Annotated in this window: 202 protein-coding genes, 2 tRNA genes, 2 pseudogenes and 1 riboswitch (1 of these 207 only partly in view); of the genes and pseudogenes, 120 read left to right on the top strand and 86 right to left on the bottom strand. The window is 34.7% G+C overall.

All coding sequences use genetic code 11. The features are described from left to right. The first annotated feature begins 51 nt into the window (after positions 1-51). The 10 genes from SYN6308_RS25410 to SYN6308_RS21625 all read left to right on the top strand — a co-directional run bounded on the left by SYN6308_RS25410 (position 52) and on the right by SYN6308_RS21625 (position 9612). Entirely contained in the window at positions 52-228 is a 177-nt protein-coding gene (locus tag SYN6308_RS25410; RefSeq protein WP_017292927.1) for a hypothetical protein, read from the top strand. A 14-nt stretch (positions 229-242) separates the two neighbouring features. After that, a complete protein-coding gene (locus SYN6308_RS21630) occupies positions 243-710 on the top strand; it encodes a hypothetical protein (protein WP_017292926.1) in 468 nt (155 codons plus the stop codon). A 49-nt stretch (positions 711-759) separates the two neighbouring features. Beyond that, on the top strand, positions 760-1026 hold the full coding sequence (locus SYN6308_RS02875) for a hypothetical protein (protein ID WP_017292925.1): 267 nt from the start codon (positions 760-762) through the stop codon (positions 1024-1026). 71 nt (positions 1027-1097) lie between these two features. Beyond that, positions 1098-3722, top strand: coding sequence for a trans-splicing intein-formed DNA polymerase III subunit alpha N-terminal partner DnaE-N (locus SYN6308_RS02870; RefSeq protein ID WP_017292924.1), 2625 nt, complete (start codon positions 1098-1100; stop codon positions 3720-3722). Between the two features lie 53 nt (positions 3723-3775). Beyond that, a complete protein-coding gene (locus SYN6308_RS02865; RefSeq protein ID WP_017292923.1) occupies positions 3776-5293 on the top strand; it encodes a cryptochrome/photolyase family protein in 1518 nt (505 codons plus the stop codon). A gap of 55 nt (positions 5294-5348) precedes the next feature. After that, on the top strand, positions 5349-5723 hold the full coding sequence (locus SYN6308_RS02860; protein ID WP_040467004.1) for a DUF1823 family protein: 375 nt from the start codon (positions 5349-5351) through the stop codon (positions 5721-5723). A 34-nt stretch (positions 5724-5757) separates the two neighbouring features. Further along, the gene (locus SYN6308_RS02855; protein ID WP_017292921.1) at positions 5758-6099 is read left to right on the top strand and encodes a histidine triad nucleotide-binding protein; all 342 of its coding nucleotides are present in this window, start codon (positions 5758-5760) and stop codon (positions 6097-6099) included. A gap of 100 nt (positions 6100-6199) precedes the next feature. Next, positions 6200-7012 (top strand): tetratricopeptide repeat protein, encoded by an 813-nt coding sequence (locus SYN6308_RS02850; RefSeq protein WP_017292920.1) that lies wholly within the window; start codon positions 6200-6202, stop codon positions 7010-7012. 55 nt (positions 7013-7067) lie between these two features. After that, a tRNA-Met gene (locus tag SYN6308_RS02845) sits at positions 7068-7141 on the top strand. A gap of 338 nt (positions 7142-7479) precedes the next feature. Continuing rightward, complete coding sequence (locus SYN6308_RS21625) at positions 7480-9612, top strand: glycosyltransferase family 2 protein (RefSeq protein ID WP_017292919.1); 2133 nt, start codon at positions 7480-7482, stop codon at positions 9610-9612. A 146-nt stretch (positions 9613-9758) separates the two neighbouring features. On the opposite strand, the gene SYN6308_RS21620 is transcribed toward SYN6308_RS21625, so the two are convergent. Both SYN6308_RS21620 and SYN6308_RS02830 read right to left on the bottom strand, forming a co-directional pair. Next, positions 9759-11321 carry a glycosyltransferase family 39 protein gene (locus SYN6308_RS21620; protein ID WP_017292918.1) on the bottom strand — a complete coding sequence of 521 codons (1563 nt, stop codon included), beginning with the start codon at positions 11319-11321 and terminating at the stop codon, positions 9759-9761. A gap of 27 nt (positions 11322-11348) precedes the next feature. Next, complete coding sequence (locus SYN6308_RS02830; protein WP_144051381.1) at positions 11349-12911, bottom strand: glycosyltransferase family 39 protein; 1563 nt, start codon at positions 12909-12911, stop codon at positions 11349-11351. A gap of 158 nt (positions 12912-13069) precedes the next feature. Here SYN6308_RS02830 and SYN6308_RS02825 point away from each other — a divergent pair, with 158 nt between their 5' ends. Both SYN6308_RS02825 and dnaN read left to right on the top strand, forming a co-directional pair. Further along, positions 13070-14308 (top strand): bifunctional sterol desaturase/short chain dehydrogenase, encoded by a 1239-nt coding sequence (locus SYN6308_RS02825; protein WP_026101884.1) that lies wholly within the window; start codon positions 13070-13072, stop codon positions 14306-14308. A 373-nt stretch (positions 14309-14681) separates the two neighbouring features. Further along, entirely contained in the window at positions 14682-15848 is a 1167-nt protein-coding gene (gene dnaN, locus SYN6308_RS02820; RefSeq protein ID WP_017292915.1) for a DNA polymerase III subunit beta, read from the top strand. A 394-nt stretch (positions 15849-16242) separates the two neighbouring features. On the opposite strand, the gene SYN6308_RS21615 is transcribed toward dnaN, so the two are convergent. Both SYN6308_RS21615 and SYN6308_RS02810 read right to left on the bottom strand, forming a co-directional pair. Further along, entirely contained in the window at positions 16243-18285 is a 2043-nt protein-coding gene (locus tag SYN6308_RS21615) for a hypothetical protein (RefSeq protein WP_017292914.1), read from the bottom strand. A 187-nt stretch (positions 18286-18472) separates the two neighbouring features. Beyond that, positions 18473-19300, bottom strand: a complete 828-nt coding sequence (locus tag SYN6308_RS02810) for a hypothetical protein (protein ID WP_017292913.1) — start codon at positions 19298-19300, stop codon at positions 18473-18475. Between the two features lie 249 nt (positions 19301-19549). On the opposite strand from SYN6308_RS02810, the gene SYN6308_RS02805 reads away from it, so the two are divergent. The 3 genes from SYN6308_RS02805 (at position 19550) to SYN6308_RS02795 (ending at position 22392) form a co-directional block, all read left to right on the top strand. Beyond that, complete coding sequence (locus SYN6308_RS02805) at positions 19550-20518, top strand: DUF4351 domain-containing protein (protein WP_017292912.1); 969 nt, start codon at positions 19550-19552, stop codon at positions 20516-20518. Positions 20519-20824: 306 nt separating this feature from the next. After that, a complete protein-coding gene (locus SYN6308_RS02800) occupies positions 20825-21517 on the top strand; it encodes a hypothetical protein (protein ID WP_017292911.1) in 693 nt (230 codons plus the stop codon). 5 nt (positions 21518-21522) lie between these two features. Next, a complete protein-coding gene (locus SYN6308_RS02795) occupies positions 21523-22392 on the top strand; it encodes a hypothetical protein (RefSeq protein WP_390091414.1) in 870 nt (289 codons plus the stop codon). Here the strand turns inward: SYN6308_RS02795 and SYN6308_RS21610 are convergent. The 3 genes from SYN6308_RS21610 to SYN6308_RS02780 all read right to left on the bottom strand — a co-directional run bounded on the left by SYN6308_RS21610 (position 22375) and on the right by SYN6308_RS02780 (position 24532). After that, on the bottom strand, positions 22375-23490 hold the full coding sequence (locus SYN6308_RS21610) for an IS200/IS605 family accessory protein TnpB-related protein (RefSeq protein ID WP_052312584.1): 1116 nt from the start codon (positions 23488-23490) through the stop codon (positions 22375-22377). The two genes, SYN6308_RS02795 and SYN6308_RS21610, sit on opposite strands and share 18 nt — an antisense overlap. After that, positions 23474-23836 carry a hypothetical protein gene (locus SYN6308_RS25405; protein WP_026102018.1) on the bottom strand — a complete coding sequence of 121 codons (363 nt, stop codon included), beginning with the start codon at positions 23834-23836 and terminating at the stop codon, positions 23474-23476. The genes SYN6308_RS21610 and SYN6308_RS25405 overlap by 17 nt, the downstream gene beginning before the upstream one ends. A gap of 87 nt (positions 23837-23923) precedes the next feature. Continuing rightward, positions 23924-24532: an IS607 family transposase gene (locus tag SYN6308_RS02780; protein WP_017292865.1), complete on the bottom strand. Its 609-nt coding sequence runs from the start codon at positions 24530-24532 to the stop codon at positions 23924-23926. 67 nt (positions 24533-24599) lie between these two features. On the opposite strand from SYN6308_RS02780, the gene SYN6308_RS23230 reads away from it, so the two are divergent. The 7 genes and pseudogenes from SYN6308_RS23230 (at position 24600) to SYN6308_RS02750 (ending at position 34615) form a co-directional block, all read left to right on the top strand. Then, positions 24600-27890 (top strand): beta strand repeat-containing protein, encoded by a 3291-nt coding sequence (locus SYN6308_RS23230; RefSeq protein ID WP_272943053.1) that lies wholly within the window; start codon positions 24600-24602, stop codon positions 27888-27890. Positions 27891-27985: 95 nt separating this feature from the next. Then, a pseudogene (locus tag SYN6308_RS23710) lies at positions 27986-28096 on the top strand (DUF4351 domain-containing protein); the annotation flags it as partial. A 53-nt stretch (positions 28097-28149) separates the two neighbouring features. Further along, on the top strand, positions 28150-29034 hold the full coding sequence (locus tag SYN6308_RS02770) for a DUF2887 domain-containing protein (RefSeq protein ID WP_017292908.1): 885 nt from the start codon (positions 28150-28152) through the stop codon (positions 29032-29034). A 53-nt stretch (positions 29035-29087) separates the two neighbouring features. Further along, a complete protein-coding gene (locus SYN6308_RS02765; RefSeq protein WP_017292907.1) occupies positions 29088-29972 on the top strand; it encodes a DUF2887 domain-containing protein in 885 nt (294 codons plus the stop codon). A gap of 117 nt (positions 29973-30089) precedes the next feature. Then, the gene (gene cimA / locus SYN6308_RS02760; protein ID WP_017292906.1) at positions 30090-31703 is read left to right on the top strand and encodes a citramalate synthase; all 1614 of its coding nucleotides are present in this window, start codon (positions 30090-30092) and stop codon (positions 31701-31703) included. Continuing rightward, positions 31684-33393, top strand: coding sequence for a DUF6930 domain-containing protein (locus SYN6308_RS02755; protein ID WP_017292905.1), 1710 nt, complete (start codon positions 31684-31686; stop codon positions 33391-33393). Before cimA ends, SYN6308_RS02755 begins: the two co-directional genes overlap by 20 nt. 388 nt (positions 33394-33781) lie before the next feature. Continuing rightward, positions 33782-34615: a M48 family metallopeptidase gene (locus SYN6308_RS02750; RefSeq protein ID WP_017292904.1), complete on the top strand. Its 834-nt coding sequence runs from the start codon at positions 33782-33784 to the stop codon at positions 34613-34615. A gap of 28 nt (positions 34616-34643) precedes the next feature. On the opposite strand, the gene SYN6308_RS02745 is transcribed toward SYN6308_RS02750, so the two are convergent. The 4 genes from SYN6308_RS02745 to SYN6308_RS02730 form a co-directional block, all read right to left on the bottom strand. Beyond that, a complete protein-coding gene (locus SYN6308_RS02745; protein WP_017292903.1) occupies positions 34644-34991 on the bottom strand; it encodes a hypothetical protein in 348 nt (115 codons plus the stop codon). 376 nt (positions 34992-35367) lie between these two features. Further along, on the bottom strand, positions 35368-35712 hold the full coding sequence (locus SYN6308_RS02740; RefSeq protein ID WP_017292902.1) for a hypothetical protein: 345 nt from the start codon (positions 35710-35712) through the stop codon (positions 35368-35370). A 202-nt stretch (positions 35713-35914) separates the two neighbouring features. Continuing rightward, on the bottom strand, positions 35915-36055 hold the full coding sequence (locus SYN6308_RS25100; RefSeq protein ID WP_017292901.1) for a hypothetical protein: 141 nt from the start codon (positions 36053-36055) through the stop codon (positions 35915-35917). Between the two features lie 266 nt (positions 36056-36321). Further along, entirely contained in the window at positions 36322-37956 is a 1635-nt protein-coding gene (locus tag SYN6308_RS02730) for an ABC1 kinase family protein (RefSeq protein WP_017292900.1), read from the bottom strand. A gap of 308 nt (positions 37957-38264) precedes the next feature. On the opposite strand from SYN6308_RS02730, the gene SYN6308_RS02725 reads away from it, so the two are divergent. Further along, on the top strand, positions 38265-38750 hold the full coding sequence (locus SYN6308_RS02725; RefSeq protein ID WP_017292899.1) for a hypothetical protein: 486 nt from the start codon (positions 38265-38267) through the stop codon (positions 38748-38750). A gap of 90 nt (positions 38751-38840) precedes the next feature. Here the strand turns inward: SYN6308_RS02725 and SYN6308_RS02720 are convergent, their stop codons facing one another. From SYN6308_RS02720 to SYN6308_RS21600, 5 genes are all read right to left on the bottom strand, one after another. Next, on the bottom strand, positions 38841-40448 hold the full coding sequence (locus SYN6308_RS02720; RefSeq protein WP_017292898.1) for an iron uptake porin: 1608 nt from the start codon (positions 40446-40448) through the stop codon (positions 38841-38843). Positions 40449-40574: 126 nt separating this feature from the next. After that, the gene (locus SYN6308_RS02715; protein WP_017292897.1) at positions 40575-40811 is read right to left on the bottom strand and encodes a DUF7219 family protein; all 237 of its coding nucleotides are present in this window, start codon (positions 40809-40811) and stop codon (positions 40575-40577) included. 369 nt (positions 40812-41180) lie between these two features. Then, positions 41181-41972 (bottom strand): NAD-dependent epimerase/dehydratase family protein, encoded by a 792-nt coding sequence (locus tag SYN6308_RS02710; RefSeq protein ID WP_237741249.1) that lies wholly within the window; start codon positions 41970-41972, stop codon positions 41181-41183. After that, positions 41941-42885, bottom strand: a complete 945-nt coding sequence (locus SYN6308_RS02705) for an NAD-dependent epimerase/dehydratase family protein (RefSeq protein WP_017292895.1) — start codon at positions 42883-42885, stop codon at positions 41941-41943. Before SYN6308_RS02705 ends, SYN6308_RS02710 begins: the two co-directional genes overlap by 32 nt. 118 nt (positions 42886-43003) lie before the next feature. Further along, positions 43004-44215, bottom strand: a complete 1212-nt coding sequence (locus tag SYN6308_RS21600) for a family 10 glycosylhydrolase (RefSeq protein WP_017292894.1) — start codon at positions 44213-44215, stop codon at positions 43004-43006. A gap of 116 nt (positions 44216-44331) precedes the next feature. On the opposite strand from SYN6308_RS21600, the gene SYN6308_RS02695 reads away from it, so the two are divergent. The 4 genes from SYN6308_RS02695 (at position 44332) to SYN6308_RS02680 (ending at position 46938) form a co-directional block, all read left to right on the top strand. Then, on the top strand, positions 44332-44655 hold the full coding sequence (locus SYN6308_RS02695) for an antibiotic biosynthesis monooxygenase family protein (RefSeq protein ID WP_017292893.1): 324 nt from the start codon (positions 44332-44334) through the stop codon (positions 44653-44655). 132 nt (positions 44656-44787) lie between these two features. Beyond that, positions 44788-44933: riboswitch (cobalamin riboswitch) on the top strand. 22 nt (positions 44934-44955) lie between these two features. After that, the gene (locus SYN6308_RS02690) at positions 44956-45717 is read left to right on the top strand and encodes an energy-coupling factor ABC transporter permease (RefSeq protein WP_017292892.1); all 762 of its coding nucleotides are present in this window, start codon (positions 44956-44958) and stop codon (positions 45715-45717) included. A gap of 8 nt (positions 45718-45725) precedes the next feature. Continuing rightward, positions 45726-46031, top strand: a complete 306-nt coding sequence (locus SYN6308_RS02685; protein ID WP_017292891.1) for an energy-coupling factor ABC transporter substrate-binding protein — start codon at positions 45726-45728, stop codon at positions 46029-46031. Between the two features lie 157 nt (positions 46032-46188). After that, entirely contained in the window at positions 46189-46938 is a 750-nt protein-coding gene (locus tag SYN6308_RS02680; RefSeq protein ID WP_017292890.1) for a HEAT repeat domain-containing protein, read from the top strand. Between the two features lie 53 nt (positions 46939-46991). Here SYN6308_RS02680 and SYN6308_RS02675 read toward each other — a convergent pair whose 3' ends face one another. Together SYN6308_RS02675 and SYN6308_RS02670 are read right to left on the bottom strand one after the other, a co-directional pair. Further along, positions 46992-49199, bottom strand: coding sequence for an ATP-binding protein (locus SYN6308_RS02675; RefSeq protein ID WP_237741248.1), 2208 nt, complete (start codon positions 49197-49199; stop codon positions 46992-46994). Positions 49200-49437: 238 nt separating this feature from the next. Further along, positions 49438-50013: a Uma2 family endonuclease gene (locus SYN6308_RS02670; protein WP_017292888.1), complete on the bottom strand. Its 576-nt coding sequence runs from the start codon at positions 50011-50013 to the stop codon at positions 49438-49440. 136 nt (positions 50014-50149) lie between these two features. On the opposite strand from SYN6308_RS02670, the gene SYN6308_RS02665 reads away from it, so the two are divergent. The 3 genes from SYN6308_RS02665 (at position 50150) to SYN6308_RS25095 (ending at position 52944) form a co-directional block, all read left to right on the top strand. Then, positions 50150-50389, top strand: coding sequence for a ribbon-helix-helix domain-containing protein (locus SYN6308_RS02665; RefSeq protein ID WP_017292887.1), 240 nt, complete (start codon positions 50150-50152; stop codon positions 50387-50389). Then, complete coding sequence (locus SYN6308_RS21595; protein ID WP_017292886.1) at positions 50370-50786, top strand: putative toxin-antitoxin system toxin component, PIN family; 417 nt, start codon at positions 50370-50372, stop codon at positions 50784-50786. Before SYN6308_RS02665 ends, SYN6308_RS21595 begins: the two co-directional genes overlap by 20 nt. 88 nt (positions 50787-50874) lie before the next feature. Continuing rightward, a complete protein-coding gene (locus tag SYN6308_RS25095) occupies positions 50875-52944 on the top strand; it encodes a choice-of-anchor Q domain-containing protein (protein ID WP_017292885.1) in 2070 nt (689 codons plus the stop codon). 535 nt (positions 52945-53479) lie between these two features. On the opposite strand, the gene fmt is transcribed toward SYN6308_RS25095, so the two are convergent. Then, on the bottom strand, positions 53480-54475 hold the full coding sequence (gene fmt, locus SYN6308_RS02650; RefSeq protein WP_017292884.1) for a methionyl-tRNA formyltransferase: 996 nt from the start codon (positions 54473-54475) through the stop codon (positions 53480-53482). Between the two features lie 128 nt (positions 54476-54603). On the opposite strand from fmt, the gene SYN6308_RS02645 reads away from it, so the two are divergent. From SYN6308_RS02645 to tkt, 9 genes are all read left to right on the top strand, one after another. Next, positions 54604-55182 (top strand): L-threonylcarbamoyladenylate synthase, encoded by a 579-nt coding sequence (locus tag SYN6308_RS02645; RefSeq protein WP_017292883.1) that lies wholly within the window; start codon positions 54604-54606, stop codon positions 55180-55182. 73 nt (positions 55183-55255) lie between these two features. Beyond that, positions 55256-56233, top strand: coding sequence for a glycosyltransferase family 2 protein (locus SYN6308_RS02640; protein ID WP_017292882.1), 978 nt, complete (start codon positions 55256-55258; stop codon positions 56231-56233). A gap of 47 nt (positions 56234-56280) precedes the next feature. After that, a complete protein-coding gene (locus tag SYN6308_RS02635) occupies positions 56281-56799 on the top strand; it encodes a hypothetical protein (RefSeq protein ID WP_017292881.1) in 519 nt (172 codons plus the stop codon). 82 nt (positions 56800-56881) lie between these two features. Further along, positions 56882-57679, top strand: coding sequence for a hypothetical protein (locus tag SYN6308_RS21585; RefSeq protein ID WP_017292880.1), 798 nt, complete (start codon positions 56882-56884; stop codon positions 57677-57679). A gap of 125 nt (positions 57680-57804) precedes the next feature. Then, complete coding sequence (gene cbiB, locus SYN6308_RS02625; RefSeq protein ID WP_017292879.1) at positions 57805-58773, top strand: adenosylcobinamide-phosphate synthase CbiB; 969 nt, start codon at positions 57805-57807, stop codon at positions 58771-58773. An 82-nt stretch (positions 58774-58855) separates the two neighbouring features. Beyond that, complete coding sequence (locus tag SYN6308_RS02620; protein WP_017292878.1) at positions 58856-59515, top strand: cell division protein SepF; 660 nt, start codon at positions 58856-58858, stop codon at positions 59513-59515. 82 nt (positions 59516-59597) lie between these two features. Next, positions 59598-60404, top strand: coding sequence for a pyrroline-5-carboxylate reductase (gene proC, locus SYN6308_RS02615; RefSeq protein WP_071591003.1), 807 nt, complete (start codon positions 59598-59600; stop codon positions 60402-60404). Positions 60405-60767: 363 nt separating this feature from the next. Continuing rightward, the gene (locus SYN6308_RS02610) at positions 60768-61232 is read left to right on the top strand and encodes a hypothetical protein (protein ID WP_017292876.1); all 465 of its coding nucleotides are present in this window, start codon (positions 60768-60770) and stop codon (positions 61230-61232) included. A 236-nt stretch (positions 61233-61468) separates the two neighbouring features. Then, positions 61469-63481 carry a transketolase gene (tkt, locus tag SYN6308_RS02605; protein WP_017292875.1) on the top strand — a complete coding sequence of 671 codons (2013 nt, stop codon included), beginning with the start codon at positions 61469-61471 and terminating at the stop codon, positions 63479-63481. Between the two features lie 94 nt (positions 63482-63575). Here tkt and brnA read toward each other — a convergent pair whose 3' ends face one another. Then, positions 63576-63803 (bottom strand): type II toxin-antitoxin system BrnA family antitoxin, encoded by a 228-nt coding sequence (brnA, locus tag SYN6308_RS02600; protein WP_017292874.1) that lies wholly within the window; start codon positions 63801-63803, stop codon positions 63576-63578. Positions 63804-64024: 221 nt separating this feature from the next. Between brnA and SYN6308_RS02595 the strand changes: the two genes are divergently transcribed. From SYN6308_RS02595 to SYN6308_RS02575, 5 genes are all read left to right on the top strand, one after another. Further along, complete coding sequence (locus tag SYN6308_RS02595) at positions 64025-64270, top strand: type II toxin-antitoxin system RelN family antitoxin (protein ID WP_017292873.1); 246 nt, start codon at positions 64025-64027, stop codon at positions 64268-64270. Continuing rightward, a complete protein-coding gene (locus SYN6308_RS02590) occupies positions 64260-64610 on the top strand; it encodes a type II toxin-antitoxin system RelE/ParE family toxin (protein ID WP_017292872.1) in 351 nt (116 codons plus the stop codon). Before SYN6308_RS02595 ends, SYN6308_RS02590 begins: the two co-directional genes overlap by 11 nt. 87 nt (positions 64611-64697) lie before the next feature. Next, positions 64698-64955 (top strand): SemiSWEET transporter, encoded by a 258-nt coding sequence (locus tag SYN6308_RS02585; RefSeq protein ID WP_017292871.1) that lies wholly within the window; start codon positions 64698-64700, stop codon positions 64953-64955. Between the two features lie 17 nt (positions 64956-64972). Continuing rightward, positions 64973-65272: a hypothetical protein gene (locus SYN6308_RS02580; protein ID WP_017292870.1), complete on the top strand. Its 300-nt coding sequence runs from the start codon at positions 64973-64975 to the stop codon at positions 65270-65272. Between the two features lie 16 nt (positions 65273-65288). Beyond that, positions 65289-65651 (top strand): hypothetical protein, encoded by a 363-nt coding sequence (locus SYN6308_RS02575; RefSeq protein WP_017292869.1) that lies wholly within the window; start codon positions 65289-65291, stop codon positions 65649-65651. A gap of 85 nt (positions 65652-65736) precedes the next feature. Here the strand turns inward: SYN6308_RS02575 and SYN6308_RS02570 are convergent, their stop codons facing one another. The 5 genes from SYN6308_RS02570 to SYN6308_RS02550 form a co-directional block, all read right to left on the bottom strand. After that, complete coding sequence (locus SYN6308_RS02570) at positions 65737-66168, bottom strand: VOC family protein (RefSeq protein ID WP_017292868.1); 432 nt, start codon at positions 66166-66168, stop codon at positions 65737-65739. A 73-nt stretch (positions 66169-66241) separates the two neighbouring features. After that, a complete protein-coding gene (locus SYN6308_RS02565; protein WP_026101878.1) occupies positions 66242-67630 on the bottom strand; it encodes a CAP domain-containing protein in 1389 nt (462 codons plus the stop codon). Positions 67631-67824: 194 nt separating this feature from the next. Beyond that, positions 67825-68940: an IS200/IS605 family accessory protein TnpB-related protein gene (locus SYN6308_RS21580; protein ID WP_052312584.1), complete on the bottom strand. Its 1116-nt coding sequence runs from the start codon at positions 68938-68940 to the stop codon at positions 67825-67827. Next, entirely contained in the window at positions 68937-69287 is a 351-nt protein-coding gene (locus SYN6308_RS25400) for a hypothetical protein (protein WP_026102121.1), read from the bottom strand. The genes SYN6308_RS21580 and SYN6308_RS25400 overlap by 4 nt, the downstream gene beginning before the upstream one ends. 87 nt (positions 69288-69374) lie before the next feature. After that, positions 69375-69983, bottom strand: a complete 609-nt coding sequence (locus tag SYN6308_RS02550) for an IS607 family transposase (RefSeq protein ID WP_017292865.1) — start codon at positions 69981-69983, stop codon at positions 69375-69377. A gap of 138 nt (positions 69984-70121) precedes the next feature. Here SYN6308_RS02550 and SYN6308_RS02545 point away from each other — a divergent pair. Beyond that, positions 70122-70194, top strand: a tRNA-Ala gene (locus SYN6308_RS02545). 24 nt (positions 70195-70218) lie between these two features. Here SYN6308_RS02545 and thiO read toward each other — a convergent pair. The 16 genes from thiO to SYN6308_RS02465 form a co-directional block, all read right to left on the bottom strand. After that, the gene (thiO, locus tag SYN6308_RS25715; protein ID WP_017292864.1) at positions 70219-72231 is read right to left on the bottom strand and encodes a glycine oxidase ThiO; all 2013 of its coding nucleotides are present in this window, start codon (positions 72229-72231) and stop codon (positions 70219-70221) included. A gap of 316 nt (positions 72232-72547) precedes the next feature. Then, on the bottom strand, positions 72548-72895 hold the full coding sequence (locus SYN6308_RS02535) for a type II toxin-antitoxin system PemK/MazF family toxin (protein WP_017292863.1): 348 nt from the start codon (positions 72893-72895) through the stop codon (positions 72548-72550). After that, positions 72882-73241: a type II toxin-antitoxin system Phd/YefM family antitoxin gene (locus SYN6308_RS21570; RefSeq protein WP_017292862.1), complete on the bottom strand. Its 360-nt coding sequence runs from the start codon at positions 73239-73241 to the stop codon at positions 72882-72884. The genes SYN6308_RS02535 and SYN6308_RS21570 overlap by 14 nt, the downstream gene beginning before the upstream one ends. 207 nt (positions 73242-73448) lie before the next feature. Further along, positions 73449-76085: a type I DNA topoisomerase gene (topA, locus tag SYN6308_RS02525; protein WP_017292861.1), complete on the bottom strand. Its 2637-nt coding sequence runs from the start codon at positions 76083-76085 to the stop codon at positions 73449-73451. Between the two features lie 165 nt (positions 76086-76250). Next, a complete protein-coding gene (locus SYN6308_RS02520; protein ID WP_017292860.1) occupies positions 76251-76883 on the bottom strand; it encodes a Uma2 family endonuclease in 633 nt (210 codons plus the stop codon). 22 nt (positions 76884-76905) lie between these two features. Next, complete coding sequence (gene pth, locus SYN6308_RS02515) at positions 76906-77511, bottom strand: aminoacyl-tRNA hydrolase (protein WP_017292859.1); 606 nt, start codon at positions 77509-77511, stop codon at positions 76906-76908. A gap of 71 nt (positions 77512-77582) precedes the next feature. Beyond that, positions 77583-78452 carry a hypothetical protein gene (locus tag SYN6308_RS02510; RefSeq protein ID WP_017292858.1) on the bottom strand — a complete coding sequence of 290 codons (870 nt, stop codon included), beginning with the start codon at positions 78450-78452 and terminating at the stop codon, positions 77583-77585. An 88-nt stretch (positions 78453-78540) separates the two neighbouring features. After that, positions 78541-79200: a translation elongation factor Ts gene (gene tsf / locus SYN6308_RS02505; protein WP_017292857.1), complete on the bottom strand. Its 660-nt coding sequence runs from the start codon at positions 79198-79200 to the stop codon at positions 78541-78543. A gap of 186 nt (positions 79201-79386) precedes the next feature. Beyond that, positions 79387-80193: a 30S ribosomal protein S2 gene (gene rpsB / locus SYN6308_RS02500; protein ID WP_017292856.1), complete on the bottom strand. Its 807-nt coding sequence runs from the start codon at positions 80191-80193 to the stop codon at positions 79387-79389. 247 nt (positions 80194-80440) lie between these two features. Beyond that, positions 80441-83218, bottom strand: a complete 2778-nt coding sequence (locus tag SYN6308_RS02495; RefSeq protein WP_017292855.1) for a cyclic nucleotide-binding domain-containing protein — start codon at positions 83216-83218, stop codon at positions 80441-80443. Between the two features lie 170 nt (positions 83219-83388). After that, complete coding sequence (locus tag SYN6308_RS02490) at positions 83389-84195, bottom strand: nitrate ABC transporter ATP-binding protein (protein ID WP_052312624.1); 807 nt, start codon at positions 84193-84195, stop codon at positions 83389-83391. Between the two features lie 116 nt (positions 84196-84311). Beyond that, positions 84312-84740, bottom strand: a complete 429-nt coding sequence (locus SYN6308_RS02485) for a type II toxin-antitoxin system VapC family toxin (protein WP_017292853.1) — start codon at positions 84738-84740, stop codon at positions 84312-84314. Continuing rightward, a complete protein-coding gene (locus SYN6308_RS02480) occupies positions 84740-84955 on the bottom strand; it encodes a hypothetical protein (protein ID WP_017292852.1) in 216 nt (71 codons plus the stop codon). Before SYN6308_RS02480 ends, SYN6308_RS02485 begins: the two co-directional genes overlap by 1 nt. A gap of 99 nt (positions 84956-85054) precedes the next feature. Then, on the bottom strand, positions 85055-87055 hold the full coding sequence (locus tag SYN6308_RS02475; RefSeq protein ID WP_017292851.1) for an ABC transporter ATP-binding/substrate-binding protein: 2001 nt from the start codon (positions 87053-87055) through the stop codon (positions 85055-85057). Positions 87056-87153: 98 nt separating this feature from the next. Beyond that, the gene (gene ntrB / locus SYN6308_RS02470) at positions 87154-87990 is read right to left on the bottom strand and encodes a nitrate ABC transporter permease (protein WP_017292850.1); all 837 of its coding nucleotides are present in this window, start codon (positions 87988-87990) and stop codon (positions 87154-87156) included. Between the two features lie 82 nt (positions 87991-88072). Next, positions 88073-89434 (bottom strand): CmpA/NrtA family ABC transporter substrate-binding protein, encoded by a 1362-nt coding sequence (locus SYN6308_RS02465; protein WP_017292849.1) that lies wholly within the window; start codon positions 89432-89434, stop codon positions 88073-88075. A gap of 184 nt (positions 89435-89618) precedes the next feature. On the opposite strand from SYN6308_RS02465, the gene SYN6308_RS02460 reads away from it, so the two are divergent. The 3 genes from SYN6308_RS02460 (at position 89619) to SYN6308_RS21560 (ending at position 104304) form a co-directional block, all read left to right on the top strand. After that, positions 89619-89858 (top strand): hypothetical protein, encoded by a 240-nt coding sequence (locus SYN6308_RS02460; protein WP_144051377.1) that lies wholly within the window; start codon positions 89619-89621, stop codon positions 89856-89858. A gap of 107 nt (positions 89859-89965) precedes the next feature. Beyond that, the gene (locus SYN6308_RS21565; protein WP_017292847.1) at positions 89966-101377 is read left to right on the top strand and encodes a Calx-beta domain-containing protein; all 11412 of its coding nucleotides are present in this window, start codon (positions 89966-89968) and stop codon (positions 101375-101377) included. A gap of 155 nt (positions 101378-101532) precedes the next feature. After that, entirely contained in the window at positions 101533-104304 is a 2772-nt protein-coding gene (locus tag SYN6308_RS21560) for an ATP-binding protein (protein WP_017292846.1), read from the top strand. A gap of 54 nt (positions 104305-104358) precedes the next feature. On the opposite strand, the gene SYN6308_RS23220 is transcribed toward SYN6308_RS21560, so the two are convergent. Continuing rightward, positions 104359-105474: a response regulator gene (locus SYN6308_RS23220; RefSeq protein WP_158412745.1), complete on the bottom strand. Its 1116-nt coding sequence runs from the start codon at positions 105472-105474 to the stop codon at positions 104359-104361. A 365-nt stretch (positions 105475-105839) separates the two neighbouring features. Between SYN6308_RS23220 and SYN6308_RS02440 the strand changes: the two genes are divergently transcribed. From SYN6308_RS02440 to SYN6308_RS02425, 4 genes are all read left to right on the top strand, one after another. Next, on the top strand, positions 105840-107117 hold the full coding sequence (locus SYN6308_RS02440; RefSeq protein ID WP_017292844.1) for a hypothetical protein: 1278 nt from the start codon (positions 105840-105842) through the stop codon (positions 107115-107117). A gap of 5 nt (positions 107118-107122) precedes the next feature. Further along, a complete protein-coding gene (locus tag SYN6308_RS02435; protein WP_158412744.1) occupies positions 107123-108280 on the top strand; it encodes a SwmB domain-containing protein in 1158 nt (385 codons plus the stop codon). A gap of 146 nt (positions 108281-108426) precedes the next feature. Next, on the top strand, positions 108427-113535 hold the full coding sequence (locus SYN6308_RS02430) for a beta strand repeat-containing protein (protein WP_017292842.1): 5109 nt from the start codon (positions 108427-108429) through the stop codon (positions 113533-113535). A 223-nt stretch (positions 113536-113758) separates the two neighbouring features. Continuing rightward, entirely contained in the window at positions 113759-118228 is a 4470-nt protein-coding gene (locus SYN6308_RS02425) for a Calx-beta domain-containing protein (RefSeq protein WP_017292841.1), read from the top strand. Positions 118229-118302: 74 nt separating this feature from the next. On the opposite strand, the gene SYN6308_RS02420 is transcribed toward SYN6308_RS02425, so the two are convergent. The 4 genes from SYN6308_RS02420 to SYN6308_RS23700 form a co-directional block, all read right to left on the bottom strand. Then, positions 118303-119649, bottom strand: coding sequence for an O-antigen ligase family protein (locus SYN6308_RS02420; RefSeq protein ID WP_017292840.1), 1347 nt, complete (start codon positions 119647-119649; stop codon positions 118303-118305). After that, entirely contained in the window at positions 119625-120602 is a 978-nt protein-coding gene (locus SYN6308_RS02415) for a glycosyltransferase family 4 protein (protein ID WP_017292839.1), read from the bottom strand. The genes SYN6308_RS02420 and SYN6308_RS02415 overlap by 25 nt, the downstream gene beginning before the upstream one ends. Positions 120603-120630: 28 nt before the next feature. Continuing rightward, positions 120631-121518: a sulfotransferase family protein gene (locus tag SYN6308_RS02410; RefSeq protein WP_017292838.1), complete on the bottom strand. Its 888-nt coding sequence runs from the start codon at positions 121516-121518 to the stop codon at positions 120631-120633. A gap of 93 nt (positions 121519-121611) precedes the next feature. Then, positions 121612-121776: a type II toxin-antitoxin system YoeB family toxin gene (locus tag SYN6308_RS23700; protein ID WP_071591002.1), complete on the bottom strand. Its 165-nt coding sequence runs from the start codon at positions 121774-121776 to the stop codon at positions 121612-121614. A gap of 55 nt (positions 121777-121831) precedes the next feature. Between SYN6308_RS23700 and SYN6308_RS21550 the strand changes: the two genes are divergently transcribed. The 5 genes from SYN6308_RS21550 to SYN6308_RS02385 all read left to right on the top strand — a co-directional run bounded on the left by SYN6308_RS21550 (position 121832) and on the right by SYN6308_RS02385 (position 125655). Further along, on the top strand, positions 121832-122029 hold the full coding sequence (locus SYN6308_RS21550) for a nucleotidyltransferase family protein (RefSeq protein WP_017292837.1): 198 nt from the start codon (positions 121832-121834) through the stop codon (positions 122027-122029). Between the two features lie 72 nt (positions 122030-122101). Continuing rightward, positions 122102-123154 carry a glycosyltransferase family 2 protein gene (locus tag SYN6308_RS02400; protein WP_017292836.1) on the top strand — a complete coding sequence of 351 codons (1053 nt, stop codon included), beginning with the start codon at positions 122102-122104 and terminating at the stop codon, positions 123152-123154. Further along, the gene (pssD, locus tag SYN6308_RS02395; protein WP_017292835.1) at positions 123151-123606 is read left to right on the top strand and encodes a PssD/Cps14F family polysaccharide biosynthesis glycosyltransferase; all 456 of its coding nucleotides are present in this window, start codon (positions 123151-123153) and stop codon (positions 123604-123606) included. The genes SYN6308_RS02400 and pssD overlap by 4 nt, the downstream gene beginning before the upstream one ends. Positions 123607-124108: 502 nt before the next feature. After that, a complete protein-coding gene (locus tag SYN6308_RS02390; RefSeq protein WP_017292834.1) occupies positions 124109-124591 on the top strand; it encodes a glycosyltransferase in 483 nt (160 codons plus the stop codon). 68 nt (positions 124592-124659) lie between these two features. Beyond that, on the top strand, positions 124660-125655 hold the full coding sequence (locus SYN6308_RS02385; protein WP_202803883.1) for a sugar transferase: 996 nt from the start codon (positions 124660-124662) through the stop codon (positions 125653-125655). A 71-nt stretch (positions 125656-125726) separates the two neighbouring features. On the opposite strand, the gene SYN6308_RS02380 is transcribed toward SYN6308_RS02385, so the two are convergent. Next, on the bottom strand, positions 125727-126704 hold the full coding sequence (locus SYN6308_RS02380) for a Sll0314/Alr1548 family TPR repeat-containing protein (protein WP_017292832.1): 978 nt from the start codon (positions 126702-126704) through the stop codon (positions 125727-125729). 62 nt (positions 126705-126766) lie between these two features. Between SYN6308_RS02380 and SYN6308_RS02375 the strand changes: the two genes are divergently transcribed. Then, positions 126767-127450: an ABC transporter ATP-binding protein gene (locus tag SYN6308_RS02375; RefSeq protein ID WP_017292831.1), complete on the top strand. Its 684-nt coding sequence runs from the start codon at positions 126767-126769 to the stop codon at positions 127448-127450. 90 nt (positions 127451-127540) lie between these two features. Here SYN6308_RS02375 and SYN6308_RS02370 read toward each other — a convergent pair whose 3' ends face one another. Continuing rightward, a complete protein-coding gene (locus SYN6308_RS02370) occupies positions 127541-128056 on the bottom strand; it encodes a hypothetical protein (protein ID WP_017292830.1) in 516 nt (171 codons plus the stop codon). A 201-nt stretch (positions 128057-128257) separates the two neighbouring features. Next, positions 128258-128506 (bottom strand): hypothetical protein, encoded by a 249-nt coding sequence (locus tag SYN6308_RS02365; RefSeq protein ID WP_017292829.1) that lies wholly within the window; start codon positions 128504-128506, stop codon positions 128258-128260. Between the two features lie 172 nt (positions 128507-128678). On the opposite strand from SYN6308_RS02365, the gene SYN6308_RS02360 reads away from it, so the two are divergent. Continuing rightward, complete coding sequence (locus SYN6308_RS02360) at positions 128679-129812, top strand: glycosyltransferase (RefSeq protein ID WP_017292828.1); 1134 nt, start codon at positions 128679-128681, stop codon at positions 129810-129812. A gap of 69 nt (positions 129813-129881) precedes the next feature. Next, complete coding sequence (locus SYN6308_RS02355) at positions 129882-130799, top strand: pentapeptide repeat-containing protein (protein ID WP_017292827.1); 918 nt, start codon at positions 129882-129884, stop codon at positions 130797-130799. 143 nt (positions 130800-130942) lie between these two features. Here SYN6308_RS02355 and SYN6308_RS02350 read toward each other — a convergent pair whose 3' ends face one another. Both SYN6308_RS02350 and SYN6308_RS02345 read right to left on the bottom strand, forming a co-directional pair. Beyond that, positions 130943-131575, bottom strand: coding sequence for a CPP1-like family protein (locus SYN6308_RS02350; protein WP_017292826.1), 633 nt, complete (start codon positions 131573-131575; stop codon positions 130943-130945). A 316-nt stretch (positions 131576-131891) separates the two neighbouring features. Further along, the gene (locus SYN6308_RS02345) at positions 131892-132935 is read right to left on the bottom strand and encodes a hypothetical protein (protein ID WP_017292825.1); all 1044 of its coding nucleotides are present in this window, start codon (positions 132933-132935) and stop codon (positions 131892-131894) included. Between the two features lie 224 nt (positions 132936-133159). Between SYN6308_RS02345 and SYN6308_RS21545 the strand changes: the two genes are divergently transcribed. Beyond that, positions 133160-133759 carry a hypothetical protein gene (locus tag SYN6308_RS21545; protein WP_017292824.1) on the top strand — a complete coding sequence of 200 codons (600 nt, stop codon included), beginning with the start codon at positions 133160-133162 and terminating at the stop codon, positions 133757-133759. Between the two features lie 63 nt (positions 133760-133822). Here SYN6308_RS21545 and SYN6308_RS02335 read toward each other — a convergent pair whose 3' ends face one another. Next, a complete protein-coding gene (locus SYN6308_RS02335) occupies positions 133823-134734 on the bottom strand; it encodes a CoB--CoM heterodisulfide reductase iron-sulfur subunit B family protein (RefSeq protein WP_017292823.1) in 912 nt (303 codons plus the stop codon). A gap of 372 nt (positions 134735-135106) precedes the next feature. On the opposite strand from SYN6308_RS02335, the gene SYN6308_RS02330 reads away from it, so the two are divergent. From SYN6308_RS02330 to SYN6308_RS21525, 10 genes and pseudogenes are all read left to right on the top strand, one after another. Further along, the gene (locus tag SYN6308_RS02330; protein WP_017292822.1) at positions 135107-135976 is read left to right on the top strand and encodes a phycobilisome linker polypeptide; all 870 of its coding nucleotides are present in this window, start codon (positions 135107-135109) and stop codon (positions 135974-135976) included. Between the two features lie 73 nt (positions 135977-136049). Further along, positions 136050-136472 (top strand): hypothetical protein, encoded by a 423-nt coding sequence (locus SYN6308_RS21540; protein ID WP_017292821.1) that lies wholly within the window; start codon positions 136050-136052, stop codon positions 136470-136472. Positions 136473-136621: 149 nt separating this feature from the next. After that, positions 136622-137164 (top strand): cyclic nucleotide-binding domain-containing protein, encoded by a 543-nt coding sequence (locus SYN6308_RS02320; protein WP_026101875.1) that lies wholly within the window; start codon positions 136622-136624, stop codon positions 137162-137164. After that, positions 137164-137577, top strand: a pseudogene (locus SYN6308_RS02315) (ATP-binding cassette domain-containing protein); the annotation flags it as partial. The gene SYN6308_RS02320 and the pseudogene SYN6308_RS02315, both read left to right, overlap by 1 nt. 331 nt (positions 137578-137908) lie before the next feature. Further along, positions 137909-139456 carry a glutamine-hydrolyzing GMP synthase gene (guaA, locus tag SYN6308_RS02310; protein WP_144051489.1) on the top strand — a complete coding sequence of 516 codons (1548 nt, stop codon included), beginning with the start codon at positions 137909-137911 and terminating at the stop codon, positions 139454-139456. A 70-nt stretch (positions 139457-139526) separates the two neighbouring features. Further along, on the top strand, positions 139527-140174 hold the full coding sequence (gene msrA, locus SYN6308_RS02305) for a peptide-methionine (S)-S-oxide reductase MsrA (RefSeq protein WP_017292819.1): 648 nt from the start codon (positions 139527-139529) through the stop codon (positions 140172-140174). A gap of 36 nt (positions 140175-140210) precedes the next feature. Beyond that, entirely contained in the window at positions 140211-140405 is a 195-nt protein-coding gene (locus SYN6308_RS21535) for a hypothetical protein (RefSeq protein ID WP_017292818.1), read from the top strand. A 269-nt stretch (positions 140406-140674) separates the two neighbouring features. Continuing rightward, positions 140675-143065 carry an ATP-binding cassette domain-containing protein gene (locus SYN6308_RS02290; protein ID WP_017292816.1) on the top strand — a complete coding sequence of 797 codons (2391 nt, stop codon included), beginning with the start codon at positions 140675-140677 and terminating at the stop codon, positions 143063-143065. A gap of 82 nt (positions 143066-143147) precedes the next feature. Beyond that, positions 143148-145367, top strand: coding sequence for an ABC transporter ATP-binding protein (locus SYN6308_RS21530; protein WP_017292815.1), 2220 nt, complete (start codon positions 143148-143150; stop codon positions 145365-145367). Positions 145368-145575: 208 nt separating this feature from the next. Continuing rightward, entirely contained in the window at positions 145576-146487 is a 912-nt protein-coding gene (locus tag SYN6308_RS21525) for a glycosyltransferase family 2 protein (protein ID WP_017292814.1), read from the top strand. 255 nt (positions 146488-146742) lie between these two features. On the opposite strand, the gene SYN6308_RS02275 is transcribed toward SYN6308_RS21525, so the two are convergent. Continuing rightward, a complete protein-coding gene (locus SYN6308_RS02275) occupies positions 146743-148980 on the bottom strand; it encodes a GumC family protein (protein ID WP_017292813.1) in 2238 nt (745 codons plus the stop codon). Between the two features lie 177 nt (positions 148981-149157). After that, positions 149158-151038 carry a polysaccharide biosynthesis protein gene (locus SYN6308_RS02270; RefSeq protein WP_052312583.1) on the bottom strand — a complete coding sequence of 627 codons (1881 nt, stop codon included), beginning with the start codon at positions 151036-151038 and terminating at the stop codon, positions 149158-149160. A 327-nt stretch (positions 151039-151365) separates the two neighbouring features. On the opposite strand from SYN6308_RS02270, the gene SYN6308_RS02265 reads away from it, so the two are divergent. The 8 genes from SYN6308_RS02265 to SYN6308_RS02230 all read left to right on the top strand — a co-directional run bounded on the left by SYN6308_RS02265 (position 151366) and on the right by SYN6308_RS02230 (position 161547). Beyond that, positions 151366-152853: an oligosaccharide flippase family protein gene (locus SYN6308_RS02265; RefSeq protein ID WP_017292811.1), complete on the top strand. Its 1488-nt coding sequence runs from the start codon at positions 151366-151368 to the stop codon at positions 152851-152853. Between the two features lie 165 nt (positions 152854-153018). After that, complete coding sequence (locus SYN6308_RS21520) at positions 153019-154353, top strand: polysaccharide pyruvyl transferase family protein (protein WP_083879512.1); 1335 nt, start codon at positions 153019-153021, stop codon at positions 154351-154353. A gap of 61 nt (positions 154354-154414) precedes the next feature. Further along, positions 154415-155593 (top strand): glycosyltransferase family 4 protein, encoded by a 1179-nt coding sequence (locus tag SYN6308_RS02255; protein ID WP_017292809.1) that lies wholly within the window; start codon positions 154415-154417, stop codon positions 155591-155593. A 5-nt stretch (positions 155594-155598) separates the two neighbouring features. Beyond that, a complete protein-coding gene (locus tag SYN6308_RS21515; protein ID WP_017292808.1) occupies positions 155599-156558 on the top strand; it encodes a glycosyltransferase family 2 protein in 960 nt (319 codons plus the stop codon). Positions 156559-156869: 311 nt separating this feature from the next. Continuing rightward, positions 156870-158276, top strand: a complete 1407-nt coding sequence (locus tag SYN6308_RS02245; protein WP_017292807.1) for an EpsG family protein — start codon at positions 156870-156872, stop codon at positions 158274-158276. 75 nt (positions 158277-158351) lie between these two features. Then, entirely contained in the window at positions 158352-159167 is an 816-nt protein-coding gene (locus SYN6308_RS23215; RefSeq protein ID WP_017292806.1) for a glycosyltransferase family 2 protein, read from the top strand. A 317-nt stretch (positions 159168-159484) separates the two neighbouring features. Then, positions 159485-160993, top strand: coding sequence for a TolB family protein (locus SYN6308_RS21505; protein WP_017292805.1), 1509 nt, complete (start codon positions 159485-159487; stop codon positions 160991-160993). A gap of 218 nt (positions 160994-161211) precedes the next feature. Further along, the gene (locus SYN6308_RS02230) at positions 161212-161547 is read left to right on the top strand and encodes a DUF1830 domain-containing protein (protein ID WP_017292804.1); all 336 of its coding nucleotides are present in this window, start codon (positions 161212-161214) and stop codon (positions 161545-161547) included. Positions 161548-161714: 167 nt separating this feature from the next. On the opposite strand, the gene pap is transcribed toward SYN6308_RS02230, so the two are convergent. After that, positions 161715-163199 carry a polyphosphate:AMP phosphotransferase gene (gene pap, locus SYN6308_RS02225; protein WP_017292803.1) on the bottom strand — a complete coding sequence of 495 codons (1485 nt, stop codon included), beginning with the start codon at positions 163197-163199 and terminating at the stop codon, positions 161715-161717. A gap of 320 nt (positions 163200-163519) precedes the next feature. Here pap and lnt point away from each other — a divergent pair, with 320 nt between their 5' ends. The 6 genes from lnt to SYN6308_RS02195 all read left to right on the top strand — a co-directional run bounded on the left by lnt (position 163520) and on the right by SYN6308_RS02195 (position 171860). Beyond that, positions 163520-165064, top strand: a complete 1545-nt coding sequence (gene lnt / locus SYN6308_RS02220; RefSeq protein ID WP_017292802.1) for an apolipoprotein N-acyltransferase — start codon at positions 163520-163522, stop codon at positions 165062-165064. 67 nt (positions 165065-165131) lie between these two features. Then, entirely contained in the window at positions 165132-165530 is a 399-nt protein-coding gene (locus SYN6308_RS02215; protein ID WP_017292801.1) for an ArsR/SmtB family transcription factor, read from the top strand. Between the two features lie 266 nt (positions 165531-165796). Continuing rightward, positions 165797-166084, top strand: a complete 288-nt coding sequence (locus SYN6308_RS02210; protein WP_017292800.1) for a hypothetical protein — start codon at positions 165797-165799, stop codon at positions 166082-166084. Positions 166085-166208: 124 nt separating this feature from the next. Next, a complete protein-coding gene (ccsB, locus tag SYN6308_RS02205; RefSeq protein WP_017292799.1) occupies positions 166209-167201 on the top strand; it encodes a c-type cytochrome biogenesis protein CcsB in 993 nt (330 codons plus the stop codon). 3463 nt (positions 167202-170664) lie between these two features. After that, positions 170665-171615: an RNA polymerase sigma factor, RpoD/SigA family gene (locus tag SYN6308_RS02200; protein WP_026101869.1), complete on the top strand. Its 951-nt coding sequence runs from the start codon at positions 170665-170667 to the stop codon at positions 171613-171615. 5 nt (positions 171616-171620) lie between these two features. Further along, positions 171621-171860: a hypothetical protein gene (locus SYN6308_RS02195; RefSeq protein ID WP_017292797.1), complete on the top strand. Its 240-nt coding sequence runs from the start codon at positions 171621-171623 to the stop codon at positions 171858-171860. 41 nt (positions 171861-171901) lie between these two features. Here the strand turns inward: SYN6308_RS02195 and SYN6308_RS02190 are convergent, their stop codons facing one another. Both SYN6308_RS02190 and SYN6308_RS02185 read right to left on the bottom strand, forming a co-directional pair. Further along, positions 171902-172264: a DUF5615 family PIN-like protein gene (locus SYN6308_RS02190; RefSeq protein WP_017292796.1), complete on the bottom strand. Its 363-nt coding sequence runs from the start codon at positions 172262-172264 to the stop codon at positions 171902-171904. Continuing rightward, positions 172265-172513: a DUF433 domain-containing protein gene (locus SYN6308_RS02185; protein ID WP_017292795.1), complete on the bottom strand. Its 249-nt coding sequence runs from the start codon at positions 172511-172513 to the stop codon at positions 172265-172267. Positions 172514-172719: 206 nt separating this feature from the next. Between SYN6308_RS02185 and SYN6308_RS25950 the strand changes: the two genes are divergently transcribed. The 3 genes from SYN6308_RS25950 to SYN6308_RS02170 all read left to right on the top strand — a co-directional run bounded on the left by SYN6308_RS25950 (position 172720) and on the right by SYN6308_RS02170 (position 173808). Next, entirely contained in the window at positions 172720-172914 is a 195-nt protein-coding gene (locus tag SYN6308_RS25950) for a DUF6888 family protein (protein WP_390091410.1), read from the top strand. Continuing rightward, positions 172911-173111, top strand: a complete 201-nt coding sequence (locus SYN6308_RS02175) for a DUF6887 family protein (protein WP_017292793.1) — start codon at positions 172911-172913, stop codon at positions 173109-173111. The genes SYN6308_RS25950 and SYN6308_RS02175 overlap by 4 nt, the downstream gene beginning before the upstream one ends. 187 nt (positions 173112-173298) lie before the next feature. Further along, positions 173299-173808 (top strand): gamma carbonic anhydrase family protein, encoded by a 510-nt coding sequence (locus SYN6308_RS02170; protein ID WP_017292792.1) that lies wholly within the window; start codon positions 173299-173301, stop codon positions 173806-173808. A 70-nt stretch (positions 173809-173878) separates the two neighbouring features. On the opposite strand, the gene SYN6308_RS02165 is transcribed toward SYN6308_RS02170, so the two are convergent. Beyond that, positions 173879-174724, bottom strand: a complete 846-nt coding sequence (locus SYN6308_RS02165; protein WP_017292791.1) for a prohibitin family protein — start codon at positions 174722-174724, stop codon at positions 173879-173881. A gap of 116 nt (positions 174725-174840) precedes the next feature. Between SYN6308_RS02165 and SYN6308_RS02160 the strand changes: the two genes are divergently transcribed. From SYN6308_RS02160 to SYN6308_RS02150, 3 genes are all read left to right on the top strand, one after another. Next, a complete protein-coding gene (locus SYN6308_RS02160; protein WP_017292790.1) occupies positions 174841-175278 on the top strand; it encodes a DUF4079 domain-containing protein in 438 nt (145 codons plus the stop codon). Positions 175279-175478: 200 nt separating this feature from the next. Next, on the top strand, positions 175479-177434 hold the full coding sequence (locus SYN6308_RS23210; RefSeq protein ID WP_017292789.1) for a choice-of-anchor Q domain-containing protein: 1956 nt from the start codon (positions 175479-175481) through the stop codon (positions 177432-177434). A gap of 288 nt (positions 177435-177722) precedes the next feature. Then, positions 177723-179639, top strand: coding sequence for an AMP-dependent synthetase/ligase (locus SYN6308_RS02150; protein ID WP_017292788.1), 1917 nt, complete (start codon positions 177723-177725; stop codon positions 179637-179639). Positions 179640-179698: 59 nt separating this feature from the next. Here the strand turns inward: SYN6308_RS02150 and SYN6308_RS02145 are convergent, their stop codons facing one another. Next, a complete protein-coding gene (locus SYN6308_RS02145) occupies positions 179699-180022 on the bottom strand; it encodes a hypothetical protein (RefSeq protein ID WP_017292787.1) in 324 nt (107 codons plus the stop codon). Between the two features lie 355 nt (positions 180023-180377). On the opposite strand from SYN6308_RS02145, the gene SYN6308_RS25090 reads away from it, so the two are divergent. Beyond that, on the top strand, positions 180378-180740 hold the full coding sequence (locus tag SYN6308_RS25090; RefSeq protein ID WP_017292786.1) for a four helix bundle protein: 363 nt from the start codon (positions 180378-180380) through the stop codon (positions 180738-180740). 91 nt (positions 180741-180831) lie between these two features. On the opposite strand, the gene SYN6308_RS02135 is transcribed toward SYN6308_RS25090, so the two are convergent. The 11 genes from SYN6308_RS02135 to SYN6308_RS02090 all read right to left on the bottom strand — a co-directional run bounded on the left by SYN6308_RS02135 (position 180832) and on the right by SYN6308_RS02090 (position 191098). Further along, positions 180832-184602 (bottom strand): Eco57I restriction-modification methylase domain-containing protein, encoded by a 3771-nt coding sequence (locus SYN6308_RS02135; RefSeq protein ID WP_017292785.1) that lies wholly within the window; start codon positions 184600-184602, stop codon positions 180832-180834. Between the two features lie 8 nt (positions 184603-184610). Then, positions 184611-184856 (bottom strand): putative toxin-antitoxin system toxin component, PIN family, encoded by a 246-nt coding sequence (locus SYN6308_RS25385; RefSeq protein WP_237741288.1) that lies wholly within the window; start codon positions 184854-184856, stop codon positions 184611-184613. A gap of 23 nt (positions 184857-184879) precedes the next feature. Next, positions 184880-185032, bottom strand: coding sequence for a hypothetical protein (locus SYN6308_RS25380; RefSeq protein ID WP_017292784.1), 153 nt, complete (start codon positions 185030-185032; stop codon positions 184880-184882). Continuing rightward, positions 185025-185243 (bottom strand): hypothetical protein, encoded by a 219-nt coding sequence (locus SYN6308_RS02125; protein WP_017292783.1) that lies wholly within the window; start codon positions 185241-185243, stop codon positions 185025-185027. The genes SYN6308_RS25380 and SYN6308_RS02125 overlap by 8 nt, the downstream gene beginning before the upstream one ends. 60 nt (positions 185244-185303) lie before the next feature. Then, positions 185304-185621: a nucleotidyltransferase family protein gene (locus SYN6308_RS02120; protein WP_237741247.1), complete on the bottom strand. Its 318-nt coding sequence runs from the start codon at positions 185619-185621 to the stop codon at positions 185304-185306. A gap of 187 nt (positions 185622-185808) precedes the next feature. Next, positions 185809-186030 carry a type II toxin-antitoxin system HicA family toxin gene (locus tag SYN6308_RS02115; RefSeq protein ID WP_017292781.1) on the bottom strand — a complete coding sequence of 74 codons (222 nt, stop codon included), beginning with the start codon at positions 186028-186030 and terminating at the stop codon, positions 185809-185811. Then, complete coding sequence (locus SYN6308_RS02110; RefSeq protein ID WP_017292780.1) at positions 186030-186269, bottom strand: type II toxin-antitoxin system HicB family antitoxin; 240 nt, start codon at positions 186267-186269, stop codon at positions 186030-186032. Before SYN6308_RS02110 ends, SYN6308_RS02115 begins: the two co-directional genes overlap by 1 nt. 299 nt (positions 186270-186568) lie before the next feature. Further along, positions 186569-186943 carry a type II toxin-antitoxin system VapC family toxin gene (locus tag SYN6308_RS02105; RefSeq protein ID WP_017292779.1) on the bottom strand — a complete coding sequence of 125 codons (375 nt, stop codon included), beginning with the start codon at positions 186941-186943 and terminating at the stop codon, positions 186569-186571. Continuing rightward, entirely contained in the window at positions 186930-187166 is a 237-nt protein-coding gene (locus tag SYN6308_RS02100) for a type II toxin-antitoxin system Phd/YefM family antitoxin (protein WP_017292778.1), read from the bottom strand. The genes SYN6308_RS02105 and SYN6308_RS02100 overlap by 14 nt, the downstream gene beginning before the upstream one ends. Before the next feature lie 40 nt (positions 187167-187206). Next, positions 187207-190770 (bottom strand): helicase-related protein, encoded by a 3564-nt coding sequence (locus SYN6308_RS02095; protein ID WP_017292777.1) that lies wholly within the window; start codon positions 190768-190770, stop codon positions 187207-187209. A gap of 145 nt (positions 190771-190915) precedes the next feature. Beyond that, complete coding sequence (locus SYN6308_RS02090; RefSeq protein WP_017292776.1) at positions 190916-191098, bottom strand: hypothetical protein; 183 nt, start codon at positions 191096-191098, stop codon at positions 190916-190918. 314 nt (positions 191099-191412) lie between these two features. Here SYN6308_RS02090 and SYN6308_RS02085 point away from each other — a divergent pair, with 314 nt between their 5' ends. From SYN6308_RS02085 to hepT, 6 genes are all read left to right on the top strand, one after another. Further along, positions 191413-192138, top strand: a complete 726-nt coding sequence (locus SYN6308_RS02085; RefSeq protein ID WP_017292775.1) for a sugar transferase — start codon at positions 191413-191415, stop codon at positions 192136-192138. 245 nt (positions 192139-192383) lie between these two features. After that, entirely contained in the window at positions 192384-194132 is a 1749-nt protein-coding gene (locus tag SYN6308_RS02080) for an ABC transporter ATP-binding protein (RefSeq protein WP_017292774.1), read from the top strand. 218 nt (positions 194133-194350) lie between these two features. Then, positions 194351-196171 carry an ATP-dependent zinc metalloprotease FtsH gene (gene ftsH, locus SYN6308_RS02075; protein ID WP_237741246.1) on the top strand — a complete coding sequence of 607 codons (1821 nt, stop codon included), beginning with the start codon at positions 194351-194353 and terminating at the stop codon, positions 196169-196171. Between the two features lie 58 nt (positions 196172-196229). Then, the gene (locus SYN6308_RS02070; protein WP_017292772.1) at positions 196230-197081 is read left to right on the top strand and encodes an MOSC domain-containing protein; all 852 of its coding nucleotides are present in this window, start codon (positions 196230-196232) and stop codon (positions 197079-197081) included. Then, complete coding sequence (gene mntA, locus SYN6308_RS02065) at positions 197078-197533, top strand: type VII toxin-antitoxin system MntA family adenylyltransferase antitoxin (RefSeq protein ID WP_026101867.1); 456 nt, start codon at positions 197078-197080, stop codon at positions 197531-197533. The genes SYN6308_RS02070 and mntA overlap by 4 nt, the downstream gene beginning before the upstream one ends. Next, positions 197530-197982: a type VII toxin-antitoxin system HepT family RNase toxin gene (gene hepT, locus SYN6308_RS02060; protein ID WP_017292770.1), complete on the top strand. Its 453-nt coding sequence runs from the start codon at positions 197530-197532 to the stop codon at positions 197980-197982. Before mntA ends, hepT begins: the two co-directional genes overlap by 4 nt. Positions 197983-198148: 166 nt before the next feature. Here the strand turns inward: hepT and SYN6308_RS02055 are convergent, their stop codons facing one another. The 5 genes from SYN6308_RS02055 to tadA all read right to left on the bottom strand — a co-directional run bounded on the left by SYN6308_RS02055 (position 198149) and on the right by tadA (position 201499). Next, entirely contained in the window at positions 198149-198658 is a 510-nt protein-coding gene (locus tag SYN6308_RS02055) for an inorganic diphosphatase (RefSeq protein WP_017292769.1), read from the bottom strand. A gap of 101 nt (positions 198659-198759) precedes the next feature. Further along, a complete protein-coding gene (locus SYN6308_RS25255; protein ID WP_071590973.1) occupies positions 198760-199116 on the bottom strand; it encodes a zinc ribbon domain-containing protein in 357 nt (118 codons plus the stop codon). 87 nt (positions 199117-199203) lie between these two features. Next, entirely contained in the window at positions 199204-200322 is a 1119-nt protein-coding gene (locus tag SYN6308_RS02045; RefSeq protein WP_017292767.1) for a 2OG-Fe(II) oxygenase, read from the bottom strand. 173 nt (positions 200323-200495) lie between these two features. Further along, positions 200496-200987, bottom strand: coding sequence for a hypothetical protein (locus SYN6308_RS02040; RefSeq protein ID WP_052312582.1), 492 nt, complete (start codon positions 200985-200987; stop codon positions 200496-200498). Positions 200988-201037: 50 nt separating this feature from the next. Further along, positions 201038-201499 carry a tRNA adenosine(34) deaminase TadA gene (tadA, locus tag SYN6308_RS02035; RefSeq protein WP_017292765.1) on the bottom strand — a complete coding sequence of 154 codons (462 nt, stop codon included), beginning with the start codon at positions 201497-201499 and terminating at the stop codon, positions 201038-201040. Between the two features lie 175 nt (positions 201500-201674). On the opposite strand from tadA, the gene SYN6308_RS02030 reads away from it, so the two are divergent. Beyond that, the gene (locus tag SYN6308_RS02030) at positions 201675-202427 is read left to right on the top strand and encodes a winged helix-turn-helix domain-containing protein (RefSeq protein ID WP_026101864.1); all 753 of its coding nucleotides are present in this window, start codon (positions 201675-201677) and stop codon (positions 202425-202427) included. Between the two features lie 54 nt (positions 202428-202481). Here the strand turns inward: SYN6308_RS02030 and SYN6308_RS02025 are convergent, their stop codons facing one another. From SYN6308_RS02025 to SYN6308_RS02015, 3 genes are read right to left on the bottom strand one after another with little or no spacing between them, the layout of a single operon-like run. Next, positions 202482-203198: a DevA family ABC transporter ATP-binding protein gene (locus SYN6308_RS02025; RefSeq protein WP_017292763.1), complete on the bottom strand. Its 717-nt coding sequence runs from the start codon at positions 203196-203198 to the stop codon at positions 202482-202484. Between the two features lie 49 nt (positions 203199-203247). After that, positions 203248-204399 (bottom strand): ABC transporter permease DevC, encoded by a 1152-nt coding sequence (gene devC, locus SYN6308_RS02020; protein WP_017292762.1) that lies wholly within the window; start codon positions 204397-204399, stop codon positions 203248-203250. Then, positions 204396-205694, bottom strand: a complete 1299-nt coding sequence (locus tag SYN6308_RS02015; protein WP_017292761.1) for an HlyD family efflux transporter periplasmic adaptor subunit — start codon at positions 205692-205694, stop codon at positions 204396-204398. Before SYN6308_RS02015 ends, devC begins: the two co-directional genes overlap by 4 nt. 172 nt (positions 205695-205866) lie before the next feature. Here SYN6308_RS02015 and SYN6308_RS02010 point away from each other — a divergent pair, with 172 nt between their 5' ends. Together SYN6308_RS02010 and SYN6308_RS02005 are read left to right on the top strand one after the other, a co-directional pair. Then, complete coding sequence (locus SYN6308_RS02010; protein ID WP_017292760.1) at positions 205867-206460, top strand: TetR/AcrR family transcriptional regulator; 594 nt, start codon at positions 205867-205869, stop codon at positions 206458-206460. A gap of 190 nt (positions 206461-206650) precedes the next feature. Further along, complete coding sequence (locus SYN6308_RS02005; RefSeq protein WP_017292759.1) at positions 206651-207913, top strand: sensor histidine kinase; 1263 nt, start codon at positions 206651-206653, stop codon at positions 207911-207913. A gap of 148 nt (positions 207914-208061) precedes the next feature. On the opposite strand, the gene SYN6308_RS02000 is transcribed toward SYN6308_RS02005, so the two are convergent. Both SYN6308_RS02000 and SYN6308_RS01995 read right to left on the bottom strand, forming a co-directional pair. Beyond that, complete coding sequence (locus SYN6308_RS02000; protein WP_017292758.1) at positions 208062-209003, bottom strand: spermine/spermidine synthase domain-containing protein; 942 nt, start codon at positions 209001-209003, stop codon at positions 208062-208064. 201 nt (positions 209004-209204) lie between these two features. After that, the gene (locus tag SYN6308_RS01995) at positions 209205-210842 is read right to left on the bottom strand and encodes a glycosyltransferase family 4 protein (protein WP_017292757.1); all 1638 of its coding nucleotides are present in this window, start codon (positions 210840-210842) and stop codon (positions 209205-209207) included. Positions 210843-211035: 193 nt separating this feature from the next. Between SYN6308_RS01995 and psb29 the strand changes: the two genes are divergently transcribed. Both psb29 and serS read left to right on the top strand, forming a co-directional pair. Next, the gene (gene psb29 / locus SYN6308_RS01990; RefSeq protein ID WP_017292756.1) at positions 211036-211704 is read left to right on the top strand and encodes a photosystem II biogenesis protein Psp29; all 669 of its coding nucleotides are present in this window, start codon (positions 211036-211038) and stop codon (positions 211702-211704) included. A 146-nt stretch (positions 211705-211850) separates the two neighbouring features. Then, positions 211851-213134, top strand: coding sequence for a serine--tRNA ligase (gene serS, locus SYN6308_RS01985; protein WP_017292755.1), 1284 nt, complete (start codon positions 211851-211853; stop codon positions 213132-213134). Between the two features lie 4 nt (positions 213135-213138). Here serS and SYN6308_RS01980 read toward each other — a convergent pair whose 3' ends face one another. The 4 genes from SYN6308_RS01980 to SYN6308_RS01970 form a co-directional block, all read right to left on the bottom strand. Beyond that, positions 213139-213693, bottom strand: coding sequence for a rhodanese-like domain-containing protein (locus SYN6308_RS01980; protein ID WP_017292754.1), 555 nt, complete (start codon positions 213691-213693; stop codon positions 213139-213141). A gap of 183 nt (positions 213694-213876) precedes the next feature. Next, positions 213877-214179, bottom strand: coding sequence for a cytochrome b6-f complex iron-sulfur subunit (gene petC / locus SYN6308_RS21490; protein WP_237741245.1), 303 nt, complete (start codon positions 214177-214179; stop codon positions 213877-213879). A 269-nt stretch (positions 214180-214448) separates the two neighbouring features. Next, complete coding sequence (locus tag SYN6308_RS21485) at positions 214449-214718, bottom strand: hypothetical protein (RefSeq protein ID WP_083879549.1); 270 nt, start codon at positions 214716-214718, stop codon at positions 214449-214451. Positions 214719-214764: 46 nt separating this feature from the next. Further along, positions 214765-214974 (bottom strand): YgaP family membrane protein, encoded by a 210-nt coding sequence (locus SYN6308_RS01970; protein WP_017292753.1) that lies wholly within the window; start codon positions 214972-214974, stop codon positions 214765-214767. A 357-nt stretch (positions 214975-215331) separates the two neighbouring features. Between SYN6308_RS01970 and psaD the strand changes: the two genes are divergently transcribed. The 4 genes from psaD to SYN6308_RS01950 all read left to right on the top strand — a co-directional run bounded on the left by psaD (position 215332) and on the right by SYN6308_RS01950 (position 220627). Next, positions 215332-215766, top strand: coding sequence for a photosystem I reaction center subunit II PsaD (gene psaD / locus SYN6308_RS01965; protein WP_017292752.1), 435 nt, complete (start codon positions 215332-215334; stop codon positions 215764-215766). Positions 215767-216070: 304 nt separating this feature from the next. After that, the gene (locus SYN6308_RS01960) at positions 216071-216643 is read left to right on the top strand and encodes a Uma2 family endonuclease (RefSeq protein WP_017292751.1); all 573 of its coding nucleotides are present in this window, start codon (positions 216071-216073) and stop codon (positions 216641-216643) included. A 129-nt stretch (positions 216644-216772) separates the two neighbouring features. Next, the gene (gene nuoH / locus SYN6308_RS01955; RefSeq protein WP_017292750.1) at positions 216773-217891 is read left to right on the top strand and encodes an NADH-quinone oxidoreductase subunit NuoH; all 1119 of its coding nucleotides are present in this window, start codon (positions 216773-216775) and stop codon (positions 217889-217891) included. A gap of 435 nt (positions 217892-218326) precedes the next feature. Beyond that, positions 218327-220627 carry a ribonucleoside-diphosphate reductase subunit alpha gene (locus SYN6308_RS01950; protein ID WP_017292749.1) on the top strand — a complete coding sequence of 767 codons (2301 nt, stop codon included), beginning with the start codon at positions 218327-218329 and terminating at the stop codon, positions 220625-220627. A 99-nt stretch (positions 220628-220726) separates the two neighbouring features. On the opposite strand, the gene SYN6308_RS01945 is transcribed toward SYN6308_RS01950, so the two are convergent. Continuing rightward, positions 220727-221269 (bottom strand): helix-turn-helix domain-containing protein, encoded by a 543-nt coding sequence (locus SYN6308_RS01945; protein ID WP_158412742.1) that lies wholly within the window; start codon positions 221267-221269, stop codon positions 220727-220729. Between the two features lie 81 nt (positions 221270-221350). Between SYN6308_RS01945 and SYN6308_RS01940 the strand changes: the two genes are divergently transcribed. From SYN6308_RS01940 to SYN6308_RS25375, 13 genes are all read left to right on the top strand, one after another. Next, positions 221351-221596 (top strand): efflux RND transporter permease subunit, encoded by a 246-nt coding sequence (locus SYN6308_RS01940; RefSeq protein WP_017292747.1) that lies wholly within the window; start codon positions 221351-221353, stop codon positions 221594-221596. A 5-nt stretch (positions 221597-221601) separates the two neighbouring features. Continuing rightward, on the top strand, positions 221602-221919 hold the full coding sequence (locus SYN6308_RS01935) for a nucleotidyltransferase domain-containing protein (protein ID WP_017292746.1): 318 nt from the start codon (positions 221602-221604) through the stop codon (positions 221917-221919). Then, positions 221916-222305: a HEPN domain-containing protein gene (locus SYN6308_RS01930; protein ID WP_017292745.1), complete on the top strand. Its 390-nt coding sequence runs from the start codon at positions 221916-221918 to the stop codon at positions 222303-222305. Before SYN6308_RS01935 ends, SYN6308_RS01930 begins: the two co-directional genes overlap by 4 nt. A 9-nt stretch (positions 222306-222314) precedes the next feature. Further along, positions 222315-223364: an AI-2E family transporter gene (locus SYN6308_RS01925; RefSeq protein WP_017292744.1), complete on the top strand. Its 1050-nt coding sequence runs from the start codon at positions 222315-222317 to the stop codon at positions 223362-223364. Positions 223365-223467: 103 nt separating this feature from the next. Then, positions 223468-224232 carry a DUF2092 domain-containing protein gene (locus tag SYN6308_RS01920; RefSeq protein WP_144051373.1) on the top strand — a complete coding sequence of 255 codons (765 nt, stop codon included), beginning with the start codon at positions 223468-223470 and terminating at the stop codon, positions 224230-224232. 42 nt (positions 224233-224274) lie between these two features. Beyond that, on the top strand, positions 224275-225165 hold the full coding sequence (locus SYN6308_RS01915) for a DUF6515 family protein (protein ID WP_017292742.1): 891 nt from the start codon (positions 224275-224277) through the stop codon (positions 225163-225165). Positions 225166-225595: 430 nt separating this feature from the next. Further along, complete coding sequence (gene bchL / locus SYN6308_RS01900; RefSeq protein WP_017292740.1) at positions 225596-226468, top strand: ferredoxin:protochlorophyllide reductase (ATP-dependent) iron-sulfur ATP-binding protein; 873 nt, start codon at positions 225596-225598, stop codon at positions 226466-226468. A 63-nt stretch (positions 226469-226531) separates the two neighbouring features. Then, positions 226532-226918: a DUF5331 domain-containing protein gene (locus SYN6308_RS21480; protein WP_144051372.1), complete on the top strand. Its 387-nt coding sequence runs from the start codon at positions 226532-226534 to the stop codon at positions 226916-226918. A gap of 260 nt (positions 226919-227178) precedes the next feature. Next, positions 227179-227577, top strand: coding sequence for a DUF5331 domain-containing protein (locus SYN6308_RS01890; protein ID WP_017292738.1), 399 nt, complete (start codon positions 227179-227181; stop codon positions 227575-227577). Positions 227578-227603: 26 nt separating this feature from the next. Further along, positions 227604-228038, top strand: a complete 435-nt coding sequence (locus tag SYN6308_RS01885; protein ID WP_017292737.1) for a DUF5331 domain-containing protein — start codon at positions 227604-227606, stop codon at positions 228036-228038. 121 nt (positions 228039-228159) lie between these two features. Continuing rightward, a complete protein-coding gene (locus SYN6308_RS01880; RefSeq protein ID WP_017292736.1) occupies positions 228160-229569 on the top strand; it encodes a ferredoxin:protochlorophyllide reductase (ATP-dependent) subunit N in 1410 nt (469 codons plus the stop codon). A 125-nt stretch (positions 229570-229694) separates the two neighbouring features. Then, positions 229695-229955, top strand: coding sequence for a ribbon-helix-helix domain-containing protein (locus SYN6308_RS01875; protein WP_017292735.1), 261 nt, complete (start codon positions 229695-229697; stop codon positions 229953-229955). A gap of 97 nt (positions 229956-230052) precedes the next feature. Further along, complete coding sequence (locus tag SYN6308_RS25375; protein ID WP_306301634.1) at positions 230053-230256, top strand: type II toxin-antitoxin system RelE/ParE family toxin; 204 nt, start codon at positions 230053-230055, stop codon at positions 230254-230256. A gap of 260 nt (positions 230257-230516) precedes the next feature. Here SYN6308_RS25375 and SYN6308_RS01870 read toward each other — a convergent pair whose 3' ends face one another. Further along, positions 230517-230686: the 3' portion of a DNA methyltransferase gene (locus SYN6308_RS01870; RefSeq protein WP_017292734.1), read on the bottom strand. Its footprint extends 1336 nt past the window's final position; 170 of the gene's 1506 nt are visible here — the last part of the coding sequence; its start codon lies beyond the right edge, outside the window — the gene reads right to left on this strand; it ends in the stop codon at positions 230517-230519.

Here is a 230686-nt window from a genome sequence, read left to right as displayed (position 1 = left end):
TAATTTAATTTTGATATTTTACCATCAATTATCAATGCTCAATTTCTAACTATGGTAACAGCCGTTATTCCCTTAAACTCGATCGTCAAAGAACATCTTTCTATTCCCTCTATGGATGATTCTTTAAGTCAAATTACCCTTAATTTAGCTTCCGAAGATGTCCGTAATGTTTGTCAACAACAACACGAACAAGCCAATATTTTAACCACTAAATTAAATATATTATAGCGTTTTTTAAAATTATGAGGTACATTTTTTTTGCCTATTGCCTATTGCCTCTTGCCTTTCAAAGACAATTTTTGTACCTCACCAAAACGAGAATTGCTATATTTGTGGTAAATGGCGCATTGTTAACAAGTTTAAGCATTTCTCGCTTAATTTATATACCGAGTTTTTTTAGTTTATTAGAAGTTTTAGGATTTTTAATTAATTTTATCCTCCTAATTAATGCTTTTTTACCCCGTCAAGTTATCATTAGTCCTAACTTAGAAGATAATAAATTTTTAGAACGTTATTTAGCATTATCTCCTGAAGAATATCAACTGCAAATGATGGCTAATTTAGTGGAAATTTACAAAGCAAATAAAAGAAGAATTGATGATATTTCTCAATGTTTAATTTATTCCGCTTATACCACTTTAGGTATTGCCATTTGCATTATGATTCATATTTTAAGCACATATTTTGTACCCATTTTAAACTTAAAATAATCAGTGGGATAAAATAGAAATAAGGGGAAAACACTGTCGAGGAGAAACTATGAATGATTCTAATTTAATTTCTGAACATGATACCGATGAGCCTAAAATAAAATTGCCAGAACCAGATTTAGATAATATCACTGTATTAACGGAAAATTTGCCCAATAAGCCGATTCTTCCTTGGAATCGCTATGATTCCGATTGGGATGAAAATGTTAATCAAGATAACCTCCTAGAAAGTGAAGACAATGCAGAAAATGAAGACAATCAACCCGTTTCTGATATTCCCTCTAAACTCGATCGAGATCAAGAACAGGTAGAATAAATAATGGAGAATGCACAATTAACTCCCTATTCTTAATTCTTAATTCTTAATTCTTAATTCTTAATTCTTAAATGTCTTTTGTTGGCTTACACATTCATACCGATTACAGTCTCCTCGATGGCGCTTCTCAAATCCCCGCCTTGATCGATCGTGCTACACAACTGAATATGCCTGCGATCGCCATCACAGATCATGGAGTGATGTATGGTGCGATACAACTAATCAAAAACTGCATGAATAGAGGTATTAAACCGATTATTGGCAATGAAATGTATGTGATTAATGCAGATATAACACAACAACAGAAAAAAATTAGAAAATATCATCAAATAGTTTTAGCAAAAGACACAAAAGGTTATCAAAATTTAGTCAAATTAACCACCATTTCTCATCTTCAGGGAATGCAAGGAAAAGGCCCATTTGGCAGACCTTGTATTAATAAAGAGTTATTGGAAGAATATCATGAAGGATTAATTGTCACCAGTGCTTGTTTAGGAGGAGAAATTCCCCAAGCAATTTTACAAGGAGATTATAAAAGAGCAAGGGAAGTTGCTAAGTGGTATAAAAAAGTTTTTGGTGATGATTTTTATTTAGAAATTCAAGATCATGGTTCTCAAGAAGATAGAATAGTCAATACTGAAATTGTCAAAATCAGTAAGAAATTGGACATAAAAATAGTTGCAACGAATGATTCTCACTTTATTTCCTGCAATGATGTGGAAGCCCATGATGCCCTTTTATGTATTAATACAAAAACGAATATTGATCAGTTAAAAAGACTGCGTTATTCGGGTACAGAATACCTTAAATCGGAAGAAGAAATGAAGCTATTATTTAGAGATCATCTGGATAGCGAAATCATCGAAGAATCTATTAAAAATACCTTAGAAATAGCCGATAAAATTAAGCCTTATCATGTATTAGGTGAACCTCGTATTCCTAACTATGAAGTACCAGCAGGACACACCGCTGAAAGTTTTCTCGAAGAAGTGACATGGGAAGGACTTTTAAAGCGCTTTAAATGCTATAAACGCCATGAAATTTCTCCCGAATATAGAGAGAGATTAGAGTATGAATTAAAGATGATGGAACAAATGGGTTTTTGCACCTATTTTTTAGTAGTTTGGGACTATATTAAGTATGCAAGAGACAATAATATTCCTGTCGGTCCGGGTAGAGGTTCGGCGGCGGGTTCTTTAGTAGCTTATGCTTTAGGAATTACTAATATTGATCCCGTTCATCACGGCTTATTATTTGAAAGATTTTTAAATCCTGAGCGTAAATCTATGCCCGATGTTGATACAGATTTTTGCATAGAAAAAAGGGATCAAATGATTAAATATGTCACAGATAAATACGGCGAAGATAACGTGGCACAAATCATTACTTTTAACCGTTTAACCTCGAAATCAGTATTAAAAGATGTGGCTAGAGTTATTGGTGTTGAATACTCTGAAGCAGATTATATGGCAAAATTGATTCCTGTTTCGAGGGGAAAACCTACTAAGTTAAAGGTGATGATTTCTGAGGAAACACCAGCTCCAGAATTTAAGGAAAAATATGATAATGAGCCTCATGTGAAGAGGTGGTTAGACATGGCAATTAGAATTGAAGGCACTAATAAAACTTTTGGAGTTCATGCGGCAGGAGTGGTTATTTCTAGTGAAAGATTAGATGAAATTGTGCCTTTACAAAAAAATAATGAAGGTTCAATTATTACTCAATATTTTATGGAGGATTTAGAGTCTTTAGGGTTGTTAAAAATGGACTTTTTAGGCTTAAAAAATCTTACTACTATTCAAAAAACTGCGGAATTAATTAAGCAAAATCAAAACATAACTATTGATGTGGATGAGTTGCCTTTGGGAGAAAGAAAAGCCCTAGAAATTATCGCTAAAGGTACAAGTAAAAAGTTACCCTATGATGTGGCACAAACTCACCAACTTTTAGAAAGGGGTGATTTGGAGGGGGTTTTTCAGCTTGAGTCTGACGGGATGAAACAGATTGTAAAAGACTTAAAACCGTCTGGTATTGAGGATATTTCTTCTATTTTAGCTCTTTATCGTCCGGGTCCTCTGGATGCGGGTTTAATTCCTCTTTTTATCGATCGAAAACATGGTAGAGAAGCCATAAAATATGATCATCCTCTCCTCGAACCTATTTTAAAGGAAACTTATGCAGTACTTGTGTATCAGGAGCAAATTATGAAAATGGCTCAAGATTTAGCAGGGTATTCTTTAGGGGAAGCGGATTTGTTGCGTCGTGCTATGGGTAAAAAGAAGGCTTCGGAGATGGAAAAACATCGAGAAATTTTTATTGATGGTTCGATGAAAAATGGTGTTACCAAAGAAATTGCTGAAAGTTTATTTAAACAAATGGTTCAATTTGCTGAATATTGTTTAAGCTATGATACAGAGGTTTTAACGGTGGAATTTGGAGCAATTCCTATGGGTAAAATTGTGGAAGAAAGACTGAATTGTCAAGTTTATAGTGTGGATAAAAATGGTTTTATTTATACTCAAAATATCGCTCAATGGCACGATCGAGGTGTGCAAGAAGTGTTTGAATATGAATTAGAAGATGGTAGAATAATTAAGGCGACTAAAGATCATAAAATGATGATCGAAAATTGTGAAATGGTAGAGATCGATCGAATTTTTGAGGAAGGATTAGAACTGTTTGAAGTTAATATTTAATCAAAAAAAGTATTTGAGACAAAAATAGAATAATTTACTCTTAATAGTTATTTATGAATATTGGTATTTGGATTTTAGGTAATCAATTAAGTCATGAAAATACAGCTTTAATAGCTAGTTTATCTGAACAAAAAAATAGTAAAATTCTGTTCATTGAATCCCTTAATCATGTTCAAGAAAGACGCTATCATCAACAAAAATTAATGTTTATTTGGTCAGCAATGCGTCATTTTGCTGAAGAATTAAAAGCTGATAATTGGCAAGTTGATTATAAAATTGATTTAGATTTTTTCCCCGTATTAAATAAGTGGATATTAGAGAATAATCTTCAAGAATTAAGATTAATGTCTCCAGTCGATCGACCTTTTTTGAGTATGATTAATACTTGGAAATTACCTTGTAAAATAGTTTTTTATCCTAACAATAATTTTTTATGGCAACCAGAAGAATTTAAACAATGGGCAAGTAATAGAAAACGATTAATTTTAGAAGACTTTTATCGAGAAAGTCGAAAAAAATGGCAAATATTACTAACAGAAAATCAACAACCAGTGGGAGGTAAATGGAATTTAGACAAAGAAAATCGACAACCACCAAAGAAAAATTTATCTCCTCCTCAACCTCTTTTTTTTCCACCCGATAATATCACTTTAGAGGTAAAAAATTATCTATCCACATTAGATATTGATACCTATGGAAATAATGATAACTTTCACTGGGCAGTGACAAGAAAAGATGCTTTAAAAGTATTAAATCATTTTCTCGATCGAGGTTTAGAAAACTTTGGAAAATATCAAGATGCCATGATAACAAATCAAGAATTTATGTGGCATAGTTTAATCTCACCCTATCTAAATATAGGATTATTGAATCCTTTAGAAGTAATAAAGGCAGTAGAAAAAACTTACTTAGAAAAAAATTATCCCCTCAACTCAGTAGAAGGATATATTCGACAAATCTTAGGTTGGAGAGAATATATGTATGGAATTTATCACTATGTAAAAGAAGACTATTTCCAGAGTAATTATTTTAATCATCAACAACCATTACCAGAATTTTTTTGGGATAGTAAGAAAACAAAAATGAATTGTTTAAAACAAGTTTTAAAACAAACAGAAAATACTGGTTATGCCCATCATATACAAAGATTGATGATCATCAGTAACTATGGTTTAATCGCTGGAATTTCACCCCAAGCCTTAGAAAACTGGTTTCATAGTGCTTATATTGATGCCTATGATTGGGTTATGCAAACAAATGTATTAGGAATGGGACAATTTGCCGATGGCGGAGTTTTAGCATCAAAACCTTATGCTTCTTCTGCAAATTATATTAACAAAATGAGTGATTATTGTTCTAATTGTCAGTATAATTATAAAGAAAAAATAGGAGAAAATGCTTGTCCTTTTAATTATTTATATTGGGATTTTTTACGCCGTCATGAAGATAAATTAAAATCTCAGGGAAGAATGAGTTTAGTTTTAAAACACTTAGAAAAAATTTCTCCCGAAGAATGGGAAAAAATTGATAAAAAGCTGGATTACAAAGTGGCGTTGCTCGATCGAACTTGATAAAAATTAAGATAAAATTTGTAAAATATAAAACTAAGAAGTAAAAAAGATGAATATGTTAGAACAATTACCACCCCTTAATAATGAAACAATTTGGCAAATTATAGAAGAAAAATTACCAGATGATATTGCCAATCAATTAGTATGGTATCATTTAGGTTATCGTTATAATTTTGAGACAAAAACATGGGATACTGATCAAGTAGAACAATCTTGGCGAGAAGAATACCCAACGCCTCCAGATTTTATCGAAAATCGTCCTCCTACGGTAAAGTTAACCCGTTCTATTCCTTCAGAAAATAAACAACTTTTAAAAGAAGAATTAGGATTTAAAGGTTATAAAATAGGAGAATTTACTCCTCGTCATACCCGTAGAGCAACGATGGCAAATTGGCTATTAAGTCATAAAAAAATAACCACAAAAAATTAAGTATTATCTATTATTAATTAACCATAAATAACTTATGAGCGAAACGATTTTTAGTAAAATTATTCGTAAAGAAATTCCTGCTAACATCGTCTATGAAGATGATTTATGTTTAGCATTTAAAGATATTACTCCCCAAGCGCCCACTCATATTCTGGTGATTCCAAAAAAACCTCTTGAAAGAATTGATAGTGCTCAAAATGAAGATCAAGCATTGTTAGGGCATCTACTTTTAACCGTGAAAAAAGTCGCTCAAGAAGCTAATTTAACCAACGGTTATCGAGTTGTAATTAATAATGGGAACGATGGAGGACAAACCGTAGATCATCTTCATCTACATATTTTAGGCGATCGATCGATGCAATGGCCACCCGGTTAATACCAACTTTTTAGATTTTCTATTAAAGAGAGGGGGAAAGGGAAGAGGAGGAGAGGGGGAAGATTAATTAACACCAAACATCTAATTTATCTAATTTTTTATGTTAAAAAGCCTAATTATTGCCATTTTTTGTTGTCTGTGCTTATTTCAAAATCCCACTCTTGCAGAAGATAATCCTCATATTACCATTACAGACGAGCAACTACAACAAGGGGAAAATATCGCACGGGAAGCGATTTTAGCCACTGAAAATGGTGATTTTCCTCAAGCTGAAATTTATTGGACTCAATTAATTGAACAATTTCCCACCAATCCCGCCGTCTGGAGTAATCGTGGTAATGCGAGAGTCAGTCAAAATAAATTACAGGATGCCATCGAAGATTATAACCAGTCTATCACCCTTGCCCCCGATGCACCCGATCCTTATCTGAATCGTGGTACAGCTTATGAAGGACTGAAACAATATCAGAGTGCGATCGAAGACTACGAAAAAGTATTAGAATTATCTCCAGAAGATGCCATGGCATACAATAACTTAGGTAATGCCAACGCAGGATTAGAAAATTGGGACACCGCTCTCCAATACTATCATAAAGCCTTTGACTTAGCCCCTAATTTTGCTTTTGCCAGTGCCAACGAATCTCTCGTCATGTACCAATTAGGCAAAAAAGACGAAGCCTTAACCAAAATGCGCAATCTTGTGCGTAAATATCCCATGTTTGCTGATATGAGAGCGGCTTTAACCGCAGTATTATGGGAAAACGGAAAACAAGGGGAAGCAGAAAGTAATTGGGTAGCAGCTATTGGTATCGATACTCGTTACAAAGATTTAGACTGGTTAAAAACCGTAAGACGTTGGCCTCCTAACATGATTGTCGCCTTAGAAAACTTTTTGACTTTGGAGAACAATTAAAAACATCTTGAAAAATTTGCTGATATAGTTTATAATAGTAAACCGTTAAGCAAAAGGCTTGGTAGCTCAGTTGGTTAGAGCAGGGGACTCATAAGCCCAAGGTCGGCGGTTCAAATCCGCCCCGAGCCATTTTTAATGTATAGTGCCAAATTAATTGTCATTGGTGATAAATTACTGTCATTGTGCCAAATTCTTGTGGTTGAAGTAGCCGTACTATAAATTATCAAAAGTGAATTAAAGACGTAGTGAATAACAACACATTTTCTTTACAATACTTGTCTTGCTTATTCATATTACTAAGTATATTAAAGTTTTCTCAGATAAATCTTGATGTTTTTTCATTTCTGTTAGGTACGATTAAATGAAGAATTAAGAATGAAGAATTAACCATTAATAACTTCTATTCCTTATTCCCTGTCAATTAACAAAGTCTCTTCCTGACTCCCTAAAACCTAACATCTAATAATATGCGTCTTCAATCTAAAAGTTTTTCTCCTCGACTCTTTATTATAGCTTTAGTTAGTAGTTCGATCGCCATTATATTGACTTGGATTTTTAGCAATAATTTTATAGATAAAATAGCGAACATATTTCCTTGTTTTAATCAGTCTAATTTACTCTTATTTTTACCATTAATCATCGGTATCTCGATCGTTCAAACTACCATAACATTATCACCGAACCAGCAAAAATGGTCAAGGATAATTATAGTTTTTACCTCTTTATTTTTTATGATACGTTATTTTTGGTGGCGATCAAACTCCACTCTTAACTTAATTGATCCCATCAATAGTATCTTTAGTATAGGTTTATTATTAATCGAAATAGCTTTTATAGTTAGTCCATTTTGGCAGGGAATTTTAACCTTAAATATTAAGAATAGAAAAACCCAAGCCGATAGAATGGAAGAAGCCGTTAAACAAGGAATTTATCAACCTACTGTAGATATTTTAATCCCTAGTTATAACGAACCTTTAGAAGTAGTAAAAAAAACGATCGTTGGTTGTCAAGCCATAGAATATAATCAAAAAAAAATCTATCTTTTAGATGATGGGCATAGAGAAGAAATCAAGGAATTGTGTGCGAAGCTAAACTGTAATTATGTTAGCCGTGAAAATCGTCTCCACGCCAAAGCAGGAAACTTAAACCATGCTTTAAATCTTACAGATGGAGAATTAATCGTTGTTTTTGATGCTGACTTTATTCCTACTACTAACTTTTTAACACGCTCGATCGGCTTTTTTCAAGACCTAAAAATAGGCTTATTACAAACTTACCAGAGTTTTTACTCTCATGATCCCATTGCCAGAAATTTAGGTTTAGAAGACAAAATACCCACAGAAGTAGAAATTTTTTCCCGTTATTATCAACCGATTCGAGATAGTATTAATACCGCTTTATGTTATGGAAGTTCATTTGTTGTGAGAAGAAAATATTTAGAAAAAATAGGCGGTTTTGTCATCGAAACCCTTAGTGAAGATTATCATACAAGTATTCGTTTATCCGCAAAAAATTATCAAGTAATTTACCTAAAAGAAAGTTTAAGTGCCGGATTATCAGCAGAAAATATTTTTGGACATATTAGACAAAGAAAAAGATGGGCAAGAGGTACAATTCAAACCCTATTTATATCAGAAAATCCTCTCAAAATTAAAGGCTTAAAGTTACCCCAAAGAATAGCCCATTTAGAAGGTATTTTACAATGGTTTATGAGTCCATTAAGACTATTATTATTATTATTACCATTAGCATATAATAGTTTCGATATTATTCCCATTGAAACCAATTTTCAAGAAACACTCTCTTTCTTTTTTCCTTTCTATTTTATTCAAATATTAACTTTTTCATGGTTAAATTATAAAACTCGATCGGCTTTATTAGCAGATATTTATAACGTGGTAACAGCAGTACCAATTACAGAAGAAATTATCAAAACTTTAATCAATCCTTTTGCATCTATTTTCAAAGTAACACCAAAAGGAATTAAAAGCGATAATTATTATTTTAATTGGCGTTTAGCATTTCCGCTTATTTTTCTATTAGCAGTAAATTTAACTACTTTTATCAATTTTTTAAGTAAATTTAACCAGTTTGATAATTCCTTAAATGTAGATTTAGTTATTTTTTGGAATATTTATAACTTAATTATTTTGACACTCTCTATAATGGTGATGTTAGATATTCCTAAATTAGACACTTATCAATGGTTAAAAATCAACAAAAAAATTAGAATTATTACTCCTGATAGAAAGTATGAAACTATTACCAGTAAAATTTGTGAGTATGGTATAGAAATTCAACAAAATTTATTAGTAAATATGCCTGAAAAGGGAAAAATCGAGTTTATAGAAGAAGGATTATTATTAGAATTTCAACGTCAGCATTATAATCAACCAACATCTAGTGATAAACTAATATTTATTAATGTTTCTTTATCTCAATATCGTCAGTTAATCAAAATAATTTTTTGTCTGCCTAATCAGTGGATTTTTCAACAGACTCAAGGAGAATTAATGTCATTATGGCTATTATTTTATACCTTATTTGCCACTCCCTATAAATTTATCAAAACTAAAATAAATGCAAAATTAAATTATTAAATACTCTTGCCTCTTGCCTTTTGCCTCGACTTTAACTATTAATTTATCATACTCACTGTAGAAGAGGCATTTTTATTGATTATTAGACATCGACTATATTTTAGACAGATACATAAAATTTTATTTCTCTACAATAGTTTTCGCTATTAAAAATTTAATTTAGGGAGAAGTATATTGAAATAGTAAAGTGAATAATTTTTATTCTCTAATTTTTGATGATAAAGTTTTTCTAAAGAATTAATCAGTTGAGGCGATGGATTAAAAATATAAATTTCTTTAAATTCTGGATGGGCTTTTATCGATGTATTTGTATTTAGTAATTGTAGTTTTGTTTCTGGTTTTAAATTATGACTAATAGAAATAATATTTCCTTTATTAATATCTAAATTTTGGGTAATAACTAGAGGATTTTCAGCTTGATTAATCATTTGTGCAATAACAGCATTATGGTAACTAGAGGCTTTATTCCACCAAGTTTGAGCATTACTACTTATTATATTTGATATGATACTCAAAGTAAAAATTATAATTAAAATTAGTGACGAAGTTTGCGATTTTTGTTCTATTTTTTTGCCTAAAGTATAAGCAATAGTGAGATAAATAGAAAGATATGCAGGAAAAAAATATCGAGTCATACTTGACTTAATTCCCCCAAAAATTAAATCAGGTAGAATTAATCCCAAAGTAGGAATTAATACTAATAATAATAAATAAAGCCAAATATTTTTACTAATGTTATTCACCATAAAAAAGAAACTATAAAAAATGATACTGAAGATAAAAATAATAAAAATATAACTAGCCCAATGATATAAAGGTAAACCAAAATCAATGAATAAACTGGTAAAATGTAAACCCCATAAATTTGCTAATAATTCTAAAGATTGTTGTGTATTTGTCCAATTAGTTTTATCCTTTAGAATACTAAAATTTATAACAGTTATCACTAACCAAGGTATAAATAATATTCCACTTATACTGGTAAAAATTAAAAAATTGATTTTAGTTTGTACTGCTAAAATTTTGCCAATTAAATAGATATAACTAACCTTAATTATAGGTAAAAATGCTGATAAAATGGAAGTATAAAAAGTCAAACTTAAAGTTAAACTATACATAAACCAATGAGAAATATTATTAGTTTTTATACTTTTGAAAAAAAATAGACTCGATAAAATAATGCTTAACATCCATAAACTATATTCTCTTGCTTCTTGGGCATACAATATTTGTACTGGTGAAATTGCGATTAAACTTATACTAATTAAATTAACTAAATTATTATTAAATAATTGTTGAGATAAATAATAAATTGCAGGAAAAATTAATAGACTAAAGAGAATAGATAAGCTACGATTTATAATTATTGAACTTCCGAATAAATCTTGCCAAAAACGTAATAATAAATAATATAATGGTGGATGTTCTGGATGTTCAATTAAGGAGTTAATAGTGTAGATTAAGGGAGTTTCTGATTTTAATGTCTGAAATTCTAATAAGTCTTTAACGGTGATAATTTCTCCATTAAAAAATGTTGTTACTACTTCATCTCCTTTATAACCTGCTACCCTTAAAGAGGTATAAACTTCGTCATGCCAATAAATTTTTTTATCAATATTAGTTACTCGAAAAAAAACACCCCAAAGAATAACAATGATGATAACTATTTTTAACCAATATTGAGAGTTCGATCGAACTTTATTTCCCATAAAATTTTAATATATTATCAATATAAATTAATTGTTACTTTTTTGATTATTAATAATTACTTTATAAAGTAATTCATTTTTTTGCTCTAATGTACCATTATAAACAGTTTTAACTTTATTCATCAAAAAAGGAGACGGATTTAAAAGATAAATATGGGGAAATTCAGGATAGTATTTTAGTTCAGTATCTTCTGGTAAAAATAGTGATTTTGTTTCTGGTTTTAGTTGATAACTCAAAGAAATAAAATGAGCAATTCGATAAGATTTATCTATTTGTGTAATTACTAGAGAGTTTTGGTTATCATTAATAATATTAGCTATTTGTAAATTTAATACACTTTGATGTTGTTCTTTATTCCAAGAATATTCTGAAGAAGAAAGATGACTATTATAAATAAGTTGAATAGTTATAAATAGACAAAAAATAATTGACCATATTTTAGAATTTAGCTTAATTTTTGTGCCAAAAGTATAAGTTATCGTTAAATAAATACTGACATAAGCAGGAAATAAATAACGAGACAAATTAGAACGAATAGAGCCAAAAATTATGTCGGATAATAATAGTGCTATAGTAGGAATTATAGCAAATAAAAGACAATGAAGCCAAATATTTTTATCGGTATTTTTGATTAAATAATATAAACAATATATAATAAAAATTATTATTATTAGAGTGAGAATCCAATTAATTTCTTTAACCCTTGAAAAAACAAATAGTTTTGTAAAATTAAAAAAACAAGCATAAACTAAAGAAAAAATAGATTTATCTATATACATCCATTTTGTTCTGTTTTTCAATAACGTCAAATTAAACAAAACGATAAATATCCAAGGACTAAAAAAAATTATACTTAAAATAGTATATTTCCAAAAATTTAACTTGATATTAAAATTATTTTTAACTTTAATAGAATAAATATAAATAGTATTAATAATCGGTAAAAATACTGATAATAAAGAAGTATAAAAAACTAATGTAAGAGCAAAACTATATAAAAGCCAATCATATATTTTATTACTTTTAACTGCTTTTAAAAAGAATAGACTAGATAAAATAATCGTAAGGGTAAATAAACTATATTGTCTAGCTTCCTGTGCATATAAAATTTGCATCGGAGAAATTGAGATTAAAGCTACTGCTATTAAACCAAAAAAATTATCTTTAAAAAGTTCTAACGCTAACCAATAAATAGCAGGGAAACATAATAAGCTAAAGACAATTGACAAACTTCGATTAATCGTTATGGAACTTCCAAATATATCCTGCCAAAATCTCAATAAGATATAATATAATGGTGGATGTTCAGGTGCAGTTTTTAAAGTTTGCCAAGTATCATTGAAGGTAGTTTCTGGTTGTAAAATTTGAAAATGTAAAACATCCTGATTAGTAATAATATTTCCATGGAATAACTTGTCACTAATTTGATAGCTTTTATAACCTGCTACTCTTAAAGAAGTATAAACTTCATCTTCCCAATAAATTTTTTTATCAATATTAGTTACTCGAAAAAAAACACCCCAAAGAATAACAATGATGATAACTATTTTTAACCAATATTGAGAGTTCGATCGAACTTTATTTCCCATAAAATAAGCTAAAATTTTCACATGAATTTGACAAAATTATAACTTAGTATTCAAAATTAAATATTTTTTCTCAAAATTCTCTATTTTCACTTTAGGGATATAATTAATTGTTAAAATGTCCTATAGTGTTAGATGATTTTTATACATTTATTTTTGCAATGATTAATAGTTCACTTTTCATGGCAATCTCCATCGCACTAATATCCCTAGTATGGGTAGAATTAGTCAGAGACTGCTATCACTTTTTAGCCCATATTTGGCAACCCTTGGGGCGTTTACACAACTGGCATCATCGAGTATTTAAGCCAGATTTATCTCTCAACAGCGTAGAGATTTATCGTCAAGCACAATGGTACAATGATGTACCAGAATCCCTTGTCATGCTCATATTTAGTATTGGTTTTGCCCTATTCTTCATCACTTTAGGATGGATTACCCCAAGTTATCAATGGTTAGCATGGACAGGATCACTCTATACTTTAACATTCACTGGGGGGGCGATCGCAAGGGGTTTAGGTGTACCAAATGCTGACGAAATTACAGATGTTACCCACCGTCAAGGAGACTTTACAGCTATTCCAGCGAATTTTTTTGTCAATCGTAGCTATCATTGGCGACACCACTTCGATGATCAAAACGCTTATTTTTGCGGTACATTAACTATAGTCGATCGAATCATGGGAACAGCATTATCATTAAAAGGGAAAAAAATTGCCATCACCGGTGCTAATGGTACACTAGGACAAGAATTAATTAAACAACTATACTTAAAAGGGGCAAAAGTCACCGCCTTAACTTCCCAAGAAAAGCCCTTATTTATTACCCATAAAAACCAAGAAATCCCTATTAAAACTATTACTTGGCAAATTGGCGAAGAATCAAAACTAAATAGTATTTTCGAGAAAACAGATATTTTAATCATCAATCACGGCATTAACGTTTATGGTGATATGAGTGCAAATGCCATCGGAAACTCTTATGAAATTAATGCTTTTTCAGGTTGGCGATTAATGGAATTATTTTTAACAACTGTACGCAATAACCAAGATAAAGCCACCAAGGAAATTTGGGTAAACACCTCCGAAGCGGAAGTTAACCCTGCATTTAGTCCTCTGTATGAAATGAGTAAGCGGACAATGGGGGAATTAGTCACCATGAAAAGAGTTAACTCTCCTTGCATCATCAGAAAATTGATTTTAGGTCCTTTTAAAAGTAACCTTAACCCTATTGGTATTATGTCGGCGGATTGGGTAGCCAAGCAGATTGTCAATTTAGCCGTGAGGGATTTTCGAGATATTATCGTCACCATCAACCCTTTAACCTATATTTTCTTCCCTATCAAAGAATTGATGACATCAACTTATTTTCGCCTTCTCTCCAGCAAAAGTGAATCATAAATAGGGTTTGCTGAATAAATCAGAAGACTATTAAAATCAGGGGAGGTGTTAGGTTTTAAGTTAAAGAGTGAGAAATCAAGGTTTTGAGACTTTATATAGGGTGAAATGTTGATAAAAATAATTGTTTTGCCTAACTTCTAATATATTAATAAGTTTGTAGTGATGGCTTTAGCCATTTATTAGTAAACCTTAAAAGGCTTGAATCATAATTTATAGGATAAGGGTTAAAACCCTTACTACGAACAAATAAAAAATCTTTTTCAGCAACGCCTACTGATTTTAAAACTCATTTAAGGTATGATTGATTGTTTGTGCAAAAAAAGAGTTAAAATATTTTAGTACAATAGAACTAAAAAAATATAGGTAAATAGTAGTGAAAATAGTTTGTTCTCAAGTTGATCTTAAAAATAATTTATCATTAGTTAGTCGCGCTGTGCCATCTCGCCCTACCCATCCCATTTTGGCGAATGTCTTGTTAGTGGCAGATGACGACAAAAATCGAGTCACCCTTACGGGATTTGATTTAAGTTTAGGGATGCGCACCAGTTTTAGTGCAGAGGTGGAGGAAGGAGGCACAATTACTCTTCCTGCGAAGTTGTTAAATGATATTATTGGGCGTTTACCCGAAGGAGAGGTTTCTTTATCCTATGAAGAAGACGAGTTAGACGATAATCCTTTGGTTGCTATCGATGCTTTATCAGGTAAATTTCAGTTACGGGGAGTAAGGGGGGATGAATTTCCTGAATTACCTACCGTTGAAAAGAAAGAAGCCTTTTTATTACCTATCTCCGCTTTAACTGAAGGCTTGAAAGGCTCGTTATTTTCTGCTAGTGGTGATGAAACTAAGCAAATTTTAACTGGTGTTCATCTTACCAGAGATTTGGATACTCTGGAGTTTGCCGCTACTGACGGGCATCGCTTGGCGGTGGTTAAAACCAGTGAAGAAGGAGAAGAAAAAACCGAAGATTCCCCTGTGACTGATGATGATAATTTTAGTATTACTATACCCGCTAGGGCTTTAAGAGAGTTAGAAAAAATTATTTCTGGTGACAAGGATAATGGCTCGGTGGCTTTGTATGTTGATCAAGGACAAGTTGTCTTTGAAGTTGATGAACAACATCTTACCAGTCGTAAGTTAGAGGGTGCTTATCCTAACTATAATCAGTTAATCCCCAAAAACTTTGAACGTACTATGATTCTCGATCGAAAACAAGTAATTGAGAGTTTAGAGAGAGTATCTGTCTTTACCGATCAAAAAAATAATTTAGTTAAGTTTAAGCTAGAGCCTGATAATAGTCAAGTGGTTTTGTCGGTGGAAGCGAAAGAGTTAGGTAACGCAAAATCTAGTATTAGTGCGGAAATCACTGGAGAGGGTTTTGAAATTGGTTTCAATATCAAATACCTGATGGATGGTTTAAAGGCATTATCAGCTAATGATATTAAGTTTCAGCTTAACGGTGCAACTCAACCAGTCATTATCACTCCCCTAAGCGGTTTACAAATGACTTATTTAATTATGCCCGTGCAAATCCGAGAATAGCAATTAATTAGGGTTTGCCTCATAGTCTTTATCGATTAGGGAGATAGGAGTTAGGAGACAGGAGATAGGAGAAATACTGAAACATCAAGGTTTTGATGCTGTTAATAGATAGAATGAGTATAGTTGTATTTTAAAAAATAAGATTAAAAGTGTTGAATTTTTGAATAAAAATCCTTAAAACTGCACACTTTTTGGTTAATGTATTATGCCTAAACTGTTGATTTTAATAGCTTTCTGATTTATTCAGCAAACCCTAATTAGGATTTGCCTCATAGTCTTTTGGTGAGGGGGAGGTGTTAGGTATTAGGTATTAGGTATTAGGTATTAGGTTAAAGAATGAAGAATCAAGGCTTTGATGCTTTGTGCAGTATATGTATAGCAATTCCCCAATTCCCTAACTCTCCAACGCCCTAACATCTTTTGAGTAATCCATGACTAGAGGGAATAATTTTCCTTTTTGTTCCATACCATTAACATCTAGGGTACTATGACATAAAAAGACTTTTTCTGTGACTCTCCCTAATAAGTCTTTGGTAATTCGAGTAATTCTTTCGTCTTCCGATTCAATTTCATCTAAGATATTTGAGTTGGGTTGCCATGATTTTAAAAAGACACTAGAAGCGAATAATTGACTACTTTTACTCCAATAGGATGATCCCACATCTAGCCAAAATTGCCAAGGGTGATGTTGACGGGATACTCGATATTGATAGATAGGTGCGATCGAAACTGCATTATTTTGTATTTCTTGTAAGGGAGGAATAATAGTAACGGGAAAAGGATTAGCGGTGATTGTGCCTTTACGCAATAAGGTGATAAATTGAGCAACGATTAGATTAACATTGTGATTATGTAATCTTTGGTTGATTTCCCAAAAATGTTGCGCCGTTTCCCTAAATTCTCTTAAAACACTGATGTTACTAGCATCAAGTTGCATAGTATTGGTGAAAAAATGTTTTATAATTCGATCGAGCGTCATTAAAAGATTATTCTCCCCTTTTTCTATCTCCGTTTTTGTCTGATTTATCCAATCTCGAATTTGGTTATAGGATTGTAAACTTTTATGACTAAGACGATCCCAACGGCGAAAAGACTCTACATTTAATAAAGTGGGCGATCGTAAATCAGGATAAAAACAAGAGTCTGCTAATAATCCTCCCCTGACTAAATCAATATCTTCCTGAGACAAAATCACCAACATCTCCGCCACCATATCAGGGGTGACTAATCGACCATTATCCTCGTATAATAAAGGTAAAATCGTTAGAATACTGCGCACTGTAGCAAAAGCAACTAAACCTCTTTGCTCATTTAAAACCTTTACTTTGATACCAGCTTGTTCGATCGTGCTTACTAATGTATAACGAGCAATTTCGTCTAACCCTGCTGCAATGACGGCAATTTCCCTTGGTTGTATTTTCCCTGATTGAATCGATTTAATAATATAGTGAGCAGTTTCTTGTAATAAATCTCCTCGTAAATCAGTTTTTATGGTTATCATTTCTTCAGGCAGTTGGGGAGGTAATGATTCACCCTGTGGAAAATCAAAGATAGATGTTTCAATTTTTGAGCCTAAACTATCAATGGCACTAACCGATAAAGATTCTATTTGACAATAACTGGCTAATTGTTGTAAATAATCAGGATCAGCATTATATCCTAATCTTACCTTACCTGTGGGATTAAAAGTAAAAGCCCCTCCATAGCCATTATCTAAGAAAAATTGAGCTAAATCTTTGACAATAGCAGGGTAATCATCCACATCATCGGCAAAAATTGCGCCGTAACTATCCTTTAAATACTGTTGATAATGGGCATTAGGTAACAAATAACGCCAATAAAGCTCATATTGAATGCTATAGCTTAACAATCCCCTCTCTAAACACCAATATCGCCACTGTAAGATTAATTTATCGATTAATTCAAAAATGGGTTTTCCATTGTCCATTATCATAATATTAGATTTTGAGAGTCGATCGACAATATTTTCGGGAGTAACTCCTCCCGTTGCCGCCAACGTCATAAAATCGAGAATACGTCTCACGCAATCATATTCACTGCCAAAAATGCCTAATAACTCAGGAGTCAAAGATTGATGCCATAACTGTGTAGCCAATTCTTGTTCAGCTTCAGGGCGCAAAGCAAGGGGTATAATGGTAGAAGGTAAACTTAACCCCTCACAAATCAAAGGATAAAAAAGCATAACATCTTCCCTCATCAAGCCAAAAACCGTTCTAATTTTTCCACCATGAAGGTTAGGATTTAACCTAGAAATAGTATCCCCTAATATTTTTGTGCCATGACGATTAGCACATAAAATCAAAGGTTTGTCAGGAAAAGAGGTTGTTTTTACCCATTCAAGAATCAGAGAAGCCAAACGGGTAGTTTTACCACAACAACTATTACCAATTATCCAAAGAGGCTGAGAATTAGACATAAATAAATAAATGAAGAATGGAAAATTAAGAATTGAGAATTAGTAGGGTGGGCAAATGCCAACCAATTACTCAATACCCCACAGTGTAATGAATTACACGGCTAATATTATTTAGTTCAATAAATTGAACTTTTCTTATCCATTATCCATTATCCATTATCCATTATCCATTATTCATTCTCCATTCTCAATTAATTTTACAATGTCCTTCTCCAACGTGTCCTAATGAGTTAAGATTATCGATTAATTTGTCATAGTCTTCTGAAGTCAAATTTTGTTTTAAGGTGGCTAAATCAGTGTTTAAAGTGCCATTACTCGCAAGATTGGCTAGGGGTTGGAAGCCTAACGCACCGACATTCAATTCATCATCAGCTGGAGATTCATTATCACCGAATAAATGATCAAAATGAAATGTTGCCTCTACTTCTGCTGTTTTTCCTGCTTCTAAAAATCCTTTTCTTTCATCTCCCACAAATTCACCACATTGATAACTTAACTCTAGGGGTAAATTAAGGGTAAATGCAATGGATTCATTATCTTTTTTAGCGATACCTTCTAAAATAACGCTATTAGAGTTTGCACCACTATTAACTAATTTCCATTCTAAAGCATTATAGTTTCCGATCGAGCCTAATGCTTCGGCAACTTTTATGGGGGGTGCGTTTTCGTCTCCTTCTGCTAAATCAACGGTGACTGCTTCCCTCACAAGGGTAACAGATTTAAGAGATTGTAATTTTTCTTCCCCCTCAGCATTAAAAGGAGGCTCGGTTTGATGCGCGATCGTATCTGCTAAAGTAACGTAAGCATGGTTAAAATCGATACGCCAACCGTCTTTACTGACAAATCCTTGTCGAATGAAATCCTCACCATTAGCTACTAAAATCAGAGATGCTTCAGGAGAAGACGTATTTTCTTCGGTGGTTTCTTCCTCTTGAGTGACAGGATTTGAAGCACAACTAGATAACAATATAGGTATAAGTAAACTTTGAATTGCAATATTTCGCCAATTTTTCACGATATAAACTCATTTTTGATACTTTCCTCTCCATCTTGATTTACCTATTATTTTTCTTCAATACTCCTAACGGGGATGGGGCATTTAATAATAACGATGATTTGCTTCATGAAGATGAATTACATACTCTGATCGCTCGAACTCCATTAACCCTGTAGGTTGGGTTAACGAAGTGTAACCCAACACCCTCAAGAATACGATCGTTCTTTAGATATAATACTTGAATAAATTTGACAATAAATTCAATTAATGACAGAAATAAACGCTAATTATGATGAACCTTGGAAGGAGGCGATCGGAGATTATTTCAATCATTTTTTAGACTTCTTTTTTCCAGAAGTATATAATCTCATTGACTGGTTAAAACCGATAACATCTTTAGATAAAGAATTACAGAAAATCACCGCCGATTCTTCGGATAGTAAAAGATTGGTGGATAAACTGTTTCAAGTATGTTTGAAAGATGAACAAGAAGTGTGGATTTTAGTTCACATCGAAGTACAAAGTCAATATGATAGCGACTTTAATCAACGAATGTTTATTTACCATTATCGTACCTTTGACTTGTATCGGAAACCAGTGATTAGTCTTGCTATACTAGGAGATGAAAAAGAAAAATGGCGACCATCCAATTATGGTTATGATTTAGGAGGATGTAAATTAAAGCTAGATTTCCCCACAATTAAACTATTAGATTATCAAAAAAAATGGGCAGAATTAGAAATAAATTTAAACCCTTTTGCCATGATGATAATGGCACACTTAAAAACCAAAGCAACCACCAGTAATTTAACAGAAAGAGAACAATGGAAATGGTATCTAATCAGGAGTTTATACGATAAAAAATACAGTAAATTAGAAATAGTAAAACTGTTTAAATTTATCGATGCGATGATGACTTTACCATCATTATTGCAACAAAATTTGAATCAAAAAATTATTAAATACGAGGAGGAAAAAATTATGCCCTTAGTTAGTCCTTTTGAAAGAATGGCAAAAGAAGAAGGTTTAAAGCTAGGTTTAGATCAACTACAGCAAAGAATAGATCGAGATAAGGAATTAATTATTCGTCAATTAACTAAGAAATTGGGAACAATTAATACGGATTTACAAACACAAGTAAAAGCTCTAAATATAGATGATTTAGAAACTTTAGCTGAGGATTTCTTAGATTTTAATTCTATTGAAGATTTACAACAATGGTTAAGTAAGTTCTAATTTTTATCTCTAAAAAAATCAGTAGCTTGAAAGATAGCTACTTTTTTAAGTCTTAAATACGATCGAACCTCCCCCACAATCCCACAACCACGATCGAACTCCCCTCTCCAGTCATTGCGAGGTAACGAAGCAATCTCAAAATCTCGATCGAAATATCGAACTCCCCTCGCCTTTTGGGAGAGGGGCTGGGGGTGAGGGCAATTATTAAGATTTCGTGACCTTTACCCCAAAAAGTAGTCAGATCGATCGAAGAGGTGCTATATTTATGTTTGTAGATGTTAAATCAAACATACTTATTCACACCCCATGAACAAACTATTTCAAGCCCAAACCCAAGCCGAAGCACTCCTGCTCAAAGCCTCTCTCAATCCCAGTCTCGACACAACCTTAACTACTGCTTTTGGAAACAACTACAACGTCACCGTAGCTAATAATATTTTCTCCTCATGGCGTAATCGAGACTTCAGCAACCTACCAACGATCGAAATATTATCTCCCACTGCCATGAATGGCGCTCAGGGTGCATATAGTGCCTTGAATAACACCATCTATCTTTCTTCTAGCCTCATTGAATCTCAATCCTCGAAACAAATTCGTAACGTCTTGTTAGAAGAATATGGACACTTTATCGATGCGCAAATTAACAACCAAGACAGTCAAGGAGACGAAGGAGAAATCTGGCGTAACTTGGTGTTCAACCGCAAAATGAGTACTGCCCAATTAGACACCCTCAGAAGTGAAAATGATTGGGGTACAATCACCGTTGATGGTGAAACTCTGAATGTAGAAAATAGCATTATCACCTTAACCGTTAATACTTTTTTTGATGAAAATGACGGCAGTGCCTCCACTGGTGCAGGTTTATCTTTAAGAGATGCCATTATTATCGCCAATAATGATACCAATAACGACTACATCATCAATTTAGCATCAGGACAAAGTTATTTCTTAACTGTAGGTTCATCATCTGAAGATATACTCAGAAAGGGCATAACTTGAGCGAGGTGAAGGTAGGCAACCGGCTACGGGCAACAGGCAAAAGTTTTCTTGTAACATCAAATTATAGCCTTTGCGAGTATAACAGTTTGGGAGGTGACTTAGATATTAAAAATGGTGCTAATGTTACTATTCGCACGAATGGAGCATCCCCAGCCACCATTAACGCCACCACCCTTTTAGGAAATGGAGATCGAGTATTTCATGTGTTATCAGGAGGTGCTTTAACTCTCGAAAAAGTAGTGGTAACAGGAGGAAGAAATAATTATGGTGGAGGTATTTATAATAGTGGTGCATTAAACGTTTTTCAAACTACCATTAGTAATAACTCTAGCCCTTATGGTGGTGGTATTTATAATAGTGGTGACTTAACGATTGCCCATAGTACCATTAGTGAAAACTTTGCTTCTTCTGTTGGAGGTGGTATTTATAATCAAGGTAAAGGAACGATCGCCAATAGTACCATTAGTGGTAACTCCACTGATAATTATGGTGGCGGTATTTATAATGGCGATTATGATGGTATTTTATTGATCAATAGTACTATTACCAATAATCTTGCGGATGCTGATAATGATGATTCATCGGGATATGGAGGAGGAATTTATAATGATTATGGTAATGTAGCCTTAAGAAATACCGTCATTGCAGGTAATTTTGATACTCCCAATAATACCAGTAGTAAAACCAAAAACCCTGATATTACTGGTTCAGTGCAAGGTAATGGTTATAACCTTATTGGTAACTTAACGGGTGCTAGTGGTACAATAGGTACGGGTAGCGATATTATCTTAACATCAGGGCAAACCGCTCCTAAAAAGTTGGACAAACTTGGACATCATGAAAAAATGACCCCAAATCTACCATTTTTGCGTTAACCGAACAGAATTGTTAACGACTCGTGACAAGGAATCTCGCCTTGTAATAAAAGTGTCTTGCGACTTGCCATTAAACCTGTCACTATGTAACTCATCTAATAGCTTGACCTCTACTTCTCTGTTAGAGACACTATTGAAGAAACTATGACGTTTTACGCTTTTGAGTTTCTTCGACAGAGCATTCCAAAAACTCCAGACGTGCCGACTAGAATCAACTTGAACTAATCGGGCGTAACTGGTTGGAATACCCTCTTTTTTTCTTAATGCCCGTCTTGCCAATACCAACCCGGCTGCTGTATCGCTCGACAAACCATAAAGTCTCATAAATTTTGTTAATCCGATTAAACTTGAAAAGGCAGGATTAACTTTTATTACTTCAATTCCATGTTTAAAAGCACAACTATTTAACATATCTAAAAAACAACTATAAGCAAAGTTTGATAACATTCGAGAATATTTAACTCCTTCTTCCTTCATTGTTGCTTTTTTTCGTTCAAAATCTAAATTTTCTACACTAATTGGACACTCATATTGATAAGCTAATTTTACTAATTTCTTGACTGCATCGCCTATAATTGCTTTTGTTTGATTAGTATTTTTATCTCGAACATTGATTTTAATTTGTCCTTTTGCCTTTAAATTTCCATCATGATCAACATAACTCCAACCGATAATATTTGGGTTTAAATCTATCCCTAACATTCCATTTTTATTATCAGATATAGTGGGAGTTTCAGGCAAATCAAAACTACAAAATATATACCATTTTTCATCTTTTTTGACAAATCTAAAAGTTAATGCTTGTGCATTATTTAAAGCGTATTCTACATCACTTTGTCCATAGCTAAACTTGACATTTTCGATTAGATAATACTTCCCAAAAATGGACTCATAACAAGATGGTACTCTTATTTTTAAAGTACCATTAGCTAATAATTGACAATTTTGATTACCATTCTTTTCATCTTTTGAACCCACTAAAGTAAATTGTGAACTACGACATTTTTGCCAGTCTTTTAACCATTCTTGGTGACTAGAATAACCATTCTCCTTTAAATTAAATTGAGCATACCATAGTTTTTTACCCCCGAATATCATAGATGGTTTTTCTTTTTAAAGTAACTAATCTATCTTTCAATATTGCTAATTTTCTTTGTTTTTGATGAATGGTAAATCTTAGTTTACTTCTGATTGATTTTTGATTTCTACCACAAGATAATGGTAATTTAGCTAATTTTTTCTTTTCACTGTCAATGATTTTTTGTAAACCTTTAATCTTTAATTCTGTTTGTTTTATTTGGCTTTTATAACACTCTTTTCGACTAGCTATTTTACCTTTTAAGATTATATGAATAGAGTTAAATTGACGTGCATTTATCCCATACTTTATTTGATAACTCTTCTTTAAATCATTGAGTTTTTTCCTTTTTCTAAATCTTTGCATAAATCTCTTTCAATTTTGCCAAAAAAACCTCCTATTAAATCGCAAAATTCTGCGACTTCTTGACTGATTAAGGTTTGATAAGTTATTTTACTCAAGATTTTTTGCTACCTCTTTTAATTGTTCTACGATTTGTTTGTTTTTATGACTTCTACTACCATATAATCTTGCTGAGAATACTGTAATTATTTCTAGTACATCTTTGGCTAAATCTTCCTCAAAACTAGAATCTTCACTTCTGTTAATAATTATAACTTCTGTGCCAAATATTTCACATAAAGAAAAGATTAAATCAGAACCAAATCGTAATAATCTATCTTTATGAGTAATAATTAATCGGTCAACTTGATAAGAACAAATTAATTTAATTAACCTAATTAATCCTTTCTTTTTATAGTTCATACCTGAGCCTAAATCTTGGATTATTTCAAAATCCCAACCATGACTAGAAGAATAAGATTCTAATACTATTATTTGACGATTTAAGTCATCTTTTTGGTCATAACTAGAAACTCTGGCATAACCAATTGTTAAGGAATTATCCGATTTATTTTTGAGTAAAGTAGAAATATCATATCGTCTATGTCCACCTTCTGTACGAGTAGAGGTTATTTTCCCCTCTTTTTCCCACCTACGCAAAGTCTTTGTGGATACTCCCAATAAATCAGATGCCGATTTTATCGATAAAAAATTGGACATTAAGCCTAAAAATCAATTATTATTTCCAAGTTTATCTAATATTGTCTAATTTTTCAAGGGCTGTTCAATAACCCCAGGTTTAGGGGCGTTAGCTAATAATGGTGGTGTGACGAAAACTCATGCTTTATTAACGGGTAGTCGTGCCATTAATGCTGGTTTAACGGTGTTAATCAGTCAAGATTTAGCTGACATTGACGGCGACGGCAACCGCAGTGAAGCAGTACCTTTTGAGCAACGGGGTAACGGCTACACTCGTGTTACGGGAAGTCGAGTTGATATTGGTGCTTTTGAAGTACAAAGTAATCCTTCTTTATCCATTGGCAATATGATCATAACCGAAGGCGATAGCGGTACGAAAAATGCGGTGTTTACCGTAACTCGTGCGGGTACAGCAACTCAAAGTATTAGTGTGAATTATGCTACGGCAAATGGTTCAGCTACCGCAGGAAGTGATTATGTCGCCAAAACTGGTACTTTAACCTTTGCAACCAATGAAACCACAAAAACCATCTCCATCGTTATTAACGGTGACACCGTCTCAGAATTTGATGAAACATTTTTAGTCAATCTTAGTAATGCTACTAATGCCACTATCTTTAACAGTCAAGGTTTTGGCACAATTACTAATGACGATGCTGTTTTAACAGGTAGTCCTATTAGTCTTTACGTTAATACTTTCTTTGATGAAAATGACGGCAGTGCCTCCACCGGTGCAGGTTTATCTTTAAGGGATGCCATTATTATTGCCAATAACAACCCCACCAATGACTATATTATCAATTTAGCAGGGGGACAAACTTATTTCTTAACAGTTGGTTCATCAGATGAAGATAATGGCTTAGGAGGTGACTTAGATGTTGTTGATGGGGCAAATGTTACTATTCGCACTAATGGAGCATCCCCAGCTACTATTAACGCCACCACCCTTTTAGGAGATGGAGATCGAGTTCTTGACGTGTTATCAGGGGGGGCTTTAACCCTTGAAAAAGTGGTAGTAACAGGAGGAAGAAATACCTTTGGAACTGGTATTTATAACTCAGGTACATTAAACGTTTTTCAAACTACCATTAGTAATAACTCTAATAATTCTTATGGTGGTGGTATTTATAATGGAGGTGACTTAACCATCGCCCATAGCACTATTAGTGATAATATTGCTTCTTATGGTGGTGGAATTATCAATTATGGTACAACAACCATCGCTAATAGTACCATTAGTGGTAACTCTGCCAATTTTCAGGGAGGTGGTATTTATAATGGTAGTAGTAATGGTGTTTTATTGATTAATAGCACTATTACCAATAACCTTGCTGATGCTGATAATAATAGTTCATCTGGTGATGGTGGTGGTATTTATAATAGTTCTGGTAATGTCGCCTTAAGAAATACCATCATTGCAGGTAATTTTGATACCCCAAATAATACTAGTAGTAAAACCAAAAATCCTGATATTCGTGGTTCAGTGCAGGGTAACGGTTATAACCTTATTGGTAATTTAACAGGGGCTAGTGGCACGATAGGTACTGGTAGCGATATTGTTTTAACATCAGGGCAAACCGCAGGTTTAGGGGCATTGGCTAATAATGGTGGTGTGACGAAAACCCATGCTTTATTAAGTGGTAGTCGTGCCATTAATGCAGGTTTAACGGTGTTAATCAGTCAAGATTTTGCCGATATTGACGGCGACGGCAACCGCAGTGAAGCAGTACCAAGAGATCAAAGAGGTGGTAATTTTGCGAGGATTAGTGGCAGTAGTGTGGATATTGGTGCATTTGAATTTCAACCTACGACAACTTTACCCACCCTACGCATCAACGATCGAACCATTGTAGAGGGTAATAGTGGCACAAAAAACATGGTATTTACCGTCACTCGCACGGGAACAGCATTACAACCCATTACCCTTAATTATGCCACTGCAAACGGCACAACTAATCCTGCCACTGCCGGAAGTGATTATGTAGCCAAGACAGGTAGTTTAAGTTTTGCTACCAATGAAACCAGTAAAACCATTTCGGTAGTAATTAATGGGGATACAACGATCGAACCTAATGAGACTTTCTTTGTCAATCTCAGTGGTGCGACTAATGCAACCATAGCTGATAATCAAGGACGAGGTACAATTACCAATGATGATTTTCCTAGCCTTGCCATCAACGATCGAACCATTGTAGAGGGTAATAGTGGCACAAAAAACATGGTATTCACCGTCACTCGCACAGGTACGGCATTACAACCAATTACCGTTAATTATGCCACCGCTAACGGCACAGCTACCGCAGGAAGTGATTATGTTGCCAAAAGTGGTAGTTTGAGTTTTGCCACCAATGAAACCAGTAAAACCATTTCTATTGTGATTAATGGGGATACAACTGTAGAGCCTAACGAGACATTCTTTGTTAACCTCAGTAATGCTACTAATGCAACTATTTCCGATAATCAAGGTTTAGGAACAATTACCAACGATGATAGTAGTAACCTATTATTGGTAGGGGATGCTAATAATAATAATCTTGTGGGCGGTGCAGGTAATGATACCTTACAAGGATTAGGTGGTAATGACACTTTGCGAGGTGGGGCAGGAAACGATCGAATAGAAGGAGGTACTGGTGCTGATAGCATGGTGGGAGGTACGGGTAACGATACCTACTTTGTGGATAGTACGCTCGATCGAGTTATCGAAAATGCCAACGAGGGTACAGATACTGTAAGTTCTAGTATTAGCTATCTTTTAGGCAGTAACCTAGAAAACCTCACCTTAACAGGTACAAGTAACCTTACGGGTATTGGCAACGCCCTAAATAATCGCATTACTGGTAACAGTGGGGCAAATATCATTAACGGTAACGATGGTAACGATACCCTTTTAGGAGGAGGAGGTAATGATAACCTTAACGGGGGTAACGGTAACGATCGCATTGACGGAGGCACGGGTAATGATAAGTTAATGGGTAGTAATGGTAACGATGTGTTACTAGGTGGCGATGGTAACGATACCTTAATAGGTGGAAATGGTGCAGATACTTTGACAGGAGGTATTGGAGTCGATCGATTTGTGTTTAAATATGCCGATGAAGGGATCGATCGAATTACTGATTTCTCTGTAACCCAAGGGGATAAAATTGTGGTGTCGGCTTCTGGTTTTGATGGTGGTTTAACCGCAAATGCCAACTTAACCTCCTCTCAATTCCGTCTCGGTAGTAGTGCAAGTAATGCCAGTCAAAGATTTATTTATAATAGTAGCAATGGAGCTTTATTATTTGATCAAGACGGCAATGGAATTATTCCATCGTTACAAATCGGCACTTTAAGTACTGGTTTAGCCTTAACAAATACCAGTATTTTTGTGGAAAGTTAAATAATATAGGACATTGGTGGGCAATGCCCACCCTACAAATACTGTAGGTTGGGTTAACGAAGTGTAACCCAACACCTTGTAATGAGTTACAGACAAGAGTTCGATCGCTCTCCATTCCTCAATTAGAATCATTAGGGGAAGCCTTACTAGATTTTCAAGATATTGGCGATTTAGAGAATTGGTTAATTAACCACACTTCCGATTAATGTAGGTTGGGGTAAACTAATTGTAACCCAACATTTTACTTGAGAAAAAAATTATGAAAACTGATAAGTTATTTTACCGTATCTTTTTAAATCAACCCAGTCTCATCTCGGAATTAATCCCCGAAATTCCCGAAGGTTGTCAATTTGATTATAACGCTCCCGTAGTCAAAGAAAAAGAGTTTCGTCTTGATGGATTATTAACACCCCTCGGCGGTGATGAAAATGTACCCCTAGTGTTTCTCGAAGCACAAATGCAGAATGACATTGAATTTTACAGTCGTTATTTTGGGGGTATATTCGTCTATATTCATCAGTATAAAGTCAAAAGAAATTGGCGAGGATTATTAATTTTAAATAACCGTAATCAAGAATTAGGTTGTGAAATTCCTTATCAAAATTTACTAAATAATCAAGTACAAAGGTTATTTTTATCAGACTTATTAGGGAAAGAAAATTTAAGCCCAAATTTAGCAATATTAAAATTAATTGTTACTCCAGAAAATCAAGCCGTATCCGAAGCTCAAAAAATCTTAGAAAACACTCAAACTCAAGAGGAGTTTAACTTAAGATTAGATTTAGTGGAGGCTATACTGGTAAATAAATTCCCTAAACTAACTATCGAGGAGATACAAAAAATGATTAACTTAAGAGAAGCAGACATCACTCAAACTCGTTTTTATCAACAAGTCTTAGAAATTGGACGTACAGAAGGACGTACAGAAGGACGTACAGAAGGACGTACAGAAGGAACACAATGGGGGGAGGCAAACATGGTTATTCGTCAGTTGAATCGCCGTTGTGGTAATATTAGCGATACTTTACAAGCAAAAGTTCGATCGCTCTCCATTCCTCAATTAGAATCATTAGGGGAAGCCTTACTAGATTTTCAAGATATTGGCGATTTAGAGAATTGGTTAATTAACCACACTTCCGATTAATGTAGGTTGGGTTAAACAAATTGTAACCCAACATTTTACTTGAGAAAAAAATTATGAAAACTGATAAGTTATTTTACCGTATCTTTTTAAATCAACCCAGTCTCATCTCCGAATTAATCCCCGAAATTCCCGAAGGTTGTCAATTTGATTATAACGCTCCCGTAGTCAAAGAAAAAGAGTTTCGTCTTGATGGATTATTAACACCCCTCGGCGGTGATGAAAATGTACCCCTAGTGTTTCTCGAAGCACAAATGCAGAATGACATTGAATTTTACAGTCGTTATTTTGGGGGTATATTCGTCTATATTCATCAGTATAAAGTCAAAAGAAATTGGCGAGGATTGTTAATTTTAAATAACCGTAGTCAAGATTTAGGTTGTGAAATTCCTTATCAAAATTTACTAAATAATCAAGTACAAAGGTTATTTTTATCAGACTTATTAGGGAAAGAAAATTTAAGCCCAAATTTAGCAATATTAAAATTAATTGTTACTCCAGAAAATCAGGCACTATCCGAAGCTCAAAAAATATTAGAAAACACTCAAACTCAAGAGGAGTTTAACTTAAGATTAGATTTAGTGGAGGCTATACTGGTAAATAAATTCCCTAAACTAACTATCGAGGAGATACAAAAAATGATTAACTTAAGAGAAGCAGACATCACCCAAACTCGTTTTTATCAACAAGTCTTAGAAATTGGACGCACCGAAGGACTTACCAGAGGAATACAAATTGGACGTACTGAAGCCACACAAGAAGGAGAAGCAAATATCGTTATCCGCTTGTTAACTCGCCGTTGTGGTAATATTAGCGATACTTTACAAGGAAAAGTTCGATCGCTCTCTATTCCTCAGTTAGAATCATTAGGAGAAGCCTTATTAGATTTTAAGGATATTGAAGACTTAGAAAATTGGTTAATTAATCATACTCTCGATTAATTTTGTGTTCAATAGTTTCAAGTTTCAATATTTTACTTTGCTAACCTCAGTTATTTAATCTAAAACGTAACACTTAAAATCTTCCCTCATCAAAAGACTATAAAGTAATCCCTAATCATGAATAATAAAAAAGTTTGGCTATACGACACAACCCTGAGAGATGGTGCGCAAAGGGAAGGTATCTCTCTCTCCTTGACGGATAAATTAAAAATTGCCCGACAATTGGATGATATGGGTATCCCTTTCATTGAAGGAGGGTGGCCCGGTGCGAACCCAAAAGATGTACAATTCTTTTTACAGTTACAAGAGCAACCCCTAAAACAAGCTCAAATTGTGGCTTTTTGTTCTACCCGTCGCCCAAATGAATTACCTGAGAACGATCGATTGTTAAAGGCAATTTTACAGGCTAATACCCAGTGGGTGACAATTTTTGGGAAATCTTGGGATTTACACGTTACAGAGGGCTTAAAAACCTCTCTGGAGGAGAATTTAGCCATGATTCAAGATACGATCGAGTTCCTTAAATCTCAAGGCAAACAAGTAATCTACGATGCTGAACATTGGTTCGATGGTTACAAAAACAACCCCGAATACGCCTTATTAACCCTGCAATCCGCTATCAAAGGAGGAGCTAAATGGCTAGTTTTTTGTGATACCAATGGCGGTACGTTACCCCACGAAATCAGTCAAATTGTGGCAGAAGTGGTAAGTAAACTTGATCTTAATATTGATGATCCTCAAAGTCCCCAATTAGGTATTCATACTCATAATGATAGCGGTACAGCCGTCGCTAATGCCATAGCTTCGGTGTTGGAAGGAGTGAGAATGGTACAGGGTACAATGAATGGTTACGGTGAGCGATGCGGTAATGCTAATCTATGTACTTTAATCCCTAATTTACAGCTAAAATTAGGTTTTAAATGCCTTGAACCTGAAGAATTGACCAAATTAACCCAAAATAGCCGTTTAATTAGCGAAATCGTCAATTTAGCCCCCGATGATCACGCTCCCTTTGTGGGACGATCGGCATTTGCCCATAAGGGTGGTATTCATGTTTCAGCGGTAGCTAGAAATCCTTTAACTTATGAACATATCGAACCTGAAGCCATTGGCAATGAGAGAAGAATTGTCATATCTGAACAAGCAGGGTTAAGTAATATTCTCTCTAAGGCGAAAACCTTTGGTATGGAGTTACAAAAAGATGATCCCATTTGTCGGGAAATTCTGCAAAAACTGAAAACCCTTGAAAGCGAAGGCTATCAATTTGAGGCGGCGGAGGCGAGTTTTGAGTTATTATTACGATCGAGCCTTAACCAAAGAAAACCTTTATTTGCCATCAAAGGATTTCAAGTCCATTCCGATATTTCCATCGAAAATCACATTCCTTACACCCATGCTTTAGCCACCATTAAAATTGTGGTGGACGGAGAAGAATTATTAGAAGTAGCGGAAGGAAATGGACCCGTTTCAGCCTTAGATCAAGCATTGCGTAAAGCATTGATCAAATTTTATCCCGAAATTGGCAACTTCTATTTAACGGATTACAAAGTGCGTATTCTTGATGGTGCTTCTGGGACTTCTGCCAAGACGAGAGTTTTGATCGAATCTAGCAACGGAAAACAACGATGGACAACTTTAGGAGTATCCACAAATATCATTGATGCTTCCTATCAAGCAGTAGTGGAAGGCATTGAATATGGTATCTTAATGAATGTACAATGTAGAATGTAAAAATATTCTTTTTTCTCCTGACATCGAACTATTATACAAACCCATGACATCTTTACCCGAAAGCACAAAACATCGATTACAGCGTATTCCTCAAATTCCCCATGTATGGGAAGGCGATCGTCTTCCGATTTTGGGAATGATGGAGAATCTTGAACCAGAATTAGCGTCGGATGGAGAATGTATTATTTGGGTTGATGGTTCGGAAGGTTTCGTTCGATCGATGGAAGTAACTAGAAATACAACAGGACCTGAAGCCATTGTTAGAGCCTTGTTAAAGGCGATCGAAAGCCCACACAATCCAGCTACACCTGCACGACCACAAAAAATAGTTGTCAAAGATAGAGAATTACAGTTTTTTTTGAGGGGAGTACTAAGAGATTTAGATATTATTGTTGACTATCAACCAGAATTGCCCTTATTAGATGAATTGTGGCAGAATTTTCAAAGTATTCGACCTGATTTAGAAACCAAAATTGCCCCCGAATTATCTGGCGCTTTGATTGAAGAAGCCCTAAATTCTATCTGGGAAGAACAACCTTGGTATATCTTATCGGAAGAAGAAATTATTACCATCGAAATCAATCATTGGGGTATCGAAAATCTTTATGCCTGTGTCATGGGAATGTTGGGGCAAGAATTTGGGGTTGTATTATATCGCTCGATCGAATCCCTCAAATCCTTCCGTCAAAGAGTCCTAGACTTAGGAGAATCCCCCGACGATGAAGATTTAGAAGCCACATTCTTACAACAAGACTGCTGGTTTATCAACTTCTCTCAGGGAGAAAACGAGAAAAAAACCACCGACTGGGATGAATTTTTAGAAAGTGATGTTACCCCCATTTTTGGTAGCATTCACCCCTACGAAGGCATTAGACCGTTAAAAGAAGAAGAAGAAGTTTATCCCATCTATATCGCCATGAAAGCCCTGGGGCGATTTATCGAAGAATGCGAAGAAGAATTAGCAGAAGATGATGTAGAAGAATTAATTAGTCGTGAATATACTTTAGAAACTCCCCTAGAAGATTCATGGTTAACCGTGACAGTCAAAACCATGCCCGAATTGACTACGGAATTTCGTGATATGTTTGAAGATGACGACGATGATTATGACGATGATGACGATGACGATGATGATGGTATTCGGGATGATTTAATCCCAGCGGGTACATTAGTATCCTTAGCGAGGATTGAGCAAGATATATTTCTCAATTATTTATACAATAAATCATTGAAAAATATGCCTCCAGAGATTTTTGAAAAAATTAAAAATAAATCAAAAAAAGATTTCTTACCCGTTATCCTCTTACAAACCACTCGCCCCAAAGCCCAAGTAATCATCGAAAGATTAAAAGATGAAGATGGAGTTTTACAAATTACCTTTAATGAAGGTTATGATCCCTATGATGACGAAGAATATACTTTAGGAATTCTCAAAACCCAAGAAGAAAACCTGTATATTTTTGCTCAATTTCTTGTGGAAAAAGGAGATTCTTTTCCTAAGAGATTACAACAATGGCAAAAAGATGTTAGTAAATTTCATGGCTACTGTGGTATCGTCATCGCTATGGGTGCAACGGGTTCATCTAGGGGTGAACCTCAACGCAAAGACCTTTTATACTTATTCTATGGTGAATTAGTGGACTGTAAAAAATTAGGCTTGGAAAAGCTAGTCTTACAAATAGAGGAATAAGTTACTAGGGCTTAGTAATACCTGAGTGAACTATAAAATTATTGGTGAAAACTGACTTGGAAGACAGGCAGACAGGGGGATTATATTTCTTGTGAATCAATAAAATTCTCTCAAAAATGTACAAATATTGAAAATTTTTCTTCCATTCGACTTGTCCACTTGTCCACCTGTCTCGTCTTCACCATTTTTCTTCTGTCGAACTGAGGTAGTAATGGGGAACAATTCTGACTAAAGATTAGTCAAAAAAACTAGGTTATTAGTTAGGGAACAATTCTAATGAAATTGTCAATAATTAATTATTAGAAAAAAATATTAAAGACACTACAACTATTGAGGATTCCGCATTTCCCATTCCCCGTTACCTAAATGAATATTATATATAATTATTATGTTTAAATTTAAGAAAAAAATTTTATATCCCTTTATTTCATGCACGATCGCCCTTACATTAATTTTTACCAATGCCAAGATTAGCTATGCTATTCCTTGGGGTGATTTAATTTTTCGAGGAATACAGGTTATTCAAATTAGTAATTTAAGTGATCAGCAAGAAGTCCAATATGGTAGTCAAATACGTCAACAATTACTATCTCAAAATAATGTTAGACTCTACCAAAATCAAGAGTTATCCCGTTATGTAAATCAAATTGGTAGAAGATTAGTCGCTGTGAGTAGTCGCCCTAATTTACCATTTCAATTTGAAATTATCAATAATAATGAAGTAAATGCTTTTGCTACTATGGGAGGATTTATTTATCTTCATACGGGGTTAATAACTACTGCCTCTAATGAAGCTCAATTAGCCAGTGTTATTGCCCATGAAATTGGTCATGTTGTAGCCCGTCATTCCCAAAAACAAATACGTCAACAGGCTATTACCCAAGGCTTATTAACTGCCACAGGCTTAAATCAAACTGATGTGGTACGGTTAGGAGTAGATTTAGCCATTAATTTGCCCCATAGTCGTCAAGATGAATATGAAGCGGATAATTTAGGTTTAGAAATGCTCAAATCTGCGGGTTACGCACCTCGTGCCATGGTGGATTTTATGCAAAAATTGGGACAAACTAGCGGTAGAGTGCCGACTTTACTTAGTACCCACCCTAATGGACTCGATCGAGCTATTGCCCTTGATAAAAAAATACCCCGTAGTGTAGCCTATAATGGGGATGGTTTAGATGCTCAAGAATATCAGTATCGAATCCGAAGATTGATACGCTAATTGTTAATTGTTAATTATGAGTTAAATATTATTTTTTAATTTGTTTTGCCATCTTACGGAAACTGTCCATACTGGTATCAGTATTACGCAATTGCTGACTATTAGGAGTAAAAGAAGATTCACTGGTATCAGCAGAAATCTGAGAATTATTAACTCCAGTTTCCTTACCATCTTTCTTAGTCATTTTCATAGCTGAAACTTCCTTGACTAATTCACCCCCCCCACCACTAACACTTTTGGCAAAAGTTCTTTTTACGGTTTTGGATTTACGCATATAATCAATATCACCAAAGGTTTTAGACTCATCAGAATTCAAAAAGTAAGAGTCTTGGGGTTGATTGTTTTTTTTCCTAAACAAGCCAAATAAACCAGCCATTAATTATTTCTCCTATTGTAAATTTTTATTATTTTGATTAAAATAAATCATAACATATCGTTACATTCCTGAGAACAAGATTTACTAAACCTTGAGAAGATAAGTAAATCTTGAGAAGATAAGTAAATAGGGTTTGCTGAAAAAGTATTTTGGTGAAGGTAGGAGATAGGAGTTAGGAGACAGGAGATAGGAGAAATACTGAAACATCAAGGTTTTGATGCTGTTAATAGATAGAATAAGTATTTTTGTATTTTAAAAAATAAGGTTAAAAGTGTTGAAGTTTTGAATAAAAATCCTTAAAACTGCACAGTTTTTGGTTAATGTATTATGTCTAAACCTTTGATTTTTATAGCTTTCTGATTCCCATGAGCAAACCCTACTTAATTATTTCTTGAATAAAAAGTCTTAACTGTTGTTTTCCTAAAATTAACTTATCTTCGTCAAACTCAAACTCTTGTAAATTAGCTAAAAACTGTATATATTCTGTGTCTAAAACTATTCTAAAATCATCCATATTCCACAATAAATCTGAAGTAAAACGCAAGTCATAAATATCATTTTTTAGGGGATAATAATTATTGTCTTGAGTGTTTAAATTCACTAAAATTAATGGTCTTACCCAACAAGTTTTTCGATCGTTAATTATATCAATTACTTCACAGTACAAAGATTTATTTTGACAATCTAAACATACTATTTGACTGTTAATAAATTGTGCCATATTTTTTATAGAATAAAATTTTTAATGATGTAAAGACACAATAGACTTCTTAGAGAAATCGAGTAATGAGTAATGAGTAATAAATAATAAGTTAAGAAATTTATGTTTTCCACCCTAAAATAGATTTTACTTTTTATTTTGCCAGGAGGCTAAATTAACAAGGGATGAAAATCCCTTGCATTATTTGAATAAAGTGTAAAAATTAAGCGACTACATAGGCAACTTTTAAAGCCCAAACAATTAAGGCTGCAATACTTCCAAGAATAATCACGGCGGTAATACCTACAATAATAGGTTTATCTGCACCGTCAAATTTCATGATGCCACGATTCAAGTCAGACATAAAATTCTCTCTGGGAATAGGATAATTTCTTCATCTCTACACTACCTTAAAAAGCTCCTAAATATCGAAACTGAGATAAATTTTCACCATTCTTAATGTTTTTCTCAGGATGAGAGAAAACAGAAAGACAGAAAGACAAGGAGTTGGGGATTAGGGGATTAGGGAATTAGGGGCATTCTTAATTCTTAATTCTTAATTCTTAATTCTTAATTCTTAATTCTTAATTCTTAATTCTTAATTCTTAATTCTTAATTCTTAATTCTTAATTATTTTAGTCTGCCCGATCGAAGGATACTAATAATAAGCCATAATCCTAGTAGGGTGGCAACGGTAAAAAGCACATTACTTAATAAGATTAGTTGCCCTGTGGTTGCTCCAGTACTAATGATCGCCGCTCCCATAATTAATGAGCCGACAACGATACTAAAAGATAGTCTATTCGCTGAATCATCGACACTACGCCTTAATCCTTCTATTTCCCTAATTTGTAGTTGCCATTGGAAGGTTTCTGAACTTAGTCGATCGAGTATAGCATCTATTTGACGGGGCGATCGAAGACTAATAGATTTTAAGTCTAAAACTGTCCTAAATAGAGTTTGATAGGGAGTATCACCGATAAATTGACGGCGGAAAAGCTCGGTTATGAGGGGTTTTATTTCTTCAAGGAGGTTGATATTAGGGTTAAATTTTCGGGCGACTCCTTCAAGGTTAGCTAGGCTTTTGGCAAATAATCCCATATTACTAGGTAATCTTATTTTATTCGATCGAGCCACTTCTAAAATCTCGTAAAAAACCTCACTAAAATTGAGTTGAGAAAGACTCAGATTATAGTATTTTCTCAGCATTTTCTGATAATCATTTTCTAGCCTTGCAATATTCGTATTAATCGCATTCGTGTCAGAAAGTTCGAGGGTAAGTTGCGCGCATCTTTGAGCATCAATATCTACGATCGCCAGTAACATTTCCGTTAATAATTGTTGAGTTTTCGGGTCTAATCGTCCAATCATGCCACAATCAATTAAACCAATCTTGTTATCCTCAAGGTAAAATATATTACCCGGATGAGGATCAGCATGAAAGAAACCATCAATAAATATTTGTTGAAAAAATACCCTAAATAATAACGTACTAACTTCCTGCCTTGTTTTTGGAGTGCTAGGAATATCGGCGGAAAGAATAGGTTTACCGTCTAGCCACTCCATCAATAAAACTTTTTCGGTGGTAAATTGCCAATAAATTTTCGGGATAACCAGTTGTTGAGAGTCAAACCAAGGGCTATTAGTCAGATTTTGCCTTAATTTATCCGTAAAATTGGCTTCTTGACGAAAATCTAACTCTGCTAATACGGCTTTAGTAAAATCATCGGCAAGGTTAACCACATCATACTCACTGCCAAAATCCGTTAAGGCGATAATATCGGCAATACCTTTGATCAAAATCACGTCTTGATTGACAATTCGATCGATATTGGGGCGTTGTACTTTAATGGCGACTTCTTCCCCAGTGGTTAAAGTGGCTTTATGTATTTGCGCGATCGAACCTGCCGCTACAGGTTGCGGATCGATCGTACTAAAAATAGTTTCGATGGGACTTTCTAATTGTTCCCTCAAAGTTTGTTCAATTAAACCCCATGCCACAGGAGGCACTTGAGCTTGAAGGGCTGTTAAAGCCTCAATATATTTAGGTGGAAGTAAATCAGGACGAGTACTTAATAACTGACCAAATTTAACATAAAAAGGACCTAACTGCACTAAGATTTTACGGAAAACTTCAGGAGGCGGTAATTGAGGTTTATCAGATTTTCCCCCCGTAAGAATACCGCGCATATAATCCCAACCGTTACCTAAAACAATTTCGATAATTTCTTTTTGTCGTGAACTGGTTTTAGTCAAAGAAAACATAAAATAATTAACAATTAACAATTAACAATGAGCAATGAACAATGTTACCCTCCTTGAAAAATTCAGAGTTCAATTTATTGAACGTTATTCTATTAGACGTGTAATTTATTACACGTTGGGCGATTGATTCTCCTCATTCCTCATTCCTAATATACAGTTATAAAAGTTAATATTTAACAATACCTCGATCGACCAATGAAATTACCATCGAAACCGAACATGAATTATCTCGTAAATTTGGGCGTAAAGCTAAAACCCTTGCGGGCGATCGACGAGACAAAGAATTTGAACTTCGTTTCGTAAGAGAAATGGCGACAGAAATTAATCAATATTTTCTTGATCACTTAGAAGACTCCCGAATTATTTTTGGAGGCAACTTAATACAAGCTGTTAACGTTAAAAATGCCCTTAATCCTGCCGTAAGAAATTTAGTGGTGGATATTGAAGCCATGGACTTCAAACTTCCCGATAACGAAATTGCTGAAATTATCCGCTCGATCGCCTATGCTTATGAGCAAGATCATGATGTTTTGGTAGTAGAAAACTTACTTTATCGATTCAATACTAACGGTACAGCCGTTATTGAAAAACAAGGAGTAGAACAAGCCTTAAATGAAGGTAGAGTGAAAACATTAGTTCTCCCTTATCCTATGGATACAGAAGAATTTGATTCCCTCATTGTGGAAGTTGTTTTATCGGGAGCGCAAATTGAATTTGTTTATGGAGAAGGTGCGAAAAAATTAAATCAGTATGGTGGTATTAGTGCTGAATTATACTATGGTCGTTTCACATAACGAAAAAGAAACCCCTTCAAAAAAGGGGTAACTTGTTTTCATCAACATCAGCTGATCAAGGTTTTAAACCTCGATCGTTAAAATATTAAGTTAGAATTGGAAAACAGTACGAAGTACGCCGACTACCGCAGTGTCATTATTGCCTGTTTGGTTAGGATTAAAGATAGCATAAACACCGGGAGTAATAGAAATATTGTCAGTTACAGGGTATTTATAGTTACCTTCCACAATCCAAGAGGAAGCAGTACCAAAGGCTCTTCCAGTAATTTGATCTAAATCTTCTACAAGAGGTAACATTCCGCCACCGACATTTAATACTGCGCCCTCTTTCATTAAGTCAAGTACGGAGAGATTAACAGCAAAAGTCCATAAATCTGCGTTACCACCACCTCGATTGGGATTGTTGATGTCACTGTAACCACCCCAACCAGAAACATTGAATTTTTCAGCTAAACGCCATGTGCCTTGAATACCAACGTTATGACTTTCGACTCTCAAGCCTCCTAAGTCACGACTATTACTTAATCCACCTAGGGGAGTTAAACCACCACCGATGTTGGTAGCGTTGTCGTAAGAGAACATATAACCGACACCGAAGCCAAGATTCTTGTTAGGGTTAATGCCTAATTGAAGTCCTGCACTGTAAACCCCATTGAATAAACCATTACTTCTTGTAGGATCAGCCGCACTATTACCACTACCTGCTAAGTAAGATGCAGTAACATCAAAAGTGTTGTTAAACTTGTATTGAAAAGCGAGTCCAGCTTCTCCAACGTTGCGATAAAGAACAGGGTTGTAACGTAAAGCACGGGATAAAGCACCACTACCACCGCTTTCGGTATAAGGAGAGTAGGATTTGTAAATATCATCAACAGCCATCATACTACCTACCCAAAACTTGAAATTATCTCCTAAAGGTGCAGTATAGAAAACTTTATCAACTTCAACATCGTTACCCGCACCAGTAAATTGTTCAAAGCTGAGTCTGCCTTGAGTACTAGAGATATTATTGCCAGTTTGAGTTCTAATACGGGGAACATTTCCTGCCGCTAAACGAACTCTTAATCTATCTTTTCCACTGAAAGAACTATCTAAACTTAAACGAACACGATCGCTCAGGGTTACTTGATTATTTCCATCATCATTAGGACCAAAACCCGTTAAAGCAAAGATGACTTCTCCTCTTAATTTGGTGGTAGTGGAGAATTGGTGATCTTCTAGGAAAGCAACTCTACCTTCTAAGTTATCAACTCTTGCACCTAAGGCGGCTAATTCGCTCTCAAATTCAGCCATTAAGCGTTTTAGCTTTTCAATGTCTTCTTTTAAAACTGCTTCACTGGCGGCAATTAAACGCTCCATTTGTTGCATACAAGCGTTTAAACCTGCGGCGAATTCGTAACGACTTAAAGCACGATTTCCTCTGAAGGTTCGATCGGGATAACCGACGATACAACCATAACGCTCTACTAAACTTCTTAATGCTTCAAAAGCCCAATCGGTAGGGGAAACATCTCTTAATTGAGAAACGGAGGTTACTTGCCCCATGGGTTGGGTTTGGTTATATTCAGAAATTTGCTCTAAAGTAGTGTTAGCAATTTCGTTTGCATTGGCTTTTTGTACAGCAACACCGTTAGCAACCATTGTTAAAGCGATTACGGCTGGAGTTGCGATCGAATATTTTTTTACGGATTTAAACATATTTTTCAAAGTTTCTCACACCTGAATATTGGTCATAAATAATTATTAGCATATGAGGTGAGAGTTTGACAAGTAAAGATTTATTTTAAATAACAATTATGGAATTAATTTGATGTACTTTTTACATTAACAGTCCTTTCTATCCATGATGTCTAATTCTTGCCATAACTGATCCATTTTTTCACACACCTGAGATGTTGATAATTTACCGTTGGTATGTAGAGCAGTAATATAATTAATTTGAGAGGTGAATATCTGTAATTTTTGATTGGGAATTAAGCCTTTGGTATAGTCTTTACCGTGATAAGGTGAAATTGGACAAAGAAAATTCTCTTTGATTTCCTGAACAACTGCGTTAACCATTGTTTCCCCCCACTATTACTATAATTTGTGACTGAAACTTTATCTTAACCTATTCTTAACCTAATTTGTTGAATGATAAAATTTTCCTGACTTACAAACTTTGACAATTAACATTTTCTCTGATATTCCCTAACTCCCCATCTCCCCATATCTTACCTGAGTTCGATATAAAAATAGGTGAGGGCTGACTTGGAAGACAGGAAGACAGGAAGACAGGAAGACAGGAAGATTGTATTTCTGATGAATGAATAAAATTTTCTCAAAAGTACATCAAATATTGAGAATTTTTCTCCCTGTCCACTTGTCCACTTGTCCACCTGTCTAGTTTTCATCATTTTCTTTATGTCGAACTGAGGTATATCTTATCTTTCACTTTAGGAATTTCATAACGGTGTCACGGGTGGAAGGAATATTGACAATAGATTGAATTTTCTCGATCGAAACCTCATAACACACAGGAGAAATATCCAAATTCACGGTAATCTTACTTTGAGTTCGATCGATCACGTCTTGTAATTTTACTAAACCATTACCACAAAGATTAAAAATTTCTTGGGTGTAACCTTGAGAGATAATTTCCATCACTGTTTTTGTGGCTATATCGGTATGGATATATTGCAATTCGCTTTCAGGATGTAACCAAAGTCGATCGCCGTAAAGAATATCAAAAATGGCATTTTTCTTTAATCCAGCCCCCACAAAACCCCCCATGCGGAAGATTAACCAATCATCGTGACAGTGACGCACACATTGTTCAGCTAAATACTTATGAAAACCATAAGGACTTTGTTGGGTAATGTCAATCACCGTGTCTTCTTTCGTTAATTCAGGAGTTGAACAATCAGGGTAAACATCACAAGATGACAAGAATATATACTTTTTACTAGGGAAATCTACGATCGATCGTCGCACAGAACGGACAGATTCGTCAAACTCTAGTAAGGGGTTATCTTTAGCTAAAAATTTTTTCGAGTTACCATTGGCGTTGATTAATAAATCACATTTTGTGCCAATATGTTGGTTATAGTTCGATCGATTTATGACTAAATAATCAAAGTTATTTTGTTGACAAAAACGAACATAAGCCGAACCAACAAAACCTTCTCCTCCGATAATAATAATTTTCAGATTAGAGTCTAATACCATCGGTTTTATTTGCATAATTTTTACTTAACCAAGTGAAAGTTTTTTCTAAACCATTTTTTATATTTGTATCGCAAGATAACCCCAAAGAATTGAGTTTTTTAACATCAAAAATTTTCACCATTTGCCCATCAGGCTTCGTGACATCCCAAGTAAGTTTTCCTTCAAAACCAGTGGTTTCTTTGACTAATTCCGCCAATTCTTTAATAGGGGTAGTTGTACCCGAAGAAATATTTATCGGCTCACTAGAGTCATAATTCTCAATAAAATAAGGCAGAACTTTTGCCACATCTTCCGCATAAACAAAATCCCGTTGAGGTTTGCCACTTCCCCACATAGCAACTTCTTCTAATTGATTCAATTTAGCTTCATAGAAACGCCGAATTAAAGCAGGTACAACATGGGATTCATTATTGCGAAAATTATCGTATTCTCCATACAAATTACCGGGAATTAACACCACAGAATTTAAACCATATTGAGTGCGATAGGATTGGGAAGCGACAATGCCCATTTTTTTCGCACTAGAATAACCTGCGCTTTCGGGTTGAGGATAACCTTGCCACATCTGAGATTCATCGATAGGAGAATTAGCAGTGGCAGGATAACTACATCCTCCCATGGTGTAAATCATTTTTTTGACGTTATACTTAGCCGCCTGTTCAAATACTAAAGCGGTTAAAAGGGTGTTACGATAATAAAAATCCGCAGGATAGGCACGATTTGCCCCAATTCCTCCCGAATAAGCGGCTAAATGTATTAGTATCTCAGGATGTAAATCTTCAAACATTTTCACTACTTCTACAGGATTCATCAAGTCGTAATTTTGAGAAGATAAACCGATGATTTTCGCTTGAGGATATTGTATTTTTAGTTGGGGTAATAAATGTCTGCCTAAAAAGCCCGTTGCACCTGTGACAACAATGTTCATATTTGGGTTATTTTGTGATATTGACAAATCTGATCAAGTCTAATATAAATCAACAATGAACAATTAACAATCAGTAAGGCTTATTTATAAACGGCTAAAGCCATTACTACAAACTTGATTATAAATATTCTCTCCATTTTACGGCAAGATTTTGAGGATTTCCTGCTAAAGAAAAAAGCAATACTCCTTCAACTTTATCATTATTAATTACTTCTTTTAAACGGGTTAATTGTTTATCTGTAATAGCGATGCCGTTATACTTTTTGGCATAGGCTAATTCTTCCCTAAAATTATCATCATTATAGGCTTGAATAAAGACTCGATCGACTCCCCAAGCATCAAAATCGGCGGCAAATTCCTTTTTCGCCCAATAGGGATTATGATGACAAATGTCAAAACTCACATTAGGATTAGCTTGTTTAATAGATGTGATCATTCTTTGGACAAAATTAGTTAACATAGGAGTCCGATTTTCTTCCGAAGGCAGACTGCTATGATACCCTAAATAATCATCCCATTGCACTGCATCAATGTTGCGGTATTTCTGCACAAATTCCGTTGTCATGTCAATAAAAAGATTGGCAACTTCTGGATTACCCACATCTAAAATATAATGATCAATACCATCATAGGTTCGATCGATCCCTTCGACAATCCAATTTTTTGATTGTGCTAACTTGAAAATAGGACTATTTTGATCAATTTTAATACCCTTTTCAAAATAAGCATGAACTTCCATACCTTGTTTATGGGCTTCATCAATTAACCAATGTAACCATTTTTCTTGAAATAAATTTGGGCAACGCTGTAAACCAACTTTTTTTTGCATTACTTGACTATCGTACATAGTACAGCCATTACCAGCGACACCATGAATTATAGTATTAATCCCTTGAGAGCGATAATGACGAACTTTTTTACGAATGGTATCTTCTGAGGCATTGTTAGTAATATCATATCGACTCATATATATTCCGATAATTTGATTCGTTTCCATTAACTCCGCAGGTGCGACACTAATTATTGTTTCTTCTTTCAACTCAGGGGGAGGAGGAGGATTATCTGTGGGAATAGGGTATTTATCTTCTAATAAGACAATGGTGGGGGGAGTTTGTTGGCGAAAGATAGGCAAATCCATATCCTCGATAATTTCCCAATAAGAGGAGAATTTTTGTTGATATTCTTGGGCAACTTCTGTTTGGGAGATGTGGGTGATTCCACTTTCTACGCCTTCAGAAACTTTTTTTTGTACCCAAGGTAACTGAAAACTCTTGCCTATTAACCAGAATATGCCAACCCAAAATGTCAATTTTACTAATCCTTTAATCATCACAGACTCTCTCTTTTGAAGGATTTACTTATTAATGTTTCTTAATTATTGTTTCTTTTTACGATCGAAAAACCTATCATTATCAATATAAGTTAATTTTATCTCACCATTATATTATGCAGGAATTTAGTGATTTTTTACGTCACAACTATGCCTATGTTGCGATCGCCACTTTTAAAGCTGGGAAATTTCCCGAAGCACAAAGATTATTTGAAGAAGCTGTAAAAACTTATAGCAAAGGTTTTAAGGGGGCTTATTTATTACAAAAACCCAACACTGATGAAGGAATAGCAGTGATATTGTGGGAAAAATTGGAGGATATGGAAGAAAATCAAAACGAAACCCATGAAAAGATTTTTGCGGAAATGAAACATCTATTTGCTTCTCCCCCCGAAACTAATTTTTATGAATTATCCACAGAAATAAAACCACAAAATTAGTTAACTAATAGACATCGACTTTCCATAGAGACGTAAAATTTTACGTCTCTAAAAAATGATAATATTTAAACGATCGACAAAATCAAAAATAGTTTTAATATTCATTGTTCACTATTCCCTTAAATATGATATAGTCATAATTTCAGTATCGGTTCTTACGGGAAACAGTCGTAAGAGAAAACAGGGAAAGAGTAGTGAAAATCTATCACTGTCCCGCAACTGTAATTGGAAAGTTTTTTTTCATAAGTCAGAATACCTGTCCATACAAAATTAAAAAAGTATTAATCTGCGAGGTACAGTATGAATACACGGTTAAAAAAGCGAATCTGCTTAGGATTAATAGCAGGTTTAAGTAGCTTTATCATTATTTTTTCCCCGACTCCAGCCCATGCGATGCACATTGCGGAGGGTTTTTTGCCTGTAAAATGGGCTCTTTTTTGGTGGGTTGTTACCCTACCTTTTTTAATCTTGGGGTTCAAATCTCTTTCTCGTATTACTAAAGATAATCCCGAATTGAAACTACTATTAGCTTTATCAGGCGCATTTGGTTTCGTCTTATCGGCTTTGAAAATCCCCTCCGTGACGGGAAGTTGCTCTCATCCTACTGGTACAGGATTAGGCGCTATTTTATTTGGTCCTTCGGTGATGGCTGTGTTAGGTAGTTTGGTATTACTATTTCAAGCAGTACTATTAGCTCATGGTGGTTTAACGACTTTGGGCGCTAATATCTTTTCCATGGCGATCGTAGGTTCTTGGGTTGCATTTATAGTGTATAAATTTTGCGTGAAGATTGGCAAACAAAAATTAGGTATCTTCTTGGGTGCATCTCTAGGAAATTTAGCTACTTATCTTGTGACTTCTATTCAACTTTCGATCGTATTCCCATCAGCTGATGGTGGTGTTATGGCTTCATTTCTAAAATTTGCCAGTATTTTTGCCATTACTCAAATTCCCCTTGCCATCACTGAAGGTTTCTTAACCGTCTTAGTTTGGAATTGGTTGCAATCTTATGCAGTAAATGAGTTACAAATGTTAAAACTATTAAAACCCCAAGAAGGATAATTTTAATTATGACAAGTAAAGAAATAACCGCATCTACTAAAAAAGAGAAACAAGGAAATTGGTGGCTAATTTTATTCGTAACTATGCTCACAGTTTTACCCTTAATCTTTGTTAAAGGCGATTTTGAGGGTGCAGATGGACAAGCAGAGGAATTAATTACAGAAATACAACCTAATTACGAGCCTTGGTTTGAACCTTTTTTTGAACCTGCTAGTGGTGAAATTGAAAGCCTTTTGTTCGCAACTCAAGCGGCACTTGGTGCTGGTGTCATCGGTTATGTTATCGGAATCTATAAAGGAAGGAAGAATCCATAAAGGTATTTAGAGGGCTTACCCACCAACTCTACCTGAGTGAATCATAAAAATAGAGAAATGACTTGGAAGACAGGAAGCATTAGGAATTATACTTAGCAAACGATGTGAATAAATTTCTCATTCCTAATTGTTCAATGTTCATGTATCATTATTTTATATGAATGATCCAAGTTTAAGTCAAACCGCCATTGATTTTGATTCTTCCCTTGATCCTTTAGATCTGATTGAGGAGGAGACCACTCCTGCTCCTGATCCTGAAGTAATGTTAAAGTTGCTTCAAAGTGAGAACAAACAGGAACTAATTGAAGCTCTACAGGCTTTTTGTGAAATTACTGATGCCCGTGCTATCCCGATTCTAATTGAGCAATTGTCAAATCATTGCCCTTTAATTAGGGTAAGTGCCGCCTATGGTTTGGGACGTAATACTAGCCCTAGTGCCGTTGAACCTTTAATTCATACTCTCAATAATGATTTTAATGGTTATGTGCGTAAAGGTGTTGTATGGTCTTTGGGTAATAGTGCCGATCGACGTGCCTTTCAACCTCTACTCAAAGCTCTGAAAAATGAGATAGGTGCAGTTCGTTTGTGGGCTGTAAGCAGTATTGCAAATATAGCTAAATTAAATTATGAAGATACTATTACCGCTATTCCCCTTGTCATCCGAGCTTTAAGAAAAGATAAAATTGCCGCAGTTCGTAGTAACTCCGCCTGGACGATCGGCAAATTGTGCCGAGAATTACCATACAATGTTGTTTATGCTACTGCCATTGATGCCCTGATTGAAGCCTTAGTAGAAGATGAGGACTTAGGAGTCAAAGAAGATGCTAAAATGGCGTTACTAAAATTAGGTGATCCTCGTGGTTTACAGATGATTGAAGAATTAGAATTTGAGGGCTTTATTTATTAGAGTTGTGTAGCTAAAAAAATATAATCATTAATACTTAAGAATTGACGATACTCCTAAGTATTGATGATTTTAGCTATTTTTCGCAGTAAAATTTTTGGTTGTAATGGTGTTAATAAATATTCGTCCACTCCAAAATTAGATAAATTTTCCCATTCGCTACCACTTATTTCATCTTTGATTACCATTAGATATAAATTATCTTTACTTTCAGATTTCATCGTTTTACAAATATCTAAAGATGCCTCTTTATTTTGCTCTAAAATTACGATCGAAGGGTTAATTAATCGAATACGATGAATAGCCTCATAAACATCTACTAACCAAATAATTTGATAATCAGCCGCCGTTAATAATTGACATAAAAAAGTTCCTATTTCATCATCTTCGCAGATAATAACAATAGTTTTGTTAATCTTTAAACCAGAAACTTCTTTAATTTCTTCTTCATTAATCTTAGATTTTATACTAAAAGTAGGAGACGAATTTGGTAAAGAAACCGTAAAAATTGAACCCTTATCAATAATAGACTTTACCTCAATAATTCCTCCATGTAATTCTACTAAATGTTTCGTTAAAGCTAATCCTAATCCCGTACCTGAATGAGTGCGAGTACGATAATTTTCTAGTTGTTGAAACTTAGTAAATAATAAGGGTATTTGTTCTTTATTAATACCGATACCAGTATCTTCTATTTGAAAGATAGCTTGAGTTTTATTTCGTCTCATTGTAATGGTAACTTCTCCTCCAAAGGGAGTAAATTTGATGGCATTATCGACTAAATTTAAAAGTATTTGGTATAGCCTTTCTCCATCGCAATAAAATAAATCTAAATCTTTAGTTATATGATAATCTAATTTAATTTTAATTCCTTGATTTTGAGAAATTTCTAAGGCGGATAAATATACCATTTTGCTTAAATTTTCTAAAGATATATCTTCCATATATAAGAGAGATTTTCCCGCTTCAATATCAGCAAAATCTAAGATATTATTGATTAATTGTAATAAATTTCTACCACTATCTTGAATAATTTTTAAGTATCTTATTTGTTGTTCTAATGATAGATTATTTTTGACATCTTTTGACCAATGTAACAAAGTACCAGATAATCCAATAACACAAGTTAAAGGAGTTCTTAATTCATGACTAATACTGCCTAAAAATTCTGTTTTTGATTGGTTAGCAATTTGGGCGACAAGTAAAGCATCTTGCAATTGTTTTGCTTTTTTAGCTACTTGTTTTTCTAGTAATTTTTTTTGTTCTTCTAGGGTATGATAAGAGTTATATTGATAAATAGCAACGGCTAAATATTCTGTAATACTTTTTAAGAAATTAATTTCATTACTTTTCCATTTTCTCACACTAAAACATTGATGGGCAATTAATATTCCCCATAATTTATTTTTAACAATAATGGGCATGGCAATTTTTGCTTTCACCCCTAATTTTCGCATTGATTCTTTTAAACAAGGATTCAGATTACTATAATTAACGTCTTCTATCGCTAAATAAAAACCCTCAAGATATTTTTTCTCTGAATCTTTGATATTATTAAAGCAACTTTCTTCTTGAAAATTTAAGACGGAAGGAATCACACTAGAGGCTTTAGCTTCATAGGTGACGGTATCAATATAGGTTATTTCTTCCGATGATTTGTCTTTTATTGGTACTCTTAATTGATAGATTAAAAGTCGATCGATTTGCAATAATGATTGTACCTGTTCGATCGTCATTTTTACAATCACTAACAAATCTAAATCTTGTTGAATTTGTTGGGTTACTTGATGTAAAATTCTTTCTTGCTCAATGCGATTTCTTAAAATAACTTCAATAGCTTGATGTTGAGAATAATCATTCAAATAATTATCTTGAAACATCAACGGTTCAGTTAATATTTTCATCAAAGTAAAGATAAAATGTTGATCAGGATTATCTTTATTGGTGGAGTAAGATAAAATTGAGTTAATTTGAGTAAGATTTTCTGAATCAATTCTAGGGTTAATAAGTTCTATAAAATCTACAATTTCTTGACAGTCAAAAGTAATAGTAATTTGATAGTATAAATCGTTGATTTTTTTTTCAACTAATAATAATGCTTGGATATTATCCGCTAAAAATAATTGAAAACTATGAAAAGACTGTTTTTCTTGACTGAGATTCTCTATTTCTAAGTTAATTAAATTATCTTCACTAAGATATATTCCCTCAACACGATTATTAATTGCTAATTCTTGCCAAAGACTGACAATTTTAGTAAACATTTGATGAGGAATAATTCTACTAACCAGAGATAGACTAGGGATAAACATTAATTAAGATTTTCTACCGTGACACCTATTACTATGATGTCCTTTTTTTGATGATTTTTGTCAAATTATAAGGTTTTCTAAAGAATGTCAATTTTTCCAAATTATGTAACAACCCATATTATTACATTTTATAGACCTCTCCAATTAAATTATCATTAAACTTTATTGAAAGTGTAGCGGTACGATCGATCTAAAAAATCTCGGTTAAATATAAAGTAAAATCGGGTAGAATATCCTCTCCTGATATAATTTTCGGATTATTTAAAACATCTTTTTCTTGCCCTTGACGATATATTTCTACTTCTTTTTGCTCAGGATTAATTAACCATCCTAATTTAACTCCATTATCGATATATTCTTCCATTTTCTTTTGAGTATCAGTTAGTTTATCAGAAGGTGACTTGAGTTCAATGACAAAATCAGGTGCTAAAGGTAAAAATTTTTCCTGCTGAGAAGGAGTTAAATTATGCCATTTTTCTAAAGTAAGAAAAGAAGCATCGGGAGATCGATTTGCACCATTTGGTAATTTAAAACCAGTAGAGGAATCAAACACTTTACCTAATTTTTTTTGTCGATTCCAAGCAATTAATTGATAGGTTAAATCTGCATTACGATTACCTGTTAATCCTCCCGTGGGTGGCATAATAATTAAATCTCCCTGTGCATTGCGTTCAAATCTTAAATCTTTATGCTTGTGACAAAGTTCAAAAAATTGCTCATCATTTAGTTGTAACTCTAACTCTAAGGGTGTTGATAAATAAACCATAATTTTAAGTTACCAGCAGTTTAGTTATATTGATTATGCTAACACAAACGCCAAAAGTATCCCCTAACTTAACAAAAAATACTTTTTCCCAAAATATTTTATAATGTTTATACGTTTATCATCATAGGAGTTAATTATGACTCGTTGGTCATTAGTTATTTCAGAACAGACCGATCGAACTGTTAGAGCTTATCTAGGTGCTATTGGAGCAAAAAAAGGAGGATTATCTAATTTAGTGGAAGAAGCAGTAAAACGTTATATCTTTCAAGAAACTGTCAACAATGTTAAGGAAAGAAATGCTGAGTATTCTCAAGAAGAAATAATGAGTGTAATTGATGAAGCCATAAAGGAGACTCGTGTACAGAATCGTTCTTGATACAAATATTCTGATCTCCGCTTTAATCAGCAAAAAAGCACAACCCCATATCCTTTATCAAGCATGGTGGCAGTATAAACTTTATAGTCTGATTACTTCAACTTATCAGATTAGGGAATTTGAGAGGGTGGTTCAATACCCTAAACTTCAACGCTTTTTAAGAAAAGATGAAGTGCAGACAATGATTCGTGGTTTGTATGATTTTGCCATCGTTGTAGAAGAAATCGCCCATGTTAATTATTCTTCCGATCCTGATGATAATTTAATTTTAGTTATAGTCAGATTCGATCGAACTCTCCCCAATCGATCGAACTCTCCCCCATCGATCGAAATATCGAACTCCCCTCGCCCTTTGGGAGAGGGGCTGGGGGTGAGGGCAATTGTTACAATTTCGTGACCTTTACTCCAAAAAGTAGTCAGATCGATCGAAAAGGTGTTAAATTTATGTATGTAGAAGTCAAATCAGACATATTTATTTTTTCCCCATGAACCAACTATCTCAAGCGCTCACCCAAGCCGAAGCCCTCCTGCTCGAAGCCTCCCTTAATCCAAGTCTCGAAACAAATTTATCCATCGCCTTTGGAGATAACTATAACGTTGCCATAGCTAATAATATCTTCTCCTCATGGCGTAACGGTGATTTCAGTAATTTACCAACCATCGAAATTTTATCCCCTACGGAAATTAATGGTGCTCAAGGTGCTTATAGTGCATTGAATAACACCATCTATCTTTCTTCTAGTCTCGTTGAATCTGAATTCCCAAAAAAAATCCGCAACGTCTTGTTAGAAGAATATGGACACTTTATCGATGCCCAAATCAATCTCGTGGATACCCCCGGAGATGAAGGTGCAATTTTTTCTCTCTTAGCTAGAGGTGAAGATATTTCTCCAGAATTGCTGACAACTTTACAAAACAAAGATGATTCGGGTTTTGTCTCCGTTGACGGGCAATTAATCGATGTCGAAAACGCTACCTTTAACCTCAATGTCACCACTACCTTTGATCAAAATGACGGCACAGCCGAAAATGGTTTATCTCTCAGGGATGCGGTTATCTTTGCCAATAACAATCCTGCCGTAGAATATGTAATTGTTTTACAACCCGGGCAGACTTATACCCTCACCCAAAATGGTAGTCATGAAGATTCAGCTCTCACAGGAGATTTAGATATTCGAGGTAATATTACCGTTAGGACTCAAGGGACAGGGCAAACTCCAGCGACTATTGATGCTAGGGGATTGAGTCAAAGAGATCGAGTATTTGATGTTCTTAACGATGCTACTCTCACCCTGGAAAATGTCACTGTTACCGGCGGTTATGCAGAATCTTCTGGAGGTGGGGTTCGTGTTAATAACAATGGAACTCTCAATGTTTTTTCCTCCACGATCGATGGTAATACTGCAACCTTTGATGGTGGGGGGGTATTTGCACTAAGTACGGTTAATATTATTAATTCCACTATCAGCAATAATCGAGTTATTGCGAACTCTTTTGGTGAAGGTGGTGGTGGTCTTAGGCTTAATGGAAATGTTTTGATTGAAAACTCTACCATTAGCGGTAACACTAGCAATCGGGATGCTGGTGGCTTATACATTAGCTCTACGGAGACAATTATTACTAATAGTACGATCACTAATAATGTCGCTGATGCTAACAGTTCAGGCTCTGGAAATGGAGGAGGAATTTTCCGTAGCGGTGTTAATATTAGCCTAAGAAATACGATCGTTGCAGGAAACAGAGATCTTAGCCCTAGTAATCTTGATATTCATCCTGATGTTTCAGGTAATATTAATGGAGATAACAACAATCTCATCGGTGATCTAAGGGGAGCTAGTGGTACGATTGGTACGGGTACAGATATTGTCAATAATAATATTCGTCTTGCCCCTTTAGGTAACTATGGCGGTTTAACCAAAACCCATGCCTTATATCAAGGTAGCCCTGCGATTAATGCAGGAAATAATAGTTTAATTCCTCCCGATACCCTCGACTTAAACAATAATGGTATTACCGATGAATTTGCTACCTTTGATCAACGGGGTGCAAGTTTTTCCCGTATTATTGATGGCACAGTAGATATTGGTGCTTTTGAAGGAGTGCTTCCTCCCCCTACTTTTAATGTTCCCATTTATCGTTTTCAAAATCGTTCTGTACCCGGTACATATTTATTTGTAGGAGAAGAAGAAAGACGTAGTGTTAAAGCTAATTATCCTAACTTTGTGGAGGAAGGATTTGCTTTTAATGTTGCCAACTCTGGAGGAGATGGTTTAATTGCCTTAAATCGTTTCCAAAATAGTTCCGTACCCGGCACATATTTATTCGCAGGGGAAGCCGAAAGTATCGTTATTCGTCAGAATTTCCGTAATTTTGTGGAAGAAGGCGTTGCATTTTATGTTCATGCCCCCGGAAGTGGACAAGGTACGACTTATAATCGTTTCCAGAATCTTAACTTACCCGGTACATACTTATTTGCAGGACCAGAAGAAACGGCAAGTATTACGCAAAACTTCCCTAGTTTTGTTAATGAAGGCATTGCCTTCGGTGCAGGTTAAAGCTAAGGTAGGTTGGGTTGAGGCAACGAAACCCAACTTCTTTAATTTGGCTCAACACCTTGATTTATCATTATGTAGCCTAAAACTTAACACCTAGGCTTAATAAAAAAACTTTTTCAGCAAACCCTAATTAATTGTTCTTTTGCCAATAATTATGATTTTTGCACCGTATTTCGGGCTTCTAGCCCAAATTCACCTCAGTGAACCATAAAGAAAATGATGAAAACTAGACAGGTGGACAAGTGGACAAGTCGAATGGGAGAAAAATTCTTAATATTTGATGTACTTTTGAGAGAATTTTATTCATTCACCAGAAATACAATCTTCCTGTCTGCCTGTCTGCCTGTCTTCCAAGTCAGTCCTCATCTATTTTTATAGTTCACTCAGGTAAATTCGATCGATGCCTAATGGTCATGTTTATTGATAATAATTTATGCGATCGCATAATCTGTATATTTACGGGTTTCAGGATTATCTATGATTTCAGATTCGATCGCGCAGCACCGTCTTTGACGATCGAACTTTACCCCAAAAATTAGCTAAGTTTTTCACCTATTTTTAGATGACTACCGTTAATAAAATTCCATGCTGATTGCAGTTTTTTCCCTGCTAATTGCACTTCTAATATTAATAATAAACCTGCTCCAGTTTGTACGATAAAACCAAAATTTTTAATGGTTTTAACTATCTCTCCAATTTCTCCCGAAAGGTTATCTATATCCTGTAAAAATGGGGATAATTTACTGAGGTTTGAAGGTAAATTTAATCTATCAATTTCTGTTAAGGGAATACTTTGAGTTATTTTTAAAATTTGCGATCGAAATGTGGTGATACAATGGGGATAAAATGCCCTAATTTGGTTATGAATTTGTAAAGCTGATTGATGCCAATTAATCTGATAATCTGCTTTTTCAATCAAACGCGCATAAGTCGCTAAATCATTATTTTGAGGAATAGGTTGAATTTCTTTAGCTTCTAATTTTGTCAGGGTTTCTATTAATAAATCTGCGCCTTGTTGTGCTAATTTAAGGGATAATTCTTCTACATTGGTGAATAGTTCGATCGAACTATAGGCTTTTAATAGCATATCACCCGTGTCCATACCTTCATCCATCAGCATAGTAGTTATACCCGTTTCGGGTTTCCCGTCATAAATACTCCACTGAATCGGTGCCGCCCCTCGATATTCAGGTAAAATTGAACCATGAACATTGATACACCCTAATTTGGGCATATTAAGGATTTTTTTCGATAAAATTTGTCCATAGGCAACCACCACAAAAACATCAGCGTGACTTTTATGCAATAATTCGATCGTATCCTTATCTTTTTTGATGCGAACAGGTTGCCATACTGGTAAATTATACTTTAACGCCAACTCTTTCACTGGAGAAGCTATCATCTGATTACCCCTACCCCGTCTTTTATCAGGTTGGGTAACAACAGCGATGACTTCATAATCACTGTGATTGAGTAATGATTGTAAACTGTTAATCGCAAAATCTGGTGTACCAAAAAAAACTATACGCATTTTTTAAGTGAATAGTTGATAGTGAATAGTTGATAGTGAATAGTTGATAGTTTATAGTGGATAATCGATAAGATAAATATTGTTAATTATTCATTCTCCATTCTCCATTCTCCATTCTCCATTCTCTTATGGTTTCTATTTCTGTTTTAATCCAAAAAGCGATCGAAAATCAAGTAGTTAGTTTTCCTACTGATACCTTACCTGCCTTAGCAGTAAAACCCAGTCATAGCGAATTAATCTTTGAATTGAAACAAAGAAGTTATGAAAAACCCTTGATATTAATGGTTAGCAGTGTCGATGAAATCTGGCAATATGTTAAAGGCACACCCGAAGAATTAATCATTTGGCAAAAAATAGCCCATGAATATCTCCCCGGTGGTTTAACCATGGTGTTACCTGCATCCTCTCTTATACCTGCAAAAATGAATCCCCTTAATCCTAACAGTATAGGGGTTCGAGTTCCTAATTGTTCGATCGCGCAAGAAATTCTCCGTCACACAGGAGGAATGGCAACCACCAGCGCCAATTTATCTGGAGAGGAAGCCTTAAGGGATATGTCAGCCATCGCCCAAAAATTTCCCTCCGTTCATGTTTTAGACTACGATAATAGCAAAAATGAAAATTCTGGAGTAGCCTCCACTGTGATAAAATGGACAGGAGAAAATTGGCAAACTCTACGACAAGGGAAAATTATCATTAAGGTTTAAAATTTATCTAAAAAGTTCTCTTTACTAAGAAAATTTAAAACTATCAAAAACGTTTAATATTAACTATCAATTAATGGTGAAAAAAAATCAACCAGAATTATCTTTATTAATACCTTGTTATAACGAAGCAGAAAATTTAGAAATACTTTTTTCTCGTTTACAATCCGTGTTAAATCCTCTTAATTTAGATTATGAAATAGTTTGTATAAATGATGGAAGTAAAGATGACACTTTAAAACTTTTGATTGATTATCACGATCGAGATAACCGCATTAAAATTATTAATTTATCTCGTAATTTTGGCAAAGAAATTGCCATGAGTGCAGGATTAGATTATACCACAGGAAAAGCCGTAATTCCCATCGATGCCGATTTACAAGACCCACCAGAATTAATTATTGAGTTATTAGAAAAATGGCGAGAAGGTTTTGATATGGTTTACGCCGTGAGAAAATCTCGTCAAGGAGAATCATGGTTAAAGAAAAAAACTGCCGATTATTTCTATAGTTTTATCGGCAAAATTAGTACTATTCCTATTCCTGCAAATACGGGAGATTATCGTTTATTAGATGAAAAAGTAGTTAAAGCATTAAGACAATTACCCGAAAAAAATCGCTTTATGAAAGGCTTATTTTCATGGGTAGGTTATCGACAAACTGCGATATATTTTGAAAGACTACCAAGACATGGAGGAAAAAGTAGTTTTAACTATTGGAAATTGTGGAATTTTGCCTTAGATGGTATCACTTCTTTTAGTTCAATTCCCCTCAAAGTTTGGAGTTATTTTGGCTTAATTATCTCTTTAATTTCTATTTTTTATGGTTTATTTTTATTATTAAAAACTCTCATTTTTGGGATTGATTTACCCGGTTACGCTTCCACTATTGTGACGATATTATTCTTAGGCGGTATTCAATTAATAACCTTAGGAGTTATTGGGGAATATATTGCTAGAATTTATGAAGAAGTCAAAGGAAGACCACTATATCTTATCAGAGAAACCTATGGTTTGCTCGATCGAACTCCCAATCAAACGCAGGAAAGAGAATAAATTTACTCAAATAAAACATGATAAAACTTTAATTTAAACATAAAAAAATGAATCTAAAAATTGTCTCAACTATTATTTTTTCTCTGAGTATTCAACCTTTTATTACCTTACCAAGTTATGCAGAAGATATTAAAAGTAGTTGCGTCAGAGAAGCCTCTCGTCGTCTCATGAATTCACAAGCATTAGAAATTTGTCAAAATGCTAATCAATATACAGCATCCTGTGTCACAGAAGCCTCCCGTCGTCTCATGAATTCAGAAGTCGTAGAAGTTTGCAGAAAAGCGAATCAATATACAGCATCCTGTGTAACGGAAACCTCTCGCCGTCTGATGAATTCACAAGTGGTTGAAGTTTGTCGAAATTCTAATCAAGATACCGCCTCTTGTGTAACGGAAGCCTCTCGCCGTCTTAGTAATGAAGACAGTGTTAAACTTTGTCGCTCAAATAATTCAATTCCTAGAGATAACCCTAGAGATGAATTTGCTAACTGCATCAAAAAGTATATTAATGAAGGCTTGAGTGAAACTACTGCCGTTAAAATATGCGATCGAGATTGTCATAAATAATATCCTAACATTTAAGGAACAAATTATTAATCATCCCGTCAAAAAAACTAACCTATAAAAAATATTTAAAAGAGAAATTATTATGAAATCGACAACTATTAAAAACAATCAAAAATTATTAAGTTTAACTCTAGCTTTAACCACCACAGCCGTTAGTTTAATCCCCTTTCAAGTTTCCGCTAAACCTAATCAAGAATTTCGTTCTAATTCTTCAAAAGTTCCATTATCCTTAAACCATACCAAACAAAATAACGGATCATATCGTCCTTATACCCCTTATCCTTCTAATAATACTCCCAATTCTTCTGTTCAAAATTCAGGGCAAATAACCAGTTTAAATATCGGCACAATTATTCCCGCAACTTACCCAGAAGCCAATAAAATTCTAGTTACCCGACAAGAAACCATGGCTTTAGTTTTAACTGTAACAACTAATGTTAGAAATAATAATAATCAAATTATCATCCCCTCTGGAAGTCAAATTGTTGGTGAAATTATCCCCGATGGTAACGGCTCAAGATTTGTTGGTAATACTTTGATTCTCAATAATGGTAGTGAATCCCCCATTAATGTCTCCTCCAGAGTGATAACTACCACCGAAACCGTTTCCGCAGGAAAAAACACCGATGCTATTTGGCAAGGTGCTTTAGCAGGTACGGGTGCAGCCGCAATTATTACAGGAATCACAGGAGACAAACGCATTACGCCTTTAGAACTTTTAGGGGGTGCTAGTATTGGTGCATTAGGTGGATTAATCTTAGGTGGCGATCGCACTCAAGAATTAATTTCTATCAACCCTCAACGAGATTTCGATCTGACGTTAAACTCTAGTTTTAGTATGAACAATACTAACAATAATTCTACTATCAGAACTTGGTAAGATTCAATGAGAGAAAGGTGGACAGGTGGACAAGTGGACAGGGAGAGGGTTAGAATTTATTAATTCTCAATTCTCAATTCTCAATTCTCAATTCTCAATTCTCAATTCTCAATTCTCAATTCCCATTGGATATTATTTGGTTAGCATCTATTTTAGATTATCTCATCGGTGATCCCTCGACATGGATTCATCCTGTACAGGTTATGGGATGGATTATTCAACGCTACCATGATTTTGTGATCGATCGAATTTCGAGTAAATTAGGGCGTAAAATAGCTGGAATTATCCTCAGTTTAGCATTGATTATTGGTAGCGGTGGCATAACTTGGTTGCTGATTGATCTCGTTAGTCGCTTTAATTATTATGGTGGAGTCATCCTTCAAGTTGTCTTGTTAGCCAGTTGTTTCGCAGGTAGAAGTCTTCGTCATGCCGCCGAAGATGTATTGTTATATCTCCAACAAGATGATTTATCCCAAGCCCGTTATCGTTTAAGTTTTTATGTCGGTAGAGATACGGATAACTTATCAAAAGAAGATATTTTACGAGCTATTTTAGAAACCGTTGCCGAAAATACCGTTGATGGAGTCACCGCCCCCCTCTTCTATAGTTTGATGGGGGTTTTTTTTCCTGTCATTGGTTGTGTTCCCTTTGCGATCGCCTATAAAGCATCAAGTACCTTAGATTCCATGATTGGATACAAAAAAGAGCCTTATACTGATATAGGTTGGTTTAGTGCGAAATTAGAAGATTATTTAACATGGTTGCCTTGTCGTCTAACTGTCTTAACTTTAGCAATTATATCAGGACACCCCCTTAAATACATTACTGAATGTAGAGAATATGCTACTCAAGACCCTAGCCCTAATTCGGGATGGAGTGAAGCGATTTACGCCTTAATCTTAAAAGTGCAGTTAGGGGGTGAAAATACCTATAAAGGAGAAACAAAATTCAAACCCTTGTTAGGCAAACCAGAGCAAAAAATTGATGAAAATTCGATCGAACAAGCCTTATCATTAACTAGAAAATGTTTTTTATTATGGTTATTTACTCTTACTTTGTTAAAACAGGTTTTATTTGGGTTAACAACATTATAAAGTAGAGAAAAATATCCGTAAATTTTTGTATGGATTCATAAAATTTATATTATTATACTAAAATCATTGAGGAATTAAACAAGTGAGCAATTTTTTAGGCAAATTGAAGGATATTATTGGTGGAGGACAACAGGACTATCAATATTACGAGGAAGAAATGGAAACTATGGCGACGGAGGATTTACCGAAGGAAAACATCATAGTTGATTCCGCCGTAGAATCTCCTCCTGAAACCTCCCCCCCAGTACAATCTTCCCCCTCTTCCCGTCGTCGTCAACGGGAAAAATCTTCTCTCAAAATGGAAATGCCTTCATCTTCTTATATGGATAATAGTATGTCAAGTGTCTTACCTAATAACGTTATCGGAATGCCAGGAGTTAGTAACGCCGTGAATGAAGTAGTAATAATCGAGCCCCATTCTTTCGATGAAATTCCTCAAGTTATTCAGACTTTACGGGAACAAAGATGTGTACTCTTAAATTTGAATGTCATGGAACCTGACGAAGCACAAAGAGCAGTAGATTTTGTCGCTGGTGGCACTTACGCCATTGACGGACATCAAGAGAGAATCGGCGAAAGCATCTTTTTATTCACTCCTCGAAATGTTAAAGTCAGCACCGTGTCTGGTAGTACCTATCAAGTTAGAGAACCAGTAATGAGCAACACAACAATAAGTAACTCATTTTCCGATCCCCTGTGGAATGATGATACAGTCGGTATGACTAGCAATATTGCCCAATAAGGTGTTAGGAGATTAGGGTGTTAAGGAATTAGGGGATTAGGAAATTAATCAATTCATTGTCCATTGATAATTGTTTAAAAAGATTGTGTTTAAATTAGGTGTTATTGGCGGTGGAGTAATGGCAGAAGCTATTATTTCCCGTCTTCTGAAAGAAAAGATTTATTCCTCAAGTAGCATTATTGTCAGTGATCCTCAGATAAGTCGTCGTCAATTTTGGCATGATCAATATTCTGTGACTACCACTGAAGATAATCAACATATTTTAGATAATTGTGAAATATTATTGTTAGCTATTAAGCCTCAGATTTTTGAAAATGTAGTTTCTAGCTTAAACTTAAATCTCCATGAAAAACCCTTAGTTTTATCTATTTTAGCAGGGGTTTCTCTGGAAAAATTAGCCCATCATTTTCCTGAATACCCCATTGTACGGGTGATGCCTAATACCCCTGCCATCGTGGGAGAAGCCATGACGGCAATTTCTCCTAACGAAAAAGTAACATCACTTCAGCTAGATTTAACCTTATCCCTTTTTCATAGCATCGGTTCGGTTATTCAAATACAAGAGTCTTTAATGGATGCCGTGACAGGGTTATCGGGTTCGGGTCCTGCTTTTGTCGCCTTGATGATTGAGGCTTTAGCGGATGGGGGGGTGGCTTCTGGTTTACCTCGATCGATCGCCCTAGAATTGGCTACTCAAACAGTTTTAGGTACAGCGCAATTAGTTAAACACAAAAATTTACATCCTGCTATTTTGAAAGATCAAGTTACAAGTCCGGGGGGGACAACCATCGCTGGAGTTGCTCAATTAGAAAAAAATGGTTTTCGTCATGCCGTAATTTCTGCCGTTACTACCGCCTATAAACGTTCTCAAGAATTAGGCAGTAAGTGAGCTATAGTACAGGAAGACAGGAAGACAGGAAGACAGGAAGAGAGGTGGACAGGAAGACAGGTGGACAGGTGGACAGGTGGACAGGAAGACAGGAAGAAAAATTGATAAGTTTTTAATTCTCAATTCTCAATTCTTACTTTTATCCTCACCAAAAAACTATGAGACAATCCCTTGAATAGTTGTCAAAATCATTTCTTGTTTGTTATACTGTGAAGGTAACAAATTTTTGTAGTTAATTCAATAATCTCATGTTAAACCTAACAAGTTAGCGTTACGTTCGTAGCTTCAGTTAATAGTACATCTAAAATCCCAAGGGATTCTAGTGTCTAATAACAACAAAAAAACAATAAGGAGGCTACTTTTATGTTAGGTTTAAGTTTAAGATTTCGATCGATCGCATCTCAACTTCGGGTGTTAAATTTCCATGCAAAAGATTTAACCGAAGAACATTTATTGAAAGTTATTAAACAACTTTACCCCAAAAAGTTCGATCGAGCGGTTAAAATGCGATTGGATTTAACTGATAGTTTTACCCTCTGGGAAATTCTCGGTATCGATGCGGTTATTCTCTTAGAAAATAACGAAGGTAAATCAATCCGTGTAGGTGTTTCCCTATCGGATAAAGAAAAAAATGCCAGAAACCTCGTTTTTTCCTTGAAAAGTCAAGAAGGTAGTTTACTGCGAGAAGCTTTGAATATCCAGCAATACTGGGTTTTCTTGGTGAAATGGAAAGACTTTCCTCAAACACCAGAGGAATGGATTGATATTCTCTACCGTGAGATTGACGAATTACCAAGCTATTCTGGTTGTCGTTTAATCATTTTGTAAACTGAGTCAAGAGGGGGTTTTTCCTCCTCAAAAAACGTAAGCTATCTCGATTATTGATGAAATTAAAGTGATTTATTTTATTTTTATCAGAAAAAAAGCTCGATCGAAACATCAATGATTTGGGAAACCTGATGAAATTTATTTTTCAACTTTCTTACTTGCGATCGATACTAAACAATGAGAAGATATAGGCTAACTGATCAAATATGTATATTTAGTTAAATTTAAAATTAATTATGGTGGTTGCAACCCAATCAATTCAAGAACTCTGCGTCAATGCGATTCGTTTCCTTTCCATTGACGGCGTAGAAAAAGCAAAATCTGGACACCCCGGTTTACCTATGGGCGCAGCACCCATGTCTTTTGTACTCTGGGATCAATTTATGCGTTTCAATCCCAAGAATCCCCAGTGGATAAACAGAGACAGATTTGTGTTATCCGCAGGTCATGGTTCTATGCTTCAATATTCTTTATTACATTTATTTGGCTATGATAGCGTTACTATTGATGATTTAAAACAATTCCGTCAGTGGAAATCTAAAACCCCCGGACACCCCGAAAACTTCGTTACTGCTGGTATTGAAGTTACAACTGGTCCTCTCGGACAAGGTATCGCTAATGGTGTTGGTTTAGCTTTAGCTGAGGCTCATTTAGGAGCAAAATATAACAAGCCTGATGCGACTTTAATTGATCATTACACCTATGTTATTTTGGGTGATGGTTGCAACATGGAAGGTATTTCTGGGGAAGCTGCTTCTTTAGCTGGGCATTGGGGTTTAGGCAAACTCATTGCTTTATATGATGATAACCATATTTCGATCGACGGTAGCACTGATATTGCTTTTACTGAAGATGTATCAAAACGTTTTGAGGCTTACGGTTGGCACGTTCTCCATGTAGAAAATGGAAATACTGATTTAGATGCGATCGCTGCTGCCATTGCTGAAGCTAAATCTGTTACGGATAAACCTACCATGATCAAAGTTACCACAACCATCGGTTATGGTTCACCCAAAAAAGCAAACACCGCAGGAGTCCATGGTGCGGCTTTAGGTGGTGATGAAGTGGAAGCAACCCGTAAAAACTTAGGTTGGAACTACGAGCCTTTTGTTGTACCTCAAGAAGCCTATGATTACTTTAACAAAGCGATCGAACGGGGTGCAAGTTTAGAAGCAGAATGGAATCAAACCCTTGCTACTTACAAAACTAAGTATCCTACGGAAGCTAAAGAATTTGAAACCATCACTTCTGGGGTACTTCCTGAAAATTGGGCGGATTGCTTACCTTCCTACACTCCCGAAGATGCACCTTTAGCAAGTCGTAAACATTCGGAAAATTGCTTAAATGCTATTTCTAAAGTATTACCTCAGTTAATTGGTGGTTCGGCGGATTTAACCCACTCTAACCTAACTCAGTTAAAAATTTCTGGGGATTTCCAAAAAGGTGCTTACGAAAATCGTAACGTTCACTTCGGGGTAAGAGAACACGCTATGGGTGCGATTTGTAACGCTATTTCTCTCCATAACACTGGTTTAATTCCCTACGGTGCAACCTTCTTAGTTTTCTCTGACTACATGAGAAACTCTATCCGTCTTTCTGCTCTTTCTGAAGCCCAAGTTATCTGGGTAATGACTCATGATTCGATCGCGCTGGGAGAAGATGGACCCACTCACCAACCCGTGGAGCACGTTGCCTCCTTACGTTTAATCCCTGATTTACTCGTATTCCGTCCCGCCGATGGTAATGAAACCTCTGGAGCTTACAAAGTTGCGATCGAAACCAAGAAAAAATCTTCCCTCATGGCGTTAACCCGTCAAAACCTACCTAACTTAGCAGGTTCATCCATTGACGCAGTAGCCAAAGGCGGTTATGTAGCGGCCTGTGGATTTGCGCCTAACGAACTAGACTTAATCTTAATTGGTACAGGTAGCGAAGTAGGATTATGTATTGATGCGGCGGAAAAACTCAAAGCCGAAGGCTTAAAAGTGCGTGTGGTTTCCATGCCTTGTGTGGAATTATTCGACTTACAAAGTGATGAATACAAAGAATCTGTATTACCTAAAGCCATCAAAAAACGTGTTTCCGTAGAAGCTGGAGTTACCTTTGGTTGGGAGCGTTTTGTGGGTGACGAAGGCGCTTGTATTGGTATTAATACCTATGGTGCATCTGCACCGGGTAACGTCGTTATGGAGAAATTCGGTTTTACCGTTGATAACGTAGTAGCGACTGCTAAGAAAATTCTCGGCTAATTAACTACGACTTAATTTTCAATCTGTAGGGTGGGCATTGCCCACCTTTTTTATTGTAGGGGATGCGATAAATGTAGCAAAGTTTATTGTTGTGTTACTCGATCGATGTTAAATGTTGTAATAAGTAAGTTTTGACTAGGGTATCAGTATTAATGCCCTGTTGTTGTGCCTGTTGGTTTAATTGTTCAATCATCCACAAGGGAAGTTCAATATTTAGGTGTGGTTTTTTATGTCTTAAAGGGCGTTTAGCTTGGCTTAAATCTAAGTAAGGAATTATATCTTCTCCTTGCTCAAATTTATGATCAAATTCTTCAGCTTTCATACAATTTTACCTCTTTATTTTTTGCTCTACGGACTGAAATAATGCGTATAATATCCCCTCGATAAGTAATCACAGCCCCCCTAAATAGTAAGGTACACCTATTTCTTCATAATAATGGGTTTGAGTCTGCTCTATGTACCTCATAAATATAAGAATTGCTATATATAATAAAAAAAATATTAAAATTAAAATATAATTTTCTCAAACATGAATAACTAATTATGAAAGCGATCGAAACTACCGCAACTATTAACGAAAAAGGAGAATTGAATTTAGATAATACTTTAAAAATCAATAAACCTCAACGAGTTCGTATTATAGTTTTAATGTCTGAAGAAGAAGATTTAGATTATTATGATACTCCTCTCAATATAATTCAAGAAGGCATTGAGGAAGGATTACATCAAGCATTTACAGCGCAAACTATTCCTCTCGAAAAAATGTGGGAAGGTATTGATGTCGAATAATACTCCATTCTATATTGAACTGACACCACGCTTTAAAAAGGATTTACGAGAACTTGCTAAACGCTATCATTCAATTAGAAAAGATATTCAACCCTTAATCGATCGATTACAAACAGGTGAAATTATAGGCGATCGAATAACAGGTGTTAAATATAATGTTTTTAAAGTTCGTCTTAAAAATAGTAATATTCAAAAAGGTAAAAGTGGAGGTTATCGAGTTATTTATTATGTTAAAACAGAAACATCAATTATTTTAGCAACAATTTATTCAAAATCTGATTTAGCAGATATTAGTAATCAAATGATTGAAGATATTATTAAAAAGTACGAATATGAATAATAAAAACAATATCTTTCTATCATTAAAAAGAGATAAAATGAAAAATGGATTCTTCATTAATTAATGATAAAATAAAAGTAAAATTATATGGAATTAGTAACAATAATTGGCTTAATGGCTGGTAGTTTAACTACTATTTCTTTTTTACCCCAAGTAATTAAAACATGGCGATCGAAATCAGCAAAAGATATATCATTATCGATGTTTTTAAGTTTTTGTGTAGGGGTTTTACTGTGGATAATTTACGGATTATTATTAGGAGAATTACCAATAATTATTGCTAACTTTATTACTTTGATTTTGGCTGGAACTATCTTATTTTTTAAGTTTAAATATCCTGAATAAGTCAAGAAAAAAATTTAATGTCTCTGCAGTTTACTATTTTATTTAATTTGAGTTTATGTGGTTTAAATTTATATTTGTTATGGAAGTTAATCCAATTTAAAAAATATTTATTTAATTTGAATCAAGTGTTATTGCAAATTAATTATGACTTACCTTTAATACTAAAAGAAATACCTTTAGCCATTTTATTAACGGCTTTAGAAATTAAAAAATTTAAAAGTAACTATAATTTATTAAAATTAAAAATTAAAAATACCCAAAAATTGATTATAATTATTAAGTTTATTTACCGACTAACTCAAGGAAAACTTAGATAAATTTAAGGATGACATAATGACACCTAAATTTGATGATATAGTTGAATATGAAAAAGCTCAATTATTATTACAACCTATTTATATTCGACTTATAGATAATATCCGTAAACAATCAGAATTATTGCAATGGAATATTGATTATCAAGAAATTTCTGAGCCTTTTCCGGGTTATTTAGTCTCTTTCACAAAAGATAATTATCACAAAAAATATAATCTTTGGGATTTGTGTTTTCAAGTTTGTTTTATTTCTTATCAACAAGGACAAATTGAACCCGTACAAGCTGATAAAATGTTAATTGACGATCGAGGTGAATTAAACTGGGAAGCCTTAGAAAATAAGACAAAAAATTTAGTTATAAAATTACTTACTATAGCTTAAATACATTTTAGCTTATCATTATAATTTTATCGAGTATTTTAAATGTTTTCTCTTATGTTTTTGTAACTTATTGAAAATGGTGATATTATCGATCGCCGATGGATATAATATGATTAGCTCCAAAAATAGCCTCATAATGACGATAAAATTTAAACTCCAGAATATTATAAAAGGTATCTTGTAAAAAGAAGGTTTTATGTTCTGTTAATTCATTTTTAAATCTTAATTTAGGTTGTTGATATAAGTCTAAATTGTGATGATTACAGCGATTTAATAAAGTATCCCAATCGGATTCTTGAGTGAAAATTAAACCAAAATGACGAGGATAAATATTAGTAGGAGGTGTTAAAATTTCTTTGGTTATATGTCCAACTAATTGATGTCCATAAAAATCAAAAATTACTGCGTTTTGATTTTCTCTACCAATTTTTGAACCTAATATATCACCATAAAATTTTTTTGCTTCGGCAATATTAGTAACGGGTATGGCTAAATGGAAAATAACTCGATCGATCATAATGTTATCATTAATTAAGTTGAATAATCAGTTATAAAAAAGTTTGTAGTGATGGCTTTAGCCATTATAATTGCTAATATATAACTCGAAAAGCCTCCCCTTCTAAGGTGAAATTAGGATAGTTTTGTAAAATGCTATTTTTTTCTTCTTCCCCTGTAAATAAATAAGTACCTGATACATTATTATTTTGAAAACGACTGACTAAATCTCCTTGACTACTACTCACAGGATAAACATAAAATGCCAATCCTTCTAACTCAAAGTTCGGATAATTTGCTTCAATACTAACTTTTTCTTCTTCCCCTACATAGAGATAACTACCGTTAATATTTTGATTGTGAAAACGATAAATTGGTATTAAACTATCATCAGGAGATAAACTTGTATAAAATGCGAATCCTTCCAATTCAAAGTTAGGATAATTCGTTTCAATACTAGCTTTTTCTATTTCTCCAGCGTATAAATAAGTACCGCTAATATTGTTGTTTTGAAAACGATAAATTGGTTGATTTAAGAGAGAATCTTCTGTGATATTATTCTCATTATCATCTATAGGATCAACGGGATCAATTTCTTCCTCAATAATGCTATTATTTTCATTCAAATAAAAGTAATTATCATCGGTAATAAAATCTAATTTAACATTACGGGTGTCGATCGAAACCATTTGAGAAGTGATATTATTTTCAAAATCTTCGCCAAAATCTCCTATAAAATTTACTGAATAATTCCCTGATGGTAGAGATAAAGAATAACCCCCCGTTTCCCAAGTTTGAGTTTGATATTGAGTACCCGTATCCACATTTTGAGCTAATATCGTAACATTGCCAATACCCTCACCAATACTATAAAAATCATCATCGATAACGGCATCATCATAAACAACCCCCGTTAAAAAAGCACCCTCCTTATTAGAGTTAGACACCGCAAAATTTTGAGTCGTCATCACGGCATTATAATTAATGTTATTGACAGAAAATTCTCCTTCCACCGAAGCAATGCCAATTTCCTGAAAATCATCCTTGAGAATCGTGACTCGATGCCCTCGATTTGGGTAGTTTCGATCGACAAATAAGTTATCATAATTATCTACGGCAAACTGCTCAAAATCAAGGGAATTAGTTGTACCCTTCCATGCAATATTTTCACCACTCATCCAAGGAGTTACAAATTCATAACCTGCGATGGTCATTCTCTCCTTAGATGAGCTATTATTTACCCCAGTATGACTAAAAATATCATTATCTAACATCCACTCACTATGATCATAGGCGGATTGATTTAAGAAAACATTAAAAGCTAAAGGCTGTTTTGGATCATTGGAGATAAGATTATTACTGGGTACACCTTCATTTAACAACCCATTGAGCAAACGATCGGCTTCTAACTGAGGATTTTCTCTAGCACGATTAATTAATTCTAGCATCAATTGATCGATCGACGTTGGTTCTCTTGCTATCATGATATTTCATCCTAAATAGTCTTTATCTCTATTTTAAATAGACATCGACCATATTTTCAGTAGAGACATAAAATTTTACGTCTCAAACTATTGTAGAGACATCAAAAATTTAATTTTTCCAAGAAGTCTAATAATCAAATACCGCTCCTAAAAAGTTGGACAAACTTGGACATCATGAAAAAATGACCCCAAATCTACCATTTTTGCGTTAACCGAACAGAATTGTTAACGACTCGTGACAAGGAATCTCGCCTTGTAATAAAAGTGTCTTGCGACTTGCCATTAAACCTGTCACTATGTAACTCATCTAATAGCTTGACCTCTACTTCTCTGTTAGAGACACTATTGAAGAAACTATGACGTTTTACGCTTTTGAGTTTCTTCGACAGAGCATTCCAAAAACTCCAGACGTGCCGACTAGAATCAACTTGAACTAATCGGGCGTAACTGGTTGGAATACCCTCTTTTTTTCTTAATGCCCGTCTTGCCAATACCAACCCGGCTGCTGTATCGCTCGACAAACCATAAAGTCTCATAAATTTTGTTAATCCGATTAAACTTGAAAAGGCAGGATTAACTTTTATTACTTCAATTCCATGTTTAAAAGCACAACTATTTAACATATCTAAAAAACAACTATAAGCAAAGTTTGATAACATTCGAGAATATTTAACTCCTTCTTCCTTCATTGTTGCTTTTTTTCGTTCAAAATCTAAATTTTCTACACTAATTGGACACTCATATTGATAAGCTAATTTTACTAATTTCTTGACTGCATCGCCTATAATTGCTTTTGTTTGATTAGTATTTTTATCTCGAACATTGATTTTAATTTGTCCTTTTGCCTTTAAATTTCCATCATGATCAACATAACTCCAACCGATAATATTTGGGTTTAAATCTATCCCTAACATTCCATTTTTATTATCAGATATAGTGGGAGTTTCAGGCAAATCAAAACTACAAAATATATACCATTTTTCATCTTTTTTGACAAATCTAAAAGTTAATGCTTGTGCATTATTTAAAGCGTATTCTACATCACTTTGTCCATAGCTAAACTTGACATTTTCGATTAGATAATACTTCCCAAAAATGGACTCATAACAAGATGGTACTCTTATTTTTAAAGTACCATTAGCTAATAATTGACAATTTTGATTACCATTCTTTTCATCTTTTGAACCCACTAAAGTAAATTGTGAACTACGACATTTTTGCCAGTCTTTTAACCATTCTTGGTGACTAGAATAACCATTCTCCTTTAAATTAAATTGAGCATACCATAGTTTTTTACCCCCGAATATCATAGATGGTTTTTCTTTTTTAAAGTAACTAATCTATCTTTCAATATTGCTAATTTTCTTTGTTTTTGATGAATGGTAAATCTTAGTTTACTTCTGATTGATTTTTGATTTCTACCACAAGATAATGGTAATTTAGCTAATTTTTTCTTTTCACTGTCAATGATTTTTTGTAAACCTTTAATCTTTAATTCTGTTTGTTTTATTTGGCTTTTATAACACTCTTTTCGACTAGCTATTTTACCTTTTAAGATTATATGAATAGAGTTAAATTGACGTGCATTTATCCCATACTTTATTTGATAACTCTTCTTTAAATCATTGAGTTTTTTCCTTTTTCTAAATCTTTGCATAAATCTCTTTCAATTTTGCCAAAAAAACCTCCTATTAAATCGCAAAATTCTGCGACTTCTTGACTGATTAAGGTTTGATAAGTTATTTTACTCAAGATTTTTTGCTACCTCTTTTAATTGTTCTACGATTTGTTTGTTTTTATGACTTCTACTACCATATAATCTTGCTGAGAATACTGTAATTATTTCTAGTACATCTTTGGCTAAATCTTCCTCAAAACTAGAATCTTCACTTCTGTTAATAATTATAACTTCTGTGCCAAATATTTCACATAAAGAAAAGATTAAATCAGAACCAAATCGTAATAATCTATCTTTATGAGTAATAATTAATCGGTCAACTTGATAAGAACAAATTAATTTAATTAACCTAATTAATCCTTTCTTTTTATAGTTCATACCTGAGCCTAAATCTTGGATTATTTCAAAATCCCAACCATGACTAGAAGAATAAGATTCTAATACTATTATTTGACGATTTAAGTCATCTTTTTGGTCATAACTAGAAACTCTGGCATAACCAATTGTTAAGGAATTATCCGATTTATTTTTGAGTAAAGTAGAAATATCATATCGTCTATGTCCACCTTCTGTACGAGTAGAGGTTATTTTCCCCTCTTTTTCCCACCTACGCAAAGTCTTTGTGGATACTCCCAATAAATCAGATGCCGATTTTATCGATAAAAAATTGGACATTAAGCCTAAAAATCAATTATTATTTCCAAGTTTATCTAATATTGTCTAATTTTTCAAGGGCTGTTCAATAACCCTCTTTCGTATCAAAAAAGGTTGATTTTTTTCCAGAAATTCTTTACAATATTAAAGGACGATTAAGGGGTTATAGCTCAGTTGGTAGAGCACTGCAATGGCATTGCAGGGGTCAGCGGTTCGAATCCGCTTAGCTCCATATTAAACTAAGCATATAGTGCCTTTAGCTGACAATTCCCACTAAAGGAGAACTCGCTGAAGCATATTCTTTGACAGGAATACGTCCTGATTGATAAGCTAATCTTCCGGCTTGAGTTGCTAATCCCATAGCTTGAGCCATTTTAACAGGATTTTGAGCAAGAGCGATCGCACTATTGATTAATAAAGCATCCGCGCCCAACTCCATACCCAAAGCCGCCTCGCTAGGTGTGCCAATTCCTGCATCGATGACTACGGGAATTTTTGCTTGTTCGATGATAATTTTAATATTAGCTAAGTTTTGAATACCTTGCCCTGAGCCGATAGGAGAGCCTAAAGGCATAACTGTCGCACAACCAACTTCCTCTAAACGTTTACAAAGGAGAGGATCAGCATTAACATAGGGTAACACCGCAAAACCTTCTTTGACTAATTGTTCGGCGGCTTGTAGTGTGCCGATGGGATCAGGTAATAAATATTTGGAGTCAGGAATAACCTCTAGTTTAATGAAGTTATTGTCTTCCTGTCCGAGTAATTTTGCCATTTCTCTACCTAAACGGGCAACCCTTACGGCTTCTTCCGCATTGGTGCAACCTGCAGTATTAGGCAACATCCATATTTTACCCCAATCGATCGCTTCTGCTAATCCTTCATGACCGGGGGCGTTGGTTTGTACTCTACGCACGGCAACGGTGACAATTTCGCAACCACTAGCAATCACGCTTTTCTGCATGGATTCCATACTAGAATATTTTCCTGTACCTGTCATCAATCGGGAGGAAAATTTGCGCCCGGCAATGATTAAACCATCGTCATCTTGAGAATTATTAAAAAGCTCATTGGCTGTAGAAGGACTTAAATATCCTACTTGGCTACTTTTAGGAGAAAAATGACTTGATTCACCGTTTACATCGGTTAAATTGCTTTCTATGTTGTTTAAATTGCCATTTTGAGAAGGGGTTGGATAGGTCATAATTTGTGGTTTAGCTTGGTGAAATCGTTGATAGGTGAAATGTTGTAAAAGGGGATCGGGGTGTTTATCGATGATAAGATTACTAATTAATTTAGCGGTAATGGGTGCTAAAAGGATACCGTTGCGATGATGTCCGGTAGCGAAGATTAAATTATCTGCATCACTATAACCTAAAATGGGCATTTCATCGGCAGTAGTAGGGCGAAAACCATACCAAATTTCGTTTAACTGCCACGAGGCAAGAGGAGGATACAGACGAATAGCACGATTTAATAAGGTGTTGATGCCTTCTGCGGTTGAGCCTTCTTGCCAACCAATATCTTCGGAAGTTGCACCGATGATTAAGCGCCCGTCTTTTTTCGGCACTAAGTAGGTATTTTCTCCAAAGATAACTCTTTCTAGGGGATTTTCTAAGGGGATTTTTAAACTTAACATTTGCCCTTTTATCGGGCGCACGGGGAGAGGAAATAGTTTACTTGACCATGCACCACTAGCTAAGATATAAGTATCCGCTGAAAATATGCCTGATTTGGTGAGGATATTTTTAATTCTACCTTGATGACGGGTAAGCGCGATGGCTTCTACTCCTTCTTTGATGTCTATACCTAATAATTGGGCTATGTTTAATAATACTTTACCGACTTTGCGAGGATCAACTTGTCCTTCTTCGGGATACCAATAACCGCCGATGACATCTTTGCCTAACTGGGGTTGATAAAACTGGAGGGTATCTCTATCTAACCAATTTTCATTGATGGTGGTTGGTTGGGAATATACTGGGGCAATGATACCACAAGGATTATAGTCTATATCGCCCTTGCTCAACTGTTCTAATTTTCCTGCCCATTCGGGATACAAAGCAAGGGATTTTAAGGCTAAATCTAACATAACACCTTGTAAACCTTCGGCTTTAGGTGCTAACATTCCTGCGGCGGCGTTGGTGGCGGCTTGGGCATAATTTTTACTTAATACTGTTACCCCTAATCCTTTTAATTTTAACTCCAGCGCGATCGAGAGTCCGATGATTCCACCGCCAATAATAATAATTTCGTTGCTAGTTTTCATAATCGATCGTTAACATATATTCTTATTTTATCATTGTCTTTACCTCAGTTCGATGCAAGAATGTTTGATAAAGGCAGGTTTCAGGTTTCAGATTGCAGGTTTCAGGTGTAATTTTCAGAAGATTATATAATTCGATCAAAGAATTGAAGATAAAAAAATCAATTAGGATATATTTTTTGTCAATTCTTTAACCTAATACCTGACACCTTTACAGCACCAAAAATTTTATGTCGAACTCAGGTGTCTTTGTATTGAAGACTTAATTAATTAACACGGAAAACTTGACAAAAAGATAATTTGTTGTATAAAACTGCTTTTAATTGCTTCGATTTTCGATTAAATAATTACTTAGGTTATGTAGTAAAATTTGATGTCTATGTTTAGAAATAAATCCTATATTACCAATAATATTTTTACTAGGAATTACCGATAAAAAACTTAGTCTAATAAGAGATGATTGTTTTAAGCCCGTATCTAAAAAATCGTTATCAGTGATGGAAATAATCTCATCAAAATTTTTAATATATTGTTGTAATTTACCACTAATTCCACACATTAAAAAATCATTATATTTAGGCATTTTTTTGAGAATCAAAGCCGGACGATTTTTATATTTACCATCGGCTTGAAGAATAGAAGTAAGAATAATATCACATTCTTTCATACTCAGTATTAAATTCTTTTATTTCCTCTAAACTATATTCAACTTCATCCTCATCATAAGCATTATTTAAGTTCATTAAAGCTAAGTTATGCCAATCATTTTCTTCTATTTTTTTGGCATTAACCAATTCTTCTTTAGGAGTATCAATTATTTCTTCGATCGAATCTACATATCCTCGAATAGAATTGGCATACAAAGTTTCTTGAATTCCTGACCAATTTTCTTGAGAAATAATTATTACTTCATTACTATTTCCTTTTAAAAGAATAGGTTGATTAGTTTCTGATACTTGATTAATAAGATGATCAAAATTGGAACTTATTTCAGAAAGTGATACTGATTCCATAATAAAAATTTGTTATTTGATTTTACTCTAATTATAAGCATTATCTGAAAATTATTTTAACATTGTACTTGTATTCAGTTTACTTTAAGAGTTACGCAAAATAACTATTTTTATAAAAATTTAACACTATTTGTTGTTGTTCGTGGGGTGTGCATCGCCCTACCAAAACCATTGTCGAGACGTAAAATTTTACGTCTCTCATTATTACTACTTCTTACTTACTTTTCGGGTAGTAGTCGTTTTTTTTGCGGTGGTTTTTTTCGCTGTAGTCGCTTTTTTCGTGGCAGTTTTTTTGGCTGGAGTTTTATCTTGTAAAAGTAATAAGGCTTTGTCTAAATTCATACTTTCTACGGTTTCTCCGTCGGGTAGTTTAACATTGGTTTTACCGTGTTTAAAATATACTCCATAAGGACCTTCATAAATGTTAATAGGTTCTTTGTCTTCTGGGTGTAACCCTAACTCTTTTAATGGTGGTTTTGTCGCCCCTCGTCTTCCTCGTGTTGCTTTTGGTTGTGCCAGTAATTCCAAAGCTCGATCGAGACTTATAGTCAACACATCGTCTTCTTTCTTCAAAGAGCGATAATCTTTACCTTCTGTACCCTGATCATGGACAACATAAGCCCCAAAGCGCCCTAAACTGGTTTTAATGGGCTTTCCTGTTTCTGGATGCTCTCCCAAGGTACGAGGAAGGGTTAAATATCCCAATGCCATGTCTAAGGTAATGTCTTCGGGTTGCACTCCTTTAGGGAATGACGCAGTTTTCGGTTTCTTGGCTTTGCCCTGGGGTTTGTCGCCTAATTGTACATAAGGACCATAAGTTCCAATTAATAAGTATATAGGCTCTTGGGTTTCAGGATGATTACCTAAAATGGGGGGCCCTTCCAATTTTTGCTTTAATAGTACTTCTATTTGTCGTGAGTCAAGATCGCTAGGGGTGAGATCGGCAGGAATGGAGGATTTGACGATTTCTTCACCGTAATTTGCCTCAATATAAGCTCCAAACTTGCCTATTTTGACGGTTACGTCTAAATTCTCTAATTCTATGGCTTTTGCGGTTTGCGGATCAATGTCGGTTTCTCTCACTTTCACCTGATTTTGCAATCCCTTCTCTCCTCGATAGAATTTGTCAAGGTAAGGCAACCATTTTTCGTTACCCGATGCAATATCATCAAGGCTTTGCTCCATTTTTGAGGTGAATTTGGTGTCCACTAATTCCTCAAAATTTTTCTCTAATAGGGTAGTGACGGCAAAGGCGGTAAAGGTGGGAATTAGTGCTTTATTGCGTAATTGGGCGTAACCTCGATCGACGATCGTACCTATAATACTAGCATAAGTACTAGGACGACCTACCCCTTCACTTTCTAATGTTTTCACCAAGGATGCTTCTGTATATCGAGCTGGAGGTTGGGTTTCGTGGTGAATCACCTCTAATTTTTTACAATCGGGCTTGTCTCCTACCTTCAAATCTGGTAAAATAACTTCTTGATTCTCTAATGCCGCTTCTGGATCGTCCGAACCTTCAACATAGGCTCTAAAAAACCCCGCAAAATCGATTCTTTTTCCGCTCGATCGAAATATAGCATCTTCTACCGCCATATTGACGGAAATTTGGGTTAATTGAGCATCCGCCATTTGACTGGCTACGGTGCGTTTCCAAATTAAATCATATAACCCCAACTCTTTATCTCTCAAACCCGTTTCTTTAGGAATACGGAAAGTACTACCAGCAGGACGGATGGCTTCATGGGCTTCCTGTGCGCCTTTGGCTTTGGTTTTATATTGTCTTGGTTTTGGGCTTAAATACTCTTTACCATACATGGATTCTACACAACTACGAGCGGCGGTGATGGCTTGATCAGACAAATGTACTGAGTCCGTTCTCATGTAGGTAATATAACCATTTTCATAGAGACTTTGAGCAATCCGCATAGTATCCTTTGCCCCTAACCCCAATTTACGGTTAGATTCCTGCTGTAAAGTTGAGGTGGTGAAGGGAGGAGAAGGGGTGCGCTTAGTGGCTTTTTCCTCCGTATCCTTGACTTCCCAAGGTTTTCCCGTCAAACGAGCTTTCAGTTCTGTAGCCTCTTGTTCCTTTAGTACAAGTACTTTTTTGTTAGGTGCTAACTTCCCTGTCTTGGGATCAAAATCGCTACCATTTGCCAGTTTTTGCCCTTTTAAGGTGGTTAATTTTGCTTCAAAGTTTGTTTTGGCATGATTTAATAAGGCTTTTAAATCCCAGTACTGAGCTTCTTTAAATGCCCTTCTTTCTCTCTCTCTTTGTACTAATAGACGCACAGCGACAGACTGTACTCTCCCTGCGGATAACCCGGCAGCAATTTTTTTCCACAGTAAAGGCGATAAAGTATAGCCTACAAGTCGATCGAGAATACGCCGTGTTTCTTGGGCGTGTACCAAATTTTCATCAATGTCACGGCAATTATTTAAAGCCTGTTGAATCGCATCTTTGGTAATTTCATGGAAAACCATGCGTTTAATCGGCACTTTTGGCTTTAATAGCTGTAATAAATGCCAACTGATGCTTTCTCCTTCCCTGTCTTCATCCGTTGCTAGAATTAACTCATCCGCAGATTTTAAGGCTTGTTTTAATTGTTGTACGGTTTTATTTTTACCTTTGGGGATAACATAAATAGGCTCAAAATTATTCTCAACATTCACTCCTAATCTTGCCCAATCAAACTGTTTAAACTCAGGGGGAATTTCCTCGGCGGAGGAAGGCAAGTCTCGGATATGCCCCATGGATGCCTCTACCTGATAACCTTTAGGTAGGTAGTTGCGGATGGTTTTGGCTTTGGTAGGTGATTCAACGATGACTAATGTGGACATAGATTATTATTTCGGTTCTCTATTTTGCTACTATATCTATAATTTAACTATTTAGCACATATTTACTTTAATTCTCGATCGAGCATCAAGAATAAGTTTAGCTCTCTTACTCCTCAGTATGATAGATTATGTCTAAAAAAAGGTACTCAGGTGAAAAAGTCTTTTTTATTTTTCTTCCAATGTTTTTGTAAATTCTAAAATCGCTTCTAAAGGTTCACTTTTAATCACTAAATTAGCGAATAAATCTAAGTCTATATCAGGTAATAAACGACTTTGTTGTACTTTCTGATATTCCTCTTTTTCTAAATGATAAACTGTTAATTTTTCTCTCTCCCAAAACCACACTTCTTTTACTCCTAAATCTCGATAGATTTGTAAACTATTAATACCACCACTGGTGATAATAATTTCAATCGCTAAATCAGGAAATTCTTTGCGACTATTAAAACAATAACTTTTATCTGGTTCAATTCCTTTTAATTTTTTTTGAGAGCGAAAAGTGGTTGAGCCTAATGAATAAAATTTAATCTTTTTTATTAAACAATAAGTTTCGATTAAAATACCGATATTTTCTTTAAAAATTTCATGATTGCGACTGGGAGACATGATAACTAAAGTTTCCTCCTCATACTTAAATAAAACCCCACTATTATCACTCATAAATTCCAATAAATTTTCGTATTCTTGCCAATTAATATGATTGATAATAAAAACTTGTTCTGAATCACTATTTTTCGATTTAGCTAATTCAATAATTGCTTGAATATGAGGTAATTGATTTACTTGGGTTAAAGTCATTTTGGTTGAGGATAAAAATAGATTAAATTTCGATAAATTTTTGATTATAAAGGCTCATCGCTTTTTCTATACCATCTTTTAAACTAACATTAATGGCATCATAGGTTAATATTTTTAACTCCTCAATAATTTTTGTTTCTGTGGTGGAAAACTTCCCTAAAACATGACCAATAGTTTCTTCTTTTCCGCCAGATTTGCCGATACCGATGCGAAAACGGGGGAAATTTTGCCCTCCCACATGGGAAATGATGGATTTCATGCCGTTATGTCCTCCGGCTGAACCTGACAGCCTTAATCTGATTCTCCCGAAGGGTAAATCCATGTCATCATAGATAACTAAAATGGAGTCAGCACTCAGTTTATACCAGTCTAGCACGGCTCTGACGGATTGACCCGATCGATTCATATAAGTTAAGGGTTTTACTAACCTAATTCTACGACGATTGGGGGCAATTCCTTCACAAATTAGAGCATTAAATTTCTGGTTTTTTTGCCAACTAAAACCCCATTTTAGGGCTAAATAATCTACTATTTCAAACCCGATATTATGACGAGTTCGATCGTACTTTTGTTCGGGATTTCCCAAACCGATAATCACATCAGGAATAACTATATTTTTTTCATTCATGGAAATTTATTAACTGTCAATAATTCAACTAATTCTTAATTCTTAATTCTTAATTCTTAATTCTTAATTCTTCATTCCTCATTCCAACTACTGCGCCATGCAGATTCAGCGAGGGCGATCGAGTATTTTTGTCGTTTTCTTTGATACTCGTTATCTAGTTCATCTAATTGTTTAAGAAAAGTGTTAATTTTTTGTCGAATTACATTTAAACTAGGATCATTAAATTCGATTTCGGTTAATCTTAAACATACCGCAACAATGGGAGTAATATCAATATTATGATCTGATTTATCTTCTCTTTCAATTAGTAAACTAAGGAGATTAGGTGCACCACTAACAAGAGAAGTATTTTCTTCCGCTTGTAATGCCATTTCGATAATTTTACTAGGTATTTTATCAGGTAAAATATGGGCTTCCTGTAAATATTTATTGGCACGATGGGAAATATTGGTTAAACATTCTTCTAAACAATCTTCAATATCTAACTGCAATTTAATTAAATCTTGGGAATCTAATTCTTCTTCCTTAGTTAAATCTGTTTGATTATTTTCCGTTATTTCGACATCTGATAAATTCTTTTGGGAGGATATTTCTTCCTCAGAAATAGCTTTAATAATTTTAGAATAAAACTCTTGAATAACTTGATTATTACTAAGGTCGATCAAACTTAAAGCCTTAAATAAATCTTCTTTAAAAACAGTTTCTAATCCCTTAATTTTTTGTTGTAAATCGTATCTTTTTTGATAACTTAAATCTAAAAAAGCTGTAGGATATTTTTGAGTACAAATTTGATAAGTAGCTACCGTTAATTGACGTTTAATAACAGCACTTAAATTTTCAAAATAATGACAATATAAATCTTGTAAATTAGTGGCTAAATCCTTAATTTTTTCATTCAAAATGGTCAAATCATTGCGTAACTGTTTGATTGACTTACTCATTTTTATTGATAATTTTAAAGGTAATAATTTGATAAGTTCGATCGAATATTTAGGGCTATTATAAAAATTCCTAATTCCTAATTCCTAATTATTTTAACCCTGCTTGGGCGGCAACTTCTTCAGCAAAATTGGTTTCTTCTTTTTCGATGCCTTCCCCTAAGACAAAACGGGTAAAACGTCGCACTTGGATATTTTCACCAATTTTAGAAATTTGTTGAGTGATTAATTCTTCAACGGTAATACCTTGCTCACGGATATAAGGTTGACTGAGTAAACACATTTCCCCTAAACGTTTTTGGATTCTACCTTCAACGATTTTTTCTTTGATATTGGCTGGTTTATTACCTAAATCATCTCTACCCATTTCGATTTCTTTCTCTTTGGTAACGATGTCTTGAGGAATATCTGCAATTTTGACATATTCTACATTAGGACAAGCCGCAATTTGCATAGCAATATTTTTCGCTAAGGCTTGGAAATCTTCACGACGGGCAACGAAATCAGTTTCGCAGTTGACTTCAACCAGTACACCGATTCTTCCCCCAGTATGAATATAGCTTTCTACAATACCTTCGGCGGCAACTCTACCTGCTTTTTTCTCGGCGGAAGTGATACCTTTTTGACGTAACCATTCAGTAGCTTTTTGGATGTCACCATCATTTTCTACGAGGGCTTTTTTGCAATCCATCATCCCTGCGTTAGTTTTTTCTCTAAGTTCTTTTACTAATTTAGCTGTAATTTCTGCCATAATACTTAAATTTTTATAAAATTATCTTCAATAATCATTACACGAATTGAACCGAATACTAACTTGAGTTAGGAAATAGAAGATAGGAGATAGGGGAGAGTAAGTAATAAGTTTTAAATTATCTATTCTCCATTATTCATTCTCCATTCTCCATTCTCCATTCTCCATTCCCCATTCCCTACTTATTTATTCTTCTTCGCCACTGTCAGCATCTTCGTCATATTCTTCATCTTCGTAATCTTCATCGTAGTCTGGTTCACCACTAGCTAAAGATTCTTCAAATTCATCGAATCTGCCTTCGGCAACGGCTTTGCCGTAACGCCCTTCATAAATAGCATCGGCTAATTTACCAATGATAAGTTTGATCGATCGAATTGCGTCATCATTAGCAGGAATAGGGAAGTCCACCAATTCAGGATTACAGTTAGTATCAAGCATAGACACAACAGGTAAATTGAGTTTTTCACACTCTTTGATGGCGTTATGTTCTCTGCGAATGTCAATAATTACTACAACATCAGGTACACGACGCATATCCTTGATACCGCCGAGGTACTTTTGGAGTTTGTTTAATTCACGACGTAAAACAGATGCTTCTTTTTTTGGACGTCTGTCTAAAGCGCCACTTTCTTCTAATTCTTCTAAATCTTTAAGACGTGCTACTCTGGATTTGATGGTTTCCCAGTTAGTGAGCATACCACCTAACCAACGTTGATTGATGTAGAATGCACCGCAACGACTGGCTTCTTGGGCGATAATACCTGCGGCTTGACGCTTAGTACCAACAAACAGTACTTTCTTACCACTTTCGGCGGCTTTTTTGATGTAGTTATAGGCTTCATCCATTAATTGTGCTGTTTGCACTAAATCGATGATATGTACCCCATTTCTAGCGGTGTAGATATAAGGCGCCATTTTGGGATTCCAACGACGAGTCTGATGCCCAAAGTGTACACCAGAATCTAATAGTTCTTTTAAGGTAACTACTGACATTTTTATTCTCCTTTATTTCGGGTTTATCCTCCATCTGGGTTAGTTCTATTTCTGATTTTAGAAACACCCGACATCCCAGATGTGCGAATTTTGACAACTTTACCAGCTTATCACAATCTCTAATTTTTTTCTATTAATTTAATAGACTTTTGGCAGGAATTAAATGTTGAACGGCTAAAACCATTGTAGAGACGTAAAATTTTACGCCTCTACCGATTTATGTATCTACTGAAAATACGATCGAGCTTTAATTAATAATTTGTTTCAAACGGCTGGTTTCTAACTCTAAAATACGTCGAGAAAATTCTTGATCTTGTTCTAAAATTTCATCAAAAGTATCTACTGCGATCGCTAAAATTTTGGTGGGAGTAGTTTTGGCGATAATTTTTCCAGACTGTTTTTCATGGGCTAAAACTTCTAACTCATCTAAAATTTGTCCGGGTAATAAACTAGAAATAATTGGAGTATCATCAACACAGGGTTTGATAATTTCTACTCTACCTTCAATCAATAATAATAACTCTCGACAAGTATCCCCTTCATCAGAAATAATCTCATTTTCTTGATAATTTTTAAAATATGATAACTCCCCTAATTTAATTAAAGTATTACTATAAGTTCTCTCAAAGAAAGAAGCATTACTTAAATAGATAATTTTTGCCAAAATCTCACATTTATTTAAACTTAATTTCTCAGATTTAATTAATATATTTACTATATCTGTAACTAAAAAATGAGGTTTTTCTGCTAGTATATTTTTTGCTTCTTCTTTAGCAATTTCAAAATTAACTTGAGCTAATATATAAAGACTAATTGCCTGAATAATTGGATTAGATTCTAATACTAAACTGTGGAGATGATCAATGATTGTAGCTTCATTTATATCTAAAGCACAACTTACATTTTTATTTGGTTGTTTAAGAATCGATAACACATTATTGGGCAATCTGTTACTCCAATTAGATGCAGGATTACTTAATGTTTCTAGTAACACACTAGGAGAAAGATTAACTAAATTTCGGGCAATTTCTTCATTAATAGACAAATCTTCACTTTTTTCGATAATTTCTAACAATCCTCTAATTAAAAGACGTTTTTTCTCTGTTACTGTCTTTCTTAACAGGTTTAATACTTCCCCTTGGGGTAAAAAACGAGGTTGATTGAGGGTGTGATAACGTTCGATGAGATATTCTAACTGGGCTAAAATATGCTCAGATTTCGCTATGATACCAGACTCAGGTTGTAACCCTTGTAAAATTTCCTCCTCCTCTTGATAAGTAATGGAATATTCCTGTCTTAATTTTCGTATGTCTTGAGAATTGTTTTGTAATAAATCTTCGATGGAGGTTTTTTGCTGTAGAGATAGCATTCTTTCTAAGGCTTTGCGATACCCTGTCAAACGCACGGAATTTTCCAGAGAATGTAACTTAGAAACATCTAATAAAGAAGGGTCTTCAACCCCTAATTCTGTTAAGATAATACGGTGTTCATCTTCATTAATACCTAATTGCGATCGCATTTGGGCTAACACTTCCAGACTACTAACGGTGTTAACATAGCCTTCCTCTAAAGATTCTTTTAACACATTTTTATACACTTCTTGACGCTTATCTTTTGTAAATTCGGGAAGAACTTTTGCTAAAACATAAACCTCATCGGTATTCAAATTTTCTAGAGATTTTCCTTCTAAAAAACGACTAATATTTAAGCCTAATTTCTTCAGTTGCTTACGGAAACGACTGCTTAAACTTTCTTTATTATAAACTTCAGGACTCTTATCCCAATTTTGATACAACCAGATTGAACTTAAAAAGACTAACATAAAATCCCAAATATATTGAACTTTAATGGGTAATAAAACTAACCACGATCGACCTGCAAAAATAAAGAAAAAGTCAAAAATAATAAAAGTGATAACGGTAAAAATACGATGTCTAATTAACTCAGAAGAGAGACGATTTTGATAGTTTTTACATAATAAATTTTCAATGTTTTTACCTAAATAATAAGCGACAAAAGTAGAAAAGCTCAACGTAAGGGGTACAGCGATAATTTTCGGGATAGGAATAGGTTGATTAAAAAGATAAAAACCGGGATTAAAAAGAGTAGTTAATTGATTTTTTTCATAAGCCCAAATACCAGAAAAATAATAATCCCAATTACCTGCATATAAATAATAATAGAGAAAATAACCAATAACTAAACCGAAATAACCATAGTATAATAATTGTCGATTTTTATGATTAATGCCATCCCAATAACTTCTTTCTGAGTCAATATCAATGCAAGGACTTTGACAGGCAATACAAGCACTTTTTTCTTGATTATCTTCGATAATTCGACACATTGATTGGGTAATTTTCTCATCGGTAATATGAGCTTTACTACCGAATAATGAGTTAGGTTCGGCGTAAATTTTTTGCACGGGAGACATGGGGCAGAAATAGTTACACCATGATTTACCACCATAATAATAACCGATAAAAATAGCCACAAAAATAGTAAATAATAACCACATAGCAAGAGCTATTCGATCGGCATTAACAAACAAAATTCGAGAACATAAACCAATAAAAAACCATGCCATTTGTACATATAAATAATTACGTCCTAACCATGAATTTTTATCTACTCTAGGGATTTCAAAACGCACTGCCCCATTATTACTAACTCGTTTAATTTTTCGTTGCCAACCTAACGCCCTTGGAATTTGAGAAAGGAAAGATAAAGGGCAAATTCTGCGCCATAATTCATGACCAAAAATAAGCAAAATAAAGATAGAACTAGGAACTATAATTCCCCAAAAAATTGGAGTTCCTAAATAATAATAATTTTTCTCTAAACAACTACCTTGAACAGAAATGCAAACATCTAAATTAACCCTTAAAGGACTAACTAAATTATCAGGAGAAGTTAATATAGGAGAAATGGGATCATAAAACAAAGATAAAATTAAAAAAAGCCAACCTAAGGTTAAAATCCACCTCACGGAGTGCATGGTTTTTTCAGTGGTTTTATTAAACATAAATAACTCCTGTAAAAGAAAATTTTTAAAAAATTAATTAAAATAATATTCATAATATTTTACACTTATTTTATTAAAGTTTTATAAATTACTTTTGTATATTTATCTTTAAATTACCATAAAAAAGGTAGGCGATCGCCTACCAACAAAATCTAAATATCTTAATAAATTTAATCCACATCGTGGGCGAAGCGATTATAAAGAAAGTCTAGGGCGTAGTTACGCAAATCATAATACAAAGGGTCTTCCATAATGCGTTCTCTATCACGGGGGCGAGGGAAAGGAATATTCATAATTTCACCTATATTTGCAGAAGGTCCATTGGTCATCATTACCAGTCGATCGGCTAAAAACAAGGCTTCATCAATATCGTGGGTGATCATTAATACGTTACAACGATATTCGTTCCAGATATTGAGTAATTCTTCTTGTAATTCTTCCTTAGTAATCGGATCAAGTGCGCCGAAAGGTTCGTCTAAGACAAGGACTTCAGGGCGTATTGCTAAGGCACGGGCGATCGAAGTACGTTGTTTCATCCCCCCAGAAATTTGAGGGGGTTTCTTTTCGGAGGCTTCCGTTAAACCTACTAAAGCTAAATGATCTCTTACGATCGCACGTTTTTCCGCTTCTTTTTTCTCAGGGAATACCGCATCAATGGCGAGATAGACATTTTCAAACACCGTTAACCAAGGTAAAAGAGCGTAGTTTTGAAATACTACCATTCGATCGGGACCCGGTTTTGTAATGGGTTTTCCCTTTAATTTTACACTGCCAAAAGTTGGTTGAGAAAAGCCAGAAACCATGTTTAAAAGGGTAGATTTTCCGCATCCTGAATGCCCAATTACGCAGATAAATTCTCCTTGATTGACGGTTAAATTAACGTCTTTTAATACTGTATAATCTCCTTTGGGAGTAGGGTAAATTTTGGAGACATTTTCGATGGTTAAAAAGCTGTCTTGATAAAATTGTTTTTCCATTTTTTCAGCGAATTTTTTGGTGGATGTTTGCATGATTTTGACTCCATCTAAAATGGTTTATTATAAGTTTGTAGTAATGGCTTGAGGCGTTATTACCCTAAAGGGGTGACAATGAACTAAGTTGTCCAATCTTCAAGAATTAAATTAGGAACTTTACTAAAGTCTTTTCGATTACGAGTTAACAAAATTAAATCTTGGGAAAGAGCGATCGAGGCAATTCTTAAATCCATAGTAGCTAGGGTAATTTTTTCACATTTTAAGCGTTCAAAAATTTGTACAGAGTTTTCATCAAAATCTAAAATATTTGCTTTGGAAAATGTATTAATTACCTGTTGCAATAAACCATAGCCTTTAATCAATTTCTCTGGATTTTGAGAACGAACAATAAAAGTATGAGCTCCTATTATTTGTTCATGAAAACTAATAATCGAAAAAGCAAAATCTCTTGAAGAATGTTGACGAATATGACGGATTATATTTTCATATTCTTGTCCTGATTTTCTTTGGAGAAAACTAATATGATCAGTGTCTAATAAGTATTTCATTATTGATCATTTATTTCTTCAAAAGATATTTTTTCTTCACGAAATAATCTACCGTATTCTAGGGCTTCTAAAAAAGTTTCTTCATCAGAAACTGAGCCAATAACATCATCTAACCAGTCATCAGATTTAAGATGTTGATTAAGTTGATTTTGCAAGTTAATTACGGTATTTTCTAAGGTACTTAAACGTTGTTCTACGGTGTTTTTTTCTGGCATATATTTAATTAATTTTGGCTTAACTTATTATCTATTTTATACCTCCTTTTTTTTGATTGATATTCCCTTATTAAGGTAGGAGAGAATTAGTTGTAGGAACTAGGCGGCGACTAGGATTCGAGAGTTAAGGGGAATTTCTGCCATGGTAATATTACGTTTGATGCTTAAATGGTTGAGGTAGCCGATGGGATCTTCCCCGTCAAAAGGTATGCCGTCAAAAAGTTTGATGGCTTCTCGGCGGTATTTGAGATCGCTTAATCCTAGTTCTCGACAAGCGGTACTAAATACACTTACACGACACACTCTTTCTAAGATTTCAACCCAGTTACGAGGGAAGGGAATATCCCCCCATCTCGCCATTTGTGTCATCATCCATAAGTGTTCTGTACGACTAGGGCGATTCATGCCTTCTCCAAAAAAGCGATGGTGGGCATATTCCACTGCTCGATCGAGGTTGCAACTGTAAGTATTAGGATCACCCAACTGAATGTAATTTATGCTTGTACTCAAGTATTTACGATCGGCTAAAATAGTGCGAATCTCTTCTTTATTTGTGGGATCAGCACAATACTGACAGGCTTCTAACAAGGCTTTCACTAGGGCGATATGGGTGTTTGGATAGGCGTTTGCCCAATCTTCTCTTAAACCTAAAACCTTGCCGGGGTGTCCATTCCATACCTCTAAATCGGTGGCTACGGTGAAGCCGACTCCTTCCATCGCCGCGCGTAAATTCCAAGGTTCGCCTACACAATAACCGTCGATCGAACCTGCTTTCAAGTCTGCTACCATTTGGGCAGGGGGAATATTTTGCAAGTGTACATCAGTATCAGGATCGATACCTTCGGCGGCGAACCAGTAACGTAGTAAGATATTGTGCATAGATGAGGGGTGAACAATGCCAAATCGATGATTTTCGTCGATCGATTCTAGTAACATTCTTTTGAGATGATGTACATCATGGATACCCATATCATAAAATTTCTTAGCAAGGGTGACACCATTGCCATTACGAGTCATGGTTAAGGCGGTTACGGTGGGTAAGGGTTCGTTATTATTGCCTCCCACTGTTAACCATGTAGGCATCCCCGCCGGCATTTGGGCACAGTCTAAATAGCCTCCAGCGATACCATCGACAATACCACGCCAACTGGTTTCCCGCACGAGGTTTACTTCTTCTAAGCCGTGTTTGACAAAAAAGCCTTTTTCTTGAGCAATGGCTAAGGGGGCGCAGGCGGTTAAAGGTACAAAACCGATTTCTAAATTGACTTTTTCTAAGCCATGACGGGCGATAACACCTTGTTTTTGAGCTCGTATTTTTTTGATCTTTTTTTGTTGGTTTAAAAAGTAAATAATTTCGCTTCTTAAACTGTAATAACTAGGGTGATTTACTACCTCCATTCTTTGACGAGGGCGAGGAATATCCACATCTAAAATACCACCAATTTTTGAACCAGGTCCATTAGTTAACATTACAATTCGATCGGACAATAATACGGCTTCGTCCACATCGTGGGTTACCATAACCGCAGTAATTTGATAACGATCACATATTTGCATCAATTGTTCTTGTAAATTACCTCTGGTTAAGGCATCTAATGCCCCAAAAGGCTCATCGAGTAAGAGTAATTTAGGACGGATAGACAAGGCACGGGCGATGGCTACTCGTTGTCTCATACCTCCCGATAACTCATTAGGAAATTTATCGACAGCGTGGGCTAAACCTACCAATTTGATATGATCTTCGACAATTTCCTTGCGTTCAGATTCGGAATAACCCTTCATCACCTCATCGACAGCGAGGGCGATATTTTGATGTACTGTTAACCAAGGTAAAAGACAATAACTTTGAAAAATTACCATTCTTTCAGGACCGGGTTTACTAATTTTTTGCCCTTCTAAAGTAACAATTCCTTCGGAGGGTAAATCTAAACCTGCAATCATATTTAAAAGAGTGGACTTACCACATCCAGAGTGTCCAATTAAAGAAATAAATTCACCTTTTTTTATTTCTAAATTAATACCTTTTAACGCTAAATATTCACCACCATTATTGAGGGGAAATACTTTTTCAATGTTATCGATCGCAACGAATAAACTCATAATTTTTACTCCTTAATTTATACAGAATTGAAAGGCAATACTCACCCTACTTTCTTTGTGTCTTTGGGTCAGAAAAAACTAACACCCTAATACTCCATTTATTGGCGAACAATTTTATTTTGTAACCATGCCATAAATCTGTCTAAAATAAGACCGATCGCACCGATATAAACAAGAGCTAAAATAATGTCACTGATATAATTATTTTGGTAAGAATCCCAGATAAAAAAGCCAATGCCGACAATCCCAGACATGACGATTTCTGCGGCAATAATCGCTAACCATGCTAAACCGATAGCAATTCTTAAACCAGTAAAAATGTAAGGTAAAGCTGAAGGAATTAAAATTTTAAAGAAGAATTTTTTATTAGAAAGTTGTAAAACTTGCTTCACATTTAGATAGTCTTGAGGTATTTGCTGAACACCAACAGTAGTATTAATTAAAATAGGCCAAATAGCGGTGATAAAAATAACGAATAATGCCGCAGGTTGATTTTGCTGTAACGCAGCTAGGGCAATGGGTACCCACGCCAAAGGAGGAACGGTTCTTAAGAACTGAAATAGGGGATCTAATGCCTTGTTAAAAAAAGGATTTAAACCAATTAAAATACCACCACTAATACCCACAATGGCCGCTAAAGAATAACCGATTAAAACCCTTTGTAAACTTGCCATCGCCTGCCAAAATAAACCCACATCAGTACCACCACGATCGAAAAAAGGGTACATTAAATAAGTACGAGTTCTTTCATCTGTAACGAGAGAAAGAGGACCGGGTAATTTAACAAGCCCAATGGTTGAACAAAGTTGCCAAATTACTAAAAATCCTAAAATACCGATAATAGGAGGGAAAATTTCTTTTCCATTCTTTTTCCAAAATTGACTAAAAAAATTATTACTATTATTCTTTCGAGTGGTTTTAATGGTAGTTGCCATGATGTATGATTCCTCTTTTTTTGCAGTTTTGATCAAAAAGTGAAAAGTGAAAAGTAAATGCTTAAAACTGAATAGCTAAAAATTAAATTTTCTTGATCGCTAAACTATCTAAATAGGCTTTCGGATTGGCAGGATCAAATGTTTTTCCGTCAAATAATGTCTCTACTCCACGGGAATCACTACTAGGAATATCTGCCGAGGCAATACCCGCTTCTTTCGCCACTTCTCGCCATAAGTCCGATCGATTTACCTTATCAATCAATGCTTTAGCGTTATCATCTAAGTAACTAGCAGGTAAAAAGCCCCAACGTACACTTTCAGTAATAAACCATAAATCAAGACTCTTATAAGGGAAAGAAACACTACCCTTATCGGTTTTCCAATATTGAACCGCCATTTTGTAATCATCGATGTCGGGTTGCCCATCCCCCATCTTGTATTTACCCATTAAGGCCGGTTCGAGTACAGTAGCAGGAACATTAAAATAACTTGCCCCTGATAATATTTGTGCTAATTCCGCTCGATTACTTTGAGTGTCGCACCATTGTTGAGCTTCCATGATTCCTTTAAGTATTGCTTTTGTTGCTTTCGGATTTTTGTCCACCCAATCAGCACGAATAGCGAGGTATTCTTCGGGATGGTTGGGCCAAATTTGCGCCGTTAATGCTGACATAAAACCAATATCATCGGCAACGATACGGGTGGGCCAAGGATCACCTGTACTAAATCCTTCCATCGTACCAGTTTTCATGTTTGCTACTGTTTGGGCGGCAGGTACAGTTAATAAGTTAACATCGGTATCAGGATTAATACCCCCAGCGGCTAACCAATAACGAATCCAGAAATCTTGGTTAACTTTAGGGAAAGTGTAGGCGGCTCGAAATGGATTACCAGACTGTTTTAACCCGACAATATAGTCCTTAGCTTTACTCATATCTAGGGTGATATTTTTACCCTGTTGAGTTTTAGAAACAGCTATGCCATTGCCTTGAGTATTTAGCATCGCTAAAACATACATGGGAATTTTGGTGTTATTTTTGGTAATCAATCCTTCACTGATTAGATAAGGCATGGGCATTTGCCATTGTCCACCATCGATACCACCACCAGCAGAACCAATCTCCACATTGTCTCTAGCCGATCCCCAGTTAGCTTGTTTCGCTACATTTACATCAGTCATACCGTACTTAGCGAAGAAGCCTTTTTCCTTAGCAATAATTAAGGGTGCGGCTTCAAAAATAGGAGCAAATCCTAATTGAATAGAAGTGGTTTCTGGAGTGGTTTCTGGAGTTAATGTAGTTTGTGTTCCCTGAGTGGTAGATGTCGTGGCATTGTTATTTGCTCCTGGTTCAGGTGAATTACCCATACATCCTTTAAGAAGGATAGCTGTAAAGCCTGTTGTACCTGCCGTTACCAAAAATTTTCGACGAGAATAATTGGACATTCAACCCCCTTTTTTACTTAATAAACAGACATAAATTTTAGACTATGGTTTTAATTTCATTAATAGCCTTTTATCTATGAATCAGAGTATATCCTTAAAAAAGGTGAGTTGTCTATAATCTCACTTTATGGTTGTAAATGAGTTTTATTTGTTATTGTTATGTGTCTGTCTATGGACTAAACTTATGGACTTTTTAGTTTATCTTTACAAATTATCTATAATGTGTAGTAGCGATCGAATCTTAGATAATGTTAAAACATTTTTGGCACTACCACAACAAATTAACCAAACGAATCAAAACTTAATTACTGCAAATATTTTGGATCTGGAAACAGAAAATATGGATAAATGGTTGCCTTTTCTGTGGGCATTTTTTTGTTGTGAAATGGGGTATTCACTCACATTTCAAGATAATGACAATTAATCATCAAAAGTGATGACAAAAATGACAATTTTCTCAACATAAATCCTATATCATAGGGAGTAATAAAGATTCTCTTTTCAATTCTCCCGAATAATAGGATAAAATCTATGGCTATCGATCTCGCTTCACGTTTATCGGCTATAACTGTTGATTCTTCAACGGGCGTTACTCATATCGTTTGGGCAGATAATGGTAATATTTTTCACGCTGTGTATGACAATAATTCCGAAACGTGGAAAGATGCACAAGCGATCGCATTTACTGGCACTGAACCAGTCACCAGTTTAAACCTCGTAGCGAATGATAAACTAATAGATGGTAGTAATCCGGGGTTAGCGGTGGTATGGCAACAGGGAAGCCTCAATGATAGCGATTTTTTCTACACTGCAGCGAACTATGATTCCAATGCAGATTTACAATGGTTAGAAACTCCTCAAGCGCTAACTTCAGATCAAGTAGCAGATTTAGAACCCACTGTAACTGTTAATAGTAGTGGTGAAGTTATTGTGGTTGGTTCAAAAGTTAACCTCGAAAATGCTACTAATTTAGGCATTACCGAAGATACTGATCATTACTATCAACAATTTAGTGTTAGCAGTACGCAATTTTCTACAAGTACCAGTACTATCACCCCAACTGCCTCCTATTCTCCTCAGTTAACCAACGATGGATTAGTTAATTTAGGGGTTTTAAATAACACAAATCAAACAACTCAAGCTGTACAATCAACTACAGAATCAGACGGTTTTGGAGTTAGTAGTGAAACCGAACAACCCGGACAACAACCTGTAGGCTCATGGAATGCTCAGTTATCTTTTGCTAGTAGTTTACTAGAAGACTGGGAATTGATGCACAGTGTGCCTAAAAGTGGCTTTCTTCGATCGATCATCACTCCTTTTCTCAAAAATTGGGAATTAGTCGGCACATTATCAGGAGGCACAACCTTTCCCTTTGGTGGAGAAGAAGCGTCAATCTTTCTCAAAACTAATGCTCAATTAGAGTGGAAATCCCCGAAACTACTTGAAAGTCCATGGAAGACGAACACCGTCAATAATACCAATAGTATCATCGCTTCTCCCAGTGGACTTGTAGCACCTGGCTCTACCTATAAACAAAACGCTCGATCGCCCATCACATTTGGGTTTGATCTTGATTCTACTTATAAATTTTCTAACACTTCTCCCTATGATTTGCTCAGTATTGATGATATTTTGGGTTTAACGGCTTCTGTAAAATTTCCCATTGTTCCCGCCGTTGTAACCGAAGGATTTTTTACCCTAGATGCCACTGGTAGTGTCGGCATAAATTTTAATCTTTTAGCCACACCAGAAACCACAGGAGGTAATTATTCCCCGCAAACTTTGGGGGCGGCTTTAGGGATTATCGGAGCAACAGCATTTGGTGAGGGTGCTTCCCTATTGTTATCTATGGGAGATAAGGAAGCAGAAGCGGGAGTTATCGCCGCCGATATAGCGATTAATGTTGCCGAAACCTTCGCCGCCTTTATCAACGGTACAGCCGAGGGGCTAGTTATGAAGGGTTCGATCGGATTTCCTGTGTTGAGTACGGGGTTAGTTGGTAAAGCACAAATTCCCCATGTACCGATACTCAGTGCCGATATTAATGGTGGTGTCACCACAGCTTTTAATTGGGGTATTGGCAGTACAGATAACACTATTTCCTTTGGTTTTCCCATTGGTTTTGATGTGAAAGTCGGTCCCATCGGACTCGGTTTTAATTTTAATCCGGGTTGGACATGGGATGTTTTTGACGGCAATAAAAACTCTACTGAGTCGGCAGTATCTGCTGAAACGGCATCCTCTTTCTCTACCACTACTGCTCAAACTCAAGTTAGCGGATCATTATTGACGATCGACTTAGAAACTACAATTTCGGCGTTACCGAATCCTAATGATTTTACCGTTACCGTCACAGATATTAATGGTGCTATAACCACTATTCCTGTTTTTAACGTTTTACAAGGCAATTCCCCTACTACGATCGTTTTACAGCTAGAAAGTTCGATCGCTTCCTCCGAAAACTTAGACTATACAACCTCCGATAATCCTACCCCCACTAGCAACGCAATCTCATTGAGTTTCATCAATAACGAGGGTATCACCAACAGCGAAGGTAATGTTATTGAAAACATTTCGGGCTTAAATGTAACTAATGTCACACCTAACACTCTAAATTATACTTTTAACCCCACCAGTGGCAACAGTCAAAATTATATTAATCCCACTCTACTCCTCAGTTTTAACACCCCTTTAAATACCAACTCTACCCCCGACTTTAATCGCTTTACCGTCATTCCCGTTGGGCAAACTACGGCATTATCCGTCATCAATGCACAGGTAACAAATAATGGAGTCTTATTAACTTTTGCGTCATCGGTAAGTAATCAGTCCTTACAAAACGTCACCATTGCTTATAGTAATAGCACGAACTTTGGTAATGCCTTAGAAGATAGTAGTAACAATCCTTTAGGTGCATTTACCATCAACAACGGCGTAACAACTCAAGTCTCTCAGTCATCTATTTTCCTTAGTAATAATAATTCAGCACTGAATCTTACGGCTACGGCTTCTGACTATACCGTTAATGTCACCGATGCAGACGGCAACCCCATTTCCGAAACCTTTAAGGCACAAAGTGCAACCATTACTAACGGAGGTGTTTTATTAACCATCAATCAAAATATTTCTCCAGAGCAAAATGTCAGTATCAGTTACAATAATCAAATTCAAACAAGCTCTTTAGTAACAGGCATTACACCGCCATCCGTAAACACTAACTCAGTCTTAGCTAGTATTGAAGCGGATTTAGGACAAGATAGCACTCCCACTCTTTCTTTTACCAAAACAGGACAAATTTTAGCGGCTTGGGTTGCAGAAGTGCCTCCCCTTGAGCCTATCGCTGGTTTTGTCAATGGTAACGAGATTACCCTTAATTTTGTCGATAGTTTAGGCAATGGTACAGATGACCCTACCCCTAGTCAATTTACCATCACTGATAGTAATAATAATAGTTATACCGTAGGAAATGTCAGTACGGTAGGTAATAGCTTAACCTTAACTTTAGATACTGCCGTCACTGCTGATGTGGAATTAAAGATAAGTTATCAAATCGCTCCTAGCAATAACCAAAATCTTTATATCACTAACACAACTACAGATACAACTTTATGGATTGATAACTTTAATGATTTTGCCCTAGATAACATCACAGGAAGTACTAATTCACCTATTCTATTGGGTTCAGGTTCGATCGTAGAAACCAGTAGCAGTAATAAAGTTACCCTTGTTTTTGACCAAAATTTAACTGGAAGTCCCCTTAATACTCAATTCACAGTACAAAGTAACGGGGTTAACTACGTCATCGAGCCAAATATAACCATCAATAATAATACTGTCGTTTTAACAGTACAACCTCCTACGGGGAGTAATTTAATCGGTACGGGGGATATTGTCACGGTTAGTTATAGTGGTAGTAGTTTGAGCGGAACAGGTGGTACAGTGGCAACCTTTAGTAACGAACCAGTAATTACCTCTCCCACCACACCCACTACGGTTATTAAATATGGTTTCGGTCCTTCAGGGGATAATTTACTCTCTAGTGTAGCGAGTATTCCGGGTTCTGGAGGCTTGAATTTCTACCCTGTAGCGGCGTTAGATCAATTACAAAATAACGTTTTAGTCTGGTCTTATGCTGATAGTAACGATATAAACACCGATTTAACACCCGGAGAAATTTACAGTGATGATCAAACTCAAATCATCAACGAAAGTTTAAATCAATCGGATATTTACTACTCTATTTATAACGCCACTACGGGTACATGGAGTATAGCAAATGCGATCGCCGTACAACAAGGTACAGACGGTAAAATTGCTTTAGGCACAGGACCAAATGGTAACTTAATGGCGGCATGGTTAAATTATGACAACGGTGAAAGTACTATTTATTGGTCTAGCCTATCTTACAATAATGATGTACCTAGTTGGAGTTCTCCTGCTATTCTTTATAGTGATGCTAACCCTGATCCTTTAACGGAATTATCGATTACTACTTTAAACGGAAACCCGTCAGTCTTTTGGACAGAAACTCAGCAGACATCTTACAGTGAATTAACCTTCAATGAATCTCCTCTCCTTTACTATCGTTTAGCGGAAACCAGTGGTACAACTTTAACGAATGAGGGCATTTACGGGGCAGGAGGTAATGGTACTTATAGCGGTTCGGTAACATTCAATGAAGTGGGCGCGTTAGAAGATACTACCACTAATGAAGGAGATGCTAACCCTGCGGTATTATTCAATTCTGGTAATAGTGCCACTTCTTCCACAATTCCCTTATCTGGTATTTCTTTCAGTGTCGAATTTTGGTTTAAAGTTCCTTCTTTACCCTCAAATACCCTAGATTTGGTTTCTGCTAGTGGCTTAATGAATGTCACGTTAAATAATAGTGGTTTATCGTTAAATATTAATAACACTGCCTTAAACTCCTCTGGATTTAACCCTTCTGCCAATGAATGGTATTATGTTGTTGCTACTTACAACGGTGAAACCGACACGGTTAATTTATCTGTAAATGGTGAAAACGTTGGTAGTTTAGACAGTGTGGATTTAAGTATCCCTAGCAATACCAGTTTAACCCTTGCAGGTTCTAGTAATGAAAGCGTTTACTTAGATGAGGTTGCTTTTTATCGTCAAGCCTTAACCGATAATGACACCCCTGACATCTCGGATTTTGGCAATTTAACCGCCTCTCAAATTAGCCAAATTCTACTCAATACCAGTCAAATCGGTAACAAGTATAATGCTCAATATGTCGATCCTTTACCTGCAGGACCAAATACCCAGTATGTAACTTATGATGGTAGCAGTTGGGGAGTTCCTAGTATAATTGAACCTAACGATAAACCTGTTGCTACTCAATTATCAGACGCTAATAAAGTCCAATGGGATGTGACTTCCTATAACACCGCTAACAGTAGTGGCTACGTTAATCCTAACGGCAATCCTGATATTTTCTTATCCCTAAACTTGGGAAATCAGACAACTGGTACAAAAATTAGTTCGATCGAAGTTACCGCTAATAACGTAATATGGAGTGTAGGTAATACTAATGGCAATCAATTAGCAGTCGTGCAAGGGGATAAACTCCTCAATCCTGTTAACCCTGATGGTAGTTTTGACTATACTATTCTTAGTCCAAATGTGGACTTAGATTTATTTCTCGATGCAGGAAGTAATAATTTCCCTAGTGGTACAACTTTTAATGTAACGATTAACTATAGTAACGGGAGTACCACTACCCAAACTGTTCAAGCAGGAAATGTAACCAGCGAACCCACAGATATTAATTCTAACCAAGTTTTAGGCATTGCCACCGTCACCGAAGCTAATGATTCTTCCCTTGCCTTGATTGATAGCGGTTTTATCATCAACACCACTAATTCGAGTATGGGTTATGTTATTACCAATGGTGATTTTAACAATGATGGTAAGTCTGATGTTGCCGTAGGAAATCGAGGCTATACCAACACATCAGGTAGCGTGTTGGGACAAGGTACAATCCAAATTCTTTTTGGTGGCGGTGCAGTATTATCAAACAATGAAAGCAACCCTCTTACTACCACCGATTTAAGTGGTAATCCTAACGGTGTCTTGATTACTGGTTTAAGCGATACTGGACAAGCCAACGGTGATTTTCCCTTCTCTATGGCGACAGGGGATGTCAACGGTGATGGTTATGAGGATTTAGTTATTGGTGATCCTAATGCTAATAAAGTATATGTTATTTATGGCTCTAATAATTTAGCTGGAACTACCATTAATGTCACAAATTTAGGTAGTCAAGGTTATGTCATTAATACTCCCACTTCCAATATTGGTTTCGGTTATTCCGTTGCAGTGGGTAACTTTAACAGTAATGCTGAGTCTAATGGTACTTATGCCAGTGGTACTAAATTTGATATTGCCATCGGCGCACCCGTTGCTAATAACGGTAATGGGGCGGTTTATGTTGCCTTTGATGGTACTTCTACCCTTTCCACTATCTACAGTTCTCAAAACGATGGAGAGTTAGCAGGTTATAGCGTTGCGGTTTCTAGTCGTACTTCTCAAGCTAAAACCTTTACAGGTAATACAACATCTGATGATTTAATCATAGGTGCGATCGGATTTTCAGGAGATGTTACTAATCAATGGAATGGTTTAAGCGGACTTCCTTCCAGTGCTAATTCCACCGACAATCCCGCAGGGCAATCTTACCCCTCCACTTCCACCGCCGAATTAGGAGCTGTTTATGTATTTCAAAGTAACGGCACAACGAGCAATACTTTTAATACAACTCCTTATGCTACCTACACTGGTTCTAATTTACCCTCTAGTAATGGTACTGCCAATAACAGTAATGCTGGTTCTGCTTTGAATAGCACAGATTTAGATGGAGATAAGATCAATGATTTAGCTATTTCCGCCCCCGGAGGTGCAAATAACAATGGTTTAATTTATGTTCTCAAGGGGGGAATCACACAAAATAATAACCCTCAAAATCTTGATACTGTGGCTAATTTGGGCATTGTCGGCGGATTACCCTTCAGTCAAACAGGGGCAGTCATTACCTCCCCCGGCGATGTCAATAACGATGGTTATGAAGATTTTTTGATTACCGCCCCCCAAGGCGCTAACGGCACTGGACAAAGTTATGTACTTTTTGGACCTCTTAACTTAAGTGACATAGGTACTATATTTGACCTTAACGTTACTGCTAGTGACAGTAAAACGACTTTCTTACTCAATGGAGATCAACCTTATCAATTAGTGGGAGCGGCCGCAAGTGGTATTGGGGATGTCAATGGTGATAGTGTGGACGATTTAATGATTAGTGCGCCCAACGCAGGACAACTTTACACCATTTTTGGTCATCCTTGGTTAGCCGACGATGGTAGTATCAAACTCGCAGATATTTCTGCTGATAACGGGTTTGTCATTGACGGAATGTTATATTTATCTCCCAATAGTCCGAATGGCTATATTTTGGGATTAAGTGATTCTTCGACGAATGAAACCTATGGTATTAATATCCCTGTAGGTGTTTTATTCTTACTCAACCCCAGAGGCACTGTTGTTTGGCAGTCTGACAATACCACTCCTGCCGTACAAGCTCTCATGCAAACTGACGGTAACTTTGTTCTCTATAGCCAAGCACAAGCATTAAATGAACCTGGTTCTGCTGAATATGCAGTTTGGGCTACAGGAACTAATACTACACAAGGAGCTTATCTCAGTTTAGGTGAAGATGGTGGTTTATATATTGTCAGCAATAGCGGTTCGATTCTCTCTACTTTAAATCAAGGTACAGCTAGTGCCACCAGTAACAATACCCGATTACTAGAAGAAAATCAGATTACCAGTAGCTCAACTACATTTATTAATAATAGTGTCAATGGTGGTAGTCTCGTGGGCAATGGCAACAATGTTGTTATGTTGGGTGATATTAACGGTGACGGTTTTGGGGATGTTTTATCAGGTGGTAGCGAATATGGTGCAGTTATTGTCTTTGGTAATAGTACCACTAATCTGATTGATGCAGCAGTAGGTACGGATGATATAGTTATTACGGTATCGAACCAAACTATTAATCAGTTTCTGCCATTAGGAGATATTAACGGCGATGGTTTAAAAGACTTTGGCGTAATTGATAATAATGATAACTTCTATGTACAGTTAGGTTCTAGTAGTATCCCTACTCTCGGAAGTAACATCAACCTCTCTACTGTAGCGAAAACTTCTATTATTCAAGGAATAGCCATCGGAGATTATAATGGTGATGGTTATGGGGATGTTGTTCTTCGTAGTACTAATGGCGTTTGGACTCTGTATGAAGGTAGTGCCAACGGTACATTAACCTCAGATACTGACATTACTTTTAGTGGATTAACGGGTAATGGATTAGGAGATATTAATGGTGATGGTTATACGGAAGTGGGTTTAGGCAATCAATTCATGAACCTTATTAGTCCTAATGTTATCGCTAATGGACAATTTACTGTTTACTTAGGAAATAATCAAGGTAATTCAACGATCGAACCTCCTAATGCCGTATTTGAACAAACCTTAATCAATAGCGATTGGACATCTCAATATAATCTAGGTGTGCAATCCGCAGAATTAGCTCCCACGTTGGTAGAGTTTAATGGCTATCTCTATATGCTATATAACGCTACCGATAACGTTGATAGCAACAAAAATACTCTTTGGATACAAAGAAGTGCTGATGGCGTTAACTGGGAGGGCTTAACTAATCTTGGCAGTAGCTTTGAAACTGATTATCAAGCCTCTTTAGGGGTGTTTAATAACACCTTGTATCTTGCCTTTACTGCCACTAATAATGAAGTGATTTTAGCTAGTGCCGTTAGTGCTGATACGGATTTAGGCTTAACTTTTAGCGGTGGTGACTTCTATCAAATCGGTAGTAATACCAGTGAGCAAGGACCAACTCTCGTCACTTACAACGATGAATTATACGCTTTCTTTCTTGCTACTAATGGTGATAATAGCGTTGTCTATGTAACTTCTGACAATCCCAGCAACAGTGATACTTGGACAACAAGTAGTAGAGTTCCCTACGATGGCGGTACTAATTCTAGTAGCGATCGCATTGGGGCAACGGTTTTCAATGATGAATTATATATCGCTTTCAAAGCAGATAATAGCAACAATATTAGTGTAACTTCTTACAATGGCTCAACATGGTCAAGTGCCAATAGTTCCGCTACTTCTCAGGTTATTCCAAATCAAGGAACAAGTGCTGGTCCTTCTTTAATAGCTACAGATGAAACTCTTTATCTTTTCTTTAAAAGTGGTAACAGTAGTGAAACTATTTTTTATATCTCTGGTGAAGGTTTAGGGGAAAACTGGACAAATGACAATGCTTCTATCCCTAATCAGTCCTCCTTCGATCGAACCTCTCCCGCATTTTTCAATCAAAGTATCTATATTGCCCATGTGGGATATAACAACGATACCAGTATCTATGTAACAGCATCTAATCCTATTTTTGAACCCAATCAAACTCAGGAATTAGGCTCTCAATTACAAGGTATTGGTGATTTTAATGGTGACGGCATCGAAGATTATGGCGTTTTAGCCCCTGGCTATGCCACTTTTGGAGAGTTTAATGGCTCTAATTTTGAAAATAATCAAGGGGCATTATTTATCTACTATGGTTCGACTTCAAGCACTATTAATAGTACCCCAGATGTGGTTTTAAACCCCGACTATAGCACCAATACTTATGGTATTTCTCAATTATCTAACTTTACTGCTATTGGTGATATTAACGGCGATGGTTATGATGATGTGGCGATCGCATCTCCCTCTACTTCCTTAACCTCCGATGATACTCAAGACGGCACTGTTTTTGTGGTATTTGGTGGGAAGAATTGGGGTAATACCTACTCTGCAACCAATCCCTTTGACTTAAACAGTTTAAGCAACAATCAATCTAACTCCAATACCAATAACTCTAATACCAGTGGCTTTTTAATTACGGGTTTACCAGCATCTCAGGCAGGAATTTCTCTCAGTGGGGATGGTGATGTTAACGGTGATGGATTTAGTGACTTTATTATTGGCGCACCAGGAGATAATGATAACCTTAGCTACGTTATTTTTGGTAGTGACTTTAATAACACTGTAACTCAAACAGGTACGATCGGCGATGATGTTATGATTGGCACAGCAACGGGGGAAAGTTTCATCGGCGGTGAAGGGGATGATCAAATTTATACCAATGGCGGTATTGATGTCGTTTACGCAGGATTAGGAGATGATTTCGTCACCGTCAATGATACCTATTTCCGCCGTTTAGATGGTGGTGCAGGTATAGATGTTTTAAGATTTGAGGGCTATAATAAACAAGATTGGGATTTAACTACCCTTTCCCCGGGTAATCGTTTACGCAATTTTGAGATTTTAGTCACGGAAGGTTATGGCGCTAATAACCTCACCCTTAACTCCTTAACCGTTACTCAACTTTCTCCCACAAACACCGTCACTGTGGTAATGGATGCTAGTGACACCCTTAATCTCAGTGCTGATTTTAGTCTTAATGGTACAGTTTATCAGTATAATCAGAAGTTCGATCGATATACCTCAAATATTTCGAGTGCAACGGTTTTACTTAATCGTATTGTCGAGACAGACACAACTAATGTTATTACTGTCGAGAAAAATGCTTCTTCTACTAATACTCCAACATCCAACTTAACTTCAGAAGTCGCCTCTGTTAATGCAGAAATCATGACTTCCTTTAATACCGATGAATCAGGTAACGAAACCGCCCAAAGTGTTGCTAGTTCAGTATTTAGTGCCACTGCTAGTAATCCTGATGCACCCACCCGTTTATCTGTCTCTAATCCCACTGCTAACGAAGCCGATGGAGAAGTAGAATTTACCATCCAACGCACAGGGGATTTAGATAAATATGTACAAGTACATTACCTTACTCAAGATGGACGAGGAAAAGCAGGTAGTGACTATAATCCCGTGTTAGGAAGGGCAGTATTTAAACCGGGAGAAACCAGTAAAACCATTTCTGTACCCCTTATTTTAGATGATATTTACACAGGTACAAGGGATTTAGGCTTACTCGTCACCCTCGAAGAAGAAAGTAATACCGTCATCGATGACGAGTTTCATCTTAATGTTGATCCTACCGATGGACAAATTCGTAATTGGAATCATATCATTGGAGAACAACCTAACAGCGTCATGGGGGGTGAATTAGAATTTCGAGCTACTACCACTGACGGTAAAGCACAGGTTAAACTCTATTTTGAAGGTACAAAAGACTTTAATAATTACTATATTTTCAATAATGAAACTCAACAATATGAGGCTTTTTCGGGTGCGAAACTGTTTGATGATGATGGAGACGGTAAAAATGAAGGAGCAATTTTAAATCTTCAAGACGGTAGTAAGTATGACATTGATGGTGCAGAAAATGGTATTATCTTCAAACGAGGCTTTTTTGCCTTTGGAGAATCCCCCGAAATCGTCTTAGATACTGCCATGTATCGTTTCCGTAGTTTGCAAACAGAGGGTGCTTATCTATATGTTGGTGCGCAAGAAAAAGAATCAGTACTAACCAACTATGGTAATAACTTTGTGGAGGAGGGATTAGCTTTTTATGTATCTGACACTCAAGAAGATGACTTAACCGCTTTTAATCGTTTCCGCAATACTGACTTAATGGGGGGTTATATTTACGCAGGAGACACCGAAAGTGAGTCAATCCGTGCTAATTATCCCCAGTTTATTGATGAGGGTATCGCTTTTTATGCCTATGGTGCAAATTCACAAATGGCTGATAGTATTACCCGTTTCCAAAATAGCACGGGTGGGGCTTATCTTTATACGGGGCAACCAGAAACCCAAAGTGTAATTACTAATTATGCCAATAGTTTTAACCTTGAAGGTATCGCATTTGAGGCTTTATTAGCTTAGTTTTTATATTAGTTTGTAATAAGGGCTTCCGCCTTTATTTTCTTTATCTTTATCGAAAATCTAATAAACCAGAACTGATTAATTCTCAATTTTGATAGACTATAACTTTATCATTCATTTAAGATTGCTACACATCAGTTTTGGCTTATTAATCTATGGGATTTTCCTTAAAAACTATTTTATCAGTATCTTTTTTGTTACCAGTGATTATTACCGCTACTTCTGTGAGTAGTGTTTCTCTCTGGTTTAGTCAAAAAGCTGTCAATAATCTGGCATATCAGTTAATGACTCAAAGTAGCGATCGAATCTTAGATAATGTTAAAACATTTTTAGCACTACCACAACAAATCAACCAAACTAATCAAAACTTAATCACTGCAAATATTTTGGATTTGGAAACAGAAAATATGGATAAATGGTTGCCTTTTCTGTGGGAAACATACAAAAGTAATAAAAATAAATTTATTGCTGCGATTAAAGTTGTTAATTTAGATAACTATTTCGTTGTGAGTGGTTATACATTGCATCAAAAAACTAAGAAAAAAGTAGAAGGAATCGCCATTAGTGATGGAAATAATTATCAAGGTTATACCTCCATTCAAGACTATAAAAATAAAAGTAATCCTGTTTTTAGTTACCCTAATTTTTCCGCCCATCAACGCCCTTGGTATCAAACAGCAATCACAAAAAAAAGTAAAGCATGGACTAATGTATTTCCTCGATTATCGAATAAAGAAACCTTAGTCATTAATTTTTCTCAACCTATTTATATCAAAAATTCTCCTAATATTCAAGGAGTTTTATCTGTTCAACTAGACTTAAATTATATTAGTGAATATCTCCATTCTTTAACCATCGGTAAAACAGGAAAAGCTATTATAATTAATCATCAAGGGGATTTAATCGCTACTTCTACCCAAGATAAATTATCAGTTTTAGAAAATAATCAAGCAAAATTAATTTCTATTAATAATCATGAAAATTATCTTAATAAAGCTATTGGTTTATATTTACTCGATCGTTATCAAAGTTTTGCAAATATCAATGAATATTTTCGGCAAAAAGTAAAAATTAATGATCAAAAATACTATTTATTAGTTAATAATTTAAAAGATGAATATGGCTTAGATTGGCTATTAATTATTAATATTCCTGAAACCGATTTTTTAACTGAAATTCACGCTAATTATAACAAAACAATTCTCTTAACAATTATTTCTATAATTCTAACGATTATTTTAAGTTTATTAATTGCTAATATAATGGCGAAACCCATTGCTAAATTAAATTTAGCTTCCCAAAATATTGCCCAAGGTAATTGGCAAAAAATTCAGACAAATAATCCCATTAAAGAATTAAATAATTTATCAGAATCCTTTAATATAATGAGTGGGCAATTAAAAGATTATTTTCAAACAATTCAAGAAAATGAACAAAATTTACAAGACGCAAAACAGTTATTAGAAGATTATAACCGCACCCTTGAGCATCAAGTTAAACAACGCACCCTTGAATTAGCTAAGGCAAAGAAAAAAGCCGAAGTGGCAAGTCAAGCAAAAAGTCGCTTTCTCGCTAATATGAGTCATGAATTACGATCGCCCCTGAATATTGTGTTAGGATTTTCTCAGTTAATGCTCAATTCCCGTGATGTTTTAGAAAATACAAAAGAAAATCTGGAAATCATCAACAATAGTGGCAAACATCTTTTGATGTTAATTAACAATATCTTAGATTTAGCCAAGATAGAAGCAGGAAAAATCGAATTAAACCCAGAAAATATCGATTTATTCCATTTATTAAGCCAAATTAGCCAAATATTCACTCTCAAAGCCCAAGAAAAAAACCTAGATTTTACCATCAATTATCAACATTTATCCCTCCGTTACATCAACACCGATACCCTCAAACTAAGGCAAATTTTAATTAACCTCCTCAGTAACGCCATCAAATTTACTTCTTCAGGCAACATCACAGTCAATCTTAAAGCAAAGCCTCTTATCCTTCCCGAATACGATTTATGGTTTGAAATCATAGACACAGGTATCGGTATCAGCAAAGAAGACGAAACGAAAATTTTTCAAGCCTTTCAACAGAGTGAAATTGGAAAACATACCCCAGAAGGCACAGGCTTAGGCTTAACCATCACCAAACAATTTATTCAGTTAATGGGAGGAGATATATACGTCACCAGTCAAGAAAGTATCGGCTCAACCTTCAGATTTAATATAAAAGTTAAAGAAGTAAAACCTAATACCATCATCCAAATTCCTCAAAAATCCCGTGTCATTGCCTTAGCTCCAAATCAACCACAATATCGTGTCCTAGTAGTAGATGATAAATGGGTAAACCGTCAACTTTTAATCAAGCTATTGCAACCCTTCGGCTTTGAGTTACAAGAAGCAGAGAATGGTAAACAAGCTATAGAAATATGGCAAAATTGGCAACCTCATGTGATTTGGTTAGATATGAGAATGCCTGTTATGGATGGTTATGAAACTATAAAACGTATTAAAAGCACCATACAGGGAAATGCTACTATCGTTATCGCCTTAACTACCAGTGTATTAGGAAATCAGCAACAAATCATCCTTGACGCAGGTTGTGATGACTATGTGCGCAAACCCTTTTTAGATAGCACTATTTTTGAGATATTAGAAAAACACTTAGGCTTAAAATTCATCTATGAAAAAATCCCTGAAATTAATCATCATCAAAAAGTTACCCCCACAGAAATTTTAACATTAGAATCATTAGCAATTATGCCTTCTCAATGGCATCAAGAATTAAAAAAAGCAGTATTAATGTTAGATGAGAAAAAAATGCTTTTTTTGATTGAGCAAATTCCCTCTAATCATCATCAAATTAGAGAAAAATTAAGGCAATTAGTCAGTAATTTTGAAACAGAAAAAATCATTGATTTACTATGATTTACTATAGCAGTCGGTTGGGGTGTCCAAAAGCGTAACCCAACAAAACTTTATTTATTGAATTAAAGGTATGATATTGATGGTTATTCCGTCGCCTAATTTATTGACACTCATTTGATATTTTTGTCCTTGAAATAAGAAAATATCTCTAAAATCTCTACTATTTTTGACTACATTAATCAATTCTTCAATCCATTGTAATTTACCAAAACTGCATTCTTTTAAGTTATCAATAAAATTGAGATTATTTAACTCTTTAATATTAAATAAATCAGTAAAAATTGGGTTGACTAAAAAATATTGAAAATCAATAATTTGAGCCGTTTGAGGGCTACGAATTGCTTCTAAAACCGCAATGCCACAACAACTATTATTTAAAACACTTGCAAGAATCGATCGAGATTGAGATAACATTTCAATGGTTTTTTCATGTTCTTTAAGTTCTTTTTCTAGTCTTAAAGTTTGATCTTTTAGTTTAATCTGATGGGAAACTCTTAATAAAACTTCAATTTCTTCAAAGGGTTTGGTAATATAATCACAAGCTCCTAATTGAAAACCTTTAACTTTATCAATAGTATCACTTAATGCACTAATAAAAATAATAGGAAGATGAGAAGTTAAAGGATTTGTTTTAATGATTTTACATATTTCATAACCATCCATAATTGGCATTAATATATCTAATAAAATTAAGTCTGGTAAACTTTCTTCTAAAGATAAAAAAGCCATTTTAGCACTTCTTGCACTACGCACTTGATAACCTTCTTTTTCTAGTAATTGTTTCAGAATTTTTAAGTTTTCTATATAATCATCAATAATCATGATAATTCCTTGATGAGACTTAATATTTTCATGGTCAATATCTGTTAAGTTTAATTCTTCTTTTCCTAGAATTTTTTCTGATTTTAAAATATTTTCAATGACATATTTACAATTAATTTTAGTAATTTTTTGATGGTATAATATTGATAATTGATCCCAAAATTTAGAGGCAATATTTCTCACTGTGCCTGAACTCATATATAATTTATGAGCTATTTCTTCATAAGATAAATTCTCGATCGCTCCTTCTAAAATAATTTCTTCTGTGAGGGTTAAAACTCGATTATATTTGAGATAAAATTGCTGTTTAATTACTTCATTAATAGCTAAATATTTATTATTATCCATATCCATAAAATAACGATAATTATTCCTTAATAATATCAAAAAATTAGTAACTTAAATTATTTTTTTATTATCAATTTCTTCTTACTTAATAAAGATTTCATAAATTATTTTTTTCTCTCAGTATTATTATTAAGTAAATAAAGTTAACTTTTGTAAAGTTATTTAAGGTTTTGTAAAGAAGAAAGATTTGATTCATTCTGAATATATATATACCGAATAAATCTACAAACAAACTATGATAAAACTAATGACAAAAATGACATTTTTTTATAGTAATTAATTTTAAAATTGTGAATAGATGAATATATCAATATAAATAATTTATTTTTCTACTATTATTAATCCCTGAAAAGGAGTGTCAAGCCATGTCTATCAACCTTGCTTCTAGTCAATCCGCTATTGTTACCGATTCGGTAGGTGTTAGTCATATTGTTTGGGCTGACAGTGGCTATATCTGGCACGCTGTCTATGACAATAATTCAGAAACGTGGAAAAATGCAGGGGCGATCGCATTCACGGGGAATGAGCCTGTCACCAGTATCAACCTTGTAGCGGATGAAAATCTCATCAATGGTAGCAATCCGGGGTTAGCAGTGGTATGGCAACAGGGAAGCCTCAATGATAGTGACTTTTATTACACTGCCGCCCAATATGACGAAAATGCAGATTTACAATGGTTAAACACTCCTCAAGCGCTAACCTTAGATCAAGTAGGAGATTTAGAACCGACTGTCACTGTTAATAATAACGGTGAAGTGATCGTTATTGGTTCAAAGGTTAATCTTGACAATGTCGCTAATCTTAGCATCAAAGAAGATAGTGACTTTTACTCTCAAACATTTAGTATTAGCAGTTCTCAATTCTCTACCAATAGCAATACTATAACTCCTAATGCCCCCTACTCTCCTCAATTAATCAATAATGGCTTGGTTAATACGGGGGTTTTAACTAGCAACACCCAAAACAATACCCAAAGCAACACCCAAGCAGTACAAGCAAATAGTTTTAGTGCCACCAGTGATAGTAGTACCACAGAGCAACCCGGAGAAGAACCTTTAGGTTCATGGAATGCCCAAGTCTATTTTGCTAGTAGTCTTTTAGAAGATTGGGAATTGATGCACAGTGTGCCGAAAAGTGGTTTTCTTCGATCGATCATCACTCCTTTCATGAAAAATTGGGAACTTGTGGGGACATTATCAGGAGGGACAAATTTTGCGATTGGTGGGGAAGAATCCTCAATCTTTCTCAAAACTAATGCACAATTAGAGTGGAAATCCCCTAAATTGCTCGAAAGTCCTTGGAAAACTAACACTGTTAACAATACTCAAAGTATTATCGCCTCCCCTAGTGGTTTAATTACCCCCGGTTCAAGCTATAAACAAAATGCTCGATCGCCCATCACCTTTGGCTTTGACCTTGATTCTACCTATAAATTTTCTAACACTTCCCCTTATGATTTGTTAGGTATTGATGACGTTTTAGGCTTAACAGCATCGGTGAAATTTCCCATTATTCCCCCCGAAGTAACCGCAGGATTTTTTAGTTTAGATGCAACGGGTAGTCTAGGTATTAATTTTAACCTTTTAGCCGAACCAAGCACTCAAGGCGGTAGTTATTCTCCTCAAACTTTGGGGGCGCTTTAACTATTTTGGGGATAACGGCTTTTGGTGAAGTTGCAAGTTTGTTGTTATCCATGAATGATAAAGGCTCAGAAGCGGGAGTTATTGCTGTCGATATAGCGATTAATGTGGCGGAAACTTTCGCCGCTTTTATCAATGGTACGGCGGAAGGTTTAGATATGTCTGGCTCGATCAGTTTTCCTGTTTTGGGTACAGGATTAGTGGGTAAAGCTCAAATTCCCCATGTGCCTATATTAAGTGCGGATATAAACGGCGGTGTCAGAACGGCTTTTAATTGGGGTATCGGAAGCACTGATAATAGTATTTCTTTGAATTTCCCCGTTGGTTTTGATGTGAAGGTAGGACCCATTGGACTTGGTTTTAATTTTGATCCGGGTTGGACTTGGGATGTATTTAACAGCAATAAAAATTCTAGTAGTGCCACTGCTTCATCTTCCGTTGACACTAGCACTTCTTCGACGTTAAGCACTTTTACCAGTAGCACTAATTCTACTAGCGCCAGTGTAGCAGGTTCTTTAATTACAGTGGACTTTGGTACAGATTTAGATGAACTACCCTCAGCTAGTGATTTTACCGTCAATGTGACGGATATTAGTGGCAATGTCACGAATATTCCCGTGTTTAATGTAGTGGCAGGAGCGAGTGCCAATCTAGTTATTCTCCAGTTAGAAAATACGATCGTCTCTTCGGAAAATCTCGATTACAGTGATTCTGACAATCCCACTCCCACTTACAATCAAGTTGATCTTAATTTTACCAATAACGAAGGGGTAACGGATACCAATGGGGATGTCATCGGCAATATTGCGGATTTAAGCGTCACCGATAACACTCCCAACTCTCTTGCCTATCAATACAATCCCACCAGTGGCAACAGTCAAAATTATATTAATCCTAGTCTCCTTTTAGCTTTTAATACTCCTTTAGATACCAGTGTAAATCCAGATCTCGATCGATTTACTGTCACCGCAAACAACACTAACTTATCCATTACCAATGCTCAAGTTACTAATAATGGAGTTTTATTAACCTTTGCTTCATCGGTGACAAATCAATCTTTACAAAATGTCTCCATTAGTTATAACAATAGTAGTTCGTTAGGCGATAACCTTTACGAGATAGTAACGGCAGTTCGATCGAATCCTTTACCATTCAAAACGGTTTAATTACCCAAGTTTCTCAATCCTCTATTTTCATCAATAACGATAATGCTAGTGTGACATTATCCGACACCGTTGGTGATTATAGCGTCATCGTCACTAACTCAGATGGTACAACTCTTAATAGCGTGATAGTGGAAAGTGTTTCTCTGATGGGAAATGAAGCGGTGTTAACTCTCAATCAGAGTGTATCCCCCAATCAAACTGTCAGTATTAATTATAAAAATCAAAATATCACCAATTCTCTAGTAACAGGGCTTACTACCATTACAACTCAATCCCTGATGAGTACCATTGAAGCGGATTTAGGAGAAGATAGTGCCCCCGTCATTATTCCTACCAACGCCTCCAACTCCTCTCCTTTATTGGCATGGGTTGCCGATGTCCCCCCCTTAGAGCCCATCGCAGGTTTTGTCAATGGGCAAACTATCACCCTCAATTTTATCGATGAATTAGGTAACAATACCAGTGTACCAAAAGGTAATCAATTTACCGTCACCGATAGTAATAATAATAGCTATACCATAGGCAATATTAGCATTTCTGGTAATAGTCTCACTTTAACCCTTGATACATCAGTCAGTACCGACACTCAACTAAAGATCAGTTACAATCTTTCTACTCCTACGGGTAACAATAATAATCTTTTCCTTGATAATTCCCAGACAAATACCACTCTTTGGGTTAATAATTTTAGCGACTTTGCCCTCACTAACACCACTAATAATAGCAATGCTCCCGTAATGTTGGGGGCTGGTTCGATCGTGGAAAGCAGTACCACGAATCAAATTACCCTCGTTTTTGATCAAAACTTAATCCCTCAGGATGTCACGAATAGCAATTTTACCGTAGAAAGCAATGGAGTCATATTTTCGATCGAACCTAACGTCACCATTAACGACAATACAGTTATTTTATCTGTTCAACCGCCAGAAGGGGCAAATCTCATCGGTAATGGAGATATTGTCACCGTCAGTTATACAGGAAATACTTTATCAGGCAGTAACGGTAATGTAGCGAATTTTAGCAATCAACCCGTTATCACATTTCCTTCTACCCCCACCACTGTTATTAAATACGCCCTACTAAATTCATCTGAATCTAACCTCGTGAGCAATATTAGCAGTATTCCGGGTACAGGAGGCTTTAACTTTAATCCCGTAGGTGCTTATAATGCTAGTAACAATACTACAGTGTTAGTTTGGTCAAATGCCAATAGTAGCGACATCAATACTAACCTTGTGTCAGGAGAGTTTTACACCGATGATGAAGCTACCTTAATTAATGAAAGTTTCAATCAATCTGATATTTATTTCTCCATTTATAACCCTTCTACCCAAAGTTGGACTGTAGCTTCTCCCATAGCACAACAAGAAGGCTCAGAAGGCAAAATCGTCATCGGTGAATGGATTAATAATCAACTAATGACGGCATGGATTAACTATAACAACGGTGAATCTAATATTTACTGGTCAACTCTAACTTATAATAACGGGGTAGCCACTTGGAGTAATCCTGAAATTCTCTACGCAGACGCAAATCCTGATCCCTTAACGGAGTTACGCATTGTCACCATTGACGGTAAACCAACGGTTTTGTGGACAGAAACTCAAGCTACATCCTATAGTGAGTTAACTCAAAATGAATCCCCCCTCCTGTACTATCGTTTAGCTGAAAGTAGTGGTACAACCCTTGTCAATGAGGGCATTTATGGAGCAGGTGGTAATGGTACTTATAGCGGTTCAGTAACATTTAATGAGGTGGGTGCATTAGAAGATACTACCACTAATGAGGGAGATGCTAACCCTGCGGTATTATTCAATAGTGGTAATAGTGCCACTTCTTCAACTATTCCTCTATCGGGTGTTTCTTTCAGTGTGGAATTTTGGTTTAAAGCGCCCTCTTTATCTTCTAATTCGATCGATCTGGTATCTGTCAGTAATTTATTAAGTATCAGTCTCAAAAATACGGGGTTATCTTTTAATCTGAATGGACAAATCTTAAACTCCGATGGTTTTACTCCCACTGCCAATGAATGGTATTATGTCGTTGCCACCTATGACGGGGAAATCGATACCGCTACCCTTTATATTAATGGGAAGCCTTCCGTCACTCAAGACAATTTGGAGTTAACCCTCCCTAGTAGTGCGACTATGACGTTAGCTAGTGCCTCTAATACCAGTGGCGTTTATTTAGATGAGGTAGCTTTTTATCGTCAAGCCTTAGCCTATAGCGAAACTCCCGATTTATCAGATTTTGGTAATTTAACTCCCTCTCAAATTTCCCAACTTCTATTTAATACCAATCCCATTGGCAACAAATATAATTCTCAATATATCGCTCCTTTACCTGCTGGAGCAAATACCCAATATGTAACTTATAATGGTGATAGTTGGGGATTACCTAGTGTTATTAATCCTACCTATAAACCTATCGCTACGCAACTATCAGACGCTAATAACCCCGAATGGGATGTTACTTCTTTCACCACCGCTAACAGTAGTGGCTACGTTAATCCTAATGGCAATACTGATATTTTCTTATCCTTCAACTTGGGTAATCAGGTGACAGGTAATAAAATCAGTTCGATCGAAGTTACTGCGATTAATAGCAATAATGAAACCATTACATGGAGTGTAGGCAATACCAACGGTTATCAATTAGCCGTAGTGCAAGGAGATAAACTGCTTAATCCTGTTAACCCCAACGGTAGTTTTGACTATATTATTCTGAGTCAGAATGTGGACTTGGACTTATTTCTCGATGCAGGAGATAACACTTTCTCTAGTAGCACTAATTTTAACGTCACCATCAATTATAGTACGGGAAACCCTAGCACTCAAACGTTACAAGCAGGAGATGTCACCAGTGAACCCACAAGCGTCAATTCTAACCAAGTATTAGGTATCGCCACTGTTACTGAAGCCAATGATTCTTCCCTAGCCTTAATCGATAGTGGTTTTATCATCAACACCAATAACCCTAGTATGGGATATTCGATCGTATCTGGTAATTTTAATGGGGATACTTATACCTATACTGATTCATCAGGCAATCAAGTAACTGCACCTTTAATGGATACGGCAATTGCCAATCGAGGCTATACCGATACTTCAGGTAACGTATTAGGACAGGGGACAATTCAAATTCTTTTTGGTGGCGGTGCAGTCTTATCTAATAGTGAAACTAATCCCCTTACCGCTACCGATTTAACTGGAAATCCTAGTGGTGTCTTTATTACAGGCTTGAGTGATACAGGACAAGCCAACGGCGATTTTCCCTTCAGTATGGCAACGGGGGATGTTGATGGTAATGGTTATGATGATCTTATCATCGGTGATCCCAATGCTAACAAAGTATATGTTATTTATGGCTCTGATAATTTAGAAGGAACTACCATTGATGTCACCAATTTGGGTAATCAAGGTTATGTTATTAATGCTCCCACTTCCAACATCGGCTTTGGTTATTCCGTGGCGGTGGGTAACTTTAACAGTAATGCTCAATCTAATGGCACTTATGCCACTGGTACTAAATTCGATATTGCCATCGGCGCTCCGGGGGCAAATGATGGTAATGGGGCGGTTTACGTTGCCTTTGATGGTACTTCTACCCTTTCCACTATCTACAATTCCACTAATACGGGAGAATTAGCAGGTTATAGCCTTGCCGTTTCTAGTCTTACAGCTAAAGCGAAAACCTTTACAGGTAATACAACATCTGATGATTTAATCATAGGTGCGATCGGCTATGAAGGTACAGTTACTAATCAATGGACTGGTTTAAACGGACTTCCTAGCAATACCAATCAAAACAATAGTTATCCAAGTTCTTCTTCTGTGGAGTTGGGAGCAGTCTATGTTTATCAAAGCAACGGCACAACCACCTTAACAGAATACGCCATTTATATCGGTTCAAATTTACCCTCCAATAATGGTACTGCTGATAATATAAATGCAGGAAGTGCTTTAAATAGCAGTGACTTAAATGGAGATAATATCAACGATTTAGCGATTTCTGCTCCAGGGGGTGCAAATAATAATGGTTTAATATATGTTCTCAACGGAGGAATTAGTAAGAATACAAGTCCCCAAAATCTCGATAATGTTGCTAATTTACAAATTGTGGGAGGACTTTCCTTCAGTCAAACAGGCGCAATTATTACTTCCCCTGGTGATGTCAATAACGATGGTTATGAAGATTTCTTGATTACAGCCCCTCAAGGTGCAAACGGCACAGGGCAAGGTTATGTTCTTTTTGGACCTCTTAATTTGAGTGACATGGGTACTATTTTTGACCTTAACGTTACCGCTAATGATAGTAAAACGACTTTCTTGCTCAATGGTAGTCAACCTTATCAGCTAGTGGGTGCTGGTGCTAGTGGTATTGGGGATGTCAATGGGGATGGCGTGGACGATTTAATGATTAGTGCGCCTAACGCTGGAGAGTTATATACTATCTATGGTCATCCTTGGTTAGCGGACGATGGTAGTATCAAACTAGCTAATATTTCTGGTGATAATGGTTTTGTTATTGACGGTGATCTTTATAGCATTAGTGGCTATACTTTAGGTTTAAGTAATTCTAACACAAATTCCACATACGACATTAATATCCCTGTGGGTGTTTTATTCCTGCTGAATCCTAATGGGGAAGTTATTTGGCTATCAGATAATACTACCCCTGCGGTACAAGCTCTGATGCAAACTGATGGTAACTTTGTTCTCTATAGCCAATCTCAACCAGTCAATGAACCGGGATCGGCGGAATTTGCTGTATGGGCAACTAATACCAGTACTACGGGGGGAGCTTATCTCAGTTTAGCGATCGATGGTGGTTTATATATTGTCAGCAATAGCGGTTCAATTCTGGCAACCTTAAATGAAGGTTCAGCTAGTGCTACAGCTAATATTGCTACTTTACAAGAAGCTAATCAAATTACCCCCAGTTTTAATACTTTTATTAATAATCCACCAGAATTAAGACGTTTTACGGGCAATGGTAATAACGTGGTGATGTTGGGGGATGTCAATGGTGATGGTTTTGCGGATGTGGTTTCTGGTGGTAGTTACTCAGCAGGAGTGTTGATTTTTGGCAATAGTACCACTAATCTAGTGGATGCCTCAGTGGGTAGCGATGATATAATTATTACCGTATCAAATCAAACTATCAATCAGTTTTTAGCGTTAGGTGATATTAATGGCGATGGTTTACAAGATTTGGGGGTAATTGATAATATACTCATCAAGGTTATAATCTGATGTTGCAAAATGTACAGTTGCCTTTTGCCTACTTGCCTTTTGCCTACCTTCACCAAACTCAAGTTATACCCTCGCCAAGTATAATAATAACTTCTATGTACAGTTAGGTTCTGCTAATTTACCTACCCTTAGCAGTTCGATCGAACTTAGTAGTGTTCTAAAAACTGGTATTATCAATGGGTTTGCCCTAGGGGATTATAACGGTGATGGTTATGATGACGTAATGTTAACTAGCACCAACAATGAAACATCTATTTATTTTGGTAACGCCCAAGGTAATTTATCATCTTCTGTCGATGTTGGTTCAGGAGTTTATAAACCGACAGGAGATATAAATGGTGATGGTTACAGTGATTTTAATTATCAATCTAGTAGCACAGAAACTTCTACCAGTATTGGCTACGCCAACGGATTCAATAACTTAGAAATTTCTTATGGCAACTCAAACAAAACCGTTAGCACTCAAGGATTTTTAAACGCTTCCGATGCGCCTTTCTATGGCACAAATACAGGAAAAGCCGTTAATCAAGCAGGAGATTTTAATGGTGATGGTATCCCCGATATGATGTTTAGCACGGCTCAACCCGTCGGCTTAATCGTTGTGGAAACTAGCGATAGTCAAGTTAGTTTCGCTTACTTTAACCATCTTGCCATTGATTGGAATAACGACACATCTGTCACTTTAGATGTTCAGACAACCACTCACACCTATAGCACTTCCGACGAAATAATGGGATTAGCTAGTTATGAGAATGATTGGTTTTTTGCCCACTCAGAGGATTATATTTTTTGGCTGTCAGGCTCAAATATTAGCCAAGATGGAGAAAATCAATTTGGTAGCGAATATGATTACGCAAAACCCCAGTTAGTGACGGCTAATGGTAATTTATACATGATTGTTGCTGGTTGGAGTTCTAATAACCCCTATATTTCTGTCTATGATTCTAGTAGTAACTCATGGCAATCTGTAGATTCGAGTACGGAAGAAGATAGTTTAACCAATGCCATTACTAATACCAATGGTAATGATGTCGTCAGTGCTGCCATCGGCTCTAATATTTACATTGCTTGGACTGAGGATAATGATCTCTATTATGGTTATTGGGATACAAATAATTCTAGTTATACTCAACTCGATAATATTTCCTTGAGTAGTATTATCCTTACCGATGCAGGGGATAATGATCCTTTATCCATGACGGCTCTGAATGGTACACTATATCTCGCCTTGAGAGATGGTAATAATAATGCGTGGATGACGACTTATGATACTAACAATTCTAGTGCGAGTTGGTCAAGTGGAGATAAGATGATGTATCTTCAAGGGAATAAACAAATCGAAGCGGAAGAAAATAGTATTACTTTATCTACTCTCAATGGAGAAGTTTATGCTACTTGGTATGATGTCAACGAAATAGTTACAGATAGTAGAAATGTTTATCTAACAAAATACAATGCTAGTTCTTCCTCTTGGACAAATTCCCTGTTACTCAATAATGGTACTACCCCGTTAGACATAACTGGTAATGGTGATTTCCCCGGATTAACTCCTTTTGCGTGGAGTGGTCAAACATCCGTTATCTTAGGTGATACGAACCAAAATGCTTCTAATTCGATCGTCATCAATGGACTTACTGGCAATTTTTCTGATGCTATCGCTAATAGCGATCCAACTCAATCCCCTTATAGTAGTCTAGGTAATAACATTACCTTTATTGGTGACATCAACGGCGATGGTTTTGATGACATCTTGTTAAGTGTGCCTAATTATAACGACAATAAGGGCGGTACGTTTGTTGTTTTTGGTACGGATAGTAATGAACCTATTGACTTACAAAACTTAACAAATAACGAAAATAATACGGGTAATAAGTCGTCAGCTCAAGGATTTGCCATTGAAGGTTTACCCTCATCTTTAGCAGGAATTTCCATTAGTGGAGGTGCTGATGTTAATGGAGATGGGTTTGAAGACTTTATTATCGGCGCACCAGGGGATAATGATAACCTTACCTACGTTATTTTTGGTAGTGACTTTAATAACACTGTAAACCAAACAGGGACCATCGGCGATGATGTTATGATTGGCACGGCAACGGGGGAAAGTTTCATCGGTGGTGAAGGAGATGATCAAATTTATACCAATGGCGGTATTGACGTAGTTTACGCTGGATTAGGGGATGATTTCGTCACCGTCAATGATACTTATTTCCGCCGTTTAGATGGTGGTGCAGGTACAGATGTTTTAAGATTCGAGGGTTATAACGGGCAAGATTGGGATTTAACCACCCTTTCCCCCGGTAGTCGTTTACGCAATTTTGAGATTTTAGTGACGGAAGATTATGGAGTAAATACCTTAACTCTCAATTCCTTAACCGTTACTGAACTTTCTGATAATAATACCGTCACCGTGATCATGGATGAAGATGATATTCTTAATCTCAGTGCTGATTTTAGTCTTAACGGTACAGTCTATCAGTATAATCAGAAGTTCGCTCGATATACTTCTAATACTTCCTCCGCTACGGTGTTACTCAATCGTGCTGTGGGTACAGCTACAGAAACATCTGAACTGGTATTAACAGAAGAAGGTAGCCTCGTCTTATTGTCGGAGTCTGGAGAACAACTTTGGACAGCACAAAGAAATGGATTACAAGTAAAAGATGCGGTTCAAGCCCTTATGCAATCTAATGGTAATTTAGTTCTTTATAGTAAGGTACAACCCACCAGTGAAGCCGATTCGATCAGTTCTTATATGCTAGGTTTAAGCGATCAGAATACCAATGCTACCTACAACATTAATGTACCTATGGGTGTTTTATTCCTTCTCAATCCCGATGGAGAAGTAATTTGGCAATCTCCTAATACGACCCCAGCAGTACAGGCTCTCATGCAGACTGATGGTAATTTTGTTCTTTATAGTGAATTTCAACCCTTAAATCAGCCCGGTGCAGAGGAATATGCAGTTTGGTCAACACAAACAAATAGTAAAAATAACGATGGAACTATTCTGAGTTTAGCTTCCGATGGTGGGTTATATCTGGTGAACGATAACGGTTCGGGTTCGATCGTCAAAACCTTAAATCAAGGTTCGGCAAGTCCCAACACTGAAAATACTATTCTACAACAAGCTGATCAAATCACTACTAACCCTAGTACTTTTATTAGTAACAATTTCGATGAAGAAGACGTTTTATGGACGAGTAACACATGGAATAATCCTGACGCTTATTTACAATTGGGAGGAGATGGTGGCTTATATATTAAAAACTTTAGTGGGCAAATCCTTTCTACCCTTAACTCAGGTAATCCCAACATCAGTGATGCTAGTCGTTTAAATGCGCAACAGGAACTTTTAGTCAATGATTCTCTCTCGGCTTTGACTGAAATAGCTAATGTGATTAATGTTACTAACAATGCACCTTCGGATAACACTCCTGAGCCTATTGCAACGACAGAAGTAACTGCTTCATCATTCAATTCTGAAATGATGACTTCCTTTAGTGTCGATGAGTCTGGAAATGAAACCGCTCAAAGTTTTGCAAGTTCTTTCTTTAGTGCTACTGCTAGTAATCCCAACGCTCCCACTCGCATCTCCGTTTCTAATCCCACAGCTAACGAAGCCGATGGAGAAGTAGAATTTACCATCCAACGTACGGGAGATTTAGATAAATATGTACAAGTGCATTATATCACCCAAGATGGACGAGGAAAGGCAGGAAGTGATTATAACTCGGTATTAGGACAGGTTGTATTTAAACCGGGTGAAACCACTAAAACCGTTTCTGTACCTTTAATTTTAGATGATGTTTATACGGGTACAAGGGATTTAGGCTTACTCGTCACCCTTGAAAAAGAAAGTGATACTCCATTGAGCGATGAATTTAATCTTTATATCGATTCCACTAATGGACAAATTCGTAATTGGAATCATATCATCGGAGAGCAACCGAATAGCGTCATGGGAGGTGAATTAGAATTTCGTGTCACTGCTACCGATGGTGAAGCTCAAGTTCAACTTGATTTTGAAAGTAGTAAAGAGTTTAATAATTACTATATCTTCAATAATGAAACACAACAATATGAGCCTTTTTCGGGCGCTCAATTCTTGGATGATGACGGTGACGGTAAAAACGATGGAGTGATTTTAAATTTTCAAGACGGCAGTAATTATGATATTGACGGTAGCGAAAATGGTATTGTCTTCAAACGAGGCTTTTTTGCCGATGGAGAAGCACCCGAAATCATCTTAGATACTGCCATGTATCGTTTCCGCAGTCTTGACACTCAAGGTGCTTATTTATACGTTGGTGCTGAAGAAAAAGCATCGGTATTAGCTAACTATAGCAATATTTTCGTGGAGGAGGGATTAGCCTTTTATGTGTCTGACACCGCCGAAGATGGTTTAATTGCCTTTAATCGTTTCCGCAATACTGATTTAACGGGGGGTTATATTTATGCAGGAGAGGCTGAAAGTGAGGCAATTCGTGCTAATTATCCTCAGTTTATTGATGAGGGTGTTGCCTTTTATGCCTACGGTGCAGGTTCTCAAATGGCTGATAGTATTACCCGTTTCCAAAGTAGTGGGGGAGGAGCGTATCTTTATACTGCACAACCAGAAACCCAAAGCGTCATTGCTAATTATGGTAATACTTTTAACCTTGAAGGTATCGCCTTTGAGGCTTTAAGCACTTAACACATCTAAATTAACCTGAGTGAATCATCAGAAAAATGATGAAGGTATAGTTTTTTATTAGTAAACTCCCCGACTCATCCCGAAGACTCATCGATGCCGATGAGCGGATATGAGTGGGTGAGTTGTTGTTTATGCTTATTCTTAAAAGCTATACCCATAATAATTAAACCGGGCCAATAAAGATAAGCCAAAATGTCCAAATTTTCCCCAAAAGTGTATAAAAATAAAATAAATAAAATTCCTAAACCAGCCCTCGCTACTTCTTCAGTTTGTGCCTTAATTACTAATACCAATAAACTTAAAATCATCGGCACTGCTAAAGCCACAAATCCCACTATTCCCCTCATAAATAATAAACCATACCAAGTATGATGAGAGCCGATGGGCATATACTCCACCACATGGGGACCCGGTTCCACCACTCCATGCCCCCAAATAGGTGCTTCGGTGCGCCAACGGTATCCTGCAATTTCCTTTAAAACTCGTCTGACTCGGCTAGAATCTGCCCTTGCTTCCGTAAATTTCCTTTTAAAAGTATCCAACGCCATGAAAATTACTGGGGACAAAATACCTGCGATCGTACTACCAATACCCATTAAAATTAAAATAATTGGACGACTGAATCGAGAGCAGAAAAAAGTCACAATAGGAGTTAAAATGATGGCAATTAAAGCTAAACGAGATTTACAGATATTTGCCATAAAAATTGAGCCAATAATCCCAAATAAACGCCATTTTTTATTTTTCTCTTTGAGAGCAAGAATAAAGTAAACATTTGCCACAAATCCTAAAGCAGGTCCCCAAGGGGTAAATAATCGCTGACGAATTGAGCCATCGAAATCAATTTCATAGAGAGAAACATCAAAAAAAGTGTTACCCGGTCCTCCTACGGCTTTGAGGGGTGATACATATAAAATTTCTGGGAGATGAATAATCGGGGCAATAATTAAAAGAGGGGAAATAAGCAGGGTATGAAAACAAATAACGCACACGGCACGATAAATAATTTCAGGGCGTATCTTTAAACATCCTGCTAAGGGATAAAGGGCTAATCCTGCCCAACCTTTTGCCCAACCAATGGTGGATTTGATTAACATTCCAGTTCCTAAGTCATAGTTTAAATGTCCGACAATTAAAGCTACTTCCATGACTAACATCCCGATAATCCATACCCAAGTGATTAAAGGGACTGAAATTCTATCTTCTGGAGGAGTTTCTTCTGTTTGTAGCCACCATTGTAATGCTAAACAAAAACCGAGGATAACTCCTAATACTGAACCAACAATATACGTTGCTCCAATTAAGTAAAAGCCATAAGTCCAAATCATCCCATACCATACTAATTTTTCGGGAAAATTTTCGGGTTGGATAGTAATTTTACTGGGTTTGTCTAAGTTCATTTTTCCAAGATTGTTTCCCATTCTTGAACACAATTTTGCCAACTATTAATGACGGAGTTTCTGCCTTTGATTCCCCATTCGGTAAGAGGTTTTGTGGATAAGGATAAAATCCCTTCTCCTAATGCCTTGAGATTATTAGCCGGAATTAGTAAACCGTAGTCTTGGATTTGTTCCACTAAACCATCTACACTAAAGGCGACAACCGCACGGGCGGAGGCTTTGGCTTCTAGGGCAACTAAGCCCCAACCTTCCCAACGGGAGGGGATAATAATTACATCACAATCGTTTAAAAATTGATTGATATGTTCGATCGAACCTAGTAATTTAACATTAGGTAATCCTTTCCCTAAAGAAGTAATTAATTCTTCATCTTGCCCATAACCTCCTAGACGGAGTTCAAAATTTTCCCATTGAGCAGAAGTAGAAATTTCTTTGATGGCGCGTAACAATAAATCAAAACCCTTTTGAGGGGCAAAACGTCCATAAGCACCTAAAATAATTTTTTCTCCTGTGATTTTGGGAGGAATTTCTAATAATGATTCTAAAGGAGAAGCAGGAGTAATGACGGAGATTTTTTCTGGCTTAACTAATTTATTCTCTATCATCCACTGTTTTTGTGCTTGAGAAATAGAGATAATTCGATCGACCATACCATAAGACAGTTTTAACATGGTACGAAAACGAAATTTTGAGGATACTTGATTTTGTTCAAAACCCTTACAGTAATGATGATCACAAATATAAATAGGACAGTATTTTTTGAGTCTTTTTAAAGGTAATAAATAACGCCAAGCACAGGGATAATGAAAGATAATTAAATCTGGTTTTTCTTTGATTAATTGTGCCTCTATTTCCTCTAATCTGACCATTTTAAAGTCAAATTTATGCTCCAGAGATGCCATTAAATTCTTAACGAGGAGATTTGAACCTCCAGCCCTTTTATCGCCGATTAAATGCCATATTTTACGTTTCATATTGGATATAAATAAATGTTTCTGTAACTCATGATAACCATGACGAAAGGTCTCGATCGATTAATTTCTGACAAGCTACAATGTCCGATCGATAAATATTAATTAATTTTTCTTTGACTTCGGGGGATACTTTGGGGGTAGTTAAATTTTGATGTTGAATTTTTTGGCGAAAAGAAGCGGGTAATAAGGGTTTGACGAGACTTTTTAAGGGATTTGGTTTAGTTAATAGTTGATGTAATAAGGAATTTTTCGGCATTCCAGATTTATTGGGGCGAATTGTCATATCGGGTTCAAAGTTGGTTTCTACTTCTAAAAAAGCAAAAATATCTTGAATGAGTTTTAAGGCATCGTCTCTTAAATCTTCAAACAAATAAACACGAATTTGCTCAGGTTTAAATTGCTGATAATATCGCTCTAGTTGACGGTGATAAAAACCGAGTTGAATATAATGCCAAAACCATTCCCAATTATTAGCGATGCGATCGAACTCTGCTTCTAGGGCTTTACCAAAGTCTTTTTCAGGCTCTCGATCGTCTCTAATTAGGTGTAAAAAGTTCGCATAGGCTCGATCGATGGGATTTCTTAAAATTACAATTAGTTTGGCGTTAGGAATATAATGATAAATTCTCTCAACGGCTTTTTCACTATAAAGGTATAATGGACAGGCTTCACCGATGGCTTTTTCTTGTGTCACCCCCATAAATTCCTTTTCATAGGTGGCTAAATCAGTAATGGAAAATTGTTCGATCGCTCGATCGCCAATACCATTAAACTTCAAAGTTTCCCCTTCAAAAGCGAAAAAATTAGTCTCCTTATCAGGAGTCATATAAATCTGCGGATGTTGCTTTAAATAGGAATGTAAAGCCGTTGTACCTGCTTTCGCCGCCCCAATGATCAAAAAATTAGGTAGTGTCATAAGTAAAGTTATTAAAAGTTACACATCTGTAGGAAAACATCAAGGGCTAAAGCCCTCACTACGAACCTATATCAATATTTTCTACCTCTAATTCTAAAATTGATCATAATGACCATCAATAGCGAAAATATAAATATATCGATCGTCAAACTTATAAACAATTCTATCTTTTTGTGATAATCTTTGAGACCATAAACCTGATAAATTATGAATATATACTTGGCGAGGGTATAACTTGAGTTTGGTGAAGGTAGGCAAAAGGCAAGTAGGCAAAAGGCAACTGTACATTTTGCAACATCAGATTATAACCTTGATGAGTATAACTATTCCGAAAAAGTCGATCGTTAGTTTCTGCGAAAAACATCATATTCAAAAATTATCCTTATTTGGCTCGGTATTGAGATCAGATTTTAACGAAAAAAGTGATATAGATGTATTGGTAGAATTTTCCTCTGAACATATACCCGGTTTAATTACCTTAGCAAAAATGGAGTTTTTAATAAAAAAATAATTTTCTCACACAAAAAACAAGATAAAATTTAAGAAAGAAGATAAGGACGATCGATCTTTCAATTTTAAAATCATGACGAAAGTATCAGTCATCATTCCCGTTTATAATTCACAAACTACTGTACTGCAAACTTTAGAATCGGTGTTAAGTCAAACTTATCCAGATTTTGAATTAATTATTGTTGATGATGGTAGTAACGATCGAAGTATCGAGCTTTGTCAAGAATCGATCGAACAACAAAACAAAGTATCCCCAGAACGCATTAAAATTGTTCATCAGCAAAATAGAGGATTAGCAGGGGCAAGAAATACGGGGATTCGTCATAGTCAGGGAGAATATTTAGCGTTTGTTGATGCCGATGATCTTTGGCTACCTGAAAAATTAGAGTATCATGTTCAGCATTTAGATCACAATCCCACCGTAGGGGTTAGTTTTTCTCGCTCTGAATTCATCGATATTGAAGGGAAGGCTTTAGGTATTTATCAAATCCCCCAATTAACCAACATTACCCCTGATTATCTATTTTGTCGTAATCCTATTAGTAACGGTTCGGCGGTAGTCATTCGGAGAGAAACCTTAGAGGGAATCAAATTTCAAGAGAATCTTTATGGCGAAATAGAAGATTTTTATTTTGATGATACTTTTCGACAGTCAGAAGATATTGAATGTTGGTTACGCATTGCTCTACAAACTAACTGGCACATTGAAGGCATTCCCAATTCTTTAACCCTTTATCGAGTCAATGAGAAGGGATTATCAGCAAATATTCGATCGCAGTATGAAGCATGGGAAAGGATTTTACACAAAACCGAAACCTATAACCCCGAATTTATCAAAAAATGGGGTAATAAAGCTAGAGCCTATCAGTTACGATACTTAGCAAGAAGGGCAGTCAGATTACGATCGCCCCAAGTAGCCTTCAAATTATTTTTTGAAGCCATGAAATATCATTGGCGTATAATCATTGAAGAACCTCGAAGAACGATTATTACCTTTTTTGCGGTGTTGTCTCTTTGGTTATTCCCCAAATTTCTTTATCAACCCTTAGAAAACCTGATGATGAAAATAACAGGGGCAAGTCAAAAAAAACGTATTCAAAAAGAAGAAGGAGGGAAACTATCATGAAAATATTATTAGTTTGTTCATCAGGAGGACATTTTAAGGCTTTACAACAATTACAACCTTTTTGGGAAAAACACCCCCGACAGTGGGTAACATTTGCCACCCCCACCACTCAAACCGCTTTACAAGAGGAAAATGTGACTTATGCTTTTAGTCCGACAAATCGTAACCTACCCAACCTCATCAAAAATTTATTTCTCGCTTGGAAAGTCATTAAGCAAAGTAAACCGGATGTAGTTATTTCTACTGGTGCTGGAGTCGCCGTACCCTTTTTAATTTTGGGCAAACTATTAGGAAGTAAAACTGTTTTTGTGGAGTCTATCACCCGTATTGAAACTTTAAGTTTATCCGCTAAGTTGGTGTTACCTTTTTTGAGTGTACTTTATGTACAGTGGCCTCAACTACAAACTCGTTATCCTCAAGCTGAATTAGTTATTCCCCTTAAAAATACCTAAGTTCGATATAAAATTGTTGGTTACTGTTCGGTTAGTCACTCAAGTTATTTTGTCCGCCCCTAAATCCCCAATACTGGGGACTTTCACCAAGTTTGACTTCCCCAAAGTTGGGGGTAGGGGGCTTAACCGAGAAGTATTGTCTCCTGTCTGTTATATAAAACTTACTCATAGTTACCTATGACGTTTACTTCTTGCTTCTACCAGTCAAGTCGGCTTGATACTGTCCACAAGCGTTGATTCGGGTGTAACCCACCCTACTTTTATTATTCTAATTAATTGATTAATCTTGAATAATAACTAATTTTTTATTTAATTTAATCTTTAAATTAAATAGTTTTAACAGTCTTGGTTATCGACTTCATTAAAAGCTAACATATTTTAAAAAAATGTCAACCTTTATCCCGTGAGTAGGTATAAAGAACTATAATAAACTATTAGTTAACAGTTAAAAGCTCCTATCTCCTAACCTCATCAAAAGACTTTTTCAGCACATCCTACTTATATGATTTTTGTAACCGTTGGCACAGAACAATTCCCCTTTAATCGCCTCATGCACTGGATTGAGGTTTTATTAGAGTCAGAAATGATTGATGAAGAAATCATCGTTCAATATGGCAACTGTACCGTATTGCCCACAGGCGCTAAAGTTTATCGTTTTGTCAAGGAAGATATGTTTCGCTCTTTGATCAATCAAGCTCGTCTAGTGATTAGTCATTGTGGAGAAGGTACTTTATTGTTATTGGATTCCCTTGATAAGCCTTATATTTTGGTATCTCGATCGCAAAAATTTAAAGAACACGTTGACGATCATCAGATAGAGTTAGCTATGGCGATGGAGCAAATGAATATCCCTGTGGCATGGTGTCCGGGGGATTTAATTCGTTTTATCTCTAATCCTCGTCAAGTATCTATTAGCGATGTTACCTCTCAGAGTGCGATCGCGCTTTGCCAGAGTTTAGAGCAACGTTTTGCCTCTGTAAATTGAGCCTAACCGAGCATTGAGCGTAGTTGAAATGTCGATTTACAGTTTTTTATCTGAATAACGAGGATATAATTATTATGAATTTAGCAGATCAAAAATTTATTCTAACTCCCATCAAAAATACTTTATTGGTTCAAATGCCACCTAAATTAACGGTAATGGAGGCAATGGCTTTAAAAAAAGAATATCGTCAATGGATAGAAGAAGAAACCATAGAGAAAATTATTTTAGATTTTGGGAAAACTAAATTTATTGATAGTAGCGGTATCGGTTCTTTAGTGAGCATGATTAAATTTACTAAGGAACAAAAAATTGTGTTGCAAATATGGAGTATTCTGCCCCAAGTAGCGGAAGTATTTTCTCTGATTGGTATGGAAAAAGTACTGCCCATTATTGCCCATACAGAGCCAACTATCCCCATTTCTGGTTCTAAATTAACGGATTTACCCTCCGTCACCCACCCCTCAGTTCGATCGAAAACCAAGCGTTTAATCGACATTATCGGCGGATTAATGGGTTTAGGATTTGTGGCAATTTTGTTTATTCCCGTCGCCATTGCCATAAAATTAGATAGTCCGGGTCCTGTTTTATTTAGTCAAACTCGTTGCGGTTGGATGGGTAAAAGATTTAAAATTTGGAAGTTTCGATCGATGGTGACGAATGCAGAAGCGCTGAAAGCCACCATTGATAATCAGGCACAGGGTGCGTTTTTCAAAAATGAAAATGATCCTCGTATTACCCGTGTTGGTAAATTTTTACGCAAAACCAGTTTAGACGAATTTCCCCAATTTTGGAACGTAGTCAAAGGAGAAATGAGTTTAATCGGTACTCGCCCCCCAACCCCCAACGAAGTAGAACAATATGAAGTACCTAACTGGCAACGGTTAGACGTGCGCCCCGGTTTAAGTGGAGAATGGCAGGTAAATGGTCGATCGAAAATTCGTGATTTTGAAGACGTGATTAAACTTGATTTACGTTATCAGGAAAATTGGAGTTTAATGTATGATTTTAAGTTAATCCTCAAAACCATCACCGTTATCTTTTCTAAAGATTCCGGTGCTGCGTGAATTCTAACTTTTTAAGCATCCTTCTCTTTTTTAGAATCATATACTACAATCTAATAAAAATCTCAAAAACATTATGGACTACTAGAAGAAGTGCCTAATTCGGCAATTTTTTCAAGGGTTTTACGTTTTTCTCTTTCTAAAGGTTTTTTGACACTTTCTTGGGGTAATTGATTGACTTTAGCTAAGGCAATGTCAAAATTTTTCACGGCTTCTTCTAATAAAGGAAGACTATTTTCTTTTTCCCCTTTATTCCTTAAAATTTGTCCTTTTAAATAGTATAATTCTGGATTTAATGGAGTACTTTCGATCGACTTATTCACATAAGTTAAAGCCGAATCATAATCTTTTAAATCTCGATAAGCCACAGCAATACCACGATTTACTAAATACTGAGGGGAAGCGTAACTTTTAAGGTTATCAATAGCTTGTTGAGGGCTAGAAAAAGGCAAATTTACCGCTAACATTAAGTTTAAATAACCCTTAATTAAGTTCAATTCTGGATCATTTTTATCAATTTTTTCTGCCTTATCAAAATAATCAAAAACTAATTGTAACTTTCCTAACGCCGCTAAAGCACCTTTTTGACGATACTCATTCGCACCATCTAAAAAGTTTCCTACCGCTAAATATAGATTACTACGAAGGGGGTCTTTTGCACCGATCGATCGAGCAACTTTTAATGTTTCTGCTGTATATAGTTCCATGTTTTCCCAATCCTGTTCAGTATAAGCTAAAGAAGCCCTTAAAGCAGGTAAAAGAGGATCATTCTGAGAAGAATTTTTCGCCTCTGTCAGATAAACTTTCGCTTGAGGATAGTTACCATCTTCAAACAAGGCTTTAAAAGCAGACTCCGTTTGAGCGCTTATATCACGAGGGTTCGTATTACGAAAAGGATCACCAGCGAAACTAGCATTTGTAGAGACAATCAGAGAAAATATCGACAACAAAGCAGTAGAAGATAATTTCACCCAAGAAACAGAGATTTTCGGGTTAAAATTAAGCTGACGTTGATCATCATTACCTTTGAGGATGCGAGAGTAAAAATCCATACTTATCAAAATTGTGAACCACAGTCAAATTATCTAGTTAACGATTCTAACTTAAAATTTTCATGCTTAACTTAAAAAACGTTACTTATCACCCCACGGCTACCCTTACCCCCATTATTGAAAATATTACTTTAACCCTTCCCCCCCAAAAATTAGGGTTAATTGTAGGAACAAGTGGCTCTGGAAAAACTACACTTTTAGAAATTTTAGCAGGATTAGCCGAAAAAACCAAAGGAGAAATTTTATGGGATACAGATAGCCTTACCTCAGAAGACTTACAACAGTTAAGCGGTATCGTGTTTCAATTTCCTGAAAGACATTTTTGCGGTAGTAACATCTTAGAAGAATTAAGATTAGGGCATCCCGAATTGAGTGCCATTCGTGTTAAAGATGCTTTAACGGAGGTAGGATTAGAGCATCTTAGTTATGATACTCCTCCCCATGCTCTTAGTGGCGGACAACAAAGAAGATTATCTTTAGCAGTACAATTAATACGTCAACCAAACATTTTACTATTAGATGAACCAACCGCAGGGCTAGATTGGTTGATGAAAGAGCAATTAGTAAATTTATTAACTAAATTAAAACAACATTGGACATTATTAATTGTTACCCATGATGCTAGTGATTTAGTAGAAATTGCCGATAACTGTTGGCGCATTGAAAACGGGAGACTTGAGGCGGTAAATCCTGATGTTTTTATGGTGAAAGAAAAACAATTATTTTCTAGGGAAAAGTTTTTATAATAGTTCGATCGTTTTTTAAAATTTTGACATAAATAATTAACTAATCTATAAAATTTTCCATGAAGGTAAATGCAACTAATCGATCGAACTTTACGCTAATACTTTTAAGTCACAAAAAGCGGGGTTAATAAATTCATTCTTATCCTCTAAACTGACATAACCGAGATTAACAGCAAGTTCCATTAATTCAGCTAAAAACTGTCTTAATTCATCTAAAACTTGTTGTTTATTCAACATAACTATTGTTTCATTATTTGAATAACCAAATTCTCTTAAATAACATTTAATTTTCTCACCCATAGGCACAAATTTAATTATTATCCTATAACTTTCAGCAAATTCTAAACGAATAGTTTTACCCTGTTCTAGTTTTGCTATATCTTCACAAAACCTATCCTCTAATAACATACAAATATCAGGATCGAAAAAAACATTAAATGTTGTTTCTCCTACTGCCACAATCACTTTATGATCATATTCGTAGCAAAACTTTCTTAATCCTAATTCAAAAGGCGACAATTCCCCTAAAGGATCATCAGGAGGAGGTGCAAAATTTTCTAAATTACGTTCTGCTAATCTGATTTTAAATTGTTCAATACTATTCATATTCATTCCTTAATTTGTATTGATGTCAGGTGTAAGTATTGGATAAGCATATTTAATTGTACCGTCTGCATTTCTACCAATTTTTGCATAAGTTACATTTTCCGTCACACTTCCATCAGTATGATAAACTCTACCAATGGGACGATTAAATTTAATGCTATAATTTCCATAATATTTAGGAATTAACTGTTCTAATTGTAACTAATCTTCATCATTTAACCATTGTCCTTGATCCACATTTTTACTTGATGCTCTACCCTGTAAATTATTAGGGTTTAACTTTGCCCCATGATGACGAATAATATGATCATAAGCCTTCGTGGATTTTGAATTATCCCATTGTGGTTCTTTTCCTTTTCCTCGCCATTTACAACCACTACCTATCTCGATCGTACTATCGATAATATCAGATTCAATAATCTCAATAGATTCGTATTCATCCCACGACAAAAATTTAACCCCCTCATCATTTAAGATATACTCATTATAAACTGTCTAAGTTTTAAGATCGACACCTGATAGATAGAGATAAGTATTAATTTTTCTTCTGTGGAAATCAAGTAAATTGTGCAAGTAGTGATATATTTATTACTTAATTATTGACTACTGACGATCGAGATTTATGCGTATTGCCCTATTTACCGAAACATTTTTGCCCAAAGTTGACGGCATCGTTACCCGTTTAAAACATACCGTTGAACATTTACAGAAACAGGGAGACGAGGTTTTAATCTTTTCCCCTGAAGGTGGTTTAAAAGAATATAAAGGAGCAAGAATTAACGGTATTAAAGGTATTCCTCTCCCCCTCTATCCCGAATTAAAATTGGCAATTCCTAACCCTTCCATCGGCTTTGCCTTACAACGATTTAAGCCCGATTTAGTTCATGTGGTTAACCCTGCGGTGTTGGGAGTAGGAGGTATTTTTTACGCTAAAAAATATAATATTCCCTTAGTCGCATCTTATCATACTCATCTACCTCAATATCTTCATCATTATAATTTAGGTGCTTTAGAAGGTATTTTGTGGGAATTGCTCAAATTAGCCCATAATCAAGCGCAATTAAATCTTTGTACTTCTACCGCTATGGTGGATGAATTAGTCAATCATGGTATCGAAAGAGTGGATTTGTGGCAAAGAGGAGTTGACACAGACTCTTTTCAACCTAGTTTAGCTTCCGTTGACATGAGAAATAAACTATCCCAAGGTAATCCTGACGCACCATTACTATTGTATGTGGGGAGGGTGTCCGCAGAAAAAGAGATTGATAAGATAAAACCCGTTTTAGAGAGTATTCCCCATGCTAGATTAGCTATTGTGGGAAATGGACCCGCTAGAGCGGAATTAGAGACTTATTTCGCTAATACTAACACAAATTTTGTCGGTTATCTTCATGGACAAGAATTAGGTAGTGCCTACGCCAGTGCCGATGCTTTTATCTTTCCTTCTTCCACCGAAACTCTAGGATTAGTCTTATTAGAAGCTATGGCGGCAGGTTGCCCTGTGGTTGCCGCTAGACGGGGAGGCATTCCTGATATTGTCACCGATGGTGTTAATGGTTATATGTTTAATCCTGATGATGCTCAAGGGGCGATCGAAGCTACCCGCCGTTTATTAGCCCATAAAGAAGAAAGAGAGCAATTAAGGCAAAATGCTCGTTTAGAGGCGGAAAAATGGGGGTGGAGTTCAGCAACCGCTCAATTACGGAACTTTTATCAAGGGGTGCTATCCCAAAATAATCACTCGATCGCCGCCTAAAAACTCATGACCTCATTCGTGAAAAAATATGATATAAAACTGTTAACTATTAGACTTATAAATGTTGCCATGAATGTCAAAAAAAATTTATTATCGATCGTGTTATGTTTAGTAACTATGATCACAGTTTATGTAAGCGATATTCCCAACGCTAATGCCTACAATAAAGATAATATCTCCCAATTAATCGAAAAAAATAAATGTATAAAATGTGATTTATCTAACTATCATTTTACCGCCAATAAATTTGATTTAGAAAAAGCTAATTTATCTCAATCTAACTTACATAAAACCAATTTTAAAAATTTAAACCTATATAAAATCAACTTTTCTGATACCGATTTAAGTTTTAGTGATTTAGAAAAAATTACCGCTAGTAAAGGTGAATTTAAACAAGCAGATTTAACCCATGCTAATCTTAAATATAGTAAATTAGCTCGATCGAACTTTGCCCAAGCAAGACTGATTCATAGTAATTTAAGTCATAGTAATTTAGAAAGGGCGAATTTTGAAAAAGCAGATTTAGAATCCGCTAACTTAATTCAAGCCACTTTAACAGGGGCAAATTTTACTAAATCTAACCTTAGCAACGCTGATTTAGACTTAGCAAATCTTAGTAGTAAAAGTAAAAGTCATCCCACTAATTTTACTGGGGCAAATTTAACTCAAACCCAAATAATTAATGCCAAAGCACAAAAAGTTATTTTTAATAATGCCAACCTTTATCAAACAGATTTTGATGGTAGTGATTTAAGTCAATCAACCTTTGAAAAAGCCAATTTAGCAGAAGCAAATTTAAGTCATACAAACTTAACAGATGCAGACTTGAGAAATGCCAATTTAGTCAATGCTTCCCTAGTTTATGCCAATTTGAGTAATGCTGATCTGAGAAATGCTAATCTGGAAAAAGCAAGTTTAACCGGTGCAAATCTCGATAATGCTAACTTAAAAGGTGCAATTATGCCCGATGGTACAATTAATAATTAATTATTAATAATTAACAATTAACAATTAATATATAGTCTCAAAACCTTGATTTTTTACTCTTTAACCTAATACCTAACACCTAATACCTAACACTTAACACATCTCCTCATCTAAAGACTTATTCACCAACGCCTATTTAATATTTAACGAATAAAATTACTAACTAACCATAATAAACAAAAGGTAAATAAAGAAGCAAATTTTTCTGATTCTAAACTTACATTAAATCCACTACCGATTAAAATACTTAAAAGTATATTCGCTACACAAACACCAATAACAAAAGCAATAAAAGTAATCCCGATCGATCTCCAGAATTGTTTTTGTTTCTGATACAATACAAAAAAACTTGTGCCAACCCCTACCGTTAATAAAAGAGGTAAAATAGAGACATTAGCACTGAAAATACTCACAAAAATTAAGACTAGAAAAACAACACCACTTATACTAATATTTTTCAGAGAAGGTTGATCTAATAAATCATTAAACCATAAAGATATTTTTGGACTAATAGGGTTAGAAATAGCTATAGATTTTTTAGGCTCGATCGTTTTAATCTTTTCAGGAAACCTAATTTGTTCAGGTACTTTTATTTTGCCTTCCTGTCTTAACCTTAATCGTTGCATAATGATAATATCATAGGCAATCTCAATATTGTCTAATACCTGAGAATCATTTTGATATTTTGCCTGAAGATTTTGTTTTGCTATCTGTATTTCTTCAAAAGAAGCATTCTCCGTTACTCCTAATTGCTCATAAGGATTTAATTCACTCATTTTTTAGTTATTCCTCCGTTTTGTCGTGGTGTCTGATAATTATAACTATAGTTAATAAAATTACTGATTTTATCTCAATTAATCAATATCTTAATGGGAAAAGAAGACCTCATGCTATAAATTAACATGAAGTTAAATAAAAGTACAATGTACCGTTCGACTTGTCCACTTGTCTCATTTTCATTACTTTTCTTCTATCGAACTGAGGTATCATCGGTTATATTCTGAGGATAATCAAGTGAATCCATAAAGCATTGTTAAAAGCAGAGGGATATTTACACACATTTTATAACCTGAATTTTTAATCCTATTTCCACTAATTAGATAATTCGTCACTCATAATTCTTAAGCGAATCATTTTTTCCCCCCCGTCGTCTAAACGGACTTCTATCACTTCACTTGTAAGTTTTTCTAAACAACTTAATAACGATCGAAGGCTAGGTGTACTTGCCCCCGTTTCAACGTAGAGTCGATCGGCGATACTACCTAGTTTTTTCCAGAGAGTGTATAATTTTCCGACACTTTGCTCTAAGTTAGTCGCTTGTTTAACTAAATCTGCTGTGATACTCAAACAATCTAATCTCAAAGCCTCGCTTAAAGCCTCCTCAATGTCAACACTAGACTCCCGCAAAGTTTCTACTTGTATCGCTGAATCTAAATATTTAGATAAACTTTTGGCGGTGGAAGTCATTTGTTTAACGGTATCCACATCAGGATTTGCTTCTACTTCCTTACGAATTTCGGCAATTTGTTCTTCTGGTAATTTTTCTAATTCTTTAACTAAGGGCGCTAGGTGACGGGGAGGCAACGAACCATCTACAGCTTTTTCTTTAACAATATCTGGTAATAAGTCAGAATTCATGGCAGTATATTCATCGGTTAACTGTTTAACTTCTCGCCGAGTAATACGATCGCCACCCTGAGCCGCTTCACTGACTAATCTTTGAATTTCAGGATCAGCCTTGGCGGTTTCCACAAACGCTCTTTTGCTAAAATTATTGATAGCATTGGGGTCTAAATTACCATCTTCTAATAAAGTATCCGCACTATTAGCTAACTGAATTAAAGCATAGGCTTGACTTTTGGTGATTTCCCTATTTTTTAACCAATTTAAAAATCCTGTACCTCTACCCTCTCCGCCGTGTTTTTCCCTATCCCTGACGGTTCGCAAAATTCTACCACGCCAAATGTCTGTCTGTAAATCAAATCGATCGCACACCTTCCAGACATCATCGACTTTTTGTAAAAACTCCTCCTCTGCCATACCCTCATCTTCGGGATTCGGCAAATCAAAATCTAAATCTGGAGGGATTGATAAAGCCTCAACAATGTCCACCGTTGAAGGAGAAGTCTCTAACATAAACTGATATTTCCTAACATTGACAAAAAAAGTGACACCTTTATAAAATACCATTACTAAGGGCTCGATCGAAAAGTATTTTAATTCTTCAAGCTAAATGCACATCTTTATCAAAAAAATTAACCAAAACTTGATGTTTACAATACAATAGAGATAAGCAGATAAAAACTGTAATCAGATTTTATATTTACTTATATATAACTAATTGCAAGTCAAGGAAATATATGGTACAGTCCGTTCGATCGAATGTTTCTCCCAAATCACGGAAATTAACAGGAGAAATTTTACAAGAAGCAGGTTTAATTTCACCCGAACAAATCAAAATAGCATTAGATGTTCAACGTCAATGTGTAGCCTTGAGAATAGGAGAAATTTTGGCTATCAAAGGATGGTTAAAACAAGAAACAGTGGACTTTTTAGTAACATTTTGTTTAGAAGATAAAACTATTACCTATAATCCTAAACCCATCGGTTATTATTTTCAAAAAGCAGGATTATTGACAGAAGAACAAGTTAATAATATTTTAAAAGACCAAAAAAAACTAGGAATCAAATTTTGCTACTTAGCCGTGATGAAAGGATTTTTACCTGAAAAAACGGCTGATTTTTTCTTAGAAAATATTACTACTAAAATTCCTGAATCTCCTATTATCAATGACAAATTACCCACAGAAACTGTCATCGGTGATCCTAACTTATATGAATCCATTAAAGATCAAGACACCATTATTAATCATAACGACATAAAAGAAATCATAAATAATCAAACCTCTTATAGTCAAGATATAGAAATAGAATATAGCCCCATTTGGATTGATGTTTAAATAAAATGATAAAAAATAAAATGATGTAGGTTGGGTTAAAGAATAAAACCCAACAAAATATAACTAAAGTTGATTAATAACTGCTTTTTTCTGGAGTTTTTCCATAATTTTTTGAGTAGAAACCACATGATTATTTAAGCCTAATTTTTGTGGTTCAATTCCTAAAGCTAATCCTACTAATTGAGGTAAATGTAAAATAGGTAAATCTAATTTTTGATTGAGCAATTTAGCAACTTCTGGTTGTCGAGAATCCAAATTGAGATGACAAAGAGGGCAAGGAGTTACGATACAATCAGCACCTTGATTAATGGCATCTAAGAGATTTTTTCCCGCCATTCTAAAGGATTGCTCAGTAGCATAGCTGGATAAAGGCCAACCACAACATTTAATTCTGCCGTCATAATAAACTGGGGTTGCACCCAATGCTATAAACATATTTTCCATAGATTGAGGGTTAAAAGGATTGTCGAAAGGCAGGTTTTTTTGCGATCGTAATAAATAACACCCATAAAACGAAGCACATTTTAACCCTGTTAACGGCTTAACAACTTTAGCTTTTAAAGCATCTAAACCATAATCCCCCACTAAAGCCCATAGTATATGTTTAACTTGGGTTGTGCCTTGATAGGGAGAGCAATTTTCCTTTTCCAAAAAACCGTTAACCTTCTCTAAATAATCAGGGTTGTTTTGTTGCGCTTCTTTAAGTCTTTCATCCACATGACCGATAACTCCCTGACAGGTGCTACAGTGAGTTAATAAAGGCAAATTGAGAGATTCTGCTAAAGCTATATTGCGAGCATTTACGGTATCTTCTAATAATTGGGAGTCTTCCTTGTACGTTCCTGAACCACAACAGGCGGCTTTTTTCAACTCGATTAGTTCAATATCTAAAGCCTTACTAATAGCCATCGTCGCAGTGTGTAATTCCTTACAAGCACCTTGAGCAACGCATCCGGGGAAATAAGCATAACGCATAATTAAGTAATGAGTAATGAGTAATGAGTAATGAGGAATGAGGAATGAGGAATGAGGAATGAGGAATTATTAATTGTTCATTGTTACAAATCTTGATAATAAATGCTCACTTCTCATAGTATAAATAGATTTGACAGGGGATCATGTCCCCCGATTAAAAAAAATGATTAATTAGTCTTTCAAAACTTACTAGATTATCGGCTCAACTCCTTATTTAGTATGGCTTTGACAGATTAATAAGTACAAATACTTAATAGCTAATTATCTCTGATTAAACTTTTCTAATCAGTATTTATTATCACTTAGTCTGTTAAGTTTTGTGAAGAAAATTAACACAAAAAAAATAACACACTTATAAAAGGAGACTATTCGATGTCTTTACAACAAGGCGCCAATTTGGGTATTAGCTTATTTGAAGAAGCACCCCTTATTGAAAGAAAAAACCACGATTCTGACGAAAGAATTAGCCAAATTATCAATGCGGCTTATCGTCAAGTACTCGGTAATTCTTACATCATGAAAAGTGAAAGACTTACTAATGCTGAATCTCGTTTTCGTAATGGGCAGTTAACAGTTCGGGAATTTGTAAGAGCGATCGCAAATTCTGATTTATACCGTCAACGCTTCTTTGAAACTTGTCCTCGTTATCGTTTTACCGAACTCAATTTCAAACACTTTTTAGGGCGTACTCCTGAGAATCAAGCTGAAATGAGATACCATAGCGATATTTTGGACACCCTCGGTTATGAAGCTGATATTAATGCTTATATCGATAGCGATGAATATACCGAAGCCTACGGAGACAATATTGTCCCTTACTATCGTGGTTATAAAACCGCTAATAATCGTACTATGGTAGAGTTTACCCATATGTTTGCGATGCTCAGAGGTGGTGCTAGTAGCGATGCAGGTAAGACTTTACAATCTCCAGTTATTCATAAAAGCGTTTTAACTCAAACTCCCTTGTCTGTAATTCCCCCTTCTGGTGGCTCTGCTGGTGCAGGTTGGGCTTTCCAAGATACTCCTTTAACTTCTGCCACTCGTCAAGGTGTTGGTGCTGGTGATGACGGTAAAATTTACCGTGTGGAAGTAACGGGTTATCGTGCGAAAGTTTATAATTCTTTCCCTAAATTCCGTCGCCCTAATAAAGTTTATATGGTTCCCTTTAATCAATTATTTGAACTTTATGTAACTTTACACAAGCAAGGTGCTAGTGTTTCCAGCGTAACTCCTGTTAACTAAAATTAGTTAGGCCGCTTTATGGTATTGATCGATTAGGGTGTTAGGCATTAGGTGTTAGGTGTTAAGTAAAATAATGAAAAACCTAGGTATAGTGAAAACTATTGACACCAATAATCGTACTTTAGGGACTAGAATAACGCCGTTTTGTGCTATTAAAAAACTACAAATCTGGATTAAGAGTCATCATTTGATTTGTGATGGTAACTTTTTTGTTTTGCAAACGGTAGAGTATTCTATGGTAGAACGTTTCGAGCAATATATTACTATTTTAGGGGGAACTTTAATTTCCGTGGAATCCACAAAAAAAATTCCTATGGGAAATCATCGTCAAGTTATTCTTTACCAAGCTAAGGCTAGTTTACATACCCCTAATCATGATTTAAAAGAGTATTGGGAAAAACATGGATCTTTATGTACTAAGTTCGATCGCCAAGTGGCTCTATGCGATCGTCCAGCTCCACTTCAAACTCAAGAAAACTATATAAAAAAGACTTAATTAACCTGTAAAAATTTATCAAGATTATTCTGTCAATAAAATAGAAAATGATTTCAGATTGATAGTTTCAAGTTAGAATTAACCATATTAAAAATTATCACACTTAATTCTTTTATAAATAGGTTAAGAAATTTCAATAAATATTACTCATGGTCTATACAGTTAGCACCGTTGGAGAGTTTATCTCCACGATCGAACCCTTTAAAAATCTATCACCAAACACTATTCAAGAAATATCAGCACAATTTCAACCCCTTAAATATGACATGGGGCAAATTATGCTAGTTAAAGAAAAAATTCCCCCTTATATTGCCATAATTTACGAAGGTCAAGCTCGTTGTATCGCTTATGATCCTAGAAATAGTACCCCTGTTAGTGTTCAACTGATTAGTAACGGTAGTGTTATCGGTTGGGAGAGTTTAATTCGTGGTTTTCCCTGTGAAACTGCCATCGCATCTACTCCCGTTGTCGCCCTTACCTTAGAAAGAGACAAGTTTTTAGATTTATTAAAGAAACATCCTTCCCTCAAAGAATATTATCAAAATCAAGTAGGATTGATCGAAATATTTGAGTTACTAGGACAACAACTGTTACAACGAGCCACAGGAGAAGGTAATCTCAAGGAGTTAGTCAAGGATACGATTATTGATAGTCAAGTCTGTAATTTATCCGCAGGAAAGGCAAGACAGTAGAAATTATTAATGCGGCGAAGGTAGCCGTCGCCCATGAATTTATCATGAATCTATCCAACGGTTATAACACCAGAGTTGGAGAAAGAGGTGCTTCTTTATCTGGGGGGCAACGTCAACGTATTGCGATCGCACGATCAGTGTTACAAAATCCTCGTATGTTAATCTTAGATGAGGCAACCAGTGCTTTAGACTACAATACTGAAGCTCAAGTGTGCCAAAACTTAATTCACGCTTTTCACGATCGAACTGTATTATTCATTACTCACCGTCTTGGTACAATTCAAAACTCTGATATGATTGTAGTGATGGATAGCGGTTCCATCGCCGAAACAGGCACTCATGAGCAATTAATGGCAATGAAAGGGCGTTATTTTTACCTCTATCAGCAACAACAAAAATCCCATAATGATTAAGATGAGATAGAAGACAAAGTAGTGAAAACGAGGTAGGTGGATAGTGGACAAATGGATAGGTAGAAAAATTCCTAATCTTCGATGGACTTTAAAGTAATTTTATTGATTTATGCGAAATATAGGTTTTTTGTCTTTTTGTCTTTTTGTCTTTTTGTCTTTTTGTCTTCCCAACTCCTAGCTCGATCGAAAATTCTATGGTTCACTCAGGTTATGATAAAATTTAAAAATCAATACATTAAAGTAAGTACCCGTGACTATAGCAGAGACTAGCCCCCCCAAAATAAATAATATAGATACTGACATTGACTCTAGCATTCATGTTCAACGTCAAATGATCGCCATTCTCGATTTCGGTTCGCAATATTCAGAATTAATTGCCCGTCGTATCCGAGAAACAGAAGTTTATTCTGAGGTTATTTCCTATCGTACCACCGCAGAAAAATTACGGGAAATCAATCCCAAAGGTATTATTCTTTCTGGAGGTCCTAGTTCAGTTTATGATGATTATGCACCCCTTTGTGATCCTGAAATTTGGCAATTAGGTATCCCCGTTTTAGGCGTATGCTATGGAATGCAGTTGATGGTTAAACAGTTGGGCGGTAAAGTAGAAAGGGCAAAAAGAGGCGAATATGGTAAGGCTTCTTTACATATCGATGATCCCACAGATTTACTTACCAACGTAGAGCAAAACTCGACGATGTGGATGAGTCACGGCGACTCTTGTACTGAACTTCCCGAAGGCTTTAAAATTCTTGCTCATACGGATAATACTCCTTGCGCAGCGATCGCCCAACATCAACAAAAACTTTTCGGTGTTCAATTTCATCCCGAAGTAATTCATTCGGAATATGGTACAGCCTTAATTCGTAATTTTGTCTATCATATTTGCGGTTGCGAACCCACATGGACAACGAAAACTTTTGTCGAAGAATCGATTAAAGAAATTCGTGCTAGGGTAGGCGATAAACGAGTTTTATTAGCCTTATCTGGTGGGGTGGATTCTTCAACCCTTGCTTTTTTACTTCATGAAGCCATCGGAGATCAACTTACTTGTATGTTTATTGATCAAGGATTCATGCGTAAAGGTGAACCAGAGAGGCTTGTAGAGATTTTCGATCGACAGTTCCACATCAACGTTCAATATGTGAATGGGCGCGATCGATTCCTCTCTCTGTTAGAAGGTGTAACCGATCCTGAAGAAAAACGCCGTTTAATTGGTCATGAATTCATCCAAGTATTTGAGGAAGAATCCAACCGTTTAGGTCCTTTTGATTTTCTGGCACAAGGCACATTATATCCCGATGTTATCGAATCAGCTGATACCAACGTTGATCCCAAAACAGGAGAAAGAGTCGCCGTCAAAATCAAAAGTCATCACAACGTAGGAGGCTTACCTAAAAATCTCCGTTTCAAATTAGTTGAACCATTACGCAAACTCTTTAAAGACGAAGTTCGCAAAGTTGGTCGATCGATCGGACTTCCCGAAGAAATTGTCTCTCGTCATCCCTTCCCCGGACCCGGTTTAGCCATCCGTATTTTAGGAGAAGTAACCGCCGAAAAACTCAATATATTGCGAGATGCGGACTTCGTTGTCCGAGATGAGATCAAAAAATGGGGAATGTACCATGATTTTTGGCAAGCGTTTGCTGTCTTGTTACCCGTTAAAAGTGTTGGCGTAATGGGAGATCAAAGAACCTATGCTTTTCCCATCGTGTTGCGTTTAATCACCAGTGAAGACGGCATGACAGCGGATTGGGCAAAACCTCCTTATGATTTATTAGAGGCTATGTCGAATCGTATCGTTAACGAAGTAAAAGGCGTTAACCGTGTGGTTTATGACATCACCTCCAAACCCCCCGGTACGATCGAATGGGAGTAATTAATTAAGAATTAAGAATTAAGAATTAAGAATTAAGAATTAACACCCTAATCACCTAATACCTAACACTATGTTTTTATTCGGACTCGGAGACAAAAAATTAACCCTACCCACCAAAGCGGAAGCCTTACCCGGCAGAACTACAAAAATGCCGATTCCCAAACAGCATTACGTTAACGGTAATCCCATGAATCCCCCCTATCCTGACACCATGGAAATGGCAGTGTTTGGTATGGGCTGTTTTTGGGGGGCTGAACGCAAATTTTGGCAACTAGAAAAAGGCATCTATATCACTGCGGTAGGCTATTGTGCAGGTTTAACCCCCAATCCCACCTATGAAGAAGTTTGTAGCGGTAGAACAGGTCATAATGAAGTCGTATTAGTAGTGTTCGATCGAGATACCATCACCTATGAAAACCTCTTAAAAGTATTCTGGGAAAACCATGATCCCACCCAAGGAATGCGTCAAGGCAATGACAAAGGTACTCAATATCGATCGGGCATTTATACCTATTCTGATGAACAAAAAAACCTCGCCGAAAAATCTAAAACTCTTTTTCAAGCAGAGTTAACAAAAGCAGGTTATGGCGAAATTACCACAGAAATAATTTCTGCTCCTGAATTTTACTATGCTGAAGGCTATCATCAACAATACTTAGCTAAAAATCCTAACGGTTATTGTGGCTTAGGCGGTACAAAAGTTTCTTGCCCGATGTAGATTATCAGTAAAATCAAAGTTAGGAGAGAAAAATATATGACAATTATTACAGTTAAAAGAAGTGAAATCCCCCCAAAAACCCCAGAAAGAATAAAAGAAATAATGGCTATAAGGGATGAAGACATCGATTATTCTGATATTCCTGAATTAGATGAAGAATGGTTTAAGGATGCTCAATTAGTCGATTATTCCAAAGGTGAAAGATTTAAACCTTTAACAAAAACAAAATAACTAACCTCAGAGACTTGAAATACAGTCTCTTTACTTTAGGTATTTTCGATTATGATAATAAATTTTATTGTTTAACTAAATTTAGGGATAATTAAATGAATTGTGGGCAATGCCCATCCCAATACTCCTCGGTTAAGCCCCCTGCCCCCAACTTTGGGGGAGTCAAACTTAGTAAAAGTCCCCAGTATTGGGGATTTAGGGGCGGATAAAATAACTTGATTCACTAACCGAACAGTATTGATGCCCATCCTACTTTATTAAATACCTGTATGAATAGCTTTTCTAGTAGTGCAACGGTTTTGGCAACGAATCCTTATATTATTGTTAATAATCAAGGGGAAATTTCTCCTTATTTTGAGTTAATAAAACCGAACCATATTTTAGGACGAGATCCCAATTTTGCCGATTTTTTAGTACCCCCTGATTGGTCTGTTATTAGCCGTTGTCAAGCTACTATTGTTAAAGTTGATGATAATTATTATATCTATGACGGCGATCGAACTAATCCTAGTAGTAATAAATTATTTATTAATAATTCTTTAATTACTCCCCATGAAGGTTATCTTTTAAATAATGGTGATACCGTAAGAATTGGTCAAAATGTTAATGTTTTAGTTACTATTCAATTTTTTGATCCTAGTAAAAGTTTCTCTAGTGAAAATGTTAGCAAAAAATCTATTTCTTTAAAACAAAAATCTACTGTTTTAGGCAGAGATGAAACGGCAAATTTACAATTAATCGCCCCTACGGTTTCTCGTAAACACGCCGTTATCGAATATCAAAGTAATGGGAAATATATTTTATATGATCATAGTAGTAATGGGGTTTTTGTTGATGATGTCAAAGTTGATGGAAAAATCAATTTAACTTCAGGTTCAGTTATTAAAATTGCCCCCTATACTTTAGTTATTCAAGGGGATGAATTACTCATTGCCGATAGTGGCGAAAATATCCGTTTAGATGCGGAAAATATCTTACGAGTTGTTAAAGATAAAAATGGTAAATCTATTACTTTATTAAATGATATTTCCTTACCGATCGAACCGGGGCAATTAGTGGCTTTAGTGGGGGGAAGTGGTGCAGGAAAATCAACTTTTATGCGTACTTTATTAGGCATCGAACCTACCACTTCAGGCACGGTGTATTTAAACGGTGAAAACCTAAGAAATAACTTTAATATTTATCGTAATCAAATTGGTTATGTACCTCAAGCTGATATTGTTCATCGTGATTTAAGAGTAGAAGAAGTTTTACGTTATACAGCCCAGTTAAGATTGCCTCCTGATGCGGATATTGATGCCATTATCGAAAAAACTTTAGTGGATATTGAGATGGTAGAAAGGCGCGATGTTTTTGTAAAAAATTTGAGTGGTGGACAGTTAAAAAGGGTTTCGATCGGGGTAGAATTATTAGTTGATCCTAAGTTATTTTTCCTTGATGAACCTACTTCTGGATTAGATCCGGGATTGGATAAAAAGATGATGCAATTGCTAAGAAAGTTAGCAGATCAAGGAAGAACAGTTATTCTTGTTACCCATGCAACCACTAATATTAACCTGTGCGATCGACTTGTTTTTTTAGGACAAGGGGGAAATTTATGCTATTTTGGCAATCACGAAGATGCTATTAAATTTTTTGATTTAACTACTGGAGATTTTGCTGATATTTATATTCAATTAGATAGTAAAGAGGCAGTTTTTGACACAACTAATAAATTTAAAAATTCTCAATTTTATGATGAATATATCACTAAAAAATTAGGTACAGATCATCAAAATAAAGCCAGAATAAAACCGAAAAAAGTTAAAAGTAATTTTCTCAAACAAGTTTTAATTTTATGCCAAAGATATTACCAATTAATAATGAGAGATAAAACTAACTTAATTATCTCCTTATTAACAGCACCGATCGGCATATTTTTAATCGATTTAGCAATTAGAGAAAGTGAGCCTTTTATTTTACCAGAAGAAGCTGATCCAGCTTTAGCCCCTTTAGCTCAAACTGTCTTATTTGTCTTCACTTCGGCGGCAATTTGGGTTGGTTTAGCTACCTCCTTACAAGAAATAGTAAAAGAGAACGATATTTACCTCCGAGAAAGGTTAGTAAACCTCAATTTATTTGCCTATTTAAAATCAAAAATAGCTGTATTAAGTGGATTAGCATTAGCACAAACTATCTTGATGGTAGGAGTGATTTTATTTGCTTTTTCTCCACCAGAATCGGAAACAATTTCATGGTTAGCAGGGGTTACTATCACCACATTTTTAAGCCTTTTTGCGTCGATGTCTCTTGGTTTAATGATTTCGGCTACGGTTACAAACAGTACTCAAGCTAATAGTGCTTTACCTTTACTGTTGTTACCTCAAATCATCTTTTCGGGAGTGCTATTCAAGATAGAAGGTATTGGTAAATATTTATCATGGTCCATGGTGAGTCGTTGGTCTGTAGGTGCTTATGGCTCATTGGTGAATATCAATAATTTAGTACCTGAAGTAAAAGTGTTACCTGATGGCACAGAAATTGAAGCGCCTTTCAAAATTACCGATGTTTATGATCCCGATTGGAGTAACCTTAGTTTAAATTGGCAAATTCTCCTTCTTCATAGTTTTATTTATATCTCGATCGCTTGGTTTATGCAAAAGAGAAAAGATATTTTATAAATCAAAGGTTGCTTTATTTATCTTAGATGCTTCCTAGCTTAATACTAAACTTTTTTCAGCAACCCCTAATTATTACAATATTATGAACATTGATAAACAAATAGAAAGCATTGATAATGATACTTCCTTAATTAGTCAACTTAAAAATCTCTGGACTTATCTAAATCCTCGCCGTCGGTTTCAACTAGGATTATTGCTGATACTAATGATTTTTTCGTCTCTGAGTGAAATGGTGAGTTTAGGTGCTATTTTCCCCTTTTTAAGTGCTTTGAGTAATTCTCCAGTTTTATTTAATAAGCCTGAATTGAAAACTTTGTTGATGTTTCTGTACATAGAAACTCCTCAAGAGTTCATTCTTTTTCTCTCCATAGCATTTATTGTCATAATATTATTTGCAAGTACACTGCGCTTAATAACTCTATATGTTCGTATTCGTCTCGCTGCATCCATAGGGGCTGACATAAGTTCTCAAATTTATCGAAATACTTTACATCAGCCTTATAGTTTTCATGTGAAACATAATACCAGTGATTTAATACAAACAGTAACTGGAGATACTCAAGCCTTAACAAATAATATTTTAATACCCTTACTAACTTTTTTTAATGATGCTTTACTCGCCCCTGCCCTGATTGGAACTTTAGTGATAATTGATGGAAGAATTGCTCTGGGAATGGCTTTAATGTTAGGAACGGCTTATATCATTATCTATCGTACTCGTCAAAAACTATTAAAGCAAAATAGCAAAGTTATTGTTGAATCAGGAGAAAGAAGAATTAAAACTGTTCAAGAAGGTATCGGCGGTATTCGGGATGTATTGCTAGATCATTGTCAACCTTTTTTTGTAAATACTTACGTTGAGTCAGAACGAGCCTATAAAAAAGCAACCTCTTCTAATCTAATTATTTCCCAATCACCGAAATATATCATGGAAGCTCTTGCAATGGGGGGTATTATTCTCTTAGCTCTTAATTTAGGCAATAATGGGGATTTTAGTAAAGTTGTTCCTGTGTTGGGTAGTTTAGTTTTAGGAACGAAAAAATTACTTCCCATTTTCCAAGAAGGTTTTTTTTCCTTAGCCAAGATTCAAGGTTCGAGAATTTCTCTGCACAAAGTTTTAGTTGCTCTTTCCAGAAAGATAGATTTCAGTCTGGAAAATGATTCCCTTAATCCTTTACCTTTCGATCGAGAAATTAGATTAGATGGAATTTGGTTTCGCTATGGAGAAGATACAGATTGGGTATTAAAAGATATAAATTTAACGATCGTGGCTAAAACAACTGTAGCTTTTGTCGGAACTACGGGGAGTGGGAAAAGCACCACAGCAGATTTGATCCTAGGACTTTTGCAACCTCAAAAAGGAAAAATCATGATTGATGATTTATTACTTGAAGGTGAGCGTTTATACCAATGGCAGAAAAATATCGCTCATGTACCTCAGTTGATTTTCCTGAGTGATGGTAGTATTGCTGAAAATATCGCTTTTGGAGTTCCTTTCGATCGAATTGATTTAACACAAGTTAAAAAAGTAGCTAAATTGGCTCAAATTGATCAATTTATTGAGAGTTTACCCGCTCAATATGATACTTATATTGGCGAAAGAGGTATTCGCCTCAGTGGAGGACAAAGACAAAGAATAGGTATTGCCAGAGCTTTATATGGAGATGCTTCTGTGATAGTATTTGATGAGGCTACCAGTGCTTTGGATAATGCCACAGAAAAAGAGGTTATGAGGGCGATCGAAAGTCTCAGTCATCAGTTTACAATTATTTTAATTGCCCATAGATTAAGCACCGTGGAAAAGTGCGATCGAATTTTTCAGTTAAATAAAGGGTGTTTAGTGACTAGAGTAGGGAAATTAGCTTGGTACTGGAATGCTCTCAATGAGAGTGTTCTTAAACAATTTAATAAAATACCTAAAAGTCATTGGAAAATCCAAAAACTTGAAAACCTTTCTTATCATAATTATTTAGAATTAGTTGAATTTATTGGTTTTAAATCGACTATTTCAGAAGCATATTTTAATCATATTTCTAAAATCCGTCCTAATTCTCTCGATAATATTCCCTCCATAACTTCATGGAATGATTCAGAAATCAAAGAGTTTGAGCAAGAAGTCAATCCCATGGCTAATATTTTGGATTATGAGTATAGGTTTACAGAACTTATTTCTAATATCGAAAATAATACACAGTTTTCTCCTGTCAATAGTCAATTAAATGATTATGGTATTAACCAAATTATCATCAACTTTAAAAAATTTGTTCTTAAAGTTTCTCGTAATAAACATTATCAAAAATAGCTGTTTGCTTCTATTTAATTTGTGATAATTCCTCACCAAAAATCAATACTGTTCGGTTAGTTGCTCAAGTTATTTTGTCCGCCCCTAAATCCCCAATACTGGGGACTTTCACCAAGTTTGACTCCCCTAAAGTTGGGGGCGGGGGGCTTAACCGAGCAGTATTGAGCCAAAAATCACTAAAATTCAAGAAAACTAGAAAAATATTTTAATGAATGATCAAATTAGTATTGAACCCCTTGTAAGTATTATTATGTCTGTTTTTAACGAGGAAAAATATGTAGCAGATGCCATCGAAAGTATTTTAAATCAGACTTATCAGAATTGGGAATTTATCATCATCAATGACGGTTCTATTGATGGTACTGAGTCCATTATTAATCAGTACCAAGATCACCGTATCAGATATTTCTATCAGGAAAATATGGGGCTAACAAAATCTTTAAATAAAGGTATTGCCCTTTCTCAAGGAAAATATATTGCTAGAATTGATGCTGACGATCGATCGCTACCCACAAGAATTGAACAACAAGTTAACTTTCTCGAAAACAATATAACATTTGTACTAATAGGTAGTTATTATTATAATGTAGATATTAGTACAATGATTTTAAGTATATCTAAACCTGTAATTAGTGATAAAAATTGCCGTAAAAAGTTAATGTTTGGTAAAACACATTTTTTGCATAGCTCCGTGATGTTCAAAAAAGAAATTAATGGAGAAATAATGAGATATGATGAGACATTTAAACACGCTCAAGATGCTAGAATGTGGATACACTTAGCAACGAAGGGACAAATTGGGATTTTGCCTGAAATTCTTGTCGTTGCATTGACAAAGCGTCCTTCGAGTATTACGATTAATCGGAATAATTTTGAACGCCTCAAATCATCTTTACGTTATTCTTTCATTGCTTTTCAAGAGTTTAAAGTATCTATGTTAACATTCCCTATCGCAGTAGTAATTATTTTCTTGAAACGCATAGCCAGTCTAATTGTTAGCACTGGAATATCACCTTATTATTATCAATTAAGGAAATTTATAGAAAATAAAAATTATATAAATATTTCTTCGTCAGATATTCCAAATCTGTGGAATGGAAAGAAAGAATCAAAATTATAAAGTTGAAGTTAATTCAGTTTCAGTGTAAAAATCGTTAAATTGATCTAATTCATCCTTCTTTAAGTCAGAAGGCTATAAAAACCAAAATTTTTGACAAACTACATTAACAAAGAAGTCCGTAGTTTTATTAATTTTTCGTCAAAAACTAAGAATTTTAGACCTTATTTTAGTTTTTATACAAAATCTCAAAACCTTGATTTTTAGACATTTATTCTGCCTTCTAACTCCTTTTTACTTTTTTTTTAGGTATGGTTATTAACTCTCATTAATTACCATACCTAAAACGGGTAATTTAGATATTTGTAAATCATTCATTACTTTTTCCAAATTATTTCTGTTGGTTTTCCCTAAACCGATAATCATCACTAATCCTTCTGTCAAAGGAGTAACTATTTTTCCATCAGAAAATTCTGCTAAAGGAGGGGTATTATAAATAACAAAATCAAAATCTTGTTTAAATGTTTTTGTTAAATTTGCCATTTTAGGAGAGGATAAAATACCGACAGGATTATTAATTTGAGAACCTGCGGTGAGGAGAAATAAGTTATCTAATTTAGATGTTTGAATAACCTCATTTAAGGGAATATCATTAAAAATAATATCACTAATTCCAGCTTTATTTTCTAATCCTAAATAACTGTGTAATTTTGGTTCTCGCAAATTCATATCCACCAATAAAACTTTTTTGCCTATCATTGTTGCGGCTTTGGCTAAATAAATACTGATGATCGATTGTCCTTGTTTAGCGTCAACAGTTCCTATGGTAATAGAAGAAACAGTTCGATCGAGACTCAAAGCATTGATATTACTATAAAGAGAAAAATAATGATCAAGATTAAAAGTTTTAGAGTTGTCTGTCAATAATCCTCTCAAAACCATTGATTCTTTTTGCATAAATTGTTGAGGAGTCAAGCTAAACAATTTTTTATTTGCTGGAATGGTAATTAACACAGGTAAATTAACCATGTTTTTGACATCCTTTGAACTATAGAGTTTTGAGTCCAATTTATCCACAACAAATCCTAACATTGTTCCTAAAAAAAGACTTCCAATACCCACCAACGCAATTTGTTTCTTCTTTCCTGAAGTATTTTGAATAATATTTTCATCAATAGGGGTTAATAATCGCCAAGGAGAAAACTGTCTTGCCACTTCAATTTCCAAATTTTCTCTTAAAGCTAATAATCTGGTTAAGTTTTCTGTAGCAATTCTCAACTCCCTTTGCAGTTGAATAAATTCTTTCTGGGTAGTGGACAAATTATTAATCTCTTGAGTCAGTATTTTTTGTGCTTCATCAATACTTTGCTGTCTAGCTTCTAAAACTTCAATTTGATTATTGGTATCGAAGAACTGTTGAGTTACCTGCTGGTTATTAGAAAAAGAAGTGAAAAAATCTAAAGGTAAATTTTTATAGGGCTTACCTAAAACTCTTTGGGTTTCCAGTTCTAATAAGACAATTAACTCATCTTTTTCCGCCTCCAGTTTTTTAATAGTTGGATGTTCAAAACCAAATCGAACTCCTTCTGTGGCTATTTTTGATTCTGTATCTTTAATTTGGTTAACAAGTTTGAGATAGTAAGGCTCTCGATTTAATCGAGCGACAATGACCCCTTCTTCTGGTGTTAAATCTAATTTTTGTTCTAACTGGGATGCCAATTTTCGTATCCCCCGTGATTCCACTAATGCTCTGTTTTTTTCTTGATTCAAAAAAGTAACCTGTGCATTCAAGGTACTTCCTAAAGCATCAGGAGAAATTAAATTATTCTTTTTTTGGAAACTTTCTACCTGCGACTCTAAACCGGCTACCCTTTGACGCAATCGACTTATTTGCTCTATAGTAAATTCAAGTTGTTGGGTAGGATTTTGTACAGATTCTTTTGCTTGAAATGCTAAATAACCATCCACTATCTCATTTAAAATGTCTAAGATTTTTTCTGGGGAGTCACTTTGATAACTAATTGACAATGTTTTTGTTAACCCTGGTTGTTGAACATTTAAGTTTTCTGACAAAACTTCTTTCTGTTCTAATTCTTCTAAATCTTTATTGGGATTGGGTAAGTATATAATTTCTGGATATTTTTTTTGTATATCTTGTACGATCGAATCCATAACGAAAGGACTTTTCAAGATACTGGTTAAACTTTCATAATCTAACCCCCCTCGAAGAGCTGCCCTGCCTGCCCCACCTCCTGCTGCCGCGAGACCTGCTAATCCCCCCAGCCCACTTCCTTCAGTTGTCACTGATTCCACCTGCATTCTTACCGTGCCAGTATAGACAGGCGGTTTACTAAGAATCCAGGTGGTTAAAATACTTGTTAAAGTGATGGTTGTACCAATGATGATGAGACTTCTTCGTTGAAGAATTTTAAATAATTCACCAAGATCAATTTCTTCATCGTCGATCGTATTTTGAGAATTGATATAGATTGGTGGATTTAATTCCGAATTTTCAGAAATTAGACTATGGGAATTAGTAGAATTTTTTAAGAACATAATTGTAAAAATAGAAATAAAATATGAAAATTAATTATAGTTCACCCTTACTTAGGGAATGAAGATTAAATAAAATCTAAAAGTTTGTTGTTAGAGATTGCTTTGTGCTTCGCAATGACCTGTTATTGCAAGTCCTTAGCATCTTATCATGCTACTTCCTAATCAACTGTTAGTTATTTAATTCTCCTTAGGTTTATATTCTGGTACTAAAAATTTGAGAGTATCAAGAACTATAGGTGAATTCTTTTCTTGGCATTGATGGAGGAGTTTTTCTAAAGAGGGTTTGAGTTCTTCCCATTTGATCATCGGTTCTTTACCATAGAAAATCTTGGGATGTTGACTAGGATAACTATTTTTTTCATCAATTAAGAGTTCTTCATAAAGTTTTTCTCCCGGTCTTAAACCCACTATATTAATAGGAATATCCTTATCAGGTATTAATCCGTTTAATTCTATCATTTTCACCGCTAAATCGTAGATTTTCACAGGCTCACCCATGTCTAATAAAAATATCTCTCCTCCCTTTGCCATCGCCCCTGCTTGAATTACTAAACTTACCGCTTCAGGAATAGAAATAAAATAACGAGTTATATCCTTATGAGTTAAGGTTATGGGTTTTCCTTCATTAATTTGTTTACGAAAACGAGGAATGACTGATCCACTACTATTTAATACATTGCCAAAACGAACGATGGCAAAGGTTGTTGAAATATTATTTTGAGACGCTAAAGCCTGTATTAAAAGTTCCGCAACTCTTTTACTCGCTCCCATGACGTTGGTTGGTCTTACGGCTTTATCCGTGGAAATTAGGACATAGTTTTGAACCCCACAGGTAATGGCACTTTGAGCACTAATTAAAGTACCTGCTACATTATTATATATCCCCATAGAGACATTGACTTCCACTAAGGGAACGTGTTTATAAGCCGCCGCATGATATACCGTTTCTATGTTATGTAATTTTAAAACTCTTTCAAAGTCCTGTCGATCAGTAATATTTCCCAAATAGGAATAAGTAGGAATATCTAATTTCTGTTCTTTTAACTCCATTTCAATAGTATAAAGAGCAAATTCATTTAATTCAAATAGCACTAAACACTTAGGCTGTAGTTGAATAATCTGACGGCATAGTTCAGAGCCAATCGAACCTCCAGCACCTGTCACCAAAATATTTTTATTCGTAATATTAATTCTTAATAATCTTTCATCGGGAGTAATTTCTTCCCTCCCTAATAAATCAGCGATATTGAGAGTTTTAAGTTGAGAAACACCCCCTTGATTAGATAGTAATTCTCTAAAGGTAGGAATAGTTTTAAACTGTACGGGTAATGTTTTTAACTCTATAATAATTTCCCTACGCCGAGAAGAAGTTAAATAAGGAATGGAAAAAATTACGGATTGAAAAGGTGTTTCTTGGTATAAAGACTCCAAATATTTAGGGCTATAAATATTTTTGTCAAGAAGTTTTCGCCCGTGCATTTCTGGGTTATCGTCCACAAAGCCTAAAATATCATATTCAGAATTTTGTACTAAATTTTGAGCTAGTTGGTATCCAGCCGCCCCTGCACCATAAATAATAATATTTTCTTTATTCTGAGAGTTTAATTCTTGATTGATTAAGATATTAATGATTGCTCTAAGAGTTAAACGTAGTGAAGTAAGGGCAATGATGGAAATTAAACCATCAATAATCAAAACAGAAGCATTAAAGTATTCTTGAGGATAGAAAGAAACCACCAATATTGCTAAGGTGGTAGTAATTAGAATAGATTTAGTAATGGTAAAAAGAAAACTAACATCAGCGTATTTGACAACAGGACGATATAACCCAAATAACAGAAAAAAGAGAATTTGAAAAATACTATAGCCCATAAAGAGGAGCAGACTGGAAACAAAAAGATTTACAGTTCGATCGACACCATAAACAAGAATCAAAGCTGAACAGATGGACAACACTGAGATAGAGAAGTCAACTGTTGCTAAAATAATTGTTTTGTTCGATCGAGATAAATCAGAATATTGAGGGGTAAAGAAAGCTAGTGTTTTCAGAATAGGCATTAATGTTTACAAAGTATTTTAAAACTATCGATAATAGAATTGATAAATTATAGTATAAATAATTAAATAAGCTAAAATTTATGAGTTGTAAGTATTATTTTTCACACTATTCTAGTAGTATGGCTTGTTTTACTTGCATATATCTTTCTGAGTTAAAATATTCAAGAGTTTTTACCTATTTTTATTGATCAATTAAATTTTTTCACATTTTGATACCATCTACTTTATAATTCCTTATAAATTTATATAAAAGTTCTATATATCAATAATTTTTATTAAGTAGAATTTTCTTACAGAATAAATATTATTTTAATTAAGCGAGGTTTTTTGATCAAGAAACACAGTTCTGATAACTATTTTGATAATAGTAATGTCACTAACAATTTAAAACAAAAAACTATTAAAGGAGGCATATTAACGATATCATCTCAAGGAATCAAATTTATTTTACAAACAGGTTCCACAATATTTTTAGCCCGTCTTTTAACTCCTCAAGACTATGGTATTGTCGGGATGGTAACAGTGGTGTTGAATTTCTTAAATCTATTCAAGGACATCGGTTTATCTCAGGCAACTATCCAAAAATCCGAGATCACCCAAGCCCAAGTTAGTAATCTTTTTTGGGTGAATGTGGGTATTAGTTTACTTTTATCATTATTCTTATTTGTTTCTGCTCCTTTCATCGTTTCATTCTATAACGAACCTCGTTTGTTATGGATTACAAGAGTTTTGGCGATTACTTTTGTCGTTAGTGGGTTGGCACTTCAACATCTGGCTCTCATGAAAAGACAAATGCTATTTGAAAAAATTATTTTTATAGATGTTGGTACTCAAGTTTTTGCATTGACGATCGGGATTGTATCTGCCCTCAATGGCTTAGGTTATTGGGCTCTTGTTTTAATGTCCGTAATTCCACCTTTTTTACAAGTACCTTTTACTTGGTTAATGTGCCAGTGGATTCCGAGTCTTCCTAGTCGTCATAGTGGAGTAAAAGATATGCTCAACTATGGCTGGAATTTAACTGGTTTTAACGTTGTTAACTATTTTTCTCGCAATCTGGATAACATTTTAATTGGTAGATATTGGGGAATTGAAGCTCTTGGTTTGTATGCAAAAGCTTATCAATTGCTTTTATTACCAATTCAGCAAATTAACGCTCCCATAAGTAATGTTGCTTTACCCGTATTAAGTAAGTTACAAAATGAGCCTGAACGCTATAAAAAGTTTTATTATAAAATGCTTTTAATCTCTACCTTAGTTACTATGCCCATTGTGGGGTTTTTCTTTGTGGACGCTGATAAGATAATTTTGTTGTTACTTGGTAAAAAATGGTTAGAAATTGTACCTATATTTAAGGCTTTAGTTCCCGCTGCTTATGTTGGCACATTGGGAATATCCATTGGCTTAGTTTTTAATTCCCTAGGTAAAACAAGGCAACAACTGATTCTTGGGATCATTAGTTCTTTTTCCAATGTGGTAGTTTTTATCGTTACTGTGCCAATGGGAGTTAAATTTTTAGCTACTTGGTTTAGTATTTTTTCCGTTATGAGACTAATTCCCACATACATATATTGTTATCAAAATACCCCTCTTAATTTAAAAGATACTCTTAAAATATTATCGTATCCTTCTCTATCATCTCTTGGAGGAGTATTGATATTGACAAATATTCAAAACAAATTCTATATTGCCAATCCGTTAATCTCCGTTTTAACTGACCTTATTTTATATTTTTTGTTGTGTTTTTCAATTTTGTGTATAATGCCTAAAGGTTTTATTCTGTTAAGAGATATTATTAAAGATTTTAAAACTTGATCAAGAAATTTTCCTAAATCATAATTAAAACTTAGTGTTCGAAAACAACGATCAATTATATAAATTTAAAGATTTTTATACTGGATTTGATTTAATTTTTAATTTATGAAGATGTCTATTGAATCCTTCAGATTATAATCTACTTACCATACTTTGGCATACTATATGAAAAAAATACTTATATTGGGAACTGTGGCTCTCAACGGCGGTGATGCCGCTATTTTATTTTCTCTAATACAACTGATCAAGCAAAACTTTGCAACAGAAATTGAATTTATAGTTTACGATCGTCAGCCTGAAGTCGCAGTCAAATATTACCCAGAAAATACTTTAAGACTGATGATTTATCAAAAATTAACCCAATTACCACAGAACAAACATAATAAATTATTAACGAGATTTATCCGCAAAATACATCTTATTTTTCGAAAGATAATTAATCCTTTTCGGTTTTACTTAGCGACTTTTTTGTTTTCAAAAAAACAAGAAAGATTAGCACAAATATTAGTAACAGAAACAGAATTGGACGATATTAAACATTTTAGTAATGCAAATATCATAATTAGCACCGGTGGTACATACTTAGTTGAAAATTATATTAATGATTTTCCGAATAGAATTTTTGACTATAATTTATCTTTATTGCTTAAATGCCCTTTGGTCTTTTTTACTCAATCCTTGGGACCATTCCATAACAAAAAATATCAAAAGAAGTTGAATCATATTTTTAATCAATCTCTATTAGTTTTACTTAGAGATGAAAAGTCTGAACAACACCTTATTGATATTGGAGTTAATAAAAATAAAATTCAAATTAGTTCAGATATAGTATTTTCTTTGGGAAAACTTTTAAATTTTGTCAGCGTATCCAAAGATAATCTTGATAATCTTGAGAATAATCAAATTAAAATAGCTATTTCTGTAAGAGACTGGAAGTTTTTTAAAACAAAGACTTCAAAAAAAGGAATGATTAATTACAAAAACTGTTTAGTAGAATTGATTAACCATTTACTGAAAAGGGGAAATATTATTATTGATTTTATTTCAACTTGTCAGGGCATTCCCGAATATCATACTGACGATTCTATTACGGCAGAAGAAATTAAAAATCTTTTACCTATAGAATTTCAAGGTAAAGTTAATGTAAATAGCAATTTTAATCATCCTTACAAGCTACTTGAAATTCTATCTTCTTATGATTTAGTTATTGGAACTAGAATGCACATGTGTATTTTGTCATTAGTTGCCAGAACTCCAGTAATACCAATTGCTTATGAATTTAAAACTAAAGAATTATTCATCAGATTAGGAATGGAAGATTGGATAACAGATATTGAAACTATTGATGCGAATAGTTTCATCCCCCTAGTGGAAAATTTTATCGCCTCTTTGCCCGAAATTAGGCAAAACCTTTTTCCAAAAGTTGAAATAGAAGAAAAAAGAGCCTTACAATCAGGGAAAATACTATTGGATAAATATAATCAAAGTATCAATCAGTAATGAAAATTATTCACATTTAACAATAAATACAGAGTTAGCACAAAACTTTAAGGACAAAGAAATGAAAATTGCTTATATTGTAAATAACTATGGAGAAATCTCTGAAACTTTTGTCAGAGACTTAGCCAACGAATTTGTTGAAAAAGGTCATTCTGTAATCATTTTTTGCAATCAAAATATAAATCAAGATTTATTCAGTAATCCGCATCATTTTGATGATATTAAGGAATTACAGTTTTCTCAACTGTCATTATTCAACAAAATTACCACTAGATTATATCGTGTGTTAAAAGATGAGTTCGCTCAAAAAAAACATTTTAATCTTAAAAGAAAACAAGCAACCAAAAGACTTATTGTCTCCCTTAATCAACATAAACCCGATGTAGCATTTATTGATTTTGGAGTTGTTGCCGTACGATCACAATTAGCTTTAGAACAATTAAATATACCATTTGTTGTTCATTTTCACGCTATGGATATAACAAAAGCATTAAATAACACCGCCTATCGTAAGGCTTTACCATCACTGTTTGAAAGTGCTACGGCGTTAATTACTCCTTCAGAACATATTAAACGTTTATTAATCTTAGAAGGTGCAAATCCAGAAAAAATTAGTGTAGTACGTCTCGGCATTAATTTAGAAGGCTTAAATCCACTCTCTTGGGAAATAAGACGAAAATCTCATCCCTCGCTTTCCTTTTTAGGACGTTTTACTCCAAAAAAACATCCTTTGGCTTTAATTGAGGCGTTTAACCTAGTCAGGCAAAAAATTCCTCATGCTACATTAACCATGATTGGAGATGGGGAGGAAATGACAAGGGTTAAGCAACGTCTTGAAACGTTAAAACTTACTGATAGTGTTAAACTATGGGGAGCTTTACCACACAAACAAGCCCTAGAAATAGTAAACCAACACTGGTTATTAGCACAGCATAGCGTTGTTGCATTAGATGGAGATCAAGAGGGTTTTCCAGTCGGTTTAGCAGAAGGAGCAGCTTTAGAGCTACCGATAGTTTCCACTTATCATAGTGGTATTCCAGAGCAAGTTATAGATGGTAAAACAGGATTTTTGGTAAGGGAGTTTGATTACAAGACAATGGCGGAGAGAATGATTGAACTGTTAAATAATCCTGATTTAGCAGAACAAATGGGCAAAGCAGGAAGAGAAAATATCACCAAAATATGCAATACTGAAAAGCGTGTTAAACAAATTTTAAAAATTTTACAGCACAATAATTGAGTTTTATGTTATACAATCCAAAAGTCTCTGTTATTATTCCCACTTATAATCGGCTTCCTTTGTTAAAAGAGGCTTTAGATTCGGTTGTAGCCCAAACTTGTACTAATTGGGAGTGTATAGTTGTTAATGATTATCCTCCTGATCAACAAAAAGTTGAAACGATTTTAAAACAGTTAAATGATGAAAGATTTATCCTAATAAATCATAAAGTTTCTCAGGGTGGTAACACAGCAAGAAACACAGGTATTAGACATTCCAGAGGTCAAATAATTGCATTTTTAGATGATGATGACATCTGGGATATAAAAAAATTGGAAATACACTATCAGTTTCATTGCAAATATCCAAATATTGGTTTATTTTATTCCAATGTTTTATTTATTTGGTCTAATAATGAAATACCGCCTTACTCCCCAAATAAACCACTACCCAAAAACGTAACTAAATCTTTTTTAGAAGGAAATTTTTGTCCTCCAACATCTAGCTGTGTTACTGTGTTATCTAAAGCCTTTAATGATTGTGGTTTTTTTGATGAAAATTTAGTAAGTTTTCAAGATTGGGATATGTGGTTAAGAATTTCTGAAAAATATGAGTTTGGTTTGATTCAACAAACATTAGTATATTTTAGACAACATTTATCTGAAAGAACATCGCAAAATTTAGAAAAACGTTTACAAGGACTTGAACAAATAGAAGTTAAATGGAAAACACAATTTACAGATATATCTCTATTTCATTATAAGTACCTAAATGCAGCTTATCGTACTTCTACAAGGCAATTGTTTTTAATTCCTAAGAACCAAAAAAATAAAATATATTCAAATTTGATTAAATACATGGAAGAAGAATACAATAAAGATACCTGTAGCCCAAAAACTATATTGATTTTATGTTTCTGTTTGTTAATTCCCAGAAGATTTTATTTATGGTGGGAGAATATTAAATCAGCAAAATTAAGATTATAATGATTTACACAAAAAGATATACTTTGTTTACCTACATTGCTCAGATTTGAACAGACTCTTAATAGATTTTCTAAAAGAATCCACATTATAAGATTAAATACTGTACAGTGTGGCTAATTTTAAATTATCTCTTTTTTGTGAGTTTCCAATTGTAACTATTATTAAGAGCCACACCCTTTTTAAATATTGATTCTATCGACTCATATAGAAACCGTTTTACTTTTGTTAGAAGTTCTGGAAAAGAAAAATGTTATTAGATGTTCAAAATATCTTCGGCTTAGAAAATTTGTTTAATAATCAGGAATAACTAAATGAAAAGGCAAAATGGATTAATATACTACGAGAAAGAAGTAATCATGAGTGATTATAACTATTATCAAACAGAAAAATACAATTTTTTCCATAAAGTATTTAATTCTTTAAATAAAGTAAAATATACTATTTTCTTTTTTGGATTAGGCTTATGGATATTATCTCCAATACTAGGAATAATTCCACTATTAATGTTTGCACAAGTGAATGTTTCTAAGCGAGTTATGACAAAAAAGCAAAAACAAAGTTTCTTAAATGGTAATTTTTTTACTATTTTTTTAGTACTTTTTACTATTACTATTTATGCGTCCACATATGAAGTAACAAGTGATTTGCAAGTATATTTAAATATTTATAATAACCTTGGAAATTTACCTTTATTCAAGTATATGGAGTCCAGAAATATGGAACCAATAACTTTTATCATTCCTAATTTAATTAAAACACTATTCGATGCTAACGAAAATCATTTTATTTTAGTTCAAGCTTTGACAATTAATTTAGCATTTATACTCATTGCCATAAGATTTATGCCATCATACTATCCCACAATTATGTTGTTGAACATTACTTCTTCACATTACTTCATGCAATTATTTTTGATGAGACAGTTTTACGCTTTTATTTTTTTGGTTATTTTTATTTATACTATTCGTCTATGGAAAAAGTTAGTGTTTTCCACATTAGCTATTTTAACTCACAGTAGCTCTTTACTGTTTATTGTGATCGGTATGATTTTTATCCCTTTAATAAATAATCAAGAAACAAAAAAATCACCTTTTAAGTTAATTAGAAAATTTAGGAAAATTATCAATAATTTTTTTAGAAAAAAAATATTTATTTATCTATTTTTTCTAATAGTTTTAACCGTTCTTCCTATCCTTTTTGTCGCTTTACAAAACTTTTCTTTTCTCAATCAACTATTACCAGTATTTTCTTACAAGTTTCTATTATACGTTAATAGAGGTGATGATTTTACATTGGGACTGAACGAAGGCCTTTGGAAAAGAACAATCTTTGATATACTTATACTGCTTCCTTCAATTATTTTAATACATCCAAAAGATGAAAAAGTATCTTCTTTTATTTGGTCTGTTATGTTTGTATTTTCTCTTGTTAGTTTAATTTCATTCTATACCTTTATTCCAGCTTTTGGAAGATTAACAGTCTTTTTGAGTGGTTTATCTGGCTTTTTTTACACTATTTTATTGGATTCAAAACAGCAAATTGATAGACCAAACATTTTTTCTTTTCTTATTTTTGTTGCAATTTTTACTAAAATTTTGTATTTTTTATACCAAACGATTTTCAGCTCACTTCAAAATACATCCCTACTATGGGAAGGAAATCCTCTGGGAAAAAATTTAGTTGATTATATACAATTTCTGTGGTCTATGATAAATTAGTGATCTAAAAGTTTTAGAGATTTTTTTGATCAGCTAAAACTTTTTTTGTAATAAAACTACATTCAGTGAATTTTTATGAAAAAACATTATCTAATAACAATTATTACTGTAGTATACAACAATCCTAAAGGCTTGACAGACACTTTAACTACAGTTAAAAATCAAATTTATCAAAATATTGAATATATTGTTATTGATGGTGCTTCTGGAGATAAAACACTTGATGTTATAAAGCAAAATGAACAGCATATATCTTATTATTTAAGTGAGCCTGATAATGGTATTTATGATGCAATGAATAAGGGTTTAAAATATACTCATGGAGATTTCGTTATTTTCTTAAATGCTGGAGATACTTTTGTTGATAATTTTGTATTAACTAAAGTAGTTGAAGAAATCAAAGACCAGAATAAGGCTTACTTTGGTAGGGCAAAGGTTAAAGGAATAAATAGTAACTGGCTATTCCCCCCTTTAAATATATCTTCTCCCGAACAAGCCGATATTTGGAGTAAAAAATATTTACCTAATCATCAATCAATTTTTTTCCCCCGTTGTTTTTATCAATCTAATTTATATGATACTAAATTCCGAATTTTCGGTGATGCTGAGTATAAATTAAGGTATTTAAAATCTCATAGAAATTTTGAAATGATTGATATAGTGATATGTAATTTTGAGTTAGGAGGCATATCAAATAAGGCTAATAATATAAAAATTATTCAAACTCAGTGGCAAGAACAAATTGATTTGTTAAAAATGTATAATCCAGAACATTTTATCTTTAGAAAATACTTAACTATTTTAAAATTTTTCCTTAAATATTTACTTAATAAATTGATATATAGAAAATATTATGAACAAATTTTATTGTTAGTCAACAAAGTAAGATAAGTGAGTGAGTAAAATTAATTGTGCATTTTATTTTTCTTAAACCTCTGATAACAATGGGGTTGAATTGATCGCTAATATACAATTAATTTTGCCTGAGTACTTAGTAAAATTTGAGTCAATTAGTATGAAGTAAAAAATATCTGATAATCATAGAAAACTAATACTAGAAATGATCATATAATATTGGAAAAGTCGTACCCATATTATATGATTTTTGTCAATGCTTAAATTCTATTATTCTTAAGATAATGTTTCTTCCAGAGAGACTTGCACAATAAATCGATAAGCCTTAAATCTAAAATTAGATAGAAATTATCATGAAAACAAATTATAATAAAACGGAACGTTATATAGGAAAAATTTTAGATGCGTCTCCTCAAATTCGATCGAACTTGAAATTGGCTTATTTAAAACTCAATTATGTTCTTTATCGAGAAAAAGGATTTGAATATTATGTTCATCCTGATGTTTCAATTCAAGATGCGTCAGGTTATCCTGCAAACTCTGGAGGGAATGTTCATGAGTTTTTTGGTTACTATGATAAATCTCCTTGGGCAAAGGATATGAGTGATTTTTTAGTTCATCGTTGGGAAGGCGGACAAAATCTTCAGATTATTCGTTACTCTAATCAAGAATGCCAAATAATTGGCAAAACTGAAGCGTGGAACTTTCAACAGGGAGCTATGACTCAATGGACTCCCGATAATACCCCGGGTATATTAGTTTTTAATAGTGTTAGCAATAAAAATCTAGTTTCGATATGGGTTGATTCTCAGGGAGATTGTCAAGAATTACCTTTTCCGATTCAAGTAGTTAATCCTCAAGGTTATAAAGCGTTAACCCTCAATTATAAACGACTAGATAAATTAAGACCTGACTATGGTTACAAAATGGAGGTTAAAAATTTTTCTCCAGTTCAACCTTTAGATAAAGATGGTATTTGGGAAGTAGATTTAAACTCTGGAAATGGCGAATTAATTATTTCGTTGAGTGAGTTGATCAATATTCAACCTCGTCCTGAAATGGAAGGCGCTGAACATAAGGTTAATCATATTCTTTATTCTCCTTTAGGAACTCGTTTTGTGTTTATGCACCGTTGGTTGGGAAAAGTGGGGAAATTTTCCCGTCTTTATGTTGTTAATTCTAGTAATATTTCTCTGAAGATTTTATTAGACGATCGAATGGTGTCTCACTATTCTTGGGAGGATGAAGATCATTTGTTAGTTTGGGCAAGGCATTCTTCGGAAGGCGATCGATATTATCGAATTAATGTAACGAATGGTAGTTTAGAAGTTATTGGTAAGGATGTATTAGATATTTTAGGAGATGGACATCCTTCTTTTTCGCCCGATCGTCGTTGGATTATTACGGACAGTTATCCTGATAGACGCAGACAAAGACACTTACTATTGTTCGATCGTCAGAATGAAAAACTAACTCTTCTAGGTCGTTTTCTTGCTCCTTGGCGGTATGATGGAGAAGAAAGAACCGATTTACATCCCCGTTGGAGTCCAGATGGTAATAAGATTTCGTATGATTTATGGTTTAGATGTGCAAAACGAGGACTCAAATTTACTAATTTTTCTGAACCTTTGATCTATTACCGTTTTTCATCGGATAGTCATAAGAAACAACGTTTAAATCATGCCATAGATCAAGCAAAAATTGGGTGGAAAGGTTGTCAAATGTTGAATCTTCCTCTATGGCAATATTTAGCCGTTGCAGTGCCGATTCTCCGAGCGATTTTTCCACCTAGAGTCAGTCATTTAATTTATAGATCATTAGCTATTTTTGATCCACGCAAAAAACAAGTAATAACGAATTGATTATGATAGTAATAAAAAAACAAAAAAACAGGCTAAATGTTATTAATTTAACAAAAAAATCTTAATATTTTCTTAATATTTTGCTTTAATGATGGTAAAAAAAAGATAAAAAAGGAAATAAAATGAAATTGGTAATCATATTTACAACTAATTGGGATCAAGGAATGTTAGCTTATATGGTGTAAATATAAACCTAAAATTTAAAATCCCTTATTATCATGGCTCAAATATTAGATGCAATTCCTCATAATGAAAATGATGCTATTTTATGCTGTTATGTTAATGCGACAAGTCAAATTCAAATTGCTAGGATAACAAATATTAGTAATTGGTATTTTGAAAGGGTGGTATTTCCGGGGCAAAGATTAGTGTTTGAGGCTTTACCAGAGGCATTATTAGAGATTCATTCGGGTATGATGGCTAGTGCAATTTTATCGGATACGATTCCTTGTCAGCAATTATCGGTAAGTGAGGAAAAATCTGATGAAAGCGAAAACAATGGTACGATCGAGAATGAGGATAAAACAAATTCTTCTGATTTAGCAGTAGCTTAAAGTTTATGTTTAAGATAATTTAGTGATAATTTATTTAATATATTTTTAGTAAACTTTTCCATATTTTAATTTTATTTAGCTATAAATTAGGGGAGTTTTAAACCCCTTTTTTATTAGGAAAAACTATGATATTTTTTAGAAAAATTGATTTCAATTGTCATGCTGAGTTAATTACCAATCTTGTTTTTAATGGCGTTGATGATGGTTTCTAAAACAAACACTCTAGCATAATATTTATCATTACCGGGTACAACTGTCCATTGACATTGAGGGGTATTTGTACGCGCCATCATTTGATTAACGGCGACATCGTATAAATGCCATTTTTCACGGTTACGCCAATCTTCATCAGTAAGTTTATAACTCTTATAGGAGTCTTCTTTTCGAGCTTCAAAACGTCTTAATTGCTCATCGGGGCTGATATGTAACCAAAATTTAAGCACAATGTAATTAGCACTGTTTAATTGAGCTTCAAATTCGTTGATTTCTCGGTAGGCACGTCTCCATTCTGTTTCGGTGGCAAAGCCTTCGATTCTTTCCACTAATACTCTACCATACCAAGTTCGATCGAAAATACCGATTTTGCCTGTAGGAGTTAACTGTCTCCAAAAACGCCACAGATAATGATGAGATAATTCTTCTTCCGTTGGGGCGGCAAAAGCATGGACTTGATAACTACGAGGGTCTAAAATATCCGTAATGCGTTTAATAGCGCCACCTTTTCCGGCGGCATCCCAACCTTCAAATAAAAGCAATACGCCGATATTTTTCTCAAAAATGTCTTTTTGCAATTTGCGCAACTGCATTTGAGCTTGTTTGAGGTTAACTCGATACTCATCTTTAGGTAAATGAATAGTTAAATCTGTTTGTGCGAGATAATCAGCTTCGGTAGGTAATAATTCAGTTTGAGGGGGTAAAGAAGGACTTTTGACGGTGATTTCTCGTTTTGCCAAAGCCTCTCGAATAGTTGCCACTAACTGAGTTAATACCTTATATCTCGCCCACCGTTGACAATCTGCTTCCACCAATACCCAAGGGGCGAAACCACTGCTAGTATAGATAAGCATTTCCTCCGCCAAACTTTGATAATCGTCATAGTTTTTTGCTTGTTGCCAGTCTTCTTTTCTGACTCGCCACGACTCAAACTCATCTTTTTCGTATTCTTTGAGACGATTTTTTAACTCTTTTTTACTCAAATGAAGCCAAAATTTTGCGACTACGGCGCCATCTTCTACCAAATGCCGTTCAAAAGCATTAATATCTCTCATAATTAAAGGTACATTTTGCCCATTAATTCTATGAAATAGTCGATCTTCTAAAAGATGAGTGTACCAACTATGATAGAAAATACCGATACTGCCTTTGGGGGGTAATTTTTGCCAAAAACGCCACAGGAAGGGAAATTTTTGCTCATCGGGGGAAGGAGATAAGATCGGATGTACTGTAAAACCCCTAGGGTCCATATAATTAGTCATTTGTTTAACTAATGAGCCTTTTCCTGCTGCCGCCCATCCTTCTAAAACTACGACTATGGGTAATTTTTCTAACCAACATATATTCTGTAACGATCGTAATTCTCGCATTAAATCTTCTATTTTGAGGCGATAGGTTTCTTTATCTAAAGAGAGACTTAAATCAAGGGTATCTAGCATAATTAATGGATAATAGATAATGGATAATGGAGAATTGAGAATTGAGAATGGAGAATTGAGAATGGAGAATTGAGAATGGAGAATTGAGAATTGAGAATTGAGAATTGATAATAGGAAATATTATTACCAAAATATATAATCTTAAAGAAGAAAAGAGAGAAGTCTTAATATTTTCTTAACAATAATCAAGAATGAAAATTACTTGACACTTTTTTTTGCGTCCTTGTATTTTTCTTAAAGGCTTTATTTCTTTGCGTCTTTGCGTCTTTGCGTGACATTTTTATTATATAATATAACAACACAAAAAATGGAAATAAATGATGTTTAATTTTTTAATAAATTATACAAAAAAAAGCTCTTTAAGAAATATAATATTTTGTTTTCTTGGCGGTTTATTAATGGGGTTAAGCGTTGCCCCAACCAACTTTTATTTGTTAGCATGGATAGCATTAATTCCTCTATGGATGTCGTTATATCGATCGAATTTAACAGCGATATTAAGTAGTTTTTGTTGGGGATTAGGTTATCACGGATTCGCCTTATTTTGGATTACGGGAATTCATCCCATGACATGGATGGGGGTATCATGGTTTAACAGTTTAATAATTGCGATATTTTGTTGGTTTTTTATCACTTTATGGGGAGCAATTTTAGTTACTTTATGGGGGAGTATTTTGACAAGAATAGTTAAACAAAATAACTCACCGATAATTAATCTTATTTATGGGGTAACTATTTGGTGTTTACTAGAAAAAATTTGGAGTTTTAGCCCTCTTTGGTGGACTTCTTTATCTTTTACCCAGAGTCCTTATAATTTAGCTATTTTACAGTTATTAAAGTTATCAGGTACAACTATTATCACCGCCATTATTGTTTTAGTTAATGGTTTATTTGCTGAGAATATCATCTTAATATTAAAGGAGAATAAGGGTTATAAATTTATTAGTTATGGGTTAATAATTGTTATTATATCCCATAGTATCGGTTATCTAATGTATCAAGAAAAAATAGTCGATCGAGCTGAAAATAAGATTAAAATAGGAATTATTCAAGGAAATATTCCCAATGAAATTAAACTCTATGATTCGGGATTTAAAACTGCATTTATTAACTATACTAAAGGCTATAATTATTTAGCGGAAAAAGGAGTAGATATAATTTTAACTCCTGAGACAGCGTTACCATTTTTTTATGAAGATATAGTGAAAAATAGTGCGATTGCGGAGGCGATTCAAGTAAAAAAAATTCCTTTATTATTAGGAGGATTCGATCGAATTGATCAAAATAGATATACTAATAGTTTATTCAGTCTTAATGATGAAGGAAAAGTTATTAGTAAATATGACAAAATAAAATTAGTACCTTTAGGAGAATATATCCCTTTTCGTGCTGTTTTTGGTAATCTAATTAGGCGACTTTCTCCCCTCGATACAGAATTAATGGCAGGAAAAAAAGAACAACTTTTAAACACTCCTTTTGGTAAAGCTATTGTAGGAATTTGTTATGACTCTGCCTTCTCGGAAATCTTCCGTTATCAGGCTTTAAAAGGAGGAGAATTTATTATTACAGCGTCTAATAATGCCCATTATGACGATACCATGCCCGAACAACACCACGCTCAAGATGTCATGAGATCGATCGAAACTGATAGATGGATGGCAAGGGCTACCAATACTGGTTACAGTGGTATTGTTGATCCTCATGGTAACACTATCTGGATTTCAGATATAAATAAATATCAAACCTACGCAGGAGAAATTTATCGCCGAGATACCATTACCCCTTATGTGAAATGGGGAGACTGGTTAATTTTTGTCTTAGTTGTCTTATTATTGAGTGTGACTATTTATCAATGGTTTAAGTAATGAAAATAATAATTTACTCTATAATAATATGGTATTAATTCTATAGATGAACCAATATATTTAGAGTATGAATAATCTAAATTTAAAAACGATCGAAAAAAGTGATTATCTTCCATCTTCTCAAGAGTGTTTAATGGCAAAAATGCCTCCCTCAGCTTTAGGGTTAGTAGCAGATTTTTTTAAAGTCTTATCGGAAAGTAGCCGATTAAATATAGTTTGTTGTTTGAGAAATGGTGAAAAAAATGTCTCAGAAATTATTGAAGAAACAAAATTAGGACAAGCTAACGTATCTAAACACCTAAAGATGTTAGCACAAGTAGGAATTGTTAGCCGTACTCAAAAAGGAATTAATGTTTATTATCAAATTAGTAATCCTTTCATTTTTGAATTATGTGATTTAGTTTGTAATTCTCTCTCTATTCAGTTTCAAGAACAGTACGAACAAATATCACAGTTAAAGCTATAAAAAAAATAATCTTAAAATAGTTATAAAGTAATATTTAAGCATAATTACGGAACTTTATCTTAACTTTACATTATCTTTATCAAAAAATATTAAACAAATATAAGTACTAGATACTAAAAAATAATTTTGTACTTTAATAGCTAAAATTGATGAATATAGATATGATTTATAGATAAAGTAGGTATTTATTTAGTAAAATCTATTATTATAGATAGATAAATAAAGAAAAAAAACTAGATTGTAACGAATATTACTAATTAAAAATTATGAATGAATCTCTGACTAATAGTATTGAAGAACAATCTCTAAATCGTGATGAAAGAGTCAAACAACTTAAAAATACGATCGATACTTTACATATTGCGGAAGAAATTTCTAGCAATGGTTACTTGATCACCAGTTCGGAATTAGCTGATTTAATGGATATAAACGCCAGCGCTGTCACCAGTAGGGGAGAAGAATGGTCATGGCGTAACTGGATCGTATCAAGAGTAAGACGAGAAGGGAATCAAATTCTTTGGCAACTAGAAAAAGTGGAAAAGGTTGCTGAATAAAAAACAGAGATAAATAAAATTAAACAAGTTTTACCTTTAGTCACAGTGCCTTTTTGATGTGAATTAATTGTATATTTGATCAAGATAAGCAATTATCCATCAATGATCAATTATAAAAAAACCTATGGATTTAGTTAATTTACAAAATACTTTAGATAATATTTCCTTCGCTGTCCTTTTTTTTACGATGTTATGCTACTGGGTGGGGGCGGCGTTTCCTAACCTGAGTATCTTACCTAAAATTGGCACAACGGGAATGATTATTGCTAATTTTGCCATTGCAACCTTATTAATTGCCCGTTGGATTGAAGGGGGATATTTCCCCTTAAGTAATCTTTACGAGTCTTTGTTTTTCTTAACTTGGGGTATCACTGCTGTACATCTCATCGCTGAAAATATGAGCAGTAGTCGTCTTGTGGGAGTCGTTACCGCTCCTGTGGCGATGGGAATTACTGCTTTTGCCGCCTTGTCTTTACCTTCAGAAATGCAACACAGCGAACCTCTTGTACCTGCCTTGAAATCTAATTGGTTGATGATGCACGTTAGTGTGATGATGTTTAGTTATTCCGCTTTGATGGTAGGTTCTTTGATTGCGATCGCATTCTTAATTCTGACTCAAGGTAAGGAGATTCAATTAAGAGGAAGTTCTGTTGGTACGGGTGCTTACCGCAATGTTAAAAAGTTTAACCTTAACTATAACAGTGAATCCGTCAATTTAGATATTGATACATCTTCAGGTAATACCGCCGTTTTAACTCAACCCGTTGCCGAAGTTATCTCTTTATCTCCAGAAAGACTCAGTTTAATTGATACCCTCGACAACATCAGTTATCGCATCATTGGTTTAGGGTTTCCTTTACTTACGATTGGTATTATCTCTGGAGGTGTATGGGCGAATGAAGCATGGGGATCATACTGGAGTTGGGATCCCAAAGAAACATGGGCGTTAATTACATGGCTAGTATTTGCCGCATACTTACACGCGCGCATTACTAAAGGTTGGCAAGGTAGAAAACCGGCACTTTTAGCCGCTAGTGGTTTTGTTGTAGTGTGGGTTTGTTATTTAGGAGTCAATCTCTTAGGTAAGGGTTTACACTCCTACGGCTGGTTTTTTTAGCTTGACGGCGAGTTCATTATTTTACAAGATTAGCACTTAGCTAGTCTTTTTTTTGTATTTGAAATAATGAGAATTGTTATGAAATACTGTTAAACAAAAATGATTGACTGCTAATTATTAATAAATATTACAACTTAATTTATTAAGACTATTTTTCATAATATTATAATGGTATTAATTTGTTAGTTAAGTATTAAATAAGTATTTGTACTCAGCTAAATAATGTCATGGAATAAAAATTATGATTGGTATAATTTTGAAAATATTTTTGATATTGGGTGTCAGTATTATTGGCTTAATTGGAATATTAATATTTTTTGTTATTCGTAGTGAAAATAGGAAAAAAATTCATAGATTAGTAATCAGTGAAAATCTTGAAAAATTAACATTCAATAATGTCAATCAATTAAAAATTCAAGGATTTGATATTGAAAATAGAGAAGTAAAACTTAAAGATATAAAATGGGAAGTTAAAGAAGGAGGATCGATCGATCTTCAGGGTAAATTTACAGCAGGAAATGAGGAAAAAACCGCTATAATTATCGCTTCAGTTGAGAATATTAAGACAGAAGTTCAGATTAATATTATCAAGCCAATTTTAGAAACATTTAAAATTAGTGAGTCAAATAATGCAAAAAATAAATCTATAAAAATTTGTCAATTAAATATTATCAGTAAAGATCAATTAGGCTATAATTTACCACTAAAAAATATTACTTGGAGTACCGATAAAGATTATTATATTGATGGACAAAATAGGTTAGTTTTTGATGCAAAAGCTAAAGGAAAATATACCATAAAAGCTATTGCTAATGATTATAATAAAACTGCCACTATTGAGATTAATATACCCCCAAGATTAACAACGTTAAAAATTAGTCCTAATGAGTTAAGATTAGAACCAAATAAACCCTATCAATTTAATGTCGAAGCCTTTGATCAAGCAGGCGAAAAAATGTCATCGATCGAGGTAAAATGGACTTGCGATCGAGGTGGAGAAATAAGCAATAATGGTATTTTTACAGGTAATCTTCAAGAAGAAGCCGTTATTACTGCAAGGTTAAATAACGTTACAGATTCGGTGACAATTAAGTTATTACCTATTTTATGTTCGATCGAAATTAGTCCTAATTATCGTACCATAGAACCCCATCAAAGTATTCAATTTAGTGCCAAAGGATTTGATCAATTTCATCGAAAATTTCCCTTAAATAATCTTGAATGGTATGCTGAAGAAGGTATCATTAATAATGATGGTTATTATCAAGGATTAAGCTATGAAAATGAAGTAAAAATAACCGCAAAATCAGGGGAAATTAAATCATCTACTATCCTCACAATTAGAGATCGATCGAGACTAACTAAAATAAAAATTAGTCCTGAATATATCTCCATAAAACCAAATACAAATTATCAATTTTCTGTGATAGGATTAGATCAAAGAAATGAGAGAATTTCGATCGATCATAATATCGATAATATTCAATGGAATGTCGATGAAGGATATATAGATAATTCTGGTTTATATAATGCCGAAGAAGATCAACAAGGTAATTATTATATAACTGCTAAAGTAGAAAATTTTACCGCTCAAGCAAAGGTTTATATTCCTTCAATAATCACCAGTTTTAACATTTTTCCTCAAAATATTAGCCTACATCCCGAAGAAGAATATCAATTTATTGTACAAGGATTTGATCAAAAAAATAACTCCATAAATGTTAATAACATTAAGTGGCGTTGCGGACTTGGTGGCAAGATAAATAATAGAGGAATTTTTACGGCTGGTTATCAGAAAAAAGAAGTAAAAATAACCGCTAAATGTGATGGTTTAACAACAGAAACAGTGGTAACAATTTTACCTGTTTTAAGACGTTTAGAAATTGAGCCTAATTCTGTGTCATTATATCCTGAAGAGACTCAGCAATTTACTGTTCAAGGATATGATCAATATAATCAAAAAATAGATGCTGGTTTACTTACTTGGGAGAGTGATGGAGGAAAAATTAATCAAAATGGATTGTATGAAGCTAATTATTTTGATAAGGGAAAATATCAGGTAATTGTTACTTCTAATAATAGCCCTAAATATAATAAAACTACTCGTAATATTTTCTTCAATGCAGGGGTAGGAATGAAGCTATTAGGTTGGGCAATTTCTTATAATTCTCATATTTTAGAAATTATTGAGTTTTTATTAAATGGGGCAAATTTTCCTCAATTATCTCCTACATCTTCAACTGTAAATCAATCTTTCCTTTCTCCTTCATCGTCAGATTTTGACAGTAAAATTAATAATAATAACGAGAATCAAATTGTTTTTAATAATTTATACAGTGATGATATAAATAAAGGTTTGTTAGATTGGATTTTTGAAAATGTACAAAACAAAGTTGCTAAGTTTTTTTCATCGGTAGGTAATTTTTGCTTAAATCAAGCCAATAGTTATGTCAATGCTTCCGCAGAAATTTTAGTTTTGCCTGTTGTGCATCATATCGTAATTACTCCCTATTCTGCTTCTATTATTGCGGGAAGTAATACCGAGTTAAATGTAATCGGTTTGGATCAAAATTATGAGATTATTGCTATTGATAATAATTTGGTTCAATGGGAAGTTACAGACATAATAATCAATGATGGTAATTTATCTCTTGAAAAGTCTATTATTGGTAGTAAATTTATTAATGTTCAAGCAAAACTGGGTTATTTAACTGCTGTTTCTCAGGTAGAAGTTAAGCCAAGAATTTTAAATAATTTGACTATTACTCCCGATAAAATTTCTCTATATCCGGGTAATTCACAACAATTTACTCTTAATATTTTTGATCAATTAAAAGATAAATTATTCATCAATAAAAAGGATATAAAGTGGGAAACCACTATGGGGAAAATTGATGAAGATGGTTGTTTAAAAATTGATTCTTTCCACTATAAAAAAGGTTCATATCGTGTCAAAGTAACTGTCACTTTAGATAATATTACGAAATCTATTGAGGCAGAAATTAAGGTTTTGCAGATGGCAATACCAATGCCTATTTTTCAGGAAAAAGAGAAAAAATCAATCTATATTGACAAGATAAACATAGATAAAAATAAGTCTTCTGATAAAAAAGAAATAAATATTCCAGAATCGTCAAAAATACAATCTAAATTGTCACCTAATGATTCGCAGGAAATTAAATCTAATAATTCTTATAATCAATCTCAGAAGAATCATCAAGAGTCAGTCAAAACAACCTCAATATCATCCTCCCGTGAATGGGAAAACAAAATTAGTTCTAATTCTGATTCTGCGAAAGAATCAATCGGCAGTCACGGAAAAATATCTTCAACTAATTCAGGAAATTATAGCCAAAATAATGATACTTTTAGTCAGGATGAATATTTTATTTATCATAATTATCAATATTATATTTATGAACCAAGAAGTTCGACAAATAATACAAGTAATTACAATGAAAGTATTTATCCCATTAGCTTACTTGTGTATCTGAAGGAAATAAGCAGAATTCCTCTGTTAACCATAGAGGAAGAAATTATTTTAGCTAAACAGATTCAGGAGTTAGTCGTACTTGAGAAAAAAAGAGAAAGTTTAAAGAAAAAATTATATCGTGAACCCACCAAAGCTGAATGGGCAACGGAGGCTAAAATCTCTGAAAAAAATCTTGATATTAAAATTAGTCAAGGGGAAAAAGCCAAGCGTAAAATGGTGGAAGCTAATTTACGTTTAGTCCTCTCCATCGCTAAAAAATATTACACAGACAACTTTGATTTATTAGACTTAATCCAAGAAGGAGCAATCGGACTGCAAAGAGGTGTCGAAAAATTTGATCCCTGTAAAGGCTACTACCGTTTTTCTACATACGCTTACTGGTGGATTCGTCAAGCTATCACTCGTGCGATCGCAGAGAAAAGCCGAGCTATTCGTTTACCGTTACACTTTACTGAGAAATTAAATAAAATTCGTCAAACTGAAAGAAAATTATGCGAGGAAAAAGGGGGACCCGTTTCGATCTCAGAGTTATCAGAAGCCCTAGAATTAACACCAGATCAAGTAAGAGAATATTTAGATAAAGCTCGTCAACCTTTATCCCTAAACTTGACAATAGTAGATAATAATGGTAATGAATTGGGAGAATTAGGGGAATTATTAGAAGATAAAAGTCAATCTCCTGATGATTACACCGATTATTCATGTCTTCAATTTGATTTAAACCGCATGATGTCGGAGTTAACCCAACAACAACAAGATGTAATTAGATTACGCTATGGCTTAGATGATGGTAAACCCTTAACCCTTTCCAAAATTGGTGAAATTCTCAGTATTTCTCGTGAAAGAGTTAGAGAAATCGAAAGGGAAGCCTTAACTAAATTACGTAAACGTAAGGATTTTTTAAAAGAATATTTCATATAAGTAGGGTGGGCAATGCCCACCATTTACACCCTAAAATCTGGGTACGTTTTGACGGAGAAATAGATAGCGGTAAAGATGGTAACGAATTACAAAAAGAAGAAACTTTAAGCGATGGTAGTATCTGGAAGTATTATCTCGATCGAAAAGTCCGAGAAACTGCTCAAGGGGAACGAATTACTCAGTATATCTACACTACCGTAGGGCGAGTTATTTATAATAAAACTATCATGGAAGCCCTAAGATGATGATTCGATCGAACCCCACATGAAAAGTTGATCGTAGCTCATTAAAAATCTTGAGGTTTACGGGCGAATCTAATTTTTGTTTCGCTGACAACAACATAATTATCTGGTAATTGATTGCAGTATTTTCTTAACAATTTTTCTAAAATTTCGATTTTAATTAATGATCTTTGATCCTGTAAACGTAATAAAATAACTCCTTTGTGGGATCGTTTTTCTTTATATATTTTTTCTCCAAAATCCTTATCATTAGTAATTAAAATCCAATTCTCAATCCATACTTTTTGGATGATTTGTTCGTCACTAATTCCTCTCGCTTCATCAAAAACAGAAAAAACTTCATAGCCTAGACTCCGTAGCCATTTAGCTACGCCACTCCCAGTACATTCATCTACTAAAAAACGCATTTAGGCAACTTCTATTAACGGCATAAATTCAGTATTTTCTAAAGTTTTACTGGCAAACAGTAAACAGGCTTGAATATCATCCCTAGTTAATCCTTCATATTCTTCTAATATTTCTTGTACTGTTGAACCATAAGCTAATAGATTAAGAATATAATCAACGGTTAGTCTTGTCCCTTTAATGACTGGTTTGCCTGTCATTATTTCGGAATTTACAGTAATTCGATTCAGTAGTTCTTCTGGTTTTTTCATCAATTTTTAACAATATCAATTATTATTTGATAAAACTTACTTTTAAAGTTCGATATTACTATCGAGTACCATTATTTAATCACAATTAGGAATATAAAGAATAAGAGTAATGCCGTATATTACAATATTGAAAATCGATCGAACCCTATCCAAAAGCTGGATATTAACTTTAACAAAATAGATTATCATTTAATCACTAATTTAGAATAATAGGAGGTATTTTTATTTTTCCTACCACAAATCAATGTATTAGTTGCGTTCAATTGTGTCTTGATTTAACAGAATTATACATTCCTATTTATTTAGTAAGATTAGATGAAAGAGATCAACGATTAATTATCTTAGCTGGTGAAGAAATTGAAGTCGCTATTGAATTGAATGGAAACTGGAGGTTTTTATGAGTAAAGTTGAATTAACTAACTTAACTACAACTGAGTTGCGAAAATATGTTTTAGAGCATAGTAACGATAAAGAGGCTTTTTATAATTTAGTCGATCGTTTACAACAACAGGAATCTTCTCAAAGTTTTCCTTGTCCCAATAATCCAGAAAATATTAAAGTTATGAAACAAGCTATTAAAGAAAAATTAGGTAAGTAATATAATTATTTGAGTAAAAAGCGATCGAACCTATATTATTAAAAACCGTGATATTTTTGGTGGAAATTGAGTTCAATTTATAAAAACGGTATCTATTAGATGTATAATTGATTACACGGTGGATTATTATATCAAGTTCCTATAATCGATCGTATTTTATAGAATAAGGGTTAAAACCCCTAAAAAGATGAAATTATTAAAAAATATTGATTTTCCTGAATGTGCTTTTATTGCGGAGAATGCCTCTATTATGGGGGATGTGAAAATTGGCACTGGCTCAAGTATTTGGTATAATGCCGTAGTCAGAGGGGATGTGGAAAAAATTATCATCGGGGCTTATACTAATATTCAAGATGGTGCAGTATTACACGGTGATCCTCATAAGCCAACAATCTTAGCAGATTATGTGACGATCGGACATAAAGCGGTAGTTCATTCGGCTCACATTCAACGAGGTTGTTTAATCGGCATTGGTGCGATCGTGCTGGATGGTGTTACGGTAGGGGAAGGCTCAATTATTGGGGCAGGTTGTGTTGTAACAAAAAATGTTCCTGCTCGATCGTTGATGGTAGGTATTCCTGCCAAAAAACTTAGGGAAGTTGGGGAGGAAGAAGCCGAAGATTTAATTAATCATGCTAAAAAATACTATCAATTGGCTTTATATCATGCTGGAAAAAGCGATGATAAGGGATTTTAATTGACATCTGCAAAAATCCATTAAATAAGGGTTGAATATTATTCAACCCCTACGAAAAAATCAATAATCTCTATTTTTCCAAATCACTCATATTAAAGATAAAGGGAATATTTCCATTAGCACTATTACCACTACTAATCAAAACTTTCGGCATTTGTGAGCCTCCTTCTCTCCATGCTTCGATCGCCTCTTTCTGTAGTACGAGGATTCCTCCTTGAGCGCTTAAAGTTTCGGCTAGTAATCTTTGAGCTTCGGCTTTACCGATAGCTCGGTTAATGTCTGCTTGTGCCTGTTGCTCGGCTTCTTGGGCAATATATACTCCTCGTTGCGCCCGTTGTTCAGCAATTTGTTTTTCTTCTACCGCCCTAGCAAATTCAGGGGAAAAAGTCAAATCAACTACACTGGTATCCAATACAATAATACCATACTTATCTAAACGAGAATTAAGGGCGTTATCAAAATCATCTTTTAATTCGGTACGTTTAGTAATGGCTTCCTCTACGGTACGTTTAGCAGCCGCCACTTTAAAAGATTCTTGGGTTTGAGGAGCGATAATTTTTGCTACAATATTTTGTAAAGTTCCTTGAGTCCTCCTAATTTCGACTACTTTTAAAGGATCAAGACGAAAGTTAATGGCAAAACTAGCACTTAAATCTTGTAAATCTTTGGTAGAACTTTGGGCAGGTACTTCAAATTTCTGCACGGTGACATCATAAACATCAACGTTGGAAACAATGGGAGGTTTAAAATGGATGCCCTCCAATAATGCACCATCTTGGGCTTTTCCTAAGATACTTAATACTCCAGCTTGTCCGGGGTTGATGATAATAAATGAGTTAAAACCGACAAATACTAATAAGGCGGCTAAAATTCCCGCTATCAAATTAGATATACTGGTGGTTGCTTGACGTTCCAATTTTCTATACTCCGTTCATTTTAATTATATTTCTGTGTAAATTTTAACATTTCTCTCCTTAATTCTTGTCTTTTATCTTCATCCATAAATTGTTCGATCGAACCTGTTGTACTATTATGAATTTACCGTCTTTTTTGTGGTTATGGAAAATCGCTGCTTGGTCTATGGGATTCACGATCGTGTGTTATCTTACTTTAGGCGTATCAGGTACTTTGTTATTTAAAATTCGTCAGGATAAAACCCCTCCGAAAAAATGGTTAAGACCTTTTCATCGCTCGATCGGGATTATTATGGTAATCTTGATTCTATTATTATTGTCCATCGGTTTACTAGGTACGATCGGGCATTATGGTAGTCTAGGACACTCATGGCATTTAGTCGCTGGATTAGTTATTGTGAGTTTAGCCTTAATCTCTGCATGGAGTTCGATGAACATACATCCAACAAAACCTTGGGCAAGACTTCTTCATGTGAGGGTGAATATCGCTTTATTTTTTGCTCTTTTATTGGTTGGTTTAAGCGGTTGGAGTGTTGTTCAAAAATATTTAGGATAATGGAGAATTGAAAATTGAAAATTGAAAATTAAATATACCCATCAAAGTTATTATCAAAAGTTATAAAAATACTATGGGAAGTTTCTATTAATAAATATTGAGAGTATTCAAAAAATTGTTACAAAAATGCCTTGAGACTATAACATTTAATTAAGGATTAGAAACGACTATTATAGATTATAGATAGAGGGGTAAAAATTATGAGCGTTATTGATATAAATGCGATACAATCTCGATTTGAAAGTACTGTAAATAATTTTGGCACAACATTTAGTACTTTTCTCACAGATGATTTTGTAGAACGAAACTCGTTTATTTTACAAGATATGAACAGTACTAGAACGCAAGTTTACTTGACCGTAACAACTTTGAGGGATCAAAATGACGGTAATGCTTCTAATGGTTTATCTATCAGAGATGCACTTCTCATCGCCCAAAGAGATCCATCCAATGAATATATTATTAATGTACCCCAAGGTTTTTATGAACTGACCATTCAAGGTAATGAAGATTTCCGTTCTCAAGAAGAATCATCTCCTAACTTAGGATTGTTTGATAATTTTGTTCTACGTTCAGGCGATTTAGACATTACTAGCAATGTCACAATTATTGGGGATAGTCCTGAAAATACTATTATTAATGCCCCTCAATTGGGCGATCGAATTTTTGATGTAAAAAATGGCGGTTTTTTAAATCTACAAAATATCACCATCCAAAATGGTCGGACGTTGGGTACTTTTGGACAAGATAACAATTCTACTCTTGAACCTGAATCGTTTTCTGGTGCAGGTATCAGAATTGGAGAGGGGGCTAATGCCAAAATAAACAATAGTATTATTAGAAGTAATGACGCGATATGGGATAGAGAAACCCAAGAGGCGACGGTAAATGGTGGGGGAATTTTTAATAAAGGGATATTAGAAATTACTAATAGCTTGGTGGAAGATAATTTTGCTGATATTAATGGTGGTGGAATTTATAATGAGGGTACTTTACTTATTAAAAACAGTAGTATCATTAATAATGAGGCAAACAATACTATTTTTTACTCCAATAAGATTGAAGGGGGGGGAGGTATCCAAAACTCTGGCATCGGTACAATGACTATTTACAATAGTACTATAGCAGGGAACATCACAACGGCTTCGGGCAGTGCTTCCAGTGGTTCAGAAGATGACACTGGCACATATGTCGCTGGAGGCGGAGGTATCTTATCTGATGGTGGGCAAGTACTGATTGTCAATTCCACGATCGTAGATAATACCGCACCCATCGGTTCTGGAATCCTTATCGATGCTCAACTGGAGACTAATGCAATCATTCCGGCTATATTGCAAAATAGTATAGTTGCTTCCAACCTTCGACTAAATGTTGTAGATGATAGTGTGAGTGTGGGGGCTGATGTTGAAGGTTTTTTTGAGGTGAATAGTTCTAATAATCTCATCGGTAATGGTAACGGGATTTTATTTAATGGTGTTCAAAATAATTTAGTGGGTACTTTTAGTAATCCTCTTGATCCAAAATTGACTTCTTTACAAACTACGGGTTCGGGAATCCCTTTTTATGGATTACAAGAAGATAGTCGAGCGATCGATCGAGGAGATAATACCCTTGCAGTTCCAGTGGGTGCTACAGATCAAAGAGGTTCAAGTCGTATCGTCAATGGCACTGTGGATATTGGTAGTTATGAATATATCGCTCAGAATGACTCATTAAATAACCCTATTTACCGCTTCCAAAATACAGCGTTACCCGGTAGTTATTTATTTGTAGGGCAAGAAGAAAGACAAAATATTTTAAGAAATTACCCCACTTTTAAAGAAGAAGGATTTGCTTTTAATGTCGCTTCCGAGCCGGGTGATAATTTATTACCTATTTATCGCTTTCAAAATACTGTTTTTGCTGGTACATATCTTTATGTTGGCGAGGAAGAAAGACAGAAGGTTAAACGGACTCAGAGTAATTTTGTCGAAGAAGGACTCGCTTTTTATGTATTACCTGCAGGTAGCGGAGAAGGTCAAACGATCTATCGTTTTCAAAATAAAGATCTCCCCGGTACATATTTATTCGCTGGTGAGGGGGAAAGATCTATTATTAATCAAACTTATAGCCGTACCTTCGTGGAAGAGGGAGCAGCTTTTGATGTGCAAATTTAATTTTTTCTGACTATTTTTTTTACTTAATAGACATCGATCGTATTTCTGGTAGAGACGTAAAATTTTATGTCTCTACAATGGTTTTAGCCGTTCAAAATTTAATTTTTCCTAGAAGTCTAATCAGTTGTCAAATTTTCGCCACCTAACCCCCAAAGGGAATTAAAGGGGGATTGTTTCACAAATTATTGAGAATTACTTCATCCAGTTGTTAAACTGTCTATCTATTCTTTCTCAATTCAAATTACACTGACATAATAAGAAAAAGAAATTATTAAAACAAGTGTAGCCATGAATGAAGTTAATAATCAGTATTTTCAGCTTAATTCTTTAGGGGAAATATGGGATTTGGTAGTATCGCAGTTTGGGGATATTATCGCTTTGTCTGATCCTCACAGTCAACCGAAAGTAGAGTTAAATTATCGAGAAGTCGATCGAAATATTAAACAATTTGCGTCAGGTTTGCAATCTTTAGGGGTAGAGTCGGGAGAAAAAATCGCCCTGTTTGCCGATAATAGCCCCCGTTGGTTGATGGCAGATCAAGGTATAATCCGTAATGGGTGTGTGGATGCAGTTCGATCGTCCCAAGCTGATCGAAAAGAGTTATTATATATTTTAGGACATAGTGATAGTACTGTCCTTGTGATTCAAGATTTGGCTACCCTCAAAAAATTAGAGCCAGAATTGAAGGAATTTAGCTTAAAATCGATCGTTTTACTATCCGATGAAGCCATAGAAACGGAATTTGCTCAACCTATCTACAATTTTCAACAGTTTATGGAGTTAGGGGCAAATAATACCTTCACCCCCGTATCTCAAGACATCGATGATTTAGCTACTTTGATTTACACATCAGGCACAACAGGACAACCCAAAGGAGTGATGTTAAGTCATCGTAACCTATTGCATCAGGTGCGTTATTTAGAAACCGTAATCAAACCGTTACCCGGCGATCGAATTTTGAGTATTTTGCCGAGTTGGCACTCCTACGAAAGAGCGGCGGAGTATTTCTTACTGTCACGGGGTACAACCCTAATTTATACCAATATTCGCTATTTTAAAGGAGATTTAAAAGAATATCGTCCTCATTTTATGGTGGGTGTACCTCGTTTATGGGAATCAATTTATGAGGGAGTGCAAAAACAATTTCGAGATGGTAGTAAAAATCAACAAAAAATCGTCTCTTTCTTCCTCTCGGTATCACAGAAATATTTGGACGCTACCCGAATTGCCCAAGGTTTAACCCTAGATAATCTTAACCCTTCTTCGATCGAAAAAATCACCGCCCAAATTACCGCCTTATTGTTATTACCCCTTCATAAGTTAGGGGATAAATTGGTGTATCAAAAAATACGAGACGGCGTTGGCGGTTGTGTTAAAACTTGGATTAGTGGCGGTGGTTCGTTAGCTAAACATATTGATAACTTCTTTCAAATTGTGGGTATTCCCTTGATTGTGGGCTATGGTTTAACAGAAACATCCCCCGTTACCAACGCTCGAAGACTCCACAGAAACATTGTTGGAGCGTCAGGGCAACCGATTACCGAAACGGAAATCAAAATTATTGATTTGGAAACCAAGAAAACCTTACCCGTCGGAAAAATCGGCTTGGTATGTATCAAAGGCACTCAAGTTATGCAGGGTTACTATAAAAATCCCGAAGCCACCGCTAAGGCTATCGATAGCGAGGGATGGTTTGACAGTGGAGATTTAGGTATGGTGACTCCGCAAAATGATTTAGTTATCACCGGCAGGGCAAAGGATACGATCGTACTAAGTAATGGTGAAAACATTGAACCGCAACCCCTTGAGGATGCTTGTGTGCGTAGTCCTTACATTGATCAAATTATGGTAGTAGGACAAGATCAAAAGTACTTAGGAGCGTTAATCGTACCGAATCTCGATGCGTTGCAAAAATGGGCGCAATCACAAAATCTCAATCTAACTTTTCCTGATGCTTCTGCAACTATGGATATGATTGAAAATAGTGATCTTTACGCAAAAGAGGTTTTAAGCCTTTATAAACAAGAATTAGCCCGTGAAGTCAAAAACAGAGCAGGATACCGCCCAGATGATCGAATTGGGGCATTTAAGCTCATTTTAGAGCCTTTTTCTATGGACAATGGTATGATGACACAAACCCTAAAAATTAAACGCCCTGTCATCACCAGTCATTATCAGGATATTATTAATTCTATGTTTGTTTAAGAATGAGTAAGGAGTAATAAGTAAGAAGTAATTGTTAATTGTTAATTGCTAATTGTTAATTAATCTAAGTAGCCCATTAAAAGTAAAACATCGTCAATATGATTAGACGCTACAGGACGATTACCCATAACTTTAAACTCTTGACTAATTTTAAGGTGACTAGCCACGATGGGACGACAACCTGATAAAGTTAACATACCTTTAATATCTAAGCCACTTTTGGTAATAGGGCGTAAACTACCCACGGTTGTATATGTACTAGAAATTTCTAAGTGACTAGGTTCGATCGGACGATTACCATACATTAAAGTAGATTGATTAGCTAGTTTTAGAGCAGACTGGTTAGATTGCTCATGTTCTTGATTTTCCCAATTGTCAGTCATGATTGATTCTCCTAGAATATATTATTTATGATTGAGCCAAGTTTACGAATTAATATATTTTAATCGTTTTTAGGTTGACTTTTTTGCGAAAACTTGATGAGATTTTCATAGCATATGTTAGTTTTATCGGCTCTTCGACTTTGAGTATGATAAATTATTGGTGGAGGTAGGCAAAAGGCAAATGGCAAATGGCAAAAGTTAATTTTATTTTTTTATTTTTGGGAATAGAAAATGTCAGACATAAGTGAGTAGGCAAAATTAATTGTATGTTTACTTTATGAAAGGCAAAAGGCAAAAGGCAAGAGGCAACAAAGATGTAAGTTATTTTAATTAATTTTAAAATTCACAATCTATTTTGCATGAGTACTTAAAAGACTTTAAAGATTTAATAATTTGGCAAAAAGGGATGATAATAGCCGAAAAATGCTTTTTCCTTACCCAAAAATTTCCCAAAGAAGAATTATATGGCATGATTCAACAAATAAGAAGAGCCTCATCATCTATACCAGCAAATATATCAGAAGGTTATGGACGAAGATCCCCTGGTGATTATAAACGTTTTTTAAACATTGCACAAGGTTCAGTTAATGAATTACAAACTTTTTTGATCTTAGCGACTAGAGTTCATTTATGCACGGAAAAAGAGGTAGAATTGATTTTAGAAAATTTAAAAGAAGAAACAAGAATGATTTCATCTCTTATTAATAAACTATCATAATTTATGACCTTTGCCTTTTGCCTTTTGCCTTTTGCCTCACATTTACGATTAATTTATCATAACTACTGTAGAAGAGCCGTTTTATCAAACATTATGAGAAAAGCAATACTGTATCCTTAACAGTTCTGTCTGTAACTCTGTAATCTCTATTTTCCTCAGTGCTGTAAGCTAAAAAAGCCTTTAAAGTTTTCTCCTTAATGTCATCTTTGACAATGGGAAAGGTACTTAAAATATGCTTAAATTCTACCTCATTTAAACCGTATAAATGCCCCACGATCGCATCAATTTCTGCCCGTAAATTTTCCCTTTCTTCCTTATCCGTTACCCCATAATTTCGATCCCCCCTTAATCCCCCCTTGGAAAGAGTTAAGGAATTATTCTCAGTATTTACTCCCCCCTTAGTTAAGGAATTATTCTCAGTATTTACTCCCCCCTTAGTTAAGGAATTATTCTCAGTATTTACTCCCCCCTTAGTTAAGGGGGGTTGGGGGGGATCAACCAAACCAATTTCCTGCGCTAAATCATCATACTCCGCAGAAGTACAAATTAATTTTCCAGCTTTTTCTACTATGTCTTGAAAGTATAAATCTCCCTCCGTTAATCTTGGTATTGGTGTTTGATAAACAAAAAACATTGTTAGATTTGCAGAGACTTGTTGACGCAAAGAAAAATCAAAACAAAAACTATTTAGTAAACAACATAATATTAAAAGATATTTATTATTTTCATAAGATAAAGAAACATTTAAAGAATGACCACAATAAACATTTTTCGGTATAATTGAACTAATAAAAGTTCTGGAATCTGTACTTCTTGCGATCGATCGATAAGCTAATCTATAGCATTGATAATCTAAAATTTGCCCCTCATCAACCCCATTTTTTCCTAACACGGCTTTTCTTCCTTCCTTCTCCTCAATCCAATAGCGAGGTTGAGCAAAATTATGGATAAATTGATGAATCATCTTCCCTTCATAAAGAGGTAATCTTCCCTTTCCTGCCTCCGTTTTAAACAAATAACTATCATTTGTCATGTCAAATTCACGGGTTAACTTTAAATTCCACTTGTCTTTTATTTCCTCTCCTAACAAGGGAAAACGAGCCATTTTTTTCGCAATTTCGATGTCTAAATCGCTCTTAAATTCCATAATGGAAAGGGAATCAGGAGACAATTTTTTAATTAAATCCACATCCATAATAATGGCACTTTCATCGGGAAAACTGTTTAATTCTGACACCTCATGACGCATAAACCTAGCAGGGAAAGACGTTGTACCCATCAATGGTAGGGGCGAACGGCCGTTCGCCCCTACAAAGTTTTCAAAGGTTAAAATCACAAACTTAAAATTTTTATGCACACCCTCAAAAATAGCCTTTTTATTTTCAAAGCAAAATAACCCCGTAATGGTAGTTTGAGAAAACAACATTTCTCGCAGTTGTTTAGTGCCTAAATCTGTATAAATACCGCTAGGAATAACTATACCACATTCCCCATTTTTTGCCAATAAATTAACACATTGTTCTAAAAATAACTTATATAAATTAATATCTGTACCCTGTTTTTTGCCATTAACTACAGAGATTTGATTTTTATATTGTTCAGCACTTCTAAAATATAAACTAACATGGGGATATTGACTTTGATAAGCTAACCAAGCCTCGGCAATTTCTGGATTTTCTAATAACTTTTTCTGTTGTTTTTCAAAAGTCTTAATATCCATTTTATTTTTAGTCACCAAGTCGCTATATTCGGCAAAAAATTCCTTAGCTTGAGGTTTAAAAATCTCCCAAGGAGGATTACCTAAAATAATATCAAAACCACCCTTTGCGATGATTTTATCAAAGTGATAACCCCAATGGAAAGGCTTTAAATTTTCTACATCTTTCATGGTTAAAAGTCGTTTTTGCGGTTTCCCTTTCAACTGCACCTGTTCATATTTTATCCCCAATTTTAGGGTAAATTCATCTAACAATAATTGATTTAACTTTTCATTAGATTCCTGATTAACTTTTTCGATATGATTGCGCAACATTTGCAAACGAGAATCTTGATCTGTACCTTCGATTTCTTCTGTTTTAAAAGCGTGTTCTTTATATTTTTTAATACTCTCATTTTTTTCTGCTAAAATCTTTTGATATTCAGAGGAAGCAATGAGATTTAATAGGTTTCCCTGCACAGTTTTCTCCCCCCTTACTAAGGGGGGTTGGGGGGGATCACTCTTAGTTTTAGATCCCCCTAAATCCCCCTTAACAAAGGGGACTTTTACTGTATCAAAAGCATTGCCATCCACCCGAATTAAACCGATTAAGGAATTACCCGCCATGATGTTAAAATCAACGTTAGGTAAAGGCTCTAAATCTGCTACCGTTTCCGCACTAGCAACTAAACTTAAAAACAGTCTTAATTTAGCGATTTCTGTGGCTTCTTCCATAATATCAACGCCGTATAAGTTATCGGTAATAATGCGTTTTTTGATATAGTATTCGAGGGAAGGATGACTATTTTTAATCTTAGTTAATCGCGCTTTATTTTTCTCATTTCCTGATGTTTTAATCCAGTCAAAAATGGCGGTATAAACTTTAATTAAATGATGTAATCCTGCCACCAAAAAAGCACCACTACCACAGGCAGGATCAAGAATAGATAAGTTAGGTAAAATATCATCTAATAATAGGTTACAAATCTCATCGGTAAAACAAGCATCTTGCTGGTTAGTATTTTCTGATAGGTTAGAATCTTGTTTTCCCCACAGGCTAGAAGCCTGTTTTACCCAGTTGGAGAGATATTTATTGATGGTTTTTTCACATAAATAGTTAGTAATTTCGGGTTTGGTATAGTATGCACCAAAGGCTTTTTGATTGATATATTTCTCAAAGATATAACCTAAAACATCGGGGTTAATTTCGTTTTCATTACCCGTTGGAGTGTCGTCTAAATGCCATGTATAACTAGCAAATAATTGTAAAATATCACTAAAGGCTCGATCGTCGATCGAAATTTTATTTTTGTATTTCTGCTCAATAATATGGGGTAAAAATAAACCGCCATTAAGATATTTAATATCGCCAATTAATTGAGTAACTACTTCACTTCTTTGATAGGCTCTTTTCCCGAATCCTTCAAAGAATAAACTTTGTAAAAATTCCCTATAAAATAAGTTTTCTCCTTTGAGTTTGCTTTGTTTTAATTTATCTTGTAAATAGTCTTTATTATCCTTATCAAGAAAACCTTTTTTCTGTAAAAAGTACACAAACATTAAACGATTAAGGATAACGGAAGCATACCAATTTTTATCTTTGATGTCATCAATGCCGTTAATAAATTCAACAAATTTTCGATGTTCTAGTTGAAATTCCGTAAAGAATTTTTTAGTAACTTTTTCTATATCAAAGGCTTTTTTGGCTTTTTCTTTAACGTTTAATAAACTTAAATTATCTTCTTCTGCTAAACTAATACTAATAGCTTCTAATGCGTCTAATAATACTCTTTTTTTACTGCTAGAATATTCGATTACTCTGGTTTTTAATACTTTATTACCTTCTTTTTTTGTCCATTGCCATTTTTGATTTTTGTCTTGGGATGAAGCATAAATAATCAAATGCTCATAGGAATATTTACTAATTTCTTGATCAATCTTTTTCAGTATAGGGGAAAGGGGTATTTTCTGATTTTCTAAGATACATTGATAAGTAATAAAACCTCGTTTTTCGGCAATGGGAGTTAAGGTAAATATTTGCTCATCAACAGTGATATATTTTTCGGTATCATCTTGGGGATAATCCCATCCTAATTCTTCAATAAAAAGAGATTCAAAATCGGTTCGATCGAGGTATTTGGTAATATTTTTCTGGTTAATTTTCATAATTTTCTCTAATATTTAATATTTAATATTTTAAGAAAAAGATCAGGCTTAATAATTGTGATATTTTCAAAAGGATTTAATACTAATAAATCCTGATCTCCTGTAATAATAAAATCAGCTTTACCACTAACGGCTAATTCTAAGAATTTATTATCTTTAGCATCTCGACAAATAGTAATAGTTTCTGTAACTTTTATTATTTGTGCCTTTTGTCTTAATTCAGTTAGAAAAATTAATCTTTTTTCTAATGTTATATATCTATCAAATTTTGAACGAATTAAAGTTTGAGAAATTTCTGTAAAATTGTTTCAGATATTAACAAAGTTTCTTTTTTTGTGACTCTATCAAAAACTTGTTGCGATGTTGATAAAGATGATAATAAACCACTAATTAAAACATTTGTATCTAAAATAATGCGTAGTTTAGTCATCTTTTAATAATTCTGTTAATATTTCAGAAGTTAAACCGTTTATTTGTGCTTCTTGACGAATTTGACTAACAATTTCTTCAAAACTAGATGATTTTAAAATTTCTTTAAGGATAAAATTACAAATTTTAGTGGCATTTTCTTGTTTATTAACATCAGCAGATTGATATAGTTGGGCGACTTCTTGATCTACCTTGATTGTAATTGTTTCCATTTGTTTTATTTCCTTTTACATTTATTAAAACATTATAACCTTATTTTGATAATTCTTAAACTATGAGACATAAATTAAATCTTTTTCTACATTATTAATGATTTGAGATTTGAGCATTTTTTTTGTCACTAAATCCACAGATAAACCAAGATTATCTTCAAAGAAAAACTTTAAATCCATATATCGATCGAAAGTAACTTTATCTTCAAATTCTACCAATAAATCAACATCACTATTAATCGTACATTCGTCTCTAGCAAAAGAGCCAAAAATTGCGATCGCGCAGCGCCACTTCGTGATCGAACTAACACCATAACTTTTAATAGTAGATAAATTTTGTTTAATAAAATTAATTAAAGATTCTCTATTTATATTCAATTTACCAAACCAAATTGACAAATTTGATTACAACTATTAATTATATCATCAAGTTTTAACATAAAATCTATTATTTTTTTTCAGAATAAATAAGAGGTTCGATCGAGGTATTTAGTAATGTTTTTATGGTTAATTTTCATGATAATTATTAATAAAGATTTATGATAAACTTTTATTTAATTTTCGTTTAAATTTTGAGAAAAATATCTATATCAATATTGGCTTGTTTTAAAATATTTTTTAGTGTACCTTCTTTTATTTCTCGATGATGAGGAATCGTTGTTTTAGCTTTAGTTTCTGGATTAAACCAAATCTCATGATCTCCTTTAGCATTACGATAAAATTGAAATCCTAATTTATTTAATTTTTGAGTGACTTTTTGATATGAAAACCCCGATAATCTGCCCATTATACCTCCATTAATAAAGGATATTCAATAATATTAGGAATATTCCGATTAATAGTTAAATTCGAGGTTTCTTTTTCTAATTCTAATAATATTTTAGCTACATCTTCAGCAATTTCAATTACTTCTTTGATAGTTTTACCCTCAGCTACTAACCCTTCTAAATCATCACTGGTAGCAACAAAATATTCTTGATTTTTTTCGGTAAATTTTTCAATTTTTAGTTTAATTAATGTTTTCATTGTTCCCTCATAGCATCTATTTTATGAATTTAAAATTTCCTTAAATCTTGAGGTTTTATCTTTAATCTTTGATAAATTAAAGAATGATTATTGGCTATCTTTAACATAAAATCTATTGTTTTTTTTGCAATAAATAATAAGTTTGCTCGAAGTATTTGGTAATGTTTTTATGGTTAATTTTCATATTCATATTCATTCAAATTAACAATAGCAGTTAAACTTTTCATAGTTTAGTCTTATTTGTTAACTATTTTAGCTAATAATAACAGATTTTTCTCATAAATTTTTAGTCAATTCTCTTACCATTTGGCATGATGATAGTTAGCTAAAATATTGTTATCTTTTGTGATGAGTATGTCATAGTTAATTAAAGCATTAGCAACAATTAATCGATCGAAAGGGTCTCTTGTCCAATTAATAGTTAAAGCCTGAGTTATAATAGAATTAAAACTGCGTTGACAAATATTCAAACCGATGCGAGTGGATAAATCATTTAAAATGTCATCAGCAGAAACTGTTACTCGTTCAATTTCGTAAAGATATTGTAATTCTAGTCTGACAATAGGGGAAATATAAATTTCTTCTTGATTAATTAAAGACTTTGCCGTGTCACTTATTTTTTCAATCAATCCCCCATAAAGCCACACCACCACATGAGTATCAAGGTAAATCAAGATTTATTTCTCCTTCCCAAGTTAAATTAACAATATCATCAGGATTACCACAAATAACATCAGGACGTGAGATAAGATTATCTAGTTTATGCACTTTTTCGACAGGAGTGATTTGTAGAATTTTGCCACCTCGATTAATCTGTATCGGTACACCGGTATTTAGCACTTCATCGAGTAGATTATAAAGGTTTTTTCTGAGTTGGGTGGGGGTTAAACTTTTCATAAGCAATTTAACGTACATTATTTATATTATAGAGTCGGCATTATGTGAATAATCCTAAAGAACAAATAATTTGATTGTCTCTAATCTGTTTATCTTCATGGGTGACACATAAAGCGGAATCCTCCCAAAGAGACACCACCATATTCGCTAATTGTTCATCTTTAATTCCACTCCTTAATTGACGGTTTAAACGGGAGAGCGAACTTTCTCTGAGGGGATACTTATAGATGTCTTCCACAGCTTTGATGAGATTATCCCATTGTTGCCCTTGAGCCAAAAGAGGAGTATGATTTTTGATGTAGTCAATATAGCCATTAAGACGAGTATAGGTTTTAGCCCTTGCACCGTTAGGGCTTCCCAATTTACCGCCTCCTGCCATTTTCTTCTGCTGTTGAGCGATAATGTTTGCCCCTTTATCCACTAAATCAAAATGTTTTGGATGACGTGCGATCGGTTTAGTCTCCAATTCACAACGGGCAAGGCGTAAAATACGGCTTTGAGATTGAGTAACACTATTACCGTTTTCATCCACATAGGCTAGGGCATCTACTCCATCGCTAGTACGCATATACATTAAAACACCGTGAGGATTTTCTGCCCCTAAATCCCCAACTTTGGGGACTTTTTCGTCTTTCTCCCCCTTTGTTAAGGGGGGTTGGGGGGGATCAAACCTTTTAGTAGAATAAATAACATTAGGTAACTGCTCGATTTTTTGGGCAATGTCGGGATGTTTTTCCTTTGCCGACTCCCAAATACTCAAGGCTTCTGAGACTAAATCCACCTCGTTATCTTCCACATCATCGAGAATACCTGCTTTTTCATGGTATAAATCCAACACAATATTATCATTACCCCCCTCAAAAAATACCTCATCTGTGCCAACAACTTCTGCATTTTCCTGTAAACGATTGATTAATCTTCCCCGTAAATTAATTAATTCTTCCACTCCATCAGCAGGTAAGAAAGAATAACAGAGTATTTCATCAGCAGTTTGTCCTATTCGATCGACTCTCCCCGCCCTTTGGATTAAACGAATAATCGCCCAAGGTAAATCATAATTAACGATAATGCGACAATCTTGGAGATTTTGCCCTTCTGATAGTACATCTGTTGCAATTAAAACCCTTAATTCTTGTTGGGGAGGAAAATTTTTATTATTACTTTTAGGGCTAAAACGTTGAGCCAGAATAGTAGGATTTTCTGATTTACCCGTAGCACAAGCAAAGTTTGTTAATCCTAATTGAGTTAACTTTTCTTTTAAATAATTAACAGTATCAGCAAATTGAGAAAAGATTAATATTTTTTCTTCGGGATAAGTTTTCGTAATTAATTGGTGTAAAGCTAATAATTTTTGGTCATTTTTAGTTGTCCATTCAGGGGAGTTATTTAAGATTTTTAGTAAATTATGAGAGTCATCTCGTAAATGGGTAACTAAATCTTTGTTAAACAAATTTGCTCTAATCCACTTAAATCTTTTTTGATATTTAGTTTTATAAATTTCATAAACTTTCTGAGCTTTTTCTTGATAAGATCCCCCCCCGCCCCCCTTAACGAAGGGGGGAGTAACTGTCCCCCTTTCTAAGGGGGATAAAGGGGGATCACCTTCTAAATCTTCCTCACTATCTTCATTTTGATAATCAATATCTAAGTTATGACTTAAAGTAGAATCAGTATCTTCATCATTTAAAGTAGCTGAAAATAAGTCCACATCCTGCGTACCAATGGGAATATCGAACCCTGATTCTATGGCATAAAGATAAATATAATTCCTTAAAATATGCCGTTCGATCGACTCAATAAAAGCATAACCGCTACTTTCTAATCTTTTAAATAAATTAGTACGACAAAAACCGATTAAATTTCTTCCTGCACGGGATAAACTATCTAATAAATCTTTTTCTTTAGTTGTTAATAATTTCTCAGAAATAGTTAATTGATAGCTACCTAAAGCATAACGGGGTAAATTAAGATTACTAATAATATCTACTACTTCAGAAGAATAAAGTTTAGCATAAGGATCATTTTCTCCTAGTTTAAAGGTAGCAGTTTTGGGTATGCGATCTGGAAAATAAGAACGACTACCATCAGCAAATTCTAAATATTTTCGATCCCCCCTTAATCCCCCCTTTGAAAGGGGGGCTTTTTTGTCTTTCTGCGTATTTACACCCCCCTTTGTTAAGGGGGGCTGGGGGGGATCAGACTTGGCATAATTATCCCGAATAAAACTGCGGGTACGGCGCACCATATATTTACTCATTAATTGTTGCCAATCCTCTGAAGATTCGCTGTTTTCAAAGGCTTTTAAGGTACGAGGGCTAATATCAGGATGTTGAACGGCAAAATTAGTATTTCTTAATAGTTCTTCTGGTCTTATACCTAAATCTTCATCTTCTCCTACAAATAATCTTAATTGTGCCGATAAATCAAGGTAGCTTTTATTGTAGGGAGTAGCGGTTAAGAGAATACAACGGCTTCCACTTTGCTCAATATAATCTTTAATACAAGCATATCTTTTTCCTTCTCGGTTGCGTAGGTTATGACTTTCATCGATCAATACCAGTCGAAATCTAGCAGGTACATTCTCTAATTCCTTTTCTACCATACTGATAGACAAAATCTTTGCTCTTAAACCATAATTATCCCGATAACTCTCCCACATCGCCACCAAATTCTTCGGGCAAATAATCAAGGTACTAAATCCAAAATCGTCCTCTAATACCCGTGCGATCGCAGTTCCTACCATAGTTTTACCTAAGCCTACCACATCCCCAATAATGACTCCCCCCCGGCGATTAACGTGATGACAGGCGATTTTAACAGAGGCTTCCTGAAAGTCAAATAGTTTAAATTGTGAAGGAATAGCGTATTGACTTAAACCATCCCTTGCTTCAGTAGAAAGATGATAAGCCATTTTCAGATAAATGTAATAGGGAGGAATTAATTTTTCTGTTGCCCAACTTTCATCGATAATATTTGCTAATTCTTGACTAATATCAATACACCATCTATCATTCCATCGATCGTTAAACCATTCCTGTAGCTTATTAGTGGCATCATGATCTAAGACATCAATATTTAATTCACCCTGATTTTTTAACCCTGACAAAGTGAGATTACTACTGCCTAAATAACCGATAATCGGTTGATCTCTGTCATTTTTGTAAAGTAGATAAAGTTTAGCATGGAGAGGATAACGTAAATGGAGTTTAACTTTGACTTTGTTGTTAAGAAGCTGTTGTCTTAATTGTTGTAAACCTTTTTCATCAACACTGGAAGGAATCCCTATCATTAACTGCTCTCGAAATTCACGAGCTACAATAGTTTTCAAATCATTAATTCTTCCCTGCGAAATGCCAGTGTCTTCCTTACTTTTGAGTATTTTTAATTCTTCATAAAGTTGAGTTGACGGTAATTTTTGCATCCCAATTAATACCCGACACCGTTGATTATCTTCCCCAGAAAAACTCTCTATTTCATTGGCAATTAATCGCCATCCTCTCAGATTAAAATAGCCGACACAAAAGTCTGCACCATAAGCTGAATCAATGCTATATTTAAGACCTTCTAATAAGTCTCGATCGATGTTATCAAATATTCTCGGCATAAAATTTACTCCAATTTTTACAAAAGTTTGATCGACAATAAAGAGTCGGGGTAAAGGTTATCTAGGAGAAAATCAGCTACAGTACCCCTGCTATGGTTATCCCTTATTCCTGATGTTAATAGTGTTGGTTGGTTCATTCTTAACCTCATTTATTAATTTGTACAGGAATAGAGCGAAAAACAGAACTACCGCCTACTTGACGGATATTGACATCGATAACAGAGTTACTAGCGTTAACAGGAGTAAAACTAGCTAACTCAATTACAATCATCACCAGACTTATGGCAATGACTGTCAGAATGATTTTTAGGGTTCGATCGTTTTTCATGAATTTTCAATAAATTGCACTTCTATCTACTTATCAGTGGCGAATTAGCAATTTATGCAGTAATCTCTAAAATTCTTTCTATATTTATTAGTTCGATCGAACATTTCAAGTTTTCTGCAATGATTCTATTCCTTAGTAATGCTGACTAATGGCTTTTTTGTATTTAGATAAATGTTTATCAAAAGTTCTCTTAAATCAAATATACTTAGTTAATATTTTCTAAAAAGTCTTAAAATACTAACAATAAGAAAAATATTGTTTTGAAGTGCGATCGTACTGTAAAATAATAGTTTATCACGGTGTGAAGGAGTAAAATGACAGCAAATAGCCAACTGGTATCAGCCAAAGTAATTCAGAATTTGGCAAGACGAGGTTTAGTAAATATATCTCGTGTGCCAAGTAGAGAACAAAAAATTAGACTTACCAAAGCATTTTTTAAACGAACCTTTGATATTGTATTCTCAGCTTCCGTATTAGTGGTTTTCTCGCCACTATATCTGATTTTAGCAATCTTAATCGCTATTAGTTCCCCCGGACCTATTTTTTATGCTCAGGAAAGGGTAGGGAAAAACTTTAAACATTTTAAATGTATCAAGTTTAGGACAATGGTAGTTGATGCCGATCGAGTCTTACAAGATATGCTAGATAAGTGTCCAGAAAAACGTCAAGAATTTGAAGATAATTTTAAACTAAAAGATGATCCACGCATTACATGGATTGGTAAATTTCTCCGAATTAGTAGTTTAGATGAATTTCCTCAGTTCTTCAATGTTCTTAAAGGTGACATGAGTGTAGTAGGTCCTCGTCCTCTTGTGCCTGATGAATTACATAAATACGGCAGTAAAATGGATAAGGTGTTAACCATCAACCCCGGTTTAACAGGATTATGGCAAGTATCAGGAAGAAATGATATTCCCTATCCTCAGCGTGTTTTAATCGATGTTTATTACGTCAATCATCATAACTGGTTTTTGGATATATGGATTATATTAAAAACTATTGGTGTTGTTCTTTTTCCTGAAAATAATGGAGCATATTAATTAATGAAGAATGGAGAAGGTCGAATTAAATCGTTTTCAAAAATTTTGAGTTCAATTTATTGAACTCGATCACGTTAGCCGTGTAATTCATTACACGGTGGGTTATTAATTTATCTGAAAAACAATGTCTGGAAGATTGCTTCGTTACCTCCCAAAGACATAATAAAGGTTGCTTCGTGGCTCGAAAGGACATAATTACGTTATCATTGCAGAATATCTAATTATTCATTTCTTTATTCAAATAAATGGTTAATACCTCACGGCTGAAAAAATTAATCTCCTATTTAAAACCTCATCTTGATAAGTTGTATTGGGGTACTTCGGCTTTATTTGTTGTTAATATTATTGGGGTTTATATTCCTTGGTTAATTAGGGATATTTTTGATGATTTACAAGAAAATTTTGCGATCGAAAAAGTGATTGGTTATGTCATTATTTTATTTATTTTAGCCTGTATAATGTGGGCAATTAGGATGTGGTCGAGGGTGTTAATTTTTGGCATTGGGCGACAGGTAGAATTTGATTTAAAACAAATTATTTTTGAGCATTTATTAAAGTTAGAACCTGCTTATTTTAGTGTTAATAGTTCTGGGGATTTAATTAATCGTGCCACCAGCGATGTGGACAATATTCGCCGTCTAGTGGGGTTTGCTATTCTTAGTTTAATTAATACTATTTTTGCCTATGCTTTAACTTTACCAGCAATGCTTTTAATTAATGTAAATTTAAGTTTAATGGCGTTGACTATTTATCCTTTAATGTTGTTCACAGTTCAGTTATTTAGCGATAAATTAAGGCTTGATCAATTAGAAGTACAAGAAAAATTGTCGGATGTTAGTGAGTTAATTCAAGAGGATATGAGCGGTATTGCTCTAATTAAAATTTATGGGCAAGAGGATAACGAAAGAAAAGCTTTTGCTAAAAAAAATAATGGGTTATTAAAGGCTAATTTAAAGTTAGCTCAAACTCGTAATTTATTATTTCCTGTTATTCAGGGTATCGCTAATATTAGTCTTTTAATTTTACTCTGGTTTGGTACTAGCGACATTGAAAAAGGTTTAATTACTGTGGGGGATTTTATCGCTTTAATTATTTATGTGGAAAGATTAGTTTTTCCTACAGCTTTATTAGGTTTTACCATCACTACTTATCAACGAGGAGAGGTAAGTCTCGATCGAATTTCTGCTATAACTAATGTTGAACCAAAAATCAAAAATAACCCTGATTCTGTTAATTTATCTAGGGAAGAAATTAAGGGAGAAATTAGGGCAGTAAATCTTAATTATCGTTATCCTAATAGTAAAAATTCTGCTTTAAATAATCTCAGTTTTACCATCAAAGCAGGGGAATTAGTAGCGATTGTGGGCTTAATTGGTTCGGGAAAATCCACCCTTGCTAATGCGATTCCTCGTTTATTGGATATTGAGGCAGGGCAATTATTTTTAGACGGCATCGATATTACTACCATTAATTTAACAGATTTACGCAAATCCATCGCCTATGTACCGCAGGATAGTTTCCTCTTTTCTACTACGATTAGAAATAATATTGCCTACAGCAACCCTATAGCAGATATGATGGAGATTGAAAATGCGGCAAAACAAGCGCAAATTCACCCAGAAATTATGATTTTTCCCAAACAATATGATACTTTAGTGGGAGAACGAGGAATAAGTCTTTCTGGTGGGCAAAGACAACGTAGTTCGTTAGCAAGGGCTTTATTTGCGGATGCACCTGTGTTAATCTTAGATGATGCGCTTTCTAGTGTGGACAATAAAACCGCTACTCAAATCTTAGAAAATCTACAACAAGAAAAGGGTAAAACAACTATTTTCATTACCCATCAATTATCGGCGGTACAAAATGCCGATCGAATTTTTGTCATGGAAGATGGTAAAATTGTTCAATCTGGCAATCATAATGAATTATTCAACCAAGAAGGTTTATATAAATCCCTTTGGCAGAAACATCAACTAGAAGAAATTTTAAGTTAGACGAATTTTATTTTATTTTGTCATTACGAGTTTACGAAGCAATCTGAAGTAATCCCAACACCCCATTAAAAAAAAAGAGAATTAAATTTACCTGACCTAGGTAGTTACCTTATTTGTTATAAAGGAAGAAGTTATTTCAAAGATTATCACCAATGCGCAGTTATCCTCAAAAAAAACGTGTCCACAAATTGATAAAATCCCCTAAAATGCTTAGTCTGATGGCTAGTAGTTTAATGTTGTTACAAAGTTTATTTGTGAGTAATACTACTTTGGCACAACAGAAAAAAGAAGTATTTAACTATTCAGATTTATTGAGAAGCATTGAAACAGGAGAAGTAAGCAAAATCACGATCGATCCTGCGACTAATATTGCTAATGTGTATTTAGAAGGAGCAACAGATAATAAACCAAAGGAAGTTAAACTTTTTAATCAAAATCCCGAATTAATCGCCAAAATTAGGTCAAAAAATATTGATTTTGCCGTAGAATCTTCGGCGGCTAGTAGTGCCGCAATGATTAATTTAATGCAGATAGGAGTGTTATTTTTATTAATTTTAGGCTTATTTATTTTAATCAAACGTTCCGCCAGTAGCGCAGCAGGAGCAATGAATTTTGGTAAATCTCGCGCTCGATTTCAAATGGAAGCCGCTACAGGCATTGAGTTTAAAGACGTGGCAGGTATTGAAGAAGCGAAAGAAGAATTAGGAGAAGTGGTGACTTTTCTGAAAACCCCTGATAAATTCACTGCCGTAGGTGCAAAAATCCCTAGGGGTGTCTTATTAATCGGTCCTCCGGGTACGGGTAAAACCCTTTTAGCTAAAGCGATTGCTGGAGAAGCACAAGTGCCATTTTTTAGTATTTCTGGTTCTGAATTTGTAGAAATGTTTGTGGGAGTGGGTGCTTCAAGAGTACGAGATTTATTCCGTAAAGCGAAGGAAAATGCTCCCTGTTTAATCTTTATCGATGAAATTGATGCGGTGGGCAGACAAAGAGGAGCGGGAATTGGGGGAGGTAATGATGAGAGGGAACAAACTTTAAATCAATTGCTCACGGAAATGGACGGTTTTGAGGGTAACACGGGCATTATTATCATTGCCGCCACTAATCGCCCTGATGTGTTGGATAGTGCCTTATTACGTCCGGGGAGGTTCGATCGACAGGTGATGGTGGATTATCCTGATATGAATGGGCGTTTAGGGATTCTTGAAGTACACGGAGCTAACAAAAAGATCGATGGAGAGGTATCTTTAGAAACCATTGCGCAACGTACCCCCGGTTTTAGTGGTGCAGATTTAGCTAACCTCTTAAATGAAGCGGCTATTTTAACGGTGAGAAGAAGAAAGGATGCCATCACCATGGCGGAAATTGATGCGGCGATCGATCGAGTAATTGCTGGTATGGAAGGCACACCGTTAGTGGATGGTAAGGCAAAAAGATTGATTGCCTATCATGAAGTTGGTCACGCTATTGTAGGGACATTTACCAAAGGACATGATCCCGTAGAAAAAGTTACCCTAATCCCCAGAGGACAAGCTAGAGGCTTAACTTGGTTTACTCCTGATGAAGAACAAGGTTTGATTTCTCGATCGCAACTCTTTGCTCGTGTTACAGGATTATTGGGGGGAAGAGCGGCGGAAGATGTGGTGTTTGGAGATGGAGAAATTACTACGGGGGCAGGAAATGACATCGAAAGAGTGACATCTTTAAGTCGTCAAATGGTGACAAAATTCGGAATGTCAGATTTAGGGCTTATGGCTTTAGAAGACGATAATCAACCTATTTTCTTAGGAAATGACTCCGTTAATCGATCGGATTATTCTCAAGAAATAGCGGAAAAAATTGATAAACAAATTCGCTCGATCGTTTTTCAATGTTATGAAAATGCTAAACAAATTATTTTAGAACATCGATCAGTTATCGATCAATTAGTGGATTTATTAATCGAAAAAGAAACCATAGACGGTGATTTATTCCGTAAAATAGTGGAAAATTCTACTACTAAAACCTTAGAAATCAGTCAAGTATCTTTGATAAAATAAGAGTTAAAATTTGATAGGGGTTAAATAAGATTAACCCCATAAAAATTGAGAAAAAATCATGAAAATTAGTCATCTTTTTATCTATCCCATTAAATCTTGTCAAGGAATTAGTTTAACAAAAGCACAAATTACTGTTAAAGGTTTAAAAAACTTCTATCAACCTGCTTTTTTTGATAGAGAGTTTATGTTAGTCGATGAAAATGGGAAATTTTTAACTCAAAGACAATACCCCAATATGGCAACTATCAAAGTTGAGATTCAAGACAAAAAAATCTATTTATCTACTAAGAATAATAACTTAAAAGATTTTGAATTAACCCCCCTAGAAAGTAATCAAGAAATCTCTGTTAATATTTGGAGAGATACAACCATAGCGATCGATCAAGGGGATGAAGTAGCAAAGTGGTTGAACCAAGCCTTAAACTTAGAAAAATCCTGTCGTTTAGTCAGACAATCTTCTCAATATATTCGGGCAATTAACCATGAATATAGTACGGCAAAAAATCAACCCGTTAGTTTTGCTGATGGTTTTCCTTACCTATTAACAAATACTGCCTCTTTAGCTGATTTAAATCATCGTTTAAAAGTAAAATATGATGATGATTTCCCCTTAATAAAAATGGGACGTTTTCGATCGAATATAGTCGTAGAAACATCCGAACCTTTTATCGAAGATACATGGCAAAAAATCACCATTAATAATGTTAGTTTTCAAGTAGTCAAACCTTGTAGCCGTTGTGTGATTACAACTACCGATCAATATACAGGTAAGCTCGATCGAACAAAAGAACCACTATTAACTTTAAGCACTTTTCGTAACACCCCAGATGGTATAATGTTTGGTCAAAATATGATACCTGATACCGAAGGAATTATCTCCATTGGAGACATAATTTCGAGCAAAATATGATGAATAATCAAAATACTGACATTAAAACTTTGCAAAAATTATCCCAACAAATACCGCAAAAAATGCCCTATGTCAAAATGTTAATGTTATTTGGTTCAAGGGCAAGGGGTGATATTCACGAAAAAAGTGATTGGGATTTTGCTATTTTGTACAATCGAGAAATCAGAGAAAAAACTTTTAAAGATAACCCTTATGGTTGGTTTGCAGACTCTATTGATTTGAATGAAATTTTTGAGCTAAAAACTGAGCATATAGACATTGTGGATTTAAACAGTTGTTCTGATTTTATTGCCCATTATGTTGCTCGTGACGGTGTTCTTTTATACGAAAAAAATAAAGGAGAATTTAACCAATTTAAACAAAATAAATTAAAAACCGAAATAGAGATTCAACAATTAACTAATATCATGAGAAAGAAAGTAGAAAATTTTTTAGTCAAAAGAGGAGTATGAGAAAAATTGACTCTAGTATAATTATTCGTAAATTTGAGTTTCAAACTACTTATTTACAGCAGTTAGAAGCCCATGAAAATATATCTTTCAATGATTTTTTAGCAGATACTTTATTACAAAGAGCGATCGAACGTTTAATTCAATTAATAGCAGACGTTGCTTTAGATGTAAATCGTTATTTATTTAAGTCATTATTGATTAAACAACCAGAAGAAAATGCCGAAACTTTCATTAAATTAGGTCAACTAAAAATTATTGATTATGACTTAGCACGGAGATTAAAAGAGTCAGGAAAAATGAGAAATTTATTAGTTCATCTTTACGAAATAATTGAGCCTCTATTTGTTCATTCTGCTATTAAAGAAACTTTAGCAGATTATCCTTTATATCAAAGACAAATCTTAAACTATTTAGACACTTTAGAAAATGACAATGGAGGAAAATTTTAAGTGATGATAAATAGGCATCTGGGAAAAATTCCCGTAGAGACGTAAAATTTTACGTCTCTACAATAGTTTTAGGTATCAAAAATTTAATTTTTTCCAGAAGTAAAATAAAGATATTTCTATTAAACATTTACTCTTTATTTCCTGATTCCTAATTCCTTATTCCTAATTATTTATAGGCTTTAACGCATTCTTCCACTAAAGGAGCAACTTGATCAATATCTTTCCAACCTAAAATATTAGTTTCTTTTTTCTCTAGGTTTTTGTAGCTACGGAAAAATTCAGCAATCTCGTCTAAGATATGAGGTGCAACATCTTTCATGGATTTAACATGATCATAGCGCGGGTCTTCCGCAGGTACACATAATATTTTCTCATCTCGATCGCCCCCATCAATCATTTCTAACATACAGATAGGACGAGAGGCAATAACGCAACCGGGAAAAGTAGGCTCATCCATCATTACCATACCATCAAGAGGATCACCATCATCGGCTAAAGTATTGGGTACAAAACCGTAATCATAGGGATATTTTACTGAAGAAAATAAGACTCGATCGAGGATAAAAGCATTCATATCCTTATCAAACTCATATTTATTCTTACTGCCACCGGGTATCTCAATTAAAACATTAATAATACCAGCTTTAGGTTGAGCAGGAATTCTCGATAAATCCATTTTAAATAGTTCCTTAACTTAAATTAACAACGATATTTGATTGAAAACGGTGATTTCAGTAGGTGTCAACATCACGATTCGGATTTTACCACATAACCGCTCTATGAAACTTGCTCAAATTTACTCATGAGAGTAAATCCCCACTCTTCATGGGATGGACGTTCACTTCCTGCTTCAGGTGAATCCTTAATAGACTCGCCATTAAGTTGGTTTGACTCTTCACAGGCTTTACTTTCCGACAAGCTATCGGTAGTTGGATATAACTCCATATGAATACTAGCATTCAAATCACTATCGATCTTTAAACTGCAATTTTCACACTCATAAACTCTTTTTGAAAGAGGCATTTTTTGTTTATTTTGACAGTTTGAACATAACTGAGATGAAGGATAAAATCGATCGGCAACAATCAATTTTGAACCATACCATTGTGTTTTATACTCTAACTGTCTTCTCAACTTGCTTATTAACCTAGACTTTGGGTTGTTAGCCCCATTTATTTAGGGGTTGCCTCATAGTCTTTTGATGAGGATAGGTGTTAGGTATTAGGTTTTGGATTTATTGAGATTAATAACTTGATTCGCCAAAAATTGTTGATTCGCCTCTCTTATTTTTGCCCCTTCATCATCGTATAAGAATGGCAAAGTTGCATAGCGAGTTCCTTTTGTTACAGGTGTCGCTTCATGGAGCAAAGAACAGGAGAAAACCACTGCGCCTCCCGTTGGCGCTCGATAGGTTTTTGAGCCAAATTCAGGAAATCGTAAATTTCCCCCTTCGTATTCTTCTGCATTTAAATTAATAGTTACGGCAAAACGGCGATGGGCTGTTCCGTTGGTGGTATTGTCTCGGTGAGGGCGGAAAAATCCTCCAGAGTTGCTGTCATAACAAGCGACAATATATCTTTCTATACGAGTCACTTGAAATTGATAGGCTTTGGCAATTTCAGGCACTAATCTTCGGCTCAAACGTTGTCTTATGCCTGTTTTAACGTCTTCTGATTCAATATTATAGTCTTTTCTTTTTTTGAAGTTATGATCCTGAATACCGATGGTTTTACCGTCTCTTTCTCGCATAAATCCCGATTCATTTCCACCGTTTTCGTTATATAGGTTAATCAATAATCGACAAAATTCTGGTTCAAAAACCCGGGGTACTATTAGTATCGGGGCGCATAAGGGTACTTGTGCATAATCATCTACTGAGGGTAATTGATGGATGATTTGTTCGATCGATCGATTATGGCTATCAGCATCGACGAGGGGAATATTGCCAATGACTCGCAAGGAAGGATCAAGTATTAGGGTAAAAGGAGCATAGCCAATGATATTATCTTGACTCGATTGTAATGCGCCATAAAGGTTACTAACTTGAAAATCAAAATCCCAAAAAAAGCGAATACCGGGGATCATGTCTTGAACACGTTTTAATTCAATATCTTGAGGATCGATACTGACACCAAAAAAACATAAATGACTATCATTAAATTTATCTCTTATTTGTTGACGGAAAAAAGATAAAACTTTAAAGGCTTTTTCGTTACCCGCCGAGCCGAAAAAAGTTAGTACTACATAACGCCCGGCAATGGAATTGAAGTTAAACTTAGGATTAGTTGAGCTTTGACACTGAAACCAAGGTACAGCATCGCCCACTAAAAATCTATTCATGACTATTTCAAAATACTAGACAACATTAAGCTCGATCGCATCATATTTTGGGACGGATTTTTTTCAATCCAATATGTAATAAATAGCGAACCTAAGACAATACAAAAAAGTTTACTGAGTTATTATATACAAAAATCGAATTTATTCATAATCTTAATGAGTTTGTGATTTAGTCAAAAAGTATTACCATATTCTTCTAAGATAGCAATAATATTGATTAACTCTTGTCGGTGGACTTCATTGGGTTCGAGTTGATAGCGGATTTGCCCAAGACGGCATCGAGTTTCGATTCTAGCTCGGCGAGTCGATCGTTCTCTTGCCTCAAGCTCTCGATATATTTGTCTTCGTTCTTGAGCCACTCTTCGTGCCTCATCTTCCTCTCTTCGTTGCTTTTCTTCAGCTCTTCGTTGTATTTCCTCAGCTCTTCGTTGTTCTTCTTGAGCCAAGCGATTTGTTTCTCGGTTTCGACGGTACCAGTCAACGCCGAAATTAGCCACTGTAGCCACGATGGCTGCCACAGTGAGTCGATTGCTCCAGATTCTTGGTTCGGCGATAAATCCGAGGATTTGGAAGTCGGTTTGGTCATAAAATCTTAAAAATGCTATGGTTATCAATAATACTGTCACCAATGTTGATGGTAACAAGGATAAAAAGTTAGTCCACATTTAATCTGCTATATTCTTTTTCATTATACTCTCACATTTTATGAGTGACATCAGCGCCGAGATTCAAACCATGATGTCAATAAATTTCGACAGTCAGTCTCTTTTATACCTGCAAAAACCTCTAAATGATGATTGGATGCGTTACTATCTGGAATATTTAAAATGGTACGAATCGCTCCTGTTTTAAAGTCATCTGCGCCATAAATTAAGGTTTTCAGACGGGCATGGATAATTGCTCCAGCACACATGGGGCAAGGCTCAAGGGTAACGTATAAGCTACATTCATTTAAACGCCAAGTACCCAACTTGTCACAGGCTTTACGGATAGCTAATATTTCCGCATGGGCAGTGCAATCTTGGGTTTTTTCTTTTTGATTATAAGCCGAAGATATGATCTTGTTAGCTCGATCGACTACGATCGCACCTACAGGGATTTCCCCTTCATCTCCTGCTTTTTTTGCCAAAATTAACGCCTCATTCATCCAATATTGATGATTTTCTAACTCTAACATGGGTTGAATTAAGAATTAAGAATTAAGAACGATTACCATTGAGTATATTAATTAACAACTATTCACTACTGACTATTCACTATTCACTATTCACTATAAACTATTCACTATTTGTTGTTCATTGTCAAAAATTCTGCTATATATGTTAGTAGAGAACAAAATGTAGAGATTTTTTATGTTGACTCTGGACTTACCGAGTATCAATGTCCGTGAAAGAATACAATCATCGAGTCGTATTCTATTGATTGAAGATGAAGAATTGATCAGGAATATGATTGCCTTAAATCTGGAGGAGGAAGGATATGAGGTAATCAAAACCAGTAACGGTAGAGAGGCATTAAACATCCTTGAGCGTCAGCAATTGCCAAGCTCAGAGGATAATATTGATATGGTTATTTTGGATTTGATGTTACCCGAAGTTAACGGTTTAGATATTTGTCGTTTACTCCGTTATCGTGGCAATATGATCCCTATTTTAATTTTAAGCGCAAAAGCGGCAGAGACCGATCGAGTTTTAGGATTAGAGGTTGGTGCTGATGACTACTTAACAAAACCCTTTAGTATGAGGGAATTAGTCGCCCGTTGTCGAGCCTTAATACGCCGTAATTCCTTTAACAATGTTACCCCAGAATCTGTCCGCCAATATAAAGATATTACCCTATTTTCCGATGAATGTAGAGTTATCGTCAGAGGGGAGGAAGTTAACTTGTCACCTAAAGAGTTTCGTTTATTGGAGCTATTTATGACCTATCCTAAAAGGGTATGGGATAGAGAGCAATTAATTGAAAATATTTGGGGCGCAGACTTTTTAGGGGATACTAAAACCGTTGATGTGCATATTCGTTGGCTACGGGAAAAACTAGAGAAAGACCCTAGTAATCCTGAGTACTTAATCACTGTACGGGGATTTGGTTACAGATTTGGTTAATTAATGAGGAATGAGGAATGAGGAATTGAGAATTAAAACATCACCCATGACAAATCACTTCAGTTTTCCGTCTTCTAGTTCAATAATCCTCTCTGCTACATCTAAAATTCGATCGTCATGGGTGACAATCAAAATTGTGCAACCTTGTTCTTTTGCTAATTTTTGCATAATTTCGACCACATCACGACCAGATTTACTGTCAAGGGCTGCCGTAGGCTCGTCTGCTAAAACCATTTTTGGATGAGATACTAATGCCCTAGCTATGGCTACTCTTTGTTTTTGCCCCCCTGAAAGATTCTCAGGATAGTAATTAATTCGATCGCCCAATCCTACTGCTTGTAACATAGCGATCGATCTTTCTTTCACTTCTTTGGCAGAAAATTCTGGGTGTAACTCCATAGACATTTGTACATTTTGTCTTGCCGTTAAGGATTTTAAGAGGTTATGAGCTTGAAAAATATAACCAATATTGCGCCTAGTTTCTATCAAGAGATTATTATTAGCCTGAATTAACTCCTTCCCAAACACTTTAAGGCTACCATGATTAGCCGTTCTTAATGCCCCCATAAGGGTTAATAAAGTGGTTTTTCCAGAGCCTGAAGGACCTTTCATAATAACTACTTCCCCTTTTTTGAGAGTTAAATTAATGTCAAAAAGGGTTTGTTTTTCAATGTTATTACTCCTAAAATAAAAGTCTAAATTTTTTATTTCTACTACTTGATTATTTTTTTGTTCATCAGGTATAATTAATTGTGGATTTGTGGTTAACATAATTTTTATTATCTGGTTATTTTTCAGAATAGTTAGGAATATTTAATCATTAAAATATGTCCGCAGGATCAGCAGATTTTAGTTTATTAACGGCGATCGCACCTGATAAAAAGCACATAATAACCGTTAAAATATAGACAGAAAAAGCTAAAGATTTAGTCATAAAAATCGGTAAACCCGTAGCCCCTGCTGCCCCATTATAAAGAAACATAGAGATACCTAAACCGGGCAAAAAACCAACACAAGCTAAAATAATTGCCTGTTGAAAAACAAGAATTAATAAATAATTGTTCGTGTAACCCATTGCTTTTAAAGTGGCATATTCGGGTAAATGATCAGCTACATCAGTATAAAGAATTTGGTAAACAATAACAATACCAACTACTAAACCCATTCCAGCCCCAAGGGTAAAAATAAAGCCAATAGCAGTGCTATTTTCCCAATAATCTCGTTCATATTGAACAAATTCTTCTCTTGATAAAACAACCACATCACCACTATTAAATTTTTGTTTTAAACTGTTAATTACTGCCTCTTTATCAGTATTTTTAGCTAATTGAATTACTCCAATATCAATTAAGTTTTTATTTCTGTTAGGAAACATTCTTAAAAAGTTTAAATCACTGGTAATTAAATTACCATCTGCACCAAAACTTGAGCCTATAGAAAATAAACCACCGATGATAATTTTTCGGCTATCAATTTCTGTTTTGACAGTTTTTCCAGTGTTAAAAAGTTCTGAAATAGCTCCAAATTCTGGTCTTGATTTATCATCAAATAAAACCACATCAGATAATTTTAATTGCTCAAGATTTTTGGCAACTCCGGGTAGGGTAAATAGTTGATCTTTTGGGTTAAATCCCATTACCATAATTTGTCTAGTTGATTGATTTTCTGGATTTTTCCAGATGCCAAAACCGATATGAAGATGATTGATTGATTCGACTCCTTCCACTGCTAAAGCCTCATATAAACGCCTAGAAGAAAAACTTTTCATAGCAATTAAAGCATCTGATTGAGGATTTAGTAAAAAAACATCTCCTTTGATTTGTTCATGAACTCTTACTGCACTGTTTAGTAATGCTGTTTTAAATCCTAACTGCATAAACATCAAAATATCAGCAAAACTAATACCTGCGATCGCAATTAATAATCTAATTTTTTCTCGGCTTAATTGTAACCAAGCTAAAGGTATTTTCATAATAAAATTTGTACTAAAACTTGTGAATAAATAAGGTTATTAATGATATTATTATCTTGAGGATTAACGGCAATTTTTACTTCCACAACCCTCGCATCAACACTGGCGGCGGGATCAGTTTCTAAGACATCTTTTTTGCCAATTTTGCTACTAATATGTACGACATTACCAGTAATAGAATCAGGAAAACTATTATTTTCACTTTTAATTATGGCTTTTTGTCCTAACTTTAATTTACTAATGTCACTTTCATAAACTTCTGCAATAATTAACATTTGTTTCGTGTTAGCCATCTCAATTACTCCCTCAGCATTGTCGATGGTTTCACCTTCATAGGCTTTTATGTCAATCACCTGCCCATCATTGGGGGCTTTGATTTGTGTTAGATTTAACTCTACGGTAGCTTGATTAACCATTGACAAGGCTTTTTGCACTTCGGCTTCGGCTTTAGCAACATCAACTTTTCTAATTTCGGAAATTTCTTCTAACCGTGCTTCGGCTTCTTTAACCTGTTTAGTTAAAGTATTAACATTTTGTAAGGCTAGGGCTTCTATTTCCCGAATTTCTTCGGTGATGGTAGTGACAGTTTTTTGATAACTTCCCTCAGACTCTTGATAGCGTTTTTTGGTAGTTTCAACGGTTAATTGCCTAGTTTCAAAATCTGATTGAGAAATAACTCCTTCTTTAACTAACTCTTGATAACGGCTTAATTCACTTTGGGCATTATTTAATTCTGCTTGTACTCTTTCGATCGTTGCTTGTCTTTCTTTTTTTTCAGCTACTAATTGAGCTTGTAAACGAGTAATTTTTGCCCTATCGACTTCTTTTTGTGCCGTTAATTGAGCATTTAATCTCTCAATGGTGGACTTTTGAGCATTAATCTCTCCTTCTTTCGCACCAGCTTTGATAATCGCTAAATTAGCTTGAGCAACTTCTAAATCTTTTTGCGCACTATTCAATTCAGCTTTTTTAGTATCGTAATCAGAAGTAATAGCAATTATATCTCCTTTTTTGACCATACTACCTTCTAAAACCATTAAAGATTTAACCTTAGCGCCAGACATAGAAGGATTTGCGGCTACTTTAATGATTTCTCCTTGAGGCTCAATTCTACCTAAAGCACTTATGGCAGTTATGGAGGCTTTTTCGACTATAGGGGTATCGGGTTGTGCTTGAAAACTCCCTTTTTGCAGAAAATAAACGGTTGTACTAATCAAAGTGACTATTCCTAACACCGTAGAAATTATTACCCACTTTTTACCGTTGTCTCGAAAAACAGAGGTATTTTCGCTCATTTTGTTCTGAGTTATAGTAAACTGCAAAATTTAATTTATTTAATAATCATACTAGACGGTATGGTATGATATTGTCAACAATAAAAAATAGGTAATCAGTGATAGGGTGATAGGAAGACATTATCTATTGCAAATTCCAAATTTTTGATACTCTAGGGCATAAAATAAAAAAATGATTTCTAATTATCAACAAAAAAAAACTCAAACAAAAGCCGAGCAAATATTTAAAGGGGCATTATCCCAATTTTTGGAATTTGGTTATGTGGGGGCGAGTATGGATAAAATTGCCCAAGCATCTGGGGTTTCTAAGCAGACTTTATATAGTCATTTTGGCGATAAAGAAAGTTTATTTAAAGCCTTGATTAAACAAGTGGCAACCCAAGAATTTCAGTTAGTTTGGGGTAAGCCACTACAGGGAAAACCAGAATTTGTTTTGAGGCAATTAGCACAAAGAATTATTCAAGAAATTAGTGATCCACAATATTTAGCTTTTGTACACATTATTGTTACTGAAGCCAAAAATCAACCAGAATTAACCCAAATATTTTTGGAGAATGTTTGTAAACCTGCCATGGCAACTTTAACTAAGTATCTCTCGAACTGTGATGACTTACAATTAGATGACCCAGAGGCGATCGCAGTTATTTTTGTTTATACTTTAATTCACTATGTTATTACACAGGAAATACTAGGGGGAAATATTGTTATTCCTATTTCTCCTGAGAGAGTTATTGATAATTTAATTAAAATTATCGTCAAAATTTGAGGTAAAAAAATGACAAAATAGATAGGTATCCTTAAATAAGTAGGTGCTCAAAATTATTGGTATTTTTATAGTCAGCTATTGAAGACTTATTGTTTATTTATAACGGCTAAAGCCTTCACTACGAACTTTGAAAAAATATACAGTTAATTTTACACTGCTACTTATAAGGCAGAATAGGAAGTTGTCAAAAATGTTATATTTTTTATGTGGTTTGAGTATTGGTTTACTTATTTGTCTATGGAAATATTATCAAATCAATATTCAATTAACAGATATATTAGATTCCTTATCACAATTTGAGCCTGTAAATTCATTATCAAAAATAGCTCAAGTAAGGCGCAATGTTAACTTGCTGAATAACCGTTGTTATTATACACAATTAGAACTAGACCTTCATCATTATTTAATCAAAAAAATTCCCCTAGGGTATTTAAGAATTAACGAAGAAAATTGCTTAATAGAGTGTAATGAAGAAGCAAAAGAACTCTTATTTATTCAGCGTTGGAATCCTGAAATATTGAGGTTATTTTTAGAGTTAGTTCGCTCCTATGAATTAGATCAATTAATTCAACAAACTCGTAAAACAGGACAAAAATTAGTTATAGAATGGCAGTTTTTCCCCACCACAAATTATATTTTAGAAGAAGAAAATAATCTGGAAATAGAAAACTATAAACCTGTATTTCTTAAAGCCTATAGTTATCCCTTACCCGGAGGGCAAGTTAGTATTTTTATTGAAAATCAACAATTAATTAAAGAATTATCAACTCGTAGAGATGAGGCTTATTCAGATTTAAGTCATGAATTAAGGACTCCTTTAACTTCTCTGTCTTTACTAGCAGAAACCTTACTTAAATATACCGATGATAGGGGTAAAATTTGGGTACAACAAATGTCTCAAGAAATTAATCGTTTAATCGATTTAGTACAAAATTGGTTAGAAATTTCTACTTTAGAAAAAAATCCTTATGAGACGTTAAAATTTCAGAAATTAGATTTAAAACAATTAATTTTATCTGCTTGGCAATCACTAAAAATATTAGCAGATCAAGAACAAATTTTCTTAAAATATCAAGGAGAAGAAAAGATAATTATTTCTGCGGATATTAACCGTTTAACTCAAGTTTTTGTTAATTTATTTGACAATAGTATTAAACATAGTTCTAAAGGAGGTATAATCACTGTTCAAGTCAATATAAAAGGCATTAATTATGATGATCAATTCTTAGAAATTAACTTAATTGATTCAGGAACAGGATTTAACACAAAAGACTTACCTTATATATTCGATCGACTTTACCGAGGGGATAAATCAAGGGTAAGGAATGGAAGGGAAGGAAGTGGTTTAGGCTTAAGCATTGTTAAACAAATCATCGAAGCCCATCAAGGCACAATAACCGCCCATAACCATCCTGACACCAAAGGCGCATGGTTTAGAATTACCCTCCCTTAACGTTAGGAGATAGGAGTCAGGAGACAGGAGAAATACTGAAACATCAAGGTTTTGATGCTATTGATATATACAAAATGTATTCTATCTAAACCATTAATTTTAATAGCTTTCTGACTCCCAACAGCAAACCCTCATTCCTCATTCCTCATTAATTATTCACTCCTTTACCAAAGAATTTGGCAGGTTTGGTGATGGTATAAACCTCTGTTTCTTTCTCGATACATTGTCTAACATAACCCGGAGTTTGTAACATTCCTAAGAGACTAATACCATCAAAAGAACGAAAATCCCCCGTGGTTTTTTGCTCTAATATAAGATCAGTTTTTTCGGGGTTAGGGCGGGTATCAAATGTTGCTTCAGAGGCGATCGCAAAGCCCCAGGATGAGCCATAAGTACAAGTTGGGGCAAAATAAGAGTGAACATTAGAAAACACCGATTTAAGAGTATTTACTAAACGTCCGTGAATGTGTAAATTTGCCGGTGCGATCGGACCTGCTTGTATTACAACGATGCCATTTTCTCGGAGAATTTTTTTGAGACGGGCAAAATATTCTTGAGTAAACAATTGAAAAGAAGGACCTTCTTCGATAGGATCGGATAAATCAGAAATGATAATATCCCACTTAGCCTCACTGGTATCCAAAACATTAAAAGCATCACCAATAACTAATTCTAAACGAGGATCGTCAAAAGAACCTTGGTGCATTTCTGGTAAAAACTCTTTACAGGCTTCCACCACATCTCCATCAATATCCACCATCATAGCTTTTTTAACGGCATTCCAACGGAAAACTTCTCTAGTGGTTGCGCCTTCTCCGCCACCCAAAATTAAGACATTTTCGGGGTTAGGATGATTTATCATAGCAGGATGAACTAAAGCCTCATGATACAAAAACTCGTCTCCCGTACAAGATTGCCATTTACCATCTAATACTAAAGCCTTACCATAAACGCCACTTTCCACAACGTACATTTCTTGGTAGGGGGTTTTTTTGTGGGCGAGGATGCTGGTGATACCATGAACATATATATCGTAGGGAGTGATATATTCACTAATCCACACATCAGCATTTAATTGAGAACCTGCCATATTTTATTATTCTCCTGAATATAAAGCAAACTTTTATTATAAGTTATTTATTATAAAAAGTCAATAGTTGTGAGAAATTTGACTAAATTTAACTGAGCATTTTTACTTAAGAATCTACGAGTATTTGTTTAAACTACTAATTTTATTTGTTTCTCATTCAGTAATGCAGTTTTGTAGGGTTTGACGTGCGGAATGTGGGGATTAATATTTTAAACCCAGAAGACGTTTAAGACTAAACCATTTATCTCTTATACGCCAAAATTTACTGGTTTTCATGGCGTTAATTTCTTCTTGTAAAAGAATATTTTTATTTTCCAATTCTTCTATTTTAATATGAATATTATTGTCAGGTAACTTATTTTCTTGAGATATTAAATTATTATTTATTAATTCAATATGGTTGTCTTTCTTACTTAATTCTTGTGCTAAATTTTGAATTTTCAGCTGATTATTAATATTAATATTTTCTAAATTATTAATTTGCATTAATCTGTTATGATTAATTTCCTCTAAATATCTAATTTGTGCTTCTTTTTTCTGTAAATTATCCTTAATTAAAGATAACTGTAAATTTTGCCATGCAGAATGATGATAATTTTTATCTAAATCTTGTTTATAATAGTTCGATCGAGCTATTATATTTTTATGATAAATAGCCTCTTTTTCTTTGGTATATAAACTCTGATAAAAGTTATATAATTTTTTAGTATTATTACTCCAATTAAGAAAATTTTGAGCAAATTTTATCCCATTTTCTGATAACTTTTGAGCTAAAACTTGATCATTAATAACTAAATCCATAGCAGATTGCAAAGATTCTTCATCAACATTCGGCAAAACTATAGCATTTTCTAAATGAGTTAAGACTTTACCAATATTAGTATCAGGAAGAATAACAGGTTTTCCCATCGCTAAAAATTCAGGAATTTTAGAAGGTAAGCGATAATCATTAAAATCATCAGATTTACCCGGTTGTATTAACACATCTGCTAAAGCAAGAATATCAGGAATTTTCTTTCTTTCTACCCAACCTAATTCTTTAATATATTCTTTAATCCATAACTCATTTTCTTCTAATAAAGCTAAGTGATTATCAACTCCCGTGCGAATTAATACCGTAGGTTTTCCCCTCTTATTCCGTTTGCCTACCGCTAAATAAAGTCTTCTAACTTCTTCTAAATTGGTAGGATGTATAATTCCCGTATAAACTAAAATTGTGGTATTTTCTGCAATACCTAATTCTTGCAAAAAAGTCGTATTTTTCTCACGGGGGGAAAATTCTGCGGTGTCAACTCCCGGATATAAAGTAATCGTAGGAATAGAAACAGGAATAAACTCTCGTAACTTATCGATAATAATAGTAACACCATCGGCAGTAGAGAGAAATTCTTTATATTTTTGGGGATGTGATAAATTATAGGGTAATATTCGATCGCGCAGCGCCGTTTCACGATCGAACTCTGAAGTACAATTCTTAACAGGGATATTAAAAAACCTTTCAATGATACATTCTTCGCTATCCTCCCAATGAATTATCAATTTAAAATTGTAAAGAGAAGCTAAGTGATAGCAATAAATTCTAACGTGTTCCCTTGGTGTCCAACAATGTACAATATCGGGAGGTTGATGGTTAGAAAAGTAACTGCAAATATTAGCTATATCTTCATAACGAGTAACCTTGTATAAACTACCCGATATAGAAGTAACACTTTTTTCATCCCAAGGCACAGCTACAATACAATCTAAACCTAACTTTATCAACTCATTAGCAAAATGATGAACATGAATAGCGCTATTCATCGGAAAATCGGAATGAGAAACCATTAAAATATTTTTCATAAACTATATTCAGATAAAAGGCAAGAGGCAAAAGTTATTAACTAACTCTCTATTTCCAATTTTTTATTACTCATTACTTATTAATTATTACTTATTACTCATTCTTGATTCTCCATTGTGTAAACAAATAAGGATAAAGATGTGAGATAATTAAGGATTGTTAACAAAATTATGATCTAAGCTATTATATTTCGTGGATAAACTTCGCACCGTTTCCGACACTAAGAGAAATTTTTATCAACACCATAACCGCCCCATTAATTCCATTTATCGTAGAGTGGTAGAAGAATTAATGGTAGAAATGCACCTATTATCAGTTAATGTTGATTTTCGTTCCGATCCCATTTATTATTTAGGAGTATGTCAAAGTTTTACTCAATTCATGAACGGCTATATGCCAGAATCTGACAAAGAATCTATTTTTAGGGCGTTATGTCAATCCATCAACAATAACCCTGACGAATACCGTCAAAAATCAGACAGCTTACTTAACTTTGCTACTCAAAAATCACCCCAAGAATTAATCAACTGGTTACTCCATCCTACTAATGATAATGGTTTAGAAGCCGTTGCCGATCATTGGCGCTATGCTTTAGATAATCCTAAGTTTAAATATAGCCGTTTATTTGCCATCGGTTTTTATACTTTATTAGAAAAAAGTGACGCAGAAATTGTTAAAAATGAGGAAAAATTTGCAGAATTAATTAAGCCTTTAACCGATAAATTAAATCTTCCTATTGATAAACTTAAAAAAGATTTAGAATTATATCGTAGCAATATTGAAAAAATGAGTCAAATGCTTATCGTTTTAGCTGATACCCTTGAGGCTAGTAAGAAAAAAAGACAAACTAATGGAGAATGAGGAATGAGGAATGAGGAATGAGACTTTTTAAAATAAGGTTTTTTATCTCTCCTAGGGGTTGAATAATATTCAACCCTGCTAATAAATAATATTATAACCTCCTCAATTATTAATTATTAATTATTCATTATTCACTATTAATTATTATGTTAGATTTAAAAAAAATTAGGGAAAATCCTGAAAAAGTTTTCAAATTATTACATCAACGCAGTACAGATTATCAGCTACAACCGATTCTTGATTTAGATAGTCAACAACGAGAGATACAATCTATTAGAACAGAATTACAAGCTAGAAGTAACGAAATTGGTAAGATTATCGGGGAAAAAATGCGCACGGGTGCAAATCCTCAAAGCGAAGAAATCCTTACTTTAAAGGAGGAGGGTAATAACGTTAAAGCTAGATTAGCTCAGTTAGAGCCTGAAGAAAGGGAATTAAAAACAAAACTTGATGGTTTATTGTTAGAATTGCCTAATTTACCCTCAAATACCACTCCTATCGGCAAAAATGAAACGGAAAATATTGAGATGAGACGTTGGGGAGATGAGTTTATTCCAGATGGTAGTAACATCTTACCCCATGGGGAAATTGGGGAAAAATTGGGCATTATCGACTCGGAAAGGGCTGTAAAAGTCGCTCAAAGTCGTTTTGTGGCTTTGGTGGGTATGGGTGCGGCTTTGGAAAGGGCTTTAATTAATTTTATGCTCGATCGACAGATAGAAGCAGGGTATATTGAAGTTATGCCTCCTGTCTTAATTAATAGTGAAGCCTTGCAAGGTACAGGGCAATTACCAAAATTTGCGGAAGAAAGTTTTAAGTGTGATGGGGATGATTTATGGTTAACTCCCACCGCCGAAGTGCCAGTGACAAACTTTTATAGTAAGGAAATTTTAGAAGCGGAAAAACTGCCTATTTATCATTGTGCCTATACTCCTTGTTTTCGCAGAGAAGCAGGAAGCTACGGGCGAGATATGCGGGGTTTAATCCGTTTACACCAGTTTAACAAAGTGGAATTAATTAAATTGGTGCGCCCTGAAACAAGTGCCGAAGAACATGAGAAGATGGTAAACAATGCGGAAGCAATTTTACAAGCTCTCAAATTACCCTATCGAGTCGTAGAATTATGTACTGGAGATTTAGGTTTTAGTGCCGCTAAATGTTATGACTTAGAAGTGTGGTTGCCTTCTGCTAATACCTATCGTGAAATTTCTAGTTGCTCAAATTGTCATGATTTCCAAGCTAGAAGGGCGGATATTCGCTTTAAGGAAAAGGGCAAGAGAGGTACTGAATATGTACACACTCTGAATGGCTCTGGTTTGGCCGTGGGGCGCACTATGGCGGCAATTTTAGAGAATTATCAACAGAAAGATGGCACGATTAAAGTACCAGAAGTATTACAGCCTTATTTGAAAACTGATACCATCGGTTAAATCTCTACTCAAATGTCTTGAGTGAGAGGGGTGTCGATTCTAATAATTCTCCTCCAGCTTTCCATCCTTCAATGCTAGGGGGAAAACCTTTAACATTATTATAGCCGAGCATTTGTAATGCCATTACCCCTAAAGCAGTACGATAACCCGTTGAGCAATATAATATGACAGGGCGATTTTTAGGAATTTGCTGGAGATTATCGGTTAATGTTCGGATGGGAATATTAATAGCATTTTTTATATGCCCTGAATCATACTCATTTTTCTCTCTAACATCAATGAGTAAAGCTCGTTTTTCTTTGGTTAAAACTTTCAGAGCATTAATTTGTTTAACCGTGTAATAATCTGCTGGAATAGAATGAAGAAAATCTTTAACCGAAGGCAAGGCTAAATTTTGATAAACTAACTCAAGGGTAGAATCAGAATTTTTTTCGTCAATTAGTTGTATTTGTCCCATATCTTGATTAGGAGTAACAAAAGCAATTACAGGATTTACTTCTAAATGACTGCAACCATATAACCAAAGACTTAAAAACAAGACAGATATTAATTTGCTCATAGTAAGATATTAAATCAAATTTTCAATATTTTGATAAAAAGAAGATTTTAGGACTTACTAATAATAATATTCTGTCCCGATCGAGCTTATTAAGAAATCTCACAACTCTATATTTTTCTTGATAATGAGTAATTCCTAGATTTATCAAAAAACTGGTATTTTCTTGACTAGAAATCACCCAAGTTAAACCCACCAAGGTTTTTCCCCCGTACGAGGATCATTTTCTGTCCACGGAGAAATTCTAATATATTCACCTTCAACATTGACATGAGCTAATTTTAATGGCAAGGGTGCTGGTCCTCTTAAGACGACACCTTTTGCATCATAACGTGAGCCATGACAAGGACATTGAAATTGAGCTTCATTGTTATTCCAAGGGAAAGTACACCCCAAGTGAGTACAATTATCAAAAATTCCCCAAGGGTTTAAAGTACCATCTTCCGTGACGGTTAAGTAGGTTGGTTCTGTTATATAAAACTTACTCATAGTTACCTATGACGTTTACTTCTTGCTTCTACCAGTCAAGTCGGCTTGATACTGTCCACAAGCGTTGATTCGGGTGTAACCCACCCTACTTTTATTATTCTAATTAATTGATTAATCTTGAATAATAACTAATTTTTATTTAATTTAATCTTTAAATTAAATAGTTTTAACAGTCTTGGTTATCGACTTCATTAAAAGCTAACATATTTTAAAAAAAATGTCAACCTTTATCCCGTGAGTAGGTATAAACAACTATAATAAACTATTAGTTAACAGTTAAAAGCTCCTGCTAATCCTGCCACTAAAGCTCTTGTTTCAGGAGGTTCTGCTAAAATTTGAGCTATGGGAATTAAATTACCATGAATATCTTTCGCTAAAATTGAACCATCTTTCTCTACATCAGAAGGAGGAATTAAAAATTTAACGACGGGATATAATGCTCCTCCAACAGTTACGACAATCGCTGTACCTGTAAAAAAATTAAGCAGATGTCGTCTTGACATGGATGGATTATTTTCAATTAGAATACTATTTTCCACTAACAATGACCTTTGAGAATGTTTTAATAATTATTTTGTTTAAGACTCAGTTTTGTAGAGGTTTTTTAGTACTAATACCTAATAAACCGTACATTAAACAAGTACTTGCTAAAGCACTAAAAGTTAATAAACCTGCTCCAATGGTTAAACCAATTCCTAAAGATGAACCGCTATAGGTAAATAAGCCCAAATAGGCACATACAGAAGCGAAAATAAAACGAATGATACGATCGACTGTTCCTACATTATTAAACATAATTTTTATCTTTGATTTTTAAATTGTTTGTTGATTAATTTCTTTTGCAAAAAACTTTTTTAATTATTTTTAGTTTCTTATCAGTTTTTTTGCGATTGCTCGTTTAAATTAACTACTTATTATTATATAACTAATTAGCTATAATTGGTGAATTGGGGAAAATAGTAATGTCAAAGATGCTGTATAAAACTTGTTCTGTATTAAATATCGCCTCGTAATTGTTGAGCAAAATCAACATACAAAAAGAGACACAAAGTAACAAACTGTTACAGTTCATAACAAAGATGCACAAGAAAGTTAATAGGAATGATAGCATTGCCTAGATAGTAAATTTATTTCCATAAAAGCAATATCTCTATGAGCGAAACAATTCAACTTACTGGACAGATGCCTAAATTCGGTGGTAGCACCGGCGGTTTACTTTCTGCTGCTGACAGAGAAGAAAAGTATGCTATTACTTGGACAAGTAAAAGTGAGCAGGTTTTTGAAATGCCTACCGGTGGCGCCGCTATTATGAATGAAGGGGAAAATTTATTTTATTTTGCCCGTAAAGAGCAATGTTTGGCTTTAGGCACTCAATTACGCACCAAATTCAAACCCAAAATTGAAGATTATAAAGTTTACCGTGTATATCCTACTGGTGAAATCCAATATCTTCATCCTGCTGATGGTGTATTCCCTGAGAAAGTTAACGAAGGTCGTGAATTTCACGGCAAAAAAGACAGAAGTATCGGTAAAAATCCTGAGCCTGTCACCCTCAAATTCTCTGGTAAAGCACCCTACGACGTTTAATTTTTAATCGTTGCTGTAAAGGATAGGAAAGACAATTCACGGGGAAATGGTTTATTTATCTATTTCCCTATCATCATCTTTTCCCATTTTCCATAAAGAATAATAATATTTTGTCATTGCGAGGCACGAAGCAATCTAACGCAATCTCCATTAACTCTGATTTTGGAAGCAGTGCTTAGGTATTATGAAAATTAAATTAATGGAAGAAGGGTTAAAACCCTCACTACGAACAAAAAAAATTTTTTCCAGAGAAGTCTATTGGTTATCGCTACAATGATGATAGATAAAATATAACAGAGATTTTATGGTGACGTTAATTGCTGAAAAAAAAATCGACATAACTTTAGAGGAATTTTTGACTTTCCCTGAAGAAAAACCTGCTCAAGAATATATTGATAATCAAATTATTGCAAAACCTATGCCCCAAGGAAAACATAGTATTATTCAAGGTGAGTTAGTAACGGCGATTAATTCTGTTGTTAAACCCAAAAAAGTTGCGTTGGCTTTTCCCGAATTGAGATGTACTTTTGGGGGAAAGTCGATCGTGCCTGATATAGTAGTTTTAACTTATGATCATATTCCTAGGGACGAAAATGGAGATATTGCTAACGTAGTTTCGATCGCACCTGATTGGATTATTGAAATTCTCTCTCCTGATCAAAAAAATCATAGTATGATTATTAAAAAAATTCTGCGTTGTCTTGAAGCAGGTTGTCAATTAGGATGGATTATTGATCCTCAACAAAAAACTATCTTTACTTATTATCAGCAAAAAGTGACTTATTTCGATCGAGATGAAGATATATTACCCGTACCTGATTTTATCAATAATTTAAAACTTTCGATCGCAGATATTTTTTCTTGGTTAAAATTTTAACTCCCTACATTTTTTAATTAACCCAAAAGTTGATTCTCACATATTCATACGTTGCTATATTATTAAAGGAATAATTTAGAAAAAATTAACTCTTAATTATCCATTATCAATTATTAGTTACTGATAAAAATGAACTCAGGTATTGATTTACAAGGAAGTTTTATCACTTCCCTCACGGATTTTGGACTTTCTCAAGAATTAGCGAAAACCCTTTGGATTCCTTTACCTTTGGGTTTAATGATTATTGGTGCTACCGTAGGAGTCTTAGTTAGTGTTTGGTTAGAAAGAAAAATCTCGGCGGCGGCACAACAACGGATTGGACCAGAATACGCTGGTCCTTTGGGAGTATTGCAACCCGTTGCCGATGGTATAAAATTAGTTTTTAAAGAAGATATTGTCCCTGCGAAAGCTGATAGTGTATTATTTACACTAGGTCCTGCCATCGTAGTAATACCAGTATTTTTGTCCTATCTCATCGTACCCTTTGGACAAAATTTAGTTATCACAGACTTAAACGTAGGGATTTTTCTCTGGATTTCTTTATCTAGTATTACCCCCATTGGTTTATTAATGGCAGGTTATGCTTCTAATAATAAATATTCTCTCTTAGGAGGATTACGCGCGGCGGCACAGTCTATCAGCTATGAAATTCCCCTAGCTTTATCAGTTTTAGCCGTCGCCATGATGTCTAATAGTTTAAGTACGATCGACATCGTGGAACAACAATCGAGCTACGGAATTTTAAGTTGGAATATTTGGAGACAACCCGTAGGCTTCCTCATCTTTTGGATAGCCGCCTTAGCCGAATGTGAGCGCTTACCCTTCGACTTACCCGAAGCAGAAGAAGAATTAGTGGCAGGTTATCAAACAGAATACGCAGGAATGAAATTCGGTTTATTCTATGTCGGTTCTTACGTTAACCTAGTACTATCAGCATTGGTATTTGCCATCTTGTATTTAGGTGGTTGGGAATTTCCCATTCCTTTAAGTAACCTTGCCGGTTGGATAGGTGTAAGTGAAAACACCCCTTGGCTTCAAGTAATAACCGCTTCCTTGGGTATCAGTATGATGGTATTAAAAGCCTATTTCCTCGTCTTTATTGCCATTTTATTGCGTTGGACTGTACCTCGTGTCAGAATTGATCAACTATTAGATTTAGGCTGGAAATTTTTACTCCCCGTATCCTTAGTTAATTTATTACTTACCGCCGCCTTAAAATTAGCCTTCCCCATGGCTTTTGGTGGCTAAAAACCATAATGTAATGGAGAATGGAGAATGGAAAATTGAGAATGAATAAAAAGGCATCTACCACAAAACAAAGGTTAAAACCCGATAACTTTTAACATTACTCACTTCTGATAAACAAGGGTAAATATCTTTTGTGTAAAGGTAAAAAACTTCAATAAATTCAAGGTGATGAGTAGATTACTATGATTCATTAAACTATGAGTGATTGATTAATAACTAATTCGTAATTTCTCTTAATTCTCCATTCTCAATTTTCAATTCTCAATTTTTCCCTTTTGCTTTGTTAAGATTTTCAGAAAAATTTTATTGACTAAATTCCATATATGGTGTATGAGGGTAACAGGCTACCCCAGATATATGGTATAAAAGAGAAGAAGCAAACAGCAGTAAATTTTTTTTGAGTAGAAATACTTAAAGTAAGCGAGGCAATCAGCAATGTTATTGGATACGCAACAAAGTACGATCTCTAGCCACTCCTATACCGTTAGTCATAGTAATCATAATCACAGTGTCGATACTGTAACCAAAAGTATTGAGGTGATTAAAAGAAATGGTAAATCTGCCCCCCTTGATGTTAGTAAAATCAGAAAAGTAGTCGATTGGGCTTGTAATGGTAAAGATGTTAATACCATCGCCCTCGAATCTGGTTTGAAAACTCGTTTGCGTGATGGCATCACCACGAGGGATATTCAGGATAATCTTATTAATTGTGCCTTAGAAATGTGTGATCTGGATCAACCAGATTGGCGTTATGTCGCTGGAAGGTTGCACGTCTGGAGTTTATGGAAAGATTGCCTTGCCACCAGAGGCTATAATTACGGTAATTATGCTCAAACCGTAGCGGATTTTGTGGAGCAGGGTAGGTACGATCGACGCATTTTAACCTATACCCCTGAAGAATTAGAAATTGCCAATAGTTGGATTAACCCCGATTGGGATTTAGATTATGACTATGCAGGGGCGGTTTTATTAACTAATCGTTATCTCTTACCCCAAGAGTTACCCCAAGAAGCCTATTTAACTTGCTCGTTATTGTTGGCAATGGTGGAAAATACCGATAATCGCTTGACTTATGCTCGTAAGTTTTATGAGTCGATCGCATCTCGCCGTATCTCCCTTGCCACCCCTATTTTAGCTAACTTGAGAGTGCCGAATGGCTCATTAACAAGTTGTTTTATTGTGAGTATTGATGACAACTTAGAAAGTATTTTTGATGAAATTACTAATACTGCTAGAATTTCCAAAAACGGTGGAGGAGTAGGGGTAAACGTGTCCAGAATTAGGGCGACAGGAAGCTCTGTGATGGGTAAAAAGAACGCTTCAGGGGGGGTGATACCTTGGATAAAACTCCTCAATGACACCGCTATAGCAGTGAATCAGGGGGGAAGACGTGCCGGGGCTGTAACTGTTGGTTTAGATATATGGCATTTAGACGTACCCGAATTTCTGGAAATGCAGACAGAAAACGGAGATCAGAGACGTAAGGCTTATGACGTATTCCCGCAACTTATCTTACCTGATGAGTTTATGCGTAGGGTGCAAAATAAGCAAGATTGGACTTTAGTTGATCCTTTTGAGGTAAAAAACGCTTTAGGCATTGATTTACCGCCGTTATGGGGGGCAGAATTTGAAAAAGCCTACGGCATTATTGAAGCTAACCTAGATACAAAAATCAAGCTGTATAAGAAGGTAAACGCTAGAGAGTTATTTAAACACATCATGAGGGCGCAGGTAGAAACAGGAATGCCTTATCTTGCTTTCAAGGATGCCATTAATAAAGCTAATCCGAACAAACATGATGGTTATATTCCGGGAGTGAATTTATGTACTGAATCCTTCTCGAATGTTACCCCTGATAAATATGCCCACTGCTGTAATTTAGTCTCCCTTAACCTTGCTAATTTGGAAAAAGAGGAGATGGAATCTATCTGTACTTTAGCGGTGAGAATTTTAGATAATACGATCGAGATTACTTTACCACCTTTTGCCGATGCGAAGGAACATAATAACCGTTATCGTACCATCGGAGTGGGTGCTATGGGGTTAGCGGATTGGTTAGCGAAACGGGAGTTAAGATATAACAACCTTGCAGAAATTAGTAACTTATTCGAGGATATTGGTTATTATTGCACCAATGCCTCCATGGAATTATCCAAGGAAAGAGGAGCTTATCCTGCTTTTGAGGGTAGCGATTGGAGTAAAGGCTTATTAATAGGTAGTAAACCCGTAGAATGGTTTGAAGAAAACGCCTATGAGAAACCCCGTTGGCTACAACTATCCTTAGATATTCAAGAATTTGGTATCCGTAATTCTCATATTACTGCGATCGCGCCCAATACTTCATCATCTTTAGTGCAGGGTTGCACTGCCAGTGTGTTACCTGTTTATAGTCGCTTTTTCTATGATAAATGGGCTAAAGGTACAGTGCCAATTGCCCCCCCCTATATCAACGATAAAAACTGGTTTTACCAAGAAAACAAAAATCTCCATCAAGATATAGTAGTAAATTCGATCGCTGTGATTCAACAATGGGTTGACACAGGTATCTCAATGGAATTACTATTTAATCTCAATCAAGGAGTATATTTTGCTGAAGAGGGAGAAAGAGCGTTAAAAGCAAAAGACATTTATGATACCTTAGTCATGGCATGGGAGAAAGGTTGTAAAGCCGTTTATTATGTCAGGATTGTGCAAAGGGATTCTTTTAAAGAAGAATGTACCGCTTGCGCAAATTAATCCGTAGGGACGCAAGGTTTGCGTCCCCAAAAGCAAGGTGTTCGATCGCAATCATATCAATTAAGAGAAGTTTCGATCGTTTTTTCTCATCAAAACCCGTTACAATCGATGACGATATTCCCTAGGGGTTAAGCCAGTCCATCTTTTAAATGCCCTCGTAAAATTATTTACTTCACTATACTGAAGTTCCAAAGCGATGTCACCAATAGGTATAGTTTTATCTTTCAACCATTCCACTGCTAACTGAAATCTTACTTGATCTATTAAATGAGAATAACTCAAACCTTTATCCGCTAAAAATCTTTGAAGGCTTCTTTTACTTATACCGATCGAATCTGCTATAGTTTGTATTTGAATATTACCGCCAAATAATTGAGAGCGAATCAATGATTTAAGAGCATCCACCAAATCCACAGGAAGGGTAAATAAGTTCATTTGTTCGTATAAATTTTGTTCATCATCATTGCTATGGTGATACTTTTTTTCAAGGGGTAAATAGAGAAGATTTTTAGAAATACCCATAGAATTATAGGGTTGATTGAAACGCATCCGACATTGAGAAAATATATCAAGACTTGATAATCCTTTTACTGGTTGCCCTTGAAAATATAAGTCTGTAGGATACCAGTCAAAATTCATCATCGATTTCATGGCTTTGAAGTGAAGTAAAAAAGCATAATAACTAGATTGTTCATTGTAATTAGATTCAAAGTTCAGTAACTGATGATTAAACCAGATTCGATCGCCGCCGCTAAATCTCGTTTTCGCCCTATTATGATGACTTCTCTGTCTGGTATTGTGGGATATATTCCCTTAATGACGGCAAGTGGTGCAGGGGCTTTAAGTCGTTGGTCGATCGGTACTGTAAGTTTTGGCGGTTATCTAGTGGCTACAGTATTAAGTTTAGCGATCGCGCCTATTTTGTATATTGTGATCAAAACCTTTGAAAAAAACGTTTTAGATAGTTAAAATTTATGGACAAAATAAAAAATGTAATTACTAAAGTTAAAAAAGAACTTGAAAACGTTTACAAAGAAGAATTAGTAAGCCTAATTTTATTCGGTTCTCAAGCTAGGGGAGAGGCTAATCAATATTCGGATATTGATATTTTAGTTATTTTAAATCGTCCCGTTAACCCTGTTCTTGAAATTAAAAAAAATATAGATAAATTAACTGATTTATCCTTAGAAAATGATATAGAAATTAACTGTTTTTATGTATCTCAAGAGCAATTTAAAACGAGAAAAAATCCTTTATTCAAAAACATTGAGAAAGAAGGGATTTTATTATGAATGAAAATGAAAAACAATTTCTTCTTAAAGCAAAACAAAGTTTAGAAGCATCAAAACATTTATTTGAAGGGAAATTCTATGACTTTGCGGTTGCTAGAGCTTATTATACAATGTTTTATCTTGCGTCTGCTTTTCTAGCACAAGAGGAACTTTATTTCTCTAAACATTCAGCAGTAATATCAGCATTCGGAAGAGAATTTATTAAAACTCAAAAAATTCCTCAACAATATCATAAGTATTTAAGAGAGGTACAAAATATGAGAAATTTGGGAGATTATGGAGACTATAATTCATTAGGTAAAGAGGAAGCACAGTTACAAATTGATCGGGCAGAAAATTTTTTACAATATACTTTAAATCTTTATGAAAATATTGAGGATAAGTAAGCTAAATTTATGGAAAATAACTCTAAACTAATCAATACAATCATTCGATTTTTTACCATCGGCTTCTTATTGGCTTGGTGCTTTATTCTCATTCGTCCGTTTATCATCATCTTCCTTTGGGCAGGGGTATTGTCGATCGCACTCTTTCCTGTTTTTGAGTGGCTGAAAAACCGTCTAGGAGGACGTAGAAAGTTATCCGCCATACTCCTAGGGTTAGTTGGTATTGGTATTATTCTAGGACCTATTAGTATAATCGCAACTATTTTGTTTCATAATGCTCAAACCATAGTTGACGGCATTGAAGCAGGTACTTTAGTTATACCTCCTCCATCCCCAAAAATTGCCGATTTACCCCTCGTTGGTAAACCTTTAAATGAGATTTGGCAACTGGCATCGTTAAACCTGAAAGGATTAATTGGTCAATTTCATACACAAATTGTCGCATTTTCTAAAACCCTTTTATTACAAGCCACCAATCTTGGTTTAATATTACTGAAATTTATTGTCTCTATAATTATCGCAGTCATATTAATTCTAAAAGCCCAAAGTTTAAACCAAGGCATAACATTATTTGTCTCAAGGTTAGCGCCATCCAGAGGGGAAGAATTTATGCAACTAGCAACCACAACTATACGCAGTGTAACTCGTGGTGTCATCGGCGTTGCAGTAATACAAACTCTATTGGTGGCTTTTGGGTTAATTTTAGCCAAAATTCCCGCCGCAGGAATACTAACTTTAGTATCCTTATTTTTAAGTATTATTCAAATTGGTCCGGGATTAATAGTTTTACCTGCGATCGTGTTTGCTTGGACAACCATGAACCCTTTAGGGGCTTTACTTTTCACCATCTGGATGATTTTAGCTACTTTGATTGATAATGTACTTAAACCTATGTTAATGGGAAAAGGGCTACCAGTTCCGATCGTGGTTATTTTATTAGGAGTAATTGGCGGTACGATCGCCCATGGCATTCTCGGCTTATTTGTAGGTCCTGTAATCTTGATTCTCGGTTATGAATTAATAGGAGCATGGCTCAAGGAAGACTCAAATACGACATAGTGGGCATTGCCCACCAAAACCTCAAAATCCTCTGATGGTGGGCGATGTCCATCTTACAAATAATCATCAAAAATTCATTTTTATTAATTACAATGTCAAATATATGAACTATTCAAAAATTTTATTAACTCTTGCTTTTTGTGTAACTTCCACCTTTGGTGTAGCATCAAAAATACAAGCTCAAAATGTCCCCAATACAGAAACATCTCCCATAACCACAGATGAATTATTAAACCAAGTCTGCGATTTTCTCAAGAGTCAACAATCCTTTAGTGTAGAAATGGATGTCACCTATGACAACGTTTTAGCATCAGGCTCAAAAGTTCAATATAGCGGTTATAAACAAGTATCCCTACAAAGACCTAATTTGCTCAGAGTGGATACCATCGGAGATCAGGAAAAAAGAAGTTTTTATTATGATGGTAAATCTTTTACCTTATTTTCTCCCCTTCTCAATGTTTTTGCTACCAAAGAAGCACCCACAACTATTGATGACATGGTGAGTTCGATCGAACAAAACTATGGTTTCACTATTGCCATGTCGAACTTATTTACCAGTAATCCTTGTCGTGTCCTTGATGATATAATAGAAGAACCTTTATACATTGGGAGTAACTTGGTTAATCGAGTCGAAACAGATCACTTACTTCTCGTTACCGATGATTGGGATGGACAATTATGGATTAGTCAAGATAATCCTCCTTTAATCAAAAAAGCCATCATCACCTATAAAAATCTACCGAATGCCCCTCAATATACGGTGTTATTCTCTAATTGGAACTTTAAACCCTCATTTTCTCAAGATATTTTTACTTTCACCCCAAAAAAGGATAACGTCAGAATTGAAATCTTACCCCCCTCACCTTAAATAAACCCTTCGTATTAAAAACTTATTTTACAGGAGTTCATCATGAAAAACTTATCCAAAAAACCCTTTATTTTTACTTTCACCGTGTTACTCACTATCTTAGCTATTTTCTCCGATGTCGCCTACGCAGGACGTGGTGGACGGGGTGGCGGTGCAAGAGGTGGAGGAGGTGCAAGAACCAGCAGTGTCAATCGATCGAGCGGTGCAAGAGGTGGTGGTGCATCTCAACGGGTAAATAGTAGTACCAGTTTACAAAATAGAGGCAACTTTAGTAATTCTTCCAGTCGTCAGGGTAATCAAGGGCAACGACAAACTAACCGTAGTGATGCTCAAGGTAATCGTCAGACTAATCAGGGAGAAAGACAAACTAACCGTAGTGATGCTCAAGGCGATCGTCAGACTAATCAAGGAGAAAGACAAACTAACCGTAGTAATGCTCAAGGCGATCGTCAAGATAACCGTCAAACTAATCAAGGTAATCGTCAAGATAATGCAGGGAATCGCCAAGATAATCGTCAAAATAATGCAGGAAATCGCCAAGATAACCGTCAGGATTTTGTCAATGATAACTGGCGTGGTGGTGGTTGGTACGGTGGAGGCTACTATGCTCCTCCCGGTTGGGGTGCTTGGACTGCGGCAGTGGGCTTAACTGCTGGATTAGCTATTGGTGCGAGTGTTGCGACTCCGCCTCCCTATTACGATACTATTTATATTGGCTCAACTTCTTATATCTATTCCGATGGAGTTTATATGCAACCTAGTAACGGAAACTATGTCATTATTTCTCCTCCTGTGGGTGCTGTCGTCAGTTATCTCCCCGATGGATGCACCGTGACTCAAATGGGAAATACTCAATATTATGATTGTGCTGGTATCTATTATCAAACTTTCTACCAAAATGGTACAACGGTTTATAAGGTGATTCAAATTTAAAACCCAATATTTTTTCTGAGTATTTATACTTATTTTTCTTTACTAATCAAAAATTGTTGTAAATATTAACAATCATCTTTTTTCACCCAGATATATTGCTAATTTTGCCAATTCTTTAAGTATAATTACTCAAGTTCGATCGAACTCTTGAACATCAGAAAGCCTTATTAAATAAGGTTTTTCTGGTTTATGTAAAGATATTGTTACCTTTTTTTGCTTTTATACAAAATTATAGTTTATTGATTAGCAAAATTTTAAAATTAGTCAAATTTAATCTTGAACAACAATTAGAGTTAATTAAATAAATTAAATGAAATTATACTCAAATTTTCGTCTATTTACTACCCAAACTAAAACTTGTACCCCTTTTCATTTCCGAAAAATTAGTCAATAATGCAATCAGTGCAAATAAATCAGGAATCATAAAAACATGACTTTGACATTAGCAGTTTACGGAAAAGGCGGTATCGGCAAATCAACCACCAGTTGCAACATCTCCACAGCCTTGGCAAAAAGAGGTAAAAAAGTATTACAGATTGGATGTGATCCAAAACATGATAGTACCTTTACCCTTACTGGCTTTTTAATTCCCACTATTATCGACACCCTACAGGAAAAAGATTTCCACTATGAAGATATTTGGGCAGAAGACGTTATTTATAAAGGTTACGCAGGTGTTGACTGTGTAGAGGCAGGAGGTCCTCCTGCCGGGGCTGGTTGTGGTGGTTATGTGGTAGGCGAAACCGTCAAACTGTTAAAAGAGTTAAACGCCTTTGATGAATATGACGTGATTTTATTTGATGTGTTGGGTGACGTAGTTTGCGGAGGTTTTGCAGCGCCTCTCAACTATGCAGATTATTGTTTAATCGTCACCGATAATGGTTTTGATGCCTTATTCGCCGCTAATCGTATTGCCGCTTCCGTCAGAGAAAAAGCGCGCACTCATCCCCTCAAGTTAGCAGGTTTAATTGGTAATCGCACCTCGAAACGGGATTTAATCGATAAATACATTTCCCATGTAGCAATGCCTGTATTAGAAGTTTTACCTCTCATTGAAGACATCCGAGTATCGAGAGTAAAGGGTAAAACCTTGTTTGAAATGGCAGAAAAAGACCCTAGTTTAGATTATGTGTGCCAATATTATCTTAATATCGCTGATCAGATTTTAGCATTACCCGAAGGAGTTGTGCCTAGTGAAGCGCTCGATCGAGAGTTGTTTGGTTTACTTTCCGATTACTACTTAAATCCTCCTGCGGATGCGCCTAAACAGGAAAGAGACGAATTAGAATTAATGATGGTGTAAATTAATGAACAATTAAGAATTAAGAATTAAGAATTATTTTTATCTATTTAGTGTATGGGAATTGTGGAAGAGTTTGAAGAATTTAAGGCTCAATTAAAAGAAAAATGGCTTAATTATTATCAGGTTAATTTATCGTGTTTAGAAAAAAATAAATTGCAAATTCTTCAATGTGAATTTCCAGTTAACAATGTTAACACTGGTGCAAAAGAATATCAAATTAGACCTATTGATTCTATAATTTTATCGATTATTATTTCTTTTGATCAAAAGACTAAAGATTATATACAATTTTTATCAATGGCGACAAATGATACATATAGAATAGTGGAATTATTAGGTTTAAATTTTGATCCTAAAATTGAACTCGAAAAAAGGAAAGAAGAAAGGGCAAAAAATCAATTAATTGAGCCTCCTTCTCCTTTAGATGAATTTAGGAATAAAAATTTCTAAAAATTCTCTTTATGATATTCAGAATTAGTCGCTTTAGCAGACTTGAGCTATTAGCAATGAAATTTATTTCTTTGCGGATTATGGTTCATCACCTAAAACTATCAATTAATCATAAAAATTATGATTCAATTAATTAAATTGTTACATTAATCAACAGTTAAAATTAATAAACCGCCTTGCAATAAATTGACAAGGCTAACAGCAAAAGTCGGCTAAAGCGACTGAAAAAAATTTTTTAATAAAATGAAAAAAATACGATAATGAGGACTCTTACAGAAGTAAAAAAAGATTTAAAAGAAAAATGGTTAGATTATTGGGAAATAAACCGTAAATGGATAATACTATTTTGTAACTATTCATCAAATAGATGGAAGAAAACACCAGACGAGGGAAAACGTCCAGATATTATCTTAGGAATAATCTGTGGTTTAGAGCCTGATTTTGCCAAAGATTTTATGGAAACTTTGGTATCTTTAAATAAAGATTCTGATGCTTTAATTCAGTCTTTAGGACTTAATTTTGATCCCGATATTGAGTTAAAAAAAAGACGAGAGGAAAGAGAAAAAACTCAACAAGAAGCTCATTTATTACCTCCAGTTTCTCCATTAGATGAGTTGCGTCAAAAAATCAAAGAATCAACTAATATGACTAACAATTAATTTTATCAAGTTACTAATAAAAATCTATGGAAAATCATTTATATTTTATCGAAAAAAATAAAGCAATTATTAGGAAATCTTGGCTTGAATATTATCAAGAAAATGCGACTTTGTTCGATCGAATTACCGAAAATTGGTTTACCAGAGTAGGCACTCCCGATGGAGGTTATCGAGTAAAAGCAGAATGGATTTTAGGATTTTTAGCAGGAAAACATCGCAATTTTAGTAAACTTCTTTATACGTTATATATAGCTGACGATAACTTAGAAAAAATTGTAGAGACTTTAGGATTAAATTTTGATCCTCGAAAAGAGTTAGAAAAAACAAATAATCCGTCTGAAAATTCCCCAGAAACCGATAAATCCAATCAAGAATTTGCTTTTCCAGACATTCAAGAAGGAATTAATAACTTTCAAAATGAGATGAATAAATTATTTAAAGGCTTTGACTTAAATACCTAAAAAACATTGTAGGTTGGGTTGAGGTACGAAACCCAAAATTATCAAAGAATATATAAATTGTTGGGTTACGCTTTCGCTAACCCAACCTACGAATTAAACATTATTAATAGGAGTAAAACCCATGACTTTAGCAACAGAAAAACCCACTACCCCCGAATTAAAATTTGAATGCGAAACAGGCAATTATCATACATTTTGCCCTATCAGTTGTGTCGCTTGGTTATACCAAAAAATTGAAGATAGTTTCTTCCTCGTTATCGGCACTAAAACCTGTGGTTATTTTCTACAAAATGCTATGGGTGTTATGATTTTCGCTGAACCTCGTTACGCTATGGCTGAATTAGAAGAAGCCGACATTTCCGCTCAACTTAACGATTATAACGAGTTAAAACGCCTTTGTGACCAAATTAAGCGCGATCGAAACCCTAGCGTAATTGTCTGGATTGGTACTTGTACCACCGAAATTATTAAGATGGATTTAGAAGGTATTGCCCCCAAATTAGAAGCTGAATTGGGTATTCCGATCGTAGTCGCGCGCGCCAACGGTTTAGATTATGCCTTCACCCAAGGAGAAGACACCGTTTTAGCCGCTATGGCGAATCGTTGCCCTAAGGAATCAGAAGTAAAACAAGAATCAGAGAAAACCGAGCGTAACGCCATTCAAAAATTACTCAATTTTGGCAAAAAAGCCGAAGATACCAACAATGATGAATATAAGTCTCATCCGCCCTTAGTGTTATTTGGCTCATTACCCGATCCCGTTGTTACCAATTTAACCTTAGAATTGAAAAAACAAGGGGTTAAAATCAATGGTTGGCTACCAGCAAAACGTTATACAGAATTACCCGTCATCGATGAAGGTTATTACGTTGCAGGAGTAAATCCCTTTTTAAGTCGCACCGCCACTACTTTAATGCGTCGCCGTAAGTGTAAATTAATTGGCGCACCCTTTCCCATCGGCCCTGATGGTACACGAGCTTGGATTGAGAAAATCTGCTCTGTGGTTGGGGTTGAGCCTCAAGGATTAGCGGAAAGAGAAGCTCAAATCTGGGAAAATATCCAAGATTATGTGGACATCATCAAAGGTAAATCAGTTTTCTTCATGGGTGACAATTTACTGGAAATCTCTCTAGCTCGTTTCCTCATTCGGTGTGGTATGACGGTTAATGAAATTGGTATCCCTTACATGGATAAACGCTATCAAAAAGCTGAGTTAGACTTTTTAGCTCAAACTTGTCAAGAAATGGGGGTAAGTGTACCAACTATTGTAGAAAAACCCGATAACTATAATCAATTACAAAGAATCAAAGAGATTAAACCAGATTTAGTGATAACTGGCATGGCTCACGCTAATCCCTTAGAAGCCAGAGGAATTAACACAAAATGGTCAGTTGAGTTCACTTTTGCCCAAATTCACGGTTTTACCAACGCCCGTGATATTTTAGAGTTGGTAACACGTCCATTACGCCGTAATAATAACCTCAAAGATTTAGGGTGGAGTAAGTTAGTTAAGGAAGAAGCGAAAATCTAAATTATCGACACGGAAGTAGAGACGTAAAATTTTACGTCTTTACAATAGTTTTAGCTATGAAAAATCTAACTTCTGGAGAAGTCTAATGATTTGTTATATTAATAGTAAAAATAGGAGGATTGATTATGACGATCGAACTAAAACCAGAACAAGAAAAATTCCTAAAAGCACAAGTCGCCACTGGTAAATATAATTCTCCCCAAGAAGTAGTAGATAAAATGTTTTTAGTTTTTGAGAGAATACAAGGTGATTATGAAGAATGGTTAGAGGAAACTCAAATCAAAATAGGAGAAGGCATTGAATCCTTAGAAAGAGGGGAAGGAATTGAGGGGGAAATCGTGGTTAATAACTTACAACAAAGATTACATAAAACAAAAGTAAATTAATCATGAAACGTCATATTATTTCTCAACCTGCTATCAAAGATTTAGAAGAAATTATCGATTATTTTTCTAATCACAATGTTTCTGCGGGGAAAACTTTATCAATGAGTTTGAGAAAAAATGTAAATATCTTGCTAATTTTCCTAATATTGGACGTAATTATGATCATCTTAAGCCATCTCTACGAGGTTTAAATTTAGCTAACTATATTATTTTTTATCGTGTAATTAATGATGATATTGAAATTATTAGAATTATTAGTGGCTATAGAAATTTAGATTCTTTATTCTTAGATGATGTCTAAAATTCTTAAGAAAAAAATGATCGATCTTAATGTTTTAAATCATGAAAAAAAAATCGATTTTCCTTGACTTTTTCTCTCTTTTTGGTAATAATAGAAATTATAAAGATCATAATGGAAATCTGACTATCTATCTCCAAAATTAGCAATATTCCCATTATCTAAATTTTATCAAAAATGTCAAGGTTTGTCAAGGGGAAAGTCGAAATTATTGTCACAGGCAAGATGCCTGTTTTACGGGAGATGGATTTACAGTTTTTGTCTCAATCCGCAAAGTTGATTTTGATTTGATCGCTTTTAATTTCCTTCTGTTTTTCGGCACTTTTTAACACTTCTAAAACTAATCTTATATCAAGGCGTTTTTGTTCTTCGATAATTTCTCTTACGGTGACGATCGAAATTTTATCGACAGGATTACTCATAAATTGGCTTT

Origin of the sequence: Geminocystis herdmanii PCC 6308, from assembly GCF_000332235.1 — a bacterium.
GTDB lineage: Bacteria > Cyanobacteriota > Cyanobacteriia > Cyanobacteriales > Cyanobacteriaceae > Geminocystis > Geminocystis herdmanii.
The sequence above is the reverse complement of the archived record's forward strand: the minus strand, read 5'-3'. Positions and strand labels throughout refer to the sequence as shown.

Coding starts and splice junctions, on each gene's coding strand:
- SYN6308_RS02490 (WP_052312624.1), bottom strand. CDS start 84,195: ATGGAAAAACAATTTTATCAAGACAGCTTTTTAACCATCGAAAATGTC.
- SYN6308_RS02550 (WP_017292865.1), bottom strand. CDS start 69,983: ATGTCCAATTTTTTATCGATAAAATCGGCATCTGATTTATTGGGAGTA.
- serS (WP_017292755.1), top strand. CDS start 211,851: ATGTTAGATTTAAAAAAAATTAGGGAAAATCCTGAAAAAGTTTTCAAA.
- SYN6308_RS02720 (WP_017292898.1), bottom strand. CDS start 40,448: ATGTTTAAATCCGTAAAAAAATATTCGATCGCAACTCCAGCCGTAATC.
- SYN6308_RS02440 (WP_017292844.1), top strand. CDS start 105,840: ATGTCTATCAACCTTGCTTCTAGTCAATCCGCTATTGTTACCGATTCG.
- SYN6308_RS23215 (WP_017292806.1), top strand. CDS start 158,352: ATGAAAAAACATTATCTAATAACAATTATTACTGTAGTATACAACAAT.
- SYN6308_RS25095 (WP_017292885.1), top strand. CDS start 50,875: ATGAACCAACTATCTCAAGCGCTCACCCAAGCCGAAGCCCTCCTGCTC.
- SYN6308_RS01995 (WP_017292757.1), bottom strand. CDS start 210,842: ATGAAAAATATTTTAATGGTTTCTCATTCCGATTTTCCGATGAATAGC.
- SYN6308_RS02710 (WP_237741249.1), bottom strand. CDS start 41,972: ATGCAAATAAAACCGATGGTATTAGACTCTAATCTGAAAATTATTATT.
- SYN6308_RS01945 (WP_158412742.1), bottom strand. CDS start 221,269: ATGATGAATTTTGACTGGTATCCTACAGACTTATATTTTCAAGGGCAA.
- SYN6308_RS02755 (WP_017292905.1), top strand. CDS start 31,684: ATGTACAATGTAGAATGTAAAAATATTCTTTTTTCTCCTGACATCGAA.
- SYN6308_RS02095 (WP_017292777.1), bottom strand. CDS start 190,770: ATGCCGAGAATATTTGATAACATCGATCGAGACTTATTAGAAGGTCTT.
- SYN6308_RS23210 (WP_017292789.1), top strand. CDS start 175,479: ATGAGCGTTATTGATATAAATGCGATACAATCTCGATTTGAAAGTACT.
- SYN6308_RS02425 (WP_017292841.1), top strand. CDS start 113,759: ATGTTAACTAGCACCAACAATGAAACATCTATTTATTTTGGTAACGCC.
- SYN6308_RS02850 (WP_017292920.1), top strand. CDS start 6,200: ATGTTAAAAAGCCTAATTATTGCCATTTTTTGTTGTCTGTGCTTATTT.
- SYN6308_RS02535 (WP_017292863.1), bottom strand. CDS start 72,895: ATGAAAGAATGTGATATTATTCTTACTTCTATTCTTCAAGCCGATGGT.
- SYN6308_RS02000 (WP_017292758.1), bottom strand. CDS start 209,003: ATGGCAGGTTCTCAATTAAATGCTGATGTGTGGATTAGTGAATATATC.
- SYN6308_RS25405 (WP_026102018.1), bottom strand. CDS start 23,836: ATGCAAAGATTTAGAAAAAGGAAAAAACTCAATGATTTAAAGAAGAGT.
- SYN6308_RS02320 (WP_026101875.1), top strand. CDS start 136,622: ATGGTCTATACAGTTAGCACCGTTGGAGAGTTTATCTCCACGATCGAA.
- SYN6308_RS01925 (WP_017292744.1), top strand. CDS start 222,315: ATGGAAAATAACTCTAAACTAATCAATACAATCATTCGATTTTTTACC.
- SYN6308_RS02380 (WP_017292832.1), bottom strand. CDS start 126,704: ATGGATTTTTACTCTCGCATCCTCAAAGGTAATGATGATCAACGTCAG.
- SYN6308_RS02610 (WP_017292876.1), top strand. CDS start 60,768: ATGTTAGGTTTAAGTTTAAGATTTCGATCGATCGCATCTCAACTTCGG.
- SYN6308_RS02030 (WP_026101864.1), top strand. CDS start 201,675: ATGTTGACTCTGGACTTACCGAGTATCAATGTCCGTGAAAGAATACAA.
- ntrB (WP_017292850.1), bottom strand. CDS start 87,990: ATGGCAACTACCATTAAAACCACTCGAAAGAATAATAGTAATAATTTT.
- SYN6308_RS02640 (WP_017292882.1), top strand. CDS start 55,256: ATGGTGAAAAAAAATCAACCAGAATTATCTTTATTAATACCTTGTTAT.
- SYN6308_RS01930 (WP_017292745.1), top strand. CDS start 221,916: ATGAATGAAAATGAAAAACAATTTCTTCTTAAAGCAAAACAAAGTTTA.
- SYN6308_RS01875 (WP_017292735.1), top strand. CDS start 229,695: ATGACGATCGAACTAAAACCAGAACAAGAAAAATTCCTAAAAGCACAA.
- SYN6308_RS02745 (WP_017292903.1), bottom strand. CDS start 34,991: ATGGCTGGTTTATTTGGCTTGTTTAGGAAAAAAAACAATCAACCCCAA.
- SYN6308_RS02090 (WP_017292776.1), bottom strand. CDS start 191,098: ATGAAAAACGATCGAACCCTAAAAATCATTCTGACAGTCATTGCCATA.
- SYN6308_RS02475 (WP_017292851.1), bottom strand. CDS start 87,055: ATGAGTTTATTCGTTGCGATCGATAACATTGAAAAAGTATTTCCCCTC.
- SYN6308_RS02770 (WP_017292908.1), top strand. CDS start 28,150: ATGAAAACTGATAAGTTATTTTACCGTATCTTTTTAAATCAACCCAGT.
- SYN6308_RS25410 (WP_017292927.1), top strand. CDS start 52: ATGGTAACAGCCGTTATTCCCTTAAACTCGATCGTCAAAGAACATCTT.
- SYN6308_RS02485 (WP_017292853.1), bottom strand. CDS start 84,740: ATGAAATACTTATTAGACACTGATCATATTAGTTTTCTCCAAAGAAAA.
- thiO (WP_017292864.1), bottom strand. CDS start 72,231: ATGAAAACTAGCAACGAAATTATTATTATTGGCGGTGGAATCATCGGA.
- SYN6308_RS01935 (WP_017292746.1), top strand. CDS start 221,602: ATGGACAAAATAAAAAATGTAATTACTAAAGTTAAAAAAGAACTTGAA.
- SYN6308_RS02590 (WP_017292872.1), top strand. CDS start 64,260: ATGTCGAATAATACTCCATTCTATATTGAACTGACACCACGCTTTAAA.
- SYN6308_RS02400 (WP_017292836.1), top strand. CDS start 122,102: ATGACGAAAGTATCAGTCATCATTCCCGTTTATAATTCACAAACTACT.
- ccsB (WP_017292799.1), top strand. CDS start 166,209: ATGGATTTAGTTAATTTACAAAATACTTTAGATAATATTTCCTTCGCT.
- SYN6308_RS21565 (WP_017292847.1), top strand. CDS start 89,966: ATGGCTATCGATCTCGCTTCACGTTTATCGGCTATAACTGTTGATTCT.
- SYN6308_RS21540 (WP_017292821.1), top strand. CDS start 136,050: ATGAAAAACCTAGGTATAGTGAAAACTATTGACACCAATAATCGTACT.
- SYN6308_RS21525 (WP_017292814.1), top strand. CDS start 145,576: ATGAATGATCAAATTAGTATTGAACCCCTTGTAAGTATTATTATGTCT.
- SYN6308_RS02750 (WP_017292904.1), top strand. CDS start 33,782: ATGTTTAAATTTAAGAAAAAAATTTTATATCCCTTTATTTCATGCACG.
- SYN6308_RS02730 (WP_017292900.1), bottom strand. CDS start 37,956: ATGTTTTCTTTGACTAAAACCAGTTCACGACAAAAAGAAATTATCGAA.
- SYN6308_RS02290 (WP_017292816.1), top strand. CDS start 140,675: ATGAATAGCTTTTCTAGTAGTGCAACGGTTTTGGCAACGAATCCTTAT.
- SYN6308_RS21545 (WP_017292824.1), top strand. CDS start 133,160: ATGGTACAGTCCGTTCGATCGAATGTTTCTCCCAAATCACGGAAATTA.
- SYN6308_RS02145 (WP_017292787.1), bottom strand. CDS start 180,022: ATGACTGACAATTGGGAAAATCAAGAACATGAGCAATCTAACCAGTCT.
- SYN6308_RS21535 (WP_017292818.1), top strand. CDS start 140,211: ATGACAATTATTACAGTTAAAAGAAGTGAAATCCCCCCAAAAACCCCA.
- SYN6308_RS02110 (WP_017292780.1), bottom strand. CDS start 186,269: ATGAAAACATTAATTAAACTAAAAATTGAAAAATTTACCGAAAAAAAT.
- SYN6308_RS02270 (WP_052312583.1), bottom strand. CDS start 151,038: ATGCCTATTCTGAAAACACTAGCTTTCTTTACCCCTCAATATTCTGAT.
- SYN6308_RS02015 (WP_017292761.1), bottom strand. CDS start 205,694: ATGAGCGAAAATACCTCTGTTTTTCGAGACAACGGTAAAAAGTGGGTA.
- SYN6308_RS02085 (WP_017292775.1), top strand. CDS start 191,413: ATGACAGCAAATAGCCAACTGGTATCAGCCAAAGTAATTCAGAATTTG.
- SYN6308_RS01915 (WP_017292742.1), top strand. CDS start 224,275: ATGAAAAACTTATCCAAAAAACCCTTTATTTTTACTTTCACCGTGTTA.
- SYN6308_RS01980 (WP_017292754.1), bottom strand. CDS start 213,693: ATGAGCAAATTAATATCTGTCTTGTTTTTAAGTCTTTGGTTATATGGT.
- msrA (WP_017292819.1), top strand. CDS start 139,527: ATGTTTTTATTCGGACTCGGAGACAAAAAATTAACCCTACCCACCAAA.
- SYN6308_RS02680 (WP_017292890.1), top strand. CDS start 46,189: ATGAATGATCCAAGTTTAAGTCAAACCGCCATTGATTTTGATTCTTCC.
- petC (WP_237741245.1), bottom strand. CDS start 214,179: ATGAGTAAGTTTTATATAACAGAACCAACCTACTTAACCGTCACGGAA.
- pssD (WP_017292835.1), top strand. CDS start 123,151: ATGAAAATATTATTAGTTTGTTCATCAGGAGGACATTTTAAGGCTTTA.
- SYN6308_RS02645 (WP_017292883.1), top strand. CDS start 54,604: ATGGTTTCTATTTCTGTTTTAATCCAAAAAGCGATCGAAAATCAAGTA.
- SYN6308_RS21580 (WP_052312584.1), bottom strand. CDS start 68,940: ATGATATTCGGGGGTAAAAAACTATGGTATGCTCAATTTAATTTAAAG.
- SYN6308_RS02570 (WP_017292868.1), bottom strand. CDS start 66,168: ATGATCGATCGAGTTATTTTCCATTTAGCCATACCCGTTACTAATATT.
- SYN6308_RS02245 (WP_017292807.1), top strand. CDS start 156,870: ATGAAAAGGCAAAATGGATTAATATACTACGAGAAAGAAGTAATCATG.
- SYN6308_RS02350 (WP_017292826.1), bottom strand. CDS start 131,575: ATGAGTGAATTAAATCCTTATGAGCAATTAGGAGTAACGGAGAATGCT.
- SYN6308_RS01885 (WP_017292737.1), top strand. CDS start 227,604: ATGGAAAATCATTTATATTTTATCGAAAAAAATAAAGCAATTATTAGG.
- pap (WP_017292803.1), bottom strand. CDS start 163,199: ATGCTAGATACCCTTGATTTAAGTCTCTCTTTAGATAAAGAAACCTAT.
- SYN6308_RS02190 (WP_017292796.1), bottom strand. CDS start 172,264: ATGCGTTTTTTAGTAGATGAATGTACTGGGAGTGGCGTAGCTAAATGG.
- SYN6308_RS21515 (WP_017292808.1), top strand. CDS start 155,599: ATGTTATACAATCCAAAAGTCTCTGTTATTATTCCCACTTATAATCGG.
- mntA (WP_026101867.1), top strand. CDS start 197,078: ATGATGAATAATCAAAATACTGACATTAAAACTTTGCAAAAATTATCC.
- brnA (WP_017292874.1), bottom strand. CDS start 63,803: ATGAAAGCTGAAGAATTTGATCATAAATTTGAGCAAGGAGAAGATATA.
- SYN6308_RS02330 (WP_017292822.1), top strand. CDS start 135,107: ATGTCTTTACAACAAGGCGCCAATTTGGGTATTAGCTTATTTGAAGAA.
- SYN6308_RS02480 (WP_017292852.1), bottom strand. CDS start 84,955: ATGCCAGAAAAAAACACCGTAGAACAACGTTTAAGTACCTTAGAAAAT.
- SYN6308_RS02045 (WP_017292767.1), bottom strand. CDS start 200,322: ATGAATAGATTTTTAGTGGGCGATGCTGTACCTTGGTTTCAGTGTCAA.
- SYN6308_RS21615 (WP_017292914.1), bottom strand. CDS start 18,285: ATGTCTAATTCTCAGCCTCTTTGGATAATTGGTAATAGTTGTTGTGGT.
- SYN6308_RS02430 (WP_017292842.1), top strand. CDS start 108,427: ATGGGAAATGAAGCGGTGTTAACTCTCAATCAGAGTGTATCCCCCAAT.
- SYN6308_RS02865 (WP_017292923.1), top strand. CDS start 3,776: ATGAATATTGGTATTTGGATTTTAGGTAATCAATTAAGTCATGAAAAT.
- SYN6308_RS21505 (WP_017292805.1), top strand. CDS start 159,485: ATGAAAACAAATTATAATAAAACGGAACGTTATATAGGAAAAATTTTA.
- SYN6308_RS02215 (WP_017292801.1), top strand. CDS start 165,132: ATGAATAATCTAAATTTAAAAACGATCGAAAAAAGTGATTATCTTCCA.
- SYN6308_RS02415 (WP_017292839.1), bottom strand. CDS start 120,602: ATGAAACGTAAAATATGGCATTTAATCGGCGATAAAAGGGCTGGAGGT.
- SYN6308_RS02360 (WP_017292828.1), top strand. CDS start 128,679: ATGCGTATTGCCCTATTTACCGAAACATTTTTGCCCAAAGTTGACGGC.
- SYN6308_RS23220 (WP_158412745.1), bottom strand. CDS start 105,474: ATGGATAATAATAAATATTTAGCTATTAATGAAGTAATTAAACAGCAA.
- SYN6308_RS02665 (WP_017292887.1), top strand. CDS start 50,150: ATGACTCGTTGGTCATTAGTTATTTCAGAACAGACCGATCGAACTGTT.
- SYN6308_RS01970 (WP_017292753.1), bottom strand. CDS start 214,974: ATGTTTAATAATGTAGGAACAGTCGATCGTATCATTCGTTTTATTTTC.
- pth (WP_017292859.1), bottom strand. CDS start 77,511: ATGAATGAAAAAAATATAGTTATTCCTGATGTGATTATCGGTTTGGGA.
- SYN6308_RS02210 (WP_017292800.1), top strand. CDS start 165,797: ATGAATGAATCTCTGACTAATAGTATTGAAGAACAATCTCTAAATCGT.
- SYN6308_RS02860 (WP_040467004.1), top strand. CDS start 5,349: ATGTTAGAACAATTACCACCCCTTAATAATGAAACAATTTGGCAAATT.
- SYN6308_RS01950 (WP_017292749.1), top strand. CDS start 218,327: ATGTTATTGGATACGCAACAAAGTACGATCTCTAGCCACTCCTATACC.
- SYN6308_RS21610 (WP_052312584.1), bottom strand. CDS start 23,490: ATGATATTCGGGGGTAAAAAACTATGGTATGCTCAATTTAATTTAAAG.
- SYN6308_RS02740 (WP_017292902.1), bottom strand. CDS start 35,712: ATGGCACAATTTATTAACAGTCAAATAGTATGTTTAGATTGTCAAAAT.
- lnt (WP_017292802.1), top strand. CDS start 163,520: ATGTTTAATTTTTTAATAAATTATACAAAAAAAAGCTCTTTAAGAAAT.
- SYN6308_RS02780 (WP_017292865.1), bottom strand. CDS start 24,532: ATGTCCAATTTTTTATCGATAAAATCGGCATCTGATTTATTGGGAGTA.
- SYN6308_RS02160 (WP_017292790.1), top strand. CDS start 174,841: ATGAATTTACCGTCTTTTTTGTGGTTATGGAAAATCGCTGCTTGGTCT.
- SYN6308_RS02040 (WP_052312582.1), bottom strand. CDS start 200,987: ATGTGGACTAACTTTTTATCCTTGTTACCATCAACATTGGTGACAGTA.
- ftsH (WP_237741246.1), top strand. CDS start 194,351: ATGGCTAGTAGTTTAATGTTGTTACAAAGTTTATTTGTGAGTAATACT.
- rpsB (WP_017292856.1), bottom strand. CDS start 80,193: ATGTCAGTAGTTACCTTAAAAGAACTATTAGATTCTGGTGTACACTTT.
- SYN6308_RS02230 (WP_017292804.1), top strand. CDS start 161,212: ATGGCTCAAATATTAGATGCAATTCCTCATAATGAAAATGATGCTATT.
- SYN6308_RS21600 (WP_017292894.1), bottom strand. CDS start 44,215: ATGATTAAAGGATTAGTAAAATTGACATTTTGGGTTGGCATATTCTGG.
- SYN6308_RS01960 (WP_017292751.1), top strand. CDS start 216,071: ATGGTGACGTTAATTGCTGAAAAAAAAATCGACATAACTTTAGAGGAA.
- SYN6308_RS02005 (WP_017292759.1), top strand. CDS start 206,651: ATGTTATATTTTTTATGTGGTTTGAGTATTGGTTTACTTATTTGTCTA.
- tadA (WP_017292765.1), bottom strand. CDS start 201,499: ATGTTAGAGTTAGAAAATCATCAATATTGGATGAATGAGGCGTTAATT.
- SYN6308_RS21585 (WP_017292880.1), top strand. CDS start 56,882: ATGAAATCGACAACTATTAAAAACAATCAAAAATTATTAAGTTTAACT.
- tkt (WP_017292875.1), top strand. CDS start 61,469: ATGGTGGTTGCAACCCAATCAATTCAAGAACTCTGCGTCAATGCGATT.
- SYN6308_RS02010 (WP_017292760.1), top strand. CDS start 205,867: ATGATTTCTAATTATCAACAAAAAAAAACTCAAACAAAAGCCGAGCAA.
- SYN6308_RS02355 (WP_017292827.1), top strand. CDS start 129,882: ATGAATGTCAAAAAAAATTTATTATCGATCGTGTTATGTTTAGTAACT.
- SYN6308_RS21530 (WP_017292815.1), top strand. CDS start 143,148: ATGAACATTGATAAACAAATAGAAAGCATTGATAATGATACTTCCTTA.
- SYN6308_RS02465 (WP_017292849.1), bottom strand. CDS start 89,434: ATGTCCAATTATTCTCGTCGAAAATTTTTGGTAACGGCAGGTACAACA.
- SYN6308_RS02275 (WP_017292813.1), bottom strand. CDS start 148,980: ATGTTCTTAAAAAATTCTACTAATTCCCATAGTCTAATTTCTGAAAAT.
- SYN6308_RS02175 (WP_017292793.1), top strand. CDS start 172,911: ATGAGTAAAGTTGAATTAACTAACTTAACTACAACTGAGTTGCGAAAA.
- SYN6308_RS02055 (WP_017292769.1), bottom strand. CDS start 198,658: ATGGATTTATCGAGAATTCCTGCTCAACCTAAAGCTGGTATTATTAAT.
- SYN6308_RS02345 (WP_017292825.1), bottom strand. CDS start 132,935: ATGTTAGAGACTTCTCCTTCAACGGTGGACATTGTTGAGGCTTTATCA.
- SYN6308_RS02725 (WP_017292899.1), top strand. CDS start 38,265: ATGGCGACAGAAATTAATCAATATTTTCTTGATCACTTAGAAGACTCC.
- cimA (WP_017292906.1), top strand. CDS start 30,090: ATGAATAATAAAAAAGTTTGGCTATACGACACAACCCTGAGAGATGGT.
- SYN6308_RS02390 (WP_017292834.1), top strand. CDS start 124,109: ATGATTTTTGTAACCGTTGGCACAGAACAATTCCCCTTTAATCGCCTC.
- SYN6308_RS02765 (WP_017292907.1), top strand. CDS start 29,088: ATGAAAACTGATAAGTTATTTTACCGTATCTTTTTAAATCAACCCAGT.
- SYN6308_RS02825 (WP_026101884.1), top strand. CDS start 13,070: ATGATTAATAGTTCACTTTTCATGGCAATCTCCATCGCACTAATATCC.
- SYN6308_RS21630 (WP_017292926.1), top strand. CDS start 243: ATGAGGTACATTTTTTTTGCCTATTGCCTATTGCCTCTTGCCTTTCAA.
- SYN6308_RS02675 (WP_237741248.1), bottom strand. CDS start 49,199: ATGTTTACTAAAATTGTCAGTCTTTGGCAAGAATTAGCAATTAATAAT.
- SYN6308_RS02025 (WP_017292763.1), bottom strand. CDS start 203,198: ATGTTAACCACAAATCCACAATTAATTATACCTGATGAACAAAAAAAT.
- SYN6308_RS02420 (WP_017292840.1), bottom strand. CDS start 119,649: ATGGGAAACAATCTTGGAAAAATGAACTTAGACAAACCCAGTAAAATT.
- SYN6308_RS21570 (WP_017292862.1), bottom strand. CDS start 73,241: ATGGAATCAGTATCACTTTCTGAAATAAGTTCCAATTTTGATCATCTT.
- SYN6308_RS02800 (WP_017292911.1), top strand. CDS start 20,825: ATGAACAAACTATTTCAAGCCCAAACCCAAGCCGAAGCACTCCTGCTC.
- SYN6308_RS02705 (WP_017292895.1), bottom strand. CDS start 42,885: ATGAACATTGTTGTCACAGGTGCAACGGGCTTTTTAGGCAGACATTTA.
- SYN6308_RS02870 (WP_017292924.1), top strand. CDS start 1,098: ATGTCTTTTGTTGGCTTACACATTCATACCGATTACAGTCTCCTCGAT.
- fmt (WP_017292884.1), bottom strand. CDS start 54,475: ATGCGTATAGTTTTTTTTGGTACACCAGATTTTGCGATTAACAGTTTA.
- SYN6308_RS02135 (WP_017292785.1), bottom strand. CDS start 184,602: ATGAAAATTAACCAGAAAAATATTACCAAATACCTCGATCGAACCGAT.
- psaD (WP_017292752.1), top strand. CDS start 215,332: ATGAGCGAAACAATTCAACTTACTGGACAGATGCCTAAATTCGGTGGT.
- SYN6308_RS02335 (WP_017292823.1), bottom strand. CDS start 134,734: ATGCGTTATGCTTATTTCCCCGGATGCGTTGCTCAAGGTGCTTGTAAG.
- SYN6308_RS21520 (WP_083879512.1), top strand. CDS start 153,019: ATGAAAAAAATACTTATATTGGGAACTGTGGCTCTCAACGGCGGTGAT.
- SYN6308_RS02375 (WP_017292831.1), top strand. CDS start 126,767: ATGCTTAACTTAAAAAACGTTACTTATCACCCCACGGCTACCCTTACC.
- SYN6308_RS21550 (WP_017292837.1), top strand. CDS start 121,832: ATGAGTATAACTATTCCGAAAAAGTCGATCGTTAGTTTCTGCGAAAAA.
- SYN6308_RS02855 (WP_017292921.1), top strand. CDS start 5,758: ATGAGCGAAACGATTTTTAGTAAAATTATTCGTAAAGAAATTCCTGCT.
- devC (WP_017292762.1), bottom strand. CDS start 204,399: ATGAAAATACCTTTAGCTTGGTTACAATTAAGCCGAGAAAAAATTAGA.
- SYN6308_RS01940 (WP_017292747.1), top strand. CDS start 221,351: ATGATTAAACCAGATTCGATCGCCGCCGCTAAATCTCGTTTTCGCCCT.
- SYN6308_RS01920 (WP_144051373.1), top strand. CDS start 223,468: ATGAACTATTCAAAAATTTTATTAACTCTTGCTTTTTGTGTAACTTCC.
- SYN6308_RS25380 (WP_017292784.1), bottom strand. CDS start 185,032: ATGACTAAACTACGCATTATTTTAGATACAAATGTTTTAATTAGTGGT.
- SYN6308_RS02070 (WP_017292772.1), top strand. CDS start 196,230: ATGAAAATTAGTCATCTTTTTATCTATCCCATTAAATCTTGTCAAGGA.
- SYN6308_RS02080 (WP_017292774.1), top strand. CDS start 192,384: ATGGTTAATACCTCACGGCTGAAAAAATTAATCTCCTATTTAAAACCT.
- tsf (WP_017292857.1), bottom strand. CDS start 79,200: ATGGCAGAAATTACAGCTAAATTAGTAAAAGAACTTAGAGAAAAAACT.
- topA (WP_017292861.1), bottom strand. CDS start 76,085: ATGTCCACATTAGTCATCGTTGAATCACCTACCAAAGCCAAAACCATC.
- SYN6308_RS02520 (WP_017292860.1), bottom strand. CDS start 76,883: ATGACTTTAACCCAAGTAAATCAATTACCTCATATTCAAGCAATTATT.
- SYN6308_RS01880 (WP_017292736.1), top strand. CDS start 228,160: ATGACTTTAGCAACAGAAAAACCCACTACCCCCGAATTAAAATTTGAA.
- SYN6308_RS21625 (WP_017292919.1), top strand. CDS start 7,480: ATGCGTCTTCAATCTAAAAGTTTTTCTCCTCGACTCTTTATTATAGCT.
- SYN6308_RS02255 (WP_017292809.1), top strand. CDS start 154,415: ATGAAAATTGCTTATATTGTAAATAACTATGGAGAAATCTCTGAAACT.
- SYN6308_RS02510 (WP_017292858.1), bottom strand. CDS start 78,452: ATGAGTAAGTCAATCAAACAGTTACGCAATGATTTGACCATTTTGAAT.
- SYN6308_RS02685 (WP_017292891.1), top strand. CDS start 45,726: ATGACAAGTAAAGAAATAACCGCATCTACTAAAAAAGAGAAACAAGGA.
- SYN6308_RS02460 (WP_144051377.1), top strand. CDS start 89,619: ATGGACTTTTTAGTTTATCTTTACAAATTATCTATAATGTGTAGTAGC.
- SYN6308_RS25100 (WP_017292901.1), bottom strand. CDS start 36,055: ATGTCTGACTTGAATCGTGGCATCATGAAATTTGACGGTGCAGATAAA.
- SYN6308_RS02150 (WP_017292788.1), top strand. CDS start 177,723: ATGAATGAAGTTAATAATCAGTATTTTCAGCTTAATTCTTTAGGGGAA.
- SYN6308_RS02695 (WP_017292893.1), top strand. CDS start 44,332: ATGCAGGAATTTAGTGATTTTTTACGTCACAACTATGCCTATGTTGCG.
- SYN6308_RS02100 (WP_017292778.1), bottom strand. CDS start 187,166: ATGAAAAGTTTAACCCCCACCCAACTCAGAAAAAACCTTTATAATCTA.
- SYN6308_RS02495 (WP_017292855.1), bottom strand. CDS start 83,218: ATGTTTAATAAAACCACTGAAAAAACCATGCACTCCGTGAGGTGGATT.
- SYN6308_RS02875 (WP_017292925.1), top strand. CDS start 760: ATGAATGATTCTAATTTAATTTCTGAACATGATACCGATGAGCCTAAA.
- SYN6308_RS02575 (WP_017292869.1), top strand. CDS start 65,289: ATGACACCTAAATTTGATGATATAGTTGAATATGAAAAAGCTCAATTA.
- bchL (WP_017292740.1), top strand. CDS start 225,596: ATGACTTTGACATTAGCAGTTTACGGAAAAGGCGGTATCGGCAAATCA.
- guaA (WP_144051489.1), top strand. CDS start 137,909: ATGATCGCCATTCTCGATTTCGGTTCGCAATATTCAGAATTAATTGCC.
- SYN6308_RS02370 (WP_017292830.1), bottom strand. CDS start 128,056: ATGAATAGTATTGAACAATTTAAAATCAGATTAGCAGAACGTAATTTA.
- SYN6308_RS02565 (WP_026101878.1), bottom strand. CDS start 67,630: ATGATAGCAAGAGAACCAACGTCGATCGATCAATTGATGCTAGAATTA.
- SYN6308_RS02670 (WP_017292888.1), bottom strand. CDS start 50,013: ATGGTTTATTTATCAACACCCTTAGAGTTAGAGTTACAACTAAATGAT.
- SYN6308_RS02595 (WP_017292873.1), top strand. CDS start 64,025: ATGAAAGCGATCGAAACTACCGCAACTATTAACGAAAAAGGAGAATTG.
- SYN6308_RS01890 (WP_017292738.1), top strand. CDS start 227,179: ATGAGGACTCTTACAGAAGTAAAAAAAGATTTAAAAGAAAAATGGTTA.
- nuoH (WP_017292750.1), top strand. CDS start 216,773: ATGAACTCAGGTATTGATTTACAAGGAAGTTTTATCACTTCCCTCACG.
- SYN6308_RS02115 (WP_017292781.1), bottom strand. CDS start 186,030: ATGGGCAGATTATCGGGGTTTTCATATCAAAAAGTCACTCAAAAATTA.
- SYN6308_RS02585 (WP_017292871.1), top strand. CDS start 64,698: ATGGAATTAGTAACAATAATTGGCTTAATGGCTGGTAGTTTAACTACT.
- hepT (WP_017292770.1), top strand. CDS start 197,530: ATGAGAAAAATTGACTCTAGTATAATTATTCGTAAATTTGAGTTTCAA.
- SYN6308_RS21560 (WP_017292846.1), top strand. CDS start 101,533: ATGGGATTTTCCTTAAAAACTATTTTATCAGTATCTTTTTTGTTACCA.
- SYN6308_RS02690 (WP_017292892.1), top strand. CDS start 44,956: ATGAATACACGGTTAAAAAAGCGAATCTGCTTAGGATTAATAGCAGGT.
- SYN6308_RS02170 (WP_017292792.1), top strand. CDS start 173,299: ATGAAATTATTAAAAAATATTGATTTTCCTGAATGTGCTTTTATTGCG.
- SYN6308_RS02805 (WP_017292912.1), top strand. CDS start 19,550: ATGACAGAAATAAACGCTAATTATGATGAACCTTGGAAGGAGGCGATC.
- SYN6308_RS02715 (WP_017292897.1), bottom strand. CDS start 40,811: ATGGTTAACGCAGTTGTTCAGGAAATCAAAGAGAATTTTCTTTGTCCA.
- SYN6308_RS02185 (WP_017292795.1), bottom strand. CDS start 172,513: ATGAAAAAACCAGAAGAACTACTGAATCGAATTACTGTAAATTCCGAA.
- SYN6308_RS02125 (WP_017292783.1), bottom strand. CDS start 185,243: ATGGAAACAATTACAATCAAGGTAGATCAAGAAGTCGCCCAACTATAT.
- SYN6308_RS02410 (WP_017292838.1), bottom strand. CDS start 121,518: ATGACACTACCTAATTTTTTGATCATTGGGGCGGCGAAAGCAGGTACA.
- SYN6308_RS25400 (WP_026102121.1), bottom strand. CDS start 69,287: ATGCAAAGATTTAGAAAAAGGAAAAAACTCAATGATTTAAAGAAGAGT.
- SYN6308_RS02830 (WP_144051381.1), bottom strand. CDS start 12,911: ATGGGAAATAAAGTTCGATCGAACTCTCAATATTGGTTAAAAATAGTT.
- SYN6308_RS21620 (WP_017292918.1), bottom strand. CDS start 11,321: ATGGGAAATAAAGTTCGATCGAACTCTCAATATTGGTTAAAAATAGTT.
- SYN6308_RS02580 (WP_017292870.1), top strand. CDS start 64,973: ATGTCTCTGCAGTTTACTATTTTATTTAATTTGAGTTTATGTGGTTTA.
- SYN6308_RS02635 (WP_017292881.1), top strand. CDS start 56,281: ATGAATCTAAAAATTGTCTCAACTATTATTTTTTCTCTGAGTATTCAA.